Raw genomic sequence first — 161,813 nt, 5'->3', positions numbered from 1 at the left:
GGGGCTTGGGGGGAGATTCGGGCGAAGGTTCGGGAGTTCGGGCCCACGGTGCAGGCGTTGTTGTCGGGGGCCTCGGTGGCGCGGATCGAGGGGGAGGTGATCGTTTTCGCGCATCAGCATGCGCCGTTGGCGCAGCGGCTGTCGGATCCACGGAATGTGGAGGCGGTGCGGTCGGCGGTGCGGGCCGTGCTGGGCAGTGATCATCCGGTGCGCTGGGAGGCCGGTGGCGCCGCGCCTCGACCCGCCGCTGCCGCGCCGAAGACGAGCCGGGCGCGTGGTCAGGCCGGGAATGCGCCGGGACGGGAATCCGGCAACCCGGCCGCCCGCGGTTCGGATGCGCCCGCGCCGCCGCGTTTTTCGCGGCCCAGTCAGGCCAGGGCCGCGGCGTCCGATCCCGCCGCGGGGCGCGGTCAGCGCAACGCCCCGGGTGGCGATGCGCGGTCGTTCCGTGGCGACGACGATATTCCGCCGCCCGACTTCCCCGATCTACCCGATGATCCGGGACCGATGGATTACGCGCCCATCGACGGCGTCCCGCCGCCCTCCACGCCGGAGGAGGAGCAGGAGATGCTGGCCGAATCGCAGACTCCGGTGGCGCCGGGGGATCGGCGCGACCCGGATGAGGTCGCCTTGGAATTGCTCAAAAGTGAGCTGGGTGCCACACGGCTGGATGGTTGACAACCGTCGTTCACAGCACGTTAAGTTAACCGGAGTTCGCACACGACGGTAGTATGAACGGGTGGCCGCGAACTGCGGTGTCGCGACGTTCTATCGTATGCCCAGGGCTACTGGGCGGTAGGACTCGTGATCACCGCTGCTTGTCGGCTTTTGTACAGCGTTAGGACGATCGGGTTCCGGCCCGGTCGGCGAGGTCCCCCGCGGCCACGCCGCAAACGTGGTGTCGCTGCACAACGCGCTCGAACGGATGACGTTCGGACGCCGCATAGAGCGTGGATGGACGTATGTTCGCCCCCGCCGCACCCTAAGGAAGGAAACACTCCGATATGACCACAGAGGCCTACATTTACGAGGCCATCCGCACTCCACGTGGCCGCGGCAAGAAGAACGGTTCGCTGCATTCGGTGAAGCCGATCGACCTGACTGTTGGTCTGATCCAGGAGCTGCGCGTTCGCTTCCCCAACCTCGACGAGGACCGGATCTCCGACATCATCCTCGGCGTGGTGAGCCCGGTCGGCGACCAGGGCATGGATATCGCCCGCACCGCGGTCACCGTGGCCGGTCTGCCGGACACCGTCGGCGGCTTCCAGCTCAACCGCTTCTGCGCCTCCGGCCTCGAGGCCGTGAACCTGGCCGCGCAGAAGGTCCGTTCGGGCTTCGATGACCTGGTCATCGCCGGTGGTGTGGAGTCCATGTCCCGCGTGCCGATGGGCTCCGACGGCGGCGCCTGGGCGCTGGACCCGGCCACCAACTACGACACCTACTTTGTGCCGCAGGGTGTTTCGGCCGACCTGATCGCCACCATCGAGGGCTTCAGCCGCGATGACGTCGACGCCTACGCGGTGCGCTCGCAGGACCTCGCCGACAAGGCGTGGACCGGCGGCTACTTCGCCAAGTCCGTCGTCCCGGTCAAGGACCAGAACGGCATCATCGTGCTCGACAACGACGAGCACCGCCGCGCCGGCACCACCTCCGAGGATCTGGCCAAGCTGAACCCGTCCTTCGCCGTGGTCGGTGAGATGGGCGGCTTCGACGCGGTCGCGCTGCAGAAGTACCACTTCGTCGAGAAGATCAACCACGTCCACCACGGCGGCAACAGCTCGGGCATCGTCGACGGTGCCGCGCTGGTGCTGATCGGTTCGGAAGAAGCGGGCAAGGCCTCGGGCCTGACCCCGCGTGCGCGCGTCGTGGCCACCGCCACCAGCGGTGCCGACTCCACCATCATGCTCACCGGTCCCACCCCGGCCGCCAAGAAGGCGCTGGCCAAGGCCGGTCTGACCAACGATGACATCGACCTGTTCGAGATCAACGAGGCGTTCGCCTCCGTGGTGCTGAAGTTCCAGAAGGACCTGCAGATCCCGGACGAGAAGCTGAACGTCAACGGCGGCGCCATCGCAATGGGCCACCCGCTCGGCGCCACCGGCGCGATGATCACCGGCACCATGGTCGACGAGCTGGAGCGCCGCAACGGCCGCTACGCGCTGATCACCCTGTGCATCGGCGGCGGCATGGGCGTCGCGACCATCATCGAGCGCGTCTAACCCCAACCGACAGCACAGAATTCAAGGAGACACAGAGCTGTGAGCGAGACCAACATGATCGGTTGGGAGCAGGATTCGGACGGCATCGTCGTTTTGACGATGGACGACCCGAACCAGGGCGCCAACACCATGAACGAGCTGTACAAGACGTCCATGACCGCGACCGTCGACCGGCTCGAGGCCGAGAAGGACAACATCACCGGCGTGGTGCTGACCTCGGCGAAGAAGACCTTCTTCGCGGGCGGCGACCTGAAGAACATGATGAAGGTCGGCCCGGAAGACGGCCAGGCCCTCATGGACGAGCTGGGCGTCATCAAGGGTGCGCTGCGTCGGCTGGAGACCCTGGGCAAGCCGGTCGTTTCCGCGATCAACGGCGCGGCCCTCGGCGGCGGCCTGGAGATCACCCTCGCGACCCACTACCGCATCGCGGCCGACGTGCCGGGCGTGCAGCTCGGCCTGCCCGAGGTGACCCTGGGCCTGCTGCCCGCCGGTGGCGGTGTCATCCGCACCGTACGCATGTTCGGCCTGCAGGGCGCGCTGATGCAGTTCCTGCTGCAGGGCAACAAGTACCGCCCGGGCAAGGCCAAGGAGATCGGCCTGATCAACGAGGTCGTCGGCTCGATCGAGGAGCTGGTGCCCGCCGCCAAGGCGTGGATCAAGGCCAACCCCGAGGGCGGCGTGCAGCCCTGGGACAAGAAGGGCTTCAAGATTCCGGGCGGCACTCCGTCCACCCCGGCCTTCGCGGCCAACCTCCCGGCCTTCCCGGCCAACCTGCGCAAGCAGCTCAAGGGCGCCAACATGCCCGCTCCGCGCGCCATCATGTCGGCCGCGGTCGAGGGCTCGCAGGTCGACATCGACAACGCGTCGCTGATCGAGTCGCGCTACTTCGTCTCGCTGCTGACCGGCCCGGTCGCGAAGAACATGATCCAGGCGTTCTTCTTCGACCTGCAGTCGATCAACAACGGCGGTTCGCGGCCCAAGGATGTCCCGAAGAAGGAGATCCGCAAGGTCGGCGTGCTCGGCGCGGGCATGATGGGCGCGGGCATCGCCTACGTCTCGGCCAAGGCGGGCTACGAGGTCGTGCTCAAGGACGTCACCATCGAGGCGGCCGAGCGCGGCAAGAACTACTCCGAGAAGATCGAGGCCAAGGCGCTCTCGCGCGGCAAGACCACCGAGGAGAAGTCCAAGGCGCTGCTGGACCGGATCAAGCCGTCCGCGGATGCGGCCGACTTCGCCGGTGTCGACTTCGTCATCGAGGCCGTCTTCGAGAACACCGAGCTCAAGCACAAGGTGTTCCAGGAGATCGAGGACATCGTCACCCCGGACGCGCTGCTCGGCTCGAACACCTCCACCCTGCCGATCACCGGTCTGGCCACCGGCGTGAAGCGCCAGGAGGACTTCATCGGCATCCACTTCTTCTCGCCGGTCGACAAGATGCCGCTGGTGGAGATCATCAAGGGTGAGAAGACCTCCGACGAGGCGTTGGCCCGGGTGTTCGACTACACCCTCGCCATCAAGAAGACCCCGATCGTCGTCAACGACAGCCGTGGCTTCTTCACCTCGCGCGTGATCGGCACCTTCGTAAACGAGGCGATCGCCATGCTCAACGAGGGCATCGAGCCCGCGACCATCGAGCAGGCCGGTCTGCAGGCCGGCTACCCGGCCGCGCCGCTGCAGCTGTCGGACGAGCTGAACCTGACGCTGATGCAGAAGATCGCCAAGGAGACCCTCGAGGCCGCCGAGCACGGCGACAACACCCTGGGCAAGAAGCGCCACCCGGCGCAGGATGTCATCGACTACCTGGTCGAGCAGGGTCGTCCGGGTCGCCTGGGCAAGGCCGGTTTCTACGAGTACGACGAGGACGGCAAGCGCCTCGGCCTGTGGTCGGGTCTGCGCGAGCACTTCAAGACCACGGCCGGTTTCGGTGTGCCGCTGCAGGATCTGATCGACCGCATGCTGTTCATCGAGGCCATCGAGACCCAGAAGTGCTTCGACGAGGGTGTGCTCATCACCACCGCCGACGCCAACATCGGCTCGATCTTCGGCATCGGCTTCCCGGCCTGGACCGGTGGTGTGCACCAGTTCATCGTCGGTTACCCGGGTGGCCAGGCGGCCTTCGTCGAGCGTGCCGACTACCTCGCCAAGACCTACGGCGAGCGTTTCGAGGTTCCGGCCTCGCTGCGCAAGTAGGTCTTGCGATAAAGGTCAGCCCGCCACCGCATTTCGCGGTGGCGGGCTTTCGCCGTCTCGGGGCCTTGTACTTCAGCTGGGTCGCAGATCCTGGGCGGCCTGGTAGTACGCGTCGGCGGCGCGGGTGAAGTAGTCGAACAGCACCTCTCGCTGTTCGGCCGAATAGCCGCCGATGATTTCGCCGATGGCGCGGCGTGCGGGGGCCAGGATTTCGTCGAGATCGGCTGGCTTACCGATCAATTCGACGATGATCTTGCGGCGGTCGCCGGGGACCGGGACGCGGCGCACGTAGCCGGCGTCTTCCAGGCGATCGATGAGACGGGTGGTCGGGCCGGTGGTCAGGCCGCTGCGGGCGCCGAGTTCGCCGGGGGTCATGGCGCCGTTGAGTTCCAGGATGTTCAGTGCGTAGAGGTCCGTCGCGCCCAGATCGACGGCGCGCGCGCCCGCCTGTCCGTGCAGCATGACAGCGCTCAGATAGCGCCGGTAGACCTCGGTCGCGTCCGGGCGCATCGCCGGTGTTGACACGGATACCTCCATCTTCTAATCTCTTCTCTAACGAAGAGACTTCTTCAACGAAGAAAGCTCTTATAAGAAGAAATCTAGCACGGAGGACCATCATGAGCAGCAACGACACCAATGCGGATACCCGGGCCATCGAGAGTGTGCTCGCGGAATTGGTCGAGGCGTGGGGGCGCGGCGACGCCGATGCCTACGGCGCCGTCTTCACCGAAGACGCCACCTACACAAGCTTTCTCGGCACCCTCTACCGTGGCCGCGCCGATATCGTCGCCTCGCACCGTGCCCTGTTCGGCAGCGTCCTGAAGGGCACTCGGCTGGCCGACGACATCGTCGACATTCGCTTCTACGGCCCGGACACCGCCGTGGTCAACAGCCACGGCGACACCTACAAGGGCAAGCCCAAGCAGCTCAGCAAGACCCAGACCTACACTCTGGTCCGCCGCGACGGTCGCTGGCTGATCGCCGCCTTCCAGAACACCAAGCGCAACAAGCTCATGGAACGCATCACCTACCTGTCCACGCCCGCCGCCCGCCCCTCCGCCGAGCGCTGAGCGGTTGGCGCCACGCTGTTTCGAAAGCCACCCACTCGGGTTGATACCGCGCTACGTTGGAGTATGCGCAGACATATCGGGCATCGCGAGATGGTTTCGCGATGTCCGATGTCCGTGTGGTTCTTCATCGCCGGTGACGCCGATTCGATGTGAGTTCGAGGTGGTCACATGAGTCCACAGATGCGTTCGGGCAAGGCAAATCCCGAGTCGACACCGGCCGAATCGGACACGCAGCGGCATGCGCCCATCGAGATCGTCGATGAGCTGGAGGCGATGGGCCTGTCGGGTGCCGTCGAGATCGGCCGGGGCGGGTTCGGGGTGGTGTACCGCTGTGTCCAGTACGCACTGAACCGGGTGGTCGCGGTGAAGGTGCTCTCCTCGGAGATCGACGCCGAGAGCCGTGAGCGATTCCTGCGCGAAGAACAGGCGATGGGTCGGCTGTCCGGCCATCCGAATATCGTCGACATCCTGCAGGTCGATGTCACCCCGACCGGCCAGCCGTTCATCGTCATGCCCTATTGCACCCGCGGTTCGCTCGAACAGGTCATTCGCGAACAGGGCCCGCTCACCTGGGCGGATTCCATGCGCGCCGGGGTGAAGTTGGCGGGCGCGATCGAGAGCGCGCATCGTGCCCAAATTCTGCACAGGGACGTCAAACCGGCGAACGTGCTGCTCAGCGCATACGGCGAGCCGCAGCTGACCGATTTCGGGATCGCCAGGATCCCGGGCGGTTTCCGCACCTCCAGCAGTTTGATCACCGGCTCGCCCGCCTTCACCGCGCCCGAGGTGCTCAAGGGTGACGAGCCGACCGTCCTCTCCGACGTGTACGGACTCGGCTCGACGCTGTTCGCGTTGCTGACCGGTCATGCGGCCTTCGAACGGCAGTCGGGGGAGAAGGTGGTCGCGCAATTCCTGCGGATCACCACCCAGCCGGTGCCGGATCTGCACGGCCACGACATCCCCGACGATGTCGCCGACGCCATCCAGCAGGCAATGGACACCGATCCGAGTAAGCGGCCCGCCTCGGCATTCGAGTTCGGGGAGCTGCTGCGCACGGTGCAGCTCGAGCACGGTCAGATGCCCGATGAGATGGCGCTGCTGGACACCTCGGTCGTGCCGGACGAGGCGGATCATGCGGCCGCGGCCGAAGCGACCGTGACGCGACCCGCGGTGACCGCACACCGCAGTTGGCCGTTGACATTGCGTCCCGCGGTATCGCAGCATCCGGCCAATTCGAGCTCGGCCGCGCCGACCCTGCCGCCGACGGCGGCGACGAAATTCCGACCGCCTACCCCGGCCCGCGACCCGGTGCCGCGCCCGCGCCTGCTGGATACGCTGCGCGCCGGTGGCCGCCGCCAACTCGCGGTGATCCACGCACCGGCCGGATTCGGTAAGAGCACGGTGGCCGCGCAATGGCGCACCGAGCTGGCCGATGGCGGGGTTCCGGTGGCCTGGCTCGGCGTCGACCAGGACGACGATAACGAGATCTGGTTCCTGGCCCACCTCATCCAGGCCATCCGCCGGGTCCGCCCGGATGTCGGCGAGGGTTTGGACCAGGTGCTCGAGGAACGCCCCGCCGATGCGGTCGCCTACGTCATCTCGACCCTGATCGATGAGATCCACGCCAGCGGGTCAACCGTCGTGGTGATCGTGGACGACTGGCACCGGGTCAGCGATGCTGGCGCGCATCGGGCGATGGATGCGTTGCTGGACAAGGGATGTCACCATCTGCGCTTCGTGGTGACCAGCCGGGAGCAGTCCGGCCTGCCGACCAGCCGGATGCGGGTGCACGACGAACTGGTCGAAATCGGCTCATCGGCGCTGCGCCTGACGGCGGCCGAGACCAAGGATATTCTGGTGCGGCGCAACGGTTTCGCGCTCACCGATAACCAGGTGGAGGAGATCCACGCGGCCACCGACGGCTGGCCCGCCGCCATCCAGCTGGTGAGTTTGTCATTGCGCGGCAATATCGATCCGGATCGGTTGATCGCTAATCTTGCCGATGGCAGTCACGGCATCCGCGAATATCTCGCCGAAAATGTCCTGGACTCGCTCGAACCCAGGATGCTGGAGTTCCTGACTTCGATCTCGATCACCGAACGAGTCTGCGGTTCACTCGCCTCGGCGCTATCGGAGGATCCCGACGGCGAACTGCTGCTGGAGCAGGCCGAACAGCGGGAGTTGTTCGTGCGGCGCATTGCCCACGATCCCGAGTGGTTCCGGATGCAGCCGCTATTCGCCGAACATCTGCGGGCGCGGTTGGAGCGTTCCAATCCGAGCAAGCTGAAGGCGCTGCACCGCAAGGCATCTCGCTGGTACGCCGAACATCAGCTGTTGCGCAAGTCGGTCGATCACGCGTTGGCGGCCACGGATCTGAAGATGGCCCTCGACCTGCTCGAGAGCGGCGGCATGGACCTCATCGACAAGTCCCGGCTGGCGACGCTGCTCGGGACGGTATCGAAACTGCCGGTCCAGCAGGTGGCTTCGCGATCCAAACTGCTGATGGCGGTGGCCAGGGCGAATGTGAATCTGCAAGAGTCCAGTGCCGCTCGGACGGCCTTGGGCCGATTGTCGAATGTGCTGTCGCGCGGGTCGGCCACCGACGCCGATGTCGTCCGGCAGCGCTGTGAGGCCGCCGTGCTCGCGGCCGCGGATCAGATCGCACGCGATCACACCGACGGAGTGCTGGACCGGGTGGCCGATTGCCTGGAGAAGCCCGACGAACTACCCGCGTGGACCGTATCGACCGCGGCGAATCTGACCTCGTTCGTGCGACTGTGCGAATTCGATTTCGACGGTGCGCGCGAAATCCAGAAATGGGCGGCGCCGTATCACGCCCGATCCAAGGATCCGCTCGGCGCGGTATTCGGCCTGTGCGGACAGGGCGCCGCCGCCTATGAACAACTCGATATCGCCACCGCGACAAGCTGTTTCCAGCGGGCATGGGAAACCGCGCGGCAGAAGTCGGGGCCGCGCTCGCACGCGGTGCGGGTGGCCGCCGCGCTGCTCGGCGAGATGAATTACCGTCGAGGCGATCTGGACAGCGCCGATCGGCTGCTCGACGACAGCCACCAGCTGGTCACCCGGGTCGGTCCGGTCGACTTCCTGATCTCCACCTTCGTGGTCGGCGCCCGGGTCAAGGCCGCGCTCGGCGATCTCTATACGGCCACCGCCCGGCTCGACGAGGGTGATCGAATCGCCGCCGATAACCGGCTGGTTCGGCTCGCCGCGCATATCCGCGCCGAGCGGCTGCGCCTCGGGTTGCTGACCGATACCGCCGCCCGTCGGGTCGCCGACACCGCGAGCGGATACGAAACCGATATCTCCGGAACCATTCACCAGGCGCATCACATGACGGGTGCGGCGGCGCTGGCGGCGGAGGCGGAGGAGCTCGCCGCGGTCCGGGCGCTGCTGGCCGAACGACAGCTGCGTTCCGATGATCGCGCGGTGCGCCGGGCCCGCGCGCTGCACGGCCGCATGGTCGAACAAAACCGTCCCCGTGCGGAATTGGATACCGCACTGCTGCTCGCCGAATGCCTGGCCGCCTCCGGCTGGGTCGGCGAGGCCACCGGACTGCTGCTGCCCGCGGCGGCCACCTGTGCCGAACACGGCTGGACCATGCCGCTTTTGGACGCCGGCCCCGGCGTGCTCGCCATCCTGCGCGTGCTGCGCACTGAAATGCGCGCCACACCGGGACCACCCGCAGAGGTGGCACTGCCCGCCCTATTCCTGGATGAACTCCTGGGCTAGGACGGGCGGTTTCGGCCGATGATTACGGCTGCCACCAGGGGCGCAGCGGCAGACCGGATTCGCCGTTCGGGCCGAGCTTGACGCCGAGCACCTGATGCAGCTGAATCACATTGCGCTGGAAGCCGAGTCGGCAACCGGCCATGTACAGGCCCCATACCTTCGCGGTGCCCTCGCCGACCTCTTCGACGCAGGCATCCCAGTTGGCGACCAGGTTCTTACACCATTCGTGCAAGGTGAGCGCGTAGTGCTCGCGTAGGTTCTCCTCGTGCATCACCTCGAGGCCGACATTCTGGATCTCGGAGATGATCCGGCCGGAGCCGATCAATTCGCCGTCCGGGAAGACGTAGCGGTCGATGAAATCGCCGGCCTTGGTGGTCCGGGTATTGTCCGGTCTGGTGATGGAATGGTTCAGGAACAGGCCGCCATCGCGCAGCTTGCTCTTGATGTAGTCGAAGTAGAACGGGTAGTTGTGCACGCCGATGTGTTCGGTCAACCCGATCGAGGAGACGGCGTCGAAGCCGATCTCAGAGATATCGCGGTAGTCGGAATGCCGCACCTCGGCCAGATCGGACAGCCCCTGTTCGGCGATCTTCTGCTGCGCCCATTCCGCCTGTTCGGCGGATAGTGTCGCGCCGATGACCTTGACGCCGCGCTTGGCCGCGTAGCGCACCATGCCGCCCCAGCCACAGCCGATATCGAGCAGCCGGTCGCCCTCCTTCAGCCGCAGCTTGTCGAAGACCAGGCGGTACTTGTTCTCCTGGGCCTGCTCCAGCGTCCAGTTCTCGTCCTCGTAGACCGCGCAGGTGTAGGTCATCGAGGGGCCGAGGACGTATTCGTAGAACGTATTGGAGACGTCGTAGTGGTGGTGGATGGCCTCGGCGTCGCGAGTCTTGGAGTGGCGCAGGCCCTCCAGCGCGATCCGGCGCCAGCGCGGCAGCGTCTCCTGCGGCGGCGGCGCGATCGGCTTGAGCCGCTCCCAGCCGAGCGAGCGGGCGATGGTGACCAGCGCCAGCGCCGATGGACGACGGAACTTCAGCCCGTCCATGGCTTTGAGAATGTCGTACGGATCGCCGGGGTGCACGCCGGTGGCGGTCATATCGCCGGAGATGTAGGCGCGGGCCATGCCGAGATCACCGGGCGCGGTCGCCAGATAGTTGATGCCGCGCGGGTTCTTGATCTCCAGGCTGTATTCCGAATCCTGCGGCCCGGTCGTGCTGCCGTCGTAGGCGGTCAGCCGAATCGGAACCTCGCCGTCGATCAGCGTCTCGAAGATCTCGGCAATGCTGAGTTTGGTCCCGAGGTCCGCGAAGACATCGGAACGGTCCTTGAATGTAGTCATTTGCGTTGCACCGCCTTCGAATACAAATCCAGCAGTCGCTGGTCCGGGTCGTAGCGCTTCTTCAATTCGGTGTAGGTCTCGCCCCCGTAGAGGGCCGCGAATTCATCCTTGCCGTAATACGAATCCGAGTACAGGGACTTGTGCCCGTCGAACTCGGTGACCGTCTGCTCTATGGCGCGGTTGGCCTTGCCCTCCTGCTGACCTGCGACGGTCGGCACCGCGGACCAGAATCCGACATTGACGTAGGTCCGGTTGGGCTGTAGCGGGTACAGCGGCCACGGCCGCCCGGTGGTCGGTATACCCGTCTCGCGCAGTCGCAACGGGCAGAGCCAGATCGGTTCGATCGGAATTTCGCGCAGGAACCATTCGACGAAATCCGCGGTCCGCTCGACCGGCACCTCGATGTCCTGCACCACCCGCTCGCGCGGCGGATTGCCCTGGCGGGCCTCCAGCTTGTCGCCGATGTGGTACTTGTGATCGAGCGCGATCAGCTTCCAGTAGAAGCTGCTGCGCCGGTAGCGTTTCGGCCAGAAGCGGCGGATCTTCGGGTTCTGGGTGCCGAAGGCGCGCGAGCACCAGAACCAGTCGGTGTCCCAGCGCCACAGGTAATCGAGGATGGTCAGCCGGTCGCGTTTGGGCGTCGCGGAGTCGTGCTGGATGGACCGGTAGTAGATGTCCATGCCGGTGTAGTCGCTGACCGGGCCGGGCTCGTCGGTCTGGCGGCCCAACGTCAGGTAGCTTTCGTCGGCGGTGAAGACCACGCCGTCGAGGTAGTCGACGCGCTCACCGTCGTAGCGCTTCTCGGTGACGATCTCGGCGAGCGTGGACTCCAATTCGCGCAGGTTGTGGAAGCGGACGTGCCGCAGCGCCACATAGGGCTGCACGGTCTCCAGTTCGATCTTCAGGCGGACCGAGTAGCCGAGGGTGCCGTAGGAGTTGGGAAAGCCGTGGAACAGGTCGGCATGCTCGCCATCCGGTGTCGCGGTGACGATCTCGCCCGCGCCGGTCAGCACGTCCATCTCCAGTACCGACTCGTGTGGCAGGCCATTGCGGAACGAGGTCGACTCGATGCCGAGCCCGGTGACCGCGCCGCCGAGGGTGATCGTCTTGAGCTGCGGCACCACCAGCGGAGCCAGCCCATAGGGCAGGGTGGCGGCGACCAGATCCTCGTAGGTGGTCATCCCGGCCACGTCCGCCGTCTTCGCGTCGGCGTCCACCGTGATGACCTGGGCGAGTCCGGAGACGTCCAAACCGGGGGCGGTGTTCTTTGCCCTGGCCCGGAACAGATTCGAGGTCTTTTTCGCCAGCCGGACATTGGCGTCGGTGGGTATCGCACGGTAACTCGCCAACAGCCGGTCCACACCCGCTCGATGCGCGGCGAACCCTGATTCGTGTGCGGCCGATGCGTGTCCGGCCTTCCCCAACAGACTCACTGCCACTCCTCGACGCTAGTACGCACCGGTTCACCGAGCCACTTCGAGGACACCGGCGAGGGATAAATGTCACGGATCTGTTGCATCGGGAATACCCAGGACTCGCCGTGTCAGTCCGGCGGTTGTCCGGGCCGTGTCGGGCACCCGTTTCGCACTGTGTATTGCATGGATCCCCTCCGGCGCAATCTGATCGGAGCCTAACAGTGTGGACCGGTCCGCGTGCGGTGATCAACATCGCGCCCGCGCGGACCGACCTGAACGCCACGAAGCGCCGCGGACAGGGCAGGATAGGGGCAGAAACCGCGGGGTAGCGGAGCCCGCGGAGCGACCAGAAGACGCAGCCGGACAAGGAGCTCATTGTGGGACAGGTCAGCGCCAGCAGTTCGATCGCCGTCGCGGCGGATCCGCAGCGCACACTCGAGGCCATCGCGGATTACGAGACGGTGCGTCCGCGCATCCTCTCCTCGCACTACCGCGACTACAAGGTGGTGGAGGGTGGCAAGGGTGCGGGCACCGTCGCCGAATGGACCCTGCAGGCCACCGAGAAGCGCTCCCGCAATATTCATGCGGTCGTCTCGGTATCGGATTCCATTGTGACCGAGCGGGATTCGAATTCGACGCTGGTGAACACCTGGACGGTGACGCCGGACGGTTCGGGTTCGCAGGTCACCTTGCGCACCTCGTGGAAGGGTGCCGGCGGTATCGCGGGCATTTTCGAGGGAATCTTCGCGCCGTTGGGACTGAAGAAGATTCAGGCCGAGGTGCTCGCGAATCTGGCGCGCGAACTCGGCTGAGACAACCGAAAAGCCCGGCACGGCACATGTGCCGGGCTTTTCTATCTGCCCGACGCCGCTAGTCGGCATGTAGTTTGGCGGGCATGGAGCGGTAGGCGTGCAGATTCCGCAGGGGATGCGGGATCGGCGGGCCGTCCAGGCACAGATCCGGGTACCGCTCGAAGAGGGCGCGCAGCCCGATGGCGCCTTCCAGTCGGCCGAGCGTGGCTCCCAGGCAGCCGTGCAGCCCGCTGCCGAATGAGAGATGATCCGCGGCGTTGGCCCTGGTCACATCGAATCGGTCGGGATCGGGGAAGACGGCGGGGTCGTAGTTGGCGCCCGCCAGCGAAAGCAGGATCAGGGAACCGGATTTGATGCGCTGATCGGCGATGTCGACGTCACAGCTGGAGATGCGGCCGGTCATCCGCACCGGACCGTCGTAGCGCAGGATCTCCTCGACCGCGCGCGGCCACAGCTCCGGCTGCGCCGCCAATAGTTCCAGCTGGTCCGGATGGCTTGTCAGCAGGACGATTCCGTTGCCGAGCATATTCACCGTCGTCAAGAATCCCGCGTCCAGCAGCAGAGCCGCATTTGCCATCTGTTCGCGGCGGGTGAGCTCGCCACCTGCTACCAGCAGGCTGAGCACATCGTCGCCCGGTTCGGCGGTGAGCTTGTCGAGGTGTTGGTCGAAGTACCGCTGGACCTCGCCCAGGTCTTTGATGGCGTGGCGGTAGGTGGTCCAGGTCAGGCCGCGTTCGATCAGCGGCGCACCGGAATCGCCCCACTTCAGCAGGGTCGAATGCATCTCGGCGGGCAACCCGAGGATCTCGGCGATGATCGCGACAGGCAACTGCGAACAGAAGTCGACGATCAGATCCGGTCGCGGCTTCGATTGCAGGCGTTCGAGCAGGTCATCGGTCACCTCGACAACCCGCTCCCGCAGCTTGGCGATCGCCTTCGGGCTGAATGCCCGCCCGACCAGGCGTCGGTACTCGGTGTGTTCCGGCGGATTGGTCACCAGCATCGAGGGTGGTTCCGCGAGGTTGGGAAGCCCCGGATCCGTCTTGGTCATCACCCAGCGGATCGGCTTCGGCAAGGCTAGATGGTCGGGGGTGACCACGCCGAAGCGACGGTCCCGCAGGATGAGTCGGCACAGTTCGTAGTCGGCGCTCACGTGCAGCCCCGGCGACATCGCGGGGATCCGGCCCCGCTGCCGGATCTGTTCGATGTACCGCGACGAGCCGAGCAGGCGATCCGGACCGACCGCGATCTGCCCGAGGGGATTGCCCAGACGCGCCGCCCACAGGAGAAAGAACCGTGGCAGGCCGTGCATCAGCAGCCACCGAATCCACACGCGGATCAATGCATTCTCACCTCCCACTCCGATCTCCTCTCTATGATAGAGAGTCGCTATGAAAACGCGTCTCAATTGGTATGGCCCGGCTGCCATACCTCGACGACTCGCCCGCCGGTAACTGGGTTTTCGAACATTCACCATGAAGGACAGGCCGGAGGAGCGGGAGCGACGTTCAGATCAGGTCAGGGGGCACCATGGACAGGCGCGGTTTCGTCAAGGGCGCTGGCTTGGCCGCGACGACGCTGGGTCTTGCGGGTGGCGGCACGCTCGCGGCGGCCGCGTCTGCGGCATGGGCCGACGACTACAGCCTGAGCCCGAGAGCGCCGGTGTACCGGATGCTGGTGCCGGAGATCTTCGCGCCGCTGCCGGATCCGGCCGATCATGTGCCCGCGATCGTCATCGGATCCGGATTCGGTGGGGCGATCACCGCGCTGCGCCTGGCGCAGTCCGGGACCCAGGTCGCGGTGCTCGAGCGCGGGTCGCGCTGGCCGAATGATCCGTGGCGCGACATCTTCTCCGCCGATACGATTCCGGACGGCCGCGGCTTCTGGCATCGCACCACCTTCACCGGCGTGACCAAGATCCCGGTGCAATTCGATGCGTTCGGCGGGGTCCTCGACGTTTCCAGTTACCCGGGCATCGATGTGTGGCGCGGTGCGTGTGTGGGCGGTGGCTCGGTGGTGTTCACCGGGGTGATGATCGAGCCGGAGCAGCGGTTCTTCGACCATGTGTTCGGCGGTGTGGTCGACTACCGCGAGATGCGTGAGGTCTACTATCCCAGGGTCCGAAAGATGTTGCGGCTGAGCCCGATACCGAACGACATCTATGAATCCTGGGCATTCGCGCACTCGCGGGCCTGGGACGAGCAGGTCCGCGCGGCCGGGTATGCCTCGCAGCCCGTCGACAGCAGTTGGAATTGGAACGTCATCCGTGACGAGCTGGCCGGACGATCGCTGCCGTCGGCGACGATAGGGTGTTCGAACCTCGGCAATTCCAACGGCGCGAAGTTCGATCTGAACCAGAACTACCTGCGCTACGCCGAGGACACCGGCCGTACCCAGATTTATCCCGGTCATCGCGTGGACGCCATCGCGGAGGAACCGGGAGCGTCGGGTCGCTATGCCGTCACCGTCACCAAACTCGCCCCTACCGGCGAGGTGCTCCGTACCCGGACGCTGACCTGCGACATGCTGTTCCTCGCCGCGGGCTCCGTCGGCACCTCCGAGCTGCTGGTGCGCGCGCGGGCGACCGGCGCGCTGCCGAACCTGAACGAGCACATCGGCGAAGGCTGGGCCGGTAACGGCGATGTCGCCTTGGCGCGGCCGGCCAACTCGTTCAGCGTGGGAACCCAGGGCACGGCGTCCGCGAGCCGGATTCTGGACGAGTCGGCCGCACCCGTATCGCTGGAGAGCTGGTTCGTCCCCGGCGTGACGGCTCTCGATATCGGCATTCTCGGATCACTGGGCATGGTGCTCGACGACACCCGCGGCCGGTTCGTCTACAACCCGACCGACGGGCGCGTCGGCCTGCAGTGGCCGGACAACGGCGCTGCCGACTACCTCGCGCGAGCGCGGGAAGTCAACGACCGGGCGATCCCGAACGCCGTGCCCGGCAACCGACCCCCCTGGGAGGCGGACGCCTCGTTCACCCCACATCCGTTGGGCGGCGCGGTGATCGGACGCGCGACAGACCCCTACGGTCGGGTGCGTGGTTATCGAGGCCTGTATGTGATGGACGGGGCGGCTGTGCCCGGCAGCACCGGAACAGCGAACCCGTCGTTGACGATCAGCGCGCTGGCTGAGCGCAATGTCGAAGAGATCATTCGTTCTGCGGGTTAGTCGACGATCGGCTGGCCGCGATATCGAACAGGTTGCCCTCGGGATCGGCCAGCGTCACCCACTGCACGCCGTACTCGTCGAAATCGCCGATGTGCTTTGCCCCCAGGCTGATCGCGCGATCGATCTGCTCGCGCCAGTCCTCGGCCTTCAGATCCAGATGGATCACATTCTTGCCGGGCGTCTTGTCCGGCACCCGGATGAACATCAGCACCGGCGAAAGCCCTTCGGCCATCCCGACGGTGGCGAACTCCGGGCTCGCATTCGCGTCCAGCGGCCGATCCAGCAGCTCGGACCAGAAACCGGCCAGCGCCGCGGCGTCGGCGCAGTCGAAAGTGATGTGCCCGATCGTGAGTGTCATTGTGGTTCTTCCTCTTTCAGAGCCGACCGATGGGCCAGCAGACTTCGGTGCGGTAGGCGGCGGGGTCGTCGATTTCACCGGGGCCCAGGACGTACAGCTCCCGGACCGGTTCGGCCAGCGCGGTGTCGTGTTCGGCGACGTGGCTGCCGAGGGCGCCGTAGGTGCGGTCGAAATCATCGAATGGCCCGCAGTGCACGGCGATCGCGAAGCGGCGTGCGGGCAGTTCGATGATCGAGAGTTCATCCGGCAGAACGATTCTGGCGTCCGCCGGGATCGGAATGAAGGCTGCTACCGCACCTTCGTCGTTCTCGAAGAATTCCATCGAATAGGTGGCGCCGCCGACACCGGCGGGCGCGATATTCGTCGCGGCCAGCGTCTCGTGTAGCAGCGGATACGCGGCCGCGCACCATTCGCCGAGGCCGTCCCTGGTCACCGAATCGACGCGCGCGAGCGCCGAAAAGGCCGCGACCGAGCGGTATTCGACGGTGAGCGGCGCGGCCGGTGTGAGCAGCGACCGCAGCGATGCCACCACCGACTGCGTGCGCTGCAACTCCGCTTCCATGCGCTCGAGGTGCGCGCGCAATGCGGCATCCCGGGATTCGGTATCCGAGGCGGCCAGCACCGCCTTGATCTCGGGCAGCGGCATATCCAGCCCGCGCAGTCGCCGGATGAGATGGGCCTGCGCGACCTGATCGATCGAATAGCGCCGATACCCGGATCCCGCGTCGATCGCGACGGGCTCGAGCAGTTCGACCTCGTGGTAGTACCGCAGCGTTTTCACGCTGAGATAGGTCAGTCTGGCGAACTCCCCGATGGAGACTGTCGCTGTCATGTCTCCAGCGAACACCCTCCAGTACGGGGAGAGTCAAGGAATCGGGCTAGTAGGTCAGCGCGAAGGTCAGCAGCAGGGTGGTCTGGAAGTAGCCGCGCCACCAGGAGTAGCCGAACCAGACATTGGGCGTGACCTCGCGGATCTCGTCGTAGACCTGTGGGGTCGGGGACGGGGTGTAGTTCAACGCCCAGGTCGGCCCGCCATCCGAGAGGGCGGGTGCGCTGTAGACATCGGCCTTCCATGCCTCTATGCCCGCACCGGTGATTCGGTTCATCAGATAGCCGCCGTCGGGGCCGGTGTAGAAGGTCTTACCGATCCAAAGGGCCGGGGCCAGCGTCTCCATGATGGGCGGCCGAGTCACCCAGCCGTTGGTGACTCCCCGCGGTACATCGCCGCGCGGGGCGTCGCGGAAGATCGCGTCCTGCTGCACAGCGGTGCAGCGGAATCGGAGCGAATCCATGGTGGCGGCCGGGTCGTCGGGGTAGAGGACGCACCCCCCGCCATAGTCTGCGGCCGCTTCGACAACCTCGGAGTCGACAACATCGGAGTCGACGATGCCGGAATCGGCGGCGGCGGGACCCGCGGCCCCGAGGAACAGACTGGGAAATCCCAAGGAGAGCACCACGGTGCTCATGAAAAGAACTCGGTTTGCGCGCATTGCTGTCTCCAGAACTCACCACACCGGGTCCCCGACCCTGCATCGATCTTATGACGGTGCCTTGGCCGACATTTAGTCAAAAGTCGAACTGTTATCTGGCTGCTCGGGGCTGCGAACGTGCCTGTTGCCGTGCCCACTACGCTGGAGGACGACACTTTCCGCAGAGAGGACAAGCCGTGCAGCCCGGTGGTCAGTTCGATATGCAGCAGTTACTCGCCCAGGCGCAGCAGATGCAGCAGGCGGTGATGCAGGCGCAGGCCGAGATCGCGGCGACCGAGGTCGAGGGGCAGGCCGGTGGCGGCCTGGTCAAGGTCACGCTCAAGGCGACCGGTCAGATCGTCGCGCTGGTCATCGACCCGAAGATCGTCGATCCCGATGATGTCGAGGGCCTGCAGGATCTGGTGATCGGCGCGGTCAACGACGCCATGTCCAATGCGCAGCAGCTGGCCGCCGAACGGCTCGGTCCGCTGGCCGGTGGCGGATCGCTGCCGGGTCTGCCCGACTTCTGATCCGAGGACGTCTTTGTACGAGGGCCCGGTCCAGGATCTGATCGACGAGTTGGGCAAACTCCCCGGCGTCGGTCCGAAGAGCGCGCAGCGCATCGCATTTCATCTGCTCCAGGTGGAGCCGCCCGAAATCGACCGGCTGCAGGCCGCTTTGCAGAAGGTGCGCGACGGTGTGCAGTTCTGCATTGTCTGCGGCACGGTCTCGGATAACGAAATGTGCCGCATCTGTTCGGATCCGCGCCGCGACCGCACCATGATCTGCGTGGTCGAGGAACCGAAGGATGTGCAGGCCATCGAGCGCACCCGCGAATTCCGCGGCCGCTATCACGTGCTCGGCGGCGCGCTCGATCCGCTCAGCGGCATCGGACCCGACCAGCTGCGCATTCGAGAGTTGTTGGCGCGCATCGGCAATCAGGAGGACGGCGTCGATGTCAGCGAGGTGATCATCGCGACCGACCCGAATACCGAGGGTGAGGCGACGGCCACCTACCTGGTGCGGATGCTGCGCGATTTTCCCGGTCTGTCGGTGACGCGATTGGCTTCCGGCCTGCCGATGGGCGGCGATCTCGAGTTCGCCGACGAGCTCACCCTCGGCCGCGCGCTATCGGGTCGGCGCGCACTGTAAATCGGGGGTTGCGTCCGGCGGTACACGGGTTACTGTGTCGGGGATGAGCATCGAGTTCTTGCTGACCACGCTCGTCATCGTCGCCACACCCGGAACCGGCGTGCTGTTCACGCTGGCGGCCGGACTCTCCCGGGGGACAAGGGCCAGCGTTATCGCGGCCTTCGGCTGCACGCTCGGCATCATTCCGCACATGATCGCGGCCGTGACCGGACTGGCCGCACTGCTCAACGCGAGTGCCGTCGCCTTCCAGACGCTGAAGTACCTCGGTGTCGCCTACCTGCTGTACATGGCGTGGAATACGTTCCGGGACAAGGGCGCGCTGGCCGTGCCGGAGCAGGACACCGCAACGCGCGGTGCGCCGTCGGCGCGACAGGTCATCACCTCGGCGATCCTGCTCAATATCCTCAACCCCAAGCTGACGATCTTCTTCTTCGCGTTCCTGCCCCAGTTCGTGCCCACCAGTGCGCCGAATGCACTGGCGCGCATGCTCGAACTGAGCGGGCTGTTCATGCTCGCCACCTTCGTGGTGTTCGCCGTGTACGGCGCTTGCGCGGCCGCCGTGCGCAACCACGTGATATCGCGACCCGCGGTGGTCACGTGGATGCGCCGGATCTTCGGAGCGTCCTTCATCGCCCTCGCCGGTCGACTGGCCGTGCAGAATCAGTAACCGTCACACGGTGATTCGGCTCCACGGCAGGGTTTGCAGGCGGGTTCGGTCATCGATGGCCCAATCCCAGATCAGATCCGCGACGGTTTGCGGGTCGGTGACGGTGATGCCGAAGTGCTTGTCCGGGGCGCCATCTCGATATTCGACGGTGAACGTCCCGGACTTGTCGCGGTAGGTCTGGATGTAGACCTGTTCATCGCGCTCCACGACCAGATACGGATTCGGCGGGGTCAGCTCGAAAACCCACTGGTCGGCGAGTGCCTTCGTCACATACGGGAATTCACCCGCACCGCCGTGGGTGACCAGCGCGGGCACATGTCCGGCCGGGTCGATCAACCAGGCCAGCTGCGGATCGTAGACGGCGTAGTTCAATGGCGTCGCGAGCTCGAACAGCAGATGCCGGACGAAACCGATCGCGTAGTACGGGCACGGGACGAGCAGCACCGCACCGGTCGCCGCGCCGCCGACCGGAGTCGAGCTGAGGAAACCGTCCTGCTCGGGCAGCTCGTCATTGCGTCGGTTCAGCTCCGCCGCCATCGCCGCGACCTCGTCCGTCTCGGGTCTACCCTGCTGGGTGGCCAGATACGCGTCGACCTGCGCGATTGTCGTGGCGACACCGGACGGCAACAAGACGTGGTCGTAACTCACCAGCCCAGCGTACGGGGACGCGATCGCGGCAAGTCCGGCGCAGCCGGGTGCGGTTTCAGGCGACGCGCGTGATATCCGAGGTGCAGGCGCAGCCCCCGGCAAGGTCGGCGCAATCGACGACGAAGTCGTGCCGGGCGTGGTCGAAATCGATGCAGTCCGCATCGGTGCATTCGGTGGGACGGCCGAGGTGCACGATGAGGGTGCCGTGGCAGTGGTCGATGGCGGATTCGCAGGACAGACAGGTCGGCGCGCGCATATGACCTCCAGACGAGATCGGTTCGTCGATCGGTCATATCACCCATGCGCGCGGGGCGGTGGGAGGTCGGGGGCGTGTCGCGCGACGGCATCGGGTCGGCGGCACGGCTCGGGTCGCTCCGGGGTTACTACGTGCGAAGATGGCAGCACAGTCCACCGACATCGGCGCGCCGGGCATCCTCGATCCGCGCCGTGCGCGCACGGTGTGGGGACTGGTCAGCGATCGGTAAGGCGAGGTCGGACATGCGTCCGCGGCGCACTGGACAACGTCTGGCAGGGGAAGCGAGGTCGGCGCGGTGACTATGCGCGACGAAGCGCGCGGCTCGGGCGCCCGGGAATCCGGCGCGCAGGGCGAGTCGACGCCGCTGAACGCCGGACGATTCGACGTGCGCGAGCAGATCGCCGAACAGGTTGCCAGATACCGCGCCCAGGGCGCCGATAGCGCGGCCTATGACGAATGCGGTCGGCCGATGGGCGGCTACTACGACGAACTGATCGATCCCGACGGCGGCGTGCGGCATATGTGGTCGGAGCTCTCATCCGATTTCGTCGAATTGGGCACGAGCGGGCTCGGGCGGCTGGACAGCCGGGTGCGCCGGCTGATCGACGACGACGGCATCTACTACACCGAGGTCGGCGCGGCGGGCGAACCGGCCGTGCCGACGGCCTGGCGGCTCGATCCCATTCCGCTGCTGATCTCCGCGGACGACTGGACCCGGCTGGAGGCCGGGTTGGTGCAGCGTTCGCGGGTGCTCGACGAGGTGCTCACCGATATCTACGGCGCGCGCCGCACCATCACCACCGGCCTGCTGCCGCCGGAACTGGTATTCGGCAACAGGGGATATGTGCGTGCCGCGCACGGCATCACGATTCCCGGACGGCATCAGCTGTTCCTGCACGCCTGCGATCTGAGCCGGTGGAGCGACGGACAGTTCCGGGTGATCGCCGACTGGGCACAGGCGCCCTCGGGCGCGGGCTATGCGCTGGCCGACCGCCGGGTGGTGTCGACGGCGATTCCGGAGGCCTTCGAGCGCTCCAATCCGCGGCCGTTGGCGCCGTTCGCCAGGGCCATGCGATTGATGCTCATCGAATCCGCGCCGATGGCCGACGACAATGATCCGGTCGTGGTGGTGCTGAGCCCCGGTGTGCATTCCGAAACCTCCTTCGATCAGGCCTATCTCGCCTCGACGCTGGGTTTTCCGCTGGTGGAGAGCGCGGATCTGGTGGTGCGCGACGGTGCGCTGTGGATGCGCTCGCTCGGCACGTTGAAGCGGGTCGATGTGGTGCTGCGCCGGGTGGACGCCGAATTCTCCGATCCGCTCGACCTGCGGCCGGATTCGCGGCTCGGGGTGGTCGGGCTGGTGGAGGTGCTGCGCCGCGGTGCGGTGACGGTGGTGAATACGCTCGGCAGTGGGCTGCTGGAGAATCCGGCGCTGGCCGGATTCCTGCCGCGGATCTCGCGGGCCCTGCTCGGGGAGGAGTTGGCGCTCGAGAGTGCGCCGACGTATTGGGGCGGCCACGACAGCGAACGGTCGCATCTGATCGCCAATCTGGAACGGCTGATCATCCGTTCGGCGGTCGACGGCTCGACGCTGTTCGGGCCCGAGCTGTCGAGCGCGCAACGCGCCGAACTCGCCGCGCGGATCGAGGCCAGCGGCTGGCAGTGGGCCGGCCAGGAGCCCGCGCAGTTCTCGGTCGCACCCGCGGTCCAGGGGTATGGCGGCCTGGCCTCTGCGCCGATCGGCATGCGGCTGTTCTCGATGGCCCGGCGCGGCGGCTATACCGCGATGGAGGGCGGCCTCGGCCAGCTGCGGCAACGGCTGCGGCCCCAACGGGTGGTCATCAAGGTTGCCGCCAAGGACATTTGGGTCCGCGCGGCACCCACCGCCGTCGCCGCCATTACCGAACCCGCGCACGAGGAACTCGAACGCCGCGCCCCCGCACTCGAACCGGTCAGCTCGCCCCGCGTGCTCAACGACCTGTTCTGGATGGGCCGCTACGGCGAGCGCGCCGAAGCCGTTGTGCGCCTACTGATCGCGACCCACGCCCAATACCAGGACTACCGCTACCGCCCATGGCTGGAAGGCGCCGACGCCCTTCCCGCGCTCATGGCCGCCCTGGCCCACACCACCGGTACGTCGGCGCCGCTGAGCGTGCGGCCGGGCGGCGTGCACGGTGCCGGAGTTCTAGTCAAGGTCGAGCCGAGTTCTGAGGCGAGAGTCGCGAGTTCGGGTGCGGCGCAGTCACAAGCGCAGTCGCAGGCGGCGGGGCCCGGTCCCAGCGTTATGGCAACGGGTTCGCAAGCTCCCACATCGCAAACGCAGTCGCAGTCGGCGGCGCAGGGACCGAGTGCGTCCGAAGCGGCGTCGGGCTCGGTCGAGCCCGGTTCGGGAGCGAGTTCCGCTTCGCGGCAACCAGCTGCAGCCGAATCGGACGCAACCACAAGTGGGCCGGAGTCATCGAGTGCGTCGCAAGCGGCGCGGCCCTCGGGCTCTGCGGATTCAGTCGAGCCGGGACCGGAGACGAGTTCGGCTCCACGGCAATCACGTTCATCCGAATCCCGCCCCACGGCGCGCGGGCCGGAGTCGTCGCATGTGTCGCGATCGCCGGCGGCGGGGCCCCACCCCGGCCCTGGATCGGAATCCTCTGCGGACGGGCTCGAGAGCTCTGGTGCTGGAGCTTCGGTTGGACCGAATACTGATGCTGCCGAGGCGGATGCGCAGCAGGAATCCACTGGTGAGCGGGCCGTGGTGCCGGAGGTGGGGCGAGAAGGGCATGACTATCTGGTGGCCTTGACGGTTGATCGGGATATGCCGGGGTCGATGGCCTTCGCGATCAATCGGTACGGGTCGGCGGCGCGGGCGGTGCGGGATCAGTTGTCGGTGGATACCTGGATGATTCTGGGTGCGGTGGAACGGGCGCTGGCCGAATATCGGTTCACCGGAGACGATCAGGAGTCGGCGTTGTCGGCGGTGCATTCGCTGTCATTGGCCGCGCTGCTATCGCTGTCCGGAATCGGCGCCGAATCGCTGGTGCGCGATACCGGTTGGTACGTCATGGATATCGGCAAGCGCATCGAACGGGGGCTGTCGCTGACCGCGTTGCTGGCGGCCGCGCTGACGCAGTCCTATCCGGCGGCGGCCGAGCGTGTGGTGACCGAGACGGTGCTCGAGGCCACCGAGTCGTCGGTGAGTTACCGTCGGCGGCACCGGGATTCGGTGCGGGTATCGGCCGTCGCCGGCCTGCTGCTGTTCGATGCGAGCAACCCGCGCTCGCTCGCCTATCAGCTGGATCGGCTCGATGCCGACTTCCAGGCGCTGCCCGGCGCGTCGGGATCCTCGCGCCCGCAACGGTTGCTGGCCGACGCACAGCGCATGCTGCGCCGCGTCGATCCGGCCGATCTGGATGTCACCGACGCCGAGGGCCGGCGTACCGAACTGGCCGAGCTGCTGGAGGGTGTGCACTTGCGGTTGCGCAAGGTCTCCGACTCGTTCGAGACGACGAAACTGGCACTGCCGGTTGGTATTCAGCCGCTGTGGGGTAGTACGAGGGTCGTTGGATGATCGCGCACAACAATGCCGCCCGACGCTATCGGGTCGAGCACCGCACCATATACAAATATTCCGACGAGGTCACCAGCTCCTATGGTCGTGCGTATCTGACGCCGCGGGAGTTTCCGGGGCAGCGCCTGCTTTCGCATGAGATCCACATCGATCCGATGCCATCGGACCGATCGATCGGCACCGACGTGTACGGCAACACCACCTCGTATTTCCATGTCACGGCCGAACATACGAAGCTGGTGGTCACCGGTGAATCCATGGTCGAGGTGCAAGCACTGGACAGCACCGCGATAAGCGCGACCGGCAAGCCGTGGGAACAGGCGCGTCCGAGCACTGCCAACGGCCCACTGGCGGTCGAGTTCATCCTCGACCTGCATCCGCCCGAAATCACCCCCGAGATCTGCGCGTACGCCGCCGAATCCTTCACCCCCGGCAGGCCATTGCTGGCAGCGGTGACCGAACTCAATACCCGCATCCACGACGACTTCACCTACAAGTCGGGCTCGACGACCGTATCCACCAGGGTCGCCGATGTTTTCGCGGCCCGCGAGGGCGTATGCCAGGACTTCGCCAGAATCGGTGCCGCCTGTCTGCGCTCACACGGTCTGGCCGCGCGTTATGTATCCGGTTATCTGGCAACCGATCCGCCGCCCGGTAAGGAACGCCTGGTCGGCGCGGACGCGACGCACGCCTGGTCGGCGGTGTGGCTGCCCGGCGATACCGCGCACGACCGGACCGGTCACTGGATCGGCTTCGACCCGACCAACGACCAGTTCGCCGACGAACGGTACGTAACCGTCGCCTGGGGTCGCGATTACGCCGACGTGCCGCCGCTGCGTGGGATCATTTACACCGATGCCAAGGAGAGCTCCATCACCGTATCCGTCGACGTGGCACCGGTAGAGGTGCCGAGGCCGTCAAGCGGCGACTGATCATGGAACCCCGCGGGCGCCACCCTGGACCGTCCCCGAGTCGGCCGCGCCGGCTTCGACCGCATCATCGCCCTCTGGCACCCGTCCGCTGGTCCACGAACTCTGCGCCACCGCCGATTCCCGCTGACCGCGCGCACCGTGGGTGCGCGCGGTCCTGCGCCGCGCCGAGCGGATCGGGTGCCTAGCCCACGCCGTTGGTAATCATGTGCTCCGTTATGCCTTCCGGTGCCCATTGGTTCTGCGCCAGCGCCTCGTACACACAGATCAGCAGCAGAATCCGGGCCCGCTGTCCGGCCGTCAACTCGGTATCCATATAAGAATCCTGGGCTGCTCGCAGGCTGGTGCCGGATACTCGGCGCGGGCTGGGCTCGGACAGTAGCCAGAACAACTCCGGCCCGATCAAGATCGAGCGTCCGCCGGTTTCGGTGAACCACCGGGACGAGTATTCGATCATCAGCTCGGTGAATGTTTCACCGCTGCTGATCGATTCGGCGAACTGGTTCAACGCGCCCGATCGATCGATGCCGCTCTGGATCACCGACGCGAGACGACCCGCGATCTCCCGGAATTGATCTACGCCCTGGTCTTGCCAAACGCTAAAAGCCATTGTTCACTCCATCGACGTGTCCGAATGTGGCTGAAGCAGTTTCGAGTCAGAAGGGGTTGATCTTTGTCTGGCCGCTCAGGCCAGTGGTCGCGAACGTCGCAGTGATCCGCGGCGAGGTCGAGCGGCCGGTCTCAGGCAGTGCGCCGGCCAGTACCGGTTTCGGAAGGGCGGGCAGCGGATTCGTATTCTCCAGGATCGAGGGCATCAGCCTCGACGCGACGCGCTCGGATGACAGTGCGGAGTCCCAATCGTCCTCCGCCGCCGGAGCCCAATTCTCGTCCGCCGCCGGAGCCCAATCCTCCTCCGCCGCGGGGTCGAGATCGTCCTTCGCCGCGGGGTCGAGGTCATCCTTCGCCGCCGGGACGCGACGATCGTCCTTCGCCGCCGGGGCCCAATCCGCCTGCGGCGCTGGGCGGTGCACCTCCTGCGGCGCTGGGGCCCAATCTTCCTGCTTTGCCGGGGTGCGATTCTCCTGCGGCGCTGGGGTCCAAGCCGCCAGTGGCGCTGGTGTCCAATCCGTCGGTAGCGCTGGGGGCCAATCCGCCGGCACCGCCGGGGTCCAGTCCGCCTTTGCCACTGGGGTGCGATCCGCCTTTGCCGCTGGGGTGCGATCCGCCTTTGCCGCTGGGGTGCGATCCTCCTGTGTCGCTGAGGTGCGATCCGCCTGTGTCGCTGAGGTGGGATTCTCCTGCATTGCTGTGGCGTGATTCTCCCCTGTTGCTGGGGCCCAATCCGCCTGCGCCGCTGGGGCGCGATCCTCTTTTGCCGCTGGGGGGCGATTCTCCTGCGTTGCCGGTGCGTGAACCACCTGCGTTGCCGGGGTGTGAACCTCCCGCATTGCCGGGGCGCGGACCACCTGCGTTGCCGGTGCGCGTTCTGCGTTGACTGCGGGCTCGCGTCCTCGCCCGAACAGCATCAGGGTGAGATGCACCGCGAACAGCATCGTCAATGGCATACCCGCGTACAGCGACAAAGACACGGGGCTGCCCCCGATTTCGCGCGCGTACTCGATATTTCCGGCCACCGACACCAGGGTCCAGAAGACGAACAGCGCCGTGGCGTACCACCAGGCCGAACTTCGCCTCTTGAAGGTAGCGGTGGCGATGATCGAACCGATGACCAGTCCGTCGATGGCGATCGGCACATTCGCCGCGAGCGCCGGCGCCACCAGGTTTCGCACCGACAGGTCGTGCAACGCGGCAAACGACATCTCGAATGACGTGAGCGCGACGACGCCGGTGACGACTGCCGAAGCATGTAGTGGGCGCGGTCGCCATGCCCGTAGCCGGCTGACCAAGGACGTCCGACGATCCGCCGGTGCCGATTGTCCCTCGAGCAGTACCGATTCCGTTGATGTGATCGTCGCCATAGCAGAAGCGTATCGCGCATCACTCTGTATTCCGCCGAGGGTCCCGGCGAAAAGCGCGGCGCGTTGCCCCCGGCGATCAGGCGCGCAGACGTTCTCGGCGGAGTTGGTCTACCTCGGGAAGGTGAAGTGGGGGCAGTTCATCTACGCCGAGGACCCGCGCGATCAGGAGGTCGGCGAGTTCCGGATTGCGGGCCAGGGCGGGGCCGTGCATGTAGGTGCCGATGGTCGAGCCTTGGACGACGCCCTCGAGGCCGTCGCCGACACCGTTGCCCACGCCGCGGGTGACGTGCGCGAGGCCGGTGGCGTCGCCGCCGAGTTTGGTTCCACCGCGGTGGTTTTCGAAGCCGGTGAGGGCGGCGGTGAGGCCGGGCAGCATCGGGGTGGTCGTCACTTCGCCGATGGCGCGCTTGGCCTGTGGGGAGGTGGTGACATCGATGAGGCCGACGCCGTCGACGCGCTCGCCGGTGGACGTCTCGTACCAGTGGCCGAGCACCTGGATGGCGGCGCAGATGGCAAGTACCGGAGCGCCTTTCGCGGCGGCCCGCTGCAGACCGGGATAGCGCTGCAGATGCCGGGTGGCCAGCCGCTGCGCCGAATCCTCTGCTCCGCCAAGGGTATAGATGTCCAGCGACTCGGGAACCGGGTCGGACAGGGTGATTTCGACGATCTCGGCGTCATGGCCGCGCATGCGCAGTCGCTGCCGCAGCACCAGCGCATTGCCGCCGTCGCCGTAGGTGCCCATCACATCGGGCAGCACCAGGCCGATCCGTACGGTCGATTCCGGCCCGCCCGTCACCCGGCCACCACCTCTTATCGAATCGCTACTCGATGCTGTCATTAGTCTCGTTCCTCCAGATCGCGGTTGAGATCACGGAACGCGGTGTAGTTCGCCAATACCTCGACCCGCCCGGCCGGACAGGATGCGATGGCGCGCAACGGATCCGGCACCGTGGTGTGCTCGACTCCGGCATAGGTGAGGCGCACCGCGAGATCGGTGGCCCGCTCGCCGGCGGCCACCACCTGCACGCCCTCGAAATGCTCGAATCGCACATCCCACAGCCAGGACAGATCCTCGCCGTCGGGCACCTGACCATTGACCGCGATCACCAGACCGGCCGAATCGGGCTCGATCATCGACAGCGCCTCCTGCCAGCCCGCCGGATTCTTCGCCAGCAGCAGCCGGGCGGCGTGCTCGCCGACCTGCACCGTCCGGTAGCGGCCCGCGATCTCGCGCACCGTACCCGCCGCGCTCACCGCCGCTCCCGGATCCGCGCCGAGTGCGACCGCCGCGGCGACCGCCTGCGCGGCATTGCCCTTATTGGCCCGTCCGGGCAACGCCAGCTTCAGCGGCAACCGGACACCATCGGGTCCGACCAGCTCATCGCCATCGAGCCACCAATTCGGTTCGGGCCGTTCGAAATCCGTGCCGGTGCTGCGCCAGTGCGCGCCCTCCCACACGATCGGCTCACCGCTGCGCGGGCAGCTCGTCGCATCCATGGACCAGCCGCTGCCCGCCGCGACCCACACGACATTCGGATGGTCGTAGGCAATGGAGGTCACCAGCACATCGTCACAGTTGGCGATCACCACGGTCTGCGGATGCCGCGCCAGTCCCGCGCGCAGTTTGCGCTCGATCATATTGATCTCGCCGACCCGGTCCAGCTGGTCGCGGCTGAGGTTGAGCAGGATCACCACCGACGGGTTCAGCGAATCGGTGACGTGCGGCAGATGCAGTTCGTCGACCTCGATCGCGGCCAGCGGCGTCCCGCGGTGCGCGCTCAGCGCGGCCACGATGCCCGCGTCCATATTCGCGCCGTCCGCCTGCGTCGCGACCTTGCCGAGGGTGCTCAACGCGGCGGTGGTCATCCTGGTGGTGGTCGACTTGCCGTTGGTGCCGGTCACCAGCACGGTGCGCCGTCCGCGGCCGAGCTGATCCATGATCGTCTTATCGATCTGCAGCGCGATGAGCCCGCCGATCATCGATCCCTTGCCGCGACCCGCCTTCTGCGAGGCCCACGACGCTGCCGCCGCCGCCCGCAGCGCGAGCCGCCCGCGCACCGTTATGTCTGCCACGCCGCGAGTCTATGTGTTCTGCGCGCCGGCGCACTCGCTGCGGCCCGTCCGCTCGGCCGCAGTGACCGTGCTCACTCCCGGTACAGCTTGGCTCGGTAATTCTCCGGCGAGTAGTAGCGCTCCAGCTCCTCCACCGACTCCGTCACATTGGTCTGGACCTCTTTGACCAGGCGGGCGGGACTGGGCAGATTGTCGACCGGCCACTGCTCCGGTTCCCACAGGTGACTGCGGATGAAGGCCTTGGCGCAATGGAAGAAGATCTGCTCGATATCGACCTCGATGGCCAGGATCGGGCGATGCCCCTGCACCACCATGTCGTCGAAATACGGAGCATCGCGAACCAGGCGGGCCCGGCCGTTGATGCGCAGTGTCTCGCGGCGGCCCGGAATCATGAACAGCAGGCCGACGTGCGGGTTGCTGAGGATGTTCAGGTAGCCGTCGGCCCTGCGGTTGCCCGGGCGTTCCGGGATGGCGATGGTGGTGTCGTCGAGCACCTTCACGAATCCGGCCGGATCGCCCTTCGGCGAGGTATCGCAGTTGCCCTCGGCATCGCTGGTGCTCAGAGCGATGAACGGGGTGGCGGCGATCCAGTCGCGATCCCGGGGATGCAGTGCGACGCGCTCCTTGGTCGCGGCCCGCGGCATGACGTCCCCGAGTAGCTGTCGCAGGTCAGCCGGATCAGTGATCTCATTCGTGCCCGTGATTTCGCCCATACTTCGATGAAAGCACCGGCACGGTGTCCCGGGCGATCGAATTACGTTCCCCGGGAGGGGAGATCGATCACAGTCGCACGTCGAACAGGTTCGGCTGGCCCGCGGCGTAGCGGTCGGCATCGATGCGGCGCAGGGGTTCCAACTCGGCGGCCCGGTAGAGCGTGAACTTGCGGCAGCGCTCGGCATTCGAGCCCGAGACCTCGAGGATGGCGTTGACCGCGTCGCGCGCGGATTCGTTGGCGCCCTCCATGGTCGCGAGATCGACATTGGTGCGCACGTAATCGCCGGCCAGGAACAGGTTTTCGAGCGCGCCGTGGGTCTCCGGTCGGCACTCCCACGAACCGGCGGTATTGATCAGCAGCGGGTCGGCATTGGCGTTGCGCCGCTGGGACTCCTGCCAGCTGATGCCCGGATCGAGGAACCAGGAGTGCAGATCGTCATCGCGCAGCAGGTCACCGCGGTCATCGAGATGCGCGGTTATCTGTGCCCACACCTCGCGGGCGATTTCGTCGTGCGTGCACTCCTTGGCGGGCTTGCCGTAGAGCATTCCTGGAGTGTTCCAGTCCGAGATATCGACCGAAAGACAGTCCTGCACCGTGCCGTCGCCGAATTCGGTGAGTTTGCGCGTCCACAGCTGATTCTGGCTGATCGAGGTGAGCGACCACGGCGCGTCGATATAGGCGGTGTGGCCGCGCGAAATGTCCATCGGCCTGCGCAGATAGAACTGGATTCCGTTCATCCAGTCGACGAACAGCCGATCCATCGCGGCCAGTTCGGGACGCACCGCGAGCACGTCGGGCGACCACAGCGCGCGGGCCTGCTCGGCGGGCAGCGCGACCACGAAATAGTCGGCGTCGATGCTCGCAGCGCCGTTCGCATCGACGATGCGCGCCGATGCGATCCGTCGATCGCGCACATCGAGCCCGCGCACTTCGGCCCCGAGCGCGAATTGCACGCCGAGTTCGCGCAGCCGCTGCACCCACGGATCGATCCACACCGAATTGGTCGGCCCGTTCAGCACCCGGTCCAGTGCGCCGTCATTGCCGATCTCGAAGGGGTTGCCCAGGAACTGTTCGCCCATGGTGCCGATGGTGCGGACGCTGGCCACATCCTCCTTCGCGGCCACCATGATGCTGGTCAGCGTGCGCGAGAGCAGTGCGCGGAATTCGTGGGAGCGCTGGTGGCCACCGACGAAGTCGCGCCATGAGGTGTATTCCCACTGCCCCAACCGGCGGGCGTCGCAACTGGAGTTGAATACCAGCAGTCGATCGGCGAAGTAGGCGCCCTCGCTGGCGGACATTTTCAGGGCCGTCGAGATCGTCGCGCCGATGGTTTCGCGGAACGAATCCGGGGTGAAATTGGTGCGCGCCTTCGGGCCGAGCGGAAGCCGGAAATCGTCGCCGTCGCGGCGGGCGAAACGTGCCTCCGGCACGCCGATCAGATTGCCCCAGACGCCATTCGGATTGCCCGCGAATGGAATTCGCCGCATCGTATCCGGAATGTGTTGGTAGAAGCCGGGAAAGAATCGGAAGCCGTGCTCGCCGGGCAGTTCCGGCCGTCCGCCCGACCCGCTGCCCGGCACCGCAACGCTGCGTGCCTTGCCCCCGGGCGCGCGTCTCTCGTACACCGTGACCTGGAATCCACGCTCGGCCAGCTCGTGCGCCGCGGTCAATCCCGCGACCCCACCGCCGAGTACCGCGACCCGCCTGCCGCCCGGACTGCCCGCGGCAGGCACCGGTCTCAGCGCACCGGCCGTTAGTGCCCCCGCCGTCGCTGCCCCCATCGCAACCGCCCCGCGAAGCATTGTTCTTCGCGAAACGGTCCACTCTTGATCTGCCATGCGCTTCGTTGTGCCCAGCCTTGGATCCCGATCTCTACCGCCGCAAACACTGTAAAGCGACTGCTCTGGACGACCCGACCCGCCCCAGATAGCCGCCGCACCACGGTCGGCATCGCCTTCGACCGTTCGGCGCTTACAGCGGGCCAGACATTACCGGCCGGTGCGACCGGTCCGAGCTACTTCCTGGAACCCGGGTCGTACGCAACCTTCGCAGGTCGGGGCGTCACGGTGGCCGATGGTCACGGTCGCCGACGGAAGGGGCAGGTAAATCGCTCGCAACAGGGCTGAGCGGGTTGTCGCAGGCTGTGTCGAGTGCACTGAACCCTGCCCGCTGGGGCTCAGGGGCCGGAATGGACAACTTCGATCGTGCACCAACTCTGTCGGCGTTCATACACCTCGACCAGTTGGTGGTGGTCGGATCCGATGTCGGCCGAGTGGTCGAAACCGCCTCCTTCTCGGCGTCATTCGCGGTCGCGCCCCGCCGGTGCCTCAGGCATCCACCAATCGGGGTTGCCCGCCGAGGGTCGGATCCGATGTCTGCGACACCGGGTGAGTGGTCGAAACCGCTTCCGCTGGTGTGGCATTCGCATCGCGGCGACCCGCCTTCGTCGCCGCGAATGCGCCGGCGATCACGATGGCTCCGCCGAGCAGTGACAGCGGCGTCGGGTCCTCGCCGAATGCGGCCCAGGCGGCGAGGATGCCGACCACCGGGACGAGCAGGGACATGGGTGCGACCGTGCTGGCCGGGTACCGGCTCATCAGGTAGGTCCACAGACCCGAACCCGCGATGGTGCCGAGCGCGACGATGTAGGCGAGGCCGAGCAGCGCGTGCCAGCCGCCGGGGGAGGTGACGTCGGTCAGTGCGTGCAGGCCGGTCGTCGGTCCTTCGATGAGTCCGGACAGCGCGAACATGGGGATCGGCGGCACGACCGTCATCCACAGCGTGAGGTGCAGCGGATTGACCCCGCCGGGCGCGGTGGCCAATCGGGAGCCGATATTGCCGAAGGCCCAGCCGAGGCCGCCCGCCAGCGTCAGCAGCACCGGCAACAGCGCGGCATGCTGTGCCCGATCGAGGCCGATCACCACGATGCCCGCCACCGCGACGGCGATACCGAGCAATTGGGTCGTCCGCAGCCGCTCCCGCAGCAACAGCGCACCCAGCACGACCGTGAACGGCGCGGAGGACTGCAGCACCAGCGAGGACAACCCGGTCGGCATCCCGGCTCGCATCGCGGTGAACAGGAATGCGAATTGCAGGATCCCGAATCCGGTTCCGTACAACAGCAACCAGCGCAGCGGCACCCGCGGACGCGGGACGAACGCCACAACCGGCACCGCGATCACCGCAAAGCGCAGCGCGGCGAAGAAGAACGGCGGAAAGTGGTCCAGCCCCACCCGGATGGCAACGAAATTCAGCCCCCAGAGCAGGACAACGGTAAGCCCGAGCAGGCGATCGCGATTGGTCACGCTTCTTATCGTGGGTAATGAAATCAATAAGGACAATCGAATAAATATGGACTATCGATGTAGCATTGCTTAATGATTTCCGCAGTGCCGGAGAACGTGCGGGTCGGGCCGCCGATGGCGGTCGAGCGTCTGCGCGTACTGCGTGAATTCGCCGATCGCGGGACGATCGCCGCTGTCGCCGAGGCTCTTTCGATGACTCCTTCCGCGGTATCGCAGCAGCTCAAGGTGCTGGCCAAGGAGGCGGGGGTGCCGCTGCTGGAACCGGACGGTCGCCGAGTTCGGCTCACTGATGCGGGGCAGGCGCTGGTGGTGCGCGCCGATGAGGTGCTCGCCGCCCTGGATCGTGCGGTGGCCGAGATGGCTCACTACCGTGGTTCGCCGCGTGGACGAGTTCGGGTCGCGCTGTTCCCGTCCGGCGCCGCGCTACTGCTGCCGCGGGTACTGCCCGCGCTCGCCGACAGCGGCGTCGAGGTCGTCGCCAGCGACGTGGACCTGCCGCCGACCGAGGTTCCGCGCCTGCTCGCCGACTACGACATCGTCCTCACCCACCGCGACGAACGCGCCCCCGGCATTTCGGGTCCGCGGGTCAGCACCACCGTGGTCATGCGTGAACCCACCGATGTCGTTGTCGCACCGACACATCCGCTCGCGGGCCGCACCGAGGTGACTCCGGCCGAACTCGCCGAGGAAACCTGGCTCAGCGTCCGCGGCGGCTTCCCGGTCGACGACGTCCTGCGCTCCATTGCCACGATGACCGGCGTCCAACCCCGGATCGCCCAGCGCCTCAACGACTTCCGCGTCATCGAAACCCTGGTGGCCGCGAATTACGGCGTAGCCCTCATGCCCCGCTGGGCCGTAGCCCACCCCGACCTCGCGGTCCTGCGCCTGACCGGCGTCCGCGCCGCCCGCCTCTACGAACTGGCCACCCGCCCCCACGCCGAAACCCGCCCCGCCATCGCCACCGTCCTGGACGCCTTCCGCACCGCCGCCCACCAGGTAGCAGCCGAGTAGCCGCGGCCATGTGCCGTCCGCGACGTTATGGCCCGGTCGGTGCCGGCAGCCGTCTGCCGCACACCAATCGGCTACGTCAGCTGTGCTCCATGCGAGGTAGCGCGATGCTCGGACTCCCCGCGCCAGGATCGAAGCGAGTGCGGCCCGGCGTTGGTGAAGTGCCGGGCCGCAACGGTTTCGGAGCTAGTGGTGGCGGGGTGGGCCTGGGCGGTATTGCTGGGAGCCGATGTAGGCGAAGTCGTCGGCGACCATAGCGGCCAGTTCCAGCAGGGCGCGGCGGGTCGGCTTGCTGACCAGTTCCAGGTCGATTTCCGCGCCCTCGGCGAGGTGGTCGTCGAAGGGGACCACCTGGACCGCGCGGGTGCGGTCGAGGAACAGCTTGCGGAGCTGATCCAGGTCGACGGTGGAGGCGCCGCGCCGAGAGGCGTTGACCACCACCACGGTTCGTTCGACCAACTTGCCGTAGCCGTGGTGGTCCAGCCAGTCCAGGGTGGCCGAGGCGCTGCGGGCGCCGTCGATGGCGGGGGAGGTCACCAGCACCAATGAGCTGGCCATATCCAGCACACCGGCCATGGCCGAATGCATCAGTCCGGTGCCGCAGTCGGTGAGGATGATGTTGTAGAACGACTGCAGGATGCCGATGGCCTGGCGGTAGTCGGCCTCGCTGAAGGCCTCGGAAACCGCCGGATCCTGTTCACTGGCAAGCACTTCCAGTCGGCTCGGCGCCTGGGATGTATGCGCCCGGACATCGGAGTACCTGGTGATATGCGAATCCTCGAGCAGATTGCGCACGGTGGAGCGGGTCTGGCGCGGCACCCGGTGCGCCAGTGTGCCGAGGTCGGGATTGGCATCGATCGCGATGACCCGGTCACCGCGCAGCGAGGAGAACGTCGATCCCAGTCCGACGGTGGTCGTCGTCTTGCCGACGCCGCCCTTGAGCGAGAGGATCGCGATCCGATAGTCCCCGCGCACCGGCTGATTCACCCGGTCGACGAGGTCGCGGTAGACGACATCCGCCGCGGACTCACCCGGATTGATCATGCCGCCGGAGGCCTTGTGCACGGCCCGCCGCCAGCCACTGCGCGGCGCCTTGCGGGCCCGCTTCAGCAGGTTCAGATCGTTGACCGAATGTCCGGGCTGTCCCGGCTGCGGCACATGCTGCGGCTGGAACGGCTGCTGTGGCTGATGCGGATTCGGCGGGCCCCCTTGCCATCCGGGCGGCGGACCCTGCTCGAAATACGGCAGCTGACCGGTGTTCGGCCCCGGATCCGGGTAGGTCGGTGGCCCCTGTTCGGCATAGGGCAGCTGCGGCGGCTGACCCATGGGCGGTTGCCCCATCGGCGGCTGACCCATGGGGGGCTGCTGGTACATCGGCGGCTGCACCGGCGGTGGTGGCGGCGCCCAGCTGTAGATCGGCCCGCTCTGCGGATCGCCCTGACCGTCCGGCGATACCCGCCGGACCAGACCATCGGGCCCGATCTCCTGCCGGAACTCGCCATAGGACTGCTCGGGCGCGGGCTGCACCGGATGGTTACCGCTCTGCCCGGGACCGACCGGCCCCGGCTGATACGGCTGCGCGAATTGGCCAGTGCTGTAAGGCCCCGGCGCACCGGGCGGCGCGAAACCGTCGGGCGGTCCGTACTGCTGCTGTGGCATCCCGGCCTGCGGATAGGCGGTGGTCGGGTCTATCGGCCCCGCCGGGAATCCGGCGAACTGCGCGGGTTCCGGCGATGCGGGCTCGTCGGGCTGCTCGCCCTCCGGCTGTTCCGCGGCGTCGGCGGCCTGCTCGCCTTCGTACTCGGCCGCCGCGTCGACGGGTGCGGATTCGGCCGCCTCGTCCTGCGCCGCGTGCTGACCCGAGGAGTCGGTGGTGACCTCGGCCGTATCCACCGAATGACTCTGCAGCCAGGGCGGAGAAGTCGGATTGTGGTCGTTAGTTGTCACAGTTCCCCCATCTGCTCGGGAATTCGAGCAGAGAGCTCGGCGCTTGAATGCGAATCAACGCTAGCACGAGGTACTTTGCCTCGCCCCGTGCTATACACGGCCAACGCGCCGAGTACACGCCGCGACCAGCCCCAGCTTACGGACAACTCGAAAACACTGTCCTACAGCAAAATCGAGAGCCGGGCACCCGAATCAGCAACAAAATTGCCACCAACGGGTACCCGATCCCCACCGTACTCCCCGCTCTGCGCCCAAACCCCGCGATCCGCCGGACCGCCCGCCGCCCCCGCGCGCGAACTCAGGATCAAGATCAGGTGGCATTTATGGCGGCATCGCCCGAGAAGCCCCCGCCACCAGTGCCACCTGATCTTGATACTGCGAGCCTCCGGGGCCAGCGCCTGGGGCGGCGGCCCGGCTCAGTGCGCCCGGTTCACCGCCGAGACGACGGCGCGCAGCGATGCGGTCGTAATGGACGTGGCGATGCCGACGCCCCACACGACCTTGTCCCCGATCGCGCACTCCACGTACGCCGCGGCCTGTGCGTCGTCACCCGCGGACATCGCGTGCTCGGAGTAATCCAGCACCCGCACATCGAATCCGACCGTCGCGATCGCGTCGACGAAGGCGGCGAGCGGCCCATTGCCCGCGCCGGTGACCTCCTGCTCGACGCCGTCGACCTTCACCACGGCGGTGATCGAGTCCACACCCCCGTCGGTCTCCGAGGCGGTCACCTTCTGGCGCATCCGCTCCAGCGGGCGGATCGGGCTCAGGTACTCCTCGGCGAAGACATCCCACATCTCCTTGGGCGAGACCTCGCCGCCCTCGCCGTCGGTGATCTTCTGAATCGCCTGGGAGAACTCGATCTGCAGCCGCCGCGGCAGCACCAGCCCGTGGTCGGTCTTCATGATGTAGGCGACGCCGCCCTTGCCGGACTGCGAGTTGACCCGGATGACGGCCTCGTAGGTGCGGCCCACATCCTTCGGGTCGATCGGCAGGTACGGCACCTCCCAGACGATGTCGTCGACATCGGCGCCGGCGGCGTCCGCGGCGGCCTTCATCGCGTCCAGACCCTTGTTGATCGCGTCCTGGTGCGAACCGGAGAACGCGGTGTAGACCAGATCGCCGCCGTAGGGGTGGCGCTCGTGCACCGGCAGCTGGTTGCAGTATTCGACGGTCCGACGGATCTCATCGATATCGGAGAAGTTGATCTGCGGATCCACGCCGCGGGAGAACAGATTCATCCCCAGCGTTACCAGGCAGACATTGCCGGTGCGCTCACCGTTGCCGAACAGGCAGCCCTCGATGCGATCCGCACCGGCCTGGTAACCCAGTTCGGCGGCGGCCACCGCGGTGCCACGGTCGTTGTGCGGGTGCAGCGACAGCACGATCGAATCGCGGCGGGCCAGGTTGCGGCTCATCCATTCGATCGAATCGGCGTAGACGTTCGGGGTCGCCATCTCGACGGTCGCGGGCAGGTTGATGATCATCGGCCTATCCGGGGTCGGCGCGATGATCTCGGTGACCGCGTCGCAGACCTCCTTGGCGTAGGACAGCTCGGTGCCGGTGTAGGACTCCGGGCTGTACTCGTAGCGCCAGTTGGTGTCCGGGTAGCGCTTCTCGACCTCCAGGCACAGCTTCGCGGCATCGGTCGCGATCTTCTTCACCGCCGCCTGGTCCGCGCGGAACACCACACGCCGCTGCAAGACCGAGGTCGAGTTGTAGAAGTGGACGATCACATTGGCCGCACCGGCGCACGCCTCGAAGGTGCGCTCGATCAGTTCGGCGCGACACTGGGTCAGCACCTGGATGGTGACATTGTCGGGAATGGCCCCGTCCTCGATGATCTCGCGGACGAAGTCGAAATCGGTCTGGCTGGCCGACGGGAAGCCGACCTCGATCTCCTTGTAACCCATCCGCACCAGCAGGTCGAACATGCGGCGCTTGCGGGCCGGGCTCATCGGATCGATCAGGGCCTGGTTGCCGTCGCGCAGGTCGACGGCGCACCAGCCGGGGGCGCGGTCGATGATCTTGTCCGGCCAGGTGCGGTCGGGCAGTGTGATCGGCTCGACCTCGTCGGCGAAGGGCCGGTACCGGAAGGTCGGCATGGAGGAGTTCAGCTGCCGGTTCCAGGCGGGCTGGTCCGCGTGAGCGGGCTTGCTCGGAGCCGTGATGGTGCGCGAGCCGGATACGAAGGCGTCAGCAGGGGACATGCGATTTTCTCCAGGGTGTGGTGGATCCCAGTTATCGGGTCGACCAGCGCGGCAGAACCCCGCGACGGGAGGCCGGTCCGATCAGACCCCGTCGCGGCGGCCGAGAAGAAGTGCCCGCTGCATAATGCCGGCGAGTTTACCGTGCCACGACGCACCGCCGAAAGCCCGGTCCCCATCGTCCGGTCATCCGACCTAACGATTAGCGTTCCGACCGGCTGGTGGACGCTTGTACGGATCCCGTTATGTGACGGCTCCGACGGGACGTAAGAGGTAGTTCGGATGACTTGGTTGGAACAACTCGCCGTCCTCGCCGCGGGCATCGCGGCGGGCGGCATCAACACCATCGTGGGATCGGGCACCCTGATCACCTTCCCGGTGCTGCTCGCCTTCGGGATTCCGCCCGTGACGGCGAACGTCTCGAACACGATCGGCCTGGTCCCCGGCGGGATCAGCGGCGCGCACGGCTACCGGCGCGAACTCGTAGGACAGCGCGCCCGTCTGGTCCGGCTCGGCACCGCGTCACTGCTCGGCGGCACCACCGGCGCGATCCTGCTGCTCACGCTCCCGGCGTCGGCCTTCAAGGCGATCGTGCCGGTGCTGATCATCGCGGCGCTGATCCTGGTCGTGGTCCAGCCGCGATTGGCGCACTGGGTGAAGCAGCGCCGCGCGGCCGATACCGGCCCGGAGCCCGAACACGGCGGTCTGATCCTGTTCCTCGCGATCTTCGCGTGCGGCATCTACGGCGGGTATTTCGGCGCGGCGCAGGGCGTGCTGTTGATCGGGCTGCTCGGGGTGTTCGTGCACGAGGACATCCAGCGCCTGAACGGGGTCAAGAATGTGCTCGGTCTGCTGGTGAACGCGGTCTCCGCGGTGATCTTCACGCTGATCGCCCATGTCGACTGGCGGGCGGCCGCGCTGATCGCCGTCGGCTCGATCATCGGCGGGCAGTTGGGCGCGAAGATGGGCAGGCGGATGCCGCCGAACGTCTTGCGCGCGGTGATCGTCGTGGTCGGCAGCATCGCCGTCGTCCGTTTGCTGATGGCCTAGCGCAGTGCGGTCGCACTTGTGGCGGAGCGGGATTGGTCCCAAAGGAGGACGACGCGGGCCGGGTTCGCAACGCAGGATGATCGGTATGCGCGGGTGGAAGATCGTCGGGTTGGCGTTGATCGCATTGGCGCCGTCATTGGTCGCGTGCATCCGGCAGAGCGAGGCGGTGTCGCAGATCGCCGAACTGGTCGCGCAGGCCGATGCGGCGCCGACTCCGAAACTCGATTGGGCGCAATGCGCCGAGCCCGCGTTGAGCAGGTATCAGTGCGCCACGGCGGCGGTCCCGATCGACTACGCGCAACCGAGCGGCCCGACACTGTCGCTCGCGATCATCAAACAGCCCGCCTCCGATAAGGATCGGCGCATCGGCACCCTGTTCACCGCGGTCGGCGGGCCCGGCGGCTCGGGCTTCAGATGGGCGAGCCACGGCGAGCTGTTTCCCGGTGAGGTGGCCCGCCGATTCGATGTGATCACCTTCGACCAGCGCGGCATCGGCCGCAGCGGGCAGGTGCGCTGCTTCCCGAATTCCGAAGAGCAGCACCGGTTCTGGTCGGGGCTCCTGCTGCCGCCGACGGATGCCGAGCAGGAGAGCGCGGCCGCGCGCAAGGCCCGTGAGCTGGCTGCCGGATGCGCCGCCAATAGCCCGGAGTTGCTGCCGCATCTGACCACCGTCGATGCCGCCCGCGATCTGGACCTGCTGCGCCGCGCGGTGGGCGATACCACCATGACCTATGAGGGCGGGTCCTACGCGAGTTATCTGGGCGAGGTGTACGGCGCGCTCTTCGGCGACCGGGTCCGCGCACTGAACCTCGGTTCGATGATCGACCCGGATGCCTACACCAACGATTCGCGCGCCCAGATCGCCGACTCCGCCGCGGGCACCGAGGAGGTGCTGACGGAGTTCCTGCGGCTGTGTGCCGAAGCGGGACAATCACATTGCGCGTTCGCGGGCCCGGCCAAGACCGACGCCGCCGCATTGCGCGCCCGCAACGACGCCGTGCTCGACCGGCTGCGTCAGGGTCCCATCGAGGTCGGACAGGGTGAGCGCGCCCGCGCGGTGACCTCGACCGAGGTGCTGCCCGCCCACGCCACCATGCTCTACGACCCGAAAGCGGGCTGGCCCGCGCTGGCCGAGCTGCTCACCGAACTGGAGCGCGGCCCGGCTGGCAATCCCGATGTCGTACAACAGATTCTGGCCGCTGGCGGTTTCACCGACGACTTTCTCGACGCGTACACCGCAATCACTTGCGCGGACAACAGCTTCGGTCGCGAACCGGAGCAATGGCCAACGCTGGCAACCGAATTCGCGAACGCCGCACCGCACTACGGTGCCATGTGGCTGTACCTGCGACAGGCCTGCGGGGCCTGGCCCGCACCGGCCACGGGGTATCCGCAGCGCATCACCGGGCCGTGGATCCTGCGCTCGGACAAGCCCGCCCTGCTGTTCAACAATCGCTTCGATCCGGTGACCCCGCTGACGGCCGCGCGCCGGGCCCAGCAGGAGTTGGTCAACGCCAGGCTGGTGGTCATAGAGGGCGGCTATGGCCATGAGGTGGTGAGCGAGTGCGCGGACCGTCTCCAGGAGCATTACCTGGTCGACCTACAGCTCCCGGCACCCGGCGCGACCTGCAAACCGGATAGGGCGCCGTTCGCCGACTGAAGCCGCCGACCAAGATCGCTGGCATTCCTTCGCCAAGACTGTTCAGCACACCGGAATCCCGGTAGTCTGCGCTCGGCCATGCGTGATGAGGGAGGTGGCCGGGTGCATAGACGTGCCTTTTTCAAGGCAGCCGGTACGGCCGCGATGCTGGGTTTCGCGGGTAACGTATCGGGCGCGGGCCCATCTGGCGCCGCAGATCCGATCTGGGACAACCTTTTCCGCATGTGGGTGCCGGAAATCTTTGCGCCACTTCCCGATCCGCCCGAGCATTCGCCCGCGATCGTGATCGGCTCCGGCTTCGGCGCCGCGGTCACCGCGCTGCGCCTGGCCGAGGCCGGTATCGCCAACACTGTGCTGGAGCGCGGTTCGCGCTGGCCGAACGACCCCTGGCGGGAGATCTTCACCGGTGACGATCTGCCCGACGGCCGCGGCTTCTGGCATCGCACCAGCTTCACCGGCGTCACCAAGGTGCCGATGCGTTTCGCCAGCTTTGGCGGCGTGCTCGACTGCACCGAGTATCCGGGCATCGACGTGTGGCGGGCGGCCGCGGTCGGCGGCGGCTCGGTGATCTTCAGCGGTGCGATGATCGCGCCCGAACGCCGCTTCTTCGATCACGTCTTCGGCGGCACCGTCGACTACGGCGAAATGGAAAGCGTCTACTACCCGCGGGTGCGGGAGATGTTGCGGCTCAGTACGATTCCGGCGGATCTGTACGCCGCGTCGCCGTTCGCGCATTCCCGGGCCTGGGACGAGCAGGTGCGCCGGGCGGGCTACGAGCCCCTGGCCAATGACTCGATCTTCAACTGGGATGTGCTGCGCGGCGAAATCGCGGGCACCTCGAGACCTTCCGCGACGGTCGCGCGCAGCACTCTCGGCAACTCCAACGGCGCGAAATTCGACCTCAACCAGAACTACCTGCGCTACGCCCAGGACACCGGCAGATCCGCGATCTATCCGGGTCACCGCGTCGACACCATCGCGCAGGAATCCGGCGGCCGCTATGTGGTGACCGTCACCAAACTTTCGCCCACCGGCGAGGTGATCTGCACCCGCACCCTCACCTGCGACCGCCTGTTCCTCGGCGCGGGTTCGGTCGGCACCTCCGAGCTGCTGGTGCGGGCCCAGGCCACCGGCGCACTGCCGAACCTCAACGAGCACATCGGCGACGGCTGGGGCACAAACGGTGATGTGGTGCTGGCCCGCGGCGCCAGCCAGCTGGCCGGTTTCGGCCAGGGCGTGCCGAGTGTGAGCCGGATCCTCGACGAATCCGCGGTGCCGCTCACCCTGGAAAGTTGGTACATCCCAGGCATTCCGTTCGAGACCGGTGCACTCGCCTCACTGGGCATGGTGCTCGATCCGGCCCGTGCGCGCTTCGGCTACGACCGCGCCCGCAATTCGGTCGGGCTGTCCTGGTCGACGAAGAACCGCGACGATATCGTGGCGGCCGCCCGCGCGGTCGATCACCGGATCGCCGAACGTTCCAATGCGCTGGTCGAATACGGCGCACTGGGCTACGACGCGAACGCGCTGTTCACCGCGCACCCGCTGGGCGGTGCGGTGCTCGGCCGGGCCACCGACGGCAACGGTCGCGTGCACGGCCATCCCGGCCTGTACGTGATGGACGGTGCGGCCATTCCGGGCAGCACCGGCACGGTCAACCCATCGCTCACCATCACCGCGCTGGCCGAGCGCAATATCGAGGCCATCATCCGCGCTGGGAAGTAGCCCGGTCAGCGGCGTATTACTGTCGGCGGGACCGTTCGGCGTCGAAGGGATCTCACGTGGCAACTCCAACCAGGCCGACCCCGTACGGCCTCGATGAAGCGCCGAAGCTGGACTTTCCACGCAAGCCGCCCGCGCTGTGGTCGGACCTGGTGATGTTGGCGCTGGCCGTCGTCGCCGTCGTGCTGGTCACCTGGGTCACGTTCTTCGACGTCGCCACGCACACCTACCGGGTGATCGTGGTCCTCGACTATTCGGTGTGCGCGATCTTCGCCGCCGAATTCCTCTGGCGCTGGCGGCGTGCGGGCTGGCCGTGGACTTTCCCGTTCGTCTATTGGTACGAAGTGCTCGGCATGATCCCGGTGACCAGCCCGTTCTTCCGCGGGTTCCGGTTATTGCGGATCGTGGTGATCGCCGTCCGCGTCGGCCGGGTCGCCGATCGGGCACTCGGCGAGCGGGTGACCGCGGCGGTGGTGAACCGGTTCGTGACGACCATCGTCGAGGTCATCAAGCGCCCCATGACCATCGCCATACTGGACGAGGTCGCGCAGGTGCTGCGCGCGGGCCACTACACCCGCAATATCGCGGCGGCGCTGGAGGAGAACCGCGCCGAAATGGACGAGATGATCCTCGAACTCATCAAGAACGATCCGCAGGCCGGGCGGGTCCGCTATATCCCGTTCCACGACGAGATCATCCGGCTGATCGCCGACACCACCTTCCGCATCGTGTTCCAGGTGCTCGCGGATCCGCGCACCGACGAACTGGTTTCGGACATGATTCGCGAGAACGTCGATCAGATCAGGGATGCGGTGCACGCCGGGGTGCGCGTCGAGCCGTCCAATTACGGCCCGACGCCGCCCGAAGCGACCGTGCGCCACCACCTCAGCCGTGTGTCGCGTGCCTGATCTCGTCGCGCGGCTGCGCGTATCGCATTGTCTCCCAGCCGATCAGCAGCAACAGCACACCGCACAGCAATCCGAGTGACGCCAGCGCCGGCAGCGCACAGGCCGCCGGAATCAGCGCGAGCAGCACCACCGCGGCCACCAATCGCGGCACCGTGACACTGCCGGTCGCGTAGTGCTTGAATCCGACCAACGCGATCAGATACAGCACCACACCGCCGTACAGCGCGAACAGCGGGATGCCGTACAGCGCGTCCGTCAGGCTGTGCGCCGATTCATCGCCGACGTAGTAGAGCACCTTCTTCAGCCCGAGCGAGAGCCCGATGATCCCGGCGATCATCGGGAAATGCCAGAAGGTGTAGGAGGTTCGGGCGATCCTGATCTGCCGCTCGCCCTCGGCCCGCTGCAGTTCGTGCTCCACCGCCAGCGCCGCCACATCGAAGTACGCCCACCACAGCAGGCCCGATACCGCGAGCCCGAGCAGGGATCCGACCGCGATCGGCCACGAAATGGGCAGTCCGGCAACGCCGATGCCGATCGAGACGATCGATTCGCCCAGCGCCACAATGACGATCAGCCCGTAGCGCTCGGAGAAATGGCTGGCCGAATTCAATCGCCAGTCCTCGCCCGCCAGCAGGGTCCAGCCCATATCCCCGGCGATGGCGGCGAACCACAGCACGATCTGGGTGGTCCCCTCGGTCTCCGCGGCTATGACGAGCAGGGTGGTGCCGATGGTGATGGACCCGAGACTCCACTTCAGGACCTGATTGCGCAGTTGCGAATCCTCGGCGCTGGCCAGCAGGAACATGCCCAGGTGCACCAGCCGCACGATCAGATACGCGATCGCGAAGACCAGCGGCCCGTACCACCCGCCGGGCCCATCCTCGAAGGCCTCGGGAATGGTGAGCGCCGCCAGGAAGCCGCCGCCCATCGCGAAGAACATGGCGACCCGGGCGATGCCCTCGTCCGCGCGCACCACATTGCCCAGCCAGGAGTAGGCGATCCACAGCCACCACATGACCGCGAGCACGAGGCCCGCGCGGAGCATGTTCTCGGCGCTGATGTCGTGTGCGGCGAGGCCGGTGACCATGGTGAAGGCGAAGACGAGCACCAGGTCGAAGAACAATTCGAGCTGAGTTACCGACGCATCCTCGGCCGTCGGCAGGAGTCGAGCCCGTTTGGAACCGATCATGGTGCACATAGTCGCATCCGGATGCGACTATGTGCACCGCTGGCAAGTTTGCGCTGAAGGGTCAGCTACACGGCTTGGAAGTTCTCGTTTTCGGTGAAGCCCTCGGCGAACTCGATGAAGTTCTGTACGACAGCCTCGTTCGAGCGTCGCATGGTCCGGCTCACCAGCATGCCCGGAATGGGGATCGGGACATAGAGCTCCACGTGGTACCAGACGTCGGTGCCGTCCTCGCCCTCGGTGACCTCGAACCAGCCACCGCCCTTGACCCCGCGGGTGCTGTCGGTGACCTCCCAGGAGGACCGGATATCGGTCCACTCGTACTCCAGCACCTGTAGATCCGAGCTACCCATCAGCTCCGCCTTGACGAATACCCGGCGCGGGCGCAGCTGGTCGTCGCGGCTCGCGACCCGGGCGTCGGTGTAGGACGTCGACCACTCCGGGAGCATCTCGACCGCGGCCAATGCATCCATTACCTGCTCGGGTTCGGCGTCGACGACGAAACGGATATCGGTCTTTGTACGCATTCCATACCTCCGCCCCCGCCCAACTACATCGGCAAATTGTGCCCAGCGACACATTCGCAAGTCAACCGAGTGGTCCAGTGCGCGGAACCACATCGGCCGGATCGGGAGGCATATCTCGGGGCTATCTCGATCGAATCTCAACTGCGAGAACATGTTCCGGTTCGGTATTCGATCGAACGGCGATATCGCCGGATCCAGTGGACTGAACCGGCATCCTGGCCCGGGTTCGGCCGGGCAGCAGAAAACGGGCCCGCCGCCAGCGGGCCCTCGATCCTTGCGGCTCAGGGCATCGCGGGTTCGATGATCGCGTCCGGACCCGGGTAGACGAGCGATTCGTGCCCGTCATCGAATCGCACCATGTAGGGCGGCGCGCCCTGGGCCCCGCGGACTTCGACGATTTCGCCGTGGCGATCAGCCTGTCCCACTACGTGTCCATGCACGAGGAGCCGGTCTCCAACATTCGCCATCATGTCTCCATTATCGAATGGCAGTGATGCCCGTCACAAGGTCTCCCGGTACGGCGCGGCGTTTCATTCGGTCCCGACCAGTCGGTCGACCGCGGCCTCGATCAGCTCCTGGCTCTGCGCCTCGGTGAAGATCCCCGGCAGCGTGAGCCGGTCCACGATCAGCCAATTCAGCGCGAGATAGAGCAGAATCACCGATTTCTCGTCGCCGGGCAGTCCGGCTTCGAGGTGATTGCGCACGTTGAAATCCAGATCCGCGCGCACGGCCTCGGTCATGACCGCGCGCAGCTCCGGTCGCCGCGTCGCCTCCAAGCGCAGTTCGAGCATCGCCAGGTATCCGGTGCGAAACGCCTCGATGCGCCCGACCGTCTCCCGCATCAGCTCGGTGATGTGTGCGCGCGTCTTCGGGCCCGTGGCGAGCTCGGCCATGGTCGCCGCGCTCGGCTCCAGGCGCTCGTAGAACCGCCCGCCCGCCTGGGTGAGCAGATCGTCGCGGTTGGCGAAGTAGTTCGACGCCGTACCCGCGGGCACCGCGGCCTCCTTGTCCACCGCGCGGAAGGTGAGCCCACGCGCCCCCTCCTTGGCCAGCACCTCGAGTGCCGCGTCGAGCAACGCCTGTCGTCGCTCCGGATTGGTCCGCACTTGACACCACTCCATCTGTAGTACTACCTTCAAATCACTACATGCAGAGTACAACGGATTGGGCGGTATTGGTATGCGAAAGCTTGTTTACTACGTCGGCATGTCCCTCGACGGCTACATCGCGGGTCCCGGCGATGACATCAGCTTTTATCCGCTCGGCGAAGACACGTTGGACTGGATGAAAGCGGAGTATCCGGAGACGCTGCCCACCCATGCGCGCCCGCACATCGGACTGGCTGTCGATACTCCGAATCAGCAGTTCGACACCCTGGTGATGGGCCGAGGCACTTACGAACCTGCCCTGGCCATCGGCGTGACCAGCCCGTACGCCCACATGCGGCAGTACATCGTGTCGAGCTCCCTCGGCCGCATCGATGATCCGGCGGTCGAGCTGGTCCATAGCGATCCGCTCGGCCTGGTGCGCCGCCTGAAGCAGGAGGACGGCATGGATATCTGGCTGGCGGGCGGCGGCAAGCTCGCCGCGCAGCTGCTTAGCGAGATCGATGAACTCGTCATCAAGAGTTATCCGGTGGTCGCCGGTACCGGAACCCCAGCCTTCGCAGGTGAATTCAATCCGACGCTATTCGCGCCGACCAAGCGCACGGAGTTCGGCAACGGCGCGCAGGTCACCTGGCTGACCAGGGCCTGAGGCCCGCCCGCGGCGGCAGCGCGCCGCCACGGGGCCGGGCTCCCGCACCGCGTCCGGTGGTAGACCAGCACGATCGAACTGAAGTCGGTGGTGGACGGATCGGTCAGCGATAAGCGGATGGGTTGGCCGCCGTGCGCCGGGTGCACGCCCTGCTCGAACTTGCCCGGCTTCGCCGATCCGGTCGTAGACCAGGACGATCGCACCAGAGTCGGTGGTGGACAGATCGATCGGTCGGCGACCAGCTGGTCGCGGGCACGCCGTCCTCGAACAGGCGTGCGCCGCCGCCGACAGGCTCGGGGCACAGCGTGAACTCGCCCGCCTCGTGCCCGGCAGTTAGTCGCTCAGAAATGACAGGCGCACCTGACGATCCGGGTTGTCCACATTCAGATCCACCAGCGCGATGGACTGCCAGGTACCCAATGTCAGCGCACCGTCGATCACCGGCACGGTGGCGTAGGGCGGGATCAGCGCGGGCATCACATGGGAGCGTCCGTGCCCGCGCGAGCCATGTGCGTGCCGCCAGCGATCGTCGGCGGGCAGCAGATCGCGCAATGCGGCGAGCAGATCGTCATCGCTGCGCGCCCCGAGTTCCATAATCGCGATCCCGGCCGTGGCATGCGGCACGAAGATATGCAGCAGCCCGTCCTCGCCCGCATCCCGCGCGAACGACGCGCACTGCGCAGTTATGTCGTATACGACTTCGGACCGTCCCGTGGTCACCTCGATCACCGTGCTCTTCATGGCTCCCATCGTCCTCCTCGGCTCTCTGGCAGCAGGGCCCTGACGCGCGCCGCGGTCTCGTGCAGTTGCGGTTTCTCATATTCCGGTCGTGCACGGCTGGGGGTGGATGCTGAGGCCTCCGCAGCGCCGCACCCGCCGCGGCATGAAGGTGCGGACGACGGCCGTCTTCCGGCAGCCGGGCGAGCGGCCGATCGCCGCGTTCCAGAACACCAAAACGCACCCGCTCATGGCGGCTATTGGCCGCGAGATCGACTCGCGTCAGGCCCCCTCGACGCCGCCGGACCGGGAGGTACCAGCAAATTAGGTAGACCTCGGCCGGTACGCTGGGGTGCTGTTAGCAGCTGATTGTCGATCTTGGAGGACCCTGTCGTGGCTCTCGTTGTTCAGAAGTACGGAGGATCCTCGGTGGCAACCGCCGAGCGTATCCGGCGCGTCGCTGAACGGATCGTCGAGACGAAGAAGCAGGGCCACGACGTGGTGGTCGTCTGCTCGGCCATGGGTGACACCACCGACGAACTACTCGATCTGGCCCAGCAGGTGGCGCCCGCGCCGCCCGCCCGCGAAATGGACATGTTGCTCACCTCGGGTGAGCGCATCTCCAACGCGCTGGTCGCCATGGCCATCCATTCGCTCGGCGCCGAGGCCCGCTCGTTCACCGGCTCGCAGGCGGGTGTGATCACCACCGGATCGCACGGTAACGCCAAGATCATCGACGTCACCCCCGGCCGGGTCCGCGACGCGCTGGACCAGGGTCTGGTCGTGCTGGTCGCCGGATTCCAGGGCGTCAGCCAGGACAGCCGCGACGTCACCACGCTGGGCCGCGGCGGTTCCGATACCACCGCGGTCGCGCTGGCCGCGGCGCTGGAGGCCGACGTCTGCGAGATCTACACCGATGTGGACGGCGTCTTCACCGCCGACCCGCGGATCGTGCCCGATGCGCAGCAGCTGGAGCAGGTCTCCTATGAGGAGATGCTCGAGCTCGCGGCCTGCGGCGCGAAGGTACTCATGCTGCGCTGCGTGGAATACGCGCGCCGCTACAACGTTCCGGTGCATGTGCGCTCGTCCTACACCGACAAGCCCGGCACCTACGTCTATGGATCGATGGAGGACATCCCCTTGGAGCAAGCAATCCTCACGGGCGTCGCGCACGACCGCAGCGAGGCCAAGGTGACCGTGGTCGGACTGCCGGACGAGCCGGGCTACGCCGCCAAGGTGTTCCGCGCGATCGCCGACGCGGAGATCAATATCGACATGGTCCTGCAGAACATCTCCAAGGTCGAGACGGGCAAGACCGATATCACCTTCACCCTGCCCAAGACCGAGGGCGCGCGTGCGGTGGAGATGCTGACCAGGCGTCAGGACGAGATCGGTTTCTCGCAGGTGCTCTACGACGACCACATCGGCAAGGTCTCCCTCGTCGGCGCGGGTATGAAGAGCCACCCGGGCGTCACCGCCACCTTCTGTGAGGCGCTGGCGAACGCGGGCGTGAACATCGACCTCATCTCCACCTCCGAGATCCGGATCTCGGTGCTGGTCAAGGACACCGAACTGGACGAGGCCGTGCAGGTGCTGCACAAGGCCTTCGATCTGGGTGGCGACGAGGTCGCCGTGGTCCACGCGGGAACAGGACGATAAGCATGGGTGTACGGGTAGGAGTCGTCGGCGCGACCGGACAGGTCGGCGCCGTCATGCGAAAACTGCTGGAGGAGCGCAACTTCCCGGCCGACGAGGTGCGTTTCTTCGCCTCGGCCCGCTCGGCGGGTAAGACGCTGCCGTGGCGCGGTGGCGAGATCGTGGTCGAGGACACCGAGACCGCCGATCCCACCGGCCTGGATATCGCGCTGTTCTCCGCGGGCGCCACCATGTCCCGCGTGCAGGCCCCGCGTTTCGCGGCGGCCGGTGTGACCGTGATCGATAACTCGTCGGCCTGGCGTAAGGATCCCGAGGTTCCGCTGGTGGTCAGCGAGGTGAACCCGGAGCAGACCCGCAACCTGGTCAAGGGCATCATCGCCAACCCGAACTGCACCACCATGGCCGCGATGCCGGTGCTCAAGCCGCTGCACGAGGTGGCGGGGCTACAGCGGCTGGTCATCTCGAGCTACCAGGCGGTCTCCGGCAGCGGCCTGGCCGGTGTCGAGGAGTTGGCCTCCCAGGTGCGCGCTGTGGTCGACGATGCCGAAAAGCTGGTGCACGACGGCAGTTCGGTGCAATTCCCCGCGCCGAACAAGTACGTCGCGCCGATCGCCTTCGACGTGATCCCGCTCGCCGGTTCGCTGGTCGACGACGGCTCCTTCGAAACCGACGAAGACCAGAAGCTGCGCAACGAGAGCCGCAAGATTCTCGGCCTGCCCGACCTGCTGGTCAGCGGCACCTGCGTGCGAGTGCCGGTCTTCACCGGCCACTCGCTGTCGGTGAACGCCGAATTCGCCGAACCGATTTCGGTCGAGCGCGCCAAGGAAGTCCTCGCCAAGGCCCCGGGCGTCCAGCTCACCGATGTGCCCACCCCGCTGGCCGCGGCAGGCAAGGACGACTCCCTCGTCGGCCGCATCCGCCAGGATCCGGGCGTCCCCGAAGGCCGCGGTCTCGCCCTGTTCATCTCCGGCGACAACCTGCGAAAGGGCGCCGCCCTCAACACCATTCAAATCGCCGAAGTCCTGTTGGCCCAGCGCTGACGCAACCGAACGGGCCGTTCTTATCGTCAGATTCGAACGGCCCGTTCGCTATTCGGCCAGGCGAATCGCGCACCGCGTTGCGTACCCGCGCTAGAGGGTACCCAAGGCTCATCGTGGCGGCGTGCACTGCGAACGACCCCGTCGAATCATGGGGCCGAGGTAGGCGCTCGCAGCCATTCGAATCGCTGAAGTCCTGTTGGCGCAGCGCGGATCTCTGCAGAACGGGCCGTTTCGCGAGATCCGAATGGCCCGTTCGCTTTTCGGTTATCGGATATCGAATGTCACCGACGAACCGAGCAGTGCGGTCAGCGACAGGCCGAACGTGCGCCGGAAGGTTTCGCTGAGGTGGGACGGAGAGGCGAATCCGGCGTCGGCGGCGCAGCGGGTGAGGTCGTGCCCGGCTGCCAGGCTCGCGAAAACCATTCGCAGCCGGGCCCATTGGCGGTAGCGGCGGAAGGTCGTGCCAGTGTGTGCGGCGAAGGTTCGCAGGAAGTGGGTTTCCGACATCCCGGCGGCATCGGCCGCGTGCTCGGCGCGGATGTGCGCGGTCGGGTTGCTGCGAATGTCGCGCACTATGGCATCGATGCGGGGGTCGATGGCCGGTTGTCGCACCGATATCAGGCGCTCCAACTCGGCGACACCGGTTCGGGCGGCGGTGATGAGGACGGCTTCGGCGCTCGGATCGACAGCCGCGGACCGGATTTCGCTGCCCGATCCGGCGGTAACCCCGGCGATCGTCGCGCTGCCCGGTTCGGCGAACAGCAATGCGATCCGGCCCTGCGAGACAATCCGGGCCGGTACCCGAGCCGGTATGAACGCGCTGCGGGTGATGATCGTCTCATCCGCCGCCGTCTCCACGGCGAATGGTCCGTCCAAGCTCAGGCCGAGATACGCGATCGACGTGGCATGCATTCCGACACCCAGCTCCGGGCCGAGATATCCAGCATGTCCGGGCCGCGTCCACAACACCGGCGCACCGCAGGTTTGTGAAAGCGCGGTCTCGGTCATGTTCGTCAGGCTAATCGGTGCCCGGCGCAATCAGCCGGTGCGAGCCGCGACGACAGGAAGATGAACGGATATGACAACCGAGGCAGTTGGCGCGAAGCCGAGCTGGCAGACCAGAGCCATCACCGCACTGTTGGCCTCGCGCGGTCAGAAGCAGATGCTCGGCAGCGCGGAAGGGGTGCACGCGGCGCTGGAAAAGCGCGACCGTCGCATCAAAGAGGTGCGCCCACCGGCGTTTCTGCGCAAGGCGGCGACCGTCACCCGGGATGATCTCGACGGTTGGCCCGTATTCCGGATAACGCCGAACGCCGGTCCCACCGACGTAACCGTGGTTTTCCTGCACGGCGGCGGCTTTTTCGCCGAGATCGTGCGCCCGCACTGGAGTTTCGTCCGCGAACTCGGCGCTGCCATTCCGGCGGAGGTCGTGGTCCCGATCTATCCGCTGATCCCACGTGGCAGCGCCGCGGATATGGTGGCCACCACCGCCGCGATAATCACCCGCACGATCGAGCAGCGCGGCTCCGGAAAGACCGTGGTCATGGGCAATTCGGCAGGTGGTCTGCTGGCACTGGCGGCAGCACATGCCGTGCGCGATCAGGGTGGGCCGCAACCGTCGCGGGTCGTACTGATCTCCGCGTGGTTCGACGCCACCCTGTCCGACCCCGCACTGGCCGCGCTCGAACAGGTCGATCCATTGCATCAGCGGCCCGGAATGGCCGAGATCGCGCGGCTCTACGCCGACGGCCTAGACCTGCGCGACCCGCGTGTCAGCCCCCTGTTCGGCCGCGTCGAAGGACTGCCGCCCCTGACCATCTTCTGCGGCACCCACGAAATGGTCCTGGCCGACGCCCGAGCCCTGACCCGCCGCGCCCGAGTCGCAGGCATTCCGGTCGACTACCACGAGGGCCCGCGCCTACCCCACAATTACGCACTCATGCCCACCCCCGAAGGTCGCGCCGCCCGCAAGATCATCGTCAACACCTGCCGCACCCCCCGCCCCGACTTGTCCGCCACCCCCAGAGATGCGCTACTGGACAAGTGATCACCTGGAACTCAGGGCGGAGGCTTCTCGGCCGATGCCGCCACCAGTTCCACCTGATCGGCTGACCAATGTTGGCGGTGGGTGGGGTGGGGGTGGGCTAGTGGGGGCGGAGGCCGTCGAAGAGGATGGCGAAGGTGCGGCGGCGCTGGTCGAGGGTTGTGTTCGTGGTGTTGGTGGCTAGGAAGGTGGCCTTCAGGATTCGCATCAGGTCGTCGATGTCGATATCGGGGCGAACTGCGCCGGATTGTTGGGCGCGAGTGAGTAGTTCGGCGATGGCGGCGTTCAGGGCGTGGGCGGGTCTGCGGTATTCGGGGGCGTCTACGCCGACGGCTTCGGCGAGGTCGCGTTTGACGGTGCCCTCGGTGACCATGCGGTCGAGGAAGTCGAAGAAGGCCTCGCCGGGGTCGGGGGCGGTGGTCAGTTCGCGGGCGTAGGTGATCATGCGCTCGATGCGGTCCATGATCGCGGCTTCGAAGAGGGCTTCCTTGGTGGGGAAGTGGCGATAGACGGTGCCCGCGCCGACGCCTGCGCGGCGGGCGATCTCGTCGAGCGGGACCGAAATGCCCTCGGCGGCGAAGGCCGCTTGGGCGGCGGCGAGTACGCGGTCGCGATTGCGGCGCGCGTCGGCGCGCAGCGGGCGCGGTTCCTCGCGATCGATCACGAAGGGTGAGTTTACTGGAGGCATTGACAAGCGGGGCGATCGTTCCGGATCATAAGCGGGGTCAACGTTCCGCTTAACTGGAGCAGGTGTATTCATGGTGGAGACTTCGATGGAAAGCCCTCGTGAGCTGGTCGAACGGCTGTTTCGCGAGTTGCCCGCGCGCGATGCCGACGCATTCGTCGCGCAGTTGGCGCCGGATGCGGTATTCGAGATGCCATTCGTCATTCCCGGGATGCCGACCCGGCTGGTCGGGCGCGAGGAGATCCGGGCGCATCTCGCGCAGCGCTGGTCCGGGATTTCGGGCATCGAGATTCACGGGATCTATCCACAGGTGTACGAAACGGCAGATCCCGAGGTGGTTTTCGTGGAGAACGAGGTGGATATGACCGTGCCCGGCGCCGAGCGGGCGCGAGTTCGCACCTCCGTCAATGTGGTTCGGGTCCGCGACGGCAAGGTCACGCTGTTCCGCGACTACATGGATACGGCGCGCTTCGCCCGGCTCGCGGAGAACTGAGAGCGTCCGGGCGGTCCGAAATACCGTCGCACCGCCCGGGTGTCGACTGCTAGCCTGCGCCGATGGCGAATCCTTATCCGCAGGTGTACTTCGGGGACCGGCTCATCGACGCGGAACAGGCGTCGGTCGCTGTCGCATCGTCGGCGGTGCTGTACGGCCTCAGCGTGTACACAGTGTTCCCGGTGCATGTGGATGGATCGGCACGCACCGCATTTCGACTCGACGACCACTTCCGCCGGCTCGAGGAATCCTGCAAGATCATCGGCATCGACCGGTTCGCCGCCGAATGGGACTTCGCGCGATTCCGCACGGCGGTCATCGACCTGATCGCGGCCAATGCGCCGACCGAGGACGTATTCGTCAGGGCGACAGTGCATGTCGTCGAATCGATCCCGGGTACCCGGGTCCGCGGGTGCGCGATCGAGGTCAGCATCTTCGTCTATGACGCGGTGCCGATCGTCCCGCAGGACGGTATGCGACTGAAATCCAGTCCGTGGCGGCGCATTCCGGATAACGCGATTCCATCGCGCGCCAAAGTCAATGGCGCATACGTCAATTCGGTGCTCGCCAAGCAGGACGCCATCGACAGCGGCTACGACGACTGCGTCTTCCTCGACGGCAACGGCCACGTATGTGAACTCAGTGCCGCCAATATCTTCCTCGTCCGCAACGGCACCCTGATCACCCCGGATGTGTCCTGCGACATCCTCGACGGCATCAACCGCCGAACCATCCTCACCCTTGCCGCGGAGGACGGCATCCCGGTAGTCGAACGCACCATCGACCTGACCGAGCTCTACATCGCCGACGAGGTCTTCGTCACCGGCACCTCATCCGGAACGTCCCCGGTCACCGAGGTCGACGGCCGCCTGATCGCCGACGGCCGCCCCGGCCCGATCTCCCAAGCCCTGCGCAAACGCCACACGGCCGCCCTCCGCACCGACACCCACCACAACTGGGTCACCACCCTCTGAGCCCCGGCTCGTCGAGCTAGTCGAACGGTGCGACCATTCGACTCGCTTCGATGGCATTCATAACCGCTCGAGGGCGGCAATGGTGCCGAGGAAGAGTTCGACATTGTCGTGCACGAATTTGTCGCGGGGATAGGGCAGTGCCTGCTGGATCCACGCGGTGACCGTGTCGCCGAATGCCCCGACCAGGAAGCGGGCGGTGAGATCGATGGCGGGATCATCCGGATCGCGGTCGGGGACCAGCTGGGACAGGATCCCGCGGAACGCGCGCGACACATCCTCCGCGCGCGCGAGTCGTCGCTCGGCCACGGCCGGATGGCCATATGCCTTGGTGGACAGGATCTTTCCCTTGGCGGGCGCGGCCAGGAAGAAATCGACCATGGCCTCGACCACCGCGGTGACCTTCGCGCTTTTGTCCGGGGCCGCGCTCGCCGCGGCCTCGCCGACCGTGCTCGACAGCTGACGAAAGGCCAGTTCGAACGCGGCCCCGATCAGGTCGTCGAGATCGGTGAAACTCTCGTAGACGAACCGAGTGGACAGCCCGGCCGCCTTGGCGACCGTGCGGATCGTCAATCCACCCGCACCCTCTGTCGCCATCACCTCGAATGCGGCCTCCAGCAGCTGCTCACGCCGGGTCGCGCGACGCTGATCCGCCGATACTCCACCGTAGGTGCGCGCCGCCTGAGTCATCCCACAATCTTGACACATTTGTTTCCTGAATCTAGCCTGGATTCAGGAGACAACTGATTCCTGATGGAGGAGTGATCATGACCGGACTCGCTGAAGCGTCCGATCTGAACGCATCGCACGCCGATCTACCGGGCCTGAGCAAGAACTCGCTGACCGCCCGCTCGGCCGCGGACTGGCGGCTGATCATGCTCGCCCCCAGCGCACTGCTATTGCAGGTCGCGCATCCGGTCATCGGCTCGGGCGTGGCCGAACATTCGATCTTCAAGACCGATCCGATCGGCCGCTTCGACCGCTCCTACTGGCCGACTCTCGCCCTGGCCTTCTACGGCGACGACTCCGCCGCCTACGGCCGCGATATCCGGGCCATGCACAAGGGCATCGGCGGTGTCGACCACGCCGGTCGCCGCTACCACGCCTGGGAACCCGAGGCCTACTTCTTCGTCCTCGCCACCGCGCACTGGGCCACCGACATCGTCGCGACGCGTTTCGGATCCGGATTGACCGAGGCGCAGCGTGCCGACCTCTACAACGGCTGGCGGCACACCGCATTGCTGGCCGGTCTCCCGGAACGCGCTGTGCCCAAGGATCTTTCATCCTTCGAGGCATGGTTCGACAAGGTCCTGCGCGAGCGACTCGAATATCACCCGACCGTCGATGACGTGCTGGCGACCATGTCCCGGCCGCCGGTGCAAGCACCCATCCCGGCCTGGCTGTGGAAGCTCGTCATGTGGCGCATCGTCGGACCGCTCGCGGTCTGGGTGAATACCGGTGTGCTGCCGCCGATAGTGCGCGATCGGCTCGGCCTCGAGTGGACCGCGCGCGACGAGCGGTGGCTGCGCCGCTATGCCTTTGTCATCCGCTGCGTCGATCGGATACTGCCACCGCCGTTGCGCAATATCACCCGTGTCGTCGCTATGCGGCGAAAAGACCGGATCATGAACAACATTCGACGCGCGGCGGAAGCGGCGTGACAAACGATCCCGGCACCGACGAGCAGCGGCAGCCGACACCACTGAACGGTCCCATGTCCGACGGTCCGCTACCGCCACACATAGACGGCTGCTTCGGCTGCGGACCACGGAATCCGGCGGCCGTCGGCGTCGCACTGAACCTCGAAAATGACCGCATCATCGGCCATTTCACCCTCGACGAACGACATCAGGGCGCACCGGGTGTAGCGCACGGCGGCGTCATCGCGGCGATACTCGATGAGGCCTCCGGCACGGTGCCGACCACCATGTGCGTTCCGGCGGTCACCGCCAAACTCGAGGTGAACTACGTGCGCCCCGCGCCGCTGCACCGCCCGATGATCGTGACCGCGATCCTCGATCGGCGCGAAGGCGAGCGCAAATTGCACATCTACGCGCGCGTCGAATGCGACGGCGAACTCATTGCCGAGGGCAACGCTCTGTTCATCGCGGTCTCGCCGGAACACTTCTTCGCACAGGGCGCGAAGGAGGGCGATATGCCTTTCTTCGGAGTCTGATTCAGCGGATTCCCGGCGTGCGCGGATCCGGACCGAGGCAGACCATAATGGCGCATCCGGGCGCGGTGTCCGCGAACGGCGGCGCCAGCGGATAGTTCAGGCAGCTGAAGACATTGCAGCCCGGATACGCCGCGGGCCCGATGCCGAAGACCGCGAGCAGCAGATTCGTATCCACGAAGCGGTTCGGATCCAGTACCAGCGGTGGCTCCACGTACGGGCCGGGGTCGGGCACGGGATGGTCCTCGAACGCGGCGAACAACCGGCGGAAGAATTCGTGCGGCAGTTCCTCGGTGTTCTGCACGATCCCCGTAATGCCCTCATTGCTGACATTTCCGAAGAATCCGGTCCACACCACCGTCAGATCCAGGCTCGGCACGATGAAGACGTTCTGCATGCCGAGTCCGGACATCGAGTAGATATCCGGGGGCAGGAAGTGGGCGGTCTCCGCGCAGCCGGCCCCGAGCCAGAACAGATAGCCGTAGCACCTGTTCGCTGGCGAGGGCTGTCGTGCCTTGCGCAGATACGTTTGCGAGACGAGTTGCTGTGTGCCCCAGCGCCCGTTATTGCTCACCAGCAGACCGAGCTTCGCGAAATCGTTCGGCGGGATCATCAGATGCGCGTACCCGTAGGTGTGGCCGGAGCGATCGCGCGCCCAGTAGTAATCGCCGCGTTCGATGCCCAGTGGATCGAAAAGTTCACGCTGCGCGAACTGCTGCAATGGCTCGCCAATGGCCAATTCGATGACATATGCGAGCAGATCGACATTGCGCTGGCTGTAGCTGAATACCGCACCCGGCGGATTGTCGAGCGGCACCCCGAGCGCCTGCACGGCGCTATCCGGATCGATCGGAATCACCCCGGTGACGCCCTCGGTGAGCACACCCACCTTCATCCCGGAGGTCTCGGTGAGCAGATCCTCCACGCGGATCGACCGATGCGCCGCATCGCCGAGACCCGGCGGCAGATACCGATCGATCGGCGCATCGAGATCCAGTTCGCCCTGATCCCAGGCAATTCCGGCGAGCAGCGAAACAACACTCTTGGTGGCGCTCCAGATATTCCAGGCGACATTCCCGGTCTGCGCATTCGTCGGCCCCTCGCCGATCAAACAATTGTGCCGGAAGACCTGCACATTCAACCGATTGCGCCCACCCGCGAACGCCAGAGCCTGCGCAAGCAGCCCCGAATCCAATCCCACCTGCTCCGGTGCCGCCCGCTCCGGCTCCCGCCCCGACGACACCCCGCACGTCACATGTTCGAACGTCTCCGCCTGCGCTCCCCCCGCGAAAACGCCCCCCGCCACCAGCGATACCGCCGCAATTCCGGCCAGGAATCCGTAGATGCGCCCCATGCGCACGAGGCTATCGCGCCACACCCAACCAAACGGTGCAACAGGCTGGACGAAACCGAAACGAATCATCAAGATCAGGTGGCGTCTGTGGCGGCATCGCCCGAGAAGCCCCCGCCACCAGTTCCACCTGATCTTGACTACGACGTCAGTGGGGGGGTGGTGGGGGTGTGTATCGCGTACCACCCAGCTCCAGCGGCGAGGATCGCGAGTCCGGTTAGGGCCGATTCGATGGGGAGTGATAGGCCGACGATCACACACCCCGCCGCGCCGACGGCAGGTACCCAACGTGGCGGACGGTTCTCCGCCTCGGTCAATGTGGCCGCTGAGACATTGGCGATCAGGTAGTACACCAGCACCGTGAATGATGAAAAACCAATGGCCGCACGTAGATCGAAGGTTGCCGCGACCACCGCGACCAGCGCGCCGACCGCCAGCTCCGCCCGATGCGGCACGCCGAAGCGTGGATGTACTGCGGCCAGTGCGCCCGGCAGATATCGATCGCGAGCCATGGCCAATGCCGTGCGCGACACCCCGAGGATCAGGGCGAGCAGTGATCCGGCCGCAGCGAGCACCGCGCCGACCCGGATCACCGGTGCCAATCCCGGCGCGCCAGCATTGGATACGACCTGGGCCAGCGGATCGGTCGCATGGGCGAGCCCCGCTGATCCGAGCGTCGCCAATGCCGCCACCGCGACCAGCGCGTAGACCGCGAGGGCGAGCCCGAGCGCGATAATAATCGCCCTTGGAATCGTGCGCTGCGGATCACGCACCTCCTCGCCGAGGGTGGCGATGCGGGCGTATCCGGCGAAGGCGAAGAACAGTAATCCGGCCGCCTCGAGTACACCACGCGGCCCGATCCGATCGGGCAGAGTCGTTGCCGCCGAATGCGTTCCGAACAATCCCACCCCGACAACCAAGGCGAGCACGGCCAGCACCATAGTCACGATGACCCGCGTGGCCAGCGCCGATTTCTGCACCCCGGTGTAGTTGATCGCGGTGATCGCGACCACCGCCGCGACCGCGACCGCGCGCGACTGCTCGGGCCAGGCGTAACCGCCGACCGTCAGTGCCATCGCCGCGCACGAGGCCGTCTTCCCCGCGACGAAACCCCATCCGGCCAGATATCCCCAGAACGCCCCGAGCCGCTCGCGCCCGTACACATACGTCCCGCCCGACACCGGATAGCGCGCGGCAAGCCGCGCCGAGGAGGTCGCATTGCAATACGCGAGCAGTGCGGCAACGGCCAACGCGAGCAGCAGCCAACTGCCCGCCGCTGCCGCCGCCGGGGCGAGCGCCGCGAAAATGCCGGCACCGACCATCGACCCGAGCCCGACGATCACCGAGTCGGTGAGTCCGAGCCTGCGCTGGAGCGCATCGCCATGCGTTGCCATGGCTGCATCATCGTCCACGCCACTCAGGACCACGAGTCGAGCAGCGCGGAAATGCGAAACGCCGCCAGGAACGGGGGGTTTACCTGGCGGCGCTGAGTCGCCGGACGCCACGCCAACGTGACGACTCGAGTGTCGACGTCCCACAAGCGCCTCTCGGCGAGTGGTCGCTCGAAGCGACAAATGGGGTGCGGCCCGGGGCTGTCCGGACGCCGACAGAGGTGATCAACCGCCCTTCGTCCGGATCTATTCCACGCAGTCGAATGTGATCCGCGCCACGGATCCTGCCCGGCTGGCGCCCATCTAGAATCAACGAGCTCATCTGGTGAAGGGGGGATCGGCGTGTCCGATGATCTGGTATTGACCGAAATGCTGGCCGCACTCGAGCGCAGCCCCGAGGTGCTGGCGCTGCGGGTGCGGGTGATCGAGTTGTTGGCCGATCGTGGCCGCTATGCCGATGCGCTCGGTCAATGTGCGAGCGCACTGGCCCAGGAGCCGGGACATGCCCGTGTCCTGGAGTTGTTGCAGCAGTGCACCATTGCGCTCGCTGGCGGCTCTGCGGTACCGGAAGTCCCAGCGCCGAGCGAGCCGCTGGCCGATGCAAATAACGCAGCGCCGCAATATGATTGGGCTGCGGCCGAAGAACAGGTAGGCGACATCATCGCTCCGGCCTTCATCAACGAGGGCCCGCGCGAATTTGTCACCGACTCCGATGTCGGCCTGTTCGAGAAGCCCACCGTCGTCCTGTCCGACGTCGGGGGTATGTCCGACGTGAAGCGTCAGCTCGATCTCACCCTGCTCGGCCCACTCCGTAATCCACAGTTGGCCAAGGCTTTCGGTACCTCCGCGCGCGGCGGCCTATTGCTCTACGGCCCGCCCGGCTGCGGCAAGACCTTCATCGCCTCGGCGGTCGCCGGTGAGCTGGGCGCGAACTTCTATCCGATCGAAATCGCCGACATTCTCGATATTTACCACGGTGCCGGTGAGCGCAATATCCACGAGGTCTTCGAGATGGCCCGCCGCAACGCTCCCTGTGTGCTGTTCCTCGACGAGGTCGACGCACTCGGGCACAAGCGCAGCCAGATGTCGGGTTCGGCATGGATGCGCAATGTGGTGAATCAGCTGCTCAACGAGATGGATTCGGCCACCCACAGCAACGATGGCGTCTACATCCTCGGCGCGACCAACCACCCGTGGGATCTCGATGTCGCCCTGCGCCGCCCCGGCCGCTTCGACCGGATGATCCTGGTCGGGCTGCCGGATGCGGACGCGCGGCGCTCGATTCTGCACTACCACCTGCGGGATCGTCCGGTCGCCGGCATTGATCTGCCGGCCATCGTGCGGCGCACCGACGGCTTCTCCGGTGCCGATCTGGCCCATATCTGCACCTCGGCAACGCAATTGGCAATGGCCGATTCGATCAGCACCGGCACCGTGCGCCCGGTCGGCATGGCCGATATCGAGGCCGCGCTCGGCCAGATCAGGCCGAGCGCGGGTCCCTGGTTCGAATCGGCGCGCAATGTGGTCGAATTCGCCAATGCCGACGGCGCCTACGACGAACTCGCGAAATACCTGCGGGCCAAGAAGTTCCGGTGACTTCTCACGGATGCGCCTCGCCCGTGCGCGGCGCCTCCTTCGGTGTGCAGAACATCTGGCAGGCGACGGGCGCGGTGCTACTCGTCGGAACCCCCAGTGGCGCATCCTGTGCGGGTTTCACCGCGCCGACACCGCTGCCCATGATGAACAGCAACACCGCTATCGCCATGCCGACCAGCGCCATGATCGCGTAACCCATTCGCAGGGCGATGCTTTCGCCGATCGGTATTCCGATCGCCAACGGACCGAGCATGATGAACATCGCCGGTTCCCCCTTCCTTCGTGTCGACACCGAATGTGCGCGTCGAGTCATTCCATGGTGGCAATGCGATCGGGCGTGTCGCGATCCCAACCGACCTGCGCATTTCTTCGGCCTCGAGTGCGCCCTTGACCAGGTAAAACACCGCTGGTACCCAGGAAATATCGCAATGTTGGCCCGAATTTCCGGCGCAGGGGCCAGGTTCGCCCGCGGGCGGTGCGTTCGAGTCATCGCGCCGGGGGGAATTTCGGCCGGAGGTAATTCGCGATGCGAGATGGCAACGGGTTCGGCGCGGACGATCGCCGCGCGCTACGGGAACAACTGATAGCACTCGGCCTGACCGATAAGCAGCTGCTCGAACCGATGGCCATCGAGTTGCGCCAGCGCCGCTGTCGTGCGCGCACGGCGTGGCGGCTCGCCAACGATTTCACCCAGGCGGCGGTCGCCGACCGGTACAACGAGATCGTCGGCGACCAAGCGGCCATGCGGGCGAGCCGGATCTCCGAATACGAGGCCTGGCCGAGCGGCAGAGAAGGTCCCGGCACCCGCAGGCCCGCCGGGGTCCGCCCGACCATGGCGGTGCTGAAACACCTCGCGACGATTTACGGAACAACCTGGGATCAGTTGGTGGATGCGGCGGATCTCGAATATCTGCCCGCCGGCGAAAAACGCGAGCTGTGCCAAGCATGGGCCAAGCGTTCGAATGGACGATCGGGGGTCGCCGCCAGCGGCGAATTGCCCACCGAGGTCCCGTATTTCACCGGCCGCGACATTCCGAAGGGCGAATTGCACGAACGCGTCGTCGGGCATGTGCAGGGCCGGGTCTCCCCGGTGCATGTCATCGACGGTCCGCCGGGGGTCGGCAAAACGGTGCTGGCCAGATATGCGGTGGCGGCCTTCGCCAGGCACTATCCGGACGGCACGATCTGGATCGATATGCACGGCCACACGGTGGATTGCGAACCCCGCGAACCCGCCGATGTGCTCGAACGGCTGCTGCTGGAACTCGGCGTGCCACCGGAGTCGATCGAGGCGGATCCGGCCCTGCGTGCGGACCAGTGGCGAGTCGCGATGAGTCAGCGGCGGATGTTGCTCGTCTTCGACAATGTCCTCGACAGCGAGCAGGTGAAATCGCTACTGCCGCTGGCCGATCGCTGCTTCGTCCTGATCACCAGCCGAGCCAGACTGACCGGCCTGGCCGGATCTTCGCCGCTGCACCTCGGCGTCATGGCGCCGCAGGAGGCCGAGGAACTGCTCGTCGAACTAGCCGACCTGCCGCCGGACTACGACGCGGACGCGGTGCGCCAGATACTGGAAACCACCGGCGGTCTGCCGCTGGCAATACGGCTCATCGCCGGGCAGATCGCCCATCATGGCGAGGATCTACTCGCCGATACCGCGAACGAGTTCGCCGACAATGCCGCTCGGCTCAGGCAATCGCCCGCCGACTACATCCTCGGCGAATCGGCGGCCGAGGGCATTCTCGATCGGTTCACCACCGAGGGAGAATCGCTGCTGGCCGCCTACGAAGGTTCCTACCAGCGCATGCGTGATCCGGTGCAGCGCAGGGCGTTGCGGCTGCTCGGGTGGAATCCGGGATCGGAGATCACCGCCGACACCATAACCATGCTGGCCGCAGTGCCGAACAATCAGGCAAAAGCCCTGCTGCGCAAGCTTTTCGAGGCGGGCTTTCTGGACTATTCGCGCACCGGCCGCACCGGTGGCCGTCGCTATCGGCTGCACGATCTGACCAGGCTGTTCGCGAGAGTTCATGCCGAACAGGAAGATTCGCCATCGGACCACGCCGCCGCCATCGCGCGCTTGGTCGCGGGCAATTTGGCGACTGCCCGCCGGATGCGCAGGCCGGAACTGTTGGGTCCCGGCACTCGGCACGCACACCCGAAGGATATGTACGCCTCCGCCGAATTCGCGCAGGCGGACGGGTGGCTCATCGTGGAACGGGAAAACCTGCTCGCCATCCTCGACGCCGCGAGCCCGACCGCCGAAACCGCGGAATTGGCACGACTTCTCGCACCCGCGCTGTGGGGCCTGGGCTGGTGGTCGGACGCCCATCGGCTCTACGACCGCGCGCTACAGGCCGCGCGGCACATCGGCGATCAGGGCGCCGAAGCGTACGCGCTGCTGGAGCTGGGGCGGATCGATCAGATCGGCGGCTTCTACGGGGCGGCCCGCACCGGATTCCGGCTGGCCCGCCGGATCGCGGTGGCGGTCGGCGATCCGCGGTGTCAGACCGAGGCGCTGTGCGAACTCGGCCAAACCGCCTGGCTCATCGGCGATCACGGTGACGCCGAACGTTTCTACACCAAGGCACTGCGGATGGCCTGCGAAATCGACTATCCACCGGCCGAATGCGATGCCCGCAATGGGCTCGGCCACGTCGAACGGCTGGCCTGCAAATACGAGGCCGCCACCGAACATTTCAAGAAGTCATGGGCCATCGCCTTCGGTGTCGGCGACCGCGCCCGCGCGGCATCGGCGCTGTGGGGACACGCCGAAGTCGTGCGGCGGCTCGGCGATAACGCCACCGCCCGGCAGAACTACACCGACGCGCTGCGCACCGCCCGCCAGATCAACCATCCGAAGATCGAGGGCGATGCCCTGCGTGGCCTCGGTCATATCGCCCGGCTGGCCGAGGATTGGGACGCCGCACGCCGCTACTACGAGGACGCACTCGAGATCGCCTGCCATATCCGCGACCGGCACGGCGAGGTCTGGTCGCTGTGGGGACTCGGGCACGTCGAGCGCAACGCGGGCGAGTTCGACGGTGCGCGCCAGCGGTTTTCCGACGCGTACGACATCGCGATAGAGATCAATCTCGCGCTCGCCCAGGAGGAGATCCTGCGCGGGATCGGGCATCTGGAACGGCAGTTGGGGAACTACGACGCGGCGCGCCGCCGCTACCTCGAGTCGTTGTGCGAAGCGGACCGGATCAACAACTGCCACGGCCGCGCCGATGTGCTGCGCAGTCTCGGCCATGTCGCCGCCGATACCGGTTGCCAATCGGAAGCCTGCGCCGCGCTGGCGCAGGCCTGCGGCATCTACGAGAGCATCGGTGTCCCGCTCGCGTATCGCGTACGTGCGGAAATGCGCGAGATCGGCTGTCCGGTGACGCCCGGTCCCTAGCCGACTCGCAGGCCCTTTTCTTGACTAATTCCAGAAAAGGGATAACTATCGGTTCCATGCACACCAACGTCACCGATCCGCGGACCCAGTTGCGCGCGGCCGGCCTGCGGGTGACCGCACCGCGGGTCGCGGTGCTGAACGCGGTCGCGGCCCGGCCGCATTCGGACGCCGATCGAGTGGCCGCCACCGTCCGGGAAGCCCTGGGTTCGGTGTCCACGCAGGCCGTCTATGACGTGCTCCGGACCTGCGTGCGCGCCGGAATCCTGCGGCGCATCGAACCAGCCGGTTCGGCCGCGCTCTACGAGACCCGGGCCGGGGACAACCATCACCATCTGGTGTGCCGAAGCTGCGGCACGGTCGTGGATATCGACTGTGTCGTGGGCAGCGCCCCCTGTCTGGAACCCGAGGACGCCAACGGGTTCGTCATCGACGAGGCAGAGGTCGTCTTCTGGGGCCGGTGCCCGACCTGCCGTGTGAGCGAAGCGACCCCACCGGGCCGCTCGCCCGAGCGGTAATCCACCCGACAACCCGGGGCAACCCCGGAATGTTGCTCTCGAGCGAAGGAGGCTGCAAATGACCAAGCCGACGACCACCAATGCCGGAACGCCGGTCCAGAGCGATAACGAGTCGCTCACCGCGGGCGCCCAGGGCCCGATCCTGCTGCACGATCACTACCTGATCGAGAAGCTCGCCCAGTTCAACCGCGAGCGGGTGCCGGAGCGCATCGTGCACGCCAAGGGCGCGGGCGCATTCGGTGAGCTGGTGGTGACCAACGATATCAGCCGCTACACCAAGGCCGGGCTGTTCCAGCCGGGTGCGCGCACCGAATCGCTGGTCCGGTTCTCCACCGTCGCCGGCGAGCAGGGCAGCCCCGACACCTGGCGTGACCCACGGGGTTTCGCGGTGAAGTTCTACACCGAGGACGGCAACTACGACCTCGTCGGCAACAACACTCCGGTCTTCTTCATCAAGGATCCGATCAAGTTTCCCGACTTCATCCGTTCACAGAAGCGCCTGCCCGGCAGCGGACTTCGCGATAACAACATGCAGTGGGACTTCTGGACCCTGCGCCCGGAGACCGCCCACCAGGTGACCTGGCTGATGGGTGACCGGGGCATCCCGAAGACCTACCGGCACATGAACGGCTACGGCTCGCACACCTACCAGTGGATCAATGCCGCCGGTGCGCGCTTCTGGGTGAAGTACCACTTCAAGACCGATCAGGGCATCGACTACCTGACCCAGGCCGAGGCCGATCGCCTCGCCGGTGCCGACGGCGACTACCACCGCCGCGACCTCTACGAGGCGATCGAGCGCGGTGAGTTCCCGAGCTGGACGCTGTACGTGCAGGTGATGCCGGTCGCCGAGGCCGATGGCTACCGCTTCAACCCGTTCGACCTGACCAAGGTGTGGTCGCACCGGGACTACCCGCTGATCGAGGTCGGCAAGTGGACGCTGAACCGCAACCCGGGCAACTACTTCGTCGATATCGAGCAGGCCGCCTTCGAGCCATCGAATGTCGTTCCGGGCATTGGCTTCTCGCCGGACAAGATGCTGCTCGGCCGGGTATTCGCCTACTCGGACGCGCACCGCTACCGCATCGGCACCAACTACGCGCAGCTGCCGCCGAACCGAGCCAAAGCCGCGCAGGTGAACTCCTACTCCAAGGAGGGTGCGATGCGTTACGACTACAACGACGCGAATGTGCCTGTGTACGCGCCGAATTCGTTCGGCGGCCCGCATGCCGATCCGCAGCAGGCGCCCGATGGCGGCATCTGGGAGTTCGACCCGACCATCGTGCGCGCGGGGTATATCGCGCACGCCGAAGACGGCGACTTCACCCAGGCGGGCACGCTGGTGCGTGAGGTCCTCGACGACGATCAGCGGGATCGCCTGGTGGACAACATCGTCGGGCATGTGCTCGGCGGTGTGCGGGAGCCGGTGCTCTCACGTGTCTTCGAGTACTGGAAGAACGTGGACTCCGACCTCGGCAAGCGCGTCGAGGAAGGCGTCCGCGCCGGACTCGAGGGCTGATAGCTCCGGTCCGAAAACAGCTCCGCCTCTGACCTTTTCGGTCGGAGGCGGAGCTGTTTCGCTGTGCGGGGTCAGGATTCGTGGCTTCGGAACTACAACAGGCCCCACCAATAAAGCAGGGTGGCCAACACCCAGACAACCAAGGTCTCCATCGCCGCTCCAATCTCCTTCGCACCCTCACTCCCCATCATCCGCCGATTCGCGCCAACATGCTGCAAACTATTTGGTATCCGGCGGAAATAACGCCTCTACCTGCGGTTTTTCTCCTGCAAGGTCTTCTTAAGTGCCCAACAAGCCCGCAGCGGCATTGTTTGTATCAACACGCCAGGCGGAAATAAGCCACCACCGGGGGTGGGGAACCGGGCTCGACCTGTTCACGAGGGGTAACAGGTCGCGTCACGGGGGTAGCGCCAGCCGGGTCGGTCCACGAGGGGTGACCGGCCCGGCTGGCGCTTTTATCGGGGGCAACCACTTCGGATGGCTCTTCCCGGAGCTGACCGGCGAACTCGCCGCTGCCGAAGGTAACCATTCGGTGCGCGCCGACGATCCCATCCACAGGTATGGGCCGGGCCGGTTCACGAGGGGTGACCGGCCCGGCCGGGCCTAGAGGCGGCTCAGCCGACGGTCTGGACCGAGTAGTCGGGCAGGTTGTAGCTTTCGGTCTTGGTGAGCATCTTCATCACCAACGGCTTCATGACCTTGGTCGTCATCAGCTTGCTGACGAACAGACCCGCGCGAATGCCGAACCGGGACTTCGGCGTCATCGAGCGCAGGCCGCCCGGCGGCAGCTCCTGCGCGGTGGCGACAAACGGCCGCAGCACCTCTTCGTAGCGGGCCAGCGCCTGCACGGGATCGGTTGCGTGCGTGGCGATTTCACCGGCCAGGACATATGCGCCGACCAGGGCCATCGCGGTGCCCTGCCCGGTCAGTGGCGAACCGCAGTAGCCCGCGTCGCCGAGCAGCACCACCCGGCCCTCGGACCAATTCGGGACGTCGATGCGAGCGAGCTCGTCGAAGTAGAAGTCGTCCGCATCGGCCATGGCGTCGCGGACGGTGCTCGCGATCGTGCCGCCGTCGGCCAGCCGCTCGCGGATGAGCTGCTGCTGTGCCGCGATATCGCGGCGCAATGCCGGATTCGCGGCGTCGCGAATCACCACGAGCGCCTTGCAGGTGGACGGATCGGCATCCGGGCGCAGTCCGACACCGGTCGCGCCGACCAGCGAATTCATCGCGATCCAGTGCGGTTCCGCGTAGTCGGGTGTGGGCAGGGTGAAGAAGGACATGTAGCCGCCGAGATAGGTGGAGAACTGCTCCTCCGGTCCGAATACCAGGCGTCGGGTCGCGGAATGCAGTCCGTCGGCACCGATCACGATGTCGAACCGCTCGGTACCGCCGGAGGCGAAGGTGACGTCCGCGCCCGCGTCGTCCTGGCTGATCTCGGTGACCCATTCGCCGTAGCGGTAGTCCACGCCGCCCGCCTCGTCGAGCAGGTCCAGCAGCACCTGATTCAGATCGCCGCGGGTGATCTCGATCTCGGCGACGGTCCCTTTCCCCTCGAAGACCTCGGCGGCCATGCGCAGCAGCTCCTTGCCCTCGCTGTCCACGAAAACCATGCCGCGCTCATCCAATTGGGACTTGCGGATCCCCGGCATCAGCCCCATCCGCTCCGCCACCTCGACGCTCGGCCCGCGCAGATCGACCGCCTGCCCGCCCGGGCGCGGCGCGGCCGCACGCTCGACCACGGTGGCCCGGATCCCGGCCCGAAGCAGCTGCAGGGCAACGGCATTGCCGCCGATCCCGCCGCCGCACACGAGGATCCGCGGCTGGCTGGTGGCGGAGTGGTTGGTGCTCATGGTCTGTTCCTCACTGACTCGAATGTCTTGCACATATGTCTAACAGACGAGTTGCACGCTCGTCTAGTACAAATGTGTAAGACGCTCGTTTGGTGAGGTGGCGGGCTAGTTCTGGCTCTGCAGGTAGGCCTTCCAGCCGCCGAACGAGGTGATGTCGGTGGCGGCGCGGGCGGCGTCGTAAGTGCAGCCGAAGCCGATGACCGCGCGTCCGTCGGATAGTTCGATGCTGGTCAGCGCCATCGGTGCGGGCAGTGCGGCAAGGAAGCGGCCTAGGCCCGCCGCCGAAACCTGGAACAGTTCGCCCAGGATCGGCGCGCCGAGTCCGGGACCGTGGCGGACCAGTCCCGGCTTCGGGGGTGTGGTGTCGAGTGCGGTCAGGCGGTAGGCGTCGGTGGTGCGGATCGCCCCGGTGAATCGCGCGCCGATTTCCTCCAGTTGCCAGTGCAGTGGCTGACCGCGCAGGTGTGCGCCGAAAACGGCAAGCTCCATACCGCTTTCGATCAGGGTCGGTGCGGAGTCGTTGCCGAGGACGCGGGCGGCGATATCGATGGCGACCTGATCGGCGAAGGCGGGTGTCACGATCATTACCCCGAACGGCGCTCCGGTCGCGGTGGGCAGGCCGGGAACGGCCACCGCCACCATATCGAGCAGATTGCAGAAGTTCGTGTAGGTCCCCATTCGGCGGTTGATATCGACCGGATCCGCCTGTACCGCAGCGATACTCGGATGTTCCGTGGTGGTCGGCAGCAGCAGCCCGGCGAATCCCCGCAAGGTCACCGCCGCCGCGGCTTTGGCTTGGGCCAGCGCGTCCAGATCGGCCGCGAATCCGGGACCGGTCTTGGCTCGCGCGGCGTTGATGATCGCGGCCACGGTCGGATCGGCGCTCGTGGGTGCGGTATCGAGGAATGCGCCGACGGCCGCGTAGCGTTCCGCGACGATAGCGCCGTCGTACAGGAGCAGTGCGGCATCGAGCAACCCGGAGATGTCCACCTCTTCGGTTGTCATACCGGCGTCTGTGACCGCGGATACGGTGCGGGCGAACGCATCTCGGTACGGCTCACTCAGTGCGGCCAAGTCCTCGGCGCGGGGAATCGCGAGCCGAGGGGCCTGCGGTGCGGCGAGCATCACGTCGGCGGGCCAAGCGCGGCTGCGCGGATCGCGCGCATCAGGTCCGGCCATTACCGCGGCGGCCGCGACCGCGCGATCGAGGTCGGCGGCGAAGACCGTCACGGCGTCGTAGTCCGCACACGCCGGGACCACACCGTGCGCCGGAATGATGCCCAAGGTGGCCTTGATGCCGATGATTCCGTGCAGTGCGGCCGGCACGCGGCCGGAACCCGCTGTGTCGGTACCGATTCCGATATCCGCGATGCCCAATGCCACCGCGACCGCCGACCCGGAACTGGACCCGCCGGAGATCAGCTCCGGATCATGGGCATGGCGGACCGCGCCGTACGGGGTGCGGGTCCCGACCAGTCCGGTCGCGAACTGATCCAGGTTGGTCTTGCCGAGCACCACCGCACCCGCCGCGATCAGGCGCTCGACGGCGGCGGCGGTGACCTCGGCGGTGTAGGCGAATTCGGGACAGGCCGCGGTGGTCGGCAATCCGGCGACATCGATATTGTCCTTCACCGCGACCAATACCCCTGCCAGCGGCAAGGATTCACCGTCGGCGACCCGCTGCTCCACGGCCGCGGCATCGGCGGCCACATCGCCCTCGCCGCGCAGGGTAATCCACACCTCTGGCCGATCGACCTCCGCGATCCGTCGATAAGCGGCGGCGACCCGTGCGGTGGGCGTGCCATGGATGTCGGTATTGCCTAGGACGCCTGAGGTCATTCGTCGGCTCCGATCACTGCTAGCGGGGTTCCCGGTTCTACTTTGGCGCCGGGGACGGCCAGCACCTTCAGTACCGTGCCGGTGCCCGGGCTGTGCACCGGCAGTTCCAGTTTCATCGCTTCCAGAATGGCCACCGGATCGCCCGCGCCGAGCCGCTGTCCCACCTCGATCTCCACCCGCCAGACATTGCCGATCATCGGCGCGGTGACCACGGTCGCATCCGGCGGTAACCCGGCGAGCACGTCGACAGCTGGTTCCGGCACGCTCTCGACGGCCGCGCTCTGTTCGAATTCCCCTGCGGCGCGCCAGGCCTGTTTCTCGGCCTCGAAGGCGATGGCCTGTTTGGTCTCGAATTCCGCTATGGCTGCCGCATTTTCGGTGAGCATTCGCAGATGGTCGGCGAGTGCGAAGGTGCCCTCGCTGACCTCGGCGTCGAAGCGTCCCGCCGCGGCCGCCGCACGCTGGTCGAGCAACTGCTCGGCGGTCACCGGTTCCCAGACGATCCGGTCGAAGAATCGGAACAGCCACGGCGTGCCCGGTTCGAACGGCGCGGATTGCCGGTAACTGGACCAGATCGGCACCGTCCGCCCGATCAGCTGATAGCCGCCCGGTGACGCCATGCCGTACACACAGAGGTACTTGCCGCCGATGCCGACGGCATCCGATGGCGTCCAGGTGCGCGCCGGGTTGTATTTGGTGGTGACCAGCCGATGTCGCGGATCGAGCGGAACCGCGAGCGGCGCACCGAGATAGACGTCGCCGAGGCCGAGCACCAAGTATTCGGCGTCGAAGACGGCGGCACGGACATCATCGACACTGTCGAGTCCATTGATGCGGCGGATGAATTCGGTATTCGACGGCAGCCACGGTGCGGTATCGCGGACACCGCTGCGGTAGCGATCGATCGCCTCGGCAATGGACGGATCGTCGAACGACAGCGGCAGCCGGATGGTGCGGCTCGGCACCACGAGATCATGGGTGGCGGGCAACTCCGACTCGAGCTCGGTCAGCGTGCCGAGCAGCCGATACTGCGGCAGCACATCGGGATCGAAGTGGATGTGCAGCGAACGGACGCCCGGCGTCACATCGATGATGCCCGGCAGTCCGGTGCCCGCCAGCGCCTCGGCGAGCGCGTGCACCCGCATGCGCAGCCCGAGATCCAGCACCATCTCGCCGTATTCGACCAGGATATTGTCATCGCCGCCGCGCAGATAGGCGACCGCAGGGCGATCCCCGCCCGCCGCCACGATGCCGAGGATGCCGCGATCGTCTACGCCGACGGGTGTGCCGGTGAGCAGACTCCGCGCAGCGGTGAGATCTATTGTGGTGCCGGGGATGTCGGCGCGCGAGCGCGCTGCATTCGAACGGCGCAGCGCGGTGGCCTGGTCGTCGTCGACGGGTACGAACTGCACGGTGTCACCGGGACGCAGCTGGCCGAGCTTCCAGCGGTGCGCCGAAACCACGGTCAGCGGACAGGCGAAGCCGCCGAGGCTCGGCCCATCCGGACCCAACAGGATCGGGGTATCGCCGGAGACGTTCAATGTCCCGACGCTGTACGGATTGTCGTGCAGGTTCGACGGATGCAGTCCGGCATCGCCGCCGTCGGTGCGCGACCAGGTCGGCTTCGGGCCCTCGAGGCGGATGCCCGTGCGATTCGCGTGGCTGCCGACCTTCCAAGGGTGCGAATAGAACTGGTCCATATCCGCATCGGTGAAATAGGCGGGTGCGGTCTGCGGGCCGACACCGACGGCCAGTCGCCAGACATGGGTGAATTCTGGTCGCTCGTCGATCGGCACCGCGCGTGGTTCATCGAGTTCGGGCCGATTCGTGACGATCCCCAGAACATCTCCCGCCACAACGGCTTTGCCGGTGCTGCCACCGAAACCGCCGAGGGTGAAGGTGGCGGCACTGCCGTGATAGAGCGGCGCGTCGATGCCGCCACGCACCGCGAGGTAGGTGCGCAATCCCGCGTCGGCCGGCGCCCCGATGTCGAGCATCGATCCGGCCGGGACCGTCACCGGCTCCCACATGGGAACCGGTTGGCCATCCACCGTGACCGGCGTCCGCGCGCCCGTCACGCACACCACGGTGGCATCGCTGAATCGCAGCTGCGGACCCTGCAGCGTGCATTCCAGCGCTGGCACGCCCGAGGGGTTGCCGACGGCGGCATTGGCCAGGGTGAACGACAGATCGTCCATCGGACCGGACGGTGGAATTCCAACCTGCCACAAGCCGATTCGGCCGGGATGATCCTGAATCGTGGTCATCGTGCCACCGCGCAGCACATCGATGCGATGCCCCGCGGGCCGGATATCGGCCAGCGTGGTCGTGACATGATCCGCGCCGAGCACCACGGCATCGGCGCTCGCGGCACGCAACTGAGCGAGATTCGTTTGGACCCCATAGATCCGGGTCGCGGCCAGTGCGTCGCGCAATTCCGCGAAGGCGGCATCGCGGGAGGCCCCCGACGCGATCACCTTGGCGAGCAACGGGTCGTAGTACGGACTGACCTCGGTCCCCGTCGCGACCCAGGTGTCGACCCGAACCCCGGGCGCGGATCGGGCAATGCGATCCGGGAACGTCGCCGCGGTGATCAACCCGGCACTCGGCCGGTAATCCTGCCCCGGATCCTCGGCGTAGACCCGCGCCTCGACGGCCCAGCCGGTGATCGCCGGTCCGGTCTCGGGCAGTTCGTCCACCATCGAGGTGTCCCCGCCCGCCAGCCGCAGCATCCACTCGACCAGATCGACCCCGGTCACCGCCTCGGTGACTGGATGCTCGACCTGTAGCCGGGTATTCATCTCCAGGAACGAGGCCGCACCGCGCTCGACGTCGTAGACGAATTCGACCGTGCCCGCCGATCGGTACCCGACCGACCGGGCCAACTCCCGCGAAGCGCCGAGCAACTGCTCCGACAGACCCGACGGGAGCCCGGGCGCCGGCGCTTCCTCCAACACCTTCTGATTGCGCCGTTGCAGCGAACAATCCCGGGTGCCCAGACTGACCACCCGTCCGCGACCGTCGCCGAACAGCTGCACCTCGATATGCCTGGCCCGCGCCACGAACCGTTCCAGGAAGACGCCGGTCGAGGAGAAGTTCGTCGCGGCCAGCCGCTGCACACGCAGATACGCCGAGCGCAACTCATCGGCATTGCCGCAGGCCTGCATGCCGATACCGCCGCCGCCCCCGACCGCCTTGAGCATCACCGGATAGCCGATGCGTTCGGCCTCCGCGATCGCGTGTTCGGCCGATTCGAGCAATCCGCTGCCCGGAATCAGCGGCACTCCAACAGATTTCGCGGTTTCTCGGGCGGTGTGCTTATCACCGAATACGCGCAGGTGCTCCGGTGTAGGTCCGACGAATGCGATACCGGCTTCGGCCACGCCGGTGGCGAAATCCGCATTCTCCGAGAGGAATCCGTATCCGGGATGAATCGCGCCCGCGCCGGTCGACAACGCCGCGTCGATCACCCGGTCGGCGCGCAGATAGGACTCTGCGGCCGGACTGGGGCCCAGATGCACTGCTACATCGGCGATTTCGACGTGTGCGGCACCCGCGTCGGCGTCGGAGTAGACGGCGACGGTCTTCAGCCCCAAAGCGCGGGCGGTCCTGATGACCCGGCAGGCGATCTCGCCGCGATTGGCGACCAGGACGGTATCGAACTCGAGTGTCACCGGAATCTCCCTATTCAGTTGCCAAGGACATCGCGGCGATGGCCCGCGTGACCCGATCGAGGACGACATCGAGCGATTCGCCGATATGGGTGTGCAGCAGGCGGTAGGCGAGCGGAAGATCCCGCGCCAGTACGGCATCCAGAATTCCCAGATGCTCGGCGATGGTGGTCTCGATCCGGTTGTTGACCATGAAGTCGTACATCCGCACATGCCGGATCCGCGAGTTCACCGCCTTCAACGAGCGCACCAACTCGGCATTGCCCGCCGCCGTCAGCAGGGTGACGTGGAATTCCTCGTCCCGGACCACGAAACCGGGCTCCTGCTCGGGCGGATCCGCTCGTAGGGCCAGCCACGCCTCTCGCTCGGCCGCCAACAGCGCGTGATCGTGCACCACCGCCGGGTTATCGATAACGCGCTGAATTCCGCTGAGCTCCAGGGTGATTCGCAGCTCATAGAGATCCCGGATCAACGGAATGCTGGGCCGCACCGGAGTGAACCCGTACTCCTCGCGCTGCAACAGCCCGTCCGAGCACAGCATCGTCAGCGCCTCCCGGATCGGCGTCCGGGAGATCCCGAACCGAGTCGATAACTTGGGCTCGGTCAGGCGCTGGCCGAACCTGATATCCCCATTCATCAACTCGCCGCGCAAGGTCGTATAAACCACGTCCCGCAGCGGTCGTCCGGCCGCATCCGCCAGTGTGGTCACCCGTGTCGACATGGGTGTATACGCTATGGACCTCGCGTTTCGTCGAGATGACCACAAGTTAGCAAGCGGTAAGAGTCTGCTCACCGCCCATAACGGACATCGGGGGACATATCGGGAACCACCGCGCTTGCATTCGGTCCGTCCTCGGCGCGCCTCCTTCCGGAACTTCTCACCAGCGGTGCACAGTGGCGTGGAGCAGACAGCAACACCTGGCAACGCCGCCGCGCTATCGCACGACACATCGCCGCAGCAGGCTGGAGATCAGCCCCGGCGCCGGGTCGATGCCCGTACTCCAGGCACACCGCCCGTCTACCGCCGCCGGTCGGTGGCGATCCGCCCCCGGCGTCGGGTGCACCTACGAGAAGTCTCGGGAGGTAATGATGGATGCGTTCGTGATCGTTGGCTTGCTCGCCTTGGTGTGCGGGCTACTAGCGGTCATCGCCTGCGCGGTATGGTGGCCGACCCCGTACCGCCGGGCCAACCAGCGCAAACAACTCCGCCCCCGGCCTGTGCGGGCCGGGGGCGGAACCGTTCGTCTCAACCACGAGTCGGGGTGACAGGATTTGAACCTGCGACCTCTTCGTCCCGAACGAAGCGCGCTACCAAGCTGCGCCACACCCCGTGAATCGAACCTGGAGTAGCTTACAACAGCTCAGGTCCAGACGTTAAACCGGCAGGTCAATCACCCTTCGTGGGGTCGAATGCTGGTGAATATCCGCATTGCGGTGGCCGCGTCGACGGCGTTGGGTACGCCGGTGTCGGCGGCGATCACCATGACGAAGCTGCCGTTATCGGTGGGGGTCGCGAAGGTGTAAACGGAGTACTCGGTCGCGCAACCGGGTTTGACCTTGGTGGCGGTGCCCTTGGTCTCCACGAACATGCCATGCTGGGAGCCGTCGAGGGAGTTGAGCGGCTGCGCGGCGCTCGGTGTGCCGCCCGGCGAGTTGGTGTACGCGATCTTGGCGGTCCTGGTGCCGAGTTCGGTTGCGGCGGTCGCCGAATCGGTATCGCTGGAACCGGTCAGGAAGGCAACGGTACGGGTCGATCCGGGGCAGTAGCTCTTCCCCTCGGTCGCCAGTCCCTTGCCGGTGACGGCGTTGGGCGGGTCGCCGAAACCGCCGACCTTGCCGTCGGGGGCCACGGTCCAGTCGGCGGGCACGTCATAGGCGGCGCCCAGATCCGATGCCACCACCACCTGATAACCGGGCACGACCGGGGTTTCGTGATTGGCCGGGGCATTGCTGGTGCTGGGCTGTGCCGGGGTATGCGAGCCCGTGGTCGTGAGCGCGCTCACCATCGACGGCGCCGGATCTTGCGCGGAGGTGACATTCGACCCGCTGTTGGTCACCACGATCGCCGTCACCCCGCCCGCGACCACCAGCGCCGCGACGGCGGCGGCGACCCAAGCGATACCGCGCCTGCCCCGGCGGCGATTCGGGACCAATGCGGCCTGTGTGAGTCGGTCGCCGAAGAGCGCGTTCAGGCCACCGCCTTGGGCCCCGGGTGACCCGAATGCTGTTGCACCGGGCTGGAATTGCGTCGAGCCGGTCTGCCATGACGGGCCGGATTGGTGCTGCGCCGAGGCGGGCGGTCCGGATCCCCACTGCGTCGCGGGTTCGAATTGTCCCGGCGCACTTACGGTTCGGGTCGATCCGGTGGTGCCCGCTTGCCATTGAGTGGCGGGAAACGGGCGGTCGAGCTGCGGCGTAGCGACGGGCGCAGGGGTTACCGGTGCGCCGAATGTGTTCTGTGCCTGCGTATTCGGACCCGCTAGGTCGTTGGCACGATTGCTCGACCAGTTCAGTGCAGTGCTGACGGGCGGCGATACCGGCGGATCGAGGTGCACCGGCGCGCCGAATGTATTGTGCGCCTGCGCGCTAGGAGCGCTGTGCCCCTGAGTCGACTGCGTGTGAGCGGAGAGCTCGGGCTGTCCGAGCGCAGGACCGAATTGTCCTGCGCCATAAGGCTGCTGCTGATACGGCGTACCGGGTCGAGTTGGTTCGGGCCGGTCGTCGAAATCACTCACACTGGTTCCCCTGCCTGACGTCGGTCTCGGCAAGGGACCTTAGCCGAACTCAGCGAGCGATGGCTTCCGAGGGTGAAACACCCTGGCCGCTATCGGCATTGGGCCGCTTGGGCGGTGCGGCGACCAGAGTCAGCAGGGTGGCCTCGGGGCGGCAGCAGAAGCGGTACGGCGCCCACGGCGAGGTGCCAAGGCCCGCGGAGACGTGCAACTGCGTGTGCGCGCCCCACTTGGAGGAGCCCTTCACCCGCGAACGATCGATACCGCAGTTGGTGACCAGCGCACCGTAGCCGGGCAGGCACAGTTGCCCGCCGTGCGTGTGCCCGGCCATGACCAGGTCGTAGCCGTCCTCGGCGAAGCGATCCAGCACCCTGGGTTCGGGCGAGTGTGTCAGGCCGATGCTCAGTTCGGCGAGCGGGTTCGGTGCGCCGGCGACGGTGTCGTACCGGTCGCGCTGCAGGTGCGGATCGTCGACGCCCGCACTCGCGATCCGAATGCCGGAGACCTCGACGTCGCGGCGGACGTGGGTCAGATCCAGCCAGCCGCGCTCGGTGAAGGCCGCGCGCAGGTCCTTCCACGGCAGCGGCGCGCCGTACACCCGGCGGTGATCCTTCTTGAAGTATTTCGCCGGATTCTTCGGCACCGGCGCGAAGTAGTCATTGCTGCCGAAAACGAAAAGGCCCGGGCGGGAAAGCAATCCGCCGAGGGCCTGAACCACCGCGGGCACCGACTTCTGGTGCGACAGGTTGTCGCCGGTATTGACGACCAGGTCCGGCTCCAGCCGGTCCAGCTCCCGCAGCCACTGCTGCTTGAGCTTCTGACCGGGCATCATGTGCAGATCGCTGATGTGCAGCACCCGTAGTGACGACGAGCCCGGCTGCAGCACGGGCATGGTGGCCTCGCGCAGTACGAAGGCGTTTCGTTCGATAAGCGAGGCGTAGCCGATACCGGCCACCGCGGCCCCGGCGGCTCCCAACGCGGTTCGTCGGATGGCGGAGGTCGAGATTACGGGCATTTGCCCAGCATAGGTGACCCCGGTCCGGAACGCCGAGTGTGTTTCCGCACAAGCGGTTGGTGTGCTGCGGTGAATTCGAGTCGGAGGCCAAATGTAGTGGGCCGGGAACAGGGAAGCGGCTACCGTGTGGCACATGTCGGAACTCAAATCGCAGCTGCGCGCGGATATGACCGCCGCGATGAAGGCCAAGGACACGCTGCGCCTCGCCACCCTCAGGATGCTGCTCGCCGCCATCCAGACCGCGGAGGTCGCGGGCTCGGAGGCACGCGAACTCTCCGACGCCGAGGTCATCGCCGTCCTGCAGAAAGAGGCGAAGAAGCGCAGCGAATCGGCCGAGGTCTACACCCAGGCCGGGCGCGGCGAACTGGCCGCCAACGAGCACGCCGAGGCGCGCATCATCGACGAATATCTGCCGACCCAGCTCACCGATGCCGAGGTCGCAGACGTCGCGGACACCGCGATCGCGCAGGTCGCCCAGGAACTCGGCGAGCGGCCCGGTATGCGTCAGATGGGCCAGGTCATGAAGGCCGCCACCGCGATCGCCGAGGGCAAGGCCGATGGCTCGCGGCTCTCGGCCGCGGTGAAAGCCCGCCTGTAGAAACCCATCCCGGCACAAACGAAACCGCCGACCCGGATCTGATCCGGGTCGGCGGTTTCGTGCTGTGGATGCGCTATCGAGGAGCGGGGAATCCGGGGATACTCGGGAATCCCGGCAGGCCCGGGATGCTCGGAATCGGAATTCCCGGCGCGGCCGGAGGTCCGGGCGCTGGCGTCGGGACCCGTTGTGTCCCGTCACTGATATAGATCGTGATCACCGACCCGGGAATCGCCGATCCGTTCGGCGCGGTTCCCATCACCGTTCCCTTCGGCGGCGCACCGGCGCCGTTCACCGGCGACACCTGGAAACCAGCGGCGACCAGCGCGGCCGTCGCCTGGCCCTGTGACATACCGGCGACATCGGGGACCTGGGCCTGATTCGACCCGCGCACATATTTATCGTCCAGCGGCGGCAGTGCGGGCGGCGGGAAGTTCCCGGTCACCGGCCTGATCGCGTTGAACCAGGTGCGAGCGGGTTCGTTACCACCGAAGAGATTGCCGTCGCCGCAGCTGCGCAGCGGGAACGAGCAGATCTCGCCGGGCGTCGGGCTGTCGCCGTAGACATAGGCGGCGGCCGCGAGGGAGTTGGTGAAGCCGACGAACGCCGAGGAGCGGTGGCTCTCGGTGGTTCCCGTCTTCGCCGACAGCGGCAGGTTCCAGCCGGTGGCCCGCGCGGCGCCGGCCGCGGTACCGCTGATGTCGTCCTGACCCATCGCGTTGGCCAGGGTGTTCGCCAGTCCGGGCTCGACGACCTGCTCGCAGGCCTGCTGGGTGAGCGGCACCGTCTTACCGGAGCGGTCGATCACTTCCTTGATCGGCGACGGCGGGCACCACCGGCCACCGGAACCCAGGGTGGCGGCCACATTCGACAACTCCAGCGGGTTGATCGCGACCGGGCCGAGGGTGAACGAGCCGAGGTTCTGCTCCTTGATCATGTCCGCGAGGCTCTGGTTGCCGTGGCCCGAACTGCCCGCCTCTGTGTAGGAGCGCATGCCGAGCCGGATCGCCATATCGACGGTCGGGGTGACCCCGACCGCCTGGATCAGCTTGACGAAAGCGGTATTCGGCGAGGTGGCCAGCGCCTCGGTCACCGACATCGGCGACTTGTAGTTGCCCGCGTTCTGCACGCAGTAGGTGGCGGGCGGGCAGCCGCGCGCACCACCGTTACCCATGCCCTTGGCCTCGAACCGGCCCGGCACATCGAGTTGGGCGTTGATACCCATACCCTTCTCCATGGCCGCGGCCGTGGTGAAGAGCTTGAAGATCGAGCCCGCGCCGTCACCGACCATCGAATACGGCTGTGGCTGCACCGTTTCGTTCGCCTCGCGGTTCAGGCCGTAGGTACGACTGCTCGCCATGGCGAGCACCGGATGCGAATCCTGTCCCGGACCGACCACGGACATCACCTGGGCGATGTCGTCGAGGTTCGGGTTCGCGGCCTCGGTGACCGAGCGTTTCACCGAATCCTGTACGGCCGGATCGAGTGTGGTCTTGATCGTGTAGCCGCCGGTGTTGATCTGCTCGCGGCTGATGCCGGCATTGGCCAGGTACTGCATTGCGTAGTCGCAGAAGAAGCCGCGATCGTTGGCGGCGATGCACCCGCGCGGCAGCCCCTTCGGCTCGGGCAGCACGCCGAGCGGTTCGGTCTTGGCCTTGCGGAATTCCTCGGCGCGGCTGGGGATGTTCTGGATCAGGGTGTCCAGCACGGTATTGCGCCGCTGCAGCACGCCCTCGGGATTGGTGTAGGGATTCAGCTTCGAGCTGGACTGCACCATGCCGGCGAGCATCGCCGACTGCGTCATATTCAGATTCACCGCATCGATGCCGAAGTAGGTCTGCGCGGCGTCCTGGATGCCATAGGAGGCGTTACCGAACGGGACGAGGTTCAGATATCTGGTGAGAATTTCGTCCTTGGTCAGCTCCCGGTCCAGGGTGAGCGCCATCCGGATCTCGCGCAGCTTGCGCGCCGGGGTGGTCTCGATGGCGGCCCGGCGCTCGGCGTCGGTCTTCGCGACGACGAGCAGCTGGTAGTTCTTCACATATTGCTGATCGAGGGTGGACGCACCCTGCTGCACCTCACCGCTGCTGGTGTTGGTGAGGAACGCGCGCAGCGTGCCCTGCCAGTCCACGCCTTCGTGTTGGGCGAAGCGCCGGTCCTCGATGGAGACGATCGCCAACTTCATATCGTTGGCGATCTTGTCACTGGGGACCTCGAAGCGGCGCTGTTCGTACAGCCAGGCGATGGGCGTTCCGTTCGCGTCGACCATGGTCGAGACAGCCGGGACGGTGCCCTCCACCAACTCCGCGGACACATTGTCGACCGCGTCGGCGGCACGGTTGGAGACGAACCCGAAACCGCCTGCGAGAGGGAACAACAACCCGGCGACGAGCACCGCGGCCAGCGCGCAGCTGCCGGTCAGCCTTGCGAGCGTATGTGTGATCGGCACGATCCCCAGACTACGGGGTGCCGATTCGAGGCTCTCGGGTGTGTTTGTCAGTCCGCCAGATCCTGCGGTTCGTATGCCCGAATCGGCGTGTCGCGGGAAGGAATCCGGCGTGTCGTTGAAGGGCGAACCACATGTCGGGTCGACCGCCCGGTTCTCGATCACGGTTGCATGGACGGACGTACCAAAAAGTCTCGGGACGGTCTTGCGCAGAGGCCATACCTTTACCTAGATTGAGAACCCAGTGTGATAGAGCTAACACTCAAAGTGGAATGTGGTGCAGTTCGCAGCGGGGTTTGGGTTGCTGCGCACTGTCACGCGATTCTGGAGCGCCGTTGACCCGGTGTTCGGACTGCAAAGGGGCACACCAAATGCACATGACAACCCCCATCGCTCGATTGGACGTAGAGCAGGCCGAAGCGAGGATCGCCTGGGTAGCCCAGGCCCGATGCAAGGAAGTAGACCCAGATCAACTGTTCGTCCGCGGCGCGGCGCAGCGCAAGGCGGCGACGATCTGCAGGCACTGCCCAGTGCTGATGCAGTGTGGGGCCGACGCCCTCGACAATCGAGTGGAGTTCGGCGTGTGGGGTGGTATGACCGAACGGCAGCGTCGTGCGCTGCTGAAACAGCACCCGGAGGTGACCTCCTGGGCCGATTTCTTCCAGGCCCAGCGTCAGCATCAGGTGGCAATCTAATCCGAAAAAAATGGAACCGAGCCCGCGATTGCGGGCTCGATTCCGTTAATGGGGCTATATCAAACCGACATCAGAATGACACGGTGGCCCAGCTGATTTCGGTTCGAATCGGCACGCTCAGGCGGTCACCTCGACCGCATGCGCATCGGTGAGTTGAATGCCGACCGCTCGCAGCGCCTCCAGATCGGAGACCTCGAACGGCAGCGCGGTCACCGAGGCGATCGACACCCGCGGATGCGCGCCGGTGAACCGGTGCAGCAGATGCTGTTCGCGCTTGGCGGTGGCGACCCGCTGGGCGTGGATGCGCAGCACCGCGGCGGTCAGTGGATCGGATTCGGCCAGCTGATCGGCGGTGGCGAGCGCGTGATCGGCGGGTAGTGCGCTGAGCACGGGATGGGTTCGGTTCAATACCAATCCGGCCAGCGGCATGCGTTCGGTCGAGAGGCGGTCGACGAAGAACGACGCCTCGCGCAGTGCGTCCGGTTCGGGCGCCGCGACCACCAGGAAGTGCGTGCTCGGCTTGGACAGCATCGCGTAGGTCCGGTCCGCGCGATCCTGGAAACCACCGAACAGCGATTCCAGCGACTGTAGGAAGTTCGACGCGTCCTTGAGCATCTGGCCGCCGACGATCGTCGACACACCGCGCACGGCCAGGCTCATCGCGCCGGTCACCAACCGGGTGACACCGCGACCCGGGGCCATGATGACCCGGATCATCCTGCCGTTCAAGAAGTTTCCGAGACGCTTCGGCGCATCGAGGAAGTCCAGTGCGTTGCGGGACGGGGGAGTGTCGACCACGATGAGGTCCCACTCCTTGCGCCCGGCCAGCTGGCCGAGCTTCTCCATCGCCATGTACTCCTGTGTGCCGCCGAAGGAGGAGGCGACCGTCTGATAGAAGGGGTTGGCGAAGATCTGCTCGGCCTTGTCCGGACTGGTGTGCTCGAGCACCATATCGTCGAAGGTGCGACGCATATTGAGCATCATCGCGTGCAGTTCGCCCTTGACCTCCGGGCCGAGCGCCACCCGCTGCGGGCTGTTGTCCAGATCGGCGACACCGAGTGACTGGGCCAGTCGCCGCGCCGGATCGATGGTGAGCACCACAACCTTGCGACCCTGTTCGGCCGCGCGCAGCGCGATGGCCGCCGCAGTGGTCGTCTTGCCGACGCCGCCGGAGCCGCAGCAGACCACCACCCGCGCCGTGGGGTCCTCGATGATCCTCGAAACATCCAGCGGCGCGGCCACATTCGGAGAACTCATCGGACTCCCTGCTTACTTAGATGTTCAGCCAGTTCATACAGTCCGCCGAGGTCCATGCCGTCGTCGAGCGCGGGCAGATACATCCGCGTCACATCGACCTTCGCGAGTTCGGCGGCGCTGTCGTCCTGTGCCTGCAAGGTCGCCGCGTGCTCGGCGGTCTCGGTGAGCAGACCCTGGAAGTCCTGGTCCGGCAATGAGATTCCGGCCTCGGCGAGGCCGGCGCGAATGGCATCGCGGTCGATATCGCCGCGCGCGGCCTTATTGCGCACGTCGGCGGGCAGCTGGCCCTTGGTCGCGCGGTTCACGATGACGGTGCCGATCCGCAGGTCATTGGCGGTGAGTTCGGCGACCGCGTCGGCGGTCTCCTGCACCGGCAGCGCCTCCAGCAGGGTGACCAGGTGGATCATCGTCTGATCGGAGTGCAGCAGCCGCGAGACGCCCTCGGCCTGCGAGGCGATCGGCCCGCCCTTGGCCACCTCGAGCATGGCCTGGGTGACGTCGAGGAAGCTGGCGATCCGCCCGGTCGGCGGTGCGTCGACGACGATTTCGTCGAAGACGGGCTTGCCCTGCTTATCGACCCGGACCGCGCATTCCTTGATCTTGCCGGTCAGGATGACATCGCGCAGACCCGGTGCGATCGTGGTGACGAACTCGATCGCGCCGACCCGGCGCATGGCCCGCCCGGCGAAGCCCAAGTTGTAGAACATGTCGAGGTATTCGAGGAAGGCGTGCTCGATATCGAGCGCCAGCGCGACCACCTCACCGCCGCCGTCCGCGGTGGCGATCCTGGTCTCGGTGGGCGGCAGTGGCGGCAGGTCGAACAGTTGGGCAATGGACTGCCTGCTCTCCACCTCCACCAACAACACTCGCCGGCCACCCGCGGCCAGCGCGAGCGCGAGCGCGGCCGCGACCGTCGACTTGCCGGTTCCCCCTTTGCCGGAGACATAGTGCAAGCGGGCCTTATCCGCGCGCTCCGGCCAACCCGTTTCCAGCCCCGGCTCCGCCGAAATAGGCACTGCTGTTGGTACTCCCACGATCGCGAGCCTATAACCCGCCCTGAGATCGCGCCCTAGGGATATGGCCAGCGCCTCATTTTCCGACATTTCTGTCCCAGACGGTGGGATGCAGTGATGCCGCAAGGCGAGACGTCTGCTCTATCGACCCCAACGGAGCGAGTCTTACGAGGACCCTTTCGCGGCGGACGCGAGAGATTAGGGGGCCGCGAACACGCCCCGCCCGTGCGGCCGAAGATACAGTCTCGTTCATGAGTGATTCGAAGGTGTGGGAGTACGCCACCGTCCCGTTGCTGACGCATGCGACCAAGCAGATCCTGGACCAGTGGGGCGCCGACGGCTGGGAGCTGGTGACCGTGCTGCCCGGTCCGACCGGCGAACAGCACGTCGCTTACCTCAAGCGTCCCAAGTAAAGCGAAGGGATTTCGCCAATGACCCAGTGGGAGAAGAACCTCGCCCAGCTCGGACTGACCTTGCCGCCGGTCGTCGCCCCGGTCGCCGCCTACATTCCGGCGATCCGCACCGGCTCGCTGGTCTACACCTCCGGGCAGCTGCCATTCGTGGACGGACAGCTCACGGCGACCGGCAAGGTCGGCGCCGAGGTCTCGCTCGAGCAGGCCAAGGAGGCGGCCAAGTTCTGCGCGCTGAACGCGATCGCCGCGGTGCACGATCTGGTCGGGCTCGACGCGGTGGTGCGGATCGTCAAGGTCGTCGGATTCGTCGCCTCCGCACCGGGATTCACCGATCAGCCGCAGGTCATCAATGGCGCATCGGAGCTGCTGGGTGCGGTCTTCGGTGATGCGGGCGTGCACGCGCGCTCCGCGGTCGGCGTCGCCGAACTGCCCCGTAACACCCCGGTCGAGGTCGAACTGATCGCCGAAGTGCGCTAGACAGGTTCGCACAGACCTTTTCGAGCGACCTGCAAGCAGTCGCTACGCTCCATTTCGAGCGACCTGCAAGCAGTCGCTACGGCTAGTTTTCGAACGACTGGGGTACTCCGATGACGCTCACCCATCCCGCATACGGCCAACTGCGGCAGGTCACGCCGACCGCGGCGGTCGTGCTCGCGGACAATCCGGGCCAGATGACGCTGGAGGGCACCAACACCTGGCTGTTGCGCGCGCCGGGGCAATCGGAGTACGTCGTCGTCGATCCGGGACCCGAGGACAAGGCGCACACCGAGGCGATCGCCCGCGCCACCGACGGCAATATCGCGCTCACCCTGGTCACCCATCGGCATCACGACCACACCGGCGGCATCGACCGTCTGGTCGAGCTCACGGGTACGCCGGTGCGGGCCAGGACCGCCGAATTCCTGCGCGACTCCGATGCGCCGCTGGTCGACGGCGAGGTGATCGAGGCGGCCGGTCTGCGGATCGCCGTCCTCGACACCCCCGGCCACACCAAGGATTCGGTGAGCTTCGTCCTCGACGACGCGGTATTGACCGGCGACACCATCCTCGGCTTCGGTACCACCGTGCTGGACTCCAGCGACGGCACCCTCGCCGACTACCTGGCGTCGCTGGACAAGCTGGTAGCGGTGGGCGCGGGACGTGCGCTGCTGCCCGCGCACGGTCCGGATCATCCGGATCTGGAGCCGATCGCGCGGTACTACATCGCGCATCGGCAAGAGCGTCTCGAACAAGTGCGGGAGGCGCTGCGGGTGCTCGGCCCGGATGCGGGCGCCATGGCGGTGGTGCGCAAGGTCTACGCCGATGTCGACAAGCGACTGTGGCTGGCCGCGCGCAGTTCGGTGCAGGCGCAGCTCGAGTACCTGCGCGCCGAACAGAACTAGAAAACACAACAGCACGCTGAGTTCGTTTGAACGCTGAACTCAGCGTGCTTTCGCGTCTGTGCCGCGGCGACCAGCTGCCGCGGCACGCCTATGCGGCGGCCGGGTGTCCGGTCGCCGATATGGGTCGAACGTCAGCGCGCGCGGCGGGCCAGGCGCTCGGAATCGGAGATCAGCACGCTCTTGCCCTCCAGCCGCAGCCAGCCGCGATGCGCGAAGTCGGCGAGCGCCTTGTTCACGGTCTCGCGGGAGGCGCCGACCAGCTGGGCGATCTCCTCCTGGGTGAGGTCGTGGGTGACCCGCAGCGCACCGGCCTCCTGGGTGCCGAACCGCTGCGCGAGCTGCAACAACGCCTTGGCGACCCGACCGGGGACGTCGGTGAAGATCAGGTCGGCCAGGTTGTTGTTGGTGCGGCGCAAGCGGCGGGCGAGTACGCGCAGCAGTTGCTCGGCGATCTCGGGCCGCTGGTCGATCCAGGACTTGAGCGCGTCACGGTCCATGGTGACCGCGCGAACCTCGGTCACTGTGGTCGCGGTCGAGGTGCGCGGACCCGGGTCGAAGATCGACAGCTCACCGAACATGTCCGACGGACCCATGATGGTCAGCAGGTTTTCCCTGCCGTCCGGGGAACGCCGGCCGATCTTCACCTTGCCCGAGGTAATGATGTACAACCGGTCGCCGGGCTCGCCCTCGTTGAAGATGACATGGCCGCGCGGAAAATCCACGGGCTGCAGTTGTTTGGCTAGAGCCGCCACCGCGGTGGGCTCTACGCCTTGGAAGATGCCTGCTCTGGCGAGGGCCTCGTCCACGAATGTGCTCCTTATGGGAAATGGCTCTGTCCTGGACCGAAGCGAATCGGCCAACAGCGCAGTCTACGCGGCATCGGAGCACCGCAGTGACAGACACCACGTAAAGAGTGGATTGCGCGGCGCGCCGGTTACTGGTTGGTACCTGTTCAGCTCGCGCGTGCGACGTCCAATTCTTCGCCACGGGACCGGCGCCTGCGCATCCGTGCCACCGCGGCGGGCAGTCCGAGCTTCGTCAGCTCCTTCACTTCGGCGTTGCTTGCCTTGTCCAGGTACTGCTGAACCTCTTCGTCGGGTTCGAGAAGTTTGCGGAGCCGATTCTCGACCCGCTCCATGCCCAGTGCAAACAGCATCAGCACCACTGGGAAGAGCACCACAGCGAGTCCTTGCATGACGAGCAGTAAACACGGTCTAGGTCTCAGATGGAACACGGCGAGAGATCTAGGAGGGCACCGTTGCCGCGCGGTTCCGTATGGTGGACAGGTGCGTGTCTCCCCCTCCACAGCTTCCATCAGTGGGCCTTCGCCTGCCGTCGAGGCGACCGATGCGCAACCCGCCGCGGTCTCCGTTCCGAAACGCAAATCCCGAGCGCGACAAGCGGAAACCCAGCTGGGCCTTACCCGCAGAGCCCGGCGGATGGACCGTGCGCTCGCGCTCGCTTTCCCGGATGCGCACTGTGAGCTGGACTTCACCACGCCGCTCGAATTGGCGGTCGCCACAATACTTTCCGCGCAGTGCACCGATGAGCGGGTGAATCTGACCACACCCGCGCTGTTCGCCGAGTACCGCGATGCCCGCGCCTATGCCGAGGCCAACCGCGCCGAGCTGGAGGAATACATCCGGCCGACCGGGTTCTTCCGCAATAAGACCAGTGCGCTGATCGGACTCGGACAGATCCTGGTCGAACGCTACGATGGTGAATTGCCTCACACCCTCGACGAATTGGTGCAGCTGCCCGGCATCGGCCGCAAAACTGCCAACGTCATCCTCGGCAACGCCTTCGGGGTGCCGGGCATCACAGTCGACACCCACTTCGGTCGTCTGGTGCGCCGCTGGGGATGGACCACCGAGGAAGATCCGGTGAAGGTCGAGCACGCCGTCGGCGCGCTGATCGAGCGTAGGGAATGGACGATGCTGTCCCATCGCGTGATTTTTCACGGGCGCCGGGTCTGTCATGCCCGCAAGCCCGCATGCGGTGTCTGCATCCTGGCCAAGGACTGCCCGTCGTTCGGCGCCGGGCCGACCGATCCGGATACCGCGGCCAAGCTGGTGAAGGGGCCGGAGGCGGAGCATCTGCTCGAGCTGGTGGGCCGGTGAGTCGGATACCTGTCGCGGCGCGCTTGGCGCTGGCAGGGTTGATCACCGTGGTGGCCTTGGCGGTCGCGCTGTGGCCCCGGAATACCGACGACACCGCGGCTGGCAGCGACCATCCGGCGAATTCCGTCGCGAGCGCCTCGGTCGAGGCGCGCACCGCCGCCGGTCTGGCCCCATGTCCGGCGCCCGCGTCCGATGCGGTGGCGCGCGGACCGTTGGCCGGACTCGGCCTCAGCTGTCTATCCGACGGCAAACCGGTCGATCTGGCCGCCGCGCTCGCTGGTAAACCGGCACTGCTGAACCTGTGGGCGTACTGGTGCGGACCGTGTGCCAAAGAGTTGCCGGATGTGCAGGAGTTCGCGCGCCGCGCCGGAAACGCGATTACCGTGCTCACGGTGCACAGCGATCCTGATGAGGCGAGGGCCCTCGCATTGGCGACCGAATTGAAGGTGACACTGCCGGGCGTGCTCGATCCGCGCGCCAAGGTCCGCACCGCGGTCGGCGCACCCGCGGTACTTCCGGTGTCGGTGTTGCTGCGCGCGGACGGATCGGTGGCCGAGGTGGTGGTGCGCGCCTTCACCGGCGTCGACGATATCGCCCATACGGTCGCGAACAATTTGGGAGTTGCGGCATGACCGAGATCCCCACGCCGGACAGCATCCCGAAGTGGCTGCGCCGGGCGGCGGACCCGAATACCGACGCGACCGATACCTTGACCCTGGCAAGAGCGTTGCGGCGGGCCATGACCGTCAACAGCGCGCCGCGGCAGGCGGCGGTGCTCGTGCTGTTCAGCGGCTCGCCCGAACCGGATCCCGATGCCCCCGGCGGGCTGCCCGCCGACGCGGATGTGCTGCTGACCCAGCGCGCGTCCACCATGCGCCAGCACCGCGGTCAGGTCGCCTTCCCCGGCGGTGCGGTCGATCCGGGCGACTCCGGGCCGATCGACACCGCCCTGCGCGAGGCCTGTGAGGAGACCGGGCTGGCCCGCGACGGCGTCGAACCCTTTGCCGTACTGCCGAAACTGTTCGTGCCCCCGTCCCGATTCGATGTGACCCCGGTGGTGGCCTACTGGCACACCCCGAGGGAGGTCCGAGTGGTCAATCAGAGCGAGACCGAACGGGTGGTTCGGGTGCCGCTGGCCGACCTGCTGGAACCGGCGAACCGTTTCCTGGTGCGCGGCAGCCTCGGGTATCAGAGCCCGGCATTCCAGGTCGACGGCATGCTGGTGTGGGGACTGACCGGTGGCATTCTGGCCGGAATCTGCAAAGCCGCAGGGTGGGAACGCGATTGGGACCACAGCGATGTCCGTGATCTGGAAACCGCCTTGGCAGCCGTAGGAATGACGTTATGAGCTCGTCGGCCTGGCTCGACATCGCGGTTGTCTTGCTCGCGCTGCTGGCCGCCTCCTCCGGCTGGCGGCAGGGCGCGGTGGCCTCCGCACTGGCCTTCCTCGGCGTCGTGCTGGGCGCGGTCGCCGGCATCCTCATCGCGCCGCACATCCTGATCCACGTCGACGAGGGCAGACCGCGGGTGCTCACCGGCGTGCTGTTGATCGTGCTGCTGGTCATCGTGGGTGAGGTCGCGGGCATGGTCCTGGGCCGGGCCGCGCGCGGCGGCATGCGTCATCCGTTCACCCGCAGTGTGGACAGCGTTGTCGGCGCGCTGCTGCAAGCGGTCGCGGTACTGGTCACCGCATGGTTGCTGGCACTGCCGCTGGCCACCTCGTCCCAGCCTGCCATCGCCGCCGCCATCAACGGCTCGAAGGTGCTCGCCGATGTCAACGAGGTCTCCCCGAACTGGCTGCGGCGGCTGCCGAACGAATTCTCCAAGCTGCTCAATACCTCCGGACTTCCGGACGTCATCGGGCCGTTCGGCCGCGCCCCGATCGCGGCCGTCGAACCACCCGATCCCAGCGTGCTCGCCAGCCCGGTCGCGGCCTCGCTGCAGCAGAGCGTCCTGCGCATCCGTGGCGTCGCCCCCAGCTGCCAGCGTGCGCTGGAGGGCTCCGGCTTCGTGATCGCGCCCGAGCGGATCGTGACGAACGCCCACGTGGTCGCCGGAACCACCAGCATCACCGTGGACGCGGTCGCTGGTCCGCTCAACGCTTCGGTCGTGCTGTTCGATCCGTCCAAGGACGTGGCGATCCTGGCGGTGCCGGGGCTCACCGCGCCGGTGGTCGAGCAGGCATCCACGCCCGCGCGCTCCGGCGAGAATGCCATCGTGCTCGGTTATCCGGGCGGCGGCCGGTATACGGCCAGCGCGGCCCGAATCCGCGAAACGCTCGACCTGACCGGACCGACGATCTACCGCAACGGCACCGTCGAACGTGAGGTCTACACCGTCCGCGGACAGGTCCGCGCGGGCAATTCCGGTGGACCGCTGGTGGACACGGAAGGCCGTGCGCTCGGCATCGTATTCGGCGCCGCGGTGACCGACGACGACACCGGATACGTCCTGACACTGGCAGAGGTCCGGCCCCAACTCGATGCGGCCACAGCCTCCGTCACGGCGGTGGACACCGGTGCCTGCGTTTTGAGTTGACCAGCGGCGGACACAGGGGCCACCGCCCCTGTATCCGTCCGACGATTGCCGCGCTGACCGGCGCGGCTTGGCACTGTGTCCGTCTGACGATTGTGGCGCTGACCGGTGCGGCGTCGACGTCGTGTACTCGGCCGTGTGTACGCGCGAGCGCTGCGGCGCTGAGCGACGCGCCGGGGCCTCAGCCGAGTAGCTTGGCCAGCTCAGCGGTGACGGCGTCCGGATTCTCCTGGTGGGCAAAGTGGCCCGCGTCCGGAATCACGACCTGTCGCCGCTGCGGCGACAAGCGGCGGCCGCGCTGGAAGGTCGCGGGCAGCAGGTAGCTGTCGAGTTCACCGCGCATAGCGAGCACCGGGATGCGGATCGGCTGGCGCATGGTGGCCATGAAGCGGCGACCGTCCGGACGCCATTGGCTGCGGAAGGCCCAGCGCTGATATTCCAGGGCACAGTGCGCCGCACCCGGGATCTGGATGGCCGAGCGCATCCGATTGGCCGTATCGACGAATTCGGCGCTGCCCGACCAAGTTCGACTCACCCGCTGACGCAGCAGCCGCTCGACTTCGAACCCATTGCCCGAGGTGAGCAGGTGTTCGCCGTACCGCGGCAGCTGATAGCGCAGGAAATTCGGCAGCCAGGCGCGCCGCTGTCGCCGGTCCCGCAGCACCGCGCTCTTGAGCGCGACCGGATGCGGGGAACTCACCAGCGCGATCGAGCGCACCAGCCGCGGGTGCAGCACCGCGGTCGTCCAGCAGACCAGTCCGCCATCGGCGTGGCCGACCAGCGTGGCCTCGGAGTAACCCATGGCGCGGATGAGACCGGCGATATCGCCCGCCAGCGTCCAACCGTCATAGCCGCGCGGCGGCTTATCGCTGTCGCCGTAGCCGCGCAGATCCACCGCTACCGCGCGATAGCCCAGATCGGCGAGTCCGGTCAGCTGATGCCGCCAGGACCACCAGAGGTCGGCGAACCCGTGCAGCAGCACGACCAGCGGTGCGTCTCGGCGCTCCGGCGCCGCCTCGACGACGTGGAAGCGAATGCCGTTGGCATGCACGTCCCGATGCGTCCACGGTCCGTCATAACGGACGCTGGACGGATCGGGAAACGAGTTCGACGACACGCCGATCGAGCCTAGTGTGGCGCGTGCCCCACCGCCTAGTCGACGCAGCCGCGCCGGGCCCTACTTCGACGGCTTCTCGAGCACGAGGTGTTCTTCGTGCGAGCCGAAGCCGCTCGGCAGCACCGTGCGCGCCTGCTTGAGCGAATCGATCGTCTTCTCCGGCGCCCGCAGTTTCTTGACGCGCAGATAGCCGAGGAAGGCCAGCGCCAGCGTCGCCGCGATCATCAACAGGAACACGATCAGGAACGCCGCCCAGCGCGCCAGCCAGACGTCGAGCAGCTCGCCGAGGAAGAAGAAAAAGAAGAAGGTGCTGAACAGCAGGACGGTCAGCGCGAGGATGAAGTAGACGCTGCCCTGCAGCGCCTTCTTGATCTCACCGGTCACCTCCGCCTTGGCCAGTTCGACCTCGGCCCGCACCAGCGTCGACATCTGCTCGGTGGCATCGCGGACCAGGGTGCCGAAGCTCGCCGACCCGGCGGGGTTGGCATCCGAGAGGGGAATCGAGGTGACAGTGCGGTCGCGACGCGACTCGTCCCCGTTACCGCCGTTTGTGAAACTCACTTGGTCGACCCTTCTCCCTGTCCCGGCACTGCTTCCGCCTCAGTCTCTCGTTCTATCGCACGCGCGTCCCACCGCGCCTGGTGGACACGCCCACGCCGCAACAGTAGCGCCGAACCGGCGAGCGACGCCGCCATTGATGTCACCAACACAGCGGCCTTCGCCAATTCGACGGCCGAGCCGTCGCCTACGTCCGCCAGCGCGAGTTCTGCCACCAGAAGGCTAACGGTGAAGCCGATCGCGCCGAGCACCGAGAGGGCGAACATGTCTCGGTGGCCCAGACTCGCCGGACGCTTCGCGATGCCCAATCGGATTGCCACCCAGCTGATCCCGAAGATGCCGATGGTCTTGCCCAGCAGTAATCCGAGAATGACGGCCAGCGACAGCCTGTCGCTGAACAGCTGCTGGAAAACCTTGCCGTCCAACGGAACTCCGGAAGCGAACAAGGCGAACAGCGGCACGCAGAATCCGGCCGAGATCGGCTGGATCAGGTGCTCGAGCCGCGTGGCCGGGGCCTGTGCCTCACCCGGGTCTTTGCGCACCCGGGTCAGCAGCCCGAGGGCGACGCCGGCCAGAGTCGGGTGAATGCCCGCCTCGTGCAGCGCGTACCAGGAAACCAGCGCCAGCGGCAGGTACACCAGCGGTGTGGTGATCCGCTGGTGCTGGGCCAGCGCCCACCCCGCGAAACAGGCCGCCGCGGCCAGCAGCCACAGCACCGACAGTGCCGTGGTGAACAGCACCGCGATCAGGATGATGGCCAACAGGTCGTCGACCACCGCGAGGCTGAGCAGGAATACCCGCGCACTCGCCGGAATTCGGGATCCGGTCATGGCCAGCACGGCCAGCGCGAAGGCGATATCGGTCGCCACCGGAATGGCCCAGCCCCGATCCATGCCATCCGTGCCGAAGCCGACCGCGAGCGCGATCAGCGCCGGGGTGACCACACCGCCGACGGCCGCGATGATCGGCAGCGCGGCCCGCTTGGGGTCGGCGAGTTCACCGACCACCAACTCGCGTTTGAGCTCCAGCCCGGCGACGAAGAAGAAGATCGCCAGCAAACCGTCCTTGGTCCAGTCCGCGACGGTGAGGTCCAGATGCAGCGACTCGATGGGCAGGACGGTCTCGGTGATGGTGAAGTAGCTTTCGCCCCACGGCGAGTTCACCCACAGCAACGCGGCCGCGGCCGCGATCAGAAGTATTGCGCCACCAACGGTTTCGGTCCGTAGGTAGCGCGTGAGCTCCGAGCGCACTTGGGTGATCACGGGAAACCTTCCGGCAGGGTGGACTGGACCGCGGACGCGCGATCCCGCCGATTCGGCTTTCAGGTACACGACCGCATGCCGACCAGGCTTCCCGGCACACCTTGCGCAATTCTAACGGTTAGGGCCGGTGACGAATTTCGTCACCGGCCCTACGACGTGCCGCTCGGGGTATGCCGAATCAGGCGCGACTGGCCCGAATCGCCTCGAATACGTTCGGATCGACCAGCGTCGAGGTGTCGCCCAACTCGCGTCCCTCCGCGACGTCGCGCAGCAGTCGCCGCATGATCTTGCCGCTGCGGGTCTTGGGCAGCTCCGGCACCACGTGGATCTCGCGCGGCCGCGCGATCGGGCTGATCTCCCGCGACACCTCGGCCTTCAGCTCGTCGACGAGCGCGTCGCCGGTGTCCTTGGCCTCGGCCGTGAGGATCACGAAGGCGACGATGCCCTGCCCGGTGGTGTCGTCGCTGGCGCCGACGACCGCGGCCTCGGCGACCCCGGAGTGCCCGACCAGCGCGGACTCGACCTCGGCGGTGGAGATGCGGTGGCCAGAGACATTCATCACATCGTCGACGCGGCCGAGCACCCACAAATCGCCGTCGGCGTCGAGCTTGGCGCCGTCACCGGCGAAGTACCAGCCCTGTTCGGCGTAGCGCTCCCAGTAGGTGGCCCGGTAGCGCTCCATATCGCCCCAGATGCCGCGCAGCATCGACGGCCACGGCTGATCGAGCACCAGGTAGCCGTTGGCCTCGGTCTCGCCGAGCTGGACCGCCTTGCCCTCCTCGTCGACGACCTTCGCCGAAATGCCGGGCAGCGGTGTCATCGCGGCGCCCGGCTTCGCGGCGGTGACGCCGGGCAGCGGGGAGATCAAGATCGAACCGGTCTCGGTCTGCCACCAGGTGTCCACAATGGGCGCCGTGCTCGCGCCGATCACCTCGCGGTACCAGCGCCAGGCCTCCGGGTTGATGGGCTCGCCGACGCTGCCGAGCAGCCGGATGCTGGACAGATCGTGGGCGGCCGGAATCTCCTTGCCCCACTTCATGAAGGTGCGCACCAGCGTCGGCGCCGTGTAATAGATGGTGACGCCGTATTTTTCGACGATGTTCCAGTGCCGGTGCTCGTCCGGGAAGTTCGGCGTGCCCTCGTAGACGACCTGGGTGGCGCGGTTCGACAGCGGTCCGTAGACGATGTAGGTATGCCCGGTGACCCAGCCGATATCGGCTGTGCACCAATACACGTCCTGTCCGGCCTTGTGGTCGAAGACGTTGTGGTGGGTGTAGGACGCCTGGGTGAGATATCCGCCGCTCGTGTGCAGAATCCCCTTCGGCTTTCCGGTGGTCCCGGAGGTGTAGAGGATGAACAGCGGGTGCTCGGCGTCGAAGGCCTGCGGCTGGTGTTCGGGCGAGGCCTGCGCGACGGTCTCGTGCCACCACAGGTCGCGGCCCTCGGTCCACGGCACCTCGATATCGGTGCGGCGCACCACGAGTACGTGCTCGACACTGTGCGGCACATCGCCGTTGGCATACAGCGCCTCGTCGACGGCCTCCTTCAGCGGGGCGGCCTTACCGCGACGCCACTGGCCGTCGGTGGTGATGATCAACCGGGCGCTGGCATCGTCGACGCGCTGGCGCAGCGCGGTGGGGGAGAAGCCAGCGAATACCACCGAATGCGTCAGCCCCAGTCGGGCGCAGGCCAGCATCGAGACGATCGCCTCGGGAACCATCGGCATATAGATGGCGACCCGATCGCCCGCCTCGAGCCCGAGTTCGGTCAGGTAGTTGGCGGCACGGGAGACCTCGGCAAGCAGTTCGGCGTAGGTGAGGTCGCGGGAGTCGCCCGGTTCGCCCTCCCAGTGGATGGCGACCTGGTCGCCGTGCCCGTCGAGCACGTGGCGGTCCACGCAGTTGTAGGCGACATTGAGTTTGCCGTCGACGAACCACTTCGCGACGGGCGCATCGGTCCAGTCGAGCACCTGCGTCCACGGCTGATCCCAGTGCAGCCGCTCGGCCTGTTCGGCCCAGAACGCGTCGCGATCCGCCGCGGCCCGGTGATACAGCGACGCGTCGGCATTCGCCGCCGCGGCGAACTCCGCGGTCGGCGGATACGAGTCCCGGTGGTCTGCGGTGGTTTCGGTCATCTCGTCTCTTCCTTCACGTAACCCGTGGTGCTGGCAGTCGCAGTCGAATTCGACAGTAACCAACTGTGACCGACACCGCGTCCGGTGTGTCCACCGGATTTCCATCCCGTCACCACGGCGGGTATCCTGCGCGATCCGCTGACAAACCGGGCTCCCGGTCGCTATCGTGGTTGATCAAGCAGCTCCGGACACCGGAAGCCCCAACGGAGGCATAGTTCCGGCGGATGACTGTTTTCTCATGAATCTTTAACGTGTTTCGGTGACGTTGCCGGATTGGTAACAAGTGGAACGAACCTTGGTCAATCCGGTGACAAGGCTGCGCCGAATAGCTACTGTCCCAGGCATTCCAAGGCGGATCGAGTCGGGGCGCGCTGGGCAGTTACGCATGTGCGTCACGGATCCCCTTCGCCTGTCTCGAAATCGGGAGAACGCGTTGAGATTCAACAGAGCTACAGCGTTGACCGCGGCAGTCGTACTGGCCACAAGCCTGGGACTGTCCGCATGTTCGTCGAGCGATAGTGCCGATGCCGGCATCGTCACGACGAACGGTGGTGAACCGCAGAATCCGTTGGTACCAACCAATACCAACGAAAATATGGGCGGCCGCGTCGTGGACCGGCTGTTCGCGGGTCTGAAGTACTACGACGGCAAGGGCGTCGCGCACGACGAGATGGCCGAGTCGATCAAGACGACCGACCGCAAGACCTACACGATCACCATCAAGCCGGACTGGAAGTTCACCGATGGCACCACGGTGAAGGCGAAGTCGTTCGTCGACGCCTGGAACTACGGCGCCCTCGGCACCAACGCCCAGTTGCAGAGCTACGCGTTCACCCCGATCGTCGGATTCGACGACGTGTCGGCGAAAGTCCCTACTGCGCAGACGATGTCGGGTCTGAAGGTGGTCGACGACCGGACCTTCACCGTCGAGCTGAAGTCGCCGTCCATCGACTTCGAGACCGAACTCGGCTATGCGCCGTTCTATCCGCTGCCCGATGCCGCGTTCAAGGATATGAAGGCCTTCGGTGAGAACCCGATCGGCAACGGCCCCTACAAGTTCCAGAACTGGGAGCACAACGTCAAGATCGACCTGGTGCCGAACCCGGACTACAAGGGCGGACGCCCGCCCAAGAACAAGGGTCTGCGCTTCGTCATGTACCAGTCGTTCGACACCGCCTACTCGGATCTGCAGGCGGGCAATCTCGATACCCTGGACACGATTCCGGACAGCGCGCTGACCTCCTACAAGAAGGACCTCGGCGATCGCGCGATCCTCGAGCCGTCCGCGCAGAACCAGCACATCGGCGTCCAGGCCACGGTCCCGCACTTCAGCGGTGAGGAAGGTCTGCTGCGTCGCCGGGCCATCTCGATGGCGATCAACCGGCAGCAGATCTGCGACACCATCTTCAACGGCACCAAGATCCCGGCGCGCGACTTCACATCGAGCACCCTGCCCGGATTCAATGCAAACCTGCCCGGCTCGGAGGTGTTGAAGTACAACCCCGAAGAGGCCAAGAAGATTTGGGCGCAGGCCGATGCCCTCTCGCCGTGGTCGGGTCGCTACGAGATCGCCTACAACTCCGACGGCGGCCACCAGGCCTGGGTCGAGGCCGTGGCCAACAGCATCAAGAACACCCTTGGCATCGATGCCGTCGGCACGCCGTATCCGACCTTCAAGAACATCCGAGATCTGGTGAACCAGAAGACGATCGGCAAGGCGTTCCGCTACGGCTGGCAGGGCGACTACCCGACCATGCTGCAGTTCCTCACCTCGCAGTACTACAGCTACTCCGAGACCAATAACGTCGACTACAAGAGCCCCGAATTCGACCACCTGCTCGACGCCGCGCTCGCCGCGCCGACGCTGGAGGAGTCGTACAAGATCGTGGCGCAGGCACAGGCGTTGCTGATCAAGGATATGGCCGATATCCCGGTAATCGATTACCTTGCCGCAGCGGGTCGTTCGGACAAGGTGAAGAAGGCCGACCTGGCCTGGAATGGTCTGTTCGACTTCGAGAATATCGAGAAGTAGCCGCTCGGCGCGACCGTGCCGTCATGACCTGACGGCACGGTCGCTCCGCTCACCCAGGAGACGAAATGGCCTGGTATGTCTTGCGGCGTCTGCTCCAAATGATCCCCGTCTTCCTCGGGGCGACGCTGCTCATCTATGCACTGGTCTTCCTAGTTCCGGGCGATCCGATCCACGCGCTGGCCGGCGACAAGCCGATGACGCCCGCCGTGGAAGCCCAGCTGCGTGCGCGCTATCACCTGGATCGCCCGTTCTTCGTGCAGTATCTGCTGTATCTGAAGGGCATCTTCACGCTCGACTTCGGGACGGCCTTCTCCGGCCGCCCGGTACGCGACGAGCTCGCACGGGCGTTCCCGATCACCATCAGACTGGCGTTCATGGCGGTGCTCATCGAAGGCGTCTTCGGCGTCATATTCGGTCTGATCGCGGGGCTGCGCAAGGGCAAACTGTTCGATTCGACGCTGCTGGTGGTCAGCCTGATCATCATCGCGGTGCCGATCTTCGTGATCGGCTTCCTCGCCCAGTTCGTGCTCGGCGTGAAATGGGGCATCGCGCCGGTGACCGTCACCGGCAAGGCGAGCATCCGTGAGCTGCTCGTGCCGGCCTTCGTGCTCGGGTCGTTGTCGTTCGCCTACGTGCTGCGGCTGACCCGGAACTCGGTGGCGGAGAACATGTCCGCCGATTACGTGCGCACCGCGACCGCGAAGGGGCTGAGTCGGCCCAGGGTGGTCACCGTGCACATTCTGCGCAATTCGATGATCCCGGTGGTCACCTTCCTCGGCGCCGATCTCGGCGCGTTGATCGGCGGCGCGGTCGTCACCGAGGGCATCTTCAACATTCCGGGCGTCGGCGGAACGCTCTACCAGGCGATCACCCGCGGTGAACCACCAACGGTGGTCTCGTTCGTGACCGTGCTGATCGTGATCTTCCTGATCTCGAATCTGATCATCGACCTGCTCTACGCCGCCCTCGACCCGAGGATCCGATATGCCTGACCTCGACAAGAAAGCCCCGGACAGGCAACCGCACTTCGTCGCTCCGCCCGACGAAGTGGAGGTGCTCGCCACCGACCAGGTCGTCGATACCGGTTCGCCGACCAGCATCTGGCAGGACGCGTGGCGCCAACTGCGCCGCAATCCGATCTTCATCATCGCCGCGGTGCTGATCATCTTCATCGCCATCGTGGTGCTCTGGCCCGGCCTGTTCTCGGATCAGGATCCGCGTTACTGCAATGGCGATTTCAGCATGGATCCGCGCGGGCCGGGGCATCCCTTCGGTTTCGATAAGCAGGGCTGCGACGTATACACCCGAACCGTTTACGGCGCACGGGCCTCCGTGATGGCCGGTTTGGGGGCGACGACGGTATTCCTGGTGGTCGGCGGCACGCTCGGTGCCCTCGCGGGCTTCTACGGCGGGCTGCTCGATTCGGTCGTCTCCCGCATCGCGGAGATCTTCTACGCGATTCCGCTGATGCTGGCCGCGATCGTCATCATGCAGCTGCTCGACTCACGCACGATCTGGACCGTCATCCTGATCCTGGCGGCATTCACCTGGCCACAGGCGGCGCGCATCGCGCGCAGTGCGGTGATCGAGGCGAAGAACAGCGAATATGTCACGGCGGCAAAGGCACTGGGCGTAAGCCGAATACGGACACTGCTGCGCCATGTGCTGCCGAATGCGGCCGGGCCGCTGATCGTGGTCACCACGATCTGGCTCGGCGCGTTCATCGTCACCGAGGCGACGTTGTCCTACCTGGGCGTCGGTTTGCCGCGCACGATCGTGTCCTGGGGCTCCGATATCAATACCAACCAGCACGAGCTGCGCGGCGGATCGCCGATTTTGTTCTATCCCGCAACGGCTTTGGCGCTCACCGTGCTGAGCTTCATCCTGCTCGGCGACGCGCTGCGGGACGCACTCGATCCGAAGGCGAGGAAGAGGTGACCGCGACGATGTCCGATAGACCATTGCTCGAGATCGAGGATCTCAACGTCAGCTTCTCCTCCGAGGGCAAGAAGATTCCGGCGGTGCGCGACGTCAGTCTGTCGGTGTATCCGGGGCAGACCGTCGCGATCGTCGGGGAGTCCGGATCCGGGAAATCCACCACCGCGCACAGCATTATCGATCTGCTGCCGGGCACCGGGAAGGTCACCTCCGGCTCCATCGTGTTCGACGGCAAGGATCTGGTGAAGGCGTCGAAGCGCGATGTCGTCGCGGTTCGCGGCAGCGGCATCGGGTTGGTCCCGCAGGATCCGATGTCGAATCTGAATCCGGTGTGGAAGATCGGGTTCCAGATCCGGGAGACCTTGGAGGCCAATGGCATTGCCAAGGGCAAGGCGGCCAAGCAGCGCGCCATCGAACTGCTCGAGGAAGCCGGCATGTCGGATGCGGCGCGCCGGGTCAACCAGTATCCGCACGAATTCTCCGGCGGTATGCGCCAGCGCGCGCTCATCGCCATAGGGCTGGCCTGCCGCCCCAAACTGCTGATCGCCGACGAGCCGACCTCGGCCCTCGACGTCACGGTGCAGCGGCAGATCCTGGACCATCTCGACGGACTCACCAGCGAACTCGGCACCGCGGTACTGCTCATCACCCACGACCTCGGCCTGGCCGCGGAGCGGGCCGAGCATCTCGTGGTGATGTATCGCGGCAAGGTGGTGGAATCCGGTCCGGCACTGCGGATTCTGCGCGAACCGCAGCATCTGTACACCAAGAAGCTGGTGAATTCGGCGCCCTCGCTCGCCTCGCAGCGGCTCTCGTCGGTGCGCGAGCGCATCGAGGTGCGTAAGCAGGCCGTGCAGGTCGCCGAGGAGGTCGCGGCGGCCGACAATGAGCTGGCGGTGGTCCCCGATGACGTGGTGGTCGCGCGGAATCTGACCAAGGCGTTCAAGATTCGCGGCAGCACGCCGTGGCGGTCGACGGATTTCATCGCGGTCGACGATGTGTCGTTCCGGCTGAAGCGCGGTACGACCACGGCGATCGTCGGTGAGTCCGGTTCGGGCAAGTCCACGGTGGCGCAGATGGTGCTCGGTCTGCTCGAACCGACATCGGGTTCGGTGACCTTCGACGGCAGGGCAGTGGCGAAGCTGGATCGCAAGGGCGCATTCGCGTTTCGGCGGCGAGTGCAGCCGATCTTCCAGGATCCCTACGGTTCGCTGGATCCGATGTACTCGATCTACCGCACCATCGAGGAGCCGCTGCGCACGCACAAGATCGGCACCGCCAAGGAGCGCGAGGCGACGGTGCGCGACCTGCTGGACAAGGTGTCGTTGCCGTCCTCGGTGATGCGCCGCTACCCCAATGAACTCTCCGGCGGTCAGCGCCAGCGCGTCGCGGTGGCCCGTGCGCTCGCGCTCTCGCCGGAGGTCGTGGTCTGCGATGAGGCGGTCTCCGCCCTCGACGTGCTCGTCCAGGCCCAGATCCTCAAGCTGCTCAACGACTTACAGGCCGAACTCGGTCTGTCCTACCTGTTCATCACCCACGACCTGGCCGTCGTCCGGCAAATCGCCGACGATGTCCTCGTCATGCAGACCGGCAGGATCGTCGAAGCGGCCACCACCGACGAGGTCTTCCAAAACCCCCGAGAGGAGTACACCCGCCGCCTGCTCGACGCCATCCCGGGACGGGACCTGTTGGCGGGCTGACCAGGAGGCGATAGATACCTCGCGGACCGGACGATGACGGAGCGAGTCTTACGAGCGAGGAGTTCGCGGCGCGTCTCGCGTCCGCGCGAAGTCGCGGCCATTGACTCAGCCGAGTCGTCGAAGCGCATGCGACGAAGTCGCGAGCCTCGATGGCACCGCTAGCGACTGCTTGCAGGTCGCTCGAAAGGGGCCGCTGGCGGACCTGTATGCAAGTCGCTCGATAGGGGCCGCTTGCGACTGCATGCGGGTCGCTCGAAAGGGGCAGCCGCGAGGCCCACCCGTCGCCCGACCACCACCCCTCATCGAATCGCTCCGCGATGCTGAATATTCGGGGGGCCGCGAACACGCAGCGCCGCGGGCGCTGCAAAATGTCTCAGTGACCGATCCGCTACAGCCCCTCGTCGATCTGCCAGGTGTGCGCGAAGCCGCTGATAAGGCGCGCGACGCGCTCGCCGCCGTGCACCGGCACAAGGCGAACCGGCGGGGCTGGCCCACCACGGCGGCCGAGGCGGCGGTGCGCGCGGCCAGGTCATCCGCCGCGATCGAGGGCGCCAGCACCGAACTGCCCGCCGACGGCCGCGTCGCGGATCCGATCCTGGCCGGATCGTTGCGGGTCGGGCAGGCCCTCGACGGTGACGCGCTGCGGAACCTGGTCGGCACCTGGCAGCGGGCGCCGCTGCAGGCGCTGGCCCGGCTGCACCTTCTGGCCGCGGCCGATCTGGTGACCGACGAGGCGCTGCTCGGGCGCCCGCGTGCGGACGGCGGCGTGGCCGAACGGCTCGACCTGCTGGCGCAGACGGTGCTCGGATCCAAGGCCCCCGCGCCGGTCATCGCGGCGGTCGTGCACGGGGAGCTGCTGGCGTTGCGGCCGTTCGGTACCGCCGACGGCATCGTGGCGCGCGCGGCCTCCCGGCTGGTTGCGGCGTCCAGTGGGCTGGACCCGCACAGCCTCGGCGTGCCCGAAGTTTTCTGGTTGCGGCGGCGTCAGCAGTACTTGGATGCGGCGGCCGGATTCGGCTCGGGAACCGCGGATGCGGTGGGCAGCTGGGTGATCCTGTGCTGTGGCGCCTTCGAGGATGGTGCGCGGGAAGCTACGTCGATCGCCGAGGCGGCATCGGGCTAGCCCTCAGATCGGGTGTCGCACACATCAAAGCGGGCGGCGTTGTCGTTGACGACCTCACCGCCCGCTAGCACGGACTCCGGGTTACCAAGCGTGCTAGGTGGGTTGTGTTCTGCGGCCTCGGCGATAATCCGAACTCCGGCGGTTCATCCCCGCAACCTGTGCGAGGCCCTCGCCGTCGAATGCTCGTATCTCGCAGGCCCACAACGCTTCTGCCCTTGTCGCGGCGCGCTCCGCGTGGGTGCCTGTAGCCCGTGCTGGGAAGGGTGGGTCGGGGAGCTGAACCTTCTCTTCCGGTTCCGCTCAGGCCTTCCGTCCTTCCGTAATTACCTTTTTACACTGTGACTGCGCCCACATCAAGGCTTGCGGAAACATTCAATAATCGGCGTGTCTACCGGCGTTTCGTGGTTAAATCCCTGGTCGCAGCGTTATCTGCGTTATGTCAGCAAACGCCTCCGCAAGCCGTCCGCCGCACCCCCGAACGGCCAGGCCGCGGGGCCCGTGCCGGGGCAGCTAAGGCTCAGCGGCGACGGCGCAGCAGCCGGTAGCTGATCGCCCCGGCGACCACCGCGCTCAACCCGACCGCCGCTGTCGCGGCAAGGGTGGTCGACGACGGGGTCTGGAACCGCGCCCACAGCGAAACCGGGTTGGAGAAGGTGAGAATCGGCCAGCCCTTGGCCACCGCCTCACGACGCAGATTGCGATCCGGATTCACCGCGGTCGGATGCCCCACCGCGCTCAGCATCGGCAAATCGGTCACCGAATCGGAGTAGGCATAGCACCGCGACAGGTCGTAACCCTCACTGGCGGCGAGCTTTTCGATCGCGGTCACCTTACCCGCACCGTAGCAATAGAATTCGACCTCGCCGGTGTAGCGCCCGTCCTCGACCACCATTCGGGTGGCGGCGGTATGCGAGGCGCCGAGCACCTCGGCGATCGGGCCGACGATCTCCTCGCCCGAAGCCGAAACGATCACCACGTCATGGCCGCGAATCTTGTGGTCGGCAATGAGATCGGCCGCCTCGGCGTAGATCAGCGGGTCGACGAGCTCGTGAAGTGTTTCGGCCACAATGGATTTCACCTGTTCGACGTCCCAGCCGGCGACCATATTCGTCAGATTGGCGCGCATCCGCTCCATCTGATCGTGGTCGGCGCCCGACAGCATGAACAGGAAGTGGGCATAGCTGCTCTCCAGCACATCGCGCCGGTTGAGCAGTCCCTGTGCGTAGAAGGGCTTACTGAACACGTACGTGCTCGACTTCGCGATCACCGTCTTGTCGAGATCGAAGAAGGCGGCGACACGCTCGCCCGCGGCGGCGGGTCGCTTCGGTGCCGTCGCATCCCGTGCTGTCTGGTCCGCGAGCTCTGTCTGGTCGCCGTCGGCCGTCACCCGTTCAGAATATGCATGCGCCGCCGACCGTGCCGGACGGGCCGGGCGCGGAGTTCGTCCGGCGGGTTTGCCCCGCAGACGCCGGGCCGGTGGTGGCCATAAAGTTCTCCGACGACAGACTTGCGTTGTGGCCCGGGCTTGGGTGTAGTATTGCTGGCACCTGGACATAGTCCAGGCGCGTTCAGCCCGACCCCCCGGGGCTGAACCCGACGGCCCCAGCCTCCTCCCCCCCCGGCTGGGGCCGTCCTCTATTTCGGGGAAGGTTCCCCCCGGTTTCGGCTCTCCGGATTTATCCACACCCCCCGAGTTATCCACATTCGGCATATTGCATCTTCTGCTCCTGCCCGTCTTCGAGCACGCTGACCTGCATGAATCTCGAAGCTGCCGCGACACCCACGCCGCCGCCCGCGCTCGTGCTCATCCAGGACATTCGGCTGCGTGACGAGGTGCGCCGGGTCGCGGCGGCCGCGGAGCGTGCCCTCGACGAGCGCGGCCTGCCCGTCGGCCGACATGCCTGGGCGTCGGCGCCGCTGGTGATTCTCGACACAAACGCGGCCAAGAGCTGCGCCGAGGCCGGATATCTCCGGCGTATCGGCACCGTGCTGGTGACCGACGGGGAACCGGGATTGACCGATTGGCAGGCCGCGGCGGCCGTCGGAGCAGAGCGCGTCATAGCGCTACCCGGCGCCGCGGTGGGGCTTATCGAGAAGTTTGCTGAGCACGGTGAATACCGCATGGGCGACGGTGTGGTCGTCGCGATCGCGGCCGCGAGCGGCGGTGCCGGCGCGTCGACCTTGGCCGCCGCGACCGGGCTGCGATCCGCCGCCGAGCGCTTCCGGCGCGACACCATCCTCGTCGATGCCGCACCCCTCGGCGGCGGCCTCGACCTGCTGCTCGGCATCGAAACCGGGTCGGGACTGCGCTGGCCGGATCTGGTGATCGAGGACGGTCGGGTCTCCGCTGCGGCGCTGCACAGCGCACTGCCCGCAGCGGCGCCGGGACTGGCGGTACTGTCCTGCGGCCGCGGTGGTGCCGGACGCTTGCCCGCCGAAATTGGTCCCGCCGCGATCCGCGCTGTCATCGAAGCAGGCCGTGCCGCAGGCGATTTGGTGATATGCGACATATCCGGCGAACGCGGACCGCACGCCGACCAGATACTCGACGCGGCCGACCTCGTCGTCTTGGTCGTTCCCGCCCGCCTGCGCGCCGTCGCCGCCGCCGAATCGGTCGCCGCGCACATCGGCCAGCGAAATCCGAACCAGGGCTTGGTAGTTCGTGGGCCGGCTCCCGGCGGGCTACGTGCTGTCGAGGTCGCCGAGGTCCTCGACCTGCCCCTGCTGGCCGCCGTCCGAGCCCAGCCCGGCCTTGCTGCCCGCCTCGAACGCGGTGGCCTGACGCTGCGCCGCGGGCCGCTCCGCGATGCAGCGGACGCGGTATTGGGTGTGCTCAGCGCTCCGATCGGGCAGGGGCTGCGATGAGTGCGTTGGCAATCCGAGGCGCTGCTTCGGGTTCATGCTGGCGGTGCGGCGGTGCGGCGGTGCGGCGGTGCGGCGGTGCGGCGAGGCAGCAGTGCAGCAGTGCGGGCAATGCGGCGGTGCCCGGGACTTCGTGGCGCCGTGACGAGGTGAGGTTGTCAATGAAATCCAAAGTGCCGCAGCGAAATCGAAATGCGACGCGCGATACCGGGGACGTGCTCGGCGCAAGGCGATCTGCGGCGTTGAGTCCGCCGGCGACGCGTCAGGTGCTGGAGCAGTTCCTCGAGGTGGGTTCAGGCGGTGCTACAGGGAGGGGATCGAGGTGAGTGCCCTGGTTTCGTCCGAGCTGTTGGTTCGAGTGTCGGAGCGGCTGTCTGGAGTGTCCTGGGATTCCGGAGTGCCGCAGCGTTATCGGGATGGCGAGTGCGCTGCCTATGCGGTGATCAGCGCCAGGCGATCTGTCGCGTTGAGTGCGGAGGCGACTCGTCAGGTGCTGAGGCAGGTCCTCGAGGTGGGTTCAGGCGCTCCGACAGGGAGGGGATCGAGATGAGTGCGCTGGTTTCGTCCGAGCTGTTGGTTCGAGTGTGGGAGCGGCTGTCTGGAGTGTCCTGGGATTCCGGAGTGCCGCGGCGTTATTGGGATGGCGAGTGCGCTGCCTCGGCGGTGATCAGTGCCGGGCGATCTGCGGCGCCGAGTGCGCGGGCGACGTTCTGGATGCTGGGGCAGGTCCTCGAAGTGGGGTCTTGGGGGCGGTGTTCGAGATGAGTGCGCTGGTGACGTCCGAGCTGTTGGATCGGGTGCGGGAGCGGCTGTCCGGGGCGTCGGGGGATCCGGATCCGGCGCAGGTGGCGGCGGCCATTCGGGCCGAGGCGGGTGGTGTGCTCGGTGATACGGATCTGTTGCGGGCATTGCGGCTGTTGCAGACCGAGATGACCGGGGCCGGCTTGTTGGAGCCGCTGCTGCAGGATCCTCGGGTCGCCGATGTGTTGGTGACCGCGCCGGATGCGGTGTGGATCGATCGGGGCCGTGGGCTGGAGCGGACCTCGGTCGTCTTCCCGGATGAGGCGTCGGTGCGCCGGTTGGCACAGCGGTTGGCGCTGTCGGCCGGGCGGCGGCTCGACGACGCGCAGCCGTGGGTGGATGGCAGGTTGTCCGGAAGGGAAGCGGCGCTGGGCGATTCGTTCGGTGTGCGGCTGCATGCCGTGCTCGCGCCGGTGGCGCACGGCGGCACCTGCCTGTCACTGCGAGTGCTGCGCCCCGCAACGCAGGGACTCGACGCGCTGGCCGCCGCAGGCGCGGTACCCGCCGACGCGAAACTACTGCTGGAGCGAATCATTCGGGCCAGACTGGCCTTCCTGGTGGTCGGTGGGACCGGCGCGGGCAAGACCACACTCCTTTCCGGACTGCTGGCCAAGGTCGCCGCCGACGAACGCATCATCTGCGTCGAGGACGCGGCCGAACTGGCACCGCCACATCCCCACGTCGTGCGCCTGGTCGCGCGCACCGCGAACGTAGAAGGCGTCGGAGCGGTAACGGTCCGCGACCTGGTCCGCCAGGCACTGCGGATGCGCCCAGACCGAATCGTCGTCGGCGAAGTTCGCGGCGCGGAGGTAGTAGACCTACTGACCGCGCTGAACACCGGACACGATGGCGGCGCTGGCACCGTGCACGCGAACTCGCCCCGCGAAGTACCGGCGCGCCTGGAAGCCCTTGCGGCACTGGGCGGTATGGACCGAGCCGCCCTGCACAGTCAACTCGCCGCAGCCGTCCAAGTGGTACTCCACGTCCACCGCCGAGCCGACGGCTCCCGCGGCCTCCGCGAAATCGGCGTCGTACAACGCAACCCACAAGGCCGCGTCCACATAACCGCCGCCTGGCGCGCAGACCAAGCCCCCACCCCCGCCACCCCCGAACTAACCCGCCTCCTCGACGAACGGCTCGACCGATGACTGCGGTATCGGAGCGCACCGCACTCGCGGGTCCTGCGGCACGGGTGCGGAACTGGTTCGCCGCTCGTTCGATGATCACAGAACTCGTGCGCTCGGTGGAAGCAGTTCCCGTTGCATCAAATCGCGATCTCTCCGCGGCATCGGCGCTCTCAGACCAGAGGGCGCCGGCCCTGCTCGAAGGTCGGTCGGCGACCGCGGCACCGGTGCGTTCACTAGCGCCCCTGACGGCCCCGGACTCCGGTCGACTTGCGGCATCGGTGGTCTCGACACTCACAGCTCCAATGGCACTGTCGTCACGCCTACTCGACGAACGGCTCGGCGGATGATCGGGGCGCTGATGTGTCTGGCGGGTGCGGTGCTGATCGCACCGGCGCCGAGCTCGCGGCGTCGCTTTACCAGGCTCTTCGTCTCGTCGGGAGAGGTTCGAAAGCTTGGGCGTGGCAGTGTGTTTCGGGGGGCCTTCGGTGTGGCGATGGTGGCGGCGCTTGCCGTGGGCATCGGGCCGCTGGTCGCGACGGTGCTGGTCGGGGGCACGGTCGGCATTCGGGTTCGGCGGGCGAGCCGGGATCGGCGGCGCAGTGTCGAGTGCGCCCACCTGCTCGACGCGCTCGAGGCGGTCATCGGTGAACTGCGGGTCGGTGCGCATCCGAGTGCCGCGGCGGAGGTCGCCGCGCACGAGTCGCGTGGTGAGGCCGCACGTGCGTTCGCGGTCAGCGCGGCCCGCAGCCGGCTCGGCGGGTCCGGTGCGGATGGTCTGCGGCACGTCGATTCGATCGTCGACGCGGAACTCGCCCGGATCGCCGACGCGTGGCAGGTCGCCGAAAACCACGGTCTCGCACTCGCTGAACTACTTTCCGCCGCCCGCACGGACCTACTGGGCCGCATCCGTTTTCGCACCCGCACCACGGCCGCACTGGCCGGTGCTCGTGCCACCGCCGCGGTTCTGGCCGGTCTTCCGCTGCTGGGTATCGGCCTCGGCCAACTGATGGGCGCGGCTCCGCTGCATGTACTGCTGAGCCCGGGCGCCGGAACCGTAGTGCTGCCGCTGGGTGCGGCACTCGCGTGCACCGGTCTGCTGTGGACCGACGCGATCACGCGAAAGGTCCTCCTATGAAACGAATCTAGATGGCGAGACCGGTTGTGCACACATTCGAAGGGGGTCGGGGATGGTTGGAATTGCCAGTGGACCAGTGCTTTTGCTCGCGGGGGCGTTGGTGGTGCTGCCCGGACGGGTCGCGGTGAGTCGACGGCTGCGGGCGCTGCGAGAGATCGTCCCACCGCCAGTTGCCGCGGTATCAGCCCCAGGGAACGGTAACGATCCGCTCGCCGTGGCGTCGATATTCGACCTGCTGGCCGCGTGCCTGCGCGCGGGATTGCCGATTGCGGCGGCGGCGCGCGCGGTGGCACCGGGCGCGCCTGCGGCGCTCGGAGCCGCATTACGCCGGGCCGCCGACCTGCTGGCCTTGGGTGCGGACGCGGCGATGGCATGGGACCAGGTGGCACGAGACTGGGCCGACCAGCCGGGCGCCGAGGAGGTCGACTCACTGGCCCGCATGGCACGGCGCTCGGCACGATCGGGCGCCTCACTCGCCGCCGCCGTCGGCGAACTCGCCGAGCAGCGCCGCAGCGGAGTCGAGGACGCGGCCGCCGCCCGAGCCGAACGCGCCGGAGTCCTGATCGGCGGCCCCCTCGGCCTCTGCTTCCTCCCCGCCTTCATCTGCCTCGGCATCATCCCCGTAGTAATCGGCCTCGCAGACCGAGTCCTCGGAGGCGGCCTGCTGTGAAAAATCCAAAACCGGGAAAGACCATGCCAGGCGGTACCGAGGGGAGCAGCCCTGATCCGGGAACCGGCCCGTCACGCTGCGCTGAGTTGGTCTGCGCCGAGCCGGGCACTACCGAGTCAGGTTGCGCCGAGTCAGGCAGTGCCGAGTCGGGTTGCGCTGAGCCGGGTGGTGTTGAGCCGGGCAGTGCCGAGTCGGGCAGTGCCGCAGGCAGTCCCAAGTCAGGTTGCGCCGAGCCGGACTGTGCTGAGTCGGGTTGCGTCGAGTCGGGCTGTGTTGAGCGGGGGAGAGCTTGTCGGCGCGGAGTGGCCGCGTGGGCTGGAGAGAGAGGGGAAAACGGTGGGAATCGGGAAGGTGTGGGAGCTGGTGGTTCAGGGGCTTGGTGCGGTTGGCGTCGAGGTGCGGGCGCGGCTGTTGCGGGCGGTGGTCGCCGAGGATGGGATGAGTACGGCGGAGTATGCGATCGGGACGATTGCGGCGGCGGCGTTCGGGGCGGTGCTCTATGGGGTGGTGACCGGGGACAGCATTGTGAATGCGCTGACGAAGATCATCGACAAGGCGTTGAACACCGCTGTGTAGCTTACTGTGATCGTCGATTAAACTGTTGCGGTACAACGTATCTCGGTGACGATCGGGGTGCGGTGACGGTTGAGGCGGCGATCGCGCTCGCTGCCATCGTGATTGCGGTGGTGCTGTGCGTCGGAGCCTTGCTCGCGGCGTCGACGCAGGTGCGCTGTGTCGACGCCGCTCGCGAAGCGGCCCGGCTGGCTGCCCGCGGTGATCAGGCGAATGCGGAGTCGGCGGCGCGGCGGGTCGCGCCGCCCGCCGCCGACATCTCGCTGCGCAGTGACGGCGATCGGGTGGTCGCGGCGGTCTCCGCCCACTCACCCCTGCTGCCACTACTGGTGCTGCGCGCCGAGGCGGTCGCCACCCGCGAGCCGGGAGCCGAGCCGTGACCGCCCGCGGCCCGGCGGTAGCAGCCGGTGTCCCCGCGGACACGACACACATGACGGATATAGAAGTGCCGCGCCACACAGGCGCGGTGGTAAGGGAGAGCAGTGATCGAGCGGTAGAAGCAGCGTCGTCGGACAACGCGCGATGTCGGCGACCCGACCATCGCCGCCACATTCCCGATGCGCGAACCGAACGTTGGCGTATCGCCATCGCAGATGACCGAATCGACCCTCAGCACAGCGCATTTGCCTCCGAAGGCAAGTACGGGCACGGCTGTGTAGTACGGCGGGCAGAGCCTGACGACCGAGCTGGCCACCGCCACAGCCGCCTTGTCGGTGCGTGGACCACGCATCGGCGCTGCGCCGTCACGAACGGCCGAGTCGGACAAGGGCGCAGTGCGATCGCGACCGAAGGAGGGCATTGCCATGGCGCGATGCGGCGGGCTCGGCGTGGCCACCCGGCTGACCACCACGGCCGCCTAGCTGGTGCGTGGACCGCGCATCAGCGTTGCGTCGTCACCGACGGCCGAGGGGGCCAAGGCTGCGGTGCGGTTGCGACTGGTGGAGGGCGTTGGCTTGGCGCGGTGCGGCGGGCTCGGCCTGATTACCGGGCTGACCACCACAGCCGCCTTGCTGGTGCGTGCACTGCTCGGCGGCGCTGCGTCGTCACCGACGGCCGAGTCGGCCAAGGGCGCAGTGCGGTCGCGACTGGTGGCGTGTGTTGGCGTGGCGCGGTGCGGCGGGCTGGGCCTGCTCACCGCGCTGGTCACCGCCTCGTCGGTGCGTGGACTGCGTACCGACGTTGCGCCGTCGCAGACGACAGGGGCGAACAACGGCGCAGTGCGACGGCAGCCGGTGGCGTGTGTTGGTGGCGTAGCGCGGTGCGGGCGGCTCAGCTTGACGACAGGGCCTACCACCGCCGCAGCCGCCTTGCTGGTGCGTGGACCGCGGATCCGCGTTGGGTCGTCACCGACGGCCGAGTCGGCCAAGGGGGCGGTGCGGTTGCGACTGGTGGAGGGCGTTGGCTTGGCGCGGTGCGGCGGGCTCGGCTGGATCATCGGGCTGACCGCCGCGGCCGCCTTGCTGGTGCGTGGACCGCGCATCCGGGTTGCGTCGTCAGGAATGGCTGGGTCGGCCAAGGATGCAGTGCGATGGCGGCCGGTGGCGTGTGTTGGCGTAGTGCGGTGCGGTGGGCCCAGCCAGACGACCGAGCTGACAACAGTCGCCTTGCTGGTGTGTGGACCGCGCGTCGGCGCTGCGTTGCGACGGATGACCGGGGCGAACAACGGCGCAGTGCGATCGCACCTGGTCGTTGCCGCAGCGCGGTGTGGCAGGGCTGCGGAGCCGGTGAGGGCGGGGTAGCTGCGCCCGAAGGCGGGCATTGCCGCAGAGGGGCCCGGGCGGATGACGGGGTCGCGACGGTGTTCGCGTGTCTGGTGTTGGTGGCGCTGATCGGCCTGACGGTATTGATCGGTCAGGTCGGGGTGGTCGTTGTGGGGCGGCATCGAGTGCAGGCTGCGGCGGATCTGGCGGCTTTGGCGGCGGCGGGGGAACTGGAGCGTGGAGCCGATGCCGGATGTGCGGCGGCGGGAGAGATCGCCTCGCGGATGGGAGTGCGGATTCAGCAGTGCGCGGTGGTGCAGTGGGATGCGACTGTCACTGTTGAACGGAATGTACCAATAGGTCTGTTCGGAAAGCGGACTGTTCGCGCGGTCGCCCGCGCGGGACCGGTCGAAGTTGGAGTATGAGCGGTACGTAGAGATGTCCGATAGTGGTTCGTCACATCTACGGAATTCGGTAATTGGGATGATCGAATAATTTCGGTATGGCATCAATTTGCTGGGTAACCGCAGAAGGCAATCTATGAATCCACATTTCAGTGGTAATGCCCGTGGCAATACCTCAGTTAACATGAATACATTCCTCTTTAATCGGTGGACCGACACGCCCGGGGCAGCCGGGCGCGGTACGCCGATCCGTCCCTATCGCCCCTGGTGATCACCTGGCCAGGTGGACGAGTGATCACGTTCGGGGGTCGGCGCTGTCACGAATCGAGCGCGCGACCTCCACCGGTCGAACAGTCACCCGCTCAGGCCGCCAATTCGCCCAGAATCGCGGCCAGCAGGCGGGCGGCCCCCGCCTTGTCCAGCGGATGGTTGCCGTTACCGCACTTGGGCGACTGCACGCAGGACGGGCAGCCCACCGCGCAGGTGCAGCTCTCGATCACCGCGAGCGTCGCCGACAACCAGCGCCGCAGCTGCGCGAATCCACGTTCGGCGAAGCCCGCGCCGCCCGGCTGCCCGTCGTAGACGAAAACCGTGGGCAGCCCGGTATCCGGATGTTCCGCGGTGGACACACCGCCGATATCCCACCGATCACACGTCGCGACCAGCGGCAATAGGCCGATCGCGGCATGTTCGGCGGCGTGCAGCGCACCGGGCACCCGCGGCGTATCCAGGCCTGCCGCGGCCAGTAGCTCCGGCGTCACGGTGTACAGCACCGCCCGGGTGGGCAGTGTCTGCTCGGGCAGATCCAGCTCCACCAGGTCCAACACCTCGCCCGTGCGCAGCGTCCGCAGGTAACCGATCACCTGGCTGGTCACCCTGACCTGCGCCAATGCGGTGGTCACGTGGCCGTGGCGGCGCTGTTCGGTCACCTTGTCGACGGTGATGGAGGTGACCTGCCTGGCGCTGGTGGTCCACCCGGGATCGTCGCCGTGCACGAAGGCGACCCCGCCCTCGAAATCCAGCTCATCGACCACGTAGACATCGCCTTGATGCAGGTGAACCGCACCTTCGTGCAGTGTCGCCCGTGCGCGCCCAGCATCGGCGGTACCGAGCAGCCTGCCGGTCTCACCATCCACGATCGCGATGGGTGTGCCGATCCCGCCGCGCACATCGACGGCGTCGTGCGGCTGCGCCTCCGCCGTCGCGAACCAACGCGCACTGCCGTCCCGCACGGCGCCCGTACGTCGTCGAATCAGCCCCTGACCTGCGAGGTCAGTAAGTACCTCGCGTGCGCCGAGCGCGTCGACCTCATCATCGGTGAGCGGCAGTTCCAGTGCCGCGCACAGCAACTGCGGACCCAATACATAGGGATTGTGCGGATCGGTGATGGTGGCCTCGACGGGCTTTTCCAGCAGTGCCTCCGGGTGATGGACCAGGAAGGTATCCAGCGGATCGTCCCTGGCCACCAGAAGCACCAGCGACCCCTGCGTGCGCCGCCCCGCACGCCCGGCCTGCTGCCAGAACGAGGCGACTGTGCCGGGAAACCCCGAGATGACGACGGCATCCAGCCCCGCGATATCGACCCCGAGTTCCAATGCGTTGGTCGTCGCCGCCCCGAGCAGCGACCCATCCGAAAGTGCGGCCTCCAGCTCGCGCCGATCCTCGGCGAGATAGCCCGCCCGATAGGCCGCGACGCGCTCGCTCAGCGCCGGATCCACGTCGGCGAGCAGCCTGCGGGCCTCGATAGCGGTCAATTCCGCGGACCGCCGTGACCTGACGAACGCCAGCGTGCGCGCACCCTCGGCCACCAGATCGGCCATGATCCTGGCCGCTTCCGAGGTCGCCGATCGGCGCACCGGCGCACCGTTTTCGCCGGTCAGCGTGGTCAACAGCGGTGGCTCCCACAGTGCGATGGTGCGTGCGCCTCGAGGCGATCCGTCCTCGGTGACCGCGACACAGGGCGCGCCGATCAGCCGGGACGCCGCGGCCGCGGGCTCGGCCGTGGTCGCCGAGCACAGTATGAAAACGGGGTCCGCGCCGTAATGGGCCGCGATGCGCCGCAGCCTGCGCAGTACCAGCGCCACATGTGAGCCGAATACACCGCGGTAGGCGTGGCATTCGTCCACCACTACATAACGCAGCCTGCGCAGCGCCCTGGCCCAGCGCTGATGTGAGCGCAGCATGCCGACGTGCAGCATGTCCGGATTGGTGAGGATCATCCGGGCATTCGCCCGCACCCATTGCCTGACCTCGGCCTGCGTATCGCCGTCGTAGGTGGCCGGATGGACGTCGCGCAATGGTCCCTCATGGGTCAATTCGGCGATTGCCCGCAGCTGGTCGGCGCCCAATGCCTTGGTGGGTGCCAGATAAAGGGCCGTGGCGAGCGGATCTTCCCGCAGCGCGGTGAGCACGGGCAGCTGGTAGCCGAGCGATTTCCCGGATGCTGTTCCGGTGCTGACGACGACGTGCCGACCGCTCGCGGCGAGGTCGGCGGTCCTGCTCTGGTGTGTCCACGGCGCCTCGACTCCGGTGCCGCGCAGCGCGGCGACCACATCGGGTGCGGCCCAATCGGGCCAGGTAGTGGTGGCCGCCGGGCGCGCGGGGAGTTCGACGACATGGGTGAGGCGAGGGTCGTCGTCGGGGACGCCATTCAGGACACGATTCAGCAACGATCCCCCGTAACTCGGGCCGTTGCTGGGGCGTGGCCCGGCCATCGGCTCGGTCGGATTCACGGCGCGGACTCCGCGACACGCGCAGAAAGTGTGAAACGTGTGCGCTTGGGAAGCCCCACCTGCCATTTCGATACCAAATAGCGACCTGGGTCACAGGCCGTTTGCCAGATGCTGGCTCGGTTATCGGAAGGCAAACGAACCTCAAGTCTGGATTCCAGCATTGTGTCCCTCACCTGCGCATTCGCAAGATCAACTTTTTTGCAAATTGTCGGTAACTCGACTGTTGAATTGCGCGAAGACATGGTTCACTGGTTCCTGGTCGCAAGCTTCTGTGTTCGAGGGACGGATCTAAAGTCCAAACCGTCAGCAGGATCGATGTTGCGAACGGTGTGCTTGGTGCTTTCCTGCAGGGGGAACCAACAGTACAGCGGTCGGAACGGACCCGGTGGGCGAACCTACTTGTCCGCCGTTCCGGTAAGAAAAGAGAAGGAACAGAATGGCACAGGGAACTGTGAAGTGGTTCAACGCGGAGAAGGGGTTCGGCTTCATCGCGCCCGAGGACGGCTCCGCTGACGTCTTCGTCCACTACTCCGAGATCCAAGGGTCGGGCTTCCGCACCCTCGAGGAGAACCAGAAGGTCGAGTTCGAGGTTGGTCAGGGCACAAAGGGCCCGCAGGCCACCGGAGTTCGCGCGCTCAGCTGAGCGACGCAACGATTCGCTCGTCCCTCACCGCCGGTAACGGAGGTGAGGGACGAGCTATATCTGGGGTAAGACACAAAACCGACTGGTTACCTGCTGCGCGGCCCGCCTTGTGATAGGCACTGCATACTGATCGGCAGCGACGCAGGTACGCTCTGTGGTTCGAGTCGCAAGCGCTCGGCCACACGTCGCGTCAAGGTATAAACGTGTCTGGTGGCAACGTCCTCCCCGTCGCCGCCGCTTGCCCCAGCCGCGCACAGCGCGAAACAGCGCAGCGCGGGTCGATTAGGAAAGGTGTATTCGCCGGTGGCAACACGAGACCGCGGTGCAGCCGACCAGGGCCGTCCCCTGCGTCGTCTCGTGATCGTCGAGTCCCCGACCAAGGCCCGCAAAATCGCGCCCTACCTCGGCCGCAACTACACGGTCGAGGCCTCGGTCGGTCATATCCGGGACCTGCCGCGCGGTGCGGCGGACGTTCCGGCCAAGTACAAGGGGCAGTCCTGGGCGCGCCTCGGCGTCGACGTCGACAACGACTTCGAGCCCATCTATGTGGTGAGTCCGGATAAGAAGTCCAAGGTCTCCGAGCTCAAGAGCCTGTTGCAGGACGCCGACGAGCTCTACCTCGCCACCGACCCCGACCGTGAGGGCGAGGCCATCGCCTGGCATCTGCTGGAGACGCTGAAGCCCAAGGTGCCGGTGCGGCGGATGGTGTTCCACGAGATCACCGAGCCCGCCATCCTCGCCGCCGCGGCCGATACCCGCGATCTGGACAACGATCTGGTCGACGCGCAGGAGACCCGGCGCATCCTGGACCGGTTGTACGGCTACGAGGTCAGTCCCGTGCTGTGGAAAAAGGTCATGCCGCGGCTGTCGGCGGGCCGGGTGCAGTCGGTCGCGACCAGGGTGATCGTGCAGCGCGAGCGCGAGCGGATGGCATTCCGCTCGGCCGAGTACTGGGATATCGCGGCGAAGCTGGACGCGGGCGGGGAGAACGGCGACGCCACCAACCCGCGGACCTTCGGTGCGCGTCTGGTCACCATCGATGGCACCAGGGTCGCCACCGGACGGGACTTCGGTCCGGACGGTCAGCTCAAGGGCAATGGTGTCGTCGTGCTCGACGAGCCCTATGCCCGCCGGCTCGCCGAGGCACTGGAGGGCGCCGATCTGGTGGTCTCCTCCGCGGAGGCCAAGCCGTACACGCGCAAGCCGTACGCGCCGTTCATGACCTCGACGCTGCAGCAGGAGGCGGGCCGCAAGCTGCGGTTCAACGCCGAGCGCACGATGCGGGTCGCCCAGCGGCTGTACGAGAACGGCTACATCACCTATATGCGTACCGACTCGACCACGCTGTCGGAGTCGGCGATCGCCGCGGCCAGATCGCAGGCGACCCAGTTGTACGGCGCGGAGTATGTGCATCCGACGCCGCGTCAGTACACCCGCAAGGTGAAGAACGCCCAGGAGGCGCACGAGGCGATCCGGCCGGCGGGCGATACCTTCGCGACCCCGGGTCAACTGCACGCGCGGCTGGACAATGACGAGTTCCGGCTCTACGAGCTGATCTGGCAGCGCACCGTCGCCTCGCAGATGGCCGATGCCAGGGGCACCACGCTGACCCTGCGGATCACCGGCGTCGCGGGTACCGGTGAGGAATGCGTCTTCTCGGCCTCCGGTCGGACCATCACCTTCCCCGGCTTCCTGAAGGCCTATGTCGAGAGTGTGGACGAGGAGGCGGGCGGTCAGTCCGATGACGCCGAATCCCGGCTGCCCGCACTCGAGGAGGGTGAGCGCGTCACCGCGGTGGAGCTGAATCCCGATGGGCACAGCACGAATCCGCCCGCTCGGTACACCGAAGCCTCGCTGATCAAGACGCTCGAAGATCTCGGCATCGGTCGGCCATCGACGTATTCGTCGATCATCAAGACGATTCTCGACCGCGGATATGTGTACAAGCGCGGCAGTGCGCTGGTGCCGTCGTGGGTCGCGTTCGCCGTGGTCGGTCTGCTGGAGGCCTACTTCGGCCGCCTGGTCGACTTCGACTTCACCGCGGCGATGGAGGACGACCTCGATGCCATCGCAGGCGGGCGCGAGCAACGCGGAAATTGGTTGTCCAGCTTCTATTTCGGTGGCGACCACGGTGTCGAGGGTTCGGTCGCGCGCTCCGGCGGTCTGAAGAAGATGGTCGGCGAGCGGCTCGACGATATCGATGCCCGCGAGGTCAATTCGATCAAGCTGTTCGTCGACGACGCGGGCCGCGATGTCGTGGTCCGGGTCGGCCGGTTCGGGCCGTATCTGGAGCGGATGGTCCCCAATCCCGATGACCCGGAAGGGGATTCGATCTCGCAGCGGGCGAATCTGCCCGACGATCTGCCGCCGGACGAGCTGACCCCCGAGGTTGCCGAGAAGCTTTTCTCGACACCGCAGGAGGGACGCGCGCTGGGCGTCGATCCGGCGACCGGGCACGAAATCGTCGCCAAGGAAGGACGTTTCGGGCCGTACGTCACCGAGATCCTGCCCGAGCCCGCGCCCGAGGAGGCACCGGCGAAGAAGACGGCGAAAAAGGCTGCGGCGCCCAAGCCGCGGACCGGATCGCTGTTCAAAGATATGGATTTGGCGACGATTACGCTCGACGATGCGCTGAAGCTGTTGTCGCTGCCGCGCGTTGTCGGCGCCGATCCGGTCTCCGGTGAGGAGATCACCGCGCAGAACGGGCGCTACGGCCCATATTTGAAGAAGGGCACGGATTCTCGTTCGCTGGCCAACGAGGATCAGATCTTCACCGTGACGCTCGACGAGGCATTGAAGATCTATGCCGAGCCCAAGCGGCGCGGACGGCAGGCGGCCAGCGCCGCGGCGCTGCGCGAGCTCGGCAACGATGCGGCCACCGGCAAGCCGATGGTGATCAGGGACGGACGATTCGGTCCGTACGTCACCGATGGCGAGACCAATGCCAGCCTGCGCAAGGGCGACGAGGTCGAGTCGATCACCGACGAGCGGGCCTCGGAACTGCTCGCCGATCGGCGCGCGCGTGGTCCGGTGAAGAAGGCGGCCAAGAAGACGGCGGCGAAGAAGACGCCCGCCAAGAAGGCCGCGGCGGCGAAGAAAACCGCGGCAAAGGCCACGGCGGCCAAGAAGACCGCGGCAAAGGCCACGGCGGCCAAGAAGACCGCCGCTAAGAAGACGGCCGCGAAGAAGTCCTGACGGCTGCGTGGTCTCGGTCGATCGGCGCGGTCTGCCGTGCCGAACCATCGAGCCCGTGCGCTGGCCGAAAATGCCGTAGCCTCGCCCCGTATCGACGAACGATCGTGAAGGGAATATCCATGGCCATCGACCAGGAACGCGAGGATCTCATCGCTATGCTCGCCAGTCAGCGCGAGCTGTTCCGGATCACCCTGCGCGGCATCGACGACGCACAGGCGCGCCAACGCACCACGGTCAGCGAGCTGACGCTCGGTGGGCTGCTGCATCACCTGGTCAGCTGCGAAAGCCACTGGACGACAGTCATTATCGAGCGCGACGAAACGGCGGAGTTGGACGTCTCGAAATTCGATGGCGAGTACGTGCTGGGCCCCGACGAGACGGTGGCCGGACTGCTGGCGACCTGGGACGAGGTCGCGGCGGAGACCGAGAAGCTGATTCGGTCCGAACCCGATCTGAGCACGTCCATTCCCACACCGACCACACCGTGGACGCCCGAACGTGAATGGTGGACTGTGCGTTTCACGGTGCTGCACGTCCTGCGCGAAATCGCCCACCACAGTGGTCACGCCGACATCATTCGCGAAGCGCTCGACGGCGCGAACACCACGTATCAGCGAGTGTGAGCGACGGCATCACGGCGGCCATGAGCGACCTCGAGTGGATCCACATCGCGGGCTACGAGAATCTTTCGGGTAGTCCGAGTCCGTTGGCGGCCGTGCGCGGTTGACTGCGCGATCGCGGCATCGACTGGATGCCGTTCGCCGCCGACGACGTCCGCTGGGATCTCGGTTGCGGTCTCGGACCCGACGGCCATTGGCACGGGTGGATCGATATTCGAATATCGGCTGCGGCGCTGCACAGGCTCGGATTACATACCGATCAGCCGACCGCGCGGGTGCTCGGACCGTCGCCGCCCGGATGGTGGCATGCCGCCGCGGAACGCCGGTTCGGCGCGGTCGTGACGCTCGGACGGCGCGAGGACGAGGGTGTCGGTGGGGGCGGTTAGGGTGTACGGCGTGGCGGGTGTCTTCGATCGGCTGGTCGGCCAGGATGCGGTCGAGTCCGAGTTGACGGCTGCCTCGATTGCCGCGCGTGGGGGTGCGGGCAATGGGGCGATGACGCATTCGTGGCTGTTCACCGGGCCGCCGGGATCAGGGAGATCCGTTGCGGCGCTGTGCTTCGCGGCGGCGCTGCAGTGCACGGACGAGGGGACACCCGGATGCGGGCGGTGCCATGCGTGCACGACCACGATGGCCGGAACGCATGGTGATGTGCGGCGGGTGATTCCGGAGGGGCTGAGCATCAGCACCAAGGAGATGCGCGAGATCGTGCAGATCGCCTCGCGGCGGCCGAGTACCGGCCGGTGGCAGGTGGTGCTGATCGAGGACGCCGATCGATTGACCGAGGCGGCGGGCAATGTGCTGTTGAAGGTGGTCGAGGAGCCGCCGGATCGGACGGTATTCCTGCTTTGTGCGCCGTCGGTGGATCCGGAGGACATCTCCGTGACGCTGCGATCGCGCTGTCGGCATGTGCATTTGGTGACGCCTCCGGTGCCCGCCATCGCACAGGTGTTGCGCGAGCGCGATCAGCTCGACGAGCAGACGGCCAACTGGGCGGCGTCGGTGAGCGGCGGCCACGTCGGGCGGGCCCGGCGGCTGGCGACCGATGAGGAGGCCCGCTCGCGCCGTCAGCGCGCGTTGGCACTGGTCGGCGCGGTTTCGCGGCCCGGTGCCGCCTATGCGGCCGCGGACGAATTGGTGAAGTCCGCCGACGACGAGGCTAAGCAGATGAGTGCGGCCCGCGACGAACGCGAGCGCGAAGAGTTGGCGACCGCACTCGGCGCGGGCGGCACCGGCAAGGGTGCCGCGGGTGCGACTCGGGGCTCGGCCGGTGTGCTGAAGGATTTGGAGCGCAGACAGAAGTCCCGCGCCACGCGCACCGGACGCGACGCCCTCGATCGCGCTCTCATCGATGTCGCGGGCGTCTACCGCGACGCTCTCGCCGTCCGCTTCGGCGCGGCCCGCAACGGTTCCGGCGTCGCCCTCACCCACCCCGACCTGTCCGACCAGATCCACGACCTCGCCGACCGCGTGCGCCCCGAAGGTCTGCTCCGCTCCATCGAGGCCGTCCTCGCCTGCCGCGAGGCCCTCGACCTCAACGTCAAACCCCGCTTCGCCCTCGCCGCCATGGTCGCCACCCTCATCTCCGCCCAATCCGCGTGACCGCTACCACCCGTTTTCGCGATCCGACCGTGGAGACGATAGACTCGCGTCGCCGAAAGGCACGCCGCCTTAGCTCAGTCGGTAGAGCGCTTCACTCGTAATGAAAAGGTCGGGGGTTCGATTCCCCCAGGCGGCTCCAGGGAAAACATGGCTTGACCTGCATGTTTCTCGGTATCGAGGTCGACGGAACCTCGACAATAGGTCAGGGATCGCGACACACTGTGACACATAGCCCCAGGATGCGTGTCTTGCTCGTCGGTCACCACCCCGCCCCTCGGCTTCCAATCGGATGGCCGCTGTCAGGGCATCGCTCTGAAATTCGGGCACCTCAACTTTGATCGACGGCAGCTGGTTTCGACCGCTGTGAACTTCTCCCATCCGAGTCGCAGCGGCCTTTTGATCGTTGTTCCGCATTGGGAAAACGACCATCCGTCGAACGTGGCGCTGCCGCGGAGGCGGCAGGAGCGGTCGGTGGCGGTGATCTGCCGCGAGATCACCTACGATTGCCGCACCAAAGGGCTACGCCGCCGTCTCGGTCGGGGGTGGGACGTCGCATCGCCTGGACCAGGTGAAGGTTACGACCGCGCGAGAAGGCCAGGACGCGGCGCGCTCCCGGAAACCGGGCGGCGGATCCAGTTCGAACCAGCGCCGAATACTTCTCGTTCGGTGTCAACATATCCGGCGCCACCCGATCACGCAGTCTGTCGTGGGGCTGATTGGTCCAGACCGTCACCAGTGGCTCGGTCGGCCGTTCACCGTCGGTGTACCGCTAGTTCCCCGGCGACGTCGATCTGGTGGCAATGCACCAACAGGCGTCCGGACTTCCGATCGACCGTGACGAAGAGCGTTGCCTCGACGCAACGAGACGCTGGCGGCGGCGGCGAAGGCTTATGATCTTGCGGCGTGGCTCGCGGTCGAACCTCAGGCATCGAAATCCGGTCGACCACAACATGATTCTCACCTACCTGCGGAGAACGCATTGAACGGCACGTACTCACCAGTCGATGAGCTCAACCTGCTGATGGTGTTGCAGGACAGGCTCGGCTTCGAGAATTACGCCGATGGGTTCGGTCTGACGGACTTCGGGGATATCTCGGGCTTGGTGGCGGGCTGGTCGAAGGATCCGGAGTTCACCGACCGGCTGATTCCCTTCGCGCAGGCCAACGGTTCCGGTTCGTTCTACGCGCTGTGGCGTCTCGATGACCGCGCCGAGCTGGCGACACTGCCCGTAGTCGTCTTCGGAGACGAAGGTGGGGAGCATGTCGTCGCCTGCCATGTGCGGGAGTTGTTCCAGCTCCTCGGCTTCGACTCGGAGATACGAGTCGATGGGGCGGAGGCGTATTTCTATCGCGGGGAGGACGAGGCGTACAGCGACTGCCACGACGAGTTCGTGGCTTGGCTCGACGACAATTTCGGCCTGTCGGCGGCGCAGGACCCCGCAGCCGTGCTCGCGGCAGCGCAGGCCGAGCTGGGGCAGCGGTTCACCGACTGGACAAGGCCGTTCCTGTCCTGATCCTCTCTCATGCGATCAGGCTGCGGCGCATGCACTGGATCGCGCGGTAACTGGCCATGCCCGACCTGGGACTCCGTCAGCGGGTCGGGATTCGAGCTCTGGCACACACTCCGTAATCGTCGGCCGCTGCCGTCCGCCCGAGATGCACTACTGGACAAGTGATCACGTGGAACTGACGGCGGGACTCTCTCGGCCGATGCCGCCACCAGTTCCACCTGATCGGCCGACCAACGGTGCGGGGGGGGGCTCACGCTTCGCTGGTTCCGAACGTTCATGTTGTCGGCGGCGAGGCTGGATCCGGCAGCTTCATGCTCGGGTTCGGTGGTGGGGCCGGCTTGCGGGCGGGTGGAAGCGGCGCTCGGTCTACTGCGGGATGGGCCGCATTGTGGCCACTTCGTCCAACACAGCGCGGGGAGGGTCGACCCTCTTGAGGAAGTATACGGTCGACCGTATGCTTTCTCGGGTGGAACTACATGTCTTCACTGAGGCGACCGACTCGTTCTGTCTGGACTGGGAGGCTGTCGTGACATTGCTGAGGGCCCCGTGGGGCAGGTATGCCGTTGTCGGAGACGGTCTTTCGGCGAGAACCGGCGAACCCTTTCCGGGGCGCAGAGCGGACTTCGCAAGGTGGCCAGTTCCCTAGGGCGCGCCACGTTGGCGTAATCCTCGCCCGGGCCTGACCGCCGCAAAGCGTTGGCCGAGCTTCCCGGGTTCATGTATTGCCGGACGAACAAAGAGGTCTCTTCTCGTGTCAAGTGCTCAACAGTCAGCTAGTCAGCCGGTCGTGGCCGCGGAAGCTGACGCTATTCCGTGGATGACGATGTCGGTTGTCTTGACCGCCCTGTTCATGGCGGTCCTCGACTCGTTCATCGTCGTGGTCGCCGACCCCTCGATCGTGGCGGACCTGCATGCCTCCGCCAGCGATGTCCAGTGGGTGCTGGCGGGCTATCAGCTGAGTTACGCGGTCTTCATCATTACCGCTACTCGTTTGGCCGACCTGTATGGCGGCAAGCGGATTTTCCTTCTCGGGGTGGCGCTGTTCACTGTGGCATCAGTCGCTTGCGCGCTATCCCCGAACGCGGGCTGCCTTATCGCGGCGCGTGTCATCCAGGGCCTGGGAGCCGCCCTGATGGTTCCCCAGGTGTTCGCGTATGTCACGGTGCTGGTGCCGGCGGCGCGGCGGCACAGCGTATACGGCGTGCTCGGCATCGTCATGGGTATGGCCACCATCGGCGGACAGGTCATCGGCGGGCTGCTGATCGGCGCCGACCTGTTCGACTCCGGCTGGCGTTTGGTGTTCTGGGTGAACGTGCCGATCGGAATTGTCATGTTCCTGCTCGCCGTGCGATACGTGCCGGAGACGGGCTCAGCCGGCACGCGCAAACTCGACCTGCCCGGCGTTTCGGTGCTCAGCGCGGCCCTGTTCCTCTTGGTGCTACCGCTGATCCAGGGGCAGCAGGCGGGCTGGCCAGGGTGGGTCTGGGCTTGCTTCGCGGGCAGTGCGGTCGCGTTCGGTTTGTTCGTCGCGATCGAGCGGGGCGTGGAACGGCGGGGCGGGGATCCGCTGGTACCGCTGACATTGTTCGGGCAGCGCTCGTTCTCGCTCGGGATCGTTCTCGTCCTGGCCCTGTACGCGCTGATCTACTCGTATTACCTGGCCTTGTCGGTAACGATGCAGCAGGGCCTCGATATGTCGGCGCTCGGCGCGGGGCTGGTCTACACGCCGGCAGCCACCGCGTTCTTCGTGTTCAGCATGGTAGCGAGCCGGATCATCCCGAAGTATGGACGACGGGTCCTCGAGGTCGGGGCGATCATACTGGCGAGCGGCTACCTGGCGACCGGCCTCTTGCTGGTGTCCGGCCCGCGGATCACTCCGCTGCTCGTGATCCCCACCCTCGTTCTGCAGAGCGTCGGTGGCGGACTGGTCATCACGCCGGCGCTCAACACGGTGCTGAGCCGTGTCGAGCCGGAGTCGGCCGGTGTCGCGTCAGGGGTCTTGTCGACGGCCCAGCAGTGTGGCGGAGCGCTAGGCGTTGCCGTGATCGGAGCGGTCTTCTTCGGCTCGTTCCATCCCGAGGCAGTCGGCACGGTTGCCGCCGCCGGCCACGCCTTTGCCGTCGCGTCCTTCGGGACGTTCGTCATCGCTGTCGTAGCGGGCATTGTTGTGTTCCTGCTGCCGAAGCGGCCAGCATCCCAGGGCTGAGTGCGAAAGTGGGCCAGCCGTAGCGGCGTCCGGGCAGCTCGTTTGCCCGGACGTCCGCCTTTGGAAGGCCCGCGTCCCGGGCTACATGGCTGTAAGCGGCCCGACGGCTACCCCGGCCGTCCGAGCGCTCGATCAGCCGGGCCTCGCGCTCGGTTGCTGGCAGTATGCTCGGGGTTGATAGGTCGGAGGTGGATGTTGCGGGTAGTGCTGGCCGATGACGATGTCCTGCTTCGCGAAGGCGTCGCGAGCCTGCTCGCACGCTGCGGCCTGGAGGTGGTGGGGCAGGCCGGGGATGCCGCGCAACTCTTGGCGCTGGTTCGGGACAAAGTTCCGGACCTGGTGGTAGTCGACATTCGGATGCCACCCACGCATACCACCGAGGGGCTCGATGCGGCCCGGGTGATCCGGGGCGAACTACCGGAGACGGGCATCCTGGTCCTGTCGGCGCATGCCGATGTCGAGGACGCGATGGAGTTGCTGGCCGGTGGTCGGCGGATCGGCTATCTGCTCAAGAGCCGGATCACCGACGTGGAGGAGTTCGTCGACACCCTGCATCGGATCGCCAAGGGCGCATCGGTCATCGATCCCGCTCTGGTGCAGGAGCTGGTATCGGCCCGCCGGCGCGACGACCCGCTGGCGGTGCTCAGCGTCCGGGAGCGGGAAGTGCTCGCGCTCATGGCGGAGGGCCGATCCAACGCCGGCATCGCCCGGCGGCTGTGGGTCACCGAGGGCACGGTCGAGAAGCATGTGCGCAGCATTTTGACCAAACTGGATCTGCCCGAGACCGGGGACGACCACCGCAGAGTCCTCGCGGTGGTCACCTTTCTCGATGCTCGCTGAGCGGATAGTCCTCGGCGGCGAGCAGCGCACGAATCGCGCCCGAGGACAGTGCGGACTTGGCCAGGAAGCCCACCGCGTGGCTCGCGGTGACCATATCGGCGATGTCCTGCTCGGCACGGGCCGAGGTCATTATCACCGGCGGCGTGGGCCCGCCGTGGCGGTACAGGCGCTCGGCAAGTTCGAAGCCGTCTTCCTCGCCGAGCTCGATATCGACGAGCATCACGTCCGGCTCCAGCTCCGCGACGCCCCGCAGCGCCGCGGCGCTGGTCGACGCCACGCCTACGACGGTGATCCCTTCTCGCTCGAGCAGTTCGCGTCCGGCCGCGAGAAAGTCGACGTTGTCATCCACCATGAAACAACGCAGACGCTTAGCCGACGACACCATGACCTGAGTGTCCGGCAGCGCGCTACCGGCGCGCATCCCCGCTAGCGGGAACTTTCGCACCGGCATAGTCCCGGCCGCCTCGCCAGCGGATCACGGCCGGGCCGGTGCTCATCGAGTCGGCTGGGCCATGCGGCTCCCGAAACTCAGCATCCACCACTGCTTCTCGATGTCGTCGACGAGGTCGTGCAGCAGATTCGCCGTGGACATGTCCTCGACGCCGACGTCGTCGGCAACGATGCGCATCGTGCCTGCCGTAGTGCGGAGCCGGTCGCAGATCAGCTCGACCACCGCGGCGGTGTCCTCGCCACGGGGGAATGCCCTCAGCAGTGTCGTCGCGGCAACGGTCTCCGGCCGTCCATCGGGCACCGCGCCCAGTGCGCGCATCCGCTCGGCGATGGTGTCGCTGCCCTCGCGCGCGATGTCGACCATTTGGTCGAGCTGCAGGTACAGGTCGCGGAAATCGTGGTCGATGACGTTCCAGCGTGCTTGCTTGCCCAGCAATTGCAATGCGATGAGATCGGCAAGGACCTGTTGCAGGTCCGCGCGCATCCTCGACGAGGCGCGGAACCCCGAGGCGCTGACCGCGGAGTCGTGGAAGATCGAGAAGATCGAGGTGGTAGGCATGGTTGCTCCCGTTTCGTGATGGGCCCGATCGACCGGGCAAATCGGTATCGGCGGAGGAACCCCGGGGGCGGCCCATGGTGTTCGGCCGCCGTCTTCGCGAGCAGGCAATCGGCTTCGACCTGCCGCTCGGTTCCTTGTCCGCTATCAGCTTCCCCGTCCGGCGAACTCGTGTCGCCACGGCTGACACCCATTCACCGCACCCGCGACCCGGAAGATCGCCTACCTGCTACCTGCCAGTCCTGCGAATGGCTCGACCGCAGCAACCAACCGATTGTCCGATCGCGGCCAGGGAGGATGGCCAGAGAGGATACTGAGTTCATGCCGCCGAGGGATGTGTTGTCGGCGTTGCTGCGTCCGGCGACACCGCCGCTGTGGTTGGGGATTGTGGTCGCCGCGGTGGTCATCGCGCTGGAGACGCTTGTGATCGTCCTCCTGGAGCATCTATCACCCGGTGAGACGTTCGAGCCGGTTTATCTGCTCGGCATCCTGGTTGTCTCCATGGTCTGGGGATTGGGCCTGGCGGTCGCCACCTCGCTGGTCAGCGCCATCGCCCTGGCCTATTTCGGTGGTGCCAGGCCCGGCGGCGAATTCGCGCCGTTGAACTTCGAGAACGGTGTGCTCGTCGTCGTGTTCCTCGTGGCGGCATTGAGTACGAATTTCATCGCGGGTCTGGCCCGAGTCCGCGCCTTCGAAGCCGAGCAACGCCGCCGCGAAGCCGAGGACGCCAAGGCCGGATTGCGGGAGAGCCGCGACCGGATCGGTGTGCTGGCCGAACAGCAGGCCGCGCTGCGGCGGGTGGCCACCCTGGTGGCGCGTGGCGCGCCCGGCTTCGAGGTCTTCTCGACGGTGGCCGAGCAGTTGGCCCGCGCGCTCGGCACTGCCAATGCGTCGTTGTGGCGCTACGAGTCCGACGGCACCGCCACACTCGTCTCGGCTCATGACGACCCATCGCAGAATACGGCGATGCCCATCGGTGCGCGCTGGTCGCTGGAGGGCGACAACATCATCGGCGTGATTCTCGCCAGCGGCCGCCCCGCCCGGATCGATACCCACGACTCGCCTGGGTCGGCGGCAGCGCGCATCCGTGAGCTCGGTCTGTGCGGCGGGGTGGGGGCCCCGATCGTGGTCGAGGGCAATCTGTGGGGCGCGGCTGTCGTCGGCAGTGTCGAGCCAGGGCCGCTGCCACCGGATACCGAGGCGCGCGTCGCCGACTTCGCCGACCTGGTCGCGACGGCGATCGCCAATGCCGAATCGCGTGCGGAACTGACCGCGTCGCGGGCCCGGATCGTGACGGCCGGCGACGAGGCGCGGCGCCGCCTGGAACGAGATCTGCATGATGGAGCCCAGCAACGGCTGGTGTCGCTCGCACTAGAATTGCGCTCTCTGCAGGATTCGGTGCCGTCCGAACTCGATGCGCTCAACGGGCAGATCGCCCGGGTCGCGAGCGGTCTGGCCGCCGCATCGGAGAATCTCCAGGAACTCTCGCGCGGAATCCATCCGGCGATCCTGTCGAAAGGCGGACTCGTCCCGGCTTTGAAGACGCTGGCCCGCCGCTGCCCCGTTCCGGTGGACCTCGACGTCGCGGTCGAGCAACGACTGCCGGATCCGGTGGAGATCGCCGCCTATTACGCGGTGGCCGAGGCGCTGACGAACGCCGCCAAGTACGCCCAGGCCTCCGAAGTGTCGGTCTGGGCGGCGATGAAGGACGACAGCCTCTGTTTGTCGATTCGCGACGACGGCATCGGCGGCGCCGACGCCAGGAAAGGGTCGGGACTCATCGGTCTCGAAGACCGCATCGAAGCGCTGGGCGGCCACGTACTCGTCACCAGCCCGACGGGGATCGGTACAACCCTGTACATCACGATCCCGGTAGAGGTTCAGGACAGCACACGGAGAGGTCCGCTCGGTTAGGAGCACAGGCCGGGGGAGCTCACGCGTATCGGCCGCGCTATCGCCGAAGGGCTGGGCGCCGAGGGCACGGCCGTCGTCGTCAACCTTGTGACCGCACGGTTCTACCGCTCAGCGCGGGTTCGGGGTAGAGCACCGTCGGTGCCGGATCCAGCGGGCTCGATCGGGCCGAGTTGCAGCTAGCAGGTATCCGCACTGTCACGGTGGTGGGGCCTATTGACGGCGGCCAGCGCTGACGACAAAGGGTATGTGACCAGGCGATTCTGGATATCGGTTCCCACCGGTCAAACGAGGAGTCTCGACATGGTCATACGCCAACAAGCCGTCATATCCCCAGCCGCCACCGAAGTTCCCGCCCGCGCACCGGCGGGGCGGTCCACGGAGGCCGGCGCGGCGGGGGGCGAGCTCTGGGCCCTACCTGCGACATGGCCGGGTGGCCCGGTTGGCGAAATGATCGCCGAACATATCGACGCTCTGCACGTCACGCACTTCACCATCGCGAACCCGCAATCCACCGAGTTCGCGGCCAGAATGACCAACAGAACCCGCAGGGGACGGTGGCGGCTGAGTTGGCTTCCCGAAATGTCACTGACCCGAAAGCAAGTCGTCAGCGCAATGGTTCTCGAGAAAATCCTGATCGCTCATGATCTCGACAGCGCAACCATGTTGCGGGTCATGAATGTCCTAGCCGCCGATCTGCAGATGCCCCTGCACCAACTCCTCGGTCGCCTCTCGTCACATCAGAAAGGAACAGGCGCGCCGCATCGCGGTGGCTCGGCAACGTGGTGGAGCAGGGGGCCGCTCATGGAGTACTGATACCGATCTCCGGCGAAGTCGGGGCGCGGATGGGTCGGCGTTGATGTCGGCGCGGTCGAGGCGTTCAGGTCCGGCGGTGGCCGCGTGGCCTGCGGGTCGTGCGGAAGCCCCACACCGTCAACGAACCGGCGAGACCGACGTAGAGGGCATAGGCGAGGATGACCAGCAGCACGCCGTAATCGCGTGGCCAAGTCCGCGTCGGCAGTACCGCGGCGCACCCGCCGGCGAGCAGTGTGACGCCCAGAACCAGTGCGGGCGCCCCGAGCGCGGCGATATCGTCGTTGCGGCGCCGGGTATTCGGCGAGGGGACGCTTTCGGTGCCATTCGTTGCCCTACGTAGGCCGGTGGGGGTGTTCCACGAAGTATTCGGCAGCATTCGCCTGCCGACACCGACCGCCGAAGTCGTCAGCAGCAGGTCCGGGGGAGTCGCGAGTTCGTCGGCGCTGTCGATCGTCGTCGTCATACTTTCTCCTCGGTACACAGCGATTGCTTTCGCCCGCGTTGCGCGGCGGCGGTGACGCGTTGTGGGCTTCGATGCCGTGGCTGCGTTGTCGATGGGCATCGGATCGGCGGATGGCGTTGGCTCCTTCGCCGACGCGTCCACTCAGGGTTGATACCGAAACGGTAGATCGGCGCGCTGGTTGCGCCATCGTCCCGAGAGCACGAAGTCTGCCCGGATTTTTGTCTCCGGCAGCGGTGCTATGCCGGGTTCGGGCGCAGGCCGTGGGTGGTCGATTCATTCGAGAGTCTGGCGGGTCGATGCGGTGAATATCGCACCCCGGGCTGTTTACTTGGCAGGGGTGCTTCTTGCCGAATGCGCAGGTAGCACTGTGAATGCGGCCGGTATTCAGCAGATCGTGCCGCCGACGCAGCTGCGGGCCGGAATCGATTGCGAGGAGGGCTAGTGACCAACAAACTGGTTCGCCGGATTGTCGGCGTGGGCGCAAAGCTGGTTCTGGCGGCCGCGGTGGTGGGTGCGCTGGTGCTCGGGCAACACAGCGTCGCTCGTGCCACGGAGACGACCACGTTTCAGCTCCCGCTGGTGAAGATATCCCAATCATGGGGTGTGCCAACGCAATTGAGCATCTACCTGACGGCGACCGTCGGCGACGTGCCCGGAGTCACCACCTTCGGTGTCGCCAACCCCGGGCCCTTCGGCGGTAGCACCGTTCTCGACTCCCATGCCCGGATCCAGTGGATGAACGTGACGACCGGAGCAATCGGTGTGGTCGACGTGGCAGATCGGGAAACGGCCCAGCAGCCCTGCGACTGCGCCCCGCCGCCGGTGCCGGTGTTCACCGGAGCGGGACAGATCATCGCCCTCGCGACCGCCGGCGGCCTCGCCGTCACCATTTCCTCGGGGTTCGGTACGTTCACGGCTCTTTGAGCACGGCACTAGTGCAGTCGCCACCGCTGAGCGTGACCAACCGCGCCGTCGCGAGCAACTCCCGGACCTCGCGGATCTCCCGTTGCCGTCCGACGAAACTGGTCACGGCGAACGGCAGGTTACCGACCACGCGAGGGGGCTTGCGTCGCCCCATGGGACCCAATCTAGCCACGCCAGTAGTCTCGCAGCCCGGTTTGCGCAGGTCGTCGTCAAGCGATTGCTACCTGATCGACCCAGCACGGTTTCTGCCCCGTCGGTGCCTCCGAACGCGACCGAGTACGCGTACGAGCTGCCGATATGGGTGCTTTTTGGGTGTTTTTACCCATGACCCGCACGTGCTGGATCTGTGACGCTCATTCCATCAGTTGTGAGCAGGAGGTCGATCTTGACATCTCAACGAGCGCGCCCAGTCGATGGCGGTCGCCGACCGCAGGAGCTACGCCCACGGCAACGGGGGGTCGGCGATGGGTGAGGTGTGTCGAACCGAATTCGGCGGACTGCGCGTGACGTGGCGGTTGATCCAGAATCAGCTGATCTCGATCCTCGCCGTGCACGACGCATCCGACGCCTCGCCGGTTGTATCCTTCGGCCCCGCCACTTACCCGGATCTCGTGCAAGCACGAGAACTCCATCCGGGTCTGACGAAGCTGTGGGACGCGGTGCGCCGCGACTTCTGGGCCGAACTCATTCCGCCACGCTCGGGTAGGGCCGGACAAAGGCAATGGTCATAACGACCGAGCAATCATCCCCATGCGTCATGGCCGAGGAATTACCGTGCTGTCATGACGAACCCGGAACAGGGCGCTCGCCGATCGCGCGTGCGGGTGTGGCTCGCGCCAGCGGTGGTGGTTTCGCTGCTCATGGCTCTGCTGGCCACGATGTACCTCGCGTATGTGGTCGACCCGTCGAAGCATCTGCACGACTTTCCGATCGCCCTGGTCGATCAGGACAGCGGGGATGTGATCGGCGGGAAGCCGACCAATGTGGGCAAGCAGATCAGTGACGCGCTCGTGCGGCAGATCCCGAGCGACAAGATCGATCTTCGGGTGCTCGGCATCAATGAGGCGCAGCAGCAGTTGAGCTCGGGCAACGTGTACGGGGCGATCGTCATTCCGAGCGACTTCACCAAGCGGCTCGGCATTTTCGCCACCGCCAGCGTGGTGCCCGGCGATGTCACCCAGCCGATGATCACGGTGTACACCAATCCGCGGACCGGGTCGTTCTCACCGCAGGTGGTGCAGGCCGTGGCCGGAAACGCGCTGGCACAAGCGAATCAGACGGTCGGCAAGCAGCTCACCGAGACCGTGCAGGCCCAGCTGCAAACGTCCGGATCGGCGCCGGAGCTGGTCGGTCTGAGCCGGCTCATGCTGGCCAAGCCGATCGATGTGGTCGTCACGCCCTTCCATCCCCTCCCGTCGGGTACGGGCGGCGGTCTGACGGCGTTCTTCTACACGATGATGGTGCTGCTGGCCGGATTCACCGGCGCCATGGTGATCAACGGGATGGTCGATTCGTCGCTCGGGTTCGCGCCGACCGAATTCGGTCCCTGGTACGTGCACTATCCGCCGACGCCGATTTCCCGGCTGGGCACGCTGCTGCTGAAGTGGGGTGTCATCACCGGCACCGCGCCGGTGACGGCCGGGATATTCATGGCGGTCGGGCGTTGGCTGGGTATGCCGATCGACCGGCCGCTCATGCTTTTCCTCTACAGCACCTTCGCGATCATCGCGGTCGGCGTCACCGCGCTGTCGATCGTATCCGCGCTCGGCACCGCCGGTCTGCTGGTCAACCTCATCCTGTTCATCGTGCTGGGCCTGCCCTCCTCCGGCGGCACCATCCCGATCGAGGCGATCCCGAAATCCGTTGCCCGACTCGCCGATTTCGAACCGATGCACCAGGTGTACCTCGGTATCAGGGCAATCCTGTATTTCAACGCCGAAGGCTCCGCCGGTCTGAGCCGCTCGATCTGGATGACGCTGCTGGGCCTGGTCATCGGACTCGTCCTCGGCAGCGTCGTCACTCGCTACTACGACCGGAAAGAACTACACCGCGCGCCCGCGAAGCCCCGATGACCGCCTCATTCCGCGACGCGGGTCATCCCGATGGTCGCCGTCGTTGTCCCGGGACAGGGATCGGCCCAGGTGTCCTTGACCGTTCCCGACAACGATTTGGCCGGGCCAGGATCGTGGTCGGTTCGCTTCAGCTCCGCATGCCTGGTGACTTGTGCGTGCTGCGCCGGGGATAAGGGACAGTACTCGACGCTCGTGAAGTCGGCGCTCCACATACCGCCGGAGAAGATCACCAGCGGAATGACAACACTCGACTCCGCTTGGATCGGCGCCGCAGCGCACCGATCGCCGGTACGCAAACAGATGTTGACGAAGACCATTCGGTAGGTCTGCTGTGGGGGGGTATCAAGACCCGGGACCGGAACAACGTCAACCAGAACGTAATAGGTGCCCGTCAAGGCGGCGCCGGGTGACGTGTCGACCAATGGCCCGATTTTCTCGGGCGCAGCCACGGCCACTGCCGGGTCGACATCTCCGGTGCGGTGCAGCGCCATCCCGATCACCCACAGGTCATTGCATGCCCCACCGTCATATTCGGTTTTGGTGCCGGTAAAGGAGGAGTGATCAGCGGCGTCGACTCGGAACACGATCCGGTCCCAAAACGGAGCGGCGAGCGGCTCCTGAGTGGCCGGGCTCGTGCAGTAATCACGGCCGGTTCCCCCGTCCATCGTGATCGTCCACTCTCCGGCGCGGTAGTCGGCCACAAGCATGGTCACACTCCCCGGCACGTCTGGATTCTGCACGGTCACCGATGCCACGCACGGCCCACTCGCTTCCGAGCAATAGGACCGGACCACCCATCGGCGGGTATATTTCGCCGAGTCGACCGGTTTCCCGTTACGGGTCTGCGGGGTGGAGGTGACATCGTAGGTGCCGTCGAAAGCCCGACCCGGATTCGCAGCGAGTTCGGCAGGAGACTGACGGTTTCCGCTGTTCAGGTACCAGTATCCCGTGACCCCCGAGGCCACGATCAGCACGGCGGCCAAGGCGAGGAGCAGCCTGCGCCGGGTCCGCGGCCGTGATCGCGTTACGCCACCGATCGCCTGGTCCGACCCCGCGGATCGGACCTCGGTCGGTTCCGCCTCAGATGTCGATGCGCGGACGTCGGGGGCATTTACCGGTTCCGCCCCGGGTGGCCGCGCGTGGTCCGGTGCCGGAACACGCATAGTTTCCAGCTCCCGCTCGGGTACCGGAACACGCGCGGTTTCCTGCTCCCGCTCCGGCACCGGTGTCGGCACCACGCGAGTGGTCCCCTCCGGTGCGACTGGGCGGCGCAGCGTCGGCTCGGAAGCCGGCGACGCAGGCCCCGGCGACAGGGCGGCGCGCGCAGCCGCGGCCAAATGCCCTGCGCTGGAATAGCGTCCGCCGGGATCCTTGGCCATACCCCGGGCGACCACGGCATCCAGCGCCACCGGAACACCGGCATTCACTTCGCTCGGCCGCGGCGGCGGATCCGTCAGGTGCGCCCGCACTTGCTGCTCGGGGGAGGTGTCTCCGAACGGACGCCGCGCGGTCAAGCATTCGTACAGCACACAGGCCAAGGCATACACATCGGTGCCGACCCCGATGACACCGCTGAAACGTTCCGGCGCCATGTAGGCGAACGTCCCGACCGTATCCCCGACAGTGGTCAACGAGGTCTGCCCCTCCCGCCGGGCGATCCCGAAATCGATCAGGTAGACGAACCCGCTCGTGTGCAGGACGACGTTGGACGGTTTCACATCGCGATGCACCAGATCCGCCGCGTGGGCCGCGTCCAGCGCCGCCGCGACCTGCACAATGATCTCGACGGCGGCGGCCGGGGCCATCGGCCCCCGCTCCTTCAGGACTGTCGACAGATCGGTGCCCCCGATCAAGGCCATATCGATGTACAACTGCCCATCGATCTCCCCGAAACCGTGGATCGGCACCACGTGCGGCTCCGAGAGCCCGGCCGCGATCTCCGCCTCCCGTTCGAAGCGACGACGGTAGGCATCCTCCTGTGCCAACGTGGCGGGCAGCACCTTCAATGCCACGTACCGGCGGGTCGCGGTGTCGTAGGCACGCCAGACCTGCCCCATGCCACCGGTGCCGAGGACCTGCTCCAACCGGTACGGCCCGAACCACTGCTCCCGAGCCAATCCTCACCTCCCATTCCTAGGAGATGCGCTCCGGTCACCGGCTCCCGCAGTCAGCGCACAGAGCGCTACACGATCACGCTACCCGCGCGACAAGCCCTCGATGCCGCGATCGGACGAGGTCCCAGCGTCGGGCGGCGCGGTGGGCGCGGCTGTGCCTCGCTTCCGATACGGATCCGGCACGCGGGCACTAAAGTGTTATGCGCGTCACATCGTCCGATGTGTGCGTGGCATTCGGATAGCACCACCTACGTGTCGGTGCCGCAGCAAGAGTCGGCGACGCGGACTGCGTGACCCGCTCTTCCACGAGTGGTCGGGGACCTGGTGGTTGGAGAAATGCCATGACCCAAACAATGAGTTTCGACTTCAGGGCACTGCGATCCGCGATGGCCGGGCCGGTATTCGGTCCCGACGACGCGGGTTATGACCATGCTCGGTCCATCTGGAACGGTGACATCGACAGGCGACCCGCGGTAATCGCCCAATGTCTGTCCCCCGAGGACGTGGCCGCGGCCCTGGCCTTCGCCAGGGAAAACGATCTCGAGGTATCTGTGCGCGGCGGCGCCCACGCCTACAGCGGCACGGCAGTCGGCGACGGCGGGATCATGATCAATCTCGCCGTGATGAACACCGTCGTGGTGGACCCGGTGGCCGAGCTCGTGCAGGTCGGCGGCGGGGCGACGCTGGCGGAGATGGATGCCGCGACCCAGGCGTATGGACTTGCGGTGCCCGGCGGGGTGATCAGCGATACCGGCGTCGGCGGCCTCACCCTCGGTGGCGGCATGGGATGGCTGACCCGCATAGCCGGACTGTCGATCGACAATCTCGTCTCGGCGCAGGTCGTACTCGCGGACGGCCGGATCGTGCGGGCGTCCGACAGCGAGAATCCGGACCTGTTCTGGGCGCTGCGTGGTGGTGGCGGCAACTTCGGCGTCGTCACCGAATTCGAGTATCGCGCGCAACGGATCGGACCCGAGGTGCACGTCGGGATCTTCTTCTGGCCGCTGACGGAGGGGGATGCCGCGCTACGCCTGTGCCGTTGGTACATCCCCACGATGCCGCGGCAGTCCGGAGTGCTGGTCGGTGTCGGGTTGTCCGCGCCGCCGGAGCCCTTCGTGCCGGAGCAATACCACTTCGTGCCGGGCTTCGCCCTGATTGTGGCCGGGTTCGGTACGGCCGAAGAACATGGCGAGATGGTGGCGCCGATCCGCGGTGCGCTCAAACCACTCTTCGAATTCATTACCCCGATGCCCTATACCGGATTGCAGTCGATGCTCGACGCGGCGGCGCCGTGGGGTATCCACGGATACGAAAAAGCGCTCGATCTCGACGACTTCTCCAACGAGGTGATCGCGGTGCTGACCGAGCAGGCCGGGAAGAAGGCATCGCCGCTGTCGTTCATGCCGATCTTCGTGCTAGATGGCGCCTTCACCGCCGTCGGCGAGGACGACACCGCGTTCGGCGGCGCGCGCTCCGCGCATTACGTGTGCAATATCGAAGCCGCCTGCCCCGACGCCGAGACATTGGCCGTCGACCGGGCGTGGGTGCGGTCGACCTGGGAAGCGCTGCGGCCCTTCGCTTCCAACCAGGGCGGATATGTCAATTTCATGTCGGACGCGGGCGAAGACCGGGTCCGCGCATCCTACGGACCCACCAAATACGCGAAACTGGCCGATATCAAGACCAAGTACGACCCCGCGAACATCTTCCACCGCAACGCCAATATCAAGCCGGGCTGATATCCCGGCAATGGTGTTCCAGGGAGTTCTTCTGGGGCCGGGCGCCGTTGACCAGCCCCAGAAGAATTCGGGGTCAGCCCGCGGCGGCCTTGCTGGGGTTGGCGCGCTCGGCTACCTCGGCGAGGAGAGTGTTGAAGCGGTCGGCGGCCTCGATATTGCCGAGGTGGCCGGTGGGCCAGACCTGGTAGTCGGCGAGGTGGCCCGCGTTGGTCAGTGCCGCGACGATCGGGCGGGACATGCGCTCGGGCAGCAGGTGGTCTTCGGCGCCCGCGATGACCGTGGTCGGAACCGTCAGGTGCTTGGCGGCATCGCCCAGGTCCAGGTCTGCGAGGGCGGCGGCGTGCAGGCCGCGGGTGAGCGGGCGACACGATCGGATGATGCCGAGCGAGAAGTCCACCTCGTCACGGGTGGCGGGCTTGGACATCACCCGGGCCTTGAAGACCGCGCTGACCGGCCAGCCGCCCGGCAGCGGAACCGGCGCGGTGAGTGCGGTTTCCGCGATGACGAGCGGGACCCGGACGCTGGCGCCGAGTACCTTCACCGTTCGCTTGGCCACCATGAGCGGCTTGTTGAGCAGCGGCAGCAGGTCGGTTTCGTAGCGGATATCGCTGGCGGCGGTGTTGGCCATGATGACGGCCGAGGCGCGCCGGGTGACCTGTTCCGGATACCGAGATGCCCATGCCTGCAGGGTGATCCCGCCCATGCTGTGACCGACGAGGACGGCGCGCTTGCCGAACGGGAGGGTGGCCTCGAGGACGGCCTCGAGGTCGTCGGCCAGGGTGTGCGCGCCGGGACCGGCGCTGCCGAGGGTGCTCTCGCCGTGGCCGCGCTGATCGTAGGCGAGGACGCGATAGCGGTCGGCGAAGGCGTTGATCTGCGGGTTCCAGTACTCGATGCAGCAGCTCCAGCCGTGGATCAAGACGATGATGTCGCCGTCGGCGGGACCATAGGCGTGGACCCTGAGCTTGGCCCCGTCCGCGGTGGTGACCGGGATGACCTCGGGCGCGGCGGCAGGGGAGTTGAGCGAGGCGGTCCGGTAGGTCCGAGACCGAAGTCCGGCACGGTACGCGGCGGTCAACGGTTCGTCTCCGCGCACGTCAGCCAGCGTCCTCATCGACTTGACCAGCATTTGAGCACTCCTTTGTGTCTGCCGCCACAGTACAGTGCAAGCAGAGTGCTTGCTGCTGCTAGCGCTCGGTGACGGAAATCCTGGCTCTATCGGATGGATACCCGAAAATAGGTCGGCCTATAGTGCCTTTTAGAAGAAACATCGCGCGCGAGTAGCTTCTTCCTGGATATCGCCCCAGGTCGACCCGCCCGTTACCGCACTCGGTGCCCCAATTCCCCTGGGCCAACCGCAATCCCATCCCGCACGTAACGAAACGGCCGCACCCTCATGCGGAGGGTGCGGCTGGGGGGCGAGGAAGTCGGCGATATCCGCGGGCATTACCAGGCAGACCTGGTCGCCCGGGTGGAAGTCGCCGGGGAAGTCGCGGCGGCTCGGAAGAGATGTCTCAGTTGTGGCGGCGGTGGGTCGGCCGCGGCTACCGTTGGTTCTTGTGGAGATGCGGCACGCGGTACCGGAACCGGTCGAGCACCTGGAGCCGGACTCGGCTGTGCACCCCGAACCAGCCGCCGAGGCGAGGCGCACCGGGCTGCGCGCCATGGGCTGGCCACTTCTCGCGGCGGGCGTCGGCGTCGGCGCCGCGGTCCTGCTGCATTTGCGCGATCCACACAACGAAGGCTCGTACGGAATCTGCCCGGTCTACGCACTGACGGGCTTCTACTGCCCCGGCTGCGGCGGCATGCGCGGTGTGCACAACCTGACCGACGGCCGGATCCTCGATGCGGTGCACAGCAATCTGCTCGTGCTGCCGCTGTTCCTGGCCTTCGCATTGTGGATCGGCGATTGGTCGCTCCGCGCCTGGCGCGGTGAGCGAATGCGACTGCCGAGGATCAACCACACCACGATGTGGGTGTTCTTCGCGCTGCTCATCGGCTATACGGTGCTGCGCAATACACCGTGGGGGACCTGGCTCACGCCGGTCTAGTCGGCAGGGGCTTCGATCATGAGTGATTCGCTGAAGGACCGGGTGCGGGCGAAGCTATTGCGTCAGCTCGCCGAGGACGGTGCCCTCGACCAGGAACAGGACGACCCCCGCCAGATCTCCGTCGAAGCCGATCTCGACGCCCTGAACAGCGTCCCGGACGACGATCCGCTGATCGAAGAATTGGCCGCGCGCTACCTGGTGTTCTGAGAGCGCGTCAAATGGCCTGCCCGCCGAAGGGCGGCAGCTGCGGCAGCGGTTCGGCGAGCAGCCAGGCATCCCAGAGCGGCCGCAGCGGCACCAGGCTGTAGTGGCCGGCCAGATCGGTGAATTCCTCGGTGCTGACCGACGCATGCCGATAGCGAATCGTCCACTCGCGCAGCAGATCCCAGAAGGCCAGTTCGCCGAGTTCCAGGCGCAGCGCGTGCAGCGTCAGGGCGCCGCGTTTGTACACCCGATCGTCGAACATGCGCTGCGGGCCGGGATCGCCGATCACGATGTTCTGCGGTTCCCTGGACAGGTTGTGCCGGGCGGCGCGAGCCAGCTGGTCGGCGGTGGGCCCGCCCGCGGCCTCCGACCAGATCCATTCGGCGTAACAGGCGAAGCCTTCGTGCAGCCAGATATCGCGCCATTGCCGGATGGTCAGGCTGTTGCCGAACCACTGGTGCGCTAGTTCATGTGCGACGAGGCGTTCCGCGCCGCGGCGGCCGTCGCAGTGGTTGGCGCCGAAGACCGAGATGCCCTGGGCCTCGATCGGGATTTCCAGTTCGTCGTCGGTGATGACGACGGTGTACCCGTCGAAGGGATACGGGCCGAACTTCTCGATGAACAGCTCCATCATCTGCGGCTGGCGTTCGAAGTCGTGCTCGAAGTCGGCGCGCAGCCGGGCCGGGACGACGGCCTGCATCGGCACCGAGCCGCGTGCGCCAGCGATGCGGTGCTTCTGGTAGTGCCCGATCTGGATGGTGGCCAGATAGCTCGACATCGGTTCGGGCTGTTCATAGATCCAGGTGGTCTGGCTCGCCTTGGTCTGCTTGCGGACCAGGGTGCCATTGGCCAGCGCGTAGTACGGGGTGTCGGTGGTGATCGAAATCCGGTAGCTGGCTTTGGAACTCGGGTGATCGTCACAGGGGAACCAGGATGCGGCGCCGTTGGGCTGGCTGGCGACCAGGGCGCCCTCGGTCAGCTCCTCCCAGCCGACCTCGCCCCACGGGCCGCGCACCGGCTTCGGCACGCCCGCGTACTGGACGACCAGTGCGAGCACCCCGCCCGCCGGAATCCGGTGCTGTGGCGTGATCACGAGCTTGCCGTGCTGGTGGATGTACTTCGCGGCCTTGGTGCCGTTGACGAAGACCTTGGCGACGGTGAGCGCCTGCGACAGGTCCAGCGCGAAACGATCCCGCACGGCGGTGGTCACCGCGGTGATCGCAGCCCGGCCTGCCAGGCGGTTGCTGGTGACCTTGTAGGTGAGCTCCAGTTCGTACCGCGATACCCGGTAGCCCCGATTTCCGTTCTGCGGTAGGTATTCGTCGATGGGCGCTTCGTAGAACTTGCCCGGCATCAGTTGGCCGCTCCGGCCTCGCTGAGTCTCGGTGCCGCACTCGACCAGGGCGCGATCGGATTTCCCCACCAGCGGGTGGACGGCGGCACGGTGTCACCGCGCATGACCAGCGACGCGGGACCTATGGTCGCGCCGGCGCCGATGCTGGCGGCGGGCAGGGCGACGCAATGCGGTCCGAGGGTGGCGCCGGCGCCGAGGGTGACGGTGTCCATGGCCATGATTCGATCGTGGAAGAGGTGGGTCTGCACCACACAGCCGCGTTCCACGGTCGCGCCGTCACCGAGTGTCACCAGGTCCGCCTCCGGTAGCCAATAGGACTCGCACCATACCCCGCGGCCGATCTTCGCGCCGAGTCCACGAAGCCACAGGTTCAGCACCGGGGTGCCGGTCGCGGCGCGGGCGAACCACGGCGCGGCAACGGTTTCGACGAAGCTGTCGGCAACCTCGTTGCGCCACACGAACGAACTCCACAGCGGATGCTCCTCGGCGCCGATTCGCCCGACCAGCAACCACTTCGCGATGACCGAGCTGATGCCGGCGATCGCACCGGCGGCCATCAGCACCAAACCACAGAGCAGTGCGGCGACCAGGTAGCCCGCCGATGCCGCGATCCAGGCCAGCGTGAACAGCACGCCGAGGCCGATCGCGAAGGTCACCAATACCGGTATCAGCCGGCAGGTTTCGACGATGCCGCGGAATATCTCGAGCCGTAGCGGCGGGTCGAAGGTGCGTTCGGTATCGCCGGTCTCGGAGGCGCGGCGCAGCCGGACCGGAGGGCTGCCCAGCCAGGACGAACCCGCCTTCGCCTTGGACGGTGCGGCCGAAAGCACCGCCACCAGACCATTTTTCGGCACCCGGCGACCGGGCGCGGTCATTCCGGAGTTGCCCAGGAACGCGCGCTTGCCGACCTTCGCCTCGCCGATGCGCAGCCAGCCGCCGCCGAGTTCGTAGCTGGCGATCATGGTGTCGTCGGCGAGGAACGCGCCGTCGGCGACGGTGGTGAATTTCGGCAGCAACAGCACCGTGGAGGCCTCGACGCGCTTGCCGACCTTCGCGCCGAGCAGCCGCAGCCACAGTGGGGTCAGCAGGCTGGCGTAGAGCGGGAACAGGAAGGTGCGCGCCGAGTCCAGCAGGCGCTCGGTGGACCACGCCTGCCAGCCGACCCGGCTGCGGACGGGGTGGTGGCCCTCGGTGAGTCCGATGCTGAGCAGTCGAACCGCGAGCACCGTCGTCACGGCGTATACGGTCAGGCTGAGCAGGGTGGCGACGGGCAGGATCGCGAAGCCGCGGCCGAGCGCGCCCGCGAGGGTGCGGGCGTCGCGGATGAACCAGGCGATGAACGCGCCGCCCGTGGCCAGGCCGAGAATGGGCATGGCCGCCAACGCCATCGAGGTCACGCCGAAGATCGCCACCCAGTGCGCGGCCCGCGCGGGGGTGTGATCGGGCCAACGGTGTTGTGCCTTACCGACCTTCGCCGCTGGCGAGCCCGCCCACTCCTGTTCGGCCTTGACCTTGCCCGCTACCGAGGAGCCGGGCGCGACCTCGGCATTTTTGCCGATCTTGCTGCCGGGCAACAGGATCGACCGCGCCCCGATCACGGCGCCGGGGCCGATGGTGATCGGCCCGATGTGCACGACATCACCGTCGATCCAGTAACCCGAGAGGTCGACCTCCGGTTCCACGCTGCAGCCGTCGCCGAGTTCGAGCATGCCGGTGACCGGCGGCAGCGTGTGCAGATCGATGCCGGTGCCGATTTTCGCGCCGAGCGCCCGCGCGAACGGCACCATCCACGGTGCGCCGGAAAGGCTTTCGGCGCCGCTGGCCTCGGACAACCGGACCGCCGCCCACAGCCGCAGGTGCACCGAGCCACCGCGCGGGTAGCTGCCGGGCGCGATGCCGCGCAACAGCACACGCGCACCCGTCGCGCAGATCGCCATGCGACCGGGCGGGGAGATGAACAGCAGGAAGGCGGCCAGGGTCCACCACCACGACAGATGCGGCAGCCATGGCAGCGAGCCGGACCAGCCGGCGATATTCCCGACGATGGCCAGCCAGGTGAGCCACTGCATTCCGGTGAGGGTGGTCAGCGGAATGGTGGCGAGTACCTGCGCCCATTGGGCGCCGAGCGGGGTGGGGCGCACGATCCGGGTTCGGACCGCCTCCTCCGGTGCGGTCTCGTCCAGTAGCTCGGCGAGTGCGCCCAGGCGGGGATGGTCGTAGAGGTCGGCGACGGCGATGCGCGGATAGCGTTCACGCAGGGCGGTGACCAGTTGGGCGGCCGCGAGCGAACCGCCGCCGAGGTCGAAGAAGTCGATGTCCGGACCGGTGACCTGCGCGCCGAGGATCGAATCCCACAGTCCGGCGATCCATTGCTCGGTCTCGGTGAGATCGGGGCGCGGGCCGTCGGCGTCGTTGGGCAGCGGCCACGGCAGCGCGTCGCGGTCGACCTTGCCCGAGGTGCGGGTGGGCAGGTCGGGGACGATGGCGAGCCTGGGGACCAGTGGGGCCGGAAGTTGTTCCGCGAGTAGGGCTCTGGCGGCGGACAGGTCGAAATCCGGTGCGGTACCGGTGAGATAGCCGACCAGGATCTTATTGCCCGCCCTGGTGGATCGGATGGCGGACGCGGCGCCGGTCACGCCGGGTAGGTGTTGCAGCGCGCTATCGATCTCGCCGAGTTCGATGCGGCGGCCGCCGAGTTTGATCTGGTCATCGGCGCGGCCGAGGAAGACCAGACCGGCGCTGTCATTGCGGACCAGATCGCCGCTGCGGTAGGCGCGTTCCCAGCCGAGTGACGGTAGGGGAGCGTACTTTTCGGCGTCCTTGGCCGGATCGAGGTAGCGGGCCAGGCCGACACCGCCGATCACGAGTTCGCCGGATTCGCCCTCGCCCACCGGATTACCGGCGGCATCGATCACGGTCAGATCCCAGCCGTCCAGCGGGAGTCCGATCCGGACCGGGAAACCGCCGTCGAGCCGCGCCGCGCAGGCGACAACGGTGGCTTCGGTGGGGCCGTAGGTATTCCACACCTCGCGATCCGAATCGGCGTGGGGCCCAATGCGATCGGCTTCCTCGTCCGGGTCCGTCGCGCGCCCCACGGGCCGTCCGGCGAGGCGTTCGGCGAGTTCGGGCGGCACCGCCTCCCCGCCGAAGATCAGTAGTCGGACCGAGTCGAGCGCCTCGGCGGGCCAGGTCGCGGCCAGCGTGGGAACCGTTGAGACGATGCTGATTTCGCGACGGACCAGCCAGGGCCCGAGATCCGCGCCGGTGCGGACCAGGGCGCGGGGCGCGGGCACCAGGCAGGCGCCATTGCGCCAGGCCAGCCACATCTCCTCGCAGGAGGCGTCGAAGGCGACCGAGAGTCCGGCCAGGACACGGTCGCCGGGGCCGATCGGGGCGTCCTGGAGGAATAGGCGCGCTTCGGCATCGACGAATGCTGCGGCGTTGCTGTGGGAGACCGCGACACCCTTCGGGGTTCCGGTTGATCCGGAGGTGAAGATGATCCACGCGCCGTCATCGGGGGTGGGTCGAATGGTCGATTCGGCGGAGGTATCGCGGACCCGATCGGATCGCTCGGCGGCGGCCAACGTCGGCTCGATGCCAGCGGCCGTCGCGATCGCGGTGACCCCGGCCTCGCCGAAGACCAGTCGGGCGCGCTCCTCCGGATCGTCGGCGTCCACCGGGACGTACGCCGCACCGGCGAAGAGGATGGCCAGGATGGTGACGTAAAGCTCATATGTGCCGGAGGGCATGCGGACCCCGACCCGGTCGCCGGGATGAACGCCTGCCGCCGTCAATCGGACGACACCTTCGTCGATCTCGGCCAGCAAGTCCGTATAGCTGAGCACTACGCGGCCGTCATCGATCGCGGGTGCCTCGGGGTGGGCCTGCGCGGTGCTGTTCAGAATGTCGACAAGGGTCCTGACCTGCGGTGCGAGTGCGGCGCGAAGTAAGGGATGGGGCGTGGGGAGTCCGGTCGCCGGGTCCTCGCCCGCCGCGGTGTCGACCTGCGGCTGCAGCATTACGTCCTGCCCACCTCTCATAGACCTGCCTAGCGCTTCCCGAGTTGTTGTTTCACAAGAGGGTTACCAGTGGGCAAACACCACGGTGACCAACTGTCCACGGTACCTGCGGTATCGGCTGACTGTCGTCGACCGAACCGGGTGGTCGGTTGGCGCGGTGGGCTCAGAGATCTTCGCCGAGCGCCTTCAGGGCGAGGCGGTGCAGGGTGCGCCGCTCCTCGTCATCGAGCCGGTACAGCACCCGCTCGGCGGCCTGTTCGATGAGTTCATCGGTCTTGCGGCGCTCGGCCCGTCCGGCCTGCGTGATGGAAAGCCGGTACTTGCGCCGGTCCACCGAATCGCGGGTGCGGATCACGAACCCGGCCGCCTCCAGGCCGTCGATCAGCCGGACCACCTCGCTGCGATCGATGCCGAGCGCGGTGGAGACCTGCTGCTGGGACAGGTCGTCGAACTCCTCCAGGCAGACCAGCACCCAATGTTCGCGCAGTGACGTGCCCATTTCGGCGTGCACGGCCTTGTGCAGCTTGCCGAGCGCGTAGGTCGGGAAGCGCAGCAGGCCGCGGGGATGGATGTAGTCGGCGGGCATTGGGCAATTGTATCTATTGTTGAGCAACAAGATTGTTGATAACCTCCGCAATCTAGGTTGTCTACGAATAGCGGAGGATCCATGTCGGATACTCGAACGGCCGTCGCCGCTGCCGCACCCGCACTCGAACCGATCCCCGCTCGGGTCTGGCGGGTCGCCGGTGTGGTGGTTTTCGGCGCCGTGATGAGCATGTTGGATACGTCACTGGTCAATATCGGGCTGAACACCATCGCCACGGATCTCGGTGCGGCACTGGATAGTGCGCAGTGGATCGCGAGCGGATATCTGCTGGCACTCGCCGTGACGCTGCCGCTGTGCGGTTGGCTCGGACGCCGGTTCGGGATGGACCGGGTCTGGTTGAGTGCGCTCGCCGGGTTCACCGTGACCTCGGGGTTGTGTGCGCTGGCGCCGAATATCGGCTGGCTCATCGGATTGCGGATCGCGCAGGGGCTGGCCGCGGGTTTGCTGGTGCCCGCGGGGCAGACGCTGATCGGTCAGGTCGCCGGTCCGCATCGGCTGGGCCGGGTGATGAGCGTGGTGGGGATCGCGGTGGTCGCCGCACCCGCGATCGGGCCGACCATCGGCGGCGTCATGCTCGCGAACCTGGACTGGGAGTGGCTGTTCCTGATCAATATCCCGTTCGGGCTGGTGGCATTCGTGCTGGCACGGCGGGTGCTGCCGCGTTCGGCGACGAGCGATACCGGAGGCCGATTCGATGCCACCGGATTCGCGTCGATCGCGATAGGTCTGTCGGCACTGGTCTACGGGCTGGGTGAATTCGGCAGTCGCGGTAGCGTTTCCGCGCCGACGGTGTGGATGTCGGTGGTGGTCGGCGTGCTGGCACTCGGTCTGTTCGTGGCCCGGTCGGTGCGCGGGCGCGGTGCGAGTCTGCTCGATGTTGGACTGTTCCGGCATCCGGTGTTCGCGACGGCGAATGTGGCGAACTTCTTCGCCGGTGCCTCGATGTTCGGGGCAATGCTGGTGCTGCCCTTGTACTTTCAGGTCCTGCACGGCGACGGACTGGTAGCGACGGGGTTGCTGCTGATGTCGTTCGGGCTCGGCGGCATCATCGCGATGCCGATCGGCGGACGGTTGACCGATCGGTACGGCGGCGGTGTGGTCGCGGTGGTGGGCAGTGCGGTCACCGTCGCCGTCTCGGTGCCGTTCGCGCTCGGTGATGCCTCGATGAATCCTGTTGTGATACAGGCGCTCTTGCTGATTCGCGGCATGGCGACCGGGCTGACCGGGATGCCGATCGTGGCCGCGGCCTATGCGTCGGTGCGGCCCGAGCAAATTCCGGATGCGGCGTCGTTCGTCAATATCCTGCAGCGGGTCGGTGGATCGATCGGGGCGGCGTTGCTGGCGGTGGTGTTGTATCGCGCGGCCGATGCCGGATTGCCGGTGGATGCCGGGTTCCGGCAGGCGTTCTGGTGGCTAACCGCCGCTGCCGTTGTCTCGCTGATCGCATCGGTGCTGCTGTGGCGCAAGGAGAATCGGCCGACGTAACGGATTACGCGGCCGAGGCTGCGGTGCCGATGCCGAGTGCGGCGAGGATAGCCGCGCTGATCTGCTCGAGCCGATCGCGGACCCGGGGGCGGCGCAGCATGGCGACCGCCCGGGCGGCCAGCAGAGCGAGCAGGATCATCTCCACGGCGGCGACGGTGCATTCGATTGCGCCGAGCGCGAGGGTGTTCACGAAGGTGACATCGGTGAGGAATTGCGGCAGCACCGCCAGGTAGAACAGCCCGACCTTCGGGTTGAACATGCACGACACCAGGCCCGCGGCGAACGCCGAGCGAATCGATATCGCCTCGCCCGGGCTCGGCTGCCCGGACGCCTGAGCGGTGCCGGCCGGGCGCTGTTTGCGGTGCGCGAGCAGCGCCCGAATTCCCAAGTACACCAAGTAGATTCCGCCGATGACCTTGAGCGTCCGGTAGGCCGTCGCGGACTGTTCCAGCAGCGCGGCGACCCCGGCCGCGACCACCACCGCCCAGACGATGCCACCTAGCGCCGAGCCGACCGCCGCGGCGATGCCGGGGCGTGCGTCCACGATCGAGAAGCGCAGCACCAGAAACGAATCCGGGCCGGGCGTGATCGACAGCAGAATGCACAGGCCGATAAAGCTGAGCAGCAGGGAAAGCGTCACCTCTCGATGAGACCGCATATCACCCAGTGCTGCAAGGTTATTTATTCGAGTGCATGTGTATGCGACCGGTCGTGGGCCGGAAACGGCGGTTGACAGAGCGGTGCGGCATCTGTCAGTCTCGGTTCAGGTCATGAGCACCAGCGTCAAGCCCCGGCTAGCTGGTCGGCAACCCTCCTCCGCGGTGGGGTGCTCCGGGTGACGACCGGGCCGCAGCCCGACCGGGTGCGGCAAGCGCGGACTCGGACAATCACCTGATGACGAGTCCCATAGCCGATGGGATTTTGTGATGACTGCTGTTCTCGAACCGACCTGTGCCCCCCTCGCCCGGGTCTCCGGCGGCGACCTCCAGGTGCCGCTGGTCCAGGGCGGGACGACCACCTACGCGAACTTCGACTATGCCGCGAGCGCACCGGCATTGGCCGAGGTCACCGACCGGGTGCAGCAGCTGTTGCCGTTCTATGCGAGCGTGCACCGCGGTGCGGGTTACGCCTCGCGCATCTCCACCGAGTGCTACGAGGCGGCCCGCGGTTCGGTCACGCGCTTCCTCGATACCGCCGACGACCAGGTCGTGGTGTTCACCCGCAACACCACCGATTCGCTGAACCTGCTCGCCGCCTGCGTCCCCGGTGACACCGTGGTGCTGGATACCGAGCATCACGCGAATTTCCTGCCCTGGACCAGGCGCGGCCGCCGCGTGGTCGAGGCCGCCGCGACCGTTGAGGAGACCATCCGTCAGCTCATCGCCGAACTGTGCAGTAAGCCCGCCGCGCTGCTCGCGGTCACCGGCGCCTCCAATGTGACCGGTGAGGTGCTGCCGCTCGAGCGCCTGGCCACCATCGCGCACCAGTGCGGCGCCCGCATTCTGGTCGATGCCGCGCAACTGGCGCCGCATCGTCGAATCAGCCTGCGCGACACCGGCGTCGACTACCTCGCATTCTCGGGCCACAAGCTCTACGCACCGTTCGGCGCGGGAGTGCTTGTCGGACGCCGGGATTGGCTCGATGCCGCCGAACCGTATCTGGCGGGCGGCGGTGCGGTCCGTGAGGTCAGCACCACCCGCGCGGAATGGGCGCCCGCGCCACATCGTCATGAGGCCGGGTCGCCGAACGTCCTGGGTGCGGCCGCGCTCGCCGCCGCATGCAACGCGCTGTGTGCGATCGATCCCGAAACCCTTGCCGCCCACGAACATCTGCTCGCCGATCGCCTGCGCGCTGGCCTGTCCGACATTCCTGGCGTCAATCTGCTGCGCATCTGGGACGACAGCCCGGACACCGTCGGCATCGTTGCCTTCACCCTGGACGGTTTCGTCCCCGGCCACGTCGCGGCCTACCTCTCCGCCGAACACGGCATCGGCGTCCGCGACGGCCGTTTCTGCGCCCATCCGCTGCTCGAGCGCCTCGGCCTCGACGGCGCTCTGCGTGCCAGCATCGGCCTCGGCACCAGTTCCGCCGATGTGGACCGGCTCGTCGAGGCCATCGCTACCCTCGTCGCCAAGGGTGCGAGCTGGAATTACGCCTGCACCGAAGGCCTCTGGAACCCGTCCCCCGAGACCCGCCCTTTCATCAGCCCCAACTCCGCCGACGGCGCCGCGCCCTGCTCGATCGGCTGATCGCATTCGACCGCTCGGTCACAGCCGCCGCGCGGCATCGGGCTGACGGCCCACCGCTGCGGGAACATCGCGTAATGGGTCGCATAGCCCAGTGGAGGCCGGGACCGTAGCTGCCGTTCCGCTTCCGCCGGAGCGCAGCCTTGCAGGCCATGCCCGATCTCGGACGCCGCTGACCGATAGCCATGGCTCGAGTGCGGTAGTCCGATGCTGAAAGGCTTTGGTGGGCCAGGAGTTCAGTCTTCGAGTGAGGTCGGGCGGTAGTAGCGGCCGCGGTAGTAGAGCAGCGGCGCGGCGCTTGGTTGCTCGTCGGTATTGTCGTGGACCCGGGTGACCAGGCCGACGACGAAGGTGTGATCACCGATGGGGATCCGCTGTTGGATCGTGGCGCGGATCCAGATGGGGGTGCCGTGCAGGACGGGCTCGCCGGTGTCCAAGGTGGTCCACAGGGAGCGATCGGTGAAGCGTTGGTCGGCGGTGCGGGCGAAGCGCTTGGCCAGATCGTGCTGGTGTTCGCCGAGGAAATGGACCACCACGGAATCGGCCGCCCGCAGTGCCGTCAGGCTCGACGACGTGTGGGCGATATTGAAGGAGACCAGGGGCGGCTCCAGGGACAGTGATGCGAAGGAGGTCGCGGTGAAGCCGACCGGACCGTTCGCGGAGCCCAGCGTGACAACGGTGACGCCCGCCGGATAGTGCCGCATGGAGGAGCGATACAGCTCGGCGGTGATACCACTCAGATCATCGGGAATCTGGATGTCCGTGTCGGCGGGGGGTTGAGCCTCGGTCACAGCTCCGCCTCGCTAGCGTTCGGCTCGGCTGCGACCGTTGGTGCTGTACTGATGCTTCCCTCGCTCACATGACGAAACTACGCCGGGTTTGTCGGCAATGGACCGTCGCGCGGTTGTTGGATTGATCTCCATTTCGTGGTCCGCGCTGCTCGCCGGGCGGGTGCGGAATTCAATCCACGTCGATCGGAAGTCCGGCGGTAATGCGCACTAGTTCGCGAAACGAGGTGCGGAACAGGGTATTCGGAACGCCGCCCGCGGCCCAGACCTCTCGGTGCGCGGACAGCGCATTGTCCACCCAGGTCGGCAGGTTGGTGGGGTGGCCGACCGGTGCGATGCCGCCGATGGGCTGACCGGTCACCTGCTGCACCATTTCGGCCGGGGCGCGGGTGAGGGTGCCCTCCAGCCGTTCGCCGGTGTGCGCCAGATCCACCTGATGCGCGCCGGAGACCAGCAGCAGCACCGGATCCTCGTCGAGCAGGAACACCAGTGATTTCGTGATGGCGCCCACATCGACGCCGAGTGCCCGTGCGGCATCGGCGGCGGTGGGCGTGGGAGCGGGCTGAGTGACGATGACACCGTGGTGGCCGCGCGCGATCAGGGTATCGGCGACCCGGCATGCGACTGGTGGAAGCGACCTGCGCATGGAACCAGAGTAGAGGGATTGCGGGCCGTACGCCGGTCGAATTTCATCGGTCAGTATTCGGGATATCCCTCGGTGGGCCCGAGCATCTGGTCGATCCGATCGCGCACGATCCGCGCCAGCTCGGTCACGCTGCGCTGTGTGACCCGTTCGTGCACAACGGAATCGAAGGCGCGATCGAGATCGGATCGGGAGAGTGCGAGCAACCCGAGATCCGCCTTGGCCAGCAGCGCATCTCGATTCGGATAGGGGCGGGCATCGGCGAGCGTGGCCGCCCAGGTGACATTGCAGCAGACTTCGAACAGCGCATGCACGGCACGGTCGCGAGTCATGGCATTGAAGCGGTCCAGCCCTATTCCTTGATGCATCAACATAATGGTCTCCGAGCCGATGATGCGGGTTTGCTGACTCGACCATGATGTGGTCGACGCCGACGTCGGAACCAGTGGGTGGCGGCAATTTTGCACAGCATTTACACGTGGCGCTGACTGGTCGACTGGCCTGCTCACACCTGCTTTACGCTGAACGAATGACTGATTGGCAGGCCTTCACCGTTGAAACCAAGGACCACATCGCGCAGGTCACCCTGACCGGCCCCGGCAAGGGCAATGCCATGGGTCCGGACTTCTGGCGGGAGCTGCCGGAGATCTTCCGCGAGCTGGACGCCGATGCCGAGGTTCGTGCCATTGTGCTCACCGGTTCCGGAAAACATTTCTCCTACGGACTCGACCTGCCCGCCATGGCGGGCATGTTCGGTCCGCTGCTGGCGGATAAGGCGCTGGCCGCCCCGCGCACCGACTTCCTCTACGAGGTGCGCAGGATGCAGGCCGCGGTGACCGCGGTGGCCGATTGCCGCAAGCCGGTCATCGCCGCGATCTCCGGCTGGTGCATCGGCGGCGGGCTGGATCTGATCGCCGCCGCCGATATCCGCTACGCGAGCGCGGACGCGAAGTTCAGCCTGCGCGAGGCGAAGGTCGCGATCGTCGCCGATATCGGGTCGCTGCACCGGCTGCCCGGCATCATCGGCGAGGGCCATCTGCGCGAACTCACCTACACCGGTAAGGACATCGACGCGGCGCGTGCCGAGAAGATCGGCCTGGTCAACGACGTCTTCGCCGATCAGGAGGCGGTACTGGACGCGGCGCACGCGACCGCCCGCGAGATCGCCGCGAATCCGCCGCTGGTGGTGCAGGGCGCGAAGGATGTGCTCGAGCAGCGCACCAAGGATCAGGTGGCCGCCGGACTGCGCTACGTCTCGGCGTGGAACTCCGCATTCCTGCCGTCCGAGGACCTGACCGAGGCTATCCAGTCGGTATTCGAGAAGCGAGCCCCGGAGTTCAAGGGCCGGTAAAGAACGCTTAATCGCTTGCCCTAGCCGTTGGCTTGGCTACATACTTGTATCACGCAACTAATTGATTGACGCAAGTAAAGGTGAGTCCAGTGGATGAGGACGAGCGATCGGTCGACACGATCGCGATTCAGCTCACCCGGCTGCAGCGGATCCGCGATCGCACCGCCGGGCAGCTGCGGACCAAGGAGGGTGTGGATCCCGCGGCCTTCGCGATCTTGTTCCGGCTGCTGTGTGATGGGCCGATGCGCGCAGGCGCACTCGCTGACGCGGTGCATTCGGATGCCTCGACGATCAGTCGGCACATCGCCCATCTGGTCGACCGGCAACTTGTCGAGCGGCAGGCCGATCGCAACGACGGCCGCGCCACCGTGCTGGTCGTCACCGAGCTCGGTCGCGAGGTCGCCGAGCGGATACGCAGGCGCAGGCACGAGAACCTGACCCGGGTGATGGCGGCCTGGACGCCGCAGGACCGGGCCACGTTCGCCGGGCTGCTCCAACAGTTCGTCGACGACTACGAGCAGGCCAAGCCCGCCATGCTCGCGGCCATTCGTGAGGACCAGAACCTGTACAGACTCGAGACGGAGAACAATTCGTGAGCGCAACGGCCACCGTGGAGGAATCCACGGGTTTCACCCACAGGCAGATCCTGACCATCCTCAGTGGTCTGATGCTCGGCATGCTGCTCGCGGCGCTGGACCAGACGATTGTCTCCACCGCGATCCGCACCATCGCCGACGATCTCAACGGCTATTCGATGCAGGCCTGGGCGACGACCGCCTACCTGATCACCGCGACGCTCGCGACCCCGTTGTACGGCAAATTGTCCGATATGTTCGGCCGCAAGCCGTTCTTCATGGCGGCGATCTCGATCTTCGTGGCCGGTTCGCTGATGTGCACGATGGCGCAGTCGATGTACCAGCTCGCGGCGTTCCGCGCGTTCCAGGGACTCGGCGCGGGCGGCTTGATGTCGCTGGCGCTGACCATCCTCGGCGATATCGTCGGCCCGCGCGAACGCGCCAAGTACCAGGGCTACTTCCTCGCGGTGTTCGGCACTTCCAGCGTGATCGGCCCGGTGCTCGGCGGTGTGCTCGCCGGACAGGACACCATCCTCGGGGTCACCGGCTGGCGCTGGGTCTTCCTGGTCAACGTGCCGGTGGGCCTGATTGCGCTCGCGGTCGTCTCCAAGGTGCTCAAGCTGCCGAAGCGGCCGAAATCCACCGACCGGGTGGACTGGTGGGGCGTGCTGGTACTGGCCATCGGAATGGTGCCGCTGCTCATCGTCGCCGAGCAGGGACGCGAATGGGGTTGGGGCAGTGGACGGTCCATTCTCTGTTATGTGATCGGCGTGGTCGGCGTCATCGGATTCGTGCTGATCGAGAAGGCCATGCGGGATAAGGCGCTGATTCCGCTGCGGATGTTCACGAACGGGACCTTCGCACTCGGCGTGGTCATTTCGTTCGTGGTCGGCGCCGCGATGTTCGGCGGTATTTCGCTGCTGCCGCAGTACCTGCAGGTGGTGCGCGGGGCCAGCCCGACGCTGGCGGGTCTGCAGATGTTGCCGATGGTGCTCGGTCTGATGTCCGGCTCGGTCGTGTCCGGCCAGCTGATCTCGCGGACCGGGCGTTACCGGATCTTCCCGCTCATCGGCGCGTCCATGCTGACGCTCGGCCTGTTCCTGTTGCATTTCCTGAATGCCGACAGCCCGCTGTGGGTTGCCATGATCTTCATGGTGTGCACCGGATTCGGGCTCGGCAATCTGATGCAGCCGCTCACCCTGGCGCTGCAGAATGCGTTGCCGCCCAAGGATATGGGTGTCTCCACCGCCGCGGCGTCGTTCTTCCGGCAGATCGGCGGCACGCTGGGTGTCGCGGTATTCCTGTCGATTCTGTTCGCGCAGCTGACGCCGAATATCTCGACCGAGATGAAGTCGGCGGCCACCGATCCGGCCTTCCAACACGCGGTGGTCGAGGGTGTGCACAGCAGCAATCCCGCCGACGCCGCCCTCGCGAAAGGTCTACTCGCGCAGGACACCTCGGCGGCCGGCGGAGTGTTGAAGGACAGTTCGATCGTGCAGCAGCTGAATCCGGAGCTGGCGCGGCCGTTCAAGGTCGGATTCGCCGAATCGATGTCGACGGTATTCCTGTCGGTGACCGGTGTCGCGCTGCTCGCGCTGATCCTGGTGCTGTTCTGGAAGGAAGTGCCGCTGCGGATGGTCAGCGGTATCGAGGCGGCCAAGGGTGATGCGGCGACCAATGGATCCGATGTGCTCGAGCGCACCGGTTTGCTGACCGCGGGCGGTGAAACCTTGAATCCGTCCGAGGACAAGGTGGATGCCCTGGCTTCGACCAACGGCGTCGGACCGAAATCCACGGGTGCCGCTGGTTCGGTGTGAGTCCGGACGACTGCGCCCAGTGCCGCTCGGTGCTGGGCGCAGTCGTGCTCCCAGAGCGCTTCCGGCTTGTGGATGGCCCCTCTCGCGGGCACTGTGGCACCCAGCGGAGAACTCTCCCTGCCCAGTTCGGCACGAGCCACCGCAACCAGGTGGGGCGACTATCGCTGTGCGCGACTACTTCCGTTATCCAGCCTTCCGCGGCGGACAACCAACTGTCGACCTGTTCCACCGCAGTGGGATCGACCTCGATCCACGGCCCCGCGACTCCGCCCATTCCGAGGATGGACTCGCGTGCGCCACGAAGGATTTGCGCCCGCCGTCGCGTGGTGTTTGCCCTGTCGTCAGGGCTCGGCAGGTTCAGGCCGCTCGGGCGGCATACCGTTGTGCGCCTTCGCGTTCCAGCCACGTGGTGAAATCCATGAGGTCCGGGTGGCGTTCGCGCAGTGTCGGGATATCGGCAGACCAGCCGCGGTAGTTGGCGAATTCATAGCCGGCAAGTGCGTCAGGATCCTTGTTCGACAACGCTTCTCGTGGAATCGCACGGTATTCGATGGGCTGCCCGAGCGCCCGGCTCATGGCTGCCGCGATTTCGGTCATGGTCAGCTCGTCGCCGGCCAGTTCCACTGCGGCACCGAGGTATTCCTCGGGATGGGCGAATGCCTGTGCGGCGAAGACGCCGATATCGGTGCCCGCGATCAACTGCACAGGAACGTCCGGGCGGATGACATCGGTCAGCACGCTGTCACGGAGGCCGAAGCGCGGGTCGGTCTGGTTCTCCATGAAGCGCACCGGGCGCAGCACGGTGGTCGGCAGGTCCAGCCGCGCCGCGTACACCTCCAACTCCGCCTTGCTCTGCCAACGCCGAATCCCATGGTCGGCGTCCGCGGCACCAACCGAGGCGTAGACGAAATGGGCAACGCCCGCTCCCGCGGCCGCGTCGGCGACGTTGCGACCCAGCCTCAATTCTTCGTCGATGGTGAACCCGGGTGGCGTACCCGGATAACCCGCGGTCGGTTGCACGCTGAACACTCCGTGCGCGCCCGCCATCGCCGCGTCCAGCGCGGCGCGGTCACGCATATCGCCGGACACTAGTTCCGCACCCGCTTCGGCCAGTGCCAGAGCATTCGCCGTGTCCGGGTCGCGCACCAGGGCCCGTACCCGCCAGCCTGTGGCCAGCAGTGCCCGAGTCGCCGCACCGCCCTGAGTGCCTGTCGCTCCCGTCACCAACACGATGTCCGCCATCGCATCCTCCTCGAAAAACACTGTGCGCTTTCGCTTCGAACTAACCGGGGAGCTTCCCCGGTTAGTTGCGGCTACAATACGGGGACTCTCCCCGTTTTTGCAATCCGGAGCGTCATGACACCAACACCGAGCAGGCCGATGCGCGCCGACGCGCTGCGCAACTACGAGCGGCTCATTACCGTCGCCACGGAGGTCTTCGCCGAACACGGTCCGCAGGCGCCGTTGGACGACATCGCGCGGGCCGCAGGCGTCGGCAATGCCACGCTCTACCGCCACTTCCCGACCAGACAGGCACTGTTGGAGGCTGTGCACCGCGACCACATCGAGGCGCTGGCCCGCCATGCCGACGAATTGGCCACGACCCGCGCACCCGCCGAGGCGCTCATGTCATGGCTGGAGACCGTTGTGGCGCAAGGCAGTGCCACCCGCGGCCTGGCTGCCTCGCTGCTGGCCGTGATCGGGACGCCGGCCGAGTCCTGGTGCCGCGAAACGATATTCGACGCAGCGACCACCCTATTGAGGCGTGCTCAGGAAGCGGGCGAGATCCGCTCCGACCTGACCGCACCACAGCTGCTGAAACTGGTCAACGCGATAGCCATCGCAACCGAACAAGACTCGGACCGAGACCGGCAAGCCCACACGCTGCTCGGACTCCTCCGCGATGGCCTCCGCATCCAGCCGTGACACCGCAAGTCCGCTGCCCGTTCCGGGACGGGATCGGCGTGCCTTTCAACGCTCCCAGATCCTTTGGCTGGGCAAGCACGAGAGTTCGGTAGTGCCCGGTCAGCTCCGGTGCGACTCGCGATGAGGGCGCGCGAGGAAGCCAACGGGCGTCCCATCGTTGGGTAGGCCGATGTCCCTGTGCCAATAGGATTTCGCCGTGAGCGCTATCTACCGGACCGAGGATTGGCCCCGCGACTCGGCGCGACTGGCCGATCGGCTGGTGGCCGAGCTGCCGTCGGATTTGAGATTGGATTTCACCGGCTCGTCGCTGGAACGGCTCGAGGCCGAGCTACTGCGACGATTCTCCGATCCTGCCCAGCTGACCGCCGCCGAAGCACGGCCTTTCTACGAAAGTGTGTGCGCGTACATCGGCGAGGTGATGGTCCGCCACGGCGGATCATGGGGATGGTCCACGAAGTGGGACGACACCGATCCACCGATAGTCATGCCGAACGAAGACTTCGATCTCGAACCCCTGTCGACCTGGGAGGTCGCGATCCGAGCAATCCGAGACCGCACCGGCAAAGAGCTCATCACCGTCTGGAAACTGTGGGACGACGCCGAAGGCGACCAAATAGACCGGGCGATCGAAGAGGCCGAGGACGCCGAGTAGGACCAGCTGGACATGTGATCACGTGGAATCTGTGGCGGCATCGCCCGAGAAGCCTCCGCCACCATTGCCACCTGATCTTGATCGGACCCCGGATGCTTGCACCGCACCGGGCCGAACCGCTAGATCGACGCTAGGCGAGCCGACGCCCCATGTTGCGACGACCTGCGAATACGGCACCTGCGCCAGGTACTCGGAGGCGCCGGTGGCACCCGACGACAGCAGCTTGGTGGCGACGCTGGTTTCGCGGTCGGTCAGCATCCGCGGCTGAATCGGTGTGCTACTCATCGGGCCTTGGTTCTCGCGCTACGTCATGGAATGTATGCGGTACCGATTTTGAAGCCGCCGTCGATCGTGCGCTCATCGGTCAGATGGACGAGCACCCGTGGGCATCCAGCTGGCGGCCAGGGTCCCAGGCCCGGGTCGACCGTAGTCATATGGTGGTGCGCCGTGGTCTGTTCGGCAGCCGTAGGACTACGTTCGGCGGGCAGCTGGATCTGGTGGTGCGCAACATGTTTGGATGTGGTGGGGGGTGCTGGGGTGGGGTTAGTGGCGGGTGCGGAGGTATTCGGCGTGTTCGCGGTCTTCTTGGTGGTAGCGCTGGGTGAGGGTGGTTAGGCGGTGGATTTCGGTGGACATGGCTTGGGGGGTTAGGGGTTTGGCGATTATGGGGTCGCCGGTTCTTACGTAGTAGCGGCCGTCGGGGTAGTCCATCCACCAGAAGCCGCGGGCGGGGGTGGGGCGGGCGTCCAGGGCGGGGCCGGGGCAGATGGATATTTCGCCGAAGGCGGTGCGGGGGCGTTGGAAGATGCGGTCGAGTTGGTCGATGGGGCCGAGGTCGTGGGCGCGACGGATGTGGCGGTCGCGGTCGGCGGTGATTTCCGCGCGGCGGATCTCCAGCGGTGGGTGGGTGCCGGGGCCGCTCGAGGGGAGTGCGGTCACCGCGTGCCGGGCGACTTGCTCTGCGGCGCAATAGGTCAGGAGGACGTCGCCGCCGGTGTCCGGATCCGGGCCGGGGAGCTGGTGCAGGGCGGCACCGGCCTGGGCGCGGACCGCGCCGTGGAATCGGTAGCTGTGCGATAGGTCGACGCCGCCGAAACCCTTCGACTCGATGCGGACGTCGGGCTCGAGCAGTACCTCGATGGCGCGTTCGAGTTCGGGCGAATACTTGGCGAGCAGGGAAGTGACCGCGGCCTCACGGTGGCGCTTCAGCTCATCGAAGTCGGCGATTTCGGTGCGGTGGTGCAGCGGATAGGGCAGGCGGTCGCGACCGTATGCGGCCCAAAGCATTTCGAACTCCAGCCCGCTGAGCCTGAGCCTACCCACCCCATCGCCTCTGCCGACTGCCATCCCACTGTCCTTACCCACTCCGCTGCCTGCACTGGTCGCGATTCTCTTGTGCTACTGACTCCGTCGCCTGCGCCGATTGCGATTCTCATGTGCTACCGACTCGTCGCCTGTGCTGGTTGCGATCCTGTTGTGCTACCCACTCCGTCGGCTCCGCTGATCGGTCTCGCTCGAGCTGCTGGTGGACACGGATTTTCGCCGTGCATGTTGTTGCCCTGCGAATTCGTGGGTGGTGTGCGAATTGGCGTGCGGGGCTGAGGTATTGGTTGCGGGGATCGGGTGGGCACGGCACTAGTAGCGGGTTTCGGTGTCGTGGTCGGCGCCGATGACTGGGGGGACGGTTTTGGGTTGGGAGTTCAGGCCGGTGAGTTCTTGGCCGTGTTCTGCGGTGATGAGGTAGTCGGGGACGCCCTTTTTGCGTTCGTCGTCGGTGCCCTTGTTCTGGCCGGGGGCGCCCAGGCCGGACATGCCGGAGCGGCCCGTTGTTCCGGTGCTCTGGCGGGTGGTCGCGGCGGTTGTGGTTGTTGCGGTCGTGGGGGTGCCTGCGACGGTGCGGCCTGGGCTGCCCTGGGTGGTGCCGGGAGTGCCGGTGCCGGTCGGGCGGCCGGTGGCGGTTCCGATGCCGGGGGTGTTGAGGCTCGGGGTGGACGTGCTCGGTGTCGCGGCGGTGGTGGGGGAAGTGGATTGCGTTGTCGCGGTTGTGCTTTGGGGGGTCGTGCTGGCGGCGGTGGTGGCATCCGGTGACGTTGTCGACGGGGTCGTGGATTGTTCGGTGCCCGTCGGCTGAGCCGAACCCTGGCCCTGGTTGCCCGAGCCGTCCGAACCGTCGCCACCGGAACCCGAGGAACCGCCATCGGAACCCGAAGGTCCGTGTGTGCCACCGGGATCGCGTCCCGGTGCGACCGGGCCGGAGCCGTCGGTGATCGTCGGCGCGGTGGGCATGTAGGGAACGCCGACATCGGTCTGCCCGGCGACCTGGCCGTACACCGTGCGCAGGATTCTGCGCCCCTCCTGCTCGGCCTCGGTGCTGGTGTATTCGCCGGTCTTCATGACGCCGTCTTTGGGCAGCGTCTTCCCGGCGATATCCGGGCGTTCGGTCAGGCCTGGCATCAATGCCTGGGTCTGCTCCAGACCGGTCTTCATCTCGGAGAGCTTGAGGCTGGTCAGCGTGGCCGCCTGCGCCAGCGGAACGGACTTGTCGTAGTAGTTGTTCACTGCGGTGGTGGCTGCTTGCGCTGCAGCACCGGTCCATCCGGTGTGGCCGTTCTGGCCGGTGATGGTGCGACCGAATTCGCGCTTGAAGACCTCGAAGGTGCCGGTCAGGTCTGCGCCGATATTCGCCCACATGGTGACCGCATCATCGACGAGTTTCGGCTTCATCGCCGAGACGGCGGTCTGCATTTGCTCGAGGGTGAGGTGGTCGTAGCTGTCCGGCGTTGTGATGTGCGCTGGCTGTATCTCACCGTCGAAACCGTTGTAGCCCGACTCGGTTTTGTAGATCCAGTCGCGGTCTCGGTTCCATTGCTCCTGCGCCTCGATGACACGGCGCTGGTAGTCCTCGTAAGTCATTTTGGAGTCACCTGCACGAACTGGTTGGCGCGGTCTTGGTCTTGTGCGACGAAGTTCGCGATGGCCTGCGCCACAACCTGTTTCACGGTTTCGACCGACTCGATGTGCTGTTCGATCACGGTGTCCAGAGACCGGTCGGTTCCTGTAGCGGTCTCGGAGAACTTTTTCTGCAAGATCTGACCCGAATTGAATGTGCCGAACCCCGTGATCTGGCTGATCGCTTCGATCTTGCTGTAGACATTGCGAAGTCGCTCGAGGTGGTCGTCGCAGACCTTGTCCAACCCCTTCCCCACCTCGGGATCAAGCGAAAGCTCACCGGCGTTTGCCTTGTCGAGCAGTCGCTTCCATTCACTCGGATCAACACCGTTGATCATTCCCCCTCCTTAGCCCTTGGGCAGGTATTCGACCAAGGCGTCACTCAGTCGGCGCACCTCGCCGCACGGTTCACTTGCACCCTGCACGAGGTACCGGTTCACCACCAGGAAGTCGATCATGCCGTGCGGTACTTCTGCGCTGATGTAGCACTTGAGTTGGTGCTTGTCACCCACAACCCGGTATTGCAGCGCTCGGTGCGAGCCGACGGTTGTAGGTGTGAAACCCTCGCGGTCGCTTCGCTGTTGGACTTCCTCCAGCGTGTGGCTAGACGAGAAAACCGTGAAGTCGTATGTCTTTGCTCCCGCCTGCCAAGCGCAGACCTTCCAGCCTGTCGGGTCGACTCCGGCGACTGTGGTGTCCTTGCTTGCGGTGTTCAACCCGAGTGCGGAGATCGCGGAGTCGGGTATGTCGCAGGGGTTCCAGATCGCTGCTTCGGAATCCTTCGATGTAGTGGCTGCTGCCGTAGTGTGCGCCGACGCGTTCGTGCTGCTCGGTGTCGGCGCACTGTCCCCAGAGTTGCTATTGCAACCAACAAGCGTCAGCGCCACGCCCAGAAGTAAGGCCGCAGCAAGCGGTTTCCGTGCTGTTTTGGTCATCCGCGAACCCCTTCGCTGGCACCCGTGGTGAGGGGTCACGCGCATCCCCCGCTGCTCCGAACCCTACCGTCTGGAGCTAGAGACCGGCAATGAGATCAGGCTTGATCAGACACCAAAACCTCCCGCACTCACATCGTGCGGGAGGTCTCGTATCGATCACTCAGAACCGGTTGAACTTCCCATCGGCGACAGCGGTGGTGAAGGCATCCCACTCACCGCCACCGAACACCAGCGCCGGGCCGCCCGGATCCTTCGAATCCCGCACGCCGACGATGCCGCTGGGCAGGAACGCCACCTCGACGCAGTCTTTCGTCGCGGAACTCCGGGTGCTCTTGAACCAGCGAGCCTCGGATAGTTCGACGTCATGCTTGCCGGTCACGAGGCGTACTCCCTTGCTAGCTGCCGAAGCAGACTCCTGCTCGCTGTTTCATCCAACGCGGCGCGTTGGATGACGTGATGAGCCACATCGTAGCGCTGTACGTGATTGGGCGACTCCAAATATAAGTCCCCAGTGAAGTTTTCAAGATAGACAACCGGTGGCTCGATCTGCTTCTTGTTCTTGTCCAACCCGAAGTCGACGAGTGTGAACAGTCCGAGCGGGTCACCCAGAGGGATACCAGCGGAGAAGGGGAGCACTCGAAGCGTGATGTTCGACAGAGTCGACATGTCGGCCAGATGTCGCAGTTGTGCGCCCATGGCCCGACGGCCGCCGACCATCCGGCGCAACGCACACTCGAGGAGTACGGCATTCAATTCGACTGGTTGGCGCTTTCTGGTGAGGATCTTCTGACGGCGCTGTTTCACTTCAACCCGTCGTTCGATTTCCGCGCCGGAAATCCCGGGGAGTGCTGAGCGGAGAAGGGCCCGAGAGTAGTCCGCCGTCTGGAGCAGACCTAACACGACATCCGGCGCATACGAAGTCAACCGCCGTGCTGCCGTCTCCAACCCCACGTACACATCGAAGTCTTCAGGGATCAACTCCCCATACTCATGCCACCAACACTTCCCAGACGCCTGCTGCGCCAACCCCAACAACCCCGCCGTAACCACCTCTTCGGCGTCATACACCGCACACAGCTCTCGAATATCCAGCAGCCGTATCCGATTCGCCTGTCCGGTCTCCAACCGCTGCAAGGTCGTCTTACCGCGTTCGATCAACTGCGCCGCCTCGGGCATGGTCAGCCCGGACTGTAAGCGCAGGTCACGCAGATGCCGTCCCAGTTGTCGTCGCGGCACCGTACTTCCTGAATCCGTCATGGCCCCCTACCTCAGTTTTTCGGAAACGAATCCGCGGATGTACCGACCCGCGGACACGGAACTTGTCCTCGCCTTTCGGCGCGATTCGAATGCAGACCCCATGTAGACGCTGACTCCTCCGCCTGTCGCGTGCTGTGCTGTTGCCGCGCCCGGCCGGAGAGCCGTAGGAAACTCGAGAAACCTATTGGACCACAACGGATTGCCGCGTATCCGCAGTTTCGGCCGGGCGCTTCGAATTCACCGAGATGAGAGGCGATCGGATGGATTATCGGCCATACGGGCGACCTTGCTGATCGAACCGCTGCCGAGGAAGGGGGAGGTGTTGCGCGCCTGCCGCGGCGTCGAGCACGCCGCGCACCCGCTGCTGCGTGCCGTCTATGAACTCACCTGCCTGCACGAGAGTCGACTCGCCGACCACTGTCGGACCGATGACATCGATTGCCGGAGAGCGAAATTGGTGCGCCAGATCAATCATTGGGTACACGCTCACCTGCCGCCCGCACACGGCAGCGCCTCGGTGCACACCGAAACACTGGGCGCGGTGCTCGACCGCCTCGCCCAATACACCGCAACCGCCTACGCCGCCCTGGCCAGCGCCACGGACTACGACCTCGGCGACGCCTGGGAGGCGCTGGCCGAATTAGCCATCGGCTACGAGGATTTGGCGGACGAACTCGCCGCCGGCCGACGCCGCCTCCCCGGCGGCCCATAATCGTGCCCGCCACTCCGGTCGCCGCACTCTGAAAGGCTGTTGAGGAGTGTGCCTCGCCGTTCTCGGTCGCAGCACCCTGATGGGGCTCGGCTGTCACGCGCCGGATCAACGGCTACCCGGTCGTGCCCGATCCCCGCCACGTCGCTCGATGCCGACTGCGCGACACCTCGAGAGTGGCGGTGAACGTCGAGCGATAACGCATTCTCGGGCGGCGCTTCAGCCCGCGAATCGATCGACCAGACCCTCGATCCTCACCTGGAACGTCGGTGCGGGGCTCCATCGCCGATATCACCGTCCGGGTCCTGCGATGCATCCTCGCGCTCACCGCTTTCATCTGGCACAACGACCAGATCGGTGCACGGGTCCATCGGTCACTAATTGCCCGAGCCGGGTGTGGCGGACCGCCGCCGTGGCGGGGCTTTGCGGTCGGCCGCTGCAGTTAAGCCTCTTCGAGGCTTCGCTGGTGTGGCGGACCGCCGCCGTGCCGGGGTGGGGCTTGCGGTCGGCCGCGGCGGTCAAGCCTCTTCGAGGGCTTCGCCGA

General features: G+C 66.5%; 142 protein-coding genes, 2 tRNA genes, 1 pseudogene and 1 riboswitch (1 of these 146 running past the window's edge). Of the genes and pseudogenes, 75 read left to right on the top strand and 70 right to left on the bottom strand.

Annotation, left to right across the window (positions count from 1 at the left end; translation table 11 throughout):
• From ACHQ4I_RS37390 to ACHQ4I_RS37380, 3 genes and pseudogenes are all read left to right on the top strand, one after another.
• Window positions 1-678, top strand: a pseudogene (locus ACHQ4I_RS37390) (DNA polymerase III subunit gamma/tau); the annotation flags it as partial.
• 326 nt (window positions 679-1,004) lie between these two features.
• Window positions 1,005-2,219, top strand: a complete 1,215-nt coding sequence (locus ACHQ4I_RS37385; protein WP_420776600.1) for an acetyl-CoA C-acetyltransferase — start codon at window positions 1,005-1,007, stop codon at window positions 2,217-2,219.
• 39 nt (window positions 2,220-2,258) lie between these two features.
• A complete protein-coding gene (locus tag ACHQ4I_RS37380; protein WP_420776599.1) occupies window positions 2,259-4,409 on the top strand; it encodes a 3-hydroxyacyl-CoA dehydrogenase NAD-binding domain-containing protein in 2,151 nt (716 codons plus the stop codon).
• A gap of 72 nt (window positions 4,410-4,481) precedes the next feature.
• Here the strand turns inward: ACHQ4I_RS37380 and ACHQ4I_RS37375 are convergent, their stop codons facing one another.
• Window positions 4,482-4,934 carry a MarR family winged helix-turn-helix transcriptional regulator gene (locus tag ACHQ4I_RS37375; protein WP_420776598.1) on the bottom strand — a complete coding sequence of 151 codons (453 nt, stop codon included), beginning with the start codon at window positions 4,932-4,934 and terminating at the stop codon, window positions 4,482-4,484.
• A 92-nt stretch (window positions 4,935-5,026) separates the two neighbouring features.
• Between ACHQ4I_RS37375 and ACHQ4I_RS37370 the strand changes: the two genes are divergently transcribed.
• Together ACHQ4I_RS37370 and ACHQ4I_RS37365 are read left to right on the top strand one after the other, a co-directional pair.
• The gene (locus ACHQ4I_RS37370; RefSeq protein WP_420776597.1) at window positions 5,027-5,479 is read left to right on the top strand and encodes an SgcJ/EcaC family oxidoreductase; all 453 of its coding nucleotides are present in this window, start codon (window positions 5,027-5,029) and stop codon (window positions 5,477-5,479) included.
• 168 nt (window positions 5,480-5,647) lie between these two features.
• Complete coding sequence (locus tag ACHQ4I_RS37365) at window positions 5,648-9,229, top strand: protein kinase domain-containing protein (protein WP_420776596.1); 3,582 nt, start codon at window positions 5,648-5,650, stop codon at window positions 9,227-9,229.
• A 22-nt stretch (window positions 9,230-9,251) separates the two neighbouring features.
• Here ACHQ4I_RS37365 and ACHQ4I_RS37360 read toward each other — a convergent pair whose 3' ends face one another.
• Window positions 9,252-10,568, bottom strand: coding sequence for a class I SAM-dependent methyltransferase (locus ACHQ4I_RS37360; protein ID WP_420776595.1), 1,317 nt, complete (start codon window positions 10,566-10,568; stop codon window positions 9,252-9,254).
• On the bottom strand, window positions 10,565-12,001 hold the full coding sequence (locus ACHQ4I_RS37355; protein WP_420776594.1) for an FAD-binding oxidoreductase: 1,437 nt from the start codon (window positions 11,999-12,001) through the stop codon (window positions 10,565-10,567). Before ACHQ4I_RS37355 ends, ACHQ4I_RS37360 begins: the two co-directional genes overlap by 4 nt.
• Window positions 12,002-12,360: 359 nt before the next feature.
• Between ACHQ4I_RS37355 and ACHQ4I_RS37350 the strand changes: the two genes are divergently transcribed.
• Window positions 12,361-12,795 carry an SRPBCC family protein gene (locus ACHQ4I_RS37350; RefSeq protein ID WP_420776593.1) on the top strand — a complete coding sequence of 145 codons (435 nt, stop codon included), beginning with the start codon at window positions 12,361-12,363 and terminating at the stop codon, window positions 12,793-12,795.
• A 58-nt stretch (window positions 12,796-12,853) separates the two neighbouring features.
• On the opposite strand, the gene ACHQ4I_RS37345 is transcribed toward ACHQ4I_RS37350, so the two are convergent.
• The gene (locus ACHQ4I_RS37345; protein ID WP_420776652.1) at window positions 12,854-14,107 is read right to left on the bottom strand and encodes a cytochrome P450; all 1,254 of its coding nucleotides are present in this window, start codon (window positions 14,105-14,107) and stop codon (window positions 12,854-12,856) included.
• A 218-nt stretch (window positions 14,108-14,325) separates the two neighbouring features.
• On the opposite strand from ACHQ4I_RS37345, the gene ACHQ4I_RS37340 reads away from it, so the two are divergent.
• Entirely contained in the window at window positions 14,326-15,969 is a 1,644-nt protein-coding gene (locus ACHQ4I_RS37340) for a GMC oxidoreductase (RefSeq protein ID WP_420776592.1), read from the top strand.
• Here the strand turns inward: ACHQ4I_RS37340 and ACHQ4I_RS37335 are convergent.
• From ACHQ4I_RS37335 to ACHQ4I_RS37325, 3 genes are read right to left on the bottom strand one after another with little or no spacing between them, the layout of a single operon-like run.
• Window positions 15,950-16,327, bottom strand: a complete 378-nt coding sequence (locus ACHQ4I_RS37335; RefSeq protein WP_420776591.1) for a VOC family protein — start codon at window positions 16,325-16,327, stop codon at window positions 15,950-15,952. The two genes, ACHQ4I_RS37340 and ACHQ4I_RS37335, sit on opposite strands and share 20 nt — an antisense overlap.
• Window positions 16,328-16,343: 16 nt before the next feature.
• Window positions 16,344-17,159: a MerR family transcriptional regulator gene (locus ACHQ4I_RS37330; RefSeq protein ID WP_420776590.1), complete on the bottom strand. Its 816-nt coding sequence runs from the start codon at window positions 17,157-17,159 to the stop codon at window positions 16,344-16,346.
• Between the two features lie 46 nt (window positions 17,160-17,205).
• Window positions 17,206-17,793 (bottom strand): hypothetical protein, encoded by a 588-nt coding sequence (locus ACHQ4I_RS37325; RefSeq protein ID WP_420776589.1) that lies wholly within the window; start codon window positions 17,791-17,793, stop codon window positions 17,206-17,208.
• A 200-nt stretch (window positions 17,794-17,993) separates the two neighbouring features.
• Between ACHQ4I_RS37325 and ACHQ4I_RS37320 the strand changes: the two genes are divergently transcribed.
• The 3 genes from ACHQ4I_RS37320 to ACHQ4I_RS37310 are packed head-to-tail and all read left to right on the top strand — an operon-like array spanning window position 17,994 to window position 19,615.
• Entirely contained in the window at window positions 17,994-18,326 is a 333-nt protein-coding gene (locus ACHQ4I_RS37320) for a YbaB/EbfC family nucleoid-associated protein (RefSeq protein ID WP_420776588.1), read from the top strand.
• A 13-nt stretch (window positions 18,327-18,339) separates the two neighbouring features.
• Entirely contained in the window at window positions 18,340-18,948 is a 609-nt protein-coding gene (gene recR, locus ACHQ4I_RS37315) for a recombination mediator RecR (protein WP_364358372.1), read from the top strand.
• A gap of 43 nt (window positions 18,949-18,991) precedes the next feature.
• Entirely contained in the window at window positions 18,992-19,615 is a 624-nt protein-coding gene (locus tag ACHQ4I_RS37310) for a LysE family translocator (RefSeq protein ID WP_420776587.1), read from the top strand.
• A gap of 3 nt (window positions 19,616-19,618) precedes the next feature.
• Here ACHQ4I_RS37310 and ACHQ4I_RS37305 read toward each other — a convergent pair whose 3' ends face one another.
• Together ACHQ4I_RS37305 and ACHQ4I_RS37300 are read right to left on the bottom strand one after the other, a co-directional pair.
• Window positions 19,619-20,263, bottom strand: coding sequence for a hypothetical protein (locus ACHQ4I_RS37305; protein WP_420776586.1), 645 nt, complete (start codon window positions 20,261-20,263; stop codon window positions 19,619-19,621).
• Between the two features lie 55 nt (window positions 20,264-20,318).
• A complete protein-coding gene (locus ACHQ4I_RS37300; protein ID WP_420776585.1) occupies window positions 20,319-20,519 on the bottom strand; it encodes a hypothetical protein in 201 nt (66 codons plus the stop codon).
• Window positions 20,520-20,988: 469 nt separating this feature from the next.
• On the opposite strand from ACHQ4I_RS37300, the gene ACHQ4I_RS37295 reads away from it, so the two are divergent.
• Window positions 20,989-24,081 (top strand): circularly permuted type 2 ATP-grasp protein, encoded by a 3,093-nt coding sequence (locus tag ACHQ4I_RS37295; RefSeq protein ID WP_420776651.1) that lies wholly within the window; start codon window positions 20,989-20,991, stop codon window positions 24,079-24,081.
• Complete coding sequence (locus ACHQ4I_RS37290) at window positions 24,078-25,013, top strand: transglutaminase family protein (RefSeq protein WP_420776584.1); 936 nt, start codon at window positions 24,078-24,080, stop codon at window positions 25,011-25,013. Before ACHQ4I_RS37295 ends, ACHQ4I_RS37290 begins: the two co-directional genes overlap by 4 nt.
• 181 nt (window positions 25,014-25,194) lie before the next feature.
• Here ACHQ4I_RS37290 and ACHQ4I_RS37285 read toward each other — a convergent pair whose 3' ends face one another.
• The 7 genes from ACHQ4I_RS37285 to ACHQ4I_RS37255 all read right to left on the bottom strand — a co-directional run bounded on the left by ACHQ4I_RS37285 (window position 25,195) and on the right by ACHQ4I_RS37255 (window position 33,082).
• Complete coding sequence (locus tag ACHQ4I_RS37285) at window positions 25,195-25,620, bottom strand: hypothetical protein (protein WP_420776583.1); 426 nt, start codon at window positions 25,618-25,620, stop codon at window positions 25,195-25,197.
• 46 nt (window positions 25,621-25,666) lie between these two features.
• Window positions 25,667-26,989, bottom strand: a complete 1,323-nt coding sequence (locus ACHQ4I_RS37280; RefSeq protein WP_420776582.1) for a DUF2637 domain-containing protein — start codon at window positions 26,987-26,989, stop codon at window positions 25,667-25,669.
• Between the two features lie 76 nt (window positions 26,990-27,065).
• On the bottom strand, window positions 27,066-27,785 hold the full coding sequence (locus ACHQ4I_RS37275) for a type 1 glutamine amidotransferase (protein ID WP_420776581.1): 720 nt from the start codon (window positions 27,783-27,785) through the stop codon (window positions 27,066-27,068).
• A 41-nt stretch (window positions 27,786-27,826) separates the two neighbouring features.
• The gene (locus ACHQ4I_RS37270) at window positions 27,827-29,062 is read right to left on the bottom strand and encodes a Mur ligase family protein (protein ID WP_420776580.1); all 1,236 of its coding nucleotides are present in this window, start codon (window positions 29,060-29,062) and stop codon (window positions 27,827-27,829) included.
• Between the two features lie 71 nt (window positions 29,063-29,133).
• Window positions 29,134-29,775 (bottom strand): pyridoxamine 5'-phosphate oxidase family protein, encoded by a 642-nt coding sequence (locus tag ACHQ4I_RS37265; RefSeq protein ID WP_420776579.1) that lies wholly within the window; start codon window positions 29,773-29,775, stop codon window positions 29,134-29,136.
• A gap of 67 nt (window positions 29,776-29,842) precedes the next feature.
• Window positions 29,843-31,558: a hydroxysqualene dehydroxylase gene (locus tag ACHQ4I_RS37260; protein ID WP_420776578.1), complete on the bottom strand. Its 1,716-nt coding sequence runs from the start codon at window positions 31,556-31,558 to the stop codon at window positions 29,843-29,845.
• A 546-nt stretch (window positions 31,559-32,104) separates the two neighbouring features.
• Complete coding sequence (locus ACHQ4I_RS37255) at window positions 32,105-33,082, bottom strand: EamA family transporter (protein WP_420776577.1); 978 nt, start codon at window positions 33,080-33,082, stop codon at window positions 32,105-32,107.
• 114 nt (window positions 33,083-33,196) lie between these two features.
• Between ACHQ4I_RS37255 and ACHQ4I_RS37250 the strand changes: the two genes are divergently transcribed.
• On the top strand, window positions 33,197-34,093 hold the full coding sequence (locus ACHQ4I_RS37250) for a LysR family transcriptional regulator (RefSeq protein WP_420776650.1): 897 nt from the start codon (window positions 33,197-33,199) through the stop codon (window positions 34,091-34,093).
• 183 nt (window positions 34,094-34,276) lie between these two features.
• On the opposite strand, the gene ACHQ4I_RS37245 is transcribed toward ACHQ4I_RS37250, so the two are convergent.
• Entirely contained in the window at window positions 34,277-35,749 is a 1,473-nt protein-coding gene (locus ACHQ4I_RS37245; RefSeq protein ID WP_420776649.1) for a nucleotide-binding protein, read from the bottom strand.
• A gap of 704 nt (window positions 35,750-36,453) precedes the next feature.
• Window positions 36,454-38,247, bottom strand: coding sequence for a 2-isopropylmalate synthase (leuA, locus tag ACHQ4I_RS37240; RefSeq protein ID WP_420776576.1), 1,794 nt, complete (start codon window positions 38,245-38,247; stop codon window positions 36,454-36,456).
• 279 nt (window positions 38,248-38,526) lie between these two features.
• Here leuA and ACHQ4I_RS37235 point away from each other — a divergent pair, with 279 nt between their 5' ends.
• From ACHQ4I_RS37235 to ACHQ4I_RS37220, 4 genes are all read left to right on the top strand, one after another.
• Window positions 38,527-39,294: a sulfite exporter TauE/SafE family protein gene (locus ACHQ4I_RS37235; RefSeq protein ID WP_420776575.1), complete on the top strand. Its 768-nt coding sequence runs from the start codon at window positions 38,527-38,529 to the stop codon at window positions 39,292-39,294.
• Window positions 39,295-39,379: 85 nt separating this feature from the next.
• Window positions 39,380-40,954: an alpha/beta hydrolase gene (locus ACHQ4I_RS37230; RefSeq protein WP_420776574.1), complete on the top strand. Its 1,575-nt coding sequence runs from the start codon at window positions 39,380-39,382 to the stop codon at window positions 40,952-40,954.
• Between the two features lie 102 nt (window positions 40,955-41,056).
• A complete protein-coding gene (locus ACHQ4I_RS37225; RefSeq protein ID WP_420776573.1) occupies window positions 41,057-42,679 on the top strand; it encodes a GMC oxidoreductase in 1,623 nt (540 codons plus the stop codon).
• Between the two features lie 56 nt (window positions 42,680-42,735).
• Entirely contained in the window at window positions 42,736-43,584 is an 849-nt protein-coding gene (locus ACHQ4I_RS37220) for an ion transporter (protein WP_420776572.1), read from the top strand.
• On the opposite strand, the gene ACHQ4I_RS37215 is transcribed toward ACHQ4I_RS37220, so the two are convergent.
• From ACHQ4I_RS37215 to ACHQ4I_RS37200, 4 genes are all read right to left on the bottom strand, one after another.
• Window positions 43,562-44,773, bottom strand: coding sequence for a low temperature requirement protein A (locus tag ACHQ4I_RS37215; protein ID WP_420776571.1), 1,212 nt, complete (start codon window positions 44,771-44,773; stop codon window positions 43,562-43,564). The genes ACHQ4I_RS37220 and ACHQ4I_RS37215 overlap by 23 nt on opposite strands.
• 65 nt (window positions 44,774-44,838) lie before the next feature.
• Window positions 44,839-45,297 (bottom strand): SRPBCC family protein, encoded by a 459-nt coding sequence (locus tag ACHQ4I_RS37210; protein ID WP_420776570.1) that lies wholly within the window; start codon window positions 45,295-45,297, stop codon window positions 44,839-44,841.
• A 281-nt stretch (window positions 45,298-45,578) separates the two neighbouring features.
• On the bottom strand, window positions 45,579-45,764 hold the full coding sequence (locus ACHQ4I_RS37205) for a DUF1918 domain-containing protein (protein WP_420776569.1): 186 nt from the start codon (window positions 45,762-45,764) through the stop codon (window positions 45,579-45,581).
• A gap of 63 nt (window positions 45,765-45,827) precedes the next feature.
• Window positions 45,828-46,418 carry a TetR/AcrR family transcriptional regulator gene (locus ACHQ4I_RS37200; protein WP_420776568.1) on the bottom strand — a complete coding sequence of 197 codons (591 nt, stop codon included), beginning with the start codon at window positions 46,416-46,418 and terminating at the stop codon, window positions 45,828-45,830.
• Between the two features lie 58 nt (window positions 46,419-46,476).
• On the opposite strand from ACHQ4I_RS37200, the gene ACHQ4I_RS37195 reads away from it, so the two are divergent.
• A complete protein-coding gene (locus ACHQ4I_RS37195; RefSeq protein WP_420776567.1) occupies window positions 46,477-47,052 on the top strand; it encodes a dihydrofolate reductase family protein in 576 nt (191 codons plus the stop codon).
• A 333-nt stretch (window positions 47,053-47,385) separates the two neighbouring features.
• On the opposite strand, the gene ACHQ4I_RS37190 is transcribed toward ACHQ4I_RS37195, so the two are convergent.
• On the bottom strand, window positions 47,386-47,793 hold the full coding sequence (locus ACHQ4I_RS37190) for a secondary thiamine-phosphate synthase enzyme YjbQ (RefSeq protein WP_420776566.1): 408 nt from the start codon (window positions 47,791-47,793) through the stop codon (window positions 47,386-47,388).
• Between the two features lie 369 nt (window positions 47,794-48,162).
• On the opposite strand from ACHQ4I_RS37190, the gene ACHQ4I_RS37185 reads away from it, so the two are divergent.
• On the top strand, window positions 48,163-49,428 hold the full coding sequence (locus ACHQ4I_RS37185; RefSeq protein WP_420776565.1) for an aspartate kinase: 1,266 nt from the start codon (window positions 48,163-48,165) through the stop codon (window positions 49,426-49,428).
• 2 nt (window positions 49,429-49,430) lie between these two features.
• Window positions 49,431-50,465, top strand: a complete 1,035-nt coding sequence (locus tag ACHQ4I_RS37180) for an aspartate-semialdehyde dehydrogenase (RefSeq protein WP_420776564.1) — start codon at window positions 49,431-49,433, stop codon at window positions 50,463-50,465.
• A 264-nt stretch (window positions 50,466-50,729) separates the two neighbouring features.
• On the opposite strand, the gene ACHQ4I_RS37175 is transcribed toward ACHQ4I_RS37180, so the two are convergent.
• Window positions 50,730-51,473: a helix-turn-helix domain-containing protein gene (locus tag ACHQ4I_RS37175; protein ID WP_420776563.1), complete on the bottom strand. Its 744-nt coding sequence runs from the start codon at window positions 51,471-51,473 to the stop codon at window positions 50,730-50,732.
• A 70-nt stretch (window positions 51,474-51,543) separates the two neighbouring features.
• On the opposite strand from ACHQ4I_RS37175, the gene ACHQ4I_RS37170 reads away from it, so the two are divergent.
• Window positions 51,544-52,512 (top strand): alpha/beta fold hydrolase, encoded by a 969-nt coding sequence (locus ACHQ4I_RS37170; protein WP_420776562.1) that lies wholly within the window; start codon window positions 51,544-51,546, stop codon window positions 52,510-52,512.
• A gap of 97 nt (window positions 52,513-52,609) precedes the next feature.
• Here ACHQ4I_RS37170 and ACHQ4I_RS37165 read toward each other — a convergent pair whose 3' ends face one another.
• Entirely contained in the window at window positions 52,610-53,173 is a 564-nt protein-coding gene (locus tag ACHQ4I_RS37165) for a TetR/AcrR family transcriptional regulator (protein ID WP_420776561.1), read from the bottom strand.
• A gap of 94 nt (window positions 53,174-53,267) precedes the next feature.
• On the opposite strand from ACHQ4I_RS37165, the gene ACHQ4I_RS37160 reads away from it, so the two are divergent.
• On the top strand, window positions 53,268-53,687 hold the full coding sequence (locus ACHQ4I_RS37160) for a nuclear transport factor 2 family protein (RefSeq protein ID WP_420776560.1): 420 nt from the start codon (window positions 53,268-53,270) through the stop codon (window positions 53,685-53,687).
• A 62-nt stretch (window positions 53,688-53,749) separates the two neighbouring features.
• Window positions 53,750-54,661, top strand: coding sequence for an aminotransferase class IV (locus ACHQ4I_RS37155; protein WP_420776559.1), 912 nt, complete (start codon window positions 53,750-53,752; stop codon window positions 54,659-54,661).
• A 57-nt stretch (window positions 54,662-54,718) separates the two neighbouring features.
• Here ACHQ4I_RS37155 and ACHQ4I_RS37150 read toward each other — a convergent pair whose 3' ends face one another.
• Complete coding sequence (locus tag ACHQ4I_RS37150) at window positions 54,719-55,348, bottom strand: TetR/AcrR family transcriptional regulator (protein WP_420776558.1); 630 nt, start codon at window positions 55,346-55,348, stop codon at window positions 54,719-54,721.
• 77 nt (window positions 55,349-55,425) lie between these two features.
• On the opposite strand from ACHQ4I_RS37150, the gene ACHQ4I_RS37145 reads away from it, so the two are divergent.
• A complete protein-coding gene (locus ACHQ4I_RS37145) occupies window positions 55,426-56,319 on the top strand; it encodes an oxygenase MpaB family protein (protein ID WP_420776557.1) in 894 nt (297 codons plus the stop codon).
• Window positions 56,316-56,834: a PaaI family thioesterase gene (locus ACHQ4I_RS37140; RefSeq protein WP_420776556.1), complete on the top strand. Its 519-nt coding sequence runs from the start codon at window positions 56,316-56,318 to the stop codon at window positions 56,832-56,834. Before ACHQ4I_RS37145 ends, ACHQ4I_RS37140 begins: the two co-directional genes overlap by 4 nt.
• 1 nt (window position 56,835) lies before the next feature.
• Here ACHQ4I_RS37140 and ACHQ4I_RS37135 read toward each other — a convergent pair whose 3' ends face one another.
• Complete coding sequence (locus ACHQ4I_RS37135; protein ID WP_420776555.1) at window positions 56,836-58,185, bottom strand: serine hydrolase domain-containing protein; 1,350 nt, start codon at window positions 58,183-58,185, stop codon at window positions 56,836-56,838.
• A 137-nt stretch (window positions 58,186-58,322) separates the two neighbouring features.
• The gene (locus ACHQ4I_RS37130; RefSeq protein ID WP_420776554.1) at window positions 58,323-59,576 is read right to left on the bottom strand and encodes an APC family permease; all 1,254 of its coding nucleotides are present in this window, start codon (window positions 59,574-59,576) and stop codon (window positions 58,323-58,325) included.
• A gap of 339 nt (window positions 59,577-59,915) precedes the next feature.
• Here ACHQ4I_RS37130 and ACHQ4I_RS37125 point away from each other — a divergent pair, with 339 nt between their 5' ends.
• Entirely contained in the window at window positions 59,916-61,169 is a 1,254-nt protein-coding gene (locus ACHQ4I_RS37125) for an ATP-binding protein (RefSeq protein ID WP_420776553.1), read from the top strand.
• A 4-nt stretch (window positions 61,170-61,173) separates the two neighbouring features.
• Here the strand turns inward: ACHQ4I_RS37125 and ACHQ4I_RS37120 are convergent, their stop codons facing one another.
• A complete protein-coding gene (locus ACHQ4I_RS37120; protein ID WP_420776552.1) occupies window positions 61,174-61,431 on the bottom strand; it encodes a hypothetical protein in 258 nt (85 codons plus the stop codon).
• A gap of 264 nt (window positions 61,432-61,695) precedes the next feature.
• On the opposite strand from ACHQ4I_RS37120, the gene ACHQ4I_RS37115 reads away from it, so the two are divergent.
• The 3 genes from ACHQ4I_RS37115 to ACHQ4I_RS37105 are packed head-to-tail and all read left to right on the top strand — an operon-like array spanning window position 61,696 to window position 66,606.
• On the top strand, window positions 61,696-64,572 hold the full coding sequence (locus ACHQ4I_RS37115; RefSeq protein ID WP_420776551.1) for a tetratricopeptide repeat protein: 2,877 nt from the start codon (window positions 61,696-61,698) through the stop codon (window positions 64,570-64,572).
• A 56-nt stretch (window positions 64,573-64,628) separates the two neighbouring features.
• Complete coding sequence (locus tag ACHQ4I_RS37110) at window positions 64,629-65,087, top strand: Fur family transcriptional regulator (protein ID WP_420776550.1); 459 nt, start codon at window positions 64,629-64,631, stop codon at window positions 65,085-65,087.
• Window positions 65,088-65,145: 58 nt separating this feature from the next.
• Window positions 65,146-66,606 carry a catalase gene (locus ACHQ4I_RS37105; protein ID WP_420776549.1) on the top strand — a complete coding sequence of 487 codons (1,461 nt, stop codon included), beginning with the start codon at window positions 65,146-65,148 and terminating at the stop codon, window positions 66,604-66,606.
• Between the two features lie 614 nt (window positions 66,607-67,220).
• Here ACHQ4I_RS37105 and ACHQ4I_RS37100 read toward each other — a convergent pair.
• The 7 genes from ACHQ4I_RS37100 to ACHQ4I_RS37070 form a co-directional block, all read right to left on the bottom strand.
• Window positions 67,221-68,459: an FAD-dependent monooxygenase gene (locus ACHQ4I_RS37100; protein WP_420776548.1), complete on the bottom strand. Its 1,239-nt coding sequence runs from the start codon at window positions 68,457-68,459 to the stop codon at window positions 67,221-67,223.
• A gap of 105 nt (window positions 68,460-68,564) precedes the next feature.
• The gene (atzF, locus tag ACHQ4I_RS37095; RefSeq protein ID WP_420776547.1) at window positions 68,565-70,298 is read right to left on the bottom strand and encodes an allophanate hydrolase; all 1,734 of its coding nucleotides are present in this window, start codon (window positions 70,296-70,298) and stop codon (window positions 68,565-68,567) included.
• Window positions 70,295-73,972, bottom strand: coding sequence for an urea carboxylase (gene uca / locus ACHQ4I_RS37090; RefSeq protein ID WP_420776546.1), 3,678 nt, complete (start codon window positions 73,970-73,972; stop codon window positions 70,295-70,297). The genes atzF and uca overlap by 4 nt, the downstream gene beginning before the upstream one ends.
• A 10-nt stretch (window positions 73,973-73,982) precedes the next feature.
• Window positions 73,983-74,690: a GntR family transcriptional regulator gene (locus ACHQ4I_RS37085; protein WP_420776545.1), complete on the bottom strand. Its 708-nt coding sequence runs from the start codon at window positions 74,688-74,690 to the stop codon at window positions 73,983-73,985.
• Between the two features lie 536 nt (window positions 74,691-75,226).
• Window positions 75,227-75,300, bottom strand: a tRNA-Pro gene (locus ACHQ4I_RS37080).
• A gap of 60 nt (window positions 75,301-75,360) precedes the next feature.
• Complete coding sequence (locus ACHQ4I_RS37075) at window positions 75,361-76,704, bottom strand: DUF8017 domain-containing protein (protein WP_420776544.1); 1,344 nt, start codon at window positions 76,702-76,704, stop codon at window positions 75,361-75,363.
• A 49-nt stretch (window positions 76,705-76,753) separates the two neighbouring features.
• Window positions 76,754-77,716: a metallophosphoesterase gene (locus ACHQ4I_RS37070; RefSeq protein WP_420776543.1), complete on the bottom strand. Its 963-nt coding sequence runs from the start codon at window positions 77,714-77,716 to the stop codon at window positions 76,754-76,756.
• 133 nt (window positions 77,717-77,849) lie between these two features.
• Here ACHQ4I_RS37070 and ACHQ4I_RS37065 point away from each other — a divergent pair, with 133 nt between their 5' ends.
• On the top strand, window positions 77,850-78,314 hold the full coding sequence (locus ACHQ4I_RS37065) for a GatB/YqeY domain-containing protein (RefSeq protein WP_420776542.1): 465 nt from the start codon (window positions 77,850-77,852) through the stop codon (window positions 78,312-78,314).
• Between the two features lie 73 nt (window positions 78,315-78,387).
• Here the strand turns inward: ACHQ4I_RS37065 and ACHQ4I_RS37060 are convergent, their stop codons facing one another.
• On the bottom strand, window positions 78,388-80,760 hold the full coding sequence (locus tag ACHQ4I_RS37060; RefSeq protein WP_420776541.1) for a penicillin-binding protein: 2,373 nt from the start codon (window positions 80,758-80,760) through the stop codon (window positions 78,388-78,390).
• Window positions 80,761-81,128: 368 nt separating this feature from the next.
• Here ACHQ4I_RS37060 and ACHQ4I_RS37055 point away from each other — a divergent pair, with 368 nt between their 5' ends.
• Window positions 81,129-81,452, top strand: coding sequence for a WhiB family transcriptional regulator (locus ACHQ4I_RS37055; RefSeq protein WP_330251089.1), 324 nt, complete (start codon window positions 81,129-81,131; stop codon window positions 81,450-81,452).
• Between the two features lie 117 nt (window positions 81,453-81,569).
• On the opposite strand, the gene bagB is transcribed toward ACHQ4I_RS37055, so the two are convergent.
• Both bagB and bagA read right to left on the bottom strand, forming a co-directional pair.
• Window positions 81,570-82,709, bottom strand: a complete 1,140-nt coding sequence (gene bagB / locus ACHQ4I_RS37050) for an ATPase BagB (RefSeq protein ID WP_420776540.1) — start codon at window positions 82,707-82,709, stop codon at window positions 81,570-81,572.
• Complete coding sequence (gene bagA, locus ACHQ4I_RS37045) at window positions 82,706-83,725, bottom strand: ATPase BagA (RefSeq protein ID WP_420776648.1); 1,020 nt, start codon at window positions 83,723-83,725, stop codon at window positions 82,706-82,708. Before bagA ends, bagB begins: the two co-directional genes overlap by 4 nt.
• A gap of 248 nt (window positions 83,726-83,973) precedes the next feature.
• Between bagA and ACHQ4I_RS37040 the strand changes: the two genes are divergently transcribed.
• The 3 genes from ACHQ4I_RS37040 to ACHQ4I_RS37030 all read left to right on the top strand — a co-directional run bounded on the left by ACHQ4I_RS37040 (window position 83,974) and on the right by ACHQ4I_RS37030 (window position 85,517).
• The gene (locus ACHQ4I_RS37040) at window positions 83,974-84,135 is read left to right on the top strand and encodes a Sp36 family protein (RefSeq protein WP_085998464.1); all 162 of its coding nucleotides are present in this window, start codon (window positions 83,974-83,976) and stop codon (window positions 84,133-84,135) included.
• A gap of 18 nt (window positions 84,136-84,153) precedes the next feature.
• Entirely contained in the window at window positions 84,154-84,612 is a 459-nt protein-coding gene (locus ACHQ4I_RS37035) for a RidA family protein (RefSeq protein ID WP_420776539.1), read from the top strand.
• A gap of 110 nt (window positions 84,613-84,722) precedes the next feature.
• Window positions 84,723-85,517 carry an MBL fold metallo-hydrolase gene (locus ACHQ4I_RS37030; protein WP_420776538.1) on the top strand — a complete coding sequence of 265 codons (795 nt, stop codon included), beginning with the start codon at window positions 84,723-84,725 and terminating at the stop codon, window positions 85,515-85,517.
• A 131-nt stretch (window positions 85,518-85,648) separates the two neighbouring features.
• Here the strand turns inward: ACHQ4I_RS37030 and ACHQ4I_RS37025 are convergent, their stop codons facing one another.
• Together ACHQ4I_RS37025 and ACHQ4I_RS37020 are read right to left on the bottom strand one after the other, a co-directional pair.
• Window positions 85,649-86,323 carry a Crp/Fnr family transcriptional regulator gene (locus tag ACHQ4I_RS37025; RefSeq protein ID WP_011206875.1) on the bottom strand — a complete coding sequence of 225 codons (675 nt, stop codon included), beginning with the start codon at window positions 86,321-86,323 and terminating at the stop codon, window positions 85,649-85,651.
• A gap of 146 nt (window positions 86,324-86,469) precedes the next feature.
• On the bottom strand, window positions 86,470-86,712 hold the full coding sequence (locus tag ACHQ4I_RS37020; protein WP_040686056.1) for a hypothetical protein: 243 nt from the start codon (window positions 86,710-86,712) through the stop codon (window positions 86,470-86,472).
• A gap of 244 nt (window positions 86,713-86,956) precedes the next feature.
• Between ACHQ4I_RS37020 and nth the strand changes: the two genes are divergently transcribed.
• The 4 genes from nth to ACHQ4I_RS37000 are packed head-to-tail and all read left to right on the top strand — an operon-like array spanning window position 86,957 to window position 90,175.
• Window positions 86,957-87,637: an endonuclease III gene (gene nth / locus ACHQ4I_RS37015; protein ID WP_420776537.1), complete on the top strand. Its 681-nt coding sequence runs from the start codon at window positions 86,957-86,959 to the stop codon at window positions 87,635-87,637.
• On the top strand, window positions 87,634-88,269 hold the full coding sequence (locus tag ACHQ4I_RS37010) for a TlpA family protein disulfide reductase (protein WP_420776536.1): 636 nt from the start codon (window positions 87,634-87,636) through the stop codon (window positions 88,267-88,269). The genes nth and ACHQ4I_RS37010 overlap by 4 nt, the downstream gene beginning before the upstream one ends.
• The gene (locus ACHQ4I_RS37005) at window positions 88,266-88,985 is read left to right on the top strand and encodes an NUDIX hydrolase (protein WP_420776535.1); all 720 of its coding nucleotides are present in this window, start codon (window positions 88,266-88,268) and stop codon (window positions 88,983-88,985) included. Before ACHQ4I_RS37010 ends, ACHQ4I_RS37005 begins: the two co-directional genes overlap by 4 nt.
• Window positions 88,982-90,175, top strand: coding sequence for a MarP family serine protease (locus ACHQ4I_RS37000; RefSeq protein ID WP_420776534.1), 1,194 nt, complete (start codon window positions 88,982-88,984; stop codon window positions 90,173-90,175). Before ACHQ4I_RS37005 ends, ACHQ4I_RS37000 begins: the two co-directional genes overlap by 4 nt.
• A 178-nt stretch (window positions 90,176-90,353) precedes the next feature.
• Here ACHQ4I_RS37000 and ACHQ4I_RS36995 read toward each other — a convergent pair whose 3' ends face one another.
• From ACHQ4I_RS36995 to acs, 4 genes are all read right to left on the bottom strand, one after another.
• Window positions 90,354-91,289 (bottom strand): alpha/beta fold hydrolase, encoded by a 936-nt coding sequence (locus tag ACHQ4I_RS36995; protein WP_420776533.1) that lies wholly within the window; start codon window positions 91,287-91,289, stop codon window positions 90,354-90,356.
• Between the two features lie 60 nt (window positions 91,290-91,349).
• On the bottom strand, window positions 91,350-91,850 hold the full coding sequence (locus tag ACHQ4I_RS36990; protein WP_420776532.1) for a phage holin family protein: 501 nt from the start codon (window positions 91,848-91,850) through the stop codon (window positions 91,350-91,352).
• Window positions 91,847-93,106, bottom strand: a complete 1,260-nt coding sequence (nhaA, locus tag ACHQ4I_RS36985) for a Na+/H+ antiporter NhaA (protein WP_420776647.1) — start codon at window positions 93,104-93,106, stop codon at window positions 91,847-91,849. The genes ACHQ4I_RS36990 and nhaA overlap by 4 nt, the downstream gene beginning before the upstream one ends.
• Before the next feature lie 181 nt (window positions 93,107-93,287).
• Window positions 93,288-95,243, bottom strand: a complete 1,956-nt coding sequence (acs, locus tag ACHQ4I_RS36980; RefSeq protein WP_420776531.1) for an acetate--CoA ligase — start codon at window positions 95,241-95,243, stop codon at window positions 93,288-93,290.
• A 385-nt stretch (window positions 95,244-95,628) separates the two neighbouring features.
• Here acs and ACHQ4I_RS36975 point away from each other — a divergent pair, with 385 nt between their 5' ends.
• The 5 genes from ACHQ4I_RS36975 (at window position 95,629) to ACHQ4I_RS36955 (ending at window position 102,036) form a co-directional block, all read left to right on the top strand.
• Window positions 95,629-97,275, top strand: a complete 1,647-nt coding sequence (locus tag ACHQ4I_RS36975) for a peptide ABC transporter substrate-binding protein (protein ID WP_420776530.1) — start codon at window positions 95,629-95,631, stop codon at window positions 97,273-97,275.
• 65 nt (window positions 97,276-97,340) lie between these two features.
• Window positions 97,341-98,267, top strand: coding sequence for an ABC transporter permease (locus ACHQ4I_RS36970; protein ID WP_420776529.1), 927 nt, complete (start codon window positions 97,341-97,343; stop codon window positions 98,265-98,267).
• Window positions 98,260-99,213 carry an ABC transporter permease gene (locus ACHQ4I_RS36965; protein ID WP_420776528.1) on the top strand — a complete coding sequence of 318 codons (954 nt, stop codon included), beginning with the start codon at window positions 98,260-98,262 and terminating at the stop codon, window positions 99,211-99,213. The genes ACHQ4I_RS36970 and ACHQ4I_RS36965 overlap by 8 nt, the downstream gene beginning before the upstream one ends.
• An 8-nt stretch (window positions 99,214-99,221) precedes the next feature.
• Window positions 99,222-100,913, top strand: a complete 1,692-nt coding sequence (locus tag ACHQ4I_RS36960; RefSeq protein ID WP_420776527.1) for a dipeptide ABC transporter ATP-binding protein — start codon at window positions 99,222-99,224, stop codon at window positions 100,911-100,913.
• Between the two features lie 376 nt (window positions 100,914-101,289).
• Window positions 101,290-102,036: a Fic family protein gene (locus ACHQ4I_RS36955; protein WP_420776526.1), complete on the top strand. Its 747-nt coding sequence runs from the start codon at window positions 101,290-101,292 to the stop codon at window positions 102,034-102,036.
• 517 nt (window positions 102,037-102,553) lie between these two features.
• Here the strand turns inward: ACHQ4I_RS36955 and ACHQ4I_RS36950 are convergent.
• Window positions 102,554-103,423 (bottom strand): HAD family hydrolase, encoded by an 870-nt coding sequence (locus ACHQ4I_RS36950; protein WP_420776525.1) that lies wholly within the window; start codon window positions 103,421-103,423, stop codon window positions 102,554-102,556.
• A gap of 368 nt (window positions 103,424-103,791) precedes the next feature.
• Here ACHQ4I_RS36950 and ssd point away from each other — a divergent pair, with 368 nt between their 5' ends.
• The 6 genes from ssd (at window position 103,792) to ACHQ4I_RS36920 (ending at window position 109,584) form a co-directional block, all read left to right on the top strand.
• Entirely contained in the window at window positions 103,792-104,901 is a 1,110-nt protein-coding gene (gene ssd / locus ACHQ4I_RS36945) for a septum site-determining protein Ssd (protein ID WP_420776524.1), read from the top strand.
• A gap of 758 nt (window positions 104,902-105,659) precedes the next feature.
• Window positions 105,660-106,847 (top strand): TadA family conjugal transfer-associated ATPase, encoded by a 1,188-nt coding sequence (locus ACHQ4I_RS36940; protein WP_420776523.1) that lies wholly within the window; start codon window positions 105,660-105,662, stop codon window positions 106,845-106,847.
• A gap of 322 nt (window positions 106,848-107,169) precedes the next feature.
• Entirely contained in the window at window positions 107,170-107,961 is a 792-nt protein-coding gene (locus ACHQ4I_RS36935; protein ID WP_420776522.1) for a type II secretion system F family protein, read from the top strand.
• Between the two features lie 52 nt (window positions 107,962-108,013).
• Window positions 108,014-108,631 carry a type II secretion system F family protein gene (locus tag ACHQ4I_RS36930; RefSeq protein ID WP_420776521.1) on the top strand — a complete coding sequence of 206 codons (618 nt, stop codon included), beginning with the start codon at window positions 108,014-108,016 and terminating at the stop codon, window positions 108,629-108,631.
• A 396-nt stretch (window positions 108,632-109,027) separates the two neighbouring features.
• Window positions 109,028-109,207: a DUF4244 domain-containing protein gene (locus ACHQ4I_RS36925; RefSeq protein WP_420776646.1), complete on the top strand. Its 180-nt coding sequence runs from the start codon at window positions 109,028-109,030 to the stop codon at window positions 109,205-109,207.
• A gap of 62 nt (window positions 109,208-109,269) precedes the next feature.
• A complete protein-coding gene (locus ACHQ4I_RS36920; protein ID WP_420776520.1) occupies window positions 109,270-109,584 on the top strand; it encodes a TadE family type IV pilus minor pilin in 315 nt (104 codons plus the stop codon).
• A gap of 476 nt (window positions 109,585-110,060) precedes the next feature.
• Here the strand turns inward: ACHQ4I_RS36920 and ACHQ4I_RS36915 are convergent, their stop codons facing one another.
• Window positions 110,061-110,684 (bottom strand): hypothetical protein, encoded by a 624-nt coding sequence (locus tag ACHQ4I_RS36915; protein ID WP_420776519.1) that lies wholly within the window; start codon window positions 110,682-110,684, stop codon window positions 110,061-110,063.
• A gap of 222 nt (window positions 110,685-110,906) precedes the next feature.
• Here ACHQ4I_RS36915 and ACHQ4I_RS36910 point away from each other — a divergent pair, with 222 nt between their 5' ends.
• Window positions 110,907-111,329: an Rv3654c family TadE-like protein gene (locus ACHQ4I_RS36910; RefSeq protein WP_420776645.1), complete on the top strand. Its 423-nt coding sequence runs from the start codon at window positions 110,907-110,909 to the stop codon at window positions 111,327-111,329.
• Between the two features lie 341 nt (window positions 111,330-111,670).
• On the opposite strand, the gene ACHQ4I_RS36905 is transcribed toward ACHQ4I_RS36910, so the two are convergent.
• Window positions 111,671-114,022: a DEAD/DEAH box helicase gene (locus tag ACHQ4I_RS36905; protein WP_420776644.1), complete on the bottom strand. Its 2,352-nt coding sequence runs from the start codon at window positions 114,020-114,022 to the stop codon at window positions 111,671-111,673.
• Window positions 114,023-114,476: 454 nt separating this feature from the next.
• On the opposite strand from ACHQ4I_RS36905, the gene ACHQ4I_RS36900 reads away from it, so the two are divergent.
• From ACHQ4I_RS36900 to ACHQ4I_RS36860, 9 genes are all read left to right on the top strand, one after another.
• Window positions 114,477-114,683: a cold-shock protein gene (locus ACHQ4I_RS36900; RefSeq protein ID WP_011206895.1), complete on the top strand. Its 207-nt coding sequence runs from the start codon at window positions 114,477-114,479 to the stop codon at window positions 114,681-114,683.
• Between the two features lie 357 nt (window positions 114,684-115,040).
• Entirely contained in the window at window positions 115,041-117,878 is a 2,838-nt protein-coding gene (topA, locus tag ACHQ4I_RS36895) for a type I DNA topoisomerase (RefSeq protein ID WP_420776643.1), read from the top strand.
• Window positions 117,879-117,997: 119 nt separating this feature from the next.
• Window positions 117,998-118,501 (top strand): mycothiol transferase, encoded by a 504-nt coding sequence (locus ACHQ4I_RS36890; protein WP_420776518.1) that lies wholly within the window; start codon window positions 117,998-118,000, stop codon window positions 118,499-118,501.
• Window positions 118,502-118,629: 128 nt separating this feature from the next.
• Window positions 118,630-118,884: a hypothetical protein gene (locus ACHQ4I_RS36885; protein WP_420776517.1), complete on the top strand. Its 255-nt coding sequence runs from the start codon at window positions 118,630-118,632 to the stop codon at window positions 118,882-118,884.
• 10 nt (window positions 118,885-118,894) lie between these two features.
• Window positions 118,895-120,100 carry a DNA polymerase III subunit delta' gene (locus tag ACHQ4I_RS36880; RefSeq protein WP_420776516.1) on the top strand — a complete coding sequence of 402 codons (1,206 nt, stop codon included), beginning with the start codon at window positions 118,895-118,897 and terminating at the stop codon, window positions 120,098-120,100.
• Window positions 120,101-120,163: 63 nt separating this feature from the next.
• Window positions 120,164-120,239: transfer RNA gene (locus tag ACHQ4I_RS36875), tRNA-Thr, on the top strand.
• Between the two features lie 840 nt (window positions 120,240-121,079).
• A complete protein-coding gene (locus ACHQ4I_RS36870; protein WP_420776515.1) occupies window positions 121,080-121,613 on the top strand; it encodes a hypothetical protein in 534 nt (177 codons plus the stop codon).
• Window positions 121,614-122,427: 814 nt separating this feature from the next.
• Window positions 122,428-123,816, top strand: a complete 1,389-nt coding sequence (locus ACHQ4I_RS36865) for an MFS transporter (protein ID WP_420776642.1) — start codon at window positions 122,428-122,430, stop codon at window positions 123,814-123,816.
• Window positions 123,817-124,008: 192 nt separating this feature from the next.
• Complete coding sequence (locus ACHQ4I_RS36860; protein WP_420776514.1) at window positions 124,009-124,656, top strand: response regulator; 648 nt, start codon at window positions 124,009-124,011, stop codon at window positions 124,654-124,656.
• On the opposite strand, the gene ACHQ4I_RS36855 is transcribed toward ACHQ4I_RS36860, so the two are convergent.
• Together ACHQ4I_RS36855 and ACHQ4I_RS36850 are read right to left on the bottom strand one after the other, a co-directional pair.
• Window positions 124,634-125,107 carry a response regulator gene (locus ACHQ4I_RS36855; protein ID WP_420776513.1) on the bottom strand — a complete coding sequence of 158 codons (474 nt, stop codon included), beginning with the start codon at window positions 125,105-125,107 and terminating at the stop codon, window positions 124,634-124,636. The genes ACHQ4I_RS36860 and ACHQ4I_RS36855 overlap by 23 nt on opposite strands.
• 42 nt (window positions 125,108-125,149) lie before the next feature.
• Entirely contained in the window at window positions 125,150-125,665 is a 516-nt protein-coding gene (locus tag ACHQ4I_RS36850) for a Dps family protein (RefSeq protein ID WP_420776512.1), read from the bottom strand.
• A 318-nt stretch (window positions 125,666-125,983) separates the two neighbouring features.
• Here ACHQ4I_RS36850 and ACHQ4I_RS36845 point away from each other — a divergent pair, with 318 nt between their 5' ends.
• The gene (locus ACHQ4I_RS36845) at window positions 125,984-127,576 is read left to right on the top strand and encodes a GAF domain-containing sensor histidine kinase (RefSeq protein ID WP_420776511.1); all 1,593 of its coding nucleotides are present in this window, start codon (window positions 125,984-125,986) and stop codon (window positions 127,574-127,576) included.
• A gap of 447 nt (window positions 127,577-128,023) precedes the next feature.
• Window positions 128,024-128,389: a hypothetical protein gene (locus ACHQ4I_RS36840; RefSeq protein WP_420776510.1), complete on the top strand. Its 366-nt coding sequence runs from the start codon at window positions 128,024-128,026 to the stop codon at window positions 128,387-128,389.
• A gap of 64 nt (window positions 128,390-128,453) precedes the next feature.
• Here ACHQ4I_RS36840 and ACHQ4I_RS36835 read toward each other — a convergent pair whose 3' ends face one another.
• Window positions 128,454-128,852, bottom strand: coding sequence for a hypothetical protein (locus tag ACHQ4I_RS36835; protein WP_420776509.1), 399 nt, complete (start codon window positions 128,850-128,852; stop codon window positions 128,454-128,456).
• 441 nt (window positions 128,853-129,293) lie between these two features.
• Here ACHQ4I_RS36835 and ACHQ4I_RS36830 point away from each other — a divergent pair, with 441 nt between their 5' ends.
• Window positions 129,294-129,776, top strand: a complete 483-nt coding sequence (locus ACHQ4I_RS36830; protein ID WP_420776508.1) for a hypothetical protein — start codon at window positions 129,294-129,296, stop codon at window positions 129,774-129,776.
• On the opposite strand, the gene ACHQ4I_RS36825 is transcribed toward ACHQ4I_RS36830, so the two are convergent.
• Window positions 129,763-129,930 carry a hypothetical protein gene (locus tag ACHQ4I_RS36825; protein WP_420776507.1) on the bottom strand — a complete coding sequence of 56 codons (168 nt, stop codon included), beginning with the start codon at window positions 129,928-129,930 and terminating at the stop codon, window positions 129,763-129,765. The two genes, ACHQ4I_RS36830 and ACHQ4I_RS36825, sit on opposite strands and share 14 nt — an antisense overlap.
• A 259-nt stretch (window positions 129,931-130,189) precedes the next feature.
• Here ACHQ4I_RS36825 and ACHQ4I_RS36820 point away from each other — a divergent pair, with 259 nt between their 5' ends.
• Window positions 130,190-130,507, top strand: a complete 318-nt coding sequence (locus ACHQ4I_RS36820) for a hypothetical protein (protein WP_420776506.1) — start codon at window positions 130,190-130,192, stop codon at window positions 130,505-130,507.
• 51 nt (window positions 130,508-130,558) lie between these two features.
• Window positions 130,559-131,848 carry a YhgE/Pip domain-containing protein gene (locus ACHQ4I_RS36815; protein WP_420776505.1) on the top strand — a complete coding sequence of 430 codons (1,290 nt, stop codon included), beginning with the start codon at window positions 130,559-130,561 and terminating at the stop codon, window positions 131,846-131,848.
• 5 nt (window positions 131,849-131,853) lie between these two features.
• Here ACHQ4I_RS36815 and ACHQ4I_RS36810 read toward each other — a convergent pair whose 3' ends face one another.
• On the bottom strand, window positions 131,854-133,965 hold the full coding sequence (locus ACHQ4I_RS36810) for a serine/threonine-protein kinase (RefSeq protein WP_420776504.1): 2,112 nt from the start codon (window positions 133,963-133,965) through the stop codon (window positions 131,854-131,856).
• A gap of 338 nt (window positions 133,966-134,303) precedes the next feature.
• Here ACHQ4I_RS36810 and ACHQ4I_RS36805 point away from each other — a divergent pair, with 338 nt between their 5' ends.
• Window positions 134,304-135,701, top strand: coding sequence for an FAD-binding oxidoreductase (locus tag ACHQ4I_RS36805; protein WP_420776503.1), 1,398 nt, complete (start codon window positions 134,304-134,306; stop codon window positions 135,699-135,701).
• A gap of 73 nt (window positions 135,702-135,774) precedes the next feature.
• On the opposite strand, the gene ACHQ4I_RS36800 is transcribed toward ACHQ4I_RS36805, so the two are convergent.
• Complete coding sequence (locus ACHQ4I_RS36800; protein ID WP_420776502.1) at window positions 135,775-136,830, bottom strand: alpha/beta fold hydrolase; 1,056 nt, start codon at window positions 136,828-136,830, stop codon at window positions 135,775-135,777.
• Between the two features lie 436 nt (window positions 136,831-137,266).
• Between ACHQ4I_RS36800 and ACHQ4I_RS36795 the strand changes: the two genes are divergently transcribed.
• Together ACHQ4I_RS36795 and ACHQ4I_RS36790 are read left to right on the top strand one after the other, a co-directional pair.
• Complete coding sequence (locus ACHQ4I_RS36795; protein ID WP_420776641.1) at window positions 137,267-137,752, top strand: DUF2752 domain-containing protein; 486 nt, start codon at window positions 137,267-137,269, stop codon at window positions 137,750-137,752.
• 18 nt (window positions 137,753-137,770) lie between these two features.
• Window positions 137,771-137,959, top strand: a complete 189-nt coding sequence (locus ACHQ4I_RS36790) for a hypothetical protein (protein WP_420776501.1) — start codon at window positions 137,771-137,773, stop codon at window positions 137,957-137,959.
• 7 nt (window positions 137,960-137,966) lie between these two features.
• On the opposite strand, the gene ACHQ4I_RS36785 is transcribed toward ACHQ4I_RS36790, so the two are convergent.
• From ACHQ4I_RS36785 to ACHQ4I_RS36775, 3 genes are all read right to left on the bottom strand, one after another.
• A complete protein-coding gene (locus tag ACHQ4I_RS36785) occupies window positions 137,967-139,310 on the bottom strand; it encodes a M1 family metallopeptidase (protein ID WP_420776500.1) in 1,344 nt (447 codons plus the stop codon).
• Window positions 139,310-143,329, bottom strand: a complete 4,020-nt coding sequence (locus ACHQ4I_RS36780) for a Pls/PosA family non-ribosomal peptide synthetase (RefSeq protein ID WP_420776499.1) — start codon at window positions 143,327-143,329, stop codon at window positions 139,310-139,312. Before ACHQ4I_RS36780 ends, ACHQ4I_RS36785 begins: the two co-directional genes overlap by 1 nt.
• A 163-nt stretch (window positions 143,330-143,492) precedes the next feature.
• Entirely contained in the window at window positions 143,493-143,915 is a 423-nt protein-coding gene (locus tag ACHQ4I_RS36775) for a MarR family winged helix-turn-helix transcriptional regulator (protein ID WP_420776498.1), read from the bottom strand.
• Between the two features lie 81 nt (window positions 143,916-143,996).
• Here ACHQ4I_RS36775 and ACHQ4I_RS36770 point away from each other — a divergent pair, with 81 nt between their 5' ends.
• Window positions 143,997-145,421, top strand: coding sequence for an MDR family MFS transporter (locus ACHQ4I_RS36770; protein WP_420776497.1), 1,425 nt, complete (start codon window positions 143,997-143,999; stop codon window positions 145,419-145,421).
• 4 nt (window positions 145,422-145,425) lie between these two features.
• Here ACHQ4I_RS36770 and ACHQ4I_RS36765 read toward each other — a convergent pair whose 3' ends face one another.
• Window positions 145,426-146,061, bottom strand: coding sequence for a LysE family translocator (locus tag ACHQ4I_RS36765; protein WP_420776496.1), 636 nt, complete (start codon window positions 146,059-146,061; stop codon window positions 145,426-145,428).
• 126 nt (window positions 146,062-146,187) lie between these two features.
• Window positions 146,188-146,301, top strand: a riboswitch (SAM riboswitch).
• Window positions 146,302-146,347: 46 nt separating this feature from the next.
• Between ACHQ4I_RS36765 and ACHQ4I_RS36760 the strand changes: the two genes are divergently transcribed.
• Entirely contained in the window at window positions 146,348-147,670 is a 1,323-nt protein-coding gene (locus tag ACHQ4I_RS36760) for an aminotransferase class V-fold PLP-dependent enzyme (RefSeq protein ID WP_420776495.1), read from the top strand.
• Window positions 147,671-147,903: 233 nt separating this feature from the next.
• On the opposite strand, the gene ACHQ4I_RS36755 is transcribed toward ACHQ4I_RS36760, so the two are convergent.
• From ACHQ4I_RS36755 to ACHQ4I_RS36745, 3 genes are all read right to left on the bottom strand, one after another.
• A complete protein-coding gene (locus ACHQ4I_RS36755; protein WP_420776494.1) occupies window positions 147,904-148,458 on the bottom strand; it encodes a flavin reductase family protein in 555 nt (184 codons plus the stop codon).
• Between the two features lie 169 nt (window positions 148,459-148,627).
• Window positions 148,628-149,101 (bottom strand): YbaK/EbsC family protein, encoded by a 474-nt coding sequence (locus tag ACHQ4I_RS36750; RefSeq protein ID WP_420776493.1) that lies wholly within the window; start codon window positions 149,099-149,101, stop codon window positions 148,628-148,630.
• Between the two features lie 50 nt (window positions 149,102-149,151).
• Window positions 149,152-149,466 (bottom strand): 2-oxo-4-hydroxy-4-carboxy-5-ureidoimidazoline decarboxylase, encoded by a 315-nt coding sequence (locus tag ACHQ4I_RS36745; protein ID WP_420776492.1) that lies wholly within the window; start codon window positions 149,464-149,466, stop codon window positions 149,152-149,154.
• A gap of 161 nt (window positions 149,467-149,627) precedes the next feature.
• Here ACHQ4I_RS36745 and ACHQ4I_RS36740 point away from each other — a divergent pair, with 161 nt between their 5' ends.
• From ACHQ4I_RS36740 to ACHQ4I_RS36730, 3 genes are all read left to right on the top strand, one after another.
• Window positions 149,628-150,449: a crotonase/enoyl-CoA hydratase family protein gene (locus ACHQ4I_RS36740; protein WP_420776491.1), complete on the top strand. Its 822-nt coding sequence runs from the start codon at window positions 149,628-149,630 to the stop codon at window positions 150,447-150,449.
• Between the two features lie 89 nt (window positions 150,450-150,538).
• Window positions 150,539-151,045 carry a MarR family winged helix-turn-helix transcriptional regulator gene (locus ACHQ4I_RS36735; RefSeq protein WP_420776490.1) on the top strand — a complete coding sequence of 169 codons (507 nt, stop codon included), beginning with the start codon at window positions 150,539-150,541 and terminating at the stop codon, window positions 151,043-151,045.
• Entirely contained in the window at window positions 151,042-152,841 is a 1,800-nt protein-coding gene (locus tag ACHQ4I_RS36730) for an MDR family MFS transporter (protein WP_420776489.1), read from the top strand. Before ACHQ4I_RS36735 ends, ACHQ4I_RS36730 begins: the two co-directional genes overlap by 4 nt.
• Window positions 152,842-153,198: 357 nt before the next feature.
• Here the strand turns inward: ACHQ4I_RS36730 and ACHQ4I_RS36725 are convergent, their stop codons facing one another.
• Window positions 153,199-154,083 (bottom strand): NmrA family NAD(P)-binding protein, encoded by an 885-nt coding sequence (locus tag ACHQ4I_RS36725; RefSeq protein ID WP_420776488.1) that lies wholly within the window; start codon window positions 154,081-154,083, stop codon window positions 153,199-153,201.
• Window positions 154,084-154,197: 114 nt separating this feature from the next.
• Here ACHQ4I_RS36725 and ACHQ4I_RS36720 point away from each other — a divergent pair, with 114 nt between their 5' ends.
• Both ACHQ4I_RS36720 and ACHQ4I_RS36715 read left to right on the top strand, forming a co-directional pair.
• On the top strand, window positions 154,198-154,767 hold the full coding sequence (locus ACHQ4I_RS36720; RefSeq protein WP_420776487.1) for a TetR/AcrR family transcriptional regulator: 570 nt from the start codon (window positions 154,198-154,200) through the stop codon (window positions 154,765-154,767).
• A gap of 196 nt (window positions 154,768-154,963) precedes the next feature.
• Complete coding sequence (locus ACHQ4I_RS36715) at window positions 154,964-155,419, top strand: hypothetical protein (protein WP_420776486.1); 456 nt, start codon at window positions 154,964-154,966, stop codon at window positions 155,417-155,419.
• An 18-nt stretch (window positions 155,420-155,437) separates the two neighbouring features.
• Here the strand turns inward: ACHQ4I_RS36715 and ACHQ4I_RS36710 are convergent, their stop codons facing one another.
• The 7 genes from ACHQ4I_RS36710 to ACHQ4I_RS36680 all read right to left on the bottom strand — a co-directional run bounded on the left by ACHQ4I_RS36710 (window position 155,438) and on the right by ACHQ4I_RS36680 (window position 160,560).
• A complete protein-coding gene (locus ACHQ4I_RS36710) occupies window positions 155,438-155,704 on the bottom strand; it encodes a hypothetical protein (RefSeq protein ID WP_420776485.1) in 267 nt (88 codons plus the stop codon).
• Between the two features lie 258 nt (window positions 155,705-155,962).
• Entirely contained in the window at window positions 155,963-156,766 is an 804-nt protein-coding gene (locus tag ACHQ4I_RS36705; protein WP_420776484.1) for an ESX secretion-associated protein EspG, read from the bottom strand.
• 288 nt (window positions 156,767-157,054) lie between these two features.
• Entirely contained in the window at window positions 157,055-158,332 is a 1,278-nt protein-coding gene (locus tag ACHQ4I_RS36700) for a hypothetical protein (RefSeq protein ID WP_420776483.1), read from the bottom strand.
• Complete coding sequence (locus ACHQ4I_RS36695; protein ID WP_420776482.1) at window positions 158,329-158,706, bottom strand: hypothetical protein; 378 nt, start codon at window positions 158,704-158,706, stop codon at window positions 158,329-158,331. The genes ACHQ4I_RS36700 and ACHQ4I_RS36695 overlap by 4 nt, the downstream gene beginning before the upstream one ends.
• A gap of 9 nt (window positions 158,707-158,715) precedes the next feature.
• Window positions 158,716-159,303 carry a DUF3558 domain-containing protein gene (locus ACHQ4I_RS36690; RefSeq protein WP_420776481.1) on the bottom strand — a complete coding sequence of 196 codons (588 nt, stop codon included), beginning with the start codon at window positions 159,301-159,303 and terminating at the stop codon, window positions 158,716-158,718.
• Window positions 159,304-159,463: 160 nt separating this feature from the next.
• The gene (locus ACHQ4I_RS36685) at window positions 159,464-159,682 is read right to left on the bottom strand and encodes a DUF397 domain-containing protein (protein ID WP_420776480.1); all 219 of its coding nucleotides are present in this window, start codon (window positions 159,680-159,682) and stop codon (window positions 159,464-159,466) included.
• Window positions 159,679-160,560 (bottom strand): helix-turn-helix domain-containing protein, encoded by an 882-nt coding sequence (locus ACHQ4I_RS36680; protein WP_420776479.1) that lies wholly within the window; start codon window positions 160,558-160,560, stop codon window positions 159,679-159,681. The genes ACHQ4I_RS36685 and ACHQ4I_RS36680 overlap by 4 nt, the downstream gene beginning before the upstream one ends.
• A 286-nt stretch (window positions 160,561-160,846) precedes the next feature.
• Here ACHQ4I_RS36680 and ACHQ4I_RS36675 point away from each other — a divergent pair, with 286 nt between their 5' ends.
• On the top strand, window positions 160,847-161,272 hold the full coding sequence (locus ACHQ4I_RS36675; protein ID WP_420776478.1) for a DUF4254 domain-containing protein: 426 nt from the start codon (window positions 160,847-160,849) through the stop codon (window positions 161,270-161,272).
• A gap of 515 nt (window positions 161,273-161,787) precedes the next feature.
• Here ACHQ4I_RS36675 and ACHQ4I_RS36670 read toward each other — a convergent pair.
• Window positions 161,788-161,813: the 3' portion of a hypothetical protein gene (locus ACHQ4I_RS36670; protein ID WP_420776477.1), read on the bottom strand. Its footprint extends 241 nt past the window's final position; the window shows 26 of its 267 coding nt (coding positions 242-267); the start codon falls outside the window, past its right edge; its stop codon occupies window positions 161,788-161,790.

Origin of the sequence: Nocardia nepalensis (assembly GCF_048910785.1) — a bacterium.
Lineage (GTDB): Bacteria > Actinomycetota > Actinomycetes > Mycobacteriales > Mycobacteriaceae > Nocardia > Nocardia nepalensis.
This window is presented reverse-complemented; position numbering and strand designations above follow the sequence as displayed.

What these genes read in the sequence shown, in the direction of transcription:
- ACHQ4I_RS37370 (WP_420776597.1), top strand. Translation starts at nt 5,027, where the DNA reads ATGAGCAGCAACGACACCAATGCGGATACCCGGGCCATCGAGAGTGTG.
- ACHQ4I_RS37295 (WP_420776651.1), top strand. Translation starts at nt 20,989, where the DNA reads ATGGGCGGCTACTACGACGAACTGATCGATCCCGACGGCGGCGTGCGG.
- ACHQ4I_RS36860 (WP_420776514.1), top strand. Translation starts at nt 124,009, where the DNA reads ATGTTGCGGGTAGTGCTGGCCGATGACGATGTCCTGCTTCGCGAAGGC.
- ACHQ4I_RS37235 (WP_420776575.1), top strand. Translation starts at nt 38,527, where the DNA reads ATGACTTGGTTGGAACAACTCGCCGTCCTCGCCGCGGGCATCGCGGCG.
- ACHQ4I_RS37115 (WP_420776551.1), top strand. Translation starts at nt 61,696, where the DNA reads ATGCGAGATGGCAACGGGTTCGGCGCGGACGATCGCCGCGCGCTACGG.
- ACHQ4I_RS37105 (WP_420776549.1), top strand. Translation starts at nt 65,146, where the DNA reads ATGACCAAGCCGACGACCACCAATGCCGGAACGCCGGTCCAGAGCGAT.
- ACHQ4I_RS37135 (WP_420776555.1), bottom strand. Translation starts at nt 58,185, where the DNA reads ATGGGGCGCATCTACGGATTCCTGGCCGGAATTGCGGCGGTATCGCTG.
- ACHQ4I_RS36965 (WP_420776528.1), top strand. Translation starts at nt 98,260, where the DNA reads ATGCCTGACCTCGACAAGAAAGCCCCGGACAGGCAACCGCACTTCGTC.
- ACHQ4I_RS37360 (WP_420776595.1), bottom strand. Translation starts at nt 10,568, where the DNA reads ATGACTACATTCAAGGACCGTTCCGATGTCTTCGCGGACCTCGGGACC.
- ACHQ4I_RS37150 (WP_420776558.1), bottom strand. Translation starts at nt 55,348, where the DNA reads ATGACTCAGGCGGCGCGCACCTACGGTGGAGTATCGGCGGATCAGCGT.
- ACHQ4I_RS37155 (WP_420776559.1), top strand. Translation starts at nt 53,750, where the DNA reads ATGGCGAATCCTTATCCGCAGGTGTACTTCGGGGACCGGCTCATCGAC.
- ssd (WP_420776524.1), top strand. Translation starts at nt 103,792, where the DNA reads ATGAATCTCGAAGCTGCCGCGACACCCACGCCGCCGCCCGCGCTCGTG.
- ACHQ4I_RS36690 (WP_420776481.1), bottom strand. Translation starts at nt 159,303, where the DNA reads ATGACCAAAACAGCACGGAAACCGCTTGCTGCGGCCTTACTTCTGGGC.
- ACHQ4I_RS36865 (WP_420776642.1), top strand. Translation starts at nt 122,428, where the DNA reads ATGACGATGTCGGTTGTCTTGACCGCCCTGTTCATGGCGGTCCTCGAC.
- ACHQ4I_RS36915 (WP_420776519.1), bottom strand. Translation starts at nt 110,684, where the DNA reads ATGCGCGGTCCACGCACCAGCAAGGCGGCCGCGGCGGTCAGCCCGATG.
- ACHQ4I_RS36790 (WP_420776501.1), top strand. Translation starts at nt 137,771, where the DNA reads ATGAGTGATTCGCTGAAGGACCGGGTGCGGGCGAAGCTATTGCGTCAG.
- ACHQ4I_RS37085 (WP_420776545.1), bottom strand. Translation starts at nt 74,690, where the DNA reads ATGTCGACACGGGTGACCACACTGGCGGATGCGGCCGGACGACCGCTG.
- ACHQ4I_RS37330 (WP_420776590.1), bottom strand. Translation starts at nt 17,159, where the DNA reads ATGACAGCGACAGTCTCCATCGGGGAGTTCGCCAGACTGACCTATCTC.
- ACHQ4I_RS37000 (WP_420776534.1), top strand. Translation starts at nt 88,982, where the DNA reads ATGAGCTCGTCGGCCTGGCTCGACATCGCGGTTGTCTTGCTCGCGCTG.
- atzF (WP_420776547.1), bottom strand. Translation starts at nt 70,298, where the DNA reads ATGACCTCAGGCGTCCTAGGCAATACCGACATCCATGGCACGCCCACC.
- ACHQ4I_RS37110 (WP_420776550.1), top strand. Translation starts at nt 64,629, where the DNA reads ATGCACACCAACGTCACCGATCCGCGGACCCAGTTGCGCGCGGCCGGC.
- ACHQ4I_RS36850 (WP_420776512.1), bottom strand. Translation starts at nt 125,665, where the DNA reads ATGCCTACCACCTCGATCTTCTCGATCTTCCACGACTCCGCGGTCAGC.
- ACHQ4I_RS37130 (WP_420776554.1), bottom strand. Translation starts at nt 59,576, where the DNA reads ATGGCAACGCATGGCGATGCGCTCCAGCGCAGGCTCGGACTCACCGAC.
- ACHQ4I_RS37280 (WP_420776582.1), bottom strand. Translation starts at nt 26,989, where the DNA reads ATGGCGACGATCACATCAACGGAATCGGTACTGCTCGAGGGACAATCG.
- ACHQ4I_RS37175 (WP_420776563.1), bottom strand. Translation starts at nt 51,473, where the DNA reads ATGACCGAGACCGCGCTTTCACAAACCTGCGGTGCGCCGGTGTTGTGG.
- ACHQ4I_RS36750 (WP_420776493.1), bottom strand. Translation starts at nt 149,101, where the DNA reads ATGCGCAGGTCGCTTCCACCAGTCGCATGCCGGGTCGCCGATACCCTG.
- ACHQ4I_RS37020 (WP_040686056.1), bottom strand. Translation starts at nt 86,712, where the DNA reads ATGCAAGGACTCGCTGTGGTGCTCTTCCCAGTGGTGCTGATGCTGTTT.
- ACHQ4I_RS36725 (WP_420776488.1), bottom strand. Translation starts at nt 154,083, where the DNA reads ATGGCGGACATCGTGTTGGTGACGGGAGCGACAGGCACTCAGGGCGGT.
- ACHQ4I_RS36835 (WP_420776509.1), bottom strand. Translation starts at nt 128,852, where the DNA reads ATGACGACGACGATCGACAGCGCCGACGAACTCGCGACTCCCCCGGAC.
- ACHQ4I_RS36760 (WP_420776495.1), top strand. Translation starts at nt 146,348, where the DNA reads ATGACTGCTGTTCTCGAACCGACCTGTGCCCCCCTCGCCCGGGTCTCC.
- ACHQ4I_RS36775 (WP_420776498.1), bottom strand. Translation starts at nt 143,915, where the DNA reads ATGCCCGCCGACTACATCCATCCCCGCGGCCTGCTGCGCTTCCCGACC.
- ACHQ4I_RS36705 (WP_420776484.1), bottom strand. Translation starts at nt 156,766, where the DNA reads ATGGCAGTCGGCAGAGGCGATGGGGTGGGTAGGCTCAGGCTCAGCGGG.
- ACHQ4I_RS37335 (WP_420776591.1), bottom strand. Translation starts at nt 16,327, where the DNA reads ATGACACTCACGATCGGGCACATCACTTTCGACTGCGCCGACGCCGCG.
- ACHQ4I_RS36970 (WP_420776529.1), top strand. Translation starts at nt 97,341, where the DNA reads ATGGCCTGGTATGTCTTGCGGCGTCTGCTCCAAATGATCCCCGTCTTC.
- ACHQ4I_RS37245 (WP_420776649.1), bottom strand. Translation starts at nt 35,749, where the DNA reads ATGCCACAGCAGCAGTACGGACCGCCCGACGGTTTCGCGCCGCCCGGT.
- ACHQ4I_RS36890 (WP_420776518.1), top strand. Translation starts at nt 117,998, where the DNA reads ATGGCCATCGACCAGGAACGCGAGGATCTCATCGCTATGCTCGCCAGT.
- ACHQ4I_RS37180 (WP_420776564.1), top strand. Translation starts at nt 49,431, where the DNA reads ATGGGTGTACGGGTAGGAGTCGTCGGCGCGACCGGACAGGTCGGCGCC.
- ACHQ4I_RS37055 (WP_330251089.1), top strand. Translation starts at nt 81,129, where the DNA reads ATGCACATGACAACCCCCATCGCTCGATTGGACGTAGAGCAGGCCGAA.
- ACHQ4I_RS37195 (WP_420776567.1), top strand. Translation starts at nt 46,477, where the DNA reads ATGCGAAAGCTTGTTTACTACGTCGGCATGTCCCTCGACGGCTACATC.
- ACHQ4I_RS37210 (WP_420776570.1), bottom strand. Translation starts at nt 45,297, where the DNA reads ATGCGTACAAAGACCGATATCCGTTTCGTCGTCGACGCCGAACCCGAG.
- ACHQ4I_RS36825 (WP_420776507.1), bottom strand. Translation starts at nt 129,930, where the DNA reads ATGGGGCGACGCAAGCCCCCTCGCGTGGTCGGTAACCTGCCGTTCGCC.
- ACHQ4I_RS37035 (WP_420776539.1), top strand. Translation starts at nt 84,154, where the DNA reads ATGACCCAGTGGGAGAAGAACCTCGCCCAGCTCGGACTGACCTTGCCG.
- ACHQ4I_RS36740 (WP_420776491.1), top strand. Translation starts at nt 149,628, where the DNA reads ATGACTGATTGGCAGGCCTTCACCGTTGAAACCAAGGACCACATCGCG.
- ACHQ4I_RS36795 (WP_420776641.1), top strand. Translation starts at nt 137,267, where the DNA reads ATGCGGCACGCGGTACCGGAACCGGTCGAGCACCTGGAGCCGGACTCG.
- ACHQ4I_RS37340 (WP_420776592.1), top strand. Translation starts at nt 14,326, where the DNA reads ATGGACAGGCGCGGTTTCGTCAAGGGCGCTGGCTTGGCCGCGACGACG.
- acs (WP_420776531.1), bottom strand. Translation starts at nt 95,243, where the DNA reads ATGACCGAAACCACCGCAGACCACCGGGACTCGTATCCGCCGACCGCG.
- ACHQ4I_RS37065 (WP_420776542.1), top strand. Translation starts at nt 77,850, where the DNA reads ATGTCGGAACTCAAATCGCAGCTGCGCGCGGATATGACCGCCGCGATG.
- ACHQ4I_RS36695 (WP_420776482.1), bottom strand. Translation starts at nt 158,706, where the DNA reads ATGATCAACGGTGTTGATCCGAGTGAATGGAAGCGACTGCTCGACAAG.
- ACHQ4I_RS37300 (WP_420776585.1), bottom strand. Translation starts at nt 20,519, where the DNA reads ATGCGCGCGCCGACCTGTCTGTCCTGCGAATCCGCCATCGACCACTGC.
- ACHQ4I_RS36700 (WP_420776483.1), bottom strand. Translation starts at nt 158,332, where the DNA reads ATGACTTACGAGGACTACCAGCGCCGTGTCATCGAGGCGCAGGAGCAA.
- bagB (WP_420776540.1), bottom strand. Translation starts at nt 82,709, where the DNA reads ATGAGTTCTCCGAATGTGGCCGCGCCGCTGGATGTTTCGAGGATCATC.
- ACHQ4I_RS37145 (WP_420776557.1), top strand. Translation starts at nt 55,426, where the DNA reads ATGACCGGACTCGCTGAAGCGTCCGATCTGAACGCATCGCACGCCGAT.
- ACHQ4I_RS36800 (WP_420776502.1), bottom strand. Translation starts at nt 136,830, where the DNA reads ATGCTGGTCAAGTCGATGAGGACGCTGGCTGACGTGCGCGGAGACGAA.
- ACHQ4I_RS37345 (WP_420776652.1), bottom strand. Translation starts at nt 14,107, where the DNA reads ATGCACGGCCTGCCACGGTTCTTTCTCCTGTGGGCGGCGCGTCTGGGC.
- ACHQ4I_RS36770 (WP_420776497.1), top strand. Translation starts at nt 143,997, where the DNA reads ATGTCGGATACTCGAACGGCCGTCGCCGCTGCCGCACCCGCACTCGAA.
- ACHQ4I_RS37285 (WP_420776583.1), bottom strand. Translation starts at nt 25,620, where the DNA reads ATGGCTTTTAGCGTTTGGCAAGACCAGGGCGTAGATCAATTCCGGGAG.
- ACHQ4I_RS36855 (WP_420776513.1), bottom strand. Translation starts at nt 125,107, where the DNA reads ATGCCGGTGCGAAAGTTCCCGCTAGCGGGGATGCGCGCCGGTAGCGCG.
- ACHQ4I_RS37040 (WP_085998464.1), top strand. Translation starts at nt 83,974, where the DNA reads ATGAGTGATTCGAAGGTGTGGGAGTACGCCACCGTCCCGTTGCTGACG.
- ACHQ4I_RS37070 (WP_420776543.1), bottom strand. Translation starts at nt 77,716, where the DNA reads ATGCCCGTAATCTCGACCTCCGCCATCCGACGAACCGCGTTGGGAGCC.
- ACHQ4I_RS37205 (WP_420776569.1), bottom strand. Translation starts at nt 45,764, where the DNA reads ATGGCGAATGTTGGAGACCGGCTCCTCGTGCATGGACACGTAGTGGGA.
- ACHQ4I_RS36840 (WP_420776510.1), top strand. Translation starts at nt 128,024, where the DNA reads ATGATCGCCGAACATATCGACGCTCTGCACGTCACGCACTTCACCATC.
- ACHQ4I_RS36820 (WP_420776506.1), top strand. Translation starts at nt 130,190, where the DNA reads ATGGCGGTCGCCGACCGCAGGAGCTACGCCCACGGCAACGGGGGGTCG.
- ACHQ4I_RS36930 (WP_420776521.1), top strand. Translation starts at nt 108,014, where the DNA reads ATGGTTGGAATTGCCAGTGGACCAGTGCTTTTGCTCGCGGGGGCGTTG.
- ACHQ4I_RS37215 (WP_420776571.1), bottom strand. Translation starts at nt 44,773, where the DNA reads ATGATCGGTTCCAAACGGGCTCGACTCCTGCCGACGGCCGAGGATGCG.
- ACHQ4I_RS36780 (WP_420776499.1), bottom strand. Translation starts at nt 143,329, where the DNA reads ATGCTGCAGCCGCAGGTCGACACCGCGGCGGGCGAGGACCCGGCGACC.
- ACHQ4I_RS36710 (WP_420776485.1), bottom strand. Translation starts at nt 155,704, where the DNA reads ATGAGTAGCACACCGATTCAGCCGCGGATGCTGACCGACCGCGAAACC.
- ACHQ4I_RS36720 (WP_420776487.1), top strand. Translation starts at nt 154,198, where the DNA reads ATGACACCAACACCGAGCAGGCCGATGCGCGCCGACGCGCTGCGCAAC.
- ACHQ4I_RS37265 (WP_420776579.1), bottom strand. Translation starts at nt 29,775, where the DNA reads ATGGGCGAAATCACGGGCACGAATGAGATCACTGATCCGGCTGACCTG.
- ACHQ4I_RS36885 (WP_420776517.1), top strand. Translation starts at nt 118,630, where the DNA reads ATGCCGTTCGCCGCCGACGACGTCCGCTGGGATCTCGGTTGCGGTCTC.
- ACHQ4I_RS37100 (WP_420776548.1), bottom strand. Translation starts at nt 68,459, where the DNA reads ATGAGCACCAACCACTCCGCCACCAGCCAGCCGCGGATCCTCGTGTGC.
- ACHQ4I_RS37385 (WP_420776600.1), top strand. Translation starts at nt 1,005, where the DNA reads ATGACCACAGAGGCCTACATTTACGAGGCCATCCGCACTCCACGTGGC.
- ACHQ4I_RS36805 (WP_420776503.1), top strand. Translation starts at nt 134,304, where the DNA reads ATGACCCAAACAATGAGTTTCGACTTCAGGGCACTGCGATCCGCGATG.
- ACHQ4I_RS36680 (WP_420776479.1), bottom strand. Translation starts at nt 160,560, where the DNA reads ATGACGGATTCAGGAAGTACGGTGCCGCGACGACAACTGGGACGGCAT.
- ACHQ4I_RS36845 (WP_420776511.1), top strand. Translation starts at nt 125,984, where the DNA reads ATGCCGCCGAGGGATGTGTTGTCGGCGTTGCTGCGTCCGGCGACACCG.
- ACHQ4I_RS36815 (WP_420776505.1), top strand. Translation starts at nt 130,559, where the DNA reads ATGACGAACCCGGAACAGGGCGCTCGCCGATCGCGCGTGCGGGTGTGG.
- ACHQ4I_RS37325 (WP_420776589.1), bottom strand. Translation starts at nt 17,793, where the DNA reads ATGAGCACCGTGGTGCTCTCCTTGGGATTTCCCAGTCTGTTCCTCGGG.
- ACHQ4I_RS37030 (WP_420776538.1), top strand. Translation starts at nt 84,723, where the DNA reads ATGACGCTCACCCATCCCGCATACGGCCAACTGCGGCAGGTCACGCCG.
- ACHQ4I_RS36975 (WP_420776530.1), top strand. Translation starts at nt 95,629, where the DNA reads ATGTGCGTCACGGATCCCCTTCGCCTGTCTCGAAATCGGGAGAACGCG.
- ACHQ4I_RS37120 (WP_420776552.1), bottom strand. Translation starts at nt 61,431, where the DNA reads ATGTTCATCATGCTCGGTCCGTTGGCGATCGGAATACCGATCGGCGAA.
- ACHQ4I_RS37190 (WP_420776566.1), bottom strand. Translation starts at nt 47,793, where the DNA reads ATGAAGAGCACGGTGATCGAGGTGACCACGGGACGGTCCGAAGTCGTA.
- ACHQ4I_RS37170 (WP_420776562.1), top strand. Translation starts at nt 51,544, where the DNA reads ATGACAACCGAGGCAGTTGGCGCGAAGCCGAGCTGGCAGACCAGAGCC.
- ACHQ4I_RS36900 (WP_011206895.1), top strand. Translation starts at nt 114,477, where the DNA reads ATGGCACAGGGAACTGTGAAGTGGTTCAACGCGGAGAAGGGGTTCGGC.
- ACHQ4I_RS37365 (WP_420776596.1), top strand. Translation starts at nt 5,648, where the DNA reads ATGAGTCCACAGATGCGTTCGGGCAAGGCAAATCCCGAGTCGACACCG.
- ACHQ4I_RS36905 (WP_420776644.1), bottom strand. Translation starts at nt 114,022, where the DNA reads ATGGCCGGGCCACGCCCCAGCAACGGCCCGAGTTACGGGGGATCGTTG.
- ACHQ4I_RS36960 (WP_420776527.1), top strand. Translation starts at nt 99,222, where the DNA reads ATGTCCGATAGACCATTGCTCGAGATCGAGGATCTCAACGTCAGCTTC.
- nth (WP_420776537.1), top strand. Translation starts at nt 86,957, where the DNA reads ATGGACCGTGCGCTCGCGCTCGCTTTCCCGGATGCGCACTGTGAGCTG.
- leuA (WP_420776576.1), bottom strand. Translation starts at nt 38,247, where the DNA reads ATGTCCCCTGCTGACGCCTTCGTATCCGGCTCGCGCACCATCACGGCT.
- ACHQ4I_RS37160 (WP_420776560.1), top strand. Translation starts at nt 53,268, where the DNA reads ATGGTGGAGACTTCGATGGAAAGCCCTCGTGAGCTGGTCGAACGGCTG.
- ACHQ4I_RS37230 (WP_420776574.1), top strand. Translation starts at nt 39,380, where the DNA reads ATGCGCGGGTGGAAGATCGTCGGGTTGGCGTTGATCGCATTGGCGCCG.
- ACHQ4I_RS36940 (WP_420776523.1), top strand. Translation starts at nt 105,660, where the DNA reads ATGAGTGCGCTGGTGACGTCCGAGCTGTTGGATCGGGTGCGGGAGCGG.
- ACHQ4I_RS37250 (WP_420776650.1), top strand. Translation starts at nt 33,197, where the DNA reads ATGGCGGTCGAGCGTCTGCGCGTACTGCGTGAATTCGCCGATCGCGGG.
- ACHQ4I_RS36935 (WP_420776522.1), top strand. Translation starts at nt 107,170, where the DNA reads ATGATCGGGGCGCTGATGTGTCTGGCGGGTGCGGTGCTGATCGCACCG.
- ACHQ4I_RS36785 (WP_420776500.1), bottom strand. Translation starts at nt 139,310, where the DNA reads ATGCCGGGCAAGTTCTACGAAGCGCCCATCGACGAATACCTACCGCAG.
- ACHQ4I_RS37310 (WP_420776587.1), top strand. Translation starts at nt 18,992, where the DNA reads ATGAGCATCGAGTTCTTGCTGACCACGCTCGTCATCGTCGCCACACCC.
- ACHQ4I_RS37005 (WP_420776535.1), top strand. Translation starts at nt 88,266, where the DNA reads ATGACCGAGATCCCCACGCCGGACAGCATCCCGAAGTGGCTGCGCCGG.
- ACHQ4I_RS37260 (WP_420776578.1), bottom strand. Translation starts at nt 31,558, where the DNA reads ATGGGGGCAGCGACGGCGGGGGCACTAACGGCCGGTGCGCTGAGACCG.
- ACHQ4I_RS37200 (WP_420776568.1), bottom strand. Translation starts at nt 46,418, where the DNA reads ATGGAGTGGTGTCAAGTGCGGACCAATCCGGAGCGACGACAGGCGTTG.
- ACHQ4I_RS36745 (WP_420776492.1), bottom strand. Translation starts at nt 149,466, where the DNA reads ATGCATCAAGGAATAGGGCTGGACCGCTTCAATGCCATGACTCGCGAC.
- ACHQ4I_RS37290 (WP_420776584.1), top strand. Translation starts at nt 24,078, where the DNA reads ATGATCGCGCACAACAATGCCGCCCGACGCTATCGGGTCGAGCACCGC.